The 227,135-nt window shown below is 72.9% G+C and carries 208 protein-coding genes, 4 tRNA genes, 2 pseudogenes and 1 riboswitch (2 of these 215 cut by a window edge); of the genes and pseudogenes, 108 read left to right on the top strand and 106 right to left on the bottom strand.

Annotation, left to right across the window (positions count from 1 at the left end; translation table 11 throughout):
- Positions 1-150, bottom strand: partial view of an MBL fold metallo-hydrolase gene (locus IE180_RS10900; RefSeq protein WP_190156614.1) — the 5' end (the start) only. The gene continues 579 nt to the left of window position 1, outside the view; the window shows 150 of its 729 coding nt (coding positions 1-150); it begins with the start codon at positions 148-150; its stop codon lies off the left edge, out of view.
- Positions 151-297: 147 nt separating this feature from the next.
- Between IE180_RS10900 and hrcA the strand changes: the two genes are divergently transcribed.
- From hrcA to IE180_RS10880, 4 genes are all read left to right on the top strand, one after another.
- Complete coding sequence (gene hrcA, locus IE180_RS10895; RefSeq protein ID WP_190156613.1) at positions 298-1,317, top strand: heat-inducible transcriptional repressor HrcA; 1,020 nt, start codon at positions 298-300, stop codon at positions 1,315-1,317.
- Positions 1,318-2,457: a molecular chaperone DnaJ gene (gene dnaJ / locus IE180_RS10890; RefSeq protein ID WP_093876158.1), complete on the top strand. Its 1,140-nt coding sequence runs from the start codon at positions 1,318-1,320 to the stop codon at positions 2,455-2,457. It begins immediately after the preceding gene.
- Between the two features lie 178 nt (positions 2,458-2,635).
- Positions 2,636-3,718 carry a nitronate monooxygenase gene (locus tag IE180_RS10885; RefSeq protein ID WP_190156612.1) on the top strand — a complete coding sequence of 361 codons (1,083 nt, stop codon included), beginning with the start codon at positions 2,636-2,638 and terminating at the stop codon, positions 3,716-3,718.
- Positions 3,715-4,458 carry a 16S rRNA (uracil(1498)-N(3))-methyltransferase gene (locus tag IE180_RS10880; RefSeq protein WP_190156611.1) on the top strand — a complete coding sequence of 248 codons (744 nt, stop codon included), beginning with the start codon at positions 3,715-3,717 and terminating at the stop codon, positions 4,456-4,458. The genes IE180_RS10885 and IE180_RS10880 overlap by 4 nt, the downstream gene beginning before the upstream one ends.
- Here the strand turns inward: IE180_RS10880 and IE180_RS10875 are convergent.
- Positions 4,455-4,829: a hypothetical protein gene (locus IE180_RS10875; RefSeq protein ID WP_229860428.1), complete on the bottom strand. Its 375-nt coding sequence runs from the start codon at positions 4,827-4,829 to the stop codon at positions 4,455-4,457. The genes IE180_RS10880 and IE180_RS10875 overlap by 4 nt on opposite strands.
- A gap of 65 nt (positions 4,830-4,894) precedes the next feature.
- On the opposite strand from IE180_RS10875, the gene IE180_RS10870 reads away from it, so the two are divergent.
- The 5 genes from IE180_RS10870 (at position 4,895) to IE180_RS10850 (ending at position 9,702) form a co-directional block, all read left to right on the top strand.
- On the top strand, positions 4,895-6,208 hold the full coding sequence (locus IE180_RS10870; protein ID WP_190156610.1) for an ATP-binding protein: 1,314 nt from the start codon (positions 4,895-4,897) through the stop codon (positions 6,206-6,208).
- Complete coding sequence (locus IE180_RS10865) at positions 6,205-7,299, top strand: tetratricopeptide repeat protein (RefSeq protein ID WP_190156609.1); 1,095 nt, start codon at positions 6,205-6,207, stop codon at positions 7,297-7,299. Before IE180_RS10870 ends, IE180_RS10865 begins: the two co-directional genes overlap by 4 nt.
- A gap of 124 nt (positions 7,300-7,423) precedes the next feature.
- Positions 7,424-7,783, top strand: coding sequence for a histidine triad nucleotide-binding protein (locus tag IE180_RS10860; protein WP_190156608.1), 360 nt, complete (start codon positions 7,424-7,426; stop codon positions 7,781-7,783).
- 3 nt (positions 7,784-7,786) lie between these two features.
- A complete protein-coding gene (locus tag IE180_RS10855) occupies positions 7,787-8,692 on the top strand; it encodes a ribonuclease Z (RefSeq protein WP_190156607.1) in 906 nt (301 codons plus the stop codon).
- 2 nt (positions 8,693-8,694) lie between these two features.
- Positions 8,695-9,702: an adenosine deaminase gene (locus IE180_RS10850; RefSeq protein WP_190156856.1), complete on the top strand. Its 1,008-nt coding sequence runs from the start codon at positions 8,695-8,697 to the stop codon at positions 9,700-9,702.
- 178 nt (positions 9,703-9,880) lie between these two features.
- Here the strand turns inward: IE180_RS10850 and IE180_RS10845 are convergent, their stop codons facing one another.
- Positions 9,881-10,135: a hypothetical protein gene (locus tag IE180_RS10845; protein ID WP_190156606.1), complete on the bottom strand. Its 255-nt coding sequence runs from the start codon at positions 10,133-10,135 to the stop codon at positions 9,881-9,883.
- Between the two features lie 79 nt (positions 10,136-10,214).
- Between IE180_RS10845 and IE180_RS10840 the strand changes: the two genes are divergently transcribed.
- Complete coding sequence (locus IE180_RS10840) at positions 10,215-10,679, top strand: RICIN domain-containing protein (RefSeq protein ID WP_190156605.1); 465 nt, start codon at positions 10,215-10,217, stop codon at positions 10,677-10,679.
- A gap of 4 nt (positions 10,680-10,683) precedes the next feature.
- Here IE180_RS10840 and IE180_RS10835 read toward each other — a convergent pair whose 3' ends face one another.
- On the bottom strand, positions 10,684-12,111 hold the full coding sequence (locus IE180_RS10835) for an MFS transporter (RefSeq protein ID WP_190156604.1): 1,428 nt from the start codon (positions 12,109-12,111) through the stop codon (positions 10,684-10,686).
- A gap of 256 nt (positions 12,112-12,367) precedes the next feature.
- Between IE180_RS10835 and IE180_RS10830 the strand changes: the two genes are divergently transcribed.
- The 5 genes from IE180_RS10830 (at position 12,368) to IE180_RS10810 (ending at position 16,791) form a co-directional block, all read left to right on the top strand.
- Complete coding sequence (locus tag IE180_RS10830) at positions 12,368-13,486, top strand: carbohydrate kinase family protein (RefSeq protein WP_190156603.1); 1,119 nt, start codon at positions 12,368-12,370, stop codon at positions 13,484-13,486.
- A gap of 106 nt (positions 13,487-13,592) precedes the next feature.
- A complete protein-coding gene (locus tag IE180_RS10825) occupies positions 13,593-14,630 on the top strand; it encodes a PhoH family protein (protein ID WP_190156602.1) in 1,038 nt (345 codons plus the stop codon).
- 12 nt (positions 14,631-14,642) lie between these two features.
- Positions 14,643-15,140 carry an rRNA maturation RNase YbeY gene (gene ybeY, locus IE180_RS10820; RefSeq protein ID WP_041129173.1) on the top strand — a complete coding sequence of 166 codons (498 nt, stop codon included), beginning with the start codon at positions 14,643-14,645 and terminating at the stop codon, positions 15,138-15,140.
- A 5-nt stretch (positions 15,141-15,145) separates the two neighbouring features.
- Positions 15,146-16,441, top strand: coding sequence for a hemolysin family protein (locus IE180_RS10815; protein ID WP_190156601.1), 1,296 nt, complete (start codon positions 15,146-15,148; stop codon positions 16,439-16,441).
- Positions 16,438-16,791 (top strand): MmcQ/YjbR family DNA-binding protein, encoded by a 354-nt coding sequence (locus IE180_RS10810; protein WP_190156600.1) that lies wholly within the window; start codon positions 16,438-16,440, stop codon positions 16,789-16,791. The genes IE180_RS10815 and IE180_RS10810 overlap by 4 nt, the downstream gene beginning before the upstream one ends.
- A gap of 154 nt (positions 16,792-16,945) precedes the next feature.
- On the opposite strand, the gene IE180_RS10805 is transcribed toward IE180_RS10810, so the two are convergent.
- Positions 16,946-18,367: an MFS transporter gene (locus tag IE180_RS10805; protein ID WP_190156599.1), complete on the bottom strand. Its 1,422-nt coding sequence runs from the start codon at positions 18,365-18,367 to the stop codon at positions 16,946-16,948.
- A 168-nt stretch (positions 18,368-18,535) separates the two neighbouring features.
- On the opposite strand from IE180_RS10805, the gene IE180_RS10800 reads away from it, so the two are divergent.
- The 7 genes from IE180_RS10800 to IE180_RS10770 all read left to right on the top strand — a co-directional run bounded on the left by IE180_RS10800 (position 18,536) and on the right by IE180_RS10770 (position 25,537).
- Positions 18,536-19,357, top strand: a complete 822-nt coding sequence (locus IE180_RS10800) for a helix-turn-helix transcriptional regulator (protein ID WP_373302739.1) — start codon at positions 18,536-18,538, stop codon at positions 19,355-19,357.
- Between the two features lie 109 nt (positions 19,358-19,466).
- Entirely contained in the window at positions 19,467-19,829 is a 363-nt protein-coding gene (locus IE180_RS10795; RefSeq protein ID WP_190156597.1) for a cytidine deaminase-like protein, read from the top strand.
- Positions 19,830-20,039: 210 nt separating this feature from the next.
- A complete protein-coding gene (locus IE180_RS10790; protein WP_190156596.1) occupies positions 20,040-20,519 on the top strand; it encodes a hypothetical protein in 480 nt (159 codons plus the stop codon).
- Positions 20,520-20,719: 200 nt separating this feature from the next.
- Positions 20,720-22,054 carry a beta-xylosidase gene (locus IE180_RS10785; protein WP_190156595.1) on the top strand — a complete coding sequence of 445 codons (1,335 nt, stop codon included), beginning with the start codon at positions 20,720-20,722 and terminating at the stop codon, positions 22,052-22,054.
- A 72-nt stretch (positions 22,055-22,126) separates the two neighbouring features.
- Positions 22,127-23,095 (top strand): WxL protein peptidoglycan domain-containing protein, encoded by a 969-nt coding sequence (locus IE180_RS10780; RefSeq protein ID WP_190156594.1) that lies wholly within the window; start codon positions 22,127-22,129, stop codon positions 23,093-23,095.
- A gap of 21 nt (positions 23,096-23,116) precedes the next feature.
- Positions 23,117-24,067: a GTPase Era gene (gene era / locus IE180_RS10775; protein ID WP_373302723.1), complete on the top strand. Its 951-nt coding sequence runs from the start codon at positions 23,117-23,119 to the stop codon at positions 24,065-24,067.
- A 33-nt stretch (positions 24,068-24,100) separates the two neighbouring features.
- Positions 24,101-25,537 (top strand): TerD family protein, encoded by a 1,437-nt coding sequence (locus IE180_RS10770; RefSeq protein WP_190156592.1) that lies wholly within the window; start codon positions 24,101-24,103, stop codon positions 25,535-25,537.
- On the opposite strand, the gene IE180_RS10765 is transcribed toward IE180_RS10770, so the two are convergent.
- Both IE180_RS10765 and IE180_RS10760 read right to left on the bottom strand, forming a co-directional pair.
- Entirely contained in the window at positions 25,534-25,788 is a 255-nt protein-coding gene (locus tag IE180_RS10765) for a protealysin inhibitor emfourin (RefSeq protein WP_190156591.1), read from the bottom strand. The genes IE180_RS10770 and IE180_RS10765 overlap by 4 nt on opposite strands.
- 20 nt (positions 25,789-25,808) lie before the next feature.
- Positions 25,809-26,855 (bottom strand): M4 family metallopeptidase, encoded by a 1,047-nt coding sequence (locus IE180_RS10760; protein ID WP_190156590.1) that lies wholly within the window; start codon positions 26,853-26,855, stop codon positions 25,809-25,811.
- Positions 26,856-27,148: 293 nt separating this feature from the next.
- On the opposite strand from IE180_RS10760, the gene leuA reads away from it, so the two are divergent.
- The 4 genes from leuA (at position 27,149) to IE180_RS10740 (ending at position 31,006) form a co-directional block, all read left to right on the top strand.
- Positions 27,149-28,912, top strand: a complete 1,764-nt coding sequence (gene leuA, locus IE180_RS10755; RefSeq protein WP_190156589.1) for a 2-isopropylmalate synthase — start codon at positions 27,149-27,151, stop codon at positions 28,910-28,912.
- 48 nt (positions 28,913-28,960) lie between these two features.
- Positions 28,961-29,215, top strand: coding sequence for a hypothetical protein (locus IE180_RS10750; RefSeq protein WP_229860427.1), 255 nt, complete (start codon positions 28,961-28,963; stop codon positions 29,213-29,215).
- A 114-nt stretch (positions 29,216-29,329) separates the two neighbouring features.
- Entirely contained in the window at positions 29,330-30,022 is a 693-nt protein-coding gene (locus IE180_RS10745) for a TerB family tellurite resistance protein (RefSeq protein ID WP_190156588.1), read from the top strand.
- A 132-nt stretch (positions 30,023-30,154) separates the two neighbouring features.
- Positions 30,155-31,006, top strand: coding sequence for an oxygen-binding di-iron domain-containing protein (locus IE180_RS10740; RefSeq protein ID WP_190156587.1), 852 nt, complete (start codon positions 30,155-30,157; stop codon positions 31,004-31,006).
- A 138-nt stretch (positions 31,007-31,144) separates the two neighbouring features.
- Here IE180_RS10740 and IE180_RS10735 read toward each other — a convergent pair whose 3' ends face one another.
- The 4 genes from IE180_RS10735 to IE180_RS10720 form a co-directional block, all read right to left on the bottom strand.
- On the bottom strand, positions 31,145-32,842 hold the full coding sequence (locus IE180_RS10735) for a LuxR family transcriptional regulator (protein WP_190156586.1): 1,698 nt from the start codon (positions 32,840-32,842) through the stop codon (positions 31,145-31,147).
- A gap of 218 nt (positions 32,843-33,060) precedes the next feature.
- Positions 33,061-34,434, bottom strand: a complete 1,374-nt coding sequence (locus IE180_RS10730; RefSeq protein WP_190156585.1) for an FAD-dependent oxidoreductase — start codon at positions 34,432-34,434, stop codon at positions 33,061-33,063.
- 138 nt (positions 34,435-34,572) lie between these two features.
- Positions 34,573-35,406, bottom strand: a complete 834-nt coding sequence (locus tag IE180_RS10725) for a hypothetical protein (protein ID WP_190156584.1) — start codon at positions 35,404-35,406, stop codon at positions 34,573-34,575.
- 94 nt (positions 35,407-35,500) lie between these two features.
- The gene (locus IE180_RS10720; protein ID WP_190156583.1) at positions 35,501-36,412 is read right to left on the bottom strand and encodes a nuclease; all 912 of its coding nucleotides are present in this window, start codon (positions 36,410-36,412) and stop codon (positions 35,501-35,503) included.
- Between the two features lie 57 nt (positions 36,413-36,469).
- Here IE180_RS10720 and IE180_RS10715 point away from each other — a divergent pair, with 57 nt between their 5' ends.
- Complete coding sequence (locus tag IE180_RS10715; protein WP_190156582.1) at positions 36,470-36,922, top strand: hypothetical protein; 453 nt, start codon at positions 36,470-36,472, stop codon at positions 36,920-36,922.
- A 25-nt stretch (positions 36,923-36,947) separates the two neighbouring features.
- Here the strand turns inward: IE180_RS10715 and IE180_RS10710 are convergent, their stop codons facing one another.
- Positions 36,948-37,142 (bottom strand): DUF397 domain-containing protein, encoded by a 195-nt coding sequence (locus IE180_RS10710; protein ID WP_190156581.1) that lies wholly within the window; start codon positions 37,140-37,142, stop codon positions 36,948-36,950.
- Positions 37,124-37,957, bottom strand: coding sequence for a helix-turn-helix domain-containing protein (locus IE180_RS10705; protein WP_190156580.1), 834 nt, complete (start codon positions 37,955-37,957; stop codon positions 37,124-37,126). Before IE180_RS10705 ends, IE180_RS10710 begins: the two co-directional genes overlap by 19 nt.
- Before the next feature lie 132 nt (positions 37,958-38,089).
- On the opposite strand from IE180_RS10705, the gene IE180_RS10700 reads away from it, so the two are divergent.
- From IE180_RS10700 to IE180_RS10675, 6 genes are all read left to right on the top strand, one after another.
- Complete coding sequence (locus tag IE180_RS10700; RefSeq protein ID WP_190156855.1) at positions 38,090-38,311, top strand: hypothetical protein; 222 nt, start codon at positions 38,090-38,092, stop codon at positions 38,309-38,311.
- The gene (locus IE180_RS10695) at positions 38,308-38,523 is read left to right on the top strand and encodes a hypothetical protein (RefSeq protein WP_093876188.1); all 216 of its coding nucleotides are present in this window, start codon (positions 38,308-38,310) and stop codon (positions 38,521-38,523) included. The genes IE180_RS10700 and IE180_RS10695 overlap by 4 nt, the downstream gene beginning before the upstream one ends.
- A gap of 132 nt (positions 38,524-38,655) precedes the next feature.
- Positions 38,656-39,957 carry a S8 family serine peptidase gene (locus IE180_RS10690; protein WP_190156579.1) on the top strand — a complete coding sequence of 434 codons (1,302 nt, stop codon included), beginning with the start codon at positions 38,656-38,658 and terminating at the stop codon, positions 39,955-39,957.
- A 72-nt stretch (positions 39,958-40,029) separates the two neighbouring features.
- On the top strand, positions 40,030-40,779 hold the full coding sequence (gene recO, locus IE180_RS10685; RefSeq protein ID WP_190156578.1) for a DNA repair protein RecO: 750 nt from the start codon (positions 40,030-40,032) through the stop codon (positions 40,777-40,779).
- 12 nt (positions 40,780-40,791) lie between these two features.
- Positions 40,792-41,616 carry an isoprenyl transferase gene (locus IE180_RS10680; RefSeq protein ID WP_190156577.1) on the top strand — a complete coding sequence of 275 codons (825 nt, stop codon included), beginning with the start codon at positions 40,792-40,794 and terminating at the stop codon, positions 41,614-41,616.
- Positions 41,617-41,623: 7 nt separating this feature from the next.
- On the top strand, positions 41,624-42,145 hold the full coding sequence (locus IE180_RS10675) for a YcxB family protein (RefSeq protein ID WP_190156576.1): 522 nt from the start codon (positions 41,624-41,626) through the stop codon (positions 42,143-42,145).
- A 57-nt stretch (positions 42,146-42,202) separates the two neighbouring features.
- On the opposite strand, the gene IE180_RS10670 is transcribed toward IE180_RS10675, so the two are convergent.
- From IE180_RS10670 to IE180_RS10655, 4 genes are all read right to left on the bottom strand, one after another.
- The gene (locus IE180_RS10670; RefSeq protein ID WP_190156575.1) at positions 42,203-42,613 is read right to left on the bottom strand and encodes a Fur family transcriptional regulator; all 411 of its coding nucleotides are present in this window, start codon (positions 42,611-42,613) and stop codon (positions 42,203-42,205) included.
- Positions 42,614-42,684: 71 nt separating this feature from the next.
- Positions 42,685-43,578, bottom strand: coding sequence for a metal ABC transporter permease (locus IE180_RS10665; protein WP_190156574.1), 894 nt, complete (start codon positions 43,576-43,578; stop codon positions 42,685-42,687).
- 2 nt (positions 43,579-43,580) lie between these two features.
- Positions 43,581-44,345, bottom strand: a complete 765-nt coding sequence (locus tag IE180_RS10660) for a metal ABC transporter ATP-binding protein (RefSeq protein WP_229860426.1) — start codon at positions 44,343-44,345, stop codon at positions 43,581-43,583.
- Positions 44,346-44,368: 23 nt separating this feature from the next.
- Entirely contained in the window at positions 44,369-45,325 is a 957-nt protein-coding gene (locus IE180_RS10655) for a metal ABC transporter substrate-binding protein (RefSeq protein WP_190156572.1), read from the bottom strand.
- Between the two features lie 154 nt (positions 45,326-45,479).
- On the opposite strand from IE180_RS10655, the gene IE180_RS10650 reads away from it, so the two are divergent.
- Positions 45,480-46,859, top strand: coding sequence for a glycine--tRNA ligase (locus tag IE180_RS10650; RefSeq protein ID WP_190156571.1), 1,380 nt, complete (start codon positions 45,480-45,482; stop codon positions 46,857-46,859).
- Positions 46,860-46,929: 70 nt separating this feature from the next.
- Here the strand turns inward: IE180_RS10650 and IE180_RS10645 are convergent, their stop codons facing one another.
- The 4 genes from IE180_RS10645 to IE180_RS10630 form a co-directional block, all read right to left on the bottom strand.
- Positions 46,930-47,625: a VC0807 family protein gene (locus IE180_RS10645; RefSeq protein ID WP_190156570.1), complete on the bottom strand. Its 696-nt coding sequence runs from the start codon at positions 47,623-47,625 to the stop codon at positions 46,930-46,932.
- A 115-nt stretch (positions 47,626-47,740) separates the two neighbouring features.
- Positions 47,741-48,331 carry a TetR/AcrR family transcriptional regulator gene (locus IE180_RS10640; RefSeq protein ID WP_190156569.1) on the bottom strand — a complete coding sequence of 197 codons (591 nt, stop codon included), beginning with the start codon at positions 48,329-48,331 and terminating at the stop codon, positions 47,741-47,743.
- A gap of 16 nt (positions 48,332-48,347) precedes the next feature.
- Positions 48,348-49,388, bottom strand: a complete 1,041-nt coding sequence (locus IE180_RS10635; protein WP_190156568.1) for an aldo/keto reductase — start codon at positions 49,386-49,388, stop codon at positions 48,348-48,350.
- 64 nt (positions 49,389-49,452) lie between these two features.
- Positions 49,453-50,892 (bottom strand): MFS transporter, encoded by a 1,440-nt coding sequence (locus IE180_RS10630; RefSeq protein ID WP_373302721.1) that lies wholly within the window; start codon positions 50,890-50,892, stop codon positions 49,453-49,455.
- A 101-nt stretch (positions 50,893-50,993) separates the two neighbouring features.
- Between IE180_RS10630 and IE180_RS10625 the strand changes: the two genes are divergently transcribed.
- Positions 50,994-51,902 carry an MmyB family transcriptional regulator gene (locus IE180_RS10625; protein WP_190156567.1) on the top strand — a complete coding sequence of 303 codons (909 nt, stop codon included), beginning with the start codon at positions 50,994-50,996 and terminating at the stop codon, positions 51,900-51,902.
- On the opposite strand, the gene IE180_RS10620 is transcribed toward IE180_RS10625, so the two are convergent.
- Positions 51,872-53,410, bottom strand: a complete 1,539-nt coding sequence (locus tag IE180_RS10620; protein WP_190156566.1) for an MFS transporter — start codon at positions 53,408-53,410, stop codon at positions 51,872-51,874. The genes IE180_RS10625 and IE180_RS10620 overlap by 31 nt on opposite strands.
- A gap of 52 nt (positions 53,411-53,462) precedes the next feature.
- Here IE180_RS10620 and dusB point away from each other — a divergent pair, with 52 nt between their 5' ends.
- The 3 genes from dusB (at position 53,463) to IE180_RS10605 (ending at position 59,191) form a co-directional block, all read left to right on the top strand.
- Positions 53,463-54,599, top strand: coding sequence for a tRNA dihydrouridine synthase DusB (gene dusB, locus IE180_RS10615; protein WP_190156565.1), 1,137 nt, complete (start codon positions 53,463-53,465; stop codon positions 54,597-54,599).
- A gap of 357 nt (positions 54,600-54,956) precedes the next feature.
- Positions 54,957-57,668 carry a pyruvate, phosphate dikinase gene (gene ppdK, locus IE180_RS10610; protein ID WP_190156564.1) on the top strand — a complete coding sequence of 904 codons (2,712 nt, stop codon included), beginning with the start codon at positions 54,957-54,959 and terminating at the stop codon, positions 57,666-57,668.
- Between the two features lie 488 nt (positions 57,669-58,156).
- Positions 58,157-59,191: an ArsR/SmtB family transcription factor gene (locus IE180_RS10605; protein WP_190156563.1), complete on the top strand. Its 1,035-nt coding sequence runs from the start codon at positions 58,157-58,159 to the stop codon at positions 59,189-59,191.
- A gap of 64 nt (positions 59,192-59,255) precedes the next feature.
- Here IE180_RS10605 and IE180_RS10600 read toward each other — a convergent pair whose 3' ends face one another.
- Entirely contained in the window at positions 59,256-60,413 is a 1,158-nt protein-coding gene (locus tag IE180_RS10600) for an alkaline phosphatase PhoX (RefSeq protein ID WP_190156562.1), read from the bottom strand.
- Between the two features lie 441 nt (positions 60,414-60,854).
- On the opposite strand from IE180_RS10600, the gene IE180_RS10595 reads away from it, so the two are divergent.
- Complete coding sequence (locus IE180_RS10595) at positions 60,855-61,298, top strand: group III truncated hemoglobin (RefSeq protein ID WP_190156561.1); 444 nt, start codon at positions 60,855-60,857, stop codon at positions 61,296-61,298.
- 122 nt (positions 61,299-61,420) lie between these two features.
- Positions 61,421-61,834, top strand: a complete 414-nt coding sequence (locus IE180_RS10590) for a VOC family protein (protein WP_190156560.1) — start codon at positions 61,421-61,423, stop codon at positions 61,832-61,834.
- A gap of 15 nt (positions 61,835-61,849) precedes the next feature.
- On the opposite strand, the gene IE180_RS10585 is transcribed toward IE180_RS10590, so the two are convergent.
- The 5 genes from IE180_RS10585 to IE180_RS10565 all read right to left on the bottom strand — a co-directional run bounded on the left by IE180_RS10585 (position 61,850) and on the right by IE180_RS10565 (position 67,800).
- A complete protein-coding gene (locus tag IE180_RS10585; RefSeq protein ID WP_190156559.1) occupies positions 61,850-62,614 on the bottom strand; it encodes an SDR family NAD(P)-dependent oxidoreductase in 765 nt (254 codons plus the stop codon).
- A 135-nt stretch (positions 62,615-62,749) separates the two neighbouring features.
- Positions 62,750-63,334, bottom strand: coding sequence for a TetR/AcrR family transcriptional regulator (locus IE180_RS10580; RefSeq protein ID WP_190156558.1), 585 nt, complete (start codon positions 63,332-63,334; stop codon positions 62,750-62,752).
- A 37-nt stretch (positions 63,335-63,371) separates the two neighbouring features.
- Positions 63,372-63,719, bottom strand: a complete 348-nt coding sequence (nirD, locus tag IE180_RS10575; RefSeq protein ID WP_190156557.1) for a nitrite reductase small subunit NirD — start codon at positions 63,717-63,719, stop codon at positions 63,372-63,374.
- Positions 63,716-66,235 (bottom strand): nitrite reductase large subunit NirB, encoded by a 2,520-nt coding sequence (gene nirB, locus IE180_RS10570; RefSeq protein WP_190156556.1) that lies wholly within the window; start codon positions 66,233-66,235, stop codon positions 63,716-63,718. Before nirB ends, nirD begins: the two co-directional genes overlap by 4 nt.
- Entirely contained in the window at positions 66,232-67,800 is a 1,569-nt protein-coding gene (locus tag IE180_RS10565; RefSeq protein ID WP_190156555.1) for an NAD(P)/FAD-dependent oxidoreductase, read from the bottom strand. The genes nirB and IE180_RS10565 overlap by 4 nt, the downstream gene beginning before the upstream one ends.
- Before the next feature lie 191 nt (positions 67,801-67,991).
- On the opposite strand from IE180_RS10565, the gene IE180_RS10560 reads away from it, so the two are divergent.
- Positions 67,992-68,777 carry a sulfite exporter TauE/SafE family protein gene (locus IE180_RS10560; protein ID WP_190156554.1) on the top strand — a complete coding sequence of 262 codons (786 nt, stop codon included), beginning with the start codon at positions 67,992-67,994 and terminating at the stop codon, positions 68,775-68,777.
- Positions 68,778-68,837: 60 nt separating this feature from the next.
- Here IE180_RS10560 and IE180_RS10555 read toward each other — a convergent pair whose 3' ends face one another.
- The 3 genes from IE180_RS10555 to IE180_RS10545 all read right to left on the bottom strand — a co-directional run bounded on the left by IE180_RS10555 (position 68,838) and on the right by IE180_RS10545 (position 71,131).
- Entirely contained in the window at positions 68,838-69,455 is a 618-nt protein-coding gene (locus IE180_RS10555; RefSeq protein WP_190156553.1) for a class F sortase, read from the bottom strand.
- A gap of 91 nt (positions 69,456-69,546) precedes the next feature.
- Positions 69,547-70,122, bottom strand: a complete 576-nt coding sequence (locus IE180_RS10550) for a GVDTG sorting domain-containing protein (protein WP_190156552.1) — start codon at positions 70,120-70,122, stop codon at positions 69,547-69,549.
- Positions 70,123-70,369: 247 nt separating this feature from the next.
- Positions 70,370-71,131, bottom strand: a complete 762-nt coding sequence (locus IE180_RS10545) for an aminotransferase class IV (RefSeq protein WP_190156551.1) — start codon at positions 71,129-71,131, stop codon at positions 70,370-70,372.
- A 266-nt stretch (positions 71,132-71,397) separates the two neighbouring features.
- On the opposite strand from IE180_RS10545, the gene IE180_RS10540 reads away from it, so the two are divergent.
- From IE180_RS10540 to cutA, 3 genes are read left to right on the top strand one after another with little or no spacing between them, the layout of a single operon-like run.
- Positions 71,398-73,131, top strand: coding sequence for an ABC transporter ATP-binding protein (locus IE180_RS10540; RefSeq protein ID WP_190156550.1), 1,734 nt, complete (start codon positions 71,398-71,400; stop codon positions 73,129-73,131).
- Positions 73,128-74,999 carry an ABC transporter ATP-binding protein gene (locus tag IE180_RS10535; RefSeq protein ID WP_190156549.1) on the top strand — a complete coding sequence of 624 codons (1,872 nt, stop codon included), beginning with the start codon at positions 73,128-73,130 and terminating at the stop codon, positions 74,997-74,999. Before IE180_RS10540 ends, IE180_RS10535 begins: the two co-directional genes overlap by 4 nt.
- Positions 74,996-75,712, top strand: a complete 717-nt coding sequence (gene cutA, locus IE180_RS10530; RefSeq protein WP_190156548.1) for a divalent cation tolerance protein CutA — start codon at positions 74,996-74,998, stop codon at positions 75,710-75,712. The genes IE180_RS10535 and cutA overlap by 4 nt, the downstream gene beginning before the upstream one ends.
- 29 nt (positions 75,713-75,741) lie before the next feature.
- Here cutA and IE180_RS10525 read toward each other — a convergent pair whose 3' ends face one another.
- The 4 genes from IE180_RS10525 to IE180_RS10510 form a co-directional block, all read right to left on the bottom strand.
- Positions 75,742-77,844, bottom strand: a complete 2,103-nt coding sequence (locus tag IE180_RS10525) for a molybdopterin oxidoreductase family protein (RefSeq protein WP_190156547.1) — start codon at positions 77,842-77,844, stop codon at positions 75,742-75,744.
- Between the two features lie 45 nt (positions 77,845-77,889).
- Positions 77,890-78,639: a SanA/YdcF family protein gene (locus IE180_RS10520; RefSeq protein WP_229860425.1), complete on the bottom strand. Its 750-nt coding sequence runs from the start codon at positions 78,637-78,639 to the stop codon at positions 77,890-77,892.
- Between the two features lie 38 nt (positions 78,640-78,677).
- Positions 78,678-79,400, bottom strand: coding sequence for an aquaporin (locus tag IE180_RS10515; protein ID WP_190156546.1), 723 nt, complete (start codon positions 79,398-79,400; stop codon positions 78,678-78,680).
- A 150-nt stretch (positions 79,401-79,550) separates the two neighbouring features.
- Entirely contained in the window at positions 79,551-80,384 is an 834-nt protein-coding gene (locus IE180_RS10510) for a class II glutamine amidotransferase (RefSeq protein ID WP_190156545.1), read from the bottom strand.
- A gap of 356 nt (positions 80,385-80,740) precedes the next feature.
- On the opposite strand from IE180_RS10510, the gene IE180_RS10505 reads away from it, so the two are divergent.
- The 5 genes from IE180_RS10505 (at position 80,741) to IE180_RS10485 (ending at position 87,511) form a co-directional block, all read left to right on the top strand.
- On the top strand, positions 80,741-81,670 hold the full coding sequence (locus IE180_RS10505) for a sirohydrochlorin chelatase (RefSeq protein WP_373302738.1): 930 nt from the start codon (positions 80,741-80,743) through the stop codon (positions 81,668-81,670).
- A gap of 35 nt (positions 81,671-81,705) precedes the next feature.
- Entirely contained in the window at positions 81,706-83,019 is a 1,314-nt protein-coding gene (locus IE180_RS10500; protein WP_190156544.1) for a deoxyguanosinetriphosphate triphosphohydrolase, read from the top strand.
- A 127-nt stretch (positions 83,020-83,146) separates the two neighbouring features.
- Positions 83,147-84,406 carry an NAD(P)/FAD-dependent oxidoreductase gene (locus tag IE180_RS10495; protein ID WP_190156543.1) on the top strand — a complete coding sequence of 420 codons (1,260 nt, stop codon included), beginning with the start codon at positions 83,147-83,149 and terminating at the stop codon, positions 84,404-84,406.
- Between the two features lie 66 nt (positions 84,407-84,472).
- The gene (gene dnaG, locus IE180_RS10490) at positions 84,473-86,362 is read left to right on the top strand and encodes a DNA primase (protein ID WP_190156542.1); all 1,890 of its coding nucleotides are present in this window, start codon (positions 84,473-84,475) and stop codon (positions 86,360-86,362) included.
- A 78-nt stretch (positions 86,363-86,440) separates the two neighbouring features.
- On the top strand, positions 86,441-87,511 hold the full coding sequence (locus IE180_RS10485) for an RNA polymerase sigma factor (protein WP_373302720.1): 1,071 nt from the start codon (positions 86,441-86,443) through the stop codon (positions 87,509-87,511).
- A gap of 52 nt (positions 87,512-87,563) precedes the next feature.
- Here the strand turns inward: IE180_RS10485 and IE180_RS10480 are convergent, their stop codons facing one another.
- From IE180_RS10480 to IE180_RS10465, 4 genes are all read right to left on the bottom strand, one after another.
- Positions 87,564-89,489 carry an ABC transporter ATP-binding protein gene (locus tag IE180_RS10480; protein WP_190156541.1) on the bottom strand — a complete coding sequence of 642 codons (1,926 nt, stop codon included), beginning with the start codon at positions 89,487-89,489 and terminating at the stop codon, positions 87,564-87,566.
- Complete coding sequence (locus tag IE180_RS10475) at positions 89,489-91,222, bottom strand: ABC transporter ATP-binding protein (protein ID WP_190156540.1); 1,734 nt, start codon at positions 91,220-91,222, stop codon at positions 89,489-89,491. The genes IE180_RS10480 and IE180_RS10475 overlap by 1 nt, the downstream gene beginning before the upstream one ends.
- A gap of 75 nt (positions 91,223-91,297) precedes the next feature.
- Entirely contained in the window at positions 91,298-92,737 is a 1,440-nt protein-coding gene (locus IE180_RS10470) for an FGGY family carbohydrate kinase (protein ID WP_190156539.1), read from the bottom strand.
- 57 nt (positions 92,738-92,794) lie between these two features.
- On the bottom strand, positions 92,795-93,106 hold the full coding sequence (locus IE180_RS10465; RefSeq protein ID WP_093876233.1) for a hypothetical protein: 312 nt from the start codon (positions 93,104-93,106) through the stop codon (positions 92,795-92,797).
- A gap of 136 nt (positions 93,107-93,242) precedes the next feature.
- Here IE180_RS10465 and IE180_RS10460 point away from each other — a divergent pair.
- The 5 genes from IE180_RS10460 to IE180_RS10440 all read left to right on the top strand — a co-directional run bounded on the left by IE180_RS10460 (position 93,243) and on the right by IE180_RS10440 (position 95,590).
- Positions 93,243-93,315 (top strand) — tRNA-Asn (locus IE180_RS10460).
- Between the two features lie 5 nt (positions 93,316-93,320).
- Positions 93,321-93,393, top strand: a tRNA-Asn gene (locus IE180_RS10455).
- A 166-nt stretch (positions 93,394-93,559) separates the two neighbouring features.
- Positions 93,560-93,633: transfer RNA gene (locus IE180_RS10450), tRNA-Ile, on the top strand.
- A gap of 516 nt (positions 93,634-94,149) precedes the next feature.
- Complete coding sequence (locus IE180_RS10445) at positions 94,150-94,731, top strand: hypothetical protein (RefSeq protein ID WP_190156538.1); 582 nt, start codon at positions 94,150-94,152, stop codon at positions 94,729-94,731.
- Between the two features lie 112 nt (positions 94,732-94,843).
- On the top strand, positions 94,844-95,590 hold the full coding sequence (locus IE180_RS10440) for a class F sortase (protein WP_229860423.1): 747 nt from the start codon (positions 94,844-94,846) through the stop codon (positions 95,588-95,590).
- 183 nt (positions 95,591-95,773) lie between these two features.
- Here IE180_RS10440 and IE180_RS10435 read toward each other — a convergent pair whose 3' ends face one another.
- A complete protein-coding gene (locus IE180_RS10435; RefSeq protein ID WP_229860422.1) occupies positions 95,774-96,256 on the bottom strand; it encodes a hypothetical protein in 483 nt (160 codons plus the stop codon).
- 585 nt (positions 96,257-96,841) lie between these two features.
- Here IE180_RS10435 and IE180_RS10430 point away from each other — a divergent pair.
- Positions 96,842-97,306, top strand: a complete 465-nt coding sequence (locus IE180_RS10430; protein WP_229860421.1) for a hypothetical protein — start codon at positions 96,842-96,844, stop codon at positions 97,304-97,306.
- Positions 97,307-97,462: 156 nt separating this feature from the next.
- Here IE180_RS10430 and IE180_RS10425 read toward each other — a convergent pair whose 3' ends face one another.
- Both IE180_RS10425 and IE180_RS10420 read right to left on the bottom strand, forming a co-directional pair.
- Positions 97,463-99,517: a phosphocholine-specific phospholipase C gene (locus tag IE180_RS10425; RefSeq protein WP_190156537.1), complete on the bottom strand. Its 2,055-nt coding sequence runs from the start codon at positions 99,515-99,517 to the stop codon at positions 97,463-97,465.
- A 233-nt stretch (positions 99,518-99,750) separates the two neighbouring features.
- A complete protein-coding gene (locus IE180_RS10420) occupies positions 99,751-100,167 on the bottom strand; it encodes an organic hydroperoxide resistance protein (protein ID WP_190156536.1) in 417 nt (138 codons plus the stop codon).
- A 115-nt stretch (positions 100,168-100,282) separates the two neighbouring features.
- Between IE180_RS10420 and IE180_RS10415 the strand changes: the two genes are divergently transcribed.
- Positions 100,283-100,747 (top strand): MarR family winged helix-turn-helix transcriptional regulator, encoded by a 465-nt coding sequence (locus tag IE180_RS10415; protein WP_373302718.1) that lies wholly within the window; start codon positions 100,283-100,285, stop codon positions 100,745-100,747.
- A 9-nt stretch (positions 100,748-100,756) separates the two neighbouring features.
- On the opposite strand, the gene IE180_RS10410 is transcribed toward IE180_RS10415, so the two are convergent.
- From IE180_RS10410 to IE180_RS10390, 5 genes are all read right to left on the bottom strand, one after another.
- Positions 100,757-101,989 (bottom strand): beta-ketoacyl-[acyl-carrier-protein] synthase family protein, encoded by a 1,233-nt coding sequence (locus IE180_RS10410; protein ID WP_190156534.1) that lies wholly within the window; start codon positions 101,987-101,989, stop codon positions 100,757-100,759.
- The gene (locus IE180_RS10405) at positions 101,989-102,219 is read right to left on the bottom strand and encodes an acyl carrier protein (RefSeq protein ID WP_190156533.1); all 231 of its coding nucleotides are present in this window, start codon (positions 102,217-102,219) and stop codon (positions 101,989-101,991) included. The genes IE180_RS10410 and IE180_RS10405 overlap by 1 nt, the downstream gene beginning before the upstream one ends.
- 54 nt (positions 102,220-102,273) lie before the next feature.
- The gene (locus IE180_RS10400) at positions 102,274-103,872 is read right to left on the bottom strand and encodes a drimenyl diphosphate synthase (protein ID WP_190156532.1); all 1,599 of its coding nucleotides are present in this window, start codon (positions 103,870-103,872) and stop codon (positions 102,274-102,276) included.
- 263 nt (positions 103,873-104,135) lie between these two features.
- A complete protein-coding gene (locus tag IE180_RS10395; protein ID WP_190156531.1) occupies positions 104,136-104,741 on the bottom strand; it encodes an NUDIX domain-containing protein in 606 nt (201 codons plus the stop codon).
- Entirely contained in the window at positions 104,738-106,051 is a 1,314-nt protein-coding gene (locus IE180_RS10390; RefSeq protein ID WP_229860420.1) for a cytochrome P450, read from the bottom strand. Before IE180_RS10390 ends, IE180_RS10395 begins: the two co-directional genes overlap by 4 nt.
- A gap of 57 nt (positions 106,052-106,108) precedes the next feature.
- Between IE180_RS10390 and IE180_RS10385 the strand changes: the two genes are divergently transcribed.
- The 3 genes from IE180_RS10385 to IE180_RS10375 all read left to right on the top strand — a co-directional run bounded on the left by IE180_RS10385 (position 106,109) and on the right by IE180_RS10375 (position 109,335).
- Entirely contained in the window at positions 106,109-107,425 is a 1,317-nt protein-coding gene (locus tag IE180_RS10385) for a wax ester/triacylglycerol synthase domain-containing protein (protein ID WP_190156530.1), read from the top strand.
- 195 nt (positions 107,426-107,620) lie between these two features.
- Positions 107,621-108,073, top strand: coding sequence for a GNAT family N-acetyltransferase (locus IE180_RS10380; RefSeq protein WP_190156529.1), 453 nt, complete (start codon positions 107,621-107,623; stop codon positions 108,071-108,073).
- On the top strand, positions 108,070-109,335 hold the full coding sequence (locus IE180_RS10375; RefSeq protein WP_190156528.1) for an MFS transporter: 1,266 nt from the start codon (positions 108,070-108,072) through the stop codon (positions 109,333-109,335). The genes IE180_RS10380 and IE180_RS10375 overlap by 4 nt, the downstream gene beginning before the upstream one ends.
- A 46-nt stretch (positions 109,336-109,381) precedes the next feature.
- Here IE180_RS10375 and IE180_RS10370 read toward each other — a convergent pair whose 3' ends face one another.
- From IE180_RS10370 to IE180_RS10355, 4 genes are all read right to left on the bottom strand, one after another.
- Positions 109,382-110,845 carry an acyl-CoA synthetase gene (locus IE180_RS10370; protein ID WP_190156527.1) on the bottom strand — a complete coding sequence of 488 codons (1,464 nt, stop codon included), beginning with the start codon at positions 110,843-110,845 and terminating at the stop codon, positions 109,382-109,384.
- A gap of 490 nt (positions 110,846-111,335) precedes the next feature.
- A complete protein-coding gene (locus IE180_RS10365; RefSeq protein WP_190156526.1) occupies positions 111,336-112,571 on the bottom strand; it encodes an MFS transporter in 1,236 nt (411 codons plus the stop codon).
- Positions 112,572-112,641: 70 nt separating this feature from the next.
- Positions 112,642-114,186: a GAF domain-containing sensor histidine kinase gene (locus IE180_RS10360; protein ID WP_190156525.1), complete on the bottom strand. Its 1,545-nt coding sequence runs from the start codon at positions 114,184-114,186 to the stop codon at positions 112,642-112,644.
- A 38-nt stretch (positions 114,187-114,224) separates the two neighbouring features.
- Complete coding sequence (locus IE180_RS10355; RefSeq protein WP_190156524.1) at positions 114,225-115,286, bottom strand: rod shape-determining protein; 1,062 nt, start codon at positions 115,284-115,286, stop codon at positions 114,225-114,227.
- 286 nt (positions 115,287-115,572) lie between these two features.
- On the opposite strand from IE180_RS10355, the gene IE180_RS10350 reads away from it, so the two are divergent.
- Positions 115,573-116,820 (top strand): SCO2400 family protein, encoded by a 1,248-nt coding sequence (locus tag IE180_RS10350; RefSeq protein ID WP_190156878.1) that lies wholly within the window; start codon positions 115,573-115,575, stop codon positions 116,818-116,820.
- 10 nt (positions 116,821-116,830) lie between these two features.
- On the opposite strand, the gene IE180_RS10345 is transcribed toward IE180_RS10350, so the two are convergent.
- Positions 116,831-117,265 carry a MarR family winged helix-turn-helix transcriptional regulator gene (locus IE180_RS10345; protein WP_190156523.1) on the bottom strand — a complete coding sequence of 145 codons (435 nt, stop codon included), beginning with the start codon at positions 117,263-117,265 and terminating at the stop codon, positions 116,831-116,833.
- A gap of 105 nt (positions 117,266-117,370) precedes the next feature.
- Here IE180_RS10345 and IE180_RS10340 point away from each other — a divergent pair, with 105 nt between their 5' ends.
- The 5 genes from IE180_RS10340 (at position 117,371) to IE180_RS10320 (ending at position 122,063) form a co-directional block, all read left to right on the top strand.
- A complete protein-coding gene (locus IE180_RS10340) occupies positions 117,371-118,390 on the top strand; it encodes an NADP-dependent oxidoreductase (RefSeq protein ID WP_190156522.1) in 1,020 nt (339 codons plus the stop codon).
- A 65-nt stretch (positions 118,391-118,455) separates the two neighbouring features.
- Positions 118,456-118,878: an organic hydroperoxide resistance protein gene (locus tag IE180_RS10335; protein WP_190156521.1), complete on the top strand. Its 423-nt coding sequence runs from the start codon at positions 118,456-118,458 to the stop codon at positions 118,876-118,878.
- Between the two features lie 117 nt (positions 118,879-118,995).
- Complete coding sequence (locus tag IE180_RS10330; RefSeq protein WP_268255446.1) at positions 118,996-120,630, top strand: serine/threonine-protein kinase; 1,635 nt, start codon at positions 118,996-118,998, stop codon at positions 120,628-120,630.
- A gap of 42 nt (positions 120,631-120,672) precedes the next feature.
- Positions 120,673-121,506: an EI24 domain-containing protein gene (locus IE180_RS10325; RefSeq protein WP_190156520.1), complete on the top strand. Its 834-nt coding sequence runs from the start codon at positions 120,673-120,675 to the stop codon at positions 121,504-121,506.
- A gap of 11 nt (positions 121,507-121,517) precedes the next feature.
- Positions 121,518-122,063 carry a pectate lyase gene (locus IE180_RS10320; RefSeq protein ID WP_229860419.1) on the top strand — a complete coding sequence of 182 codons (546 nt, stop codon included), beginning with the start codon at positions 121,518-121,520 and terminating at the stop codon, positions 122,061-122,063.
- Positions 122,064-122,084: 21 nt separating this feature from the next.
- On the opposite strand, the gene IE180_RS10315 is transcribed toward IE180_RS10320, so the two are convergent.
- The gene (locus IE180_RS10315) at positions 122,085-123,047 is read right to left on the bottom strand and encodes a LysR family transcriptional regulator (RefSeq protein WP_190156519.1); all 963 of its coding nucleotides are present in this window, start codon (positions 123,045-123,047) and stop codon (positions 122,085-122,087) included.
- A 76-nt stretch (positions 123,048-123,123) separates the two neighbouring features.
- Between IE180_RS10315 and IE180_RS10310 the strand changes: the two genes are divergently transcribed.
- Positions 123,124-125,382: a M4 family metallopeptidase gene (locus IE180_RS10310; protein ID WP_229860418.1), complete on the top strand. Its 2,259-nt coding sequence runs from the start codon at positions 123,124-123,126 to the stop codon at positions 125,380-125,382.
- Positions 125,383-125,485: 103 nt separating this feature from the next.
- Here IE180_RS10310 and IE180_RS10305 read toward each other — a convergent pair whose 3' ends face one another.
- Complete coding sequence (locus tag IE180_RS10305; protein WP_190156518.1) at positions 125,486-126,226, bottom strand: carbon-nitrogen hydrolase family protein; 741 nt, start codon at positions 126,224-126,226, stop codon at positions 125,486-125,488.
- 205 nt (positions 126,227-126,431) lie between these two features.
- Positions 126,432-127,007 carry a TetR/AcrR family transcriptional regulator gene (locus IE180_RS10300; protein ID WP_190156517.1) on the bottom strand — a complete coding sequence of 192 codons (576 nt, stop codon included), beginning with the start codon at positions 127,005-127,007 and terminating at the stop codon, positions 126,432-126,434.
- Positions 127,008-127,169: 162 nt separating this feature from the next.
- Between IE180_RS10300 and IE180_RS10295 the strand changes: the two genes are divergently transcribed.
- Positions 127,170-129,605 carry a glycoside hydrolase family 3 protein gene (locus IE180_RS10295; protein WP_190156516.1) on the top strand — a complete coding sequence of 812 codons (2,436 nt, stop codon included), beginning with the start codon at positions 127,170-127,172 and terminating at the stop codon, positions 129,603-129,605.
- A 146-nt stretch (positions 129,606-129,751) separates the two neighbouring features.
- Here IE180_RS10295 and IE180_RS10290 read toward each other — a convergent pair whose 3' ends face one another.
- On the bottom strand, positions 129,752-130,642 hold the full coding sequence (locus IE180_RS10290; RefSeq protein ID WP_190156515.1) for an SGNH/GDSL hydrolase family protein: 891 nt from the start codon (positions 130,640-130,642) through the stop codon (positions 129,752-129,754).
- Between the two features lie 258 nt (positions 130,643-130,900).
- Here IE180_RS10290 and IE180_RS10285 point away from each other — a divergent pair, with 258 nt between their 5' ends.
- Positions 130,901-131,395: a DUF3145 domain-containing protein gene (locus IE180_RS10285; protein ID WP_123451988.1), complete on the top strand. Its 495-nt coding sequence runs from the start codon at positions 130,901-130,903 to the stop codon at positions 131,393-131,395.
- Between the two features lie 206 nt (positions 131,396-131,601).
- Here IE180_RS10285 and fabF read toward each other — a convergent pair whose 3' ends face one another.
- The 5 genes from fabF to fasR all read right to left on the bottom strand — a co-directional run bounded on the left by fabF (position 131,602) and on the right by fasR (position 136,509).
- Positions 131,602-132,864, bottom strand: coding sequence for a beta-ketoacyl-ACP synthase II (gene fabF / locus IE180_RS10280; RefSeq protein WP_190156514.1), 1,263 nt, complete (start codon positions 132,862-132,864; stop codon positions 131,602-131,604).
- Between the two features lie 94 nt (positions 132,865-132,958).
- The gene (locus IE180_RS10275; protein WP_190156513.1) at positions 132,959-133,210 is read right to left on the bottom strand and encodes an acyl carrier protein; all 252 of its coding nucleotides are present in this window, start codon (positions 133,208-133,210) and stop codon (positions 132,959-132,961) included.
- A gap of 60 nt (positions 133,211-133,270) precedes the next feature.
- Entirely contained in the window at positions 133,271-134,302 is a 1,032-nt protein-coding gene (locus tag IE180_RS10270; RefSeq protein ID WP_190156512.1) for a ketoacyl-ACP synthase III, read from the bottom strand.
- Positions 134,303-134,320: 18 nt separating this feature from the next.
- Entirely contained in the window at positions 134,321-135,238 is a 918-nt protein-coding gene (locus IE180_RS10265; RefSeq protein WP_190156511.1) for an ACP S-malonyltransferase, read from the bottom strand.
- Positions 135,239-135,327: 89 nt separating this feature from the next.
- Positions 135,328-136,509, bottom strand: coding sequence for a fatty acid biosynthesis transcriptional regulator FasR (gene fasR, locus IE180_RS10260; RefSeq protein ID WP_190156510.1), 1,182 nt, complete (start codon positions 136,507-136,509; stop codon positions 135,328-135,330).
- Positions 136,510-136,580: 71 nt separating this feature from the next.
- On the opposite strand from fasR, the gene IE180_RS10255 reads away from it, so the two are divergent.
- Positions 136,581-137,249, top strand: a complete 669-nt coding sequence (locus tag IE180_RS10255) for a pirin family protein (protein WP_190156509.1) — start codon at positions 136,581-136,583, stop codon at positions 137,247-137,249.
- Between the two features lie 26 nt (positions 137,250-137,275).
- On the opposite strand, the gene IE180_RS10250 is transcribed toward IE180_RS10255, so the two are convergent.
- The gene (locus IE180_RS10250) at positions 137,276-138,268 is read right to left on the bottom strand and encodes an ArsR/SmtB family transcription factor (protein WP_229860443.1); all 993 of its coding nucleotides are present in this window, start codon (positions 138,266-138,268) and stop codon (positions 137,276-137,278) included.
- A gap of 70 nt (positions 138,269-138,338) precedes the next feature.
- On the opposite strand from IE180_RS10250, the gene IE180_RS10245 reads away from it, so the two are divergent.
- On the top strand, positions 138,339-139,262 hold the full coding sequence (locus IE180_RS10245) for an aldo/keto reductase (protein ID WP_190156508.1): 924 nt from the start codon (positions 138,339-138,341) through the stop codon (positions 139,260-139,262).
- Between the two features lie 433 nt (positions 139,263-139,695).
- Here the strand turns inward: IE180_RS10245 and IE180_RS10240 are convergent, their stop codons facing one another.
- Entirely contained in the window at positions 139,696-140,874 is a 1,179-nt protein-coding gene (locus IE180_RS10240) for a L,D-transpeptidase family protein (RefSeq protein ID WP_190156507.1), read from the bottom strand.
- Between the two features lie 209 nt (positions 140,875-141,083).
- Between IE180_RS10240 and IE180_RS10235 the strand changes: the two genes are divergently transcribed.
- From IE180_RS10235 to IE180_RS10215, 5 genes are all read left to right on the top strand, one after another.
- A complete protein-coding gene (locus IE180_RS10235; protein WP_190156506.1) occupies positions 141,084-142,271 on the top strand; it encodes a lipid II:glycine glycyltransferase FemX in 1,188 nt (395 codons plus the stop codon).
- Positions 142,268-143,881, top strand: a complete 1,614-nt coding sequence (gene murJ, locus IE180_RS10230; protein ID WP_190156505.1) for a murein biosynthesis integral membrane protein MurJ — start codon at positions 142,268-142,270, stop codon at positions 143,879-143,881. The genes IE180_RS10235 and murJ overlap by 4 nt, the downstream gene beginning before the upstream one ends.
- A gap of 85 nt (positions 143,882-143,966) precedes the next feature.
- The gene (locus IE180_RS10225; RefSeq protein WP_190156504.1) at positions 143,967-144,650 is read left to right on the top strand and encodes a response regulator; all 684 of its coding nucleotides are present in this window, start codon (positions 143,967-143,969) and stop codon (positions 144,648-144,650) included.
- A gap of 50 nt (positions 144,651-144,700) precedes the next feature.
- Positions 144,701-146,194 carry a sensor histidine kinase gene (locus tag IE180_RS10220; RefSeq protein ID WP_190156503.1) on the top strand — a complete coding sequence of 498 codons (1,494 nt, stop codon included), beginning with the start codon at positions 144,701-144,703 and terminating at the stop codon, positions 146,192-146,194.
- Positions 146,191-146,979, top strand: coding sequence for a hypothetical protein (locus IE180_RS10215; protein ID WP_229860417.1), 789 nt, complete (start codon positions 146,191-146,193; stop codon positions 146,977-146,979). The genes IE180_RS10220 and IE180_RS10215 overlap by 4 nt, the downstream gene beginning before the upstream one ends.
- Positions 146,980-147,011: 32 nt before the next feature.
- Here IE180_RS10215 and IE180_RS10210 read toward each other — a convergent pair whose 3' ends face one another.
- Positions 147,012-147,866: a serine hydrolase domain-containing protein gene (locus tag IE180_RS10210; RefSeq protein WP_190156502.1), complete on the bottom strand. Its 855-nt coding sequence runs from the start codon at positions 147,864-147,866 to the stop codon at positions 147,012-147,014.
- A gap of 52 nt (positions 147,867-147,918) precedes the next feature.
- Between IE180_RS10210 and IE180_RS10205 the strand changes: the two genes are divergently transcribed.
- Positions 147,919-148,338: a MerR family transcriptional regulator gene (locus IE180_RS10205; RefSeq protein WP_190156501.1), complete on the top strand. Its 420-nt coding sequence runs from the start codon at positions 147,919-147,921 to the stop codon at positions 148,336-148,338.
- Complete coding sequence (locus IE180_RS10200; protein WP_190156500.1) at positions 148,335-149,360, top strand: aldo/keto reductase; 1,026 nt, start codon at positions 148,335-148,337, stop codon at positions 149,358-149,360. Before IE180_RS10205 ends, IE180_RS10200 begins: the two co-directional genes overlap by 4 nt.
- Positions 149,361-149,374: 14 nt before the next feature.
- Here the strand turns inward: IE180_RS10200 and IE180_RS10195 are convergent, their stop codons facing one another.
- The 7 genes from IE180_RS10195 to IE180_RS10165 form a co-directional block, all read right to left on the bottom strand.
- Positions 149,375-150,631 (bottom strand): acyltransferase family protein, encoded by a 1,257-nt coding sequence (locus IE180_RS10195; RefSeq protein WP_229860416.1) that lies wholly within the window; start codon positions 150,629-150,631, stop codon positions 149,375-149,377.
- Positions 150,628-151,617 carry an alpha/beta hydrolase gene (locus IE180_RS10190; RefSeq protein WP_190156499.1) on the bottom strand — a complete coding sequence of 330 codons (990 nt, stop codon included), beginning with the start codon at positions 151,615-151,617 and terminating at the stop codon, positions 150,628-150,630. Before IE180_RS10190 ends, IE180_RS10195 begins: the two co-directional genes overlap by 4 nt.
- 316 nt (positions 151,618-151,933) lie before the next feature.
- A complete protein-coding gene (locus tag IE180_RS10185) occupies positions 151,934-152,614 on the bottom strand; it encodes a response regulator (protein WP_190156498.1) in 681 nt (226 codons plus the stop codon).
- Positions 152,611-153,954 carry a sensor histidine kinase gene (locus tag IE180_RS10180; protein WP_190156497.1) on the bottom strand — a complete coding sequence of 448 codons (1,344 nt, stop codon included), beginning with the start codon at positions 153,952-153,954 and terminating at the stop codon, positions 152,611-152,613. The genes IE180_RS10185 and IE180_RS10180 overlap by 4 nt, the downstream gene beginning before the upstream one ends.
- 587 nt (positions 153,955-154,541) lie before the next feature.
- Positions 154,542-155,474: a DUF4429 domain-containing protein gene (locus tag IE180_RS10175; protein ID WP_190156496.1), complete on the bottom strand. Its 933-nt coding sequence runs from the start codon at positions 155,472-155,474 to the stop codon at positions 154,542-154,544.
- Between the two features lie 74 nt (positions 155,475-155,548).
- On the bottom strand, positions 155,549-156,757 hold the full coding sequence (locus IE180_RS10170) for an alpha/beta hydrolase (RefSeq protein ID WP_190156495.1): 1,209 nt from the start codon (positions 156,755-156,757) through the stop codon (positions 155,549-155,551).
- 193 nt (positions 156,758-156,950) lie between these two features.
- Positions 156,951-157,610 carry a TetR family transcriptional regulator gene (locus tag IE180_RS10165; protein ID WP_190156494.1) on the bottom strand — a complete coding sequence of 220 codons (660 nt, stop codon included), beginning with the start codon at positions 157,608-157,610 and terminating at the stop codon, positions 156,951-156,953.
- A gap of 117 nt (positions 157,611-157,727) precedes the next feature.
- Here IE180_RS10165 and IE180_RS10160 point away from each other — a divergent pair, with 117 nt between their 5' ends.
- Together IE180_RS10160 and IE180_RS10155 are read left to right on the top strand one after the other, a co-directional pair.
- Entirely contained in the window at positions 157,728-159,350 is a 1,623-nt protein-coding gene (locus IE180_RS10160) for an MFS transporter (RefSeq protein ID WP_190156493.1), read from the top strand.
- Between the two features lie 131 nt (positions 159,351-159,481).
- Complete coding sequence (locus tag IE180_RS10155) at positions 159,482-159,895, top strand: peptidase inhibitor family I36 protein (RefSeq protein ID WP_190156492.1); 414 nt, start codon at positions 159,482-159,484, stop codon at positions 159,893-159,895.
- On the opposite strand, the gene IE180_RS10150 is transcribed toward IE180_RS10155, so the two are convergent.
- Together IE180_RS10150 and aceE are read right to left on the bottom strand one after the other, a co-directional pair.
- On the bottom strand, positions 159,876-160,709 hold the full coding sequence (locus IE180_RS10150) for a potassium channel family protein (RefSeq protein ID WP_190156491.1): 834 nt from the start codon (positions 160,707-160,709) through the stop codon (positions 159,876-159,878). The two genes, IE180_RS10155 and IE180_RS10150, sit on opposite strands and share 20 nt — an antisense overlap.
- 85 nt (positions 160,710-160,794) lie before the next feature.
- A complete protein-coding gene (gene aceE, locus IE180_RS10145) occupies positions 160,795-163,527 on the bottom strand; it encodes a pyruvate dehydrogenase (acetyl-transferring), homodimeric type (protein ID WP_190156490.1) in 2,733 nt (910 codons plus the stop codon).
- A 430-nt stretch (positions 163,528-163,957) separates the two neighbouring features.
- Between aceE and IE180_RS10140 the strand changes: the two genes are divergently transcribed.
- The 6 genes from IE180_RS10140 (at position 163,958) to IE180_RS10115 (ending at position 168,368) form a co-directional block, all read left to right on the top strand.
- A complete protein-coding gene (locus tag IE180_RS10140; protein WP_123451942.1) occupies positions 163,958-164,380 on the top strand; it encodes a DUF3052 domain-containing protein in 423 nt (140 codons plus the stop codon).
- Between the two features lie 129 nt (positions 164,381-164,509).
- Positions 164,510-164,968 (top strand): peroxiredoxin, encoded by a 459-nt coding sequence (locus tag IE180_RS10135; RefSeq protein WP_190156489.1) that lies wholly within the window; start codon positions 164,510-164,512, stop codon positions 164,966-164,968.
- A 139-nt stretch (positions 164,969-165,107) separates the two neighbouring features.
- Positions 165,108-165,683 carry a TerD family protein gene (locus IE180_RS10130; RefSeq protein ID WP_030495317.1) on the top strand — a complete coding sequence of 192 codons (576 nt, stop codon included), beginning with the start codon at positions 165,108-165,110 and terminating at the stop codon, positions 165,681-165,683.
- 82 nt (positions 165,684-165,765) lie between these two features.
- Positions 165,766-166,341: a TerD family protein gene (locus tag IE180_RS10125; protein ID WP_190156488.1), complete on the top strand. Its 576-nt coding sequence runs from the start codon at positions 165,766-165,768 to the stop codon at positions 166,339-166,341.
- 28 nt (positions 166,342-166,369) lie between these two features.
- Positions 166,370-167,512, top strand: coding sequence for a DUF475 domain-containing protein (locus tag IE180_RS10120; RefSeq protein WP_190156487.1), 1,143 nt, complete (start codon positions 166,370-166,372; stop codon positions 167,510-167,512).
- A gap of 118 nt (positions 167,513-167,630) precedes the next feature.
- The gene (locus IE180_RS10115) at positions 167,631-168,368 is read left to right on the top strand and encodes a TerD family protein (RefSeq protein ID WP_190156486.1); all 738 of its coding nucleotides are present in this window, start codon (positions 167,631-167,633) and stop codon (positions 168,366-168,368) included.
- A 52-nt stretch (positions 168,369-168,420) separates the two neighbouring features.
- Here the strand turns inward: IE180_RS10115 and IE180_RS10110 are convergent, their stop codons facing one another.
- Entirely contained in the window at positions 168,421-169,281 is an 861-nt protein-coding gene (locus IE180_RS10110) for a TerD family protein (RefSeq protein ID WP_190156843.1), read from the bottom strand.
- A gap of 175 nt (positions 169,282-169,456) precedes the next feature.
- Here IE180_RS10110 and IE180_RS10105 point away from each other — a divergent pair, with 175 nt between their 5' ends.
- From IE180_RS10105 to IE180_RS10095, 3 genes are read left to right on the top strand one after another with little or no spacing between them, the layout of a single operon-like run.
- A complete protein-coding gene (locus IE180_RS10105; protein WP_190156485.1) occupies positions 169,457-170,683 on the top strand; it encodes an HpcH/HpaI aldolase/citrate lyase family protein in 1,227 nt (408 codons plus the stop codon).
- Between the two features lie 18 nt (positions 170,684-170,701).
- Positions 170,702-173,182, top strand: coding sequence for a phosphoribosyltransferase (locus IE180_RS10100; protein ID WP_190156484.1), 2,481 nt, complete (start codon positions 170,702-170,704; stop codon positions 173,180-173,182).
- A gap of 26 nt (positions 173,183-173,208) precedes the next feature.
- Positions 173,209-174,042 (top strand): HAD family hydrolase, encoded by an 834-nt coding sequence (locus IE180_RS10095; RefSeq protein ID WP_190156483.1) that lies wholly within the window; start codon positions 173,209-173,211, stop codon positions 174,040-174,042.
- Positions 174,043-174,044: 2 nt separating this feature from the next.
- Here the strand turns inward: IE180_RS10095 and IE180_RS10090 are convergent, their stop codons facing one another.
- The 3 genes from IE180_RS10090 to IE180_RS10080 form a co-directional block, all read right to left on the bottom strand.
- Positions 174,045-174,260, bottom strand: coding sequence for an FmdB family zinc ribbon protein (locus tag IE180_RS10090; RefSeq protein ID WP_190156482.1), 216 nt, complete (start codon positions 174,258-174,260; stop codon positions 174,045-174,047).
- A gap of 32 nt (positions 174,261-174,292) precedes the next feature.
- Positions 174,293-175,591 carry a coiled-coil domain-containing protein gene (locus IE180_RS10085; RefSeq protein WP_190156842.1) on the bottom strand — a complete coding sequence of 433 codons (1,299 nt, stop codon included), beginning with the start codon at positions 175,589-175,591 and terminating at the stop codon, positions 174,293-174,295.
- A gap of 135 nt (positions 175,592-175,726) precedes the next feature.
- Positions 175,727-176,488, bottom strand: a complete 762-nt coding sequence (locus IE180_RS10080; protein ID WP_229860414.1) for a DUF4097 family beta strand repeat-containing protein — start codon at positions 176,486-176,488, stop codon at positions 175,727-175,729.
- A gap of 166 nt (positions 176,489-176,654) precedes the next feature.
- On the opposite strand from IE180_RS10080, the gene IE180_RS10075 reads away from it, so the two are divergent.
- A tRNA-Val gene (locus IE180_RS10075) sits at positions 176,655-176,729 on the top strand.
- Positions 176,730-178,202: 1,473 nt separating this feature from the next.
- Here IE180_RS10075 and IE180_RS10070 read toward each other — a convergent pair.
- Positions 178,203-178,727, bottom strand: coding sequence for a hypothetical protein (locus IE180_RS10070; RefSeq protein ID WP_190156480.1), 525 nt, complete (start codon positions 178,725-178,727; stop codon positions 178,203-178,205).
- 545 nt (positions 178,728-179,272) lie between these two features.
- On the opposite strand from IE180_RS10070, the gene IE180_RS10065 reads away from it, so the two are divergent.
- The gene (locus IE180_RS10065) at positions 179,273-179,494 is read left to right on the top strand and encodes a hypothetical protein (RefSeq protein WP_190156479.1); all 222 of its coding nucleotides are present in this window, start codon (positions 179,273-179,275) and stop codon (positions 179,492-179,494) included.
- Positions 179,495-180,041: 547 nt separating this feature from the next.
- Here the strand turns inward: IE180_RS10065 and IE180_RS10060 are convergent.
- Positions 180,042-180,852 (bottom strand): annotated as a pseudogene (locus IE180_RS10060) (IS5 family transposase).
- Between the two features lie 481 nt (positions 180,853-181,333).
- Between IE180_RS10060 and IE180_RS10055 the strand changes: the two are divergent.
- The 4 genes from IE180_RS10055 to IE180_RS10040 all read left to right on the top strand — a co-directional run bounded on the left by IE180_RS10055 (position 181,334) and on the right by IE180_RS10040 (position 184,514).
- Complete coding sequence (locus IE180_RS10055) at positions 181,334-181,867, top strand: hypothetical protein (RefSeq protein WP_190156477.1); 534 nt, start codon at positions 181,334-181,336, stop codon at positions 181,865-181,867.
- Between the two features lie 765 nt (positions 181,868-182,632).
- Positions 182,633-182,812 (top strand): hypothetical protein, encoded by a 180-nt coding sequence (locus tag IE180_RS10050; protein WP_190156476.1) that lies wholly within the window; start codon positions 182,633-182,635, stop codon positions 182,810-182,812.
- Between the two features lie 585 nt (positions 182,813-183,397).
- A complete protein-coding gene (locus tag IE180_RS10045) occupies positions 183,398-183,922 on the top strand; it encodes a flavoprotein (RefSeq protein WP_190156475.1) in 525 nt (174 codons plus the stop codon).
- A gap of 55 nt (positions 183,923-183,977) precedes the next feature.
- The gene (locus IE180_RS10040) at positions 183,978-184,514 is read left to right on the top strand and encodes a DUF4231 domain-containing protein (RefSeq protein ID WP_229860413.1); all 537 of its coding nucleotides are present in this window, start codon (positions 183,978-183,980) and stop codon (positions 184,512-184,514) included.
- 56 nt (positions 184,515-184,570) lie between these two features.
- On the opposite strand, the gene IE180_RS10035 is transcribed toward IE180_RS10040, so the two are convergent.
- On the bottom strand, positions 184,571-185,020 hold the full coding sequence (locus IE180_RS10035; protein WP_190156474.1) for a lamin tail domain-containing protein: 450 nt from the start codon (positions 185,018-185,020) through the stop codon (positions 184,571-184,573).
- Positions 185,021-185,382: 362 nt separating this feature from the next.
- Complete coding sequence (locus IE180_RS10030) at positions 185,383-186,141, bottom strand: GntR family transcriptional regulator (protein ID WP_190156473.1); 759 nt, start codon at positions 186,139-186,141, stop codon at positions 185,383-185,385.
- Positions 186,142-186,329: 188 nt separating this feature from the next.
- On the opposite strand from IE180_RS10030, the gene IE180_RS10025 reads away from it, so the two are divergent.
- Both IE180_RS10025 and IE180_RS10020 read left to right on the top strand, forming a co-directional pair.
- Positions 186,330-186,554: a hypothetical protein gene (locus IE180_RS10025; RefSeq protein ID WP_190156472.1), complete on the top strand. Its 225-nt coding sequence runs from the start codon at positions 186,330-186,332 to the stop codon at positions 186,552-186,554.
- Between the two features lie 75 nt (positions 186,555-186,629).
- Positions 186,630-186,866 carry a DUF2277 domain-containing protein gene (locus tag IE180_RS10020; RefSeq protein WP_190156471.1) on the top strand — a complete coding sequence of 79 codons (237 nt, stop codon included), beginning with the start codon at positions 186,630-186,632 and terminating at the stop codon, positions 186,864-186,866.
- Between the two features lie 45 nt (positions 186,867-186,911).
- On the opposite strand, the gene IE180_RS10015 is transcribed toward IE180_RS10020, so the two are convergent.
- The 5 genes from IE180_RS10015 to IE180_RS09995 all read right to left on the bottom strand — a co-directional run bounded on the left by IE180_RS10015 (position 186,912) and on the right by IE180_RS09995 (position 191,306).
- Positions 186,912-187,541: a DedA family protein gene (locus IE180_RS10015; protein ID WP_373302715.1), complete on the bottom strand. Its 630-nt coding sequence runs from the start codon at positions 187,539-187,541 to the stop codon at positions 186,912-186,914.
- Positions 187,542-187,801: 260 nt separating this feature from the next.
- Positions 187,802-188,332, bottom strand: coding sequence for a DoxX family protein (locus IE180_RS10010; protein WP_229860412.1), 531 nt, complete (start codon positions 188,330-188,332; stop codon positions 187,802-187,804).
- 189 nt (positions 188,333-188,521) lie between these two features.
- The gene (locus IE180_RS10005) at positions 188,522-189,172 is read right to left on the bottom strand and encodes an HNH endonuclease family protein (protein ID WP_190156470.1); all 651 of its coding nucleotides are present in this window, start codon (positions 189,170-189,172) and stop codon (positions 188,522-188,524) included.
- Between the two features lie 307 nt (positions 189,173-189,479).
- Complete coding sequence (locus tag IE180_RS10000) at positions 189,480-190,148, bottom strand: HAD-IA family hydrolase (RefSeq protein WP_190156469.1); 669 nt, start codon at positions 190,146-190,148, stop codon at positions 189,480-189,482.
- Between the two features lie 165 nt (positions 190,149-190,313).
- The gene (locus IE180_RS09995; RefSeq protein ID WP_229860411.1) at positions 190,314-191,306 is read right to left on the bottom strand and encodes a peptidoglycan-binding domain-containing protein; all 993 of its coding nucleotides are present in this window, start codon (positions 191,304-191,306) and stop codon (positions 190,314-190,316) included.
- A 342-nt stretch (positions 191,307-191,648) separates the two neighbouring features.
- On the opposite strand from IE180_RS09995, the gene IE180_RS09990 reads away from it, so the two are divergent.
- A complete protein-coding gene (locus tag IE180_RS09990) occupies positions 191,649-193,715 on the top strand; it encodes an MDR family MFS transporter (protein ID WP_190156467.1) in 2,067 nt (688 codons plus the stop codon).
- 91 nt (positions 193,716-193,806) lie between these two features.
- Here IE180_RS09990 and IE180_RS09985 read toward each other — a convergent pair whose 3' ends face one another.
- From IE180_RS09985 to IE180_RS09965, 5 genes are all read right to left on the bottom strand, one after another.
- Positions 193,807-194,292, bottom strand: a complete 486-nt coding sequence (locus IE180_RS09985) for a GNAT family N-acetyltransferase (RefSeq protein ID WP_373302714.1) — start codon at positions 194,290-194,292, stop codon at positions 193,807-193,809.
- A gap of 33 nt (positions 194,293-194,325) precedes the next feature.
- The gene (locus tag IE180_RS09980) at positions 194,326-194,649 is read right to left on the bottom strand and encodes an antibiotic biosynthesis monooxygenase family protein (RefSeq protein WP_190156465.1); all 324 of its coding nucleotides are present in this window, start codon (positions 194,647-194,649) and stop codon (positions 194,326-194,328) included.
- A gap of 86 nt (positions 194,650-194,735) precedes the next feature.
- Entirely contained in the window at positions 194,736-195,413 is a 678-nt protein-coding gene (locus IE180_RS09975; RefSeq protein ID WP_190156464.1) for an O-methyltransferase, read from the bottom strand.
- The gene (locus IE180_RS09970) at positions 195,410-196,504 is read right to left on the bottom strand and encodes a DUF2330 domain-containing protein (protein WP_190156463.1); all 1,095 of its coding nucleotides are present in this window, start codon (positions 196,502-196,504) and stop codon (positions 195,410-195,412) included. The genes IE180_RS09975 and IE180_RS09970 overlap by 4 nt, the downstream gene beginning before the upstream one ends.
- 130 nt (positions 196,505-196,634) lie before the next feature.
- Entirely contained in the window at positions 196,635-197,918 is a 1,284-nt protein-coding gene (locus IE180_RS09965; RefSeq protein ID WP_190156462.1) for a cytochrome P450, read from the bottom strand.
- Between the two features lie 228 nt (positions 197,919-198,146).
- Here IE180_RS09965 and IE180_RS09960 point away from each other — a divergent pair, with 228 nt between their 5' ends.
- Positions 198,147-199,316, top strand: coding sequence for a steroid 3-ketoacyl-CoA thiolase (locus IE180_RS09960; protein WP_190156461.1), 1,170 nt, complete (start codon positions 198,147-198,149; stop codon positions 199,314-199,316).
- A gap of 138 nt (positions 199,317-199,454) precedes the next feature.
- Here IE180_RS09960 and IE180_RS09955 read toward each other — a convergent pair whose 3' ends face one another.
- The 7 genes from IE180_RS09955 to IE180_RS09925 form a co-directional block, all read right to left on the bottom strand.
- Entirely contained in the window at positions 199,455-199,856 is a 402-nt protein-coding gene (locus tag IE180_RS09955) for an aggregation-promoting factor C-terminal-like domain-containing protein (protein ID WP_190156460.1), read from the bottom strand.
- 285 nt (positions 199,857-200,141) lie between these two features.
- Positions 200,142-201,026, bottom strand: coding sequence for an ECF transporter S component (locus IE180_RS09950; RefSeq protein ID WP_229860410.1), 885 nt, complete (start codon positions 201,024-201,026; stop codon positions 200,142-200,144).
- Positions 201,023-202,870: an ABC transporter ATP-binding protein gene (locus IE180_RS09945; RefSeq protein WP_190156458.1), complete on the bottom strand. Its 1,848-nt coding sequence runs from the start codon at positions 202,868-202,870 to the stop codon at positions 201,023-201,025. Before IE180_RS09945 ends, IE180_RS09950 begins: the two co-directional genes overlap by 4 nt.
- The gene (locus IE180_RS09940) at positions 202,867-204,033 is read right to left on the bottom strand and encodes an energy-coupling factor transporter transmembrane component T family protein (protein WP_229860409.1); all 1,167 of its coding nucleotides are present in this window, start codon (positions 204,031-204,033) and stop codon (positions 202,867-202,869) included. The genes IE180_RS09945 and IE180_RS09940 overlap by 4 nt, the downstream gene beginning before the upstream one ends.
- Entirely contained in the window at positions 204,030-204,686 is a 657-nt protein-coding gene (locus IE180_RS09935; protein WP_190156457.1) for an SCO2322 family protein, read from the bottom strand. The genes IE180_RS09940 and IE180_RS09935 overlap by 4 nt, the downstream gene beginning before the upstream one ends.
- Positions 204,683-205,930 carry an SCO2321 family membrane protein gene (locus IE180_RS09930; protein ID WP_190156456.1) on the bottom strand — a complete coding sequence of 416 codons (1,248 nt, stop codon included), beginning with the start codon at positions 205,928-205,930 and terminating at the stop codon, positions 204,683-204,685. The genes IE180_RS09935 and IE180_RS09930 overlap by 4 nt, the downstream gene beginning before the upstream one ends.
- Before the next feature lie 95 nt (positions 205,931-206,025).
- Positions 206,026-206,101, bottom strand: a riboswitch (cobalamin riboswitch).
- Positions 206,102-206,618: 517 nt separating this feature from the next.
- Entirely contained in the window at positions 206,619-207,677 is a 1,059-nt protein-coding gene (locus IE180_RS09925) for a Strvi_7410 family MBL fold metallo-hydrolase (protein ID WP_190156455.1), read from the bottom strand.
- A gap of 122 nt (positions 207,678-207,799) precedes the next feature.
- On the opposite strand from IE180_RS09925, the gene IE180_RS09920 reads away from it, so the two are divergent.
- The 3 genes from IE180_RS09920 to IE180_RS09910 all read left to right on the top strand — a co-directional run bounded on the left by IE180_RS09920 (position 207,800) and on the right by IE180_RS09910 (position 210,120).
- Entirely contained in the window at positions 207,800-209,260 is a 1,461-nt protein-coding gene (locus IE180_RS09920; protein WP_190156454.1) for an aldehyde dehydrogenase, read from the top strand.
- A complete protein-coding gene (locus tag IE180_RS09915; protein WP_190156453.1) occupies positions 209,260-209,493 on the top strand; it encodes a ferredoxin in 234 nt (77 codons plus the stop codon). Before IE180_RS09920 ends, IE180_RS09915 begins: the two co-directional genes overlap by 1 nt.
- A gap of 93 nt (positions 209,494-209,586) precedes the next feature.
- The gene (locus IE180_RS09910) at positions 209,587-210,120 is read left to right on the top strand and encodes a hypothetical protein (protein ID WP_190156452.1); all 534 of its coding nucleotides are present in this window, start codon (positions 209,587-209,589) and stop codon (positions 210,118-210,120) included.
- 47 nt (positions 210,121-210,167) lie between these two features.
- Here IE180_RS09910 and IE180_RS09905 read toward each other — a convergent pair whose 3' ends face one another.
- Positions 210,168-210,803, bottom strand: a complete 636-nt coding sequence (locus tag IE180_RS09905; RefSeq protein WP_190156451.1) for a TetR family transcriptional regulator — start codon at positions 210,801-210,803, stop codon at positions 210,168-210,170.
- Positions 210,804-211,041: 238 nt separating this feature from the next.
- Here IE180_RS09905 and IE180_RS09900 point away from each other — a divergent pair, with 238 nt between their 5' ends.
- The 4 genes from IE180_RS09900 (at position 211,042) to IE180_RS09885 (ending at position 215,398) form a co-directional block, all read left to right on the top strand.
- The gene (locus tag IE180_RS09900) at positions 211,042-212,361 is read left to right on the top strand and encodes a glycosyltransferase family 4 protein (protein ID WP_190156450.1); all 1,320 of its coding nucleotides are present in this window, start codon (positions 211,042-211,044) and stop codon (positions 212,359-212,361) included.
- Between the two features lie 196 nt (positions 212,362-212,557).
- Complete coding sequence (locus IE180_RS09895) at positions 212,558-213,325, top strand: class I SAM-dependent methyltransferase (RefSeq protein ID WP_229860408.1); 768 nt, start codon at positions 212,558-212,560, stop codon at positions 213,323-213,325.
- A complete protein-coding gene (locus tag IE180_RS09890) occupies positions 213,322-214,410 on the top strand; it encodes a prenyltransferase/squalene oxidase repeat-containing protein (RefSeq protein WP_190156449.1) in 1,089 nt (362 codons plus the stop codon). The genes IE180_RS09895 and IE180_RS09890 overlap by 4 nt, the downstream gene beginning before the upstream one ends.
- Positions 214,411-214,543: 133 nt before the next feature.
- The gene (locus tag IE180_RS09885) at positions 214,544-215,398 is read left to right on the top strand and encodes a helix-turn-helix domain-containing protein (protein ID WP_190156448.1); all 855 of its coding nucleotides are present in this window, start codon (positions 214,544-214,546) and stop codon (positions 215,396-215,398) included.
- Here IE180_RS09885 and IE180_RS09880 read toward each other — a convergent pair.
- The 3 genes from IE180_RS09880 to IE180_RS09870 form a co-directional block, all read right to left on the bottom strand.
- A complete protein-coding gene (locus IE180_RS09880) occupies positions 215,364-216,323 on the bottom strand; it encodes a hypothetical protein (RefSeq protein ID WP_190156447.1) in 960 nt (319 codons plus the stop codon). The two genes, IE180_RS09885 and IE180_RS09880, sit on opposite strands and share 35 nt — an antisense overlap.
- Before the next feature lie 110 nt (positions 216,324-216,433).
- Positions 216,434-216,883 carry a hypothetical protein gene (locus IE180_RS09875; RefSeq protein WP_190156446.1) on the bottom strand — a complete coding sequence of 150 codons (450 nt, stop codon included), beginning with the start codon at positions 216,881-216,883 and terminating at the stop codon, positions 216,434-216,436.
- 118 nt (positions 216,884-217,001) lie between these two features.
- On the bottom strand, positions 217,002-217,820 hold the full coding sequence (locus IE180_RS09870) for a helix-turn-helix domain-containing protein (RefSeq protein WP_190156445.1): 819 nt from the start codon (positions 217,818-217,820) through the stop codon (positions 217,002-217,004).
- A 263-nt stretch (positions 217,821-218,083) separates the two neighbouring features.
- Between IE180_RS09870 and IE180_RS09865 the strand changes: the two genes are divergently transcribed.
- Positions 218,084-218,629, top strand: a complete 546-nt coding sequence (locus IE180_RS09865) for a hypothetical protein (RefSeq protein WP_190156444.1) — start codon at positions 218,084-218,086, stop codon at positions 218,627-218,629.
- 197 nt (positions 218,630-218,826) lie between these two features.
- Here IE180_RS09865 and IE180_RS09860 read toward each other — a convergent pair.
- From IE180_RS09860 to IE180_RS09850, 3 genes and pseudogenes are all read right to left on the bottom strand, one after another.
- Positions 218,827-219,333, bottom strand: a pseudogene (locus IE180_RS09860) (transposase family protein); the annotation flags it as partial.
- A 226-nt stretch (positions 219,334-219,559) separates the two neighbouring features.
- Positions 219,560-219,955: a hypothetical protein gene (locus IE180_RS09855; protein WP_229860407.1), complete on the bottom strand. Its 396-nt coding sequence runs from the start codon at positions 219,953-219,955 to the stop codon at positions 219,560-219,562.
- Positions 219,955-223,512, bottom strand: coding sequence for an ALF repeat-containing protein (locus tag IE180_RS09850; protein WP_229860406.1), 3,558 nt, complete (start codon positions 223,510-223,512; stop codon positions 219,955-219,957). Before IE180_RS09850 ends, IE180_RS09855 begins: the two co-directional genes overlap by 1 nt.
- 722 nt (positions 223,513-224,234) lie before the next feature.
- Here IE180_RS09850 and IE180_RS09845 point away from each other — a divergent pair.
- Positions 224,235-224,732 carry a hypothetical protein gene (locus IE180_RS09845; protein ID WP_229860405.1) on the top strand — a complete coding sequence of 166 codons (498 nt, stop codon included), beginning with the start codon at positions 224,235-224,237 and terminating at the stop codon, positions 224,730-224,732.
- Between the two features lie 96 nt (positions 224,733-224,828).
- Entirely contained in the window at positions 224,829-226,358 is a 1,530-nt protein-coding gene (locus IE180_RS37145; RefSeq protein ID WP_190156442.1) for an FG-GAP-like repeat-containing protein, read from the top strand.
- Positions 226,359-226,501: 143 nt separating this feature from the next.
- Here the strand turns inward: IE180_RS37145 and IE180_RS09835 are convergent, their stop codons facing one another.
- A protein-coding gene (locus tag IE180_RS09835) for a transposase family protein (RefSeq protein ID WP_190156834.1) crosses the window boundary here: on the bottom strand, positions 226,502-227,135 show its 3' portion. It continues 281 nt past the right edge of the window; 634 of the gene's 915 nt are visible here — the last part of the coding sequence; its start codon lies beyond the right edge, outside the window; it ends in the stop codon at positions 226,502-226,504.

Here is a 227,135-nt window from a genome sequence, read left to right as displayed (position 1 = left end):
GCCCTCCGCGAGCGTGGACCCCGTGTCGTAGAGCAGAACCGCCCGTGTGCCCAGGACGAGCCCCACCGTGGCGTCCCAGCCGGGCAGCCGTCGCCGGCCCACCCCGTCCGCGAGCCGCTCCCATCCGTACGCTTCCCAATCCGTCTCCATGGAGCGACGCTAACCGGTGCGGGCGCCGCCTCCTTGCCAGGAGCGATGCCCGCCGCCGTACACTGGCCGGGGATCGCTGGCACTCGGACAGGGCGAGTGCCAAAAGCGGAGCAACCGGAACGACGACGCCAGCTGGAGGTGCGCACGATGCTCAGCGAACGCAGACTCGAGGTCCTGCGCGCCATCGTCCAGGACTACGTCGGGACGGAGGAGCCGGTCGGCTCCAAGGCGCTCACCGAGCGCCACAAGCTCGGCGTGTCGCCCGCCACCGTCCGCAACGACATGGCCGTGCTCGAGGAGGAGGGGTACATCGCCCAGCCCCACACGAGCGCCGGTCGCATTCCCACCGACAAGGGCTACCGCCTCTTCGTCGACCGGCTCGCCGGCGTCAAGCCGTTGTCGACGCCCGAGCGGCGGGCCATCCACAACTTCCTCGACGGAGCCGTCGACCTCGACGACGTCGTCGGGCGTACGGTACGGCTGCTGGCCCAGCTGACCCGCCAGGTCGCCGTCGTCCAGTACCCCTCGCTGACCCGCTCGACCGTCCGGCACGTGGAGCTGCTCTCGCTGGCCCCCGCCCGCCTGATGCTCGTCCTCATCACGGACACCGGCCGGGTCGAGCAGCGCGTCGTCGACTGTCCCGCGCCCTTCGGCGAGACCTCGCTCGCCGACCTGAGGGCCCGGCTCAACAGCCGGGTCGTCGGCCGCCGGTTCGCCGACGTGCCGCAGCTGGTGCAGGACCTCCCCGAGTCCTTCGAGGAGGCCGAGGACCGAGCCACGGTCACGACCGTGCTCGCGACCCTCCTCGAAACCCTCGTCGAGGAGCACGAGGAGCGGCTGATGATCGGCGGCACCGCCAATCTCGCCCGCTTCGGACACGACTTCCCCCTGATGATCAGGCCCGTCCTGGAGGCTCTGGAGGAGCAGGTCGTGCTCCTCAAGCTGCTCGGCGAGGCCAAGGAATCGGGCATGACCGTACGCATCGGGCACGAGAACGCCCACGAGGGGCTGAGCTCCACGTCCGTCGTCTCGGTCGGCTACGGTTCGGGCGGCGAGGCAGTCGCCAAACTCGGCGTGGTCGGACCGACCCGCATGGACTACCCCGGAACGATGGGAGCGGTACGCGCAGTGGCACGTTACGTCGGACAGATCCTGGCGGAGTCGTAAGTGGCCACGGACTACTACGCCGTACTCGGCGTGCGCCGCGACGCGTCCCAGGACGAGATCAAGAAGGCTTTCCGGAGGCTCGCGCGCGAGCTGCACCCGGACGTCAATCCCGATCCGAAGACGCAGGAGCGCTTCAAGGAGATCAACGCCGCCTACGAGGTCCTCTCGGACCCGCAGAAGAAGCAGGTCTACGACCTCGGCGGCGACCCGCTCTCGGCCTCCGGCGGCGGTGGCGCGGGCGGCGGCTTCGGAGCGGGCGGCTTCGGCAACTTCTCCGACATCATGGACGCCTTCTTCGGCACGGCCTCGCAGCGCGGCCCGCGCTCGCGCACCCGCCGCGGCCAGGACGCCATGATCCGCCTGGAGATCGACCTCAACGAGGCGGCCTTCGGCACCACCAAGGACATCCAGGTCGACACGGCCGTCGTCTGCACCACCTGTTCGGGCGAGGGCGCCGCGCCCGGCACCTCCGCGCAGACCTGTGACATGTGCCGCGGCCGCGGCGAGGTCTCCCAGGTCACCCGGTCCTTCCTCGGCCAGGTCATGACCTCCCGCCCCTGCCCGCAGTGCCAGGGCTTCGGCACGGTCGTCCCGACCCCGTGCCCCGAGTGCGCCGGCGACGGCCGCGTGCGGTCCCGCCGCACCCTCACGGTCAAGATCCCGGCCGGTGTCGACAACGGCACCCGCATCCAGCTCGCGGGCGAGGGCGAGGTCGGCCCCGGCGGCGGCCCCGCCGGCGACCTGTACGTCGAGATCCACGAGACCCCGCACGAGGTCTTCCAGCGGCGCGGCGACGACCTGCACTGCACGGTCACCATCCCGATGACGGCGGGCGCCCTCGGCACCAAGGTGCCGCTGCAGACCCTCGACGGCGTCGAGGAGATCGACATCCGCCCGGGCACGCAGTCCGGCCAGTCGATCCCGCTGCACGGGCGCGGCGTCACGCACCTGCGGGGCAACGGCCGGGGCGACCTGATCGTGCACGTCGAGGTGACGACCCCGAGCAAGCTCGACGCGGAGCAGGAGCGCCTCCTGCGCGAACTGGCCAAGCTGCGCGGCGAGGAACGGCCCACGGGGCAGTTCCAGCCCGGGCAGCAGGGGTTGTTCTCGCGGCTGAAGGACGCGTTCAACGGGCGGTAGGCGCCCGGCCGGGGGTCCGGGGGTCGCCCCCCGGGTCAGCCCGGGCAGCAGGGGTTGTTCTCGCGGCTGAAGGACGCGTTCAACGGGCGGTAGGCCGGTCTGTACGGAAAGGGGCGGTATCCATCCGTGGATACCGCCCCTTTCCGTACCCGTCCCGTCGGCATGACACGATGCCCATATGTCCACCACCGCACTGAACGATCTCTCTCGGTTTCCGATCGTGCAGGCCCCCATGGCGGGTGGCGCCTCCTGTCCCGAGCTCGTCGGAGCCGTCTGCGAGGCCGGGGCGCTCGGCTTCCTCGCCGCCGGGTACAAGACGGCCGGAGGCCTGTACCAGGAGATCAAGCGGGTGCGCGGGCTCACCGCGCGCCCCTTCGGGGTCAACCTCTTCATGCCGCAGGACGGGCGGCCCGCCGACCCCGCCGCCGTCGAGGTCTACCGCCACCAGCTCGCGGGCGAGGCCACCTGGTACGACACCCCGCTCGGTGAGACCGACGACTCCCGCGACGACGCCTACGACGCCAAGCTGGCCATCCTCCTGGAGGACCCGGTCCCCGTCGTCTCCTTCACCTTCGGCTGTCCCGCGAAGGAGACCTTCCACGCCTTCGACCGCGTCGGCACGTACACGATCGTCACCGTCACCTCCGCCGACGAGGCCCTCGCCGCACAGCGGGCCGGCGCCGACGCCGTCTGCGTCCAGGGCGTCGAGGCCGGCGGCCACCAGGGCACGTACCGCGACGACCCGGCCGACGAAGGCGCCCCCGGCACCGGTCTCCTCACCCTCGTCACCCAGGTCCGGGAGGCCGTCGCGCTGCCGATCGTCGCCGCCGGCGGCATCATGCGCGGCGCGCAGATCGCGGCCGTCCTCGCCGCCGGGGCCGACGCCGCCCAGCTCGGCACCGCCTTCCTCCCCTGCCCCGAGTCGGGCGCCCACCCGCTGCACAAGCAGGCCCTGACGGACCCGCTGTTCACCCGGACCGCCCTCACCCGGGCCTTCTCCGGGCGCCCGGCGCGCGGCCTCGTCAACCGCTTCATGCGCGAGCACGGGCCGTACGCCCCCGCCGCCTACCCCGAGATCCACCACCTCACCGCCCCGCTCCGCAAGGCCGCCGCCGCCGCCGGCGACGCCCAGGGCATGGCCCTGTGGGCCGGTCAGGGCCACCGCCTCGCCCGGGAGCTCCCCGCCGGGCAGCTGGTCGAGGTGCTGGCCGCCGAACTCGACACCGCCCTCTCCGCGCCGGCCCCCAGGAGCGCCTCATGACCGCACCCGTCTTCGTCGTCGACACCGTCCCCGGTGCCGGGAGTTTCCTCCTGGACGGGCCCGAGGGGCGGCACGCCGTCTCCGTGAAGCGGCTGCGCGCCGGGGAGGACCTGGTCCTCGCCGACGGGCGGGGCCGCTGGGCCGAGTGCGTGGTGGTCTCCGCCGAGGGCAGGGACGAACTCACGGTGCGGGTCGACGAGGTCCACGAGGACCCCGAGGAGGAGCCGCGCGTCACGGTCGTCCAGGCCCTCCCCAAGGGCGACCGGGGCGAACTCGCCGTCGAGACCATGACGGAGACCGGAGTGGACGCGATCGTGCCGTGGGCCGCCTCCCGCTGCATCACCCAGTGGAAGGGCGACCGGGGCCTCAAGGCGCTCGCCAAGTGGCGGTCCACCGCGCGCGAGGCCGGCAAGCAGTCGCGCCGGACCCGCTTCCCCGAGGTCGCCGACCTCATGACGACCAAGCAGGTCGCCGCCCTCCTCGCGGACGTCGACTTCGCGGCCGTCCTGCACGAGGACCGCGACCACCCCAGTGGGACGCTCGCCACCGCCGAGCTCCCGGCCAGGGGCTCGATCGTGCTGATCGTCGGTCCCGAGGGCGGGGTCTCCCCGGACGAGCTCGCCGCCTTCGAGGCCGCCGGGGCGAAGCCGTACCGCCTCGGCCGCAGCGTCCTGCGCACCTCCACGGCCGGCACGGCGGCGACGGCCCTGGTCCTGGGCCGGACGGGCCGCTGGAGCTAGTCCTCCGCGGGAGCCGTCGGGGTGGGAGCCGCCAGGGCGTCGTAGAGGGGCCAGGCGTCCTCCTCGCGGACGCCGTGGGCGGTGGGGAGGAGGCCCCGGGCCGCGGCCTCCTCCAGGAAGCGGCGTACGACACCGGGCTCGTTCAGGTTCAGGACGTCGCCTTCGGCCGAGGCCACGTCGCCCCGCCCGAAGGGGTAGCCCGCCACGATGCGGCCCGGACCGTCGCGGAAGACCAGCCGGAGCTGTGCGTGGCGGTGCTCCGCTCGGCGCAGCGAGAGCACGGTCCGGCAGTCGGGGTGCACGTGCCGGATCAGCCAGAGCCACACCGTGCCGTCCACCGTCAGCCTGCGCGGTGCGCGGTCCCGTCTCATGCGGCGCAGTGTACGGACGGAACCCGGTGGACGGCGGCCCCCCGGTGCTCCTTAGGCTGACCCGCATGGCCGACGAGTCCCCCCTCATCCGCAGTCTGCGCGCCGCCGTGGCCGCCGCCCCCGGTGACGTGCCCCTGCGCCTCCACTTCGCCGAGCTCCTCCTCGCGGAGGGGCGCCACGACGAGGCCGTCGCGGAGGCGGCCGTGGCGCTCCAGCACGCGCCGGGGGACGCCGACGCCCGCGCGCTGATGGTCCGGGCGATGGGGATGCCCCAGGCCGTCGCGCCGGCCTCCGAGAAGCCCGCCCCGGTCCCCGGGAAGCCCGTCGCGCCCGCCCCGGCTCCGGAAGAGCCCGCCCCGGTCACCGCGGAGCCCGCCGCCCCCTCCTTCGACTGGGACGCCGCCGAGCAGCAGGTCCAGGACCTCGTCGGGCCCCGGTTCCTGGACGCCCCGCAGGCCGACGGCGGCGACGGGACCGCCGGGGACGCCGCCGCCTGGGACGTCGACGCCCCCGGGGCCGTGCGCCTCGCCGACGTCGGCGGCATGGACGAGGTCAAGGAGCGCCTGGAGGCCGCCTTCCTCGCGCCCATGCGCAACCCCGAACTGCGCAGGCTGTACGGCAAGTCGCTGCGCGGCGGCCTCCTCCTCTACGGCCCGCCCGGCTGCGGCAAGACGTTCATCGCGCGGGCCGTCGCGGGCGAGCTCGGCGCGAACTTCCTCACCGTCTCGCTCTCCGACGTCCTCGACATGTGGATCGGGGCCTCCGAGAAGAACATCCACGACATCTTCGAGACCGCCCGCCGCCAGGCGCCCTGCGTCGTCTTCCTCGACGAGCTGGACGCCCTCGGCGCCAAGCGCTCGCGCACCCACCACAGCGGCCTGCGCAACGTCGTCAACCAGCTCCTCACCGAGCTCGACGGCATCGCGAGCGGCGCCGGCAACGAGGGCGTCTTCGTCCTCGCCGCCACCAACGTGCCCTGGGACGTGGACATCGCGCTGCGCCGCCCGGGCCGCCTCGACCGCACGCTGCTCGTGCTGCCGCCGGACGCCGCCGCCCGGGAGTCGATCCTCCGCTACCACCTGCGGGAGCGCCCCATCGAGGCCGTCGACCTCGGCAAGCTCGTCAGGGCCACCGAGGACTTCTCCGGCGCGGACCTCGCACACGTCTGCGAGACGGCCGCCGAGGCCGCGCTCCTCGACTCCGCCCGCACCGGCTCCGTACGCCTGATCACCACCAAGGACCTGCTCGGCGCGGCCAAGCAGATCAAGCCGTCCACGGAGCCGTGGTTCGCCGCCGCCCGGAACGTCGCCATGTTCGCCAACGAGGGCGGCCTCTACGACGACCTCCTCGCCCACCTCAAGCGGAAGCGCAAGCTGTGACCGCCTCCACCGCGCTCGCCCGCGCCGAGGCGCTCTACGAGACCGGACGGTACGCACAGGCCGGCGAACTCGTCGCCCGGCACCTCGCGAGCGAACCGGAGGATGCCGAGGCGCTCGTCCTGCTCGCCCGCTGCCACCACCGGGCCGGTGACCGGGCCGCCGCCCTCACCGCCGTCGACCAGGCGCTGCGGGCCGAACCGGAGCTGCTCGGGGGCTGGCTGATGCGGGTTCACGTCCTGCTCGCCGACCGGCGGTTCCAGGAGGCCGAGGCCACCGCCCGGCACGCCGTCGCACTCGCCCCGAACCACTGGGGCACCCACTACGCGCTCGGCACCGCCCTCGCCGAGCACGCCGAACACGCGCGCACGCCCGCGCGCACCGTCGAGGCGTACGAGGCGGCGCGGACCGCCGTCGGCCTCGCCCCCGAGGAGGACGCGGCCCACTTCCTGGTCGGCCTCACCGCCCAGCGGCGCGGCGACCACGCCACCGCGCAGCGGGCGTACGAGACGACCCTGCGGCTCAACCCGCAGAGCAGCGAGGCCCACAACAACCTCTCGCTGCTGCGGCTGCGCCGCCGCTGGTTCCGGCGCGGGGCCTGGACGCAGGCCGCCGAGGGCTTCGTCGCCTCCGCCGCGCTCGACCTCCAGGACCGCAAGGCCCGCTACAACCTGGAGGCGATGGCCTGGAACACCGCCGCCGGGGCCCGTTGGGTCGCCCTCGTCGGCTTCCTGGCCTCCGCCGTCGCCCACGCCGCGGTCCCCGAGGGCGCGGCCCTGGCGGACGCGGCCGTCCCGCTCCTGGTCGGCGGGGCCGTGGTCCTCGGCGCCTGGGCTGGGTGGGGGGTGTGGATGGCCCGCCGGGTGCCGCCCCGGCTGCGCCGGCCCCTGCTCCTCGTGGCCCGCGGCTGCCGGCCCGTGCTGTTCATGGCGGGGGCGGTCGGGCTCCTCGGCCTCTACTCGCTCCTCTCGCTCGCCCTCTGGTCCTTCGACCCGGGCGTGGTGGGCGGATTCGGCACGCCCCTGTTCTGGGGCGTGGTCGTCACGTACTGGGTGAGCCGCTCGGCGCTCAACCGCCGCGCGCCGAAGGACTGAGGCCTCCGGCCGGGGCTTTTCCGGCGGCTGTCGGAGGCGGCGGATAGCATGACCGGACAGTTGATCGTCACGGCACGGCCAGCACATGGTCAGTGGTCGGCATCAGACCGAGGAGGTCCGGGACATGGCCGGAGAGCCGCAGAGCGACTGCCTGTTCTGCAAGATCGTGGCAAAGGAGGTGCCGGCGACGATCGTGCGCGAGACGGAGACCACCGTCGCGTTCCGCGACATCAACCCGCAGGCGCCCACGCACGTCCTCGTGATCCCGCGCCTGCACCACCCCGACGCCGCGTCGCTGGCCGCCGCCGCGCCGACCGTCGCCGCCGACGTCCTGCGCGAGGCCGGTGAGGTCGCCGCGCAGGAGAAGATCGACGACAGCGGCTACCGGATCGTCCTCAACACCGGTGCCGGCGCCGGCCAGACCGTCTTCCACGCCCACGCGCACGTCCTCGGCGGCCGCGGCCTCAACTGGCCCCCCGGATAAGCCGTGTCCGTACGTGAACTGGTCGTCCTCGGGACCGCGAGCCAGGTCCCGACCCGGCACCGCAACCACAACGGCTACGTGCTGCGCTGGGACGGGAAGGGCATCCTCTTCGACCCGGGCGAGGGCACCCAGCGCCAGATGCTGCGGGCCGGGGTCGCCGCGCACGACCTCGACCGGATCTGCGTCACGCACTTCCACGGCGACCACTCGCTCGGCCTGGCCGGGGTGATCCAGCGGATCAACCTCGACCAGGTCCCGCACCCGGTCACCGCCCACTACCCGGCGAGCGGGCAGCACTTCTTCGAGCGACTGCGGTACGCCACGGCCTACCGCGAGACCGTGAAGCTCATCGAGTCGCCCGTCGCCGCCGACGGGCCGCTCGCCGTCACCGGGTCCTTCACCCTGGACGCCCGCCGGCTCTCCCACCCCGTCGAGTCCTACGGCTACCGGATCACCGAGCCCGACGGGCGCCGCCTGCTGCCCGAGAAGCTCGCCGCGCATGGCATCAAGGGCCCCGACGTCGGCCGGATCCAGCGCGAGGGCGGCCTGAACGGCGTCTCCCTCGACGAGGTCAGCGAGGTCCGGCGGGGGCAGCGCTTCGCCTTCGTCATGGACACCCGGCTCTGCGACGGGGTGCACGCCCTCGCCGACGGTGCCGACATGCTCGTCATCGAGTCGACCTTCCTCGACGAGGACGTCCGGCTCGCCACCGACCACGGCCACCTGACGGCCGGGCAGGCCGCCGCCGTCGCGCGCGACGCGGGCGTCCGGCACCTCGTCCTGACCCACTTCTCGCAGCGCTACTCCGACCCCGCCGCCTTCGAACGGCAGGCGCGGGCGGCCGGGTTCGACGGCGAGCTGAGCATTGCCCAGGACCTCATGAGGGTCCCCGTACCGAAACGAACGTGAACATGCCCCTCCCCTCCGGTCTCCCCAAGGCCGAACTGCACCTCCACATCGAGGGCACCCTCGAACCCGAACTCGCCTTCGCGCTCGCGGCCCGCAACGGCGTCGCCCTGCCGTACGCGGACACCGAGGCCCTCCGCGAGGCGTACAGCTTCAGCGACCTCCAGTCCTTCCTGGACCTCTACTACGGCCTGATGGCGGTCCTGCGCACCGCCGAGGACTTCACCGACCTCGCCGACGCCTATCTGGAGCGGGCCGCGGCCCAGGGCGTCCGGCACGCCGAGATCTTCTTCGACCCGCAGGCGCACACCGCCCGCGGCGTGCCGATCGGCACCGTGATCGAGGGCCTCGGCGCCTCCCTCGACCGCGCCGAGGAGCGGTACGGGATCTCCACCCGGCTCATCCTGTGCTTCCTGCGCGACGAGTCGGCCGAGTCGGCGCTCGCGACCCTGGACGCCGCGAAGCCGTACCTGCACCGGATCACCGGGGTCGGGCTGGACTCGGCGGAGGTCGGCCACCCGCCGGCCAAGTTCCGCGAGGTGTACGAGGAGGCCGCGAGGCTCGGCCTGCGCCGCGTCGCCCACGCGGGCGAGGAGGGCCCGGCGGCCTACGTCCGCGAGGCGCTCGACGTGCTCGGCGTGGAGCGGATCGACCACGGGCTGCGCTGCATGGAGGACCCGGAGCTCGTCGACCGGCTGGCCCGCGAGCGGATCCCGCTGACGGTGTGCCCCTTCTCGAACGTCCGGCTCCGCGTCGTCGACACCCTCGCCGACCATCCGCTCCCCGCCATGATGGCGGCGGGGCTGCTCGTCACCGTCAACTCCGACGACCCCGCGTACTTCGGGGGATACGCGGGCGACAACTTCGACGGGGTGCGCGACGCCCTGGGCCTGGCACCGGAGCAGCTCCGCGAGCTGGCGCGGAACTCCTTCCGGGCGTCGTTCCTGGAGGACGACGAGGCGCGGCGGGCGCGGTACCTCGCCGAGGTGGAAGCGTACGAGTTCGGCGCGTAGCGGCGGTTTTCCGCCGCATCCGTGCCGCGGGTTCCGCCGTACCGGCCCCGCGGGCTCCCCGCGCGGCGATACTGGCCGCCGACGGTCGTCGCGGGGGGAGCAGCAGGGTGTCGGACGCGTCCGGTCCCACGGGGGACTCCACGGGCGGGGAACCGGGTGCGGCCGCCGGCCGGCCCTCCTACCAGCCGCCTCGATGGGCCTGGTGGATGGTCGGGATCGTGGTGCCGCTGACCGGTGTTCTCGCGACGGTCCTGGCCCAGACGCAGCGCGCGGGCAGCGGGAGCGCGCCACCCGTCCAGGGTGCGCCTCCCGCGGCCCCGTCCACCACGACCGCCGCCCCGGCCGCCCCGTCGGCCTCCGTGACGTCCCCGGCCCCGGCGCCACCGAGCTCCTCGCCGCCGGCCTCCGTGCCGTCGCCGACCCGGGCCCCCACCGGGGCTCCGGAGACGGCCCCGCCCGCCCGGCGGTCCGATGCGCCCGCGCCGCCCGCCCGGCAGGACGCCGGCGGCACCGTGGCGCCTCCCGTGGGCTCGCTCGTGCGGATCGTGAACGGCAACAGCGGCCTGTGCCTCGCGGTGCCCGGTGCGTCGACCGACGTCGTCGACCTGAACCAGTTCGGCTGCGGCCCGTACCCCGACCACTTCTGGCGCCTGAGGGCCGCGGGCACGGACGGCGCGGGCCGGACCCGCTACCGGATCGTGAACGGCAACAGCGGCTACTGCGCGGCCGTGCCGGCCGCGAGCGAGGACGCGGGGATGCGCGTCAACCAGTTCCCCTGCGGCGACCATCCCGACCACTTCTGGCGGGTCGAGTACCAGAAGAGGGACGGCGGCGGACGCCCGCTTTACCGGATCGTGAACGCCCACAGCGGGCTCTGCCTCGCCGTCCCCGGCGCGGCCGCCCACGAGACCGCACCCGTCGCCCAGGACCCCTGCGGCCCGTACGCCGACCGCCTCTGGCGGTTCGGCCAGGAGTGAGGCCTCAGCCCCGGTCCGACGGGCGGGCCAGGCGGAACGCCGACTTCGCCATGCGGCGGCGTCCCGCCGGGACCGCGACCGGGGCGACCTCCTGCTCCGGCGCCCCCACCTGGGGGACCAGGGTCGCCGTCCCCGGGCCCCGTCCCGCGAGCACCGCCGCGGGCGCCCCGCCGCGCCGGCGGATCGAGCCCGGGACCAGGGGGCGGCCGGAGGCGTGCCGGGCGACCGCCGTCATGGGGGCGGCGACCAGCAGGAGCAGGGCGCAGAGGACCAGGCCCATGCCCGGGTAGCCCGCGCGGTCGGAGAGCAGGGAGCCGGTCACCGGGCCGCAGGCCACGCCGAGGGAGGAGGCCGAGCCGACCATGACGGCCCAGCGTCCGCGCGGGTCGAGGGAGGCGGCCAGGCCCAGGAGGTAGGACAGGACGACCGGGTAGACGGTGTTCCACAGGATCTCGCCGGTCGCGAAGCCGACGAGGTCCCCGGCGGACGAGCTCAGCCACACGCAGCCCGCGATGAGCACCGTGCCCGCGCCGATCGGGACCGCCCGGCCCAGGCGCGAGCCGAGCGCGCCCGCCGCCGTGACGCCGACGAGACCCGCGCCGAGCGCCGCCGCGAAGACCGCGCCGACGGTGACCTCGGAGAGGCCGGCCTGGGTGAGTCCGATGCGGCCGCTCACGCCCCACAGGGCGTTCTGCGCGAGGGACCAGCACAGGACGCCTGCGGCGAGCACGGCACCGGCGCGCCGGTGCGGCAGCGGCCCCGGGGCCGCCGTGTCCCCGGGCTCCCTGCCGGAGGCCGTGGCGGCAGCCGTGACTTCCCGTGCCGCGCGCGTGGCCGCGGCGGCTCCTCGTACCGCGCGCGTGGCCGTCGCGTCCTCCCGTGCCGCACGCCCGGCGTCCGGCAGCCGTCCCGTGGCCGGCCACACCAGGGCCGCCGCGCAGGCGATCGCGAGGAGCGGGGCGGCGTGGCCGCCGCCGAGGTGCGGAAGGGTCAGGTAGAGGGCGCCCGCCGCCGCGGAGACGGAGAGCAGGCCGAGGGTCGAGGCGCGGTGCGGGTCGCGCTGCCCGGCGATCCCCGCCACGGCCACCGCCGTCGCCGTGCCCGAGCCGAGGCCGCCGAGGACCGCGCCCGCGACCACCAGCGGCACGAGGCCGGTCGCGGCGGCGGAACCGTATCCCACGGCCATCGCGAGCAGGCCGGCGCGGGCGGCGCGGCGCGGTCCGGTCCGCTCTCCGCGCGCGGCGAGGGTGAAGCCGGCGGTCGAGGAGCCGAGGAGGAGGACGGAGCCGACCAGGCCCGCCTGGGCGGGCGTGAGGCCGAGTCCGGCGGAGAGGCGGCCGACGACGGTCGGCAGCAGGTACGGGGCGAGGTAGCCGGCGGTGAAGAGGGCGACGAGGGCGACGAGGGCCCCGTCGCGGGTCCGCGAGGACATGGGCGTTCCCAGGAACGGAAGGGGAGGGGTGGAGCGCCCGGGGCGTGCGCGGGGCACGGGGGTCGCGGCACCATGTGTATCAAGCGGGCGGGCGCCCGGAGAAGGTGGTTTCCGCCGGTTCGGCGTGTGATCCGGGTCACCAAGGGTTTGACGAGCGGGTGCGGGGGTAAGAGGGCGTACTTCTGTGCGTCCCGCCCGTCCCCCCACCCCCATCAGGCACACTGATCTGGTCCGCACCGCGACCGGGGAGTCTGCCGTGACCACAGCAAGGGGAGAGCAGCCGCAACACGACGCAGGGGTCGACCCGTTGGTGTGCCTGCGCGAGCCCACCGACCCGGCCTGCGACGTCTTCCTGACCGGCACCGTCTTCCTGGACATCATCTTCACCGGCCTGGACAGCGCGCCCGTCCGCGGCACCGAGTCCTGGGCCCGGGGGATGGGATCGAGCCCGGGCGGCGTCGCCAACATGGCCACCGCGCTCGCCCGGCTCGGGCTCCGCACCTCGCTCGCCGCCGCCTTCGGCGACGACCACTACGGCGAGTACTGCTGGGACGCCCTGGAGCAGGGCGAGGGGATCGACCTGTCGCTCTCCCGGACCGTGCCCGGCTGGCACTCGCCCGTCACCGTGTCCATGGCCTACGAGGGCGAGCGCACGATGGTCTCCCACGGCCACGAGGCCCCGCCGCTCGACGGCGCCCTGCCCGCCTACCCGCCGCACGCGCGCGCCGCCGTCGCCTCCCTCGTGCCCGGCCGCTCCGAGGAGTGGGTCGCCCAGGCCGCCCGCGGCGGCGCCAAGGTCTTCGCCGACGTCGGCTGGGACGACACCGGCCGCTGGGACCTGGCCGGCCTCACCGACCTCCAGCACTGCGAGGCCTTCCTGCCCAACGCCGCCGAGGCGATGCGCTACACCCGCACCGACTGCCCCCGGGCCGCCGCCCGCGCCCTCGCCGACAAGGTCCGCTACGCCGTCGTCACCCTCGGCGCCGAGGGCGCCTACGCCGTCGACGGCGCCACCGGCGAGACCGCCGAGGTCCCCGCCATCCAGGTCTCCGCCCTCGACCCGACCGGCGCGGGGGACGTCTTCGTCGCCGGCTTCGTCACCGGTACCCTCGCCGACTGGCCGCTCGCCGACCGGCTCGCCTTCGCCGGCCTGACCGCGGCGCTGTCGGTGCAGGAGTTCGGCGGCTCGCTGTCCGCCCCGACCTGGGACGAGATCGCCGCCTGGTGGCAGCACGTCCAGGGCCACGCCCGGCAGGACCCCGAGGCACTGCGCAGCCGCTACGCCTTCCTGGAGCGGCTCCTGCCCGCCCCGGCCCGCGCCTGGCCGCTGCGCAGGGCCGTGCCGACGATCGGGTTCAGGACGGCGCAGTCGTAAACCGCTACGGCCTTGTCGGCGCCTGGTCGTAGGCTTGGTAGCCGAGAGGTCGTCGAGCGGCGAGGACCCCGCAACGGGAGGTATGCGCAGGCCACAGTGCCGGCCCATGACTCACACACCCACAGCCCACGACGGAGCGCCCCGCGAGGAGGCGCCCGGACAGGCCCGCGCCCACTTCACCGTCCCCGCGAAGCACCCCATGGTGACCCTGCTCGGCTCGGGCGACGCCCTGCTCCGCGTGATCGAGCGGTCGTTCCCGGAGACCGACATCCACGTGCGGGGCAACCAGGTCAGCGCGGTCGGAGACGCGACGGAAGTCGCCCTGATCCAACGCCTGTTCGACGAGATGATGCTGGTGCTCCGCACCGGTCAGCCGATGACGGAGGACGCAGTGGAACGCTCGATCGCCATGCTCAGGGCGAGCGAGAACGGATCGGCGGAGGCCGGCGAGGAGACCCCCGCCGAGGTGCTCACGCAGAACATCCTCTCCAGCCGGGGCCGCACGATCCGCCCCAAGACGCTCAACCAGAAGCGGTACGTCGACGCGATCGACAAGCACACGATCGTCTTCGGCATCGGTCCCGCCGGCACCGGCAAGACCTACCTCGCCATGGCGAAGGCGGTCCAGGCCCTGCAGTCCAAGCAGGTCACCCGGATCATCCTGACCCGCCCCGCCGTCGAGGCGGGCGAGCGCCTCGGCTTCCTGCCCGGCACGCTCTACGAGAAGATCGACCCGTACCTGCGGCCGCTCTACGACGCCCTGCACGACATGCTCGACCCCGACTCGATCCCCAAGCTCATGGCGAGCGGGACGATCGAGGTCGCGCCGCTCGCGTACATGCGCGGACGGACGCTGAACGACGCGTTCATCATCCTCGACGAGGCGCAGAACACGAACCCCGAGCAGATGAAGATGTTCCTCACCCGCCTCGGCTTCGACTCGAAGATCGTCATCACCGGTGACGTGACCCAGGTCGACCTGCCGAACGGGACGAAGAGCGGCCTGCGGCAGGTCCGGGACATCCTCGAGGGGGTCCAGGACGTGCACTTCTCGACGCTCACGTCGCAGGATGTCGTCCGGCACAAGCTCGTCGGCCGTATCGTCGACGCGTACGAGCAGTACGACAGCCGCAACGGGAAGTAGCAGAAACAGCACATGTCGATCGACGTCAACAACGAGTCCGGCACCGAGGTCGACGAGCAGGCGATCCTCGACATCGCCCGCTACGCGCTCGCGCGCATGCGCATCCACCCCCTCTCCGAGCTCTCGGTGATCGTCGTGGACGCGGAGGCGATGGAGCAGCTCCACATCCAGTGGATGGACCTGCCCGGACCGACGGACGTCATGTCCTTCCCGATGGACGAGCTGCGCCCGCCGTCGAAGGACGACGAGGAGCCCCCGCAGGGCCTCCTCGGCGACATCGTGCTCTGCCCCGAGGTCGCCACCCAGCAGGGCAAGGACGCGCCGACGCAGCACTCCATGGACGAGGAGCTCCAGCTCCTCACCGTCCACGGCGTGCTGCACCTGCTCGGGTACGACCACGAGGAGCCGGACGAGAAGGCCGAGATGTTCGGCCTCCAGGCGGCGATCGTCGACGGCTGGCGCGCGGAGAAGGGGCTCACCGGCCCGTCCCCGGCGCCGACCGTCTCCTGACCCCGATGGACGCTTCGCTGATCTTCGGCGCGGTCGCGCTGGTCGTCGTCGCCTGGCTCGCCGCCTGCGCCGAGGCCGGTCTCGCCCGCGTCTCCAGCTTCCGCGCCGCCGAGGCCGTCCGCTCCGGGCGGCGCGGCTCGGAGAAGCTCGCCCAGGTCGCCGCCGACCCGACCCGCTACCTCAACGTGGCGCTGCTCGTCCGCGTCGCCTGCGAGATGGCGGCCGGCGTCCTCGTCACGTACGCCTGCCTGGAGGCCTTCCCGGAGACCTGGGAGGCCCTCCTCGTCGCCATCGTGGTGATGGTCCTCGTCTCGTACGTGGCCGTCGGCGTGTCGCCGCGCACCATCGGCCGCCAGCACCCGCTGAACACGGCGACCGCCGCCGCGTACGTGCTGCTGCCGCTGGCCCGGATCATGGGCCCGATCCCGCAGCTGCTCATCCTCATCGGCAACGCGCTGACCCCCGGCAAGGGCTTCCGCAAGGGCCCCTTCGCCTCCGAGGCCGAGCTGCGGGCCATGGTCGACCTCGCCGAGCAGGAGTCGCTGATCGAGGACGAGGAGCGCCGGATGGTGCACTCGGTCTTCGAGCTGGGCGACACCCTCGTCCGCGAGGTGATGGTGCCCCGGACCGACCTCATCTGCATCGAGCGGTACAAGACGATCCGTCAGGCACTCACCCTCGCGCTGCGCTCCGGCTTCTCCCGGATACCGGTCACCGGCGAGAACGAGGACGACATCGTCGGCATCGTCTACCTGAAGGACCTGGTCCGCCGGACCCACATCAACCGGGACTCCGAGGCCGACCTGGTGTCCACCGCGATGCGGCCCGCCGCCTTCGTGCCCGACACCAAGAACGCCGGCGACCTGCTGCGCGAGATGCAGCAGGAGCGCAACCACGTCGCCGTCGTCATCGACGAGTACGGCGGCACGGCGGGCATCGTCACCATCGAGGACATCCTCGAGGAGATCGTCGGCGAGATCACCGACGAGTACGACCGGGAGCTGCCGCCCGTCGAGGACCTCGGCGAGGACCGCTACCGGGTCACCGCCCGCCTCGACGTCGGCGACCTCGGCGAGCTGTACGGCTTCGGCCCCGACGAGTACGACGACGAGGACGTGGAGACCGTCGGCGGTCTGCTCGCCAAGGCCCTCGGCCGGGTCCCGATCTCGGGCGCCAGGGCGGTCGTGGAGCTGCCGGACGGACGCTCGCTGCGGCTGACGGCCGAGGCCTCCGCCGGCCGGCGGAACAAGATCGTCACCGTGCTCGTGGAACCGCTGGAGCCGGAGGAGGAGCCGGAATGACCCCCGACGAGCTGCGGACCCTCTGCCTGGACTTCAACGACGCGTCCGAGGAGTTCCCGTTCGGTCCCGACACCTCCGTCTTCAAGGTCGCCGGGAAGATGTTCGCGCTCTCGTGGCTCGACGCCGAGCCGCTGCGGGTCAACCTCAAGTGCGATCCGGACGAGGCGGTACGGCTCCGCGAGGAGCACCCGGCGATCGCTCCCGGGTACCACATGAACAAGCGGCACTGGAACACCGTGACCGTCGGAGAGCTCCCGGACCGGATGGTCCGGGAGCTCGTCGAGGACTCGTACGACCTGGTGGTCGCGGGTCTGCCGAAGGCCGTACGGCTCCGCCTCGACAGGCCGTAGCCGGGGCCGTACGGACACGGCTCCGGCGGGCCGTGGCCGAGGCCGTACGGGCCGGGTCCCGACGGGCCGGGTCCCGACGGGCCGGGTCCCGACGGGCCGGGTCCCGACGGGCCGGGGCCGTACGGGTCCGGCCCCGGCAGGCCGTGCCCCGGTTTCAGGACCGGCGCCGCAGGCCGAGGGCGACCACGGCCGCCGCGCCCAGCACGATCGCCGCGTCCAGGGCGATCACCGTGCGGACACCGGCGAAGAGGTCCGGGCCGGTGGTGGCGAGCACCCCGAGCAGCGGGATGCCGACCGTGAGACCGACCTGCTGGGTGGTGGTGACCAGACCGGTCGCCAGCCCCTGCTCCTCGTCGCGGACGCCGGAGGTGACGGTCACGCCGTACGAGATGATCGCGCCGAGGTGCAGCATCGACGCCAGGGAGACGGCCACGGTCGCCAGGACCGCGCCGGACTCCCGGCCGACGCCGAGGATCGCGGCGGTGAGCAGGCCCTGCCCGACGAGCGAGACCACCAGCGTGCGGTGGGCGCCGAAGCGGCCGATCACCTTCGGGGTGATCATGCCGGCGAGGATCGAGAAGGCGCCCTGGACGCCGAAGACGATGCCGGAGGCGAAGGCCGAGAGGCCGAGGGTCTCCTGCAGGTACAGGGTCAGGACGAAGACGATCGTCGACATCATCGAGAAGGTGACCAGACCGCCCAGGTTGCCGAAGGCGACGGTACGGCGGCGCAGCACCGGCAGCGAGACCAGCGGGGCCGGGTGCCGGGACTCGATCACGCCGAAGGCCACGAGCAGCAGCACGCCCAGGGCGAGGGCGACCGGGACGTCCACGCCGCCGAAGCCGCGCTCGGCCGCCGTCGTCAGGGCGTAGATCAGGGAGAGCAGACCGCCGGTGACGGTCATCGCGCCGGGCACGTCGAGGCGGGGCCGCTCGGGGGTGCGGGACTCGGGCAGCAGGCCCGGGGCGAGCGGCAGCACGACCAGCGTGAAGACGGCGAGCAGGGCCATCGTGGAGCGCCAGCCGAGGGTGTCGGTCATGACCCCGCCGAGCACCATGCCGATGGTGAACCCCAGGGACATCAGGGTGCCGGAGATGCCGAGCGCCCTGGCCCGCAGCGGGCCCTCGGGGAAGACGGTGGTGAGCAGCGCCATGCCGGTCGGCACGATCGCCGCCGCGCCCAGGCCCTGGAGGGCCCGGCCGGCGAGGAAGGCGCCGGGGCTCCAGGCGAGGGTGGCGAGCAGGGAGGCCGCGCCGAAGAGCACGAGGCCGGAGAGGAAGAGCCTCTTGCGGCCGAAGAGGTCGCCGATCCGGCCGAACAGGAGCAGGAAGCCGCCGGAGGGGAGGGCGAAGGCGGTGACTGCCCACTGGAGGGCGGACGGGTCGAAGCGCAGGTCGGCGCCGAGGACGGGCAGCGCGACGTTCAGGACGGAGAAGTCGAGGGCCACCATGAACTGGGCGGCGCACAGGACGAAGAGGACGAGCCGGTCGCGGCCGGTGAGGGCCGGGGGAGCGGCCGGGGCGGCGGCGGGGGAGACGGAGGCGGGGGACTCGGGCGGGGTGGTCGTCGTTGCCATGCCCCCACCTTCGGCGGACGGGAACAACGCCGGGGAGCGGGTACTTATCCTGTTGGTCGCACCACCAGGCATCCACCATGCGTCCAGGGGGAGGAAGCACACGTGGCCACCGCTCTCGAGAGTGCCGGCGCGAAGCGGCACCGACTCGGCGAACTGCGCGAGTTCCTGATGAGCCGTCGGGCCCGGATCAGCCCTGCCGAGGCGGGACTTCCGGACGGCGGTGCGCGCCGTCGCACGCCGGGCCTGCGCCGCGAGGAGGTCGCGGTCCTCGCGGGCGTCGGGGTCTCCTGGTACCAGTGGCTGGAGCAGGGCCGGGACATCACGGTCTCCCCGCAGGTCCTCGACTCGGTGGCGCGGGTGCTGCGGCTGAGCCCGGCCGAGCGGCGCCATCTGTACGTCCTGGCGGCGCTGAACCCGCCGCCGCTGGAGGCGGCCCCGGAGGACCTGGACATGTGCCACGGCCTGCGGCGGCTCATCGACGCGTGGATGCCGTTCCCGGCGCACATCATGGACCAGTACTGGAACACCGTGATGTGGAACGACGCGGCGGCGATCGTGCTCGGCATGCGCAAGGAGATCGTGCAGAACTGCCTGACCGCGTTCTTCACGGACCCGCTGTACCGCTCGCGGTCCAAGCGCTGGGAGGAGCTGGCGCCGAAGGTCGTCGCGCAGTTCCGTTCGGCGTGCTCCGAGTGCCCGGACGACGAGGGCTTCCGGGCGGTGGTCGAGGAGGCCAAGGAGCTCAGCCCGGAGTTCGCGGAGCTGTGGGAGCGGCGGGACGTCCTGCCGGGCGGCCAGAACCGCAAGGAGATGGAGCACCCGCTGGTCGGGACGCTGGTCGTGGAGGCCACCCAGCTCAGGGTCCCGGCCCGCCCGGACCTGGTCATCGTGATGCACACCCCCCTCCCCGAGGCGGACACGGCCGAGAAGCTGGAGTGGCTGGTGTCGCCGGAGGGTCGCCGCGGGGCGATGTACCCGGTCGCGGGCTGATCCCGGGCGGTCGGCGGTGGCCCCCCGGCCGGTCGCGGGCTGAGACCGCGGGCGATCACGGGCTGAGACCGGACCGGGCACGGCCCGGGCCGCGACCTATGCTCGCTCCATGACACTCAGCAGCGAGCACGGCGACCTCGGCGCCGAGGACCTCAAGATCATCACCCTTGCGCGGAGCGCCCGCGCCCGCAACGGCGTGCCCGAGGGCGCGGCCGTGCGCGACGAGACGGGCCGCACCTATGTGGCCGGCACCGTGGAGCTGGAGTCGCTCAAGCTGAGCGCCCTGCGGACCGCGGTCGCGATGGCCGTGGCCAGCGGTGCCGAGTCCCTGGAGGCGGCGGCCGTGGTGTCGAGCGCCGAGGCCGCCTCGGAGGAGGACCGCGCGGCCGTACGGGACCTGGGCGGCCCGGAGACCCCGGTGCTGCTCGCGGGTCCCGACGGCAAGCTGCGCGCGGCGGTCACGGCGGGCTGAGCCGGGCGGCGGGAACAGGACGGTGGAGCCCGGCGGCATGCCGGGCTCCACCGTCCTTCTGCGTTCGTGAAGGATCACCGCACCTTCTCTTGCCTTCCCCGGCGGTCTGCGCGTCAATGACAGCGGTTCGTCCGACGGACCGTCAGATCTCCATCGTCCACGCAGTGTCCGCACCCCTGCGTTCGGTATCGGAAGGGGTTCGAACCCGCCATGAGAAGCAGAAGCACCTTAGGGACCGTCGCGGTACTCACCGGGGCGCTCGCCGCCGCCGGACTCGCCTTCGCCCCGACGGCCGGCGCCGTCGCGCCGGGCTCGGCCACGGCGACGTACGACTGCGGCAGCTGGGGCGGTGGCGCCGCCACCCTCACGGCCACGCAGAGCGGCACCGCCGCGACCATCACCGTCAGCTCCTCCGTCACCACGCCGATCGCGGTCGGCACCGACACCATCAGCTCGACCCTGACGCTGGCCAGGGCCGGCGGCGGCACCCGGGTCTTCACCGGGAAGAAGAACCCGGCGCGCGCCGCCGGACAGTCCGTCGTCATGGGCCCGCTGAGCGGGACCGTGGCCTCGGGCGACAGCCTCAACTCGTACTTCGCGGGGGTCGCCCTCAAGATGGTGATCTTCGGGGTCACGGTGAACTGTGACGCGGTGACCTCGCAGTCGCCGGGCCCGTTCGTCTTCGGCTGAGCCCCGTTCCCACCCGGACCGGTGTCGCCCAGGGCGGCACCGGTCTCTGTCGTGATCTGTCGTGACCTGCGGAAACGACGGAAACGCGCCGATCTTGCCAGTATCTGATGGGTCATCAGTCGATGTGTTTCGACGCCATTGACTTCTCTCCGCACGCAGCCGTCAATGGCGCCCACTCATCCCTCAGGAGGGGGCACACCATGGCACTCACCCGATCCCGGGCGGCGGCCCGAAGACGGCGCTGGACCGCCGTCCTCGGCGTCACCGCCCTCGCGCTCGCCGGCACGGGCGCGCTCGCCGCCCCGGCCGGCGCGACGGCCACCTCGCAGTCGGTGGACTTCCGGACCCGCTGCGTCCCGCCGCCGATCGCCGGCATCCCGCCCATCGAGGGCACCACCACCGCCCGGATCACGGTCGACAAGGCCAGCCCCGAGGTCGGCGAGACCGTGACCGTGACCTACACCGTCACCAAGCCCGCCGCGTCCAACCCCGTCGACCTCGCGCTCCCGGCCGACATCATGACGCCCAGCGGCAAGGTGGTCCTCGGTGGCGCCCAGACCGGCACGGTCACCGTCACCGGCCCCAAGAAGAACCCGCCGGTCCCCGGCAAGGGCTCCTTCCCGGCCTTCTCCATGACGGGCACCTTCACCGCCACCGAGGCGGGATCGATCACCCTCTCGCCCGGCGACTACAACATCCACACCAGCTACCTCATGGAGCTGGACACCCCCTGTACGGTGCCCGACCCGCCCGCCCCGGTCTCCGAGACGGTCGTCGCGAGCCCCGCGGCCCATCCCAACACCCGCGCGCTCCAGCTCGACGGCGCCTCCGGGGACCCCGGCGTCCGGGTCACCGTCACCGGCTCGAAGTTCACCCCGCTCACCGAGGTCACCGTCGCCGGCCGCGCCGGAGCGGCGGAGACCGCCGACCGGATGACCGTCACGACCGACAGCGAGGGCGGTTTCGCCGCGCGCCTGAAGGTCAACGACCCGGCGACCACCGGGATCGTGGCGTACGAGGGCGCGGCCTGGGACTCCGAGAAGGGCGCGGGCCCCGTCGCGTACAAGGTGGTCGTCCCGGCCCCGCCGAACAGCCAGACGATCACGGCGGCCGTCACGCCCGGCGAACTGTCCATGACGCAGGCCGGGGACGCCGTCCAGCTGTCCTCCGTCGACTTCGGCGCGGGCGGCGCGGCCACCGGCGCCCTGCAGACGGTGACCGTCAAGGACTTCCGCGGCGGCCCCGCCGGCTGGTCCCTGACGGGCAAGGTCACCGACTTCACCGGACCCGGCGGCGCCATCGGCGGCGACAGGCTCAGCTGGACCCCCGCCTGCACCGCCAGGGCCGGCAGCCCCAGCGCCTGCGCGGCCGGCTCGGCGGGGCCGGTCGGCAGCGGCGGCGCGACCCTCGCCTCCACCCCGAACGGCGCCCTCACGGGCGGCGAGTTCACCGTCGACGCCCAGCTCTCCCTCGACGTCCCGGCGTTCACCGCGCCCGGCTCGTACGCGGGCGTGCTCACGCTGACCCTGTCCTGACCGTCCCGCGGGCCGGCGCGCACCCGGCCGGCCCGCTCCCCGCTCCGATCCGCACCCCCGGGGGGCCGCACCGTGCGTCGCAAGCTGTACGTACTCCTCCTGAGCGTCCTGAGCGTCCTCGGTGGCGCCGCCCTCGTGATCCTCGGCCCGCTCCCGCGGGCGACGGCCGCCGAGAACGGCGAGTGGGCCGTCTACCCGGCCGCCTCCCGGCTCGGCGGCCGCCCGTACTTCTACCTCTCCGCCGATCCCGGCACCACGCTCACCGACCGCGTCACCGTGGCCAACAAGACGTCCGCCCCGCTCACCTTCCGGCTGTACGGCGCCGACGCCCACAACACCGACCGGGACGGCGGCTTCGCCGTCCGCACCCGGCAGGAGAAGCAGACCGGCGCCGGAGCCTGGATCAAGCCCGAGCGGACCCGGATCACCGTCCCGGCCCGCTCCGCCGTCACCGTCCCCTACACCCTGACCGTCCCCGCCGACGCCGACCCCGGCGACCACCCCGGCGCCCTCGTCGCCCTCGACGAGCGGATCGCCCGGGGCGGGAAGGGCTCCGTCGCCGTCGGCGTCCAGCGCGCGGTCGGCGCCCGCGTCTACCTCCGGGTCAACGGGCCGACCGTCCCCGCCCTCGCCGTCGAGGACGTCACCCTCGACCAGGACCGGCCGCTGGTCCCCGGCACGCGCGCGAGCAGCGCCCTCGTCTCGTACACCCTGCACAACCGGGGCAACGTCACCCTCGACCCCAAGGTCGTCCTGAAGGCCCGGGGCCTCTTCGGCCGCACCCTCCTCGACCGCGAGCCGGCCGGAGTGCCGGCCGAGCTGCTGCCCCACCAGAAGATCCGGCTCACCGAGCGCTGGACCGGCTCCCCGCAGCTCGACCGGGGCGACGTGACCCTCACCGTCACCGCGAAGGACGTGGAGGAGACCGCCACCGTGTCCTTCCTGGCGCTGCCCTGGTTCGCCGCCGCGGTCCTCGTCGTGGGCGGCGCGGCCGGGTTCTGCGGCCTGCGGATACGGCGCCGCCGGGCACTGGGTGCGTGACGGGCGCGCTCATCGGGGACAATGGCCCCCATGAGCGCTCGCAACCAAGAAACCGAAGCCGTCCACCGGGCCGGCTTCGCCTGCTTCGTCGGCCGCCCCAACGCGGGCAAGTCCACCCTCACGAACGCTCTGGTCGGCCAGAAGGTGGCCATCACCTCGAACCGGCCGCAGACCACCCGGCACACCGTCCGCGGCATCGTGCACCGCCCGGACGCGCAGCTGATCCTGGTCGACACCCCCGGCCTCCACAAGCCGCGCACCCTCCTCGGCGAGCGGCTCAACGACGTCGTGCGCACCACCTGGGCCGAGGTCGACGTCATCGGCTTCTGCCTGCCCGCCGACCAGAAGCTCGGCCCCGGCGACCGCTTCATCGCCAAGGAACTCGCCGGGATCAAGAAGACCCCGAAGGTCGCGATCATCACCAAGACCGACCTGGTCGACTCCAAGACGCTCGCCGAGCAGCTCATCGCGATCGACCAGCTCGGCAAGGAGCTCGGCTTCGAATGGCAGGAGATCGTCCCGGTCTCGGCCGTCGGCGACAAGCAGGTCCAGCTCGTCGCCGACCTGCTCGTCCCGCTCCTGCCGGAGTCCCCGCCGCTCTACCCGGAGGGCGACCTCACGGACGAGCCGGAGCAGGTCATGGTCGCGGAACTGATCCGCGAGGCAGCGCTCGAAGGCGTACGGGACGAGCTGCCGCACTCGATCGCGGTGGTCGTCGAGGAGATGATCCCGCGCGAGAACCGCCCGGCCGACCGGCCGCTCCTCGACATCCACGCGAACGTGTACATCGAGCGCCCCAGCCAGAAGGGCATCATCATCGGCCCCAAGGGCAGCCGCCTCAAGGAGGTCGGCATGAAGTCCCGCAAGCACATCGAGGCGCTCCTCGGCACCCCGGTCTTCCTCGACCTGCACGTGAAGGTCGCGAAGGACTGGCAGCGGGATCCGAAGCAGCTGCGGAAGCTGGGCTTCTAGGCAGGCCCCCCGGCGGCGTGCCAGCATGGCGCCGTGACAGAGATCGTCAAGGGGGGAAACCTGCCTGTCCCCGGGCAGGCGTGGCGGATCGCGGTCGTCCGGCGGGCCGCCGGCGAGGGGGTGCCGGAGGTGGAGGCCTCCGCACTGCTCCTGGACGCCTCCGGCCGGGTCAGGGGCGACGGCGACCTGGTCTTCTACAACCAGCTCACGCACGCGTCCGGCGCGGTGCGCCTGACCGGGCGGGTGCGGGACGAGGACCAGCGGGTCGCCGACTGGCTGGAGATCGACACCGAGCGCGTCGAGCCCGCCGTCCAGCGCATCGTGATCACCGCCTCCGTCGACGGGGGGACGTTCGGCCGGGTGCCCGGCCTGCACATCCGGACGATCAGCGCGACCACGGGCGAGCAGCTGGCGCTGTACGAGGTCGACGACGCGAGCACCGAGACGGCGTTCGTCCTCGGCGAGTTCTACCGGCGCGACGGCGGGTGGAAGTTCCGTGCCGTGGGCCAGGGCTACGACTCCGGTCTCGTCGGCCTCGCCGAGGACTACGGCGTCGTGGGCGGGGACCCGGAGCCCGCCCCGGACGACGAGCCCGCCTCCGACGACGAGCCCGCCCCGGACGACGAGTCCGCCGTCGGCGCACTGCCGGAGGCCATCCCCGAGGAGCTCCTGGCCAAGGTCCGGGAGGCCGAGGCCGCCTCCGACGACGAGCCCGCCCCGGACGACGAGTCCGCCGTCGGCGCACTGCCGGAGGCCATCCCCGAGGAGCTCCTGGCCAAGGTCCGGGAGGCCGAGGCCGCCCCCGCACGGATCCCGGCACAGGTCCCCGTGCGGCGCCCCGCGCGGGTCGGCCCGCAGTCGGACGTCGATCTGTTCGGCGAGGACTTCCCGGAGTTCGTCCGCAGCGGCAGGGGCGCCGGGACCCTCACCGTCGACGTGCCGATCCCGGCCGGCTACGTCCTGGTCGACTCCGCCCGGAAGGGCGACGGCTACTTCGGAGTGGACAGCCTCGACGAGCACGGCAAGGCCGACGTCCTGCTCGCGAACACGACCCTGGAGGACCACGAGGGCCGTGGGCTGCTGCGGCACGACGGCCGGAACCCGCTGCGCCTGCGCGTGAACGCCCACGGCAGCGAGTGGACGATCGCCGTCCGTCCGGTGAGCACCGTGGAGGAGCTCGGCCGCGACGCCCGGGGGAGGGGCGCCGACGTGCTGCTGCACACCGGCCCCGCCGGTCTGCTCTCCTCCCGGCTCCACACGAAGTTCGGCCACGCGTACTTCCATGTGCAGGGCCATGAGCCGGGCGGCCGCGACCACCTGCTCGCCAACGTGGCGAGCAGGCTCCCCAGGGACGCGCGGCCGCTGCCCGAGGGGCCCCTGCTCGTGCAGGTCCGCAGTGCCGAGGGCGACTGGTCCCTGAAGGTCAGGCCGCCGAAGGAGAACAGGTTCTGGCGCCGCGCCGCCCGTTAGGCCCCCTCCTTGAGGACCCTCGTGACGAGAGTCCTCTGGGCGTCCGTGAGGTGCGGGTCGCGGCAGTGGGCCGTGCGGCCGTCGACGGTGATCTCGTACGAGAAGCCGTCCGGCACGCCCCGGCCGCCGCCGTCGTCGCCGTCCGCGAGGGCGGCGGCGGTGAGGGACTCCCACTCGGGTCCCGAGGCCTCCACCTCCGCCGACCGCTCGATGCCCGCGAAACCGCCCGTGCGTCGCACTCGAATCCGCATGGGCCCTGTCTACCAGCCGGTCACTCGGCGGGCACCCCCACCGCGGTCCAGGCCTTCAGGACGGCCTGCATCTCCTCCCCGTCGCCGTACCGCGCCTTCGCCGCCGCCACGGTGGCCCGCGCGAACTCCGAGAAGCGGGCCTCCCCGGTCAGCGTGCCGCCGGTCATCACGTCGTACCAGATCTGTCCGGCCCGCTCCCAGGCGTTCCCGCCGAGTTCGACGGCCAGCAGGTAGAAGGCGTGGTTGGGAATGCCGGAGTTGATGTGCACGCCGCCGTTGTCGGAGCTGGTGCGCACGTAGTCGGCCATGGTGGCCGGCTGCGGGTCCTTGCCGAGGACGTCGTCGTCGTAGGCCGTGCCGGGCTCCTTCATGGAGCGCAGCGCGACGCCGTTGTCGACGGCGGGGCCGAGGAGCCCGGCGCCGATCAGCCAGTCGGCCTGGGCGGCGGTCTGGCCCAGCGCGTACTGCTTCACGAGGGAGCCGAAGACGTCGGAGACCGACTCGTTGAGCGCCCCGGACTGGCCGTAGTAGGCGAGGTCGGCGGTGTGCTGGGTGAAGCCGTGCGCCAGCTCGTGGCCGATGACGTCGACGGGGAGCGTGAAGTCGAGGAACAGCTCGCCGTCACCGTCGCCGAACACCATCTGCTCGCCGTTCCAGAAGGCGTTGTCGTACTTCTCGTCGAAGTGGACGCTCGCGAGGAGCGGCATGCCCGCGCCGTCGATCGAGTGGTGGCCGTAGACCTTCGCGAAGAGGTCGAAGGTGGCGCCGAGGCCGGCGTAGGCGCGGTTCACGGTGGCGTCCCGCACCGCGGCGTCCCCCTCGCCGCGCACCCGGTCGCCGGGCAGCTCCGTGCGGTTCCCCGCGTCGTGGACGGTGCGCCTCGGCCTGTCGGAGGGCCCGGCGTCCGCGGGGGCGGCCGGACCCTGTGCGCGCGCCGTGCGCTGCGTCGCGTCCACCAGGAGCGTGCGCCGGGCGGCCTCGGAGATCGCCGGGTCGTCGGATTCGGCGAGCCGCTCCAGGACGTGCGGCGGGACGATCGTGCAGAAGGCGGGCGAGTGCTGGTTCATTCCTCGAATGTGGCACTGTGTGATGTCGCTGTCACGGGGTGAGACGAGGATTGGCGAAATGGAGTGATGAGTCACCTTTCGCCCTTGACGTGGCGGCCGTCCCGCATACTGAAACAGGACGTCCGCCTTCCACGGACCTGGGCTATGGTGACGCACATCATGCGTTTCGGGCTGCTTCTCCTTAGCTGCCGCGGCGAGGGCCTGTAGTCGTAGGCCGACCCCCTCCCCGCGGGTTTCGGTGTTGCGTTCGACAGTCGGCCGTCTCTCCCGCAGGACCCGAGGAGCCCTACGCAATGTCCCAGTCGCCTTTCGTCAGCCGCCCCACGCCGATCACCAACGCGACCCACACGCAGCAGCCGTCCGGGATGCCGATCCACAAGTACGGCCAGTACGAGGCCGTCGTCATCCCCGACCGGACCTGGCCCGAGAAGCGCATCACCAAGGCGCCCCGCTGGCTGTCCACCGATCTGCGCGACGGCAACCAGGCCCTGATCGACCCGATGTCCCCGGCCCGCAAGCGCGAGATGTTCGACCTGCTCGTACGCATGGGCTACAAGGAGATCGAGGTCGGCTTCCCGTCCTCCGGCGAGACCGACTTCGCGTTCGTGCGCTCCATCATCGAAGAGGGCGCGATCCCGGACGACGTCACCATCTCCGTCCTGACCCAGGCCCGCGAGGACCTGATCGAGCGGACCGTGGAGTCCCTGAAGGGCGCCAGGCGCGCCACCGTCCACCTGTACAACGCGACCGCGCCCACCTTCCGCCGGGTCGTCTTCCGCGGCTCGAAGGAGCAGATCAAGCAGATCGCCGTGGACGGCACGCGACTGGTGATGGAGTACGCGGAGAAGCTGCTGGGCCCGGAGACGACCTTCGGCTACCAGTACAGCCCCGAGATCTTCACCGACACCGAGCTGGACTTCGCCCTGGAGGTCTGCGAGGCGGTCTGTGACGTCTGGCAGCCCGGCCCGGGCCGCGAGATCATCCTCAACCTGCCCGCCACCGTGGAGCGTTCGACGCCGTCCACGCACGCGGACCGGTTCGAGTGGATGGCCCGGAACCTGACCCGCCGCGAGCACATCTGCATCTCCGTCCACCCGCACAACGACCGCGGCACCGCCGTGGCGGCGGCCGAGCTGGCGGTCATGGCGGGCGCGGACCGCGTCGAGGGCTGCCTGTTCGGCCAGGGCGAGCGGACCGGCAACGTCGACCTGGTGACGCTGGGCATGAACCTGTTCTCGCAGGGCGTCGACCCGCAGATCGACTTCTCCCAGATCGACGAGATCCGCCGCACCTCCGAGTACTGCAACCAGATGGAGGTCCACCCGCGCCACCCCTACGCGGGCGACCTGGTCTACACCGCCTTCTCCGGCTCCCACCAGGACGCCATCAAGAAGGGCTTCGACGCCATGGAGGCCGACGCGGCCGCCCAGGGCAAGACCGTCGACGAGATCGAGTGGGCCGTGCCGTACCTGCCGATCGACCCGAAGGACGTCGGCCGCTCCTACGAGGCCGTGATCCGCGTCAACTCGCAGTCCGGCAAGGGCGGCATCGCGTACGTCCTGAAGAACGACCACAAGCTGGACCTGCCCCGCCGGATGCAGATCGAGTTCTCGAAGATCATCCAGCAGAAGACCGACAGCGAGGGCGGCGAGGTCACGCCGGCCGCGATCTGGGCCGTCTTCCAGGACGAGTACCTGCCCAACCCGGACAACGCCTGGGGCCGCATCCAGCTGCGCTCCGGCCAGACCACCTCCGACACCGACGGCACGGACACCCTGACCGTCGAGGCGGTCGTCGACGGCGTCGACACCGTCCTGACGGGCTCCGGCAACGGTCCGATCTCCGCGTTCTTCTCCGCACTGCAGTCCATCGGCGTCGACGCCCGCCTGCTGGACTACCAGGAGCACACGATGAGCGAGGGCGCCTCCGCGCAGGCCGCCTCGTACATCGAGTGCGCCATCGACGGCAAGGTCCTGTGGGGCATCGGCATCGACGCCAACACCACCCGCGCCTCCCTGAAGGCGGTCATCTCGGCGGTCAACCGCTCCGCCCGCTGACCCCGGCGTCCACTGCCCCGCACCCTTCCTCCCGGAGGGTGCGGGGCAGTGGCACGCGTGGGCCGCGTCGCGGTCGCCGGCCCGCCTGGGGCCCCGCCCTCCACCTGGACCCCCGCCGCCTCCACCACCGCGCCGGCCCCGGCCCCGTCCGCCACCCCGGAGGGTGATCTCGCCACGACCGGTTCGGCCGTCGGACCCGGGAGGATCGCCGCCGCCGTGGCCCCCGCCGACGCCGTCGGCGGGGGCTTCCTGGCCTCTGCGAAGCGCCGCCGCCCCGCCTCCGGAGGCCTCCCGGACCGGTGACGTGTCTCGGCCATCTCCACGGCGAAGTCCTGACGGGGTGCTGACGCCACATCAAGGATGTGGCTAACATCACGCCAACGCCGGCAGTGCAGCCGGGCCGTTGAGGAGGTGCGTGTGCGGTCTGCCCGGAATTCACGTGGTGGGAAGGTGACCGTCTGCGGGATCCGCACCTCATGGAACACCGTCGGAGACGGCGAGTTCTTCTGCGAGGAGTGCGGGGGCGACCGCAACTACCGGCGGCGCACCGGCCGCCGCAGGTTCGCCGTCCTGGGCGTCCCCGTCCTGCCCCGCGGCTGTACCGGCCCCGTCGTCGAGTGCGCGGCCTGCCACACGCGCTTCGGTACGGAGGTGCTCGACCACCCCACGACGAGCCGTTTCTCCGCGATGCTGCGCGACGCCGTGCACACCGTCGCCCTCGCCGTCCTCGCGGCCGGCGGCACCGAATCCCGCGAGGTCCTGGACCGGGCCGTCACCGCCGTCCGGTCCGCGGGCTTCGCCGAGTGCACGGCCGTCCAGCTCGTCGACCTCGTCGAGGCGCTGGAGGCCGACACCGGACGTTTCATGCCCGAGGTGAACCCCGAGGGGACGCTCCTGTCGATCGAGCTCCACGAGGCGCTGGAGCCGCTCACCCCGCACCTGGCACCCGCCGGGCGCGAGTCGATCCTGCTCCAGGCCGCCCGGATCGCCCTCGCGGACGGGCCCTACGCCCCCGCGGAGACGGAGGTCCTCGGAACCGTCGGCAACGCCCTCGCGCTCGCCCCCGAGGACACCGTCCGCCTGCTGGCCTCGGCCCGCACCGTCCCCTAGACCCCGGGGGCCGCCGCCCTCCGCCCGCCCCGTACGGGCCTCCGCCGCGCGTCCTGCGTTTGACGACGCTCCGGCACGGGACTGCACTGGATACATGAGCGCCGCGGCGACTCCGCCCCAGGGAGAGCAGCGATGACAACCACGGAGAGCTTCACTCTTCTGCAGCCGTACGAGATCGCGGAGGAGACGTTCGTCATCCCGTGGGCGCTGGAGGCCCCACCGGTCGGCCACTTCCCGATGAACTCGATGGTGATCCGGGGGACCGAACCGGTCCTCGTGGACACCGGGGCGCCCGCGGTGCGCTCCCAGTGGCTGGAGGCGGTCCGGTCCGTCGTGGATCCCCTGGACGTGCGGTGGATCTTCCTCACCCACGACGACCGCGACCACGCCGGCAACCTCCTGGCGGCCCTCGCGGAATGCCCGAACGCGACCCTGCTGACGACGTGGTTCTCCGTCGGCCGCATGGCCGAGGAGTGGGAGACCCCCATCAACCGGTGCCGCTTCATGACCGACGGCGACACGATCGACGCGGGCGACCGCACCCTGGTCGCCAAGCGGCCGCCCCTGTACGACAACCCCACGACCCGCGCCCTCTTCGACTCGAAGACCAGCGTCCTGTGGTCCGTGGACACCTTCGCCACGAACGTGCCGACCCCCCTGCCCGAGACGGCGGCGCTGTCGCCGGACGAGTTCCGCGACGGCCAGTTCTTCGGCGGGAGGCTGGTCTCCCCCTGGGCCGCCCTGGTGGACGACCAGAAGTTCGGGACGGTCGTCACCGACTTCCAGCGCCTGGACGCCGAGGTCATCGCCGGCTGCCACTGCCCGGTCCTCCGAGGGGCCCGGATCCCCGAGGCCTACGACCTCCTCCGCCGGCTCCCCGGGATCCCCCCGTGGACGGAGTTCACCCAGGCCGACCTGGACCAGTGGATGGCGGCCGCCGAGAGCTCGGTCCCGCCGGAGCAGCCGCGGCCCTCGGGGACGTGAGCGGCGCCGGCGCGCGGCGTCGGCAGGTCCTGCGGGGACCGGGCCGCGAAGTCCGGTGGAGGCCGAGCACGAAGTCCCGCGGGGACCGGGCCACGAAGGGCGGCCCGTCTCGGCGGGACCGCCGCCCCGGCGGGCGCCTCAGGTCAGGTCGTGGGCGTACGCGTAGGCCGTGGCCGCCGCGCGGGAGCCGACGCCCAGCTTCGCGAAGACGTTGTTCAGGTACCGGGCCACCGTGTGCTCGCTGATCACCAGCGCCCGCGCGATCTCCTCGTTCGTCCCGCCCGAGGCGACCAGCCGCAGCACCTCCGCCTCCCGGGCCGTCAGCCCGCCCGGCAGCCGGCGTCGCGTCAGCAGGGCGCCCGCCCGCCGGGCGTCCGGCCCGGCGCCGAGCCGCTCGAAGACCGCCCGCGCCGCGCCCAGCTCCAGACGGGACCCCTCCTCGTCGCCCACCGTCCGGTCGGCCGCCGCGAGCAGCATCCGTACCCGCGCCGCCTCGTACGGCACGCGCAGCTCCAGCCAGCCGGCGAGCGCCCGGCGCAGCAGGCGCAGCGCGGGCTCCGGCCGGCCCTCCGCCAGGGCCACCGCGCCCCGCGCGGTGTCGGCCATCGCCCGGAGCAGCGGTGCGTCCCCGGCCAGCCCCTCCAGTTCCGCCGCCGCGCCCGCCGCGCCGGGGACGTCGCGGACGGCGAGGGCGACCTCGGCGCGGGCGGCGAGCAGTCGGGCCCGGCCGAGGAGGTCGTGGCGGGGGCCGCTCCGGCAGACGAGCGCCAGGTCGACGCCGGCCACGGCGGCCTCGGGCCGGCCCTGGGCGAGGCGCAGCAGCGCGAGGCCCGGCTGCGGGATCCGGCCCAGCTCGTGGGCGTGGGCGTACGAGGCGGCCGCCTCCTCCATGCGGCCCTGGCGCCGCTGGACGTCCCCGGCGGCATAGTACGAGGCGGCCGCCGACTCCAGGCGGTCCACCGGCACCTCCCGGCACGCCTGCCGGGCCTCCGCCTCGGCGAGGGCCCACGCCCCGAGGAGGTCGAGCACCTCGACCCGGTGCGCCCGGCACACGCCCCGGAAGGGGTTCTCGCCGGAGGGCGTGACGCCGAGCGGCGGCGTCCCCCCGTGGGGGCGGCCCGTCCACGGCGGGACGCACCACTCCATCGCCGCGTTCGTCCACCGCACGGCGCGCGCGAAGTCCGCGGCCTCCATGCACCGGCTGATGGCCAGGCAGTACAGGAGGCCCGTGAACATGCCGCTCAGTCCTCCCGCCGTCACCGCGCGCATCGCCTCGTCGAGGTGGGCCAGGGCCTCGGCGCGGCGGCCCTGGGCGAGGAGGACCGCGGCGGTGGCGTGGTGGGCGAGGGCCGGCAGGTCGGGACTCCCGGCCCGGGGGGCGAGGCGGGTCATGCGGCCGGTCGCCGCGAGGGCCGCCGCGTGGTCGCCGCGCGCGGTGGCCTCCTCGGCGTCCGTCCAGGCGAGGAAGCAGTGTCCGGGGCAGGGCGGCAGGTCCTCCAGGTGGTGTCGGGCGCGGTGCAGCCAGCCGGCCGCGGCGGCGGGCCGCCCGAGGCCGGCGTACTCGTGGTGGAGCCACCAGGCGGCGAGGCCGGCGCCCCGGTGGTCGTGGGCCGCGACGCACGCGGCGTGCGTCCGCAGCCGGGCGGCGACGGACTCGTCGACGTGCCCGGTCCACCAGGCCGCGTCGGAGAGGACGCCGAGGTCCTCGGCGGTCAGGGCGCGCGTGGGGTGCAGGTCGGCCTCGTGCAGCAGCACGTACGCCTCGGCCCAGGACTCCCGGACCGCCGCGGACCGCGCCCGTTCGACGGTGGGGACCTGCTCGACGGGGACGGCCATCGCCGCTCACTTCCCTTCGGGTCCTTCCAGGGTAGGAGCGGGTACGGCCCCGGGCTCGTCGGCCGGGGGCTCGGGACGGGGAACGGCCGGGACCCGCCGGGAACGGGCCGGGCCCGCCCGAAACGGCCGGTCACCCCGGAAACGGTCGGCCCCCGGAAACGGGCCGGGCCCCCACCGGTACGTGACCGGTGGGGGCCCGGAAGGCCGGGGCGCTTCCGTCAGCCGAGCTCGACGCCGGACGCGCGGAGCATGTCCTCGCGCTCGACGATCTTCACGCGCTCACGGCCCTGCGCCTCGCCGAGGGCCTTCTCGGCGGCGTCCAGGGCGTACCAGCCCTCCCAGGTGGTGTACGTGACGCCCTTGCCCTCCAGGAAGGACACGACCGCGTCCTCCTCCGGGGTCTCCGGGGTGAGCAGGCGTCCGTTCGCGAAGTCGTCCAGGAGGTTCGCGACGGTCTCGTTGGCGTCGCCCTTGGTGTGGCCGATGAGGCCGACGGGGCCGCGCCGGATCCAGCCGGTGCAGTAGGTGGAGGCCATGTGCGCGCCGGTCTCCTCGACGACGCGGCCGCCCTCGTCCGGGATGGTGCCGGAGACGGCGTCCCAGGGGAGCTTGGGCAGCTCGTCGGAGAGGTAGCCGACGGCGCGGTACACGGCCTGGACGTCCCAGTCCGTGGTCCGGCCGGTGCCCTTGACGTTGCCGGTGCCGTCGAGCTCGGTGCGCTCGGTGCGCAGGCCGACGACCCGGCCGTCCTCGCCGAGGATCTCGACGGGGGACTCGAAGAAGTGCAGGAAGAGCTTGTGCGGACGGTCGCCGACGTCGCGGATCGCCCAGTTCTCCAGGGTCTTGGCGACCATGTCGGTCTGCTTGTTCTTGCGGCGCTCGGCGATCGAGCCCTCGTCGTAGTCGATGTCCTCGGGGTTGACGATGACCTCGATGTTCGGCGAGTGGTCGAGCTCGCGCAGCTCCATGGGGCTGAACTTCGCCTGCGCCGGGCCGCGGCGGCCGAAGACGTGGATCTCGACGGCCTTGTTGGCCTTGAGGCCGTCGTAGACGTTGGCCGGGATCTCGGTCGGCAGGAGCTCGTCGGCCGTCTTGGCGAGGATGCGGGCGATGTCGAGGGCCACGTTGCCGACGCCGAGGACGGCGACCTTCTCGGCCTCCAGGGGCCAGGTGCGCGGCACGTCCGGGTGGCCGTCGTACCAGGAGGCGAAGTCGGCGGCGCCGTACGAGCCGTCCAGCTCGACGCCCGGGACGCTGAGCTCGCGGTCGAACATGGCGCCGGTGGAGAAGACCACCGCGTCGTAGAAGGAGCGCAGGTCGTCGAGGTGGACGTCGGTGCCGTAGTTCACGTTGCCGAAGAGGCGGACCTGCGGCTTGTCGAGGACCTGGTGGAGGGCGGTGATGATGCCCTTGATGCGGGGGTGGTCGGGGGCGACGCCGTAGCGGATCAGGCCGAAGGGGGCGGGCATCCGCTCGAAGAGGTCGATCGACACGCCCGGCTCGGCGGCGGCCTCGGACTTCAGCAGCGCATCGGCGGCGTAGATTCCGGCGGGGCCGGCGCCGACGATCGCGACCCGGAGGGGGCGGGGCATGACGGGGTTTCCCTTCGCAAGCGACGTGGCGGCGAGACCGCCGACACTTAGGCCACCCTAAATACCCCTCGGCGGGGCGGGGTACCCGCCCCCGGCCTATGGCCTCATAAGGTGAACTTATGACTTCCATAAGTCGAACTAGAAGGCGCCGGCGATCGACTCGGGGTCGAGGAACACGACGACCGCCCATGCGACCGTGCCGACCAGACCGGCGAGCGCGAGGACGGTGAAGAACAGGCCGAGCGCGAGCTCACCGCGCCGGAACAGGGCGGCCCTCGGGAGGACGACGTCCGCCGGATCGGCGGGATCGTAGCTGATCTTGACGGCGATGCCGCCCGCCCAGGTGAACACGTGACGGATCCGACCCGCGGGGTCCGTGTAGAGGTACGTCCCCGGCCTCTCCGCGACCTCGGCGGCGAAGGTCGTGACGCCGTGCCGGATCAGGCGCCACTCGCGGTACCAGTTGGCCAGCGCGTTCGCCCCGACGGCGAGGGCCCCGATCAGGACGAGACCTCCGGGCACGAGGGCGATCATGGCGGCCGGAACCCCGGCGGCGGCGACGAGCACGCACGAGAGGACGAGCAGGCCGAAGGCGCCGGCCGACAGCCACATGACGCGGCGCAGCTTCCTCGTCCGTCGGCCCAGGGAGAGCGCGCGCGTCTCGACGAGCCTGGTCCCGTCGGCCGCGGTGTCCCGGCCCGCCGCCCCGGGCAGGGCGGCGTTCACGGTGTCCGCGAACAGGGCGCCCGCCGCCTCGCTCGCCCCGGCCACCCGGTGCGCGTACCGGGTCTCTCCCGCCGGGGCCGTCAGTTCGACCGTGACCGACCGCCCCTCGGCCCGTATCCGCTCGATCGCCGCCAACGGGATGCGGGCCTCCTCGTGCGGGGTGCTCAGGAGCACCGCGTCGCCGTCGAGCCGGAGGGAGGTCTTCCTGGAGCCCTGGACGACGGGCGCGGAGGGGGTGATCGACATGGACGGGATGGTACGGGCGGGGCCCAATTCACGGGAGGGGCCCGGTTCACGGGCGGCCCGTCCGTCGTCCTCGGCCGACGGCCCGTGCGACGGCTCACTTCGGCTCGAAGAGGATCTTCTCCGGAGGGAGCGTCATCCTCACGGTGTCGGTGTCGGTGATCTCGACGATCCGCTGCAGCCCGATCTGCTCCTCCGGCTCGGCCCGCGTCAGGTCGAGGAACTTGTCCGCGGCTCCCGCCAGGTAGGCGGGGAAGGCGTCGAGCGTGGTGTCGCCGAGCGAGAAGTACTCCTTCAGACGGCGGAAGAGCTTCGGGAGGATCACCACGTCGTCGGTGATCGACCGCATCCCGGTGATCTTGGCCCCGGTGAGGGTCACGTCGCCGAACGCGTCGGCCGTGGTGTTCCAGATGCCCGTGCCGACCCCCGCCTGCGCCTCCGCCTTCCCTTCGGCCAGCGCGTCGCGCAGGACGGGGAGCAGCCCCTCGTAGAACGTCGGATACGCCAGGCCCAGGCGGAGCAGGTGGTAGTTGGCCGTCCTCTCCTTCAGGAACTTCACCGACACGTCCAGCTCGTAGCCGCTGGCCCCCGGCGGGTCCCCCGCGCAGGCGAACGCCACGCAGCGGCCGAAGACGTCGGCGCCGTTGGTGAGGATGAAGCCCGGGACCGATTCCGGGGTCGCCGAGATCATGTCGTGCGGGTGGTGGGGGTCGGGGGTGCGCCGGATGTCACGGAAGCCGAGAAAAGTCAGCAGCGCGTTCGTGGCCTCGTCGCCGAACGTGGCCGGCTGGCGCTTCTCGTCCCCGTAGTTCCCCGTGTAGTGGGTCTCCAGCGCGTCGATGCCTTCGAGCCGGATGTCGACGTGACCGTCGCGCTCCGGCCGCGGCTTCTCGCAGCCCCGGACGAGCTTCCACTCGCCCACGTAGTCCGGGACGAAGGGGACGGTGTCCCCGTCGGGGGCCGTACGGCCCGAGAGATGGAAGGATCCCTTGATCAGCAGCATGGGCATGGTGACTCCCACGGCGATGCGCGTGCGGCATGGGAGGGAACCGGTTCTCCTCCTTCCATGCTGCGACCGCGCACGGCGGAGCGCCATCGGGGAGGGATCATGGGCAGGGGCCGCAGCGGCAGCAGAGGGACGCCGGACGACGAGAACCACGGCCGGTTGTGGTGGACACCGCTGGTCGTCGTGGTGCTGGGCGCCGCGACCTGGGGCCTGCTCGGGCTCGTCGAGGGCGGCTGCGAGGCCGGCCCACGGGGCGGATGCGTCGCCGCCGACGGCTACGAGGCCAACGGCTGGGTGCTCTTCCTCGCCGCGATGCCGACGCTCTTCGTCGTGGGCACCGGGCTCACTTCGGAGCGCCGGCCACCGGCCGTCGGCGTCGCCGCCGGGGGCGCGGGGTGCGCGGCGTACGTGCTGGCGCAGGGGCGCACGCCGGCGCACCTGATCATCGCGGGCGTGCTGCTCGTCCTTGCGGTGCTCGCGCCGGTGTCGGTATGGCGCCGCAGACGCCGGTGAGCGTCGGACGCGACAGAGGGGCCGTTCAGCCCTTCACGTCGGCGACGAACGCGGCCCACGCTGTCGTCGGCACGACCAGGACGGGCCCGTCGGCGGCCTTGCTGTCGCGGACGGGCACGATCTCGGGGAGGTCGTATGAGACCTCGACGCAGTCGCCGCCCGACGCGTTGCTGTAGGAACTCTTGAACCACTGGGCGTTGGTCAAGTCGTACTGGCGCATCGTCTGTAGTCCTCCGCCGCCGACTCGATCAGGGACAGGGACGCCTCCGGCGACAAGGTGGCGACCCTGAGCAGATCGTAGGTGCGCTGAGCCTGCTTCACCACAGCCGGATCGTCGAGGAGGGTTCCCGAAAACTCCGTCTCTGTATAGGCCGTTGGCGGCTGGTCCTCGAACTCCATGAGCTTGAGCGTTCCGGCCATGTGGGCGTGAGCGCCGACGGATCGAGGCAGGACGGTGACCAATACCCACCGCTGTCGCATCAGCGCCGCGATGCGATCCAGCGTCATCGCCATCACCGCAGGCCCACCCACGGGGGTCAGCAGCACGTTCTCATGCAGGACGGCCCAATACTCAGGTCTTGTGGCGTCCGCGAGGATCCTTGCCCGGTCGAGCCGCGCGGTGAGCTTCTCCTCGATGTACTCCTCCGTGGCGAACGGGTACATCGCCAACGTCTGGGCCCGCATGTACTCCGCCGTCTGCAGCAACCCCGGCACCACCGTCGGCGCGAACTCACAGATCCTCGTCGCCACCCCCTCCAGCTCCGCCACCGCGCTGAAATAAGACGCGTACGGCGACTTGTTGATGAGCTTGCGCCACGTGCGTTCGAAAATACCGCCGGTTTGTAGGACTTCGTCGATTCGCCGCGCCACATCCAGCTGCGGCTTTCGAATTCCCTGCTCGAACAGGCCGATGTACGCCCCGGATACGAACACCCGTCTGCCCAGTTCGCCCTGTGAGAGCCCCGCCGCCTCCCGGCGCTCCTTCAGCAACTCGCCGAAGAACTCCCACGCGTCCTGCTGCTTGCTTCTGGCCATGGATTAACTCCCCAACCCTACGCCGCAGTTGTACGGCCCGCGCGTCTGCCGATTCTACGGATCTGCCCTCACCCTGGAGAGGCGAAGCGGGAAATGGATTCAGAAAGGCATACGTTGGTGAAGGAAGACATCATGAAGGCGACCACGGGGGCAGTCGGAACCGCACAAGAGGCAGTGGCGGAATTGCGCGAGGCCCTCGCGAGGGCGGGAATCACGCTCCCCTCGCTCGGGCTCGACGTCGTCACGCTCGCCGCGGAGCCCCCGCGGCCGCTCGTGGAATTGGGATGCTGCACGGTGGAAACGGCCCGGCTCCTCGCCGCCGCCGTACTGCCGAGGGAGGAGGGTCGCTCATGACGCTGCCCATCGGGTCGTACGTCGTCGAGATCCGCACCGGACGGGTCGGGAGGCTCATGGGGCGCGAGGGCCCTTACGTCCAGATCCGCCCGCTGGGCGGCGGGCGGGAGTGGGACGTGGAGCCGGAGGGGGTGCGGGAGGCCACCTCGGCGGAGCGGCTGAGCGCGGCCACGGCGCACGTCAACGCCCGGAGCCGGGGCGAGGTGCCGTGAGCCCTTCCGGGTGAACGCGGCCCGTTGGTCCATCCGCCGCGCCCGCGCTGCGCGCGCCTCGCCGCCCCGGTTACGTGGTCGCCACGAACCGGTTCCGGTTCGTCGACCACGAAAGGAGACGGGGTGTTCGGCATGGTGGGACGAGGCCGGGTCGCGAGACCGGCCTACCGGCTGGCGGCGGTGTCCGCGGCGGCAGGAGCGTTGTTGGCGGGGGGCCTCACGGGAGCGAAGGCCGCCGAGCCGGAGGGGCGGTACATCGTCGTCCTCGACGACTCGGCGCGCGGCCGGGCCGACTCGGTCGAGCAGGGGCACGGCCGGGACCACGGCGTGCGGGTGGGCTTCCGGTACCGGCACGCGCTGGTCGGGTACTCGGCGGTCGTGCCGGAGTCCCAGGTGGCCGCGCTCCGGGCGGACCCGAACGTGAAGGCGGTGGCGCCCGACCGGCCCGTGCACGCCACCCAGCAGGTGTTGCCGGCCGGGGTGGACCGGATCCAGAGCGACGCGAGCAGCGCGCTCTCCGGGAACGGGACGGGGGCCGTCGACACGGCGGTGGCGATCATCGACACCGGGATCGACACCGGGCACCGCGATCTCGACGTGGCCGGCGGGATCAACTGCATGAGTCCCACGCGGCCGGGCGACTACCAGGACGACAACGGCCACGGCACCCACGTGGCCGGCACCGTCGCCGCCCGGGACAACGGCGACGACGTCGTCGGGGTGGTGCCCGGCGCCCGGCTGTACGCGGTGAAGGTGCTCGGTGCCGACGGCAGCGGGTCCACCTCCAACATCGTCTGCGGGCTCGACTGGCTGGCGCAGAACGCCGCCCCGCTCGGCATCAAGGCCGCGAACATGAGCCTCGGCGGCGACGGCGCCGACGACGGCAACTGCGGGCTCACCGACAACGACCCCGAGCACCAGGCGATCTGCCGCGTGGTGAACGACGCGGGCGTCACGCTGGTCGTCGCGGCCGGCAACAGCACCGACGACCTGGCGCGCCACACCCCCGCGGCCTTCGACGAGGTCCTCACGGTGACCGCCGCGGCCGACTTCGACGGGCGGCCCGGCGGCGGCGCCGCCGCGACCTGCCAAACGGGCAACCAGGACGACACCGCGGCGGACTTCTCCAGCTTCGCCGTCAGCGCCGCGGACGCCGCCCACACCATCGCCGGTCCGGGGGTGTGCGTCAGGTCCACCCGCAACCACGGCACCACGGTCGTCTTCTCCGGCACCTCCATGGCCTCCCCGCACGTGGCCGGCACGGCCGCGCTCTGTCTCACCGGGCCCTGCGCGGGCATGACCCCCGCCCAGGTGATCGGCAAGCTCCGCGCCGACGCCGCGGCCCAGTCCGCCTCGTACGGCTTCGCGGGCGACCCGAACGCTCCCGTCACCGGCCGCTACTACGGACACCTCGTCCACGTCGGCGGCTACTGAGCCGCACCCCCGCCCACGACGGAGCCCCGGGTGCCGGCCCGGGGCTCCGTCGGCGTGCGCGAGAATGGGGGCATGAGTCTGTTCCGCGACGACGGCATCGTGCTGCGCACCCAGAAGCTGGGTGAAGCGGACCGCATCATCACGATCCTCACGCGCGGTCACGGCCGCGTACGCGCCGTCGCGCGCGGCGTGCGCCGGACGAAGTCGAAGTTCGGGGCGCGCCTCGAACCCTTCTCGCACGTGGACGTGCAGTTCTTCGCCCGGGGGAGTGAGCTGGTCGGACGCGGCCTGCCGCTGTGCACGCAGAGCGAGACCATCGCCGCGTACGGCGGCGGGATCGTCACCGACTACGCCCGGTACACGGCGGGCACGGCCATGCTGGAGACGGCGGAACGGTTCACCGACCACGAGGGCGAGCCCGCCGTGCAGCAGTACCTGCTGCTCGTGGGCGGTCTGCGGACGCTCGCCCGGGGCGAGCACGCGCCCCACCTCATCCTGGACGCCTTCCTGCTCCGTTCCCTCGCCGTGAACGGCTACGCGCCCAGCTTCGAGAACTGCGCCAAATGCGGACTCCCCGGGCCCAACCGGTTCTTTTCGGTCGCGGCGGGCGGGGTCATATGCGGCGACTGCCGGGTGCCCGGAAGCGTCGTACCCTCTGCGGAGGCCATCGGCCTGCTCGGCGCGCTGCTCACCGGCGACTGGGCGACGGCGGACGCGTGCGAGCCGCGTCACGTCAGGGAGGGCAGCGGGCTCGTGTCCGCCTATCTGCACTGGCACCTGGAGCGCGGCCTGCGCTCCCTGCGGTACGTAGAGAAAAGCTAGGAGAGACCACTCATGGCCATCGCACGACTCCTCGGGCGCCAGCGCAGGGAGTACAGGACCCCCGAGCCGCACCCGTCCGGTGCACGCCCGCCGAAGCTCCAGACCGAGCTGGTCCCGGAGCACGTCGCGATCGTCATGGACGGCAACGGCCGCTGGGCCAAGGAGCGCGGCCTACCACGCACCGAGGGGCACAAGGTCGGCGCCGAGCAGGTCCTCGACGTGCTCCAGGGCGCGATCGAGATGGGCGTGGGGGCGATCTCGCTGTACGCCTTCTCCACCGAGAACTGGAAGCGCTCGCCCGAGGAGGTGCGCTTCCTGATGAACTTCAACCGCGACTTCATCCGCAAGACGCGCGACCAGCTCGACGAGCTCGGCATCCGCGTGCGCTGGGTGGGCCGGATGCCCAAGCTGTGGAAGTCGGTCGCCAAGGAGCTCCAGGTCGCCCAGGAGCAGACCAAGGACAACACGAAGCTGACGCTGTACTTCTGCATGAACTACGGCGGGCGCGCGGAGCTCACGGACGCGGCGCAGGCGATGGCCGAGGACGTGAAGGCGGGCCGGCTCGACCCGGCGAAGATCTCCGAGAAGACCATCCAGAAGTACCTGTACTACCCGGACATGCCGGACGTGGACCTGTTCCTGCGGCCCAGCGGCGAGCAGCGCACCTCCAACTACCTGATCTGGCAGAGCGCGTACGCCGAGATGGTCTTCCAGGACGTGCTGTGGCCCGACTTCGACCGCCGCGACCTGTGGCGGGCCTGCGTCGAGTACGCCCAGCGCGACCGCCGCTTCGGGGGCGTCGACCCGGCCGACCTCGCCGTCCTCGACAAGGCCTGAGCCGGCCGTGGGGGAGGGGGTGGAGCTCGTCTACTCGGCCGAGTTCGCCGAGGTGAAAGAGGCGGTACGGGTGCGGCTGCGGGCCACGGTCTGGTGGCGGCTGCTGCGCTGGGCGGCCTGGGCGGCCGGAGCGCTGGCCTTCGCGGCGGCGGGGCTCGTGCTGTTCCTGCCGGGTGACCCGGAACCGGCGGTCGCCGCCAAGACGATCGTCCTCGCCCTGGTGGCCGTGGGGTGCGCGGAGTCGCTGCCCTGGGCGACGGCCTACAGCCTCTTCCGGCTGATCGGCTCCCAGGGCGAGACCCGGGCCGTCGTGGACGAGGAGGGGGGCCGCTGGACCACCCGGGACACCGACACGGTGATCCGGTGGGCGATGCTGCCCCGGTACGTGGAGACGTCCCGGATGTTCGTGCTCCTCACGGCCAGGCAGTCGGGCACGGGCTTCGCCTACCTGCCCAAGCGCGGCCTCGCCGATCCCGCCGACGCCGACCGGCTCCGGGCGCTCCTGGACCGGAGCGCCGTCCGGGTCTGAGCCCATGGGAAGGGGCCCGCACCGAATCGCTTCGGTGCGGGCCCCTCGTATGTCAGGTCACTTCTCCGCGCACTCCGCGCACGTGCCGAAGATCTCGACCGTGTGCGCCACGTTCACGAAGCCGTGCTCCGACGCGATCGTCTCGGCCCACTGCTCCACCATCGGGCCCTCCACCTCCACGGCCTTGCCGCAGACGCGGCAGACCAGGTGGTGGTGGTGGTCGCCGGTCGAGCAGCGGCGGTAGACCGTCTCGCCGTCGCTGGTGCGCAGCGCGTCCACCTCGCCCGCGTCCGCGAGGGACTGGAGCGTGCGGTAGACGGTGGTGAGGCCGACGGAGTCGCCGCGGTGCTTGAGCATGTCGTGCAGCTCCTGGGCGCTGCGGAACTCGTCCACCTCGTTCAGTGCTGCCGACACGGCGGCCCGCTGCCTGGTCGAGCGGCCGCGTACGGGGGGTCCTGCCGTCGCCACGGGGGCCTCCTTGGATGCTTGTCTGCCCCGCCATTCTGCCAGTCCCCCGTGCCCCCGGGATCAGTCGAGGATCAGACCTTCACATCGTCCGTGGGCCGGCGGGTGGCCGGAACCTTCGCGTCGCAGGCCCTCGTGGCCGCTTCCGCCGCCCGGGCCCGCCGCTTGGCGAGCGGGGTGGCGAGCAGGGTCAGGACGACGAAGATCCCGATGGCGTACAGGACGATCGTCGCGCCGGGCGGCGCCTCCACGTAGTACGTGGTGACCGTGCCGGACAGGGCCACGACGACGCCGATGACGACCGCGCCCACGAAGGTCGCGCGGAAGGACTTCGACAGCTGCTGGGCCGCCGCGACCGGGACCACCATCAGCGCGCTGACCAGGAGCAGGCCGACGACCCGCATGGCGACCGTGACGGTCACGGCGGCGGTGACGGCGATCAGCAGGTTCAGGGCGCGCACCGGCAGGCCGGTGACGCGGGCGAACTCCTCGTCCTGGCTGACGGCGAAGAGCTGCCGGCGCAGGCCGATCGTGACGAGGACCACGAAGGCCGCCAGGATCGAGATCGCGGTGACGTCCTCGGGCGAGACCGTGGAGAGCGAACCGAAGAGGTACGAGGTGAGGTTGGCGTTGGAGCCGGTCGGCGAGAGGTTGATCAGCAGCACGCCGCCCGCCATGCCGCCGTAGAAGAGCAGGGCGAGCGTGAGGTCGCCGCGGGTCTTGCCGTACGCCCGGATCAGCTCCATCGCGACGGAGCCGGCGACGGCGACGAGGGTCGCCATCCAGACCGGGCTGGAGTTCAGCAGGAAGCCGAGGCCGACGCCGGTCATGGCGACGTGTCCGATGCCGTCGCCCATCAGCGCCTGGCGGCGCTGGACGAGGTAGACGCCGACGGCGGGCGCGGTGATGCCGACGAGGAGGGCGGCGAGGAGCGCCCGCTGCATGAAGGCCGGTTCGAGGAATTCCATGATCAGGTCAGCAGTCCCGTACGGAGCGGCTCGTCGGCCGCGTGCGGATGAACGTGGTCGTGGCCGGGCAGGGCGTGCTGGCCGAGGGCCTCGGGCGGCGGGCCGTCGTGGACGACGCAGCCGTCGCGCAGGACGACCGCGCGGTCGATGAGGGGCTCCAGGGGGCCCAGTTCGTGCAGGACGAGGAGGACCGAGGTGCCGCCGGCGACCTGCTCGCGCAGGGTCGCGGCGAGGATCTCCTGGCTCGCGAGGTCCACGCCGGCCATCGGCTCGTCCATGATCAGGAGTTCGGGCTCGGAGGCCAGCGCGCGGGCGATCAGCACCCGCTGGTGCTGGCCGCCGGAGAGCGCGGAGACGGAGTCGGCGGCGCGGTCGGCGAGGCCGACGAGGTCGATGGCCCGCTCCACGGCGGCCCGGTCGGCCTTCGTCAGCCAGCCGAACTTCCGGCGGGAGAGCCGGCCGGAGGAGACGACCTCGCGGATGGTGGCGGGGACCCCGCCGGCGGCGGTGGTGCGCTGCGGCACGTAGCCGACGCGGGCCCAGTCGCGGAACCGCTTCCGGTCGGTGCCGAACAGCTCGATCGTGCCGCCGGTCAGCGGGACCTGGCCGATGATCGAGCGGACGGCGGTGGACTTGCCGGAACCGTTGGCGCCGAGCAGGGCGACGACCTCGCCGGGACGGACGGTGAGGTCGACGCCCCGCAGGACGGGGCGGGCACCGAGGGCCGCCGTGGCTCCGCGGACGGAGATGACGGGCTTGTCGCTCACGACTGCCTCCTGCTGTGCTGTGCTCACCTGGCGCCGAGGGCCTTCTTCAGCGCGGCGAGGTTGGACTGCATGACCTCGATGTAGTCATCGCCCCTGGACTGCCCGGTGATTCCCTCGAGCGGGTCGAGCACGTCGGTCCCGAGGCCGGCGTCGCCGGCGAGGGTCTTGGCGGTCTTGTCGCTCGCGAGGGTCTCGAAGAAGACGGTGGAGACCTTGTCCTTCGCCGCGATGTCCTGGAGTTCCTTGATCCGGGCGGGGCTCGGCTCGGACTCGGGGTCCATGCCGGAGATGCCCTCCTGGTCCAGGCCGTACCGCTCGGCGAGGTAGCCGAAGGCGGAGTGGGTGGTGATGAAGGTCTTCGTGGCGGTGTTCTTCAGACCCGTCTCGAAGGCGGTGTCCAGGTCGCCGAGCTTCTTCACCAGGGCTTCGGTGTTCTTCCGGTAGTCGGCGGCGTGGCCCGGGTCCGCCTTCTCCAGGGCGCTGCCGACGCCCCGGGCGACCTCGGCGTACTTGACGGGGTCGAGCCAGACGTGCGGGTCGGCGCCGGCCTCGCCCTCGTGGGCCTCTTCGCCCCCGTGGTCGTGGCCGACCCCGGTGCCGTGCTCCTCGAGCTCGGTGAGGGTGGCGGCGTCGACGGTGTGCTTCACGCCGGCCTGGGCGATGGCGTCGTCGACGGCGGGCTGGATGCCCTTGAGGTAGAGGACGACGTCGGCCTCGCCCAGCTCGCCGATCTGCTTCGGCTTGAGCTCCAGGTCGTGGGGTTCGACGCCGGGCCTGGTGAGCGTGTTCACGGCGACGTGGCCGCCGCCTATCTGCTCGGCCAGGTACTGCATGGGGTAGAACGACGCCACCACGTCCAGCTTGCCGTCGTTCCCCTTGTCCGCGGCGTCGGAGGTCGCGGAGCAGGCGGAGAGGGAGACGACGCCGAGCGCGACGGCTCCGGCGAGGGCGGTGGTGGGTATCAGGCGGCGTACGTTCATGACAGTCATTTTCAACAAAACTGGAAACGGTTGTCAATTGCCTTGGATGTGCTCCCGGCCACCGGGGCCCGGGGCGGAACCGATTTGATTCAGGGGCCGCGGGCGCCGGTAACCTGTGGCATTCGCACTTCGTCGTCGTAATGAAGAGAGCACCGTGGCCGCCGACAAGATCGACACCATCGTCAGCCTGAGCAAGCGCCGTGGCTTCGTCTACCCGTGCAGCGAGATCTACGGCGGCCAGCGCGCCGCCTGGGACTACGGGCCGCTGGGTGTCGAGCTGAAGGAGAACCTGAAGCGCCAGTGGTGGCGTTACATGGTCACCGCGCGCGAGGACGTCGTCGGCATCGACTCCTCCGTCATCCTGGCCACCGAGGTCTGGGAGGCGTCCGGTCACGTCGCCACCTTCACCGACCCGCTGACCGAGTGCACCTCCTGCCACAAGCGCTTCCGCGCCGACCACCTGGAGGAGGCGTACGAGGAGAAGCACGGCCGCCTCCCCGAGAGCCTCACCGAGCTCAACTGCCCCAACTGCGGCAACAAGGGCACCTTCACCGAGCCCAAGCAGTTCTCCGGCCTGCTCTCCACGCACCTCGGCCCGACCCAGGACACCGGCTCCGTCGCGTACCTGCGCCCCGAGACCGCCCAGGGCATCTTCACCAACTTCGCCCAGGTGCAGACCACTTCGCGCAAGAAGCCCCCGTTCGGCATCGCGCAGATGGGCAAGTCCTTCCGGAACGAGATCACTCCGGGCAACTTCATCTTCCGCACGCGCGAGTTCGAGCAGATGGAGATGGAGTTCTTCGTCAAGCCGGGCGAGGACGAGCAGTGGCAGGAGTACTGGATGGAGCAGCGCTGGAACTGGTACACCGGCCTGGGTCTCCGTGAGGAGAACATGCGCTGGTACGAGCACCCGAAGGAGAAGCTCTCCCACTACTCGAAGCGCACCGCCGACATCGAGTACCGGTTCTCCTTCGGCGGCAGCGAGTGGGGCGAGCTGGAGGGCGTCGCCAACCGCACCGACTACGACCTGAGCGCCCACTCCAAGGCCTCCGGCGCCAACCTGTCGTTCCTGGAGCAGGAGACCGGCGAGCGCTACACGCCGTACGTCATCGAGCCCGCCGCCGGTGTCGGCCGCGCCATGCTGGCCTTCCTGCTCGACGCGTACATCGAGGACGAGGCCCCGAACGCCAAGGGCGTCATGGAAAAGCGCACCGTGCTGCGCCTCGACCACCGCCTGGCCCCGGTCAAGGTCGCGGTCCTCCCGCTCTCCCGCAACGCGCAGCTCTCCCCGAAGGCCAAGGGCCTCGCGGCGGACCTGCGCCAGAACTGGAACATCGAGTTCGACGACGCCGGCGCCATCGGCCGCCGCTACCGCCGTCAGGACGAGATCGGCACCCCGTTCTGCGTCACCGTCGACTTCGACACCCTCGAGGACAACGCGGTGACCGTGCGCGAGCGCGACACCATGAAGCAGGAGCGCGTCTCCCTCGACCAGATCCAGGGCTACCTGGGCAGCCGCCTGCTGGGCTGCTGAATCCGGCCGCGTGCAGGAGGAAGGCCCCCGGTTCCGACCCGGAACCGGGGGCCTTCCCGCGTCTCGTGCGTCAGGCGGTCGCGGCGCCGGCGGCCGCCTCGGCCTCGGCCCGGCGCCGGGCCCCCTCCGCCGCGCGGCGCTTCCCGAACCAGGCCGTCCAGACGCCGAGGGCGCCGAGGACTCCGTAGATCATGACCGGGCTGAGCGTGACCATGGTCTTCGTGGGCAGCGCGTACGCGAGGGCGACGCGGACCAGTGCCTCCGTCACGTACGCCACGCCCCACACCAGCGTCATCGTGCGCATGGTGGAGCGGAAGCCCTCGAACTGCCACATGCCGTTCCACCAGGCCGTGCTCGTCGGCGTCCCGTCGGTCGCGAACTTGCGGCCGAAGTAGAACATCAGCGGGCGCGGGGCGAACAGCGTCCCCAGGCAGAGCAGGCCGAACAGGCCCGTGACCGACGAGTCCTTGACCAGGAGCGCGCGGGCGGTGTGGGCGCCGACCAGCGAGACCACGGCCGTGATCACCAGGAAGACCAGGGTGACCACGGCGAACTCGTCGATCTTGCGGCGCCAGGCGGCCATGACCGCGGTGTCGAGGACCGGCCACGCGCTGCTGAGGAGCAGGGCGGAGAACTCGGACCAGCCGTGGTCCTCCGTCAGCGTGTTGTACGTGACGATCGGCGCGACGACGTTGAGGCCGATGGTGAGCACCCACCCGATCGCGGAGGCGCCGCCTGATCGTGCCGGCCTGGCGGGTGTGGACATGGTTCCCCCTGGGTGCTTTTCACGGTCTCGCGGTCGCGGTGCGGGAGAACGCTAGTCATGTACCGGACAGGGAAGGGGAAATTCCACGCCAAATGATCTTCAAAGCGGGACGTTCTCAGGCCCGCAGTGCCCGCTGGACCAGGGAGACGACCGCCGTGAAGGCCTCCTCGACGCCCGGGGCCGACCAGTCGGCCGCGTGCGCCGGGTTGTGGAAGCGGTCCGTGGCGTGGAAGACCGCGCGCGCCGTGGTCGTGAAGTCCCGCTCCGGGGCCGCGAACAGGCCCTCGCGGTGGCCGTCCTCCACGATGTGCGCGATCTGCTCGACGAGGTGCTCCTCGTGCCGGTCGACCACCGCGCTGTTCTCGCCGATCAGCACCTGGAAGGTGGCCATCAGCTCCGGATCGCCGCCCGCCTTCTTGCGCTTCAGGGCGAACAGGGCCGTGAGCCACTCGGTCAGCCGCTCGTCCGCCGGGCCCCCCGCCCCGACGTACGGCCGGAGCGCGACGATCGTCCGCTCCAGCCAACGCTCCGTGACCGCCTCGCGCAGCGCCGCCTTCGTACGGAAGTGGCGGTAGACGCTGCCGTGGCTGACGCCGAGGACCCGGGCCACGTCGACGACGGTCGCCTTCGCGGGGCCGTAGCGTCGCAGCACCTCCTCGGTGGCTTCGAGGATGCGCTCTGCGGTCAGGGTCTCGGTGGCGGCCATGGAACGACAGTACCCGTCAGCGCTCGCTGTCCAGATGGGCCATCTGCGCCTCCGGGTAGCGGGCGCCGGCCGCGGCGCCCGCCGGGACGGCCTCCTCGATCGCGGCCAGGTCGTCGGCGCCGAGCGTGACGTCCAGGGCGCCGAGCGCCTCCGCGAGCCGGTCGCGGCGACGGGCGCCGACCAGCGGGACGACGTCGACGCCGTGACGGGGTCCCTGGGCCAGCACCCAGGCGATCGCGGTCTGCGCGACCGTGACGCCCTTGGCCTCGGCGACCGTGCGCAGCCGGTCCACCAGGTCCAGGTTCCGGTCGAGGTTCTCGCCCTGGAAGCGCGGGGACATCCCGCGGAAGTCGCCGGGGGCGAGTTCCCGGTCCCGGGTGAAGTGGCCGCTGATCAGGCCCCGTGAGAGCACTCCGTACGCGGTGACGCCGATGCCCAGTTCTCGGGCGGTGGGGAGGATCTTCTCCTCGACCGACCGGGAGACGAGGCTGTACTCGATCTGGAGGTCCGCGATCGGGGCGACGGCCGCCGCCCGGCGCAGGGTGTCCGCGCCGACCTCGGAGAGGCCGATGTGGCGGACGTGCCCCGCCTCGACCAGCTCGGCGATGGCGCCGACGGTCTCCTCGATCGGGACGTCCGGGTCGACGCGGGCGATCCGGTAGATGTCGATGTGGCCGGTGCCGAGGCGCTGGAGCGAGTACGCCGCGAAGTTCTTCACGGCGGCCGGGCGGCCGTCGTAGCCGGTGAAGCCGCCCTCGACCGTGCGGAGGGCGCCGAACTTCACGCTGGTCAGCGCCTGTTCGCGGGCGCCGGCGGGTGCGGTCCGCAGCGCCTCCTCGATCAGCAGTTCGTTGTGGCCCATCCCGTAGAAGTCGCCGGTGTCGAGCAGGGTGACGCCGGCGTCCAGGGCCGCGTGGATCGTCGCGATCGACTCCGCGCGGTCGCTCTCGCCGTACAGCGCGGACATGCCCATGCAGCCGAGGCCGAGCGCGGAGACGACGGGGCCGGTGGCGCCGAGCGGGCGGGTGGGGACGGAGGTCTTCGGTGTCGTGGTCATGGAACAACCATGGCATGACCGATGACAGATTTCAATATCTGTCACTCCATCCCGAGGTCGTCCCTCACCTCACCGCGCGGGGGAGACGCAGGCTCAGCAGCAGCGTCAGCGCCACCACGCCCAACTGGACCAGGAGCGTCGTCCTCAGCGCCGTCCCCATCTCCGCCGGCGAGGAGGCCAGCGACAGGAAGAGCGAACCCAGCGTCGCCACCCCCAGCGTCAGCGCCGCCTGCTGCGTGGTCACCATGACCCCGCTGCCCACGCCCGCCCGCTCCGACGGGACCTCCGACAGCACCACCCGGAACAGCACCGGCAGCTGGAGCCCCTGACCGAGACCCGCCACCGCCATGCCCGGCACCAGGTCCCCGACCGACAGCCCCTGCCAGTCGTGCCCCACCGACCAGGCGATGGCGGCGATGCCGAGGCCCTGGAGCACGGCCCCCACCGGCACGATCCGGGTGCCCCAGCGCCGTACGAGCCGGGGCCCCGCGAGCGAGGCGCCGAAGAAGGCGAGCGCCATCGGCACGAGCGCCAGGCCCGAGGCCACCGCACCCGTCTCCAGGCCCTGCTGGAGCGCCACCGCGATCACGAACATGAAGCCGCTGAAGCCCAGCGAGAGCGGCAGCACCACCATCAGCCCGCGCCGCAGCGGGACCAGGGCGAGCAGGCTCGGCGGGACCAGCGGAACGGCGCCCCGGCGGTCCGCCCGCCGCTCCACCCACCAGAAGGCCCCCGCCACGAACGGGAACAGCGCGAGCGACACCCAGGTCCACAGCGGCCAGCCCGCCGCCCGGCCCTCCGTCAGCGGCGCGAGCAGGGCCAGCAGCGCGAGCGCCAGCAGCAGCGTCCCCGGCACGTCCACCGGCGCCGGACGGTCCAAGCGGGTCTCCGGCACGGTGCGCAGGGCGAGGACCAGGCCCGCCACCGCCACCGGCACGTTCACCAGGAACACCGAGCGCCAGCCGGAACCCGCGATGTCGGCGGTCACCAGCACCCCGCCCAGGATCTGGCCGCCCGCCATCGCGAGACCGGCCGTCGCCCCGTACAGGCTCAGCGCCCGCGCCCGGCGCGGCCCCTCCGTCGAGGAGTGGATGGTCGCGAGCACCTGCGGCAGCATCAGCGCCGCCGCCGCGCCCTGCGCCACCCGCGCCGCGACCAGGCTCCAGGCGTCCGGGGCGAGCCCGCAGGCGAGCGAGGTCAGGCCGAAGGCGGCCATGCCGGCGAGGAAGAGGCGCCGGCGGCCGAAGAGGTCACCGAGCCGCCCGCCGAGGACGAGCAGCACCGAGTACGCCAGGCCGTACCCGGCGACGACCAGCTCCAGGAGCGCCGGTCCCGCGGCCAGGTCGTGGTCGATGGACGGCAGGGCGACGTTGACGATGAAGAAGTCGATGAGGGGGAGCGCGGCACCGAGGAGGACGGTGAACAGGCCGGGGGCGCCGAGCGCCGCGGGCGGCGCCTGGCGGCCGGCCGGGGCCGCGGTACGGACGGAAGCGGTGGTAGTCACGGGACCGAGCCTCCGCCTCCGCTCAGCCTGGTACCAGAGTGTCTTTATCCTGGTACAAGCAGTACCTGGAAACCGGCTGACCACCCCGGCACCCTGGAGGCATGACCGTCATGGCGATGAGCGGAACCGAGGCACCGAGCGAGACCGAGGTGCGGCGGCACGAACTGGCGGCCTTCCTGCGCAGCCGGCGCGAGCGCATCACCCCCGAGCAGGTCGGCCTGCCCCGGGGCAGGCGCCGCCGCACCCCCGGACTGCGCCGCGAGGAGGTCGCGCACCTCTCCGCCGTCGGCGTCACCTGGTACACCTGGCTCGAACAGGCCCGCGACATCCAGGTCTCCCCGCAGGTCCTGGACGCCCTCGCCGGGGCCCTGCTGCTCGACCCGACCGAGCGCAGCCACCTCTTCGCCCTGGCCGGACACGCCGACCCGCACCCGGAGGCGGCCTGCCCGGTCGTCACGCCCACCCTGCGGCGCCTGCTCGACCAGCTGGAGCCCGTGCCCGCCGCCGTCCAGAACAGCCGCTACGACTTCCTCGCCCACAACCGCACCTTCGGACAGCTCTTCTGCGACCTGGACTCGCTGCCCCGCGAGGACCGCAACTCCCTCTGGCTGGCCTTCACGAACGAGGACTTCCGGGCCTCCGTCACCGACCTCCCCGAGGTCATGCGCGCGCTCGCCGGGAAGCTCCGCGCCGCCATGGCCGAGCACCTGGCCGAGCCCGCCTGGAAGGAGCTCGTACGCCGCCTCGAAGAGGCCTCGCCCGAGTTCCGGGAGCTCTGGGCCCGGCACGAGGTGGTCGCCCCCGGCGGCCGCGTGAAGGTCATCCGCAACGCCCGGGTGGGACTCCTCAGCTTCGAGCACACCAACCTCTGGCTCGGTCCGAACGCCGGGACCCACCTCGTCACGTACGTCCCGGTGGACGACGCCACCCACGCCGGCGTCGCCCGCCTCCTCGACCTGGTGGTCCGGGAGCGGGAGGCTCAGGCCGAGGGGGCCTTGGCCGTGGCCTGAGCGCCGCCCTCCCGGTCCTCCTCCCCGCCGCCCTCCCGGCCGTCCTCCGCGTCGTCCTTCCGGGCGCCCTCCCGGCCGTTCTCCGCGTCGTCCTTCCGGGCGTCCTCCCGGCCGTCCTCGGACGCCAGGCACCGCGCCGTCCGCTCCGCCGTGCGCCGGGCCCACGGTCCGCTGGTCAGGGCGCCGACCGCCAGGACGGCGAGCCCGCAGCCCGTGATGATCCAGTAGCCGGGGCGGGCCGCCGCCACGAACGCGTCCGCGTGCGGCAGGGCGCCGGCCCCCGCCGCCAGGACCGTGCCGATCACCGCGACCCCCAGCGTCTGCCCGACCTGGCGGCTCGTGGAGGCCACCGCCGCCGCCACCCCGGCCTGCGCGCGGGGCATCCCGGAGACGGCGGTGTTCGTGATCGGGGCGTTCACCAGGCCGAAGCCGATGCCGAAGACCACGTACCCGGTGAGGAGCAGCGCGTCGCTCGTCTCGGCCGCGAAGGCCGCGAAGAGCAGCGGCCCGGCCGCCATCGCCGTCCCCGCGAGCAGCAGCGAGGGGCGCGGCCCGCGCGCCGCCGTGAGCCGCCCCGACAGCGGGGCGAAGACGAGGGTCATGCCGGCCATCGGCAGCATCCAGAGCCCGGCGGACAGCGGGGAGAGGCCGCGCACGTCCTGGAGGTACAGCGTGTTCAGGAAGAGGAAGCCGCCGAGAGAGGCGAAGGCGCAGACCGCGATGACGGTGGCCCCGCTGAACGGCGCGCTGCGGAAGAACCGCAGGTCGATCAGGGGCTCGCGGCGCCGGGGCTCGTAGAACAGGAGACCGGCGAGCGCGACGGCCGCGATCCCGGCGAAGAGCGGGTCGGTCTCGATGATCGCGTACGTGAGCGAGCCGAGGAGCGCCGTCACCAGGACCTGTCCGACGGGGTCGGGGCGCCGGGGCCGGGGCGCGCGGGACTCGGGGACGTACCGCAGGGTGAGGAGCAGGGCGGCGAGGGCGACCGGCAGGTTCACCCAGAAGATCGCCCGCCAGCCGACCGACTGGACGAGCACCCCGCCCACCAGCGGCCCGGCGGCCATGGAGACGCCGACGACCCCGCCCCAGATCCCGATGGCACGCGCGCGTGCCGCCGGGTCCGTGAAGGTGTTGGTGATGATCGACATGGCGACCGGGTTCAGCATCGAGCCGCCCACGGCCTGCACCATCCGGAAGACGACCAGGGCCTCCAGGTTCGGCGCGAGGGAGCAGAGCAGCGAGCCGAGCGCGAACACCACCAGACCGGTGGCGAAGACCTTGCGGCGGCCGATCCGGTCGGCGGTGGAGCCGGCGAGCATCAGCAGGGAGGCGAGGACCAGGGTGTAGGCGTCGATCGTCCACTGCATGCCGGCGACGGTGGCGCCGAGGTCGCGCCGCATGGCGGGCAGGGCGACGTTGAGGGCGGTGTTGTCCAGGCTGACGATCAGCAGGCTCATGCAGCAGATCGCGAGGACGACGAGGCGGCGACCGCGTGTGAGCTCGGGCATGTGCGGATCGTACGGCTGTCTAAGAAACTCCGCAGTGCGGGACAATGGCCGAATGACCGCGTTCACTCCTCTCGCCATCGGGCCGCACATCGTGCAGCCCCCGGTGGTCCTCGCCCCCATGGCCGGCATCACCAACGCCCCCTTCCGTACCCTCTGCCGCGAGTTCAGCGGCGGCAAGGGGCTGTTCGTGAGCGAGATGATCACGACGCGCGCCCTGGTCGAGCGCAACGAGAAGACGATGCAGCTCATCCGCTTCGACGAGACGGAGAAGCCGCGCTCGATCCAGCTGTACGGAGTCGACCCGGTGACGGTCGGCAAGGCGGTGCGGATGATCGTCGACGAGGACCTGGCCGACCACATCGACCTGAACTTCGGCTGTCCGGTCCCCAAGGTGACGCGGAAGGGCGGCGGCTCGGCCCTGCCCTACAAGCGGCCGCTGCTGCGGGCGATCCTGAACGAGGCCGTGAGCAACGCGGGCGCCCTGCCGGTGACGATGAAGATGCGCAAGGGCATCGACGACGACCACATCACCTACCTCGACGCGGGCCGGATCGCGGTCGAGGAGGGCGTCACGGCGATCGCCCTGCACGGGCGGACGGCGGCGCAGCACTACGGCGGCACGGCCGACTGGGACGCGATCGCGCGGCTCAAGGAACACGTGCCGGAGATCCCGGTGCTCGGCAACGGCGACATCTGGTCGGCCGACGACGCCCTGCGGATGATGCGCGAGACGGGCTGCGACGGCGTCGTCGTGGGCCGCGGCTGTCTGGGCCGCCCCTGGCTCTTCGGGGACCTGGTGGCGGGCTTCGAGGGCACCGGGGCCTACGCGCAGCCGGGCCTGCGGGAGGTCGCGGACGCGATGGTGCGGCACGCGCGGCTGCTCGGCGAGTGGCTGGGCGACGAGGCACGCGGTGTCATCGACTTCCGCAAGCACGTGGCCTGGTACCTGAAGGGCTTCGCGGTCGGCTCCGAGATGCGCAAGAAGCTCGCGATCACCTCTTCCCTGGACGAGCTGCGCGCTCAGTTGAGCGAGCTGGACCTGGACCAGCCCTGGCCGGCGGGTGCGGACGGCCCTCGGGGCCGTACGTCCGGAAACAACCGGGTTGTCCTGCCGGACGGGTGGTTGAAGGACCCGTACGACTGCGCCGGGGTGAGCGAGGACGCCGAGCTGGACACGTCCGGAGGCTGAGATTCAGCCCCTCTCGAGGGAGTGATCCTCGCCACCCTTGAGGGGGGTTGCGCTCAGATGAGCGCATCCGGGTCAGTTGTACAGCCTGAAGGGGTGGCACTCGGTGCCACCCCTTTTGTGTTCAAGAGTTGAACGCAAATGCTCGATCGGGTGCTCAGAAGAGCGACTCTTTCCTGATTTGGGTCAACTGGCCTTCGGGCCGTGAAAACGAATACTTCGCATCGGTAACTTTCGAAGTGCTGGCGGATGGGTGGTTAAGACCGTGTGACCGGCAGGCGTACCTCCCTAGAAGCCTTCGATCTGGGTATGTTCCTCGCCGTCAGGGCAGCCAACCGAGTCGTCGAGGAGTCGAGACCCGTGTCGGGAAACATTGATCAGAAGTTCGTGTACGACTTCACCGAGGGCAACAGGGACCTGAAGGACCTGCTCGGTGGCAAGGGCGCCAACCTCGCCGAGATGACCAATCTCGGCCTGCCGGTGCCCCCGGGCTTCACGATCACCACCGAGGCGTGCAAGGTCTACCTCGAGAGCGGCTCCGAGCCCGTCGAACTCCGCGACGAGGTGACCGCCCACCTCGACGCCCTCGAGCGGAAGATGGGCAAGAAGCTCGGCCAGGCCGACGACCCGCTCCTCGTCTCCGTCCGCTCGGGCGCGAAGTTCTCCATGCCGGGCATGATGGACACCGTCCTCAACATCGGCCTCTCCGACGAGTCCGTGACCGGCCTCGCCCGCCAGGCCGACAACGACCGCTTCGCGTGGGACTCGTACCGCCGCCTGATCCAGATGTTCGGCAAGACCGTCCTCGGCGTCGACGGCGAACTCTTCGAGGAGGCCCTCGACGAGGCCAAGGCCGCGAAGAAGGTCGCCAGCGACACCGACCTCGACGCCGCCGACCTCAAGAAGGTCGTCAAGCACTTCAAGAAGATCGTGAAGGCCCAGACCGGCCGCGACTTCCCGCAGGACCCGCGCGAGCAGATGGACCTCGCCATCGAGGCCGTCTTCAACTCCTGGAACACGGACCGCGCCAAGCTGTACCGCCGCCAGGAGCGCATCCCGGGCGACCTCGGCACCGCCGTCAACGTCTGCTCGATGGTCTTCGGCAACCTCGGCCCGGACTCCGGCACCGGCGTCGCCTTCACCCGCGACCCCGCCTCCGGCCACCAGGGCGTCTACGGCGACTACCTGCAGAACGCGCAGGGCGAGGACGTCGTCGCCGGCATCCGCAACACCGTGCCGCTGGCCGACCTCGAGTCGATCGACAAGAAGTCGTACGACCAGCTCATGCAGATCATGGAGACCCTGGAGACCCACTACAAGGATCTCTGCGACATCGAGTTCACCATCGAGCGCGGCCAGCTCTGGATGCTCCAGACCCGCGTCGGCAAGCGCACCGCCGGTGCCGCCTTCCGCATCGCCACGCAGCTCGTGGACCAGGGCCTGATCGACGAGGCCGAGGCGCTCCAGCGCGTCACCGGCGCCCAGCTCGCCCAGCTGATGTTCCCCAAGTTCGACGAGAACGCCAAGGTCGAGCAGATCGGGCGCGGCATCGCCGCCTCCCCGGGCGCCGCCGTCGGCAAGGCCGTCTTCGACTCGTACACGGCCGTCAAGTGGTCCCGCTCCGGCGAGAAGGTCATCCTGATCCGCCGCGAGACCAATCCGGACGACCTGGACGGCATGATCGCCGCCGAGGGCATCCTCACCTCCCGCGGCGGCAAGACCTCCCACGCCGCCGTCGTCGCCCGCGGCATGGGCAAGACCTGCGTCTGCGGCGCCGAGGAGCTCGAGGTCGACACCAAGCGCCGCCGGATGACCACGGCCGACGGCCAGGTCGTCGAGGAGGGCGACGTCGTCTCCATCGACGGCTCCACCGGCAAGGTCTACCTCGGCGAGGTGCCCGTCGTGCCCTCCCCGGTCGTCGAGTACTTCGAGGGCCGCATGCACGCCGGCGCCGACGACGCCGACGAGCTCGTCGCCGCCGTCCACCGGATCATGGCCTACGCCGACCGCGTCCGCCGCCTCCGCGTCCGCGCCAACGCCGACAACGCCGAGGACGCCTCGCGCGCCCGCCGCTTCGGGGCCCAGGGCATCGGCCTGTGCCGCACCGAGCACATGTTCCTCGGCGAGCGCCGCCAGTACGTCGAGCGGCTCATCCTCGCCGACACGGACGCCGAGCGCGACGACTCGCTGAAGGCGCTGCTCCCGCTGCAGAAGCAGGACTTCATCGAGCTCTTCGAGGCCATGGACGGGCTGCCCGTCACGGTCCGCCTGCTCGACCCGCCGCTGCACGAGTTCCTGCCCGACATCACCGAGCTGTCGGTGCGCGTCGCCCTCGCCGAGTCCCGCAAGGAGCCGCACGAGAACGACCTGCGCCTGCTCCAGGCCGTGCACCGGCTGCACGAGCAGAACCCGATGCTGGGTCTGCGCGGCGTCCGCCTCGGCCTGGTCATCCCCGGCCTGTTCACCATGCAGGTCCGGGCGATCGCGGAGGCCGCGGCCCACCGCATCGAGGCCAAGGGCGACCCGCGCGCCGAGATCATGATCCCGCTCGTCGGCACCGTCCAGGAGCTGGAGATCGTCCGCGAGGAGGCCGAGCAGGTCATCGCCGAGGTCCAGGCGCAGACCGGCGTCGAACTGAAGCTCGCGCTCGGCACCATGATCGAGCTGCCGCGCGCCGCCGTGACCGCCGGTCAGATCGCCGAGGCCGCCGAGTTCTTCTCCTTCGGCACGAACGACCTGACGCAGACGGTCTGGGGCTTCTCCCGCGACGACGTGGAGGCCTCGTTCTTCACCGCGTACCTGGAGAAGGGCATCTTCGGCGTCAGCCCCTTCGAGACCATCGACAAGGACGGTGTCGGCGCGCTCGTGCGCAGCGCCGTCCAGGCCGGCCGGGCCACCCGCCCCGACATCAAGCTCGGCGTCTGCGGCGAGCACGGCGGTGACCCGGAGTCGGTGCACTTCTTCCACGAGGTCGGCCTCGACTACGTCTCCTGCTCGCCCTTCCGGATCCCGGTGGCGCGCCTGGAGGCCGGCCGCGCCGCGGCCGAGGCGAAGGGCAGCGACAGCCGCTGAGTCCACCGGGGCCGCCGTCGGTCTCGCTCGACCCTCACCGACGGGCGGCGGCTCCGGATTCAGAAAAAGACGGGACGGACACCTTTTGTGCGGAGGTGTCCGTCCCGTTGTTCGTTTGTCCGTCGAGCTGATGTGAGCCAATGTTCAATTGCGACCGTTTGAATTATTGGCTATTGAACTTCTGGATTTCCGGCTCAAAGAACGGGGCGGCGCGACCCCCGGATCCCCACCCGGAGGCCGCGCCCTTTACCGATGCCGGGCAGGTGAGCCACAACCTCGCCGACCGCCGCCGGACGGGCAAAGCCCCCCACGGTCTTCACCACGTCACCTCGGTCCTGAAGGTTTCCTGCCCGACCCGTACAGCTTTTCGGTTCCCCCCTGATCGCCGCGATGCCTTTCAACTGTGGCTGAAACACCCTGGTAACGTGCAGTGATGCTGTGCATACTCGTCGTCGGGGGTGGTTGCGAGTGCACAGGTGGGGACGTTCATGCTGCGGATTCATTTCACCGGAGAAGACTTGGCGGGGGTGCGGACGGCCGCCCGGCCGGACGTTCTGTGGGAAACGATTCTGAGCTTTCACCGTTTAAGAGACCGACGCGGCTCCGTCGTCTACGGAGAATGGCGCTCCGACGCCCGGACGCGGCTCGGCGGTGAGACCCGGCTTCTCGCCGCGCTCGTTCCCAGCCGCGGCTATTTCCCCGACTTCCTGACGCCCGCCGAAGGCGTCCACGGCCTCGACGAGGGCCTCCAGGCGATCCGCGCCACCGAGCCCGGCCGGCTGCGCGGCGAACTCTCGCTGCTCGCCGCCGACCGCTCCGGCGCCCGGACCGTGCCCCACTCGCTGCGCGCCCTCGCCGACGGCGGCACGGAGCCCTTCGACCGGCTCGTGGGGGCCCTGCGCGGCTACCACCGGGCCGCGATCGAACCGTACTGGCCGCACATCCGGGCCCGCGTCGAGGCCGACCGGGCCCGCCGCGGCCGGGCCCTCCTGGACGGCGGCGCCGAGGAACTGCTCGCCTCGCTGCCGCCGATGCTGCGCTGGCGCGCGCCCGTCCTGGAGGCGGACTACCCCGTCGACCGGGACGTCCACCTCGACGGGCGCGGGCTGCTGCTCCAGCCCTCGTTCTTCTGCCGGGGGACCCCGGTGGTGCTGCGCGACCCCGCGCTGCCGCCGGTCCTCGTCTACCCCGTCACGCACGGCGAGGCGCCGACCGTCCGCGCGCCGGGCGGCTCCTCGCTGGCCAAGCTGGTCGGCCAGACCCGCTCGGCCGTCCTGCACGCCATCGGGGACGGCGGGACGACCAGCGAGCTGGCCCGCAGGGCCGGGGTGTCGCTGGCCTCGGCCAGCCAGCACGCGGGCGTGCTGCGCGAGGCCGGGCTCATCGCGACCCTCCGCCACGGCAACGCCGTCCTGCACACGCTGACGCCGCTGGGCGCCGCCCTGCTCGGCGGCGCCCGGCGGCCGGTGGACCTGCGCTGCCACCCGGGCGGCCACACGAAGAACGGGCAGGTCGCACCGTAGCTACGCGCGGAGAGTGCCCGCCGCCCCGCGACCGCGCGCGGGGCCGGGTCCCCCCACCTCCCGGCTACGCGCGGAACGGGCCCTTCACCTCGTAGGTGATGCCGCCCGAGGAACTGCCGGTCGTGCCGCGCTGGCTGGAGAAGTACAGGCGCGTGCCGTCGGGGGAGAAGGCCGGTCCGGTGATCTCTGAGCCGGACTGGCCGTTGATCCGCAGGAACGGCGTCACGACGTCGTCCGGCGTGATCAGGCAGATCTCCATGTTGCCGCCGTCCTCGGCGACGTACAGGTCGCCGGAGGCGGAGCCGGTGATGTTGTCGACGCCCGTCAGCGGGGCGCCGCCGCCGACGACCAGCGAGTCGTCGTAGGCCAGCTCGTACGTGCCGGCGGCGAGGTTCACCTGCCAGACCCGGTTGTCGCCCTTGGTGGTGAACCAGACGGTGTCGTTCGCGTAGTGGCATCCCTCGCCGCCGTTGAAGTGCTTGGCGCCGGAGACCTGGGTGCGGGTGGTGGCCGGGGAGCCGTCCGGGTCCGGCACGTTCTGCCAGGCGAAGGTGCCGGAGGTGGCGGTGCCGGCCGTGAGCACCTGGAGGGTGCCGGAGGAGAGGTCGCCCCAGGTGGTGGGAAGGAAGCGGTAGAAGCAGCCGTCCGTCTCGTCCTCGGTCAGGTAGATCGCCCGGCGCACCGGGTCGGCGGCCGCCGCCTCGTGCTTGAACCGGCCCATCGCGTCCCGGCGGGTGGCGGTGCCGCCCCACGGGTTCGTCTCGTAGACGTAGCCGAGGGACACCTCCTCGCAGGACAGCCAGGTGTTCCAGGGGGTCTTGCCGCCGGCGCAGTTCTGGCGGGTGCCGGAGAGGACGCGGTACGCGCCGGTGACCGTGCCCGCCGAGTCGAAGCGCACCGCGCTCGCGCCGCCGCCCGGATTGACCTCCGAGTTCGACACGTAGATCCAGCCGGTGCCGTCGGCGAAGCAGGCACCCCCGTCGGGGGCGTTGTGCCAGGCGTACGAGGTGCCGGTCACGGTCTGGCCGGACCGGGCGATCACCCGGCTGCTGAACCCGGCCGGCAGCTGGATGCCGTTCGCGTCGGCCGCGCCGAGAGCCCCGTACGGGCCGGCGCCGGGCTGCGCGGGGGCGGCGACGGCCGCGCTCTGCCACAGGCTGCCGCCGAAGGCGGCGGCCGAGGTGCCGATGACCGCTCCGCGCAGGAAGGTGCGTCGCTCCACGTCTCACTCCTGAGAAGGGTGGTGCCCCGCCGCACCGGTCGGCGACGGGGTCGCGCGCTTCCGGAACCTAGGAGTACGGAATTGACCGGGCGTCAACGAACGGTGACGGGAAGGCGGCGGGGACGAGGCGGGAACGGCGGTGTCGGCGCGGGAACGGCGGTGTCGGTGCGGGGCGTCGGGTTCGCGTCCTGTCGATCCACGCGCACCCGAGCGGTTCCGCACGGCCGCCCGGAGGCCGCGCCCCGCTCCACGGCGCCCGCCCCCGGAGGGTGCGCGGATCCGTCACGTACCCCGCGCCCCCGTCGACGGCCTGGTCCGCCCCCTCGGCGGCGGCCGGCTCGCGCACGACGAGAGGACCGAGACCCCGAACCGCTGGACGGTCCGCTGACGGAAGGACCTCCGGCACTGGGCCCCCGCCCGGCGCCGGGGCACACTGGGGGCATGCGTGAGACCCCCGACATCGGCGACCGCCACGACCTCGACGTGCTGCTGCGGCGCTTCTACGCCGCCGCCTTCGCCGATCCGCTGATCGGGCCCTTCTTCACCGAGGTCGCCGGGACCGACCTGGAGCTCCACCTGCCGCGCATCGCCGACTTCTGGGAGCGCGCCCTCTTCCGCACCGCCGACTACGACCGCGACGCCTTCGCCCCGCACGCCGCCCTGCACGCCTCCCGGCCGCTCACCGCCGCCCACTTCGGCCGCTGGGTGCAGCTCTGGCGCGCGAGCGTCGACGGACTCCACGACGGGCCCCGGGCCGAGCGGGCCAAGGCGCAGGGGGAGCGGATCGCCCTGGCCATGCTGAGGCGGCTGGGCGACGGGTCGACGGAGGGCACGGGCGGCGGGTTCGTCCCGCTGGCGGCCCTCGCCCTGCGCTCCGTGGCCTGAGCGGGCTCCGCGGCCCGAGCGAGTTCCGCGGCCCGGGCAGAAGACTCCCCGGGAGCGATGAGTTCCGAGGAGCGGAGCCGTCTCACCTCTCGACAGCGCCGAACGAGAGAGAAGAGAGGGACATGACCCCGCAGATGATCTTCGTGAACCTGCCCGTCAAGGACGTCGACGCGAGCAAGGCCTTCTTCGAGAAGCTCGGCTACGCCTCGAACCCGCAGTTCAGCGACGAGACCAGTGCCTGTGTGGTCATCAGCGACACGATCTTCGTGATGCTCCTCGAAGAGCCCAGGTTCACGTCGTTCATGGCCCCCGGCAAGGAGGTCTCCGACGCGACGAAGTCCACGGAGGTCCTGGTCACGCTGAGCGCCGAGAGCCGCGAGGCGTGCGACCGGCTCGCCGACGCCGCCCTCGCCGCCGGCGGCACCCCGGCGAAGGAACCGCTGGAGGCGGGCTTCATGTACGGCCGCTCCTTCGCCGACCTGGACGGCCACCACTGGGAGGTCTTCTGGATGGACCCGGCGGCCGTCCAGGGCTGAACCCCCGCGCCCCGGTCAGGCCGCGACGCCGCCGTCGATCACCAGGTCCGTGCCGACGGCGGAGCCCGCGTCGTCCGACGCGAGGTACAGCACCGCCGCCGCCACCTCGGCCGCCGACGAGATGCGGCCCAGCGGCGACTGCTCCTTCATCCGGACCTCCCGCTCGGCCTCCGTCTCGCCGGGCCGCAGCGACATGGTGGACTCGGCGGCGCCGGGGCTGACGGCGTTGATCCGGATCCCGTCGCCGATGTGGTCCAGGGCCGCGGCCCGGGTGATCGCCGAGACCGCCGCCTTGGAGACCTGGTAGCCGAAGAGGCCGGGGACCCGGACGTGCGGGCCCAGGTTGGACGCGATGTTCACGATGGCCCCGCCGCCGTTCGCCCGCATGTGGCCGACCTCGGCCTGGAGGGCGTGCAGCACGCCCGTGACGTTGGTGTCGAGCAGCGTCCGCCAGTCCTCCAGGGGGAGGTCGGCGGCGCTGTGGCCGCCGCCACGGAAGACCCCCGCGTTGTTCACGGCCACGTCCAGGCCGCCGAACAGCTCGACCGCGCGCCGGACCAGCTCCCGGGTGGACCCGGCGCTCGACACGTCGGCGGTGACCGCCGCGGCGGTGCCCCCGGCGGCCTCGATCAGGGCGACCGTCGCGTCGAGGGACTCCGCCGTGCGGCCGGCGGTGACGACCTTCGCGCCCTCGGCGGCGAACGCGAGCGCGATGGCCCGGCCGAGACCGGAACCGGCGCCGGTGACGAGGACGGTGCGGTCGGTGAAGCGTGCGGACATGGGGGCTCCTTGTCGGGCGGTGAACTCGGGCAGGCGGTGAACTCGGGCAGGCAGTGAACTTGACCAGCCATTGAACTTGACCGTACATTCCATAATGAGGGCCGAAGAACGGGCGCCCCCGGGGGCGCCCGTTCCTCAATCGAGCAGGGCCAGTGCCTGCTCCGCCGCGTCCGTGACCCGGCCCGGCTCGCCCGACACCTTGCCGACCACCCGGATCCCCTGCAGCAGCACGAGCAGCATCCGGGCGAGGGCCCGCGGGTCCCGGCCGGCCGGGAGCTCGCCCCCGGCCCGGGCCCGGACGAGCGCCCCGTGCAGGAGCGTCTCGATCTGCTCCCAGCTCAGCTCCACCCGCCGGGCGACCACCGCGTCGTGCGGCCCCAGCTCCGCCGCCGAGTTGGTGACGAAGCAGCCGTTCAGCCGTTCCCCGTCCGTCGCCGCCTCGGCGGCGAAGCGGCGGACGAGGGCCCGCACGGCCGGCAGGGCCGGGCCCGGCGCGGACAGCTCCTCGACGATCCGCGGATCGCGGGTCTCCAGGTAGCGGTCCATCGCCTTCAGGTACAGCTCGTGCTTGTTGCCGAAGGTCGCGTAGATGCTGGCGCGGCCGATGCCGAGGCGCTCCACGAGGTCCGACATCGTCGTCGCCTCGTAGCCGCGCGCCCAGAACAGTTCGAGCGCCGCCTGGAGCGCGGCCTCGGGATCGAATTCCTTGGTCCTGGCCACGGAAGGACCGTACGGCTATCTGGAACGATCGGTCAAGTCAGATGGAGCGCACCGGATACACCGCCACCGCGACCTCGTCGTCGTCCAGGCACCGGCCCGTCTCCAGGTCGAAGCGCTGCTTCAGGAGCGGCGAGGCCACGAACGCCCGCCCGCCCGCCGAACCGACCAGGCCCCGGGACAGCACCTGCGCCCCCGTGAACGGATCGCGGTTGTCGATCGCGTACGTCCGGCCCGACCGGTCCCGGAAGACCGCGGCCTGCCTGCCGTCCGGCAGCAGCGCCGCCACGCCCCGGCCCGGGATCAGCCGGGCCTCCTCGCAGACCGCCACCCAGGAGCCGGGGGACGGGGAGAGTTCCAGGGTCGTCGTGGTCGTCATCGTCGTCATCGGGAGGTGGCCCCTTCCAGCGTTCCGATCGTGAGAATCGTGAGGTCCGGCTTGATCTGGTCCCGCTCCGGCACGAACCGGACCGACGGGTCCGGCGCCCCGGGCGCGTTCACGAAGGAGACGAAGCGCCGCAGCCGCTCCGGGTCGTCCAGCGTCTCGGCCCACTCGTCCCGGTAGCCGGCGACGTGCGCGGCCATCAGCGCCTCCAGCTCGTCGCAGAGCCCCAGCGAGTCGTGCACCACCACGTCCCTGAGGTGGTCGAGCCCGCCCTCCAGGCGCTCCAGCCAGGTCGACGTCCGCTCCAGGCGGTCCGCCGTCCGGATGTAGAACATCAGGAACCGGTCGATGAGACGGACCAGTTCGGCGTCCGAGAGGTCCTGCGCGAGCAGGTCCGCGTGACGCGGGGTCGCGCCGCCGTTCCCGCCGACGTAGAGGTTCCAGCCGTTGGCCGTCGCGATGATCCCGAAGTCCTTCGACTGCGCCTCCGCGCACTCGCGGGCGCAGCCCGAGACCGCCGACTTCAGCTTGTGCGGGGCGCGCAGCCCCCGGTAGCGCAGCTCCAGCCGGATCGCCATCCGCACCGAGTCCTGGACGCCGTAGCGGCACCAGGTCTGCCCGACGCAGGACTTCACCGTGCGCAGGGCCTTGCCGTACGCGTGCCCCGACTCGAAGCCCGCGTCGACGAGCCGGGTCCAGATCGAGGGCAGCTGGTCCACCCGCGCGCCGAAGAGGTCGATCCGCTGACCGCCGGTGATCTTCGTGTAGAGCCCGAAGTCCCGGGCCACCTCGCCGATCACGATCAGCTTGTCCGGCGTGATCTCGCCGCCGGGGATGCGCGGCACCACCGAATAGGAGCCGTTGCGCTGCATGTTGGCGAGGAAGTGGTCGTTGGTGTCCTGGAGGGAGGCCTGCTCGCCGTCGAGGATGTACCCGTTGTTGAGGGAGGCCAGGATGGAGCCGACGGTCGGCTTGCAGACCTCGCACCCCTCCCCGCCCCGAGCCTCCTCGCGCCCGTGCGAGTCCAGCAGCGCGGCGAAGGAGGTCAGCCGCAGGGTGCGGGCGATCTCGTACAGCTCGCTCCGGGTGTACGAGAAGCAGCCGCAGAGCCCCTCGTCCGTCGGAGCCGGCAGCAGCTTCTCGATCACCTTCACGCAACTGCCGCAACCCGTACCGGCCTTGGTGCACTTCTTCACCTCGGCCAGCGACTCGCACTGGCCGATCGCGTGCTTCGTGACGTTGTGGCAGGAGCAGATCACCGCGTCGTCCGGCAGCGCCGAGGGGCCGAGCGCCACCGGTGCGCCCGCGCCCGCCGGGAGCACCAGCTGCTCGGGCGAGACCGGCGGCACGGTGCCGGTCAGCGGGCGCAGCAGGCCGTACTGCTCGGCGTCGCCGACCAGGACGCCGCCGAGCAGCACCCCGTCGGCGGAGACCACCAGCTTCTTGTAGACGCCCGAGCGGGAGTCGGAGTACACGACGTCGAGGCAGTCCCCGGCGGTCCCGTGCGCGTCGCCGAACGAGGCCACGTCCACGCCGAGCAGCTTCAGCTTCGTCGACATGTCGGCGCCCGTGAAGCCGTCCCCCGCCCCCTCCCCGGCGATCGCCGCCGCCGCCGTCTGCGCCATCTCGTAGCCCGGCGCCACCAGGCCGTACACCCGGCCGTCCGAGGCCAGCGCGCACTCGCCGATCGCGAAGACCGCCGGGTCGGAGGTCCGGCAGAGCTCGTCCACGGCGATGCCGCCGCGCTCGCCCACGTCCAGGCCGCAGTCGCGGGCCAGCTGGTCCCGGGGCCGTACGCCCGCCGAGAAGACCACCATGTCCGTGGCCAGTTCGGAGCCGTCCGACAGCTTCATGCCCGACACGGCGCCGTCCGCCGTCACGACCTCCTGCGTGCCCGTCCCCGTGTGCACGGTCAGGCCCATCTTCTCGATCGTGCGGAGCAGGGCCGCGCCGCCGCCCTCGTCGACCTGCACCGGCATCAGCCGCGGCGCGAACTCCACGACGTGCGTGTCGAGCCCGAGGCCCTTCAGCGCACCCGCCGCCTCCAGACCGAGCAGGCCGCCGCCGACGACCGCGCCGGTCGTCGCCGTCCTCGCGTACTCCTCGATCGCGAGCAGGTCCTCGATCGTGCGGTAGACGAAGCAGCCCCGGGCGTCCTTGCCGGGGACGGGAGGCACGAAGGGGTACGAGCCGGTGGCGAGGACCAGGGTGTCGTACGCGAGGACCCGCCCCGAACGGGCGGTGACCGTCCGGGCCTCCCGGTCGATCGTCTCGGCCGGGTCGCCGACGTACAGCTCGATGCCGTGCTTCTCCATGAAGCCGGCCTCGACCATCGACAGGTCGTCCGGGGTCCTGCCGGAGAAGTACGAGGTCAGCTGGACGCGGTCGTAGGCGGGACGCGGCTCCTCGCAGAGGACCACGATCCTGGCCCGCCCGGTGACGCCACGGTCGGCGAGCGCCTCCAGGAACCGCTGGCCGACCATTCCGTGGCCGACCAGGACGATGGTGGGAGTGGTCATGAGGAGCCTCCGTCGTGGGTGAGCAGGTGGAGCAGGGGGGCCTCGTCGGGCAGGGCTTCGTCGCCCTCCCAGGCCCTTGCGAGCGCGCCGACCGCGGCCAGGTCGCCGAGGAGGACGCCCCCGACGAGCCGGTCCCCGCGGACGACGACCTTCCGGTACGCGCTGCGCGTGGCGTCGGTGAGCTGGACGACGTCGTCACCGGGGCGGGCGGTGACCTCGCCGAAGGCGGCGAGGTCGAAGGGCTTCGGGCCGCCGAGGGTGAGACGGGTGAGGGCGCGGGTGCCGGTGTAGGGAGCGGGGGCCGTGCGGGCCGCGTCCGCCGTCGCGGGCCCGCCTGCCGCCCCGGCGGGTGCGCCCACCCCCGTGGTGGGCGCACCCGCCGGGGCGGTGCCCGCCCGTGCCCCCGTCGTGGACGGCCGTTCCGCCGGGGCGAGGGGGGTCCCCCCCGCGCCGGCGGAGCCGAGGGCCCGGGGGAGGGCGGGCGCAGCGGAACGGCGCCCCTTGCCGGGTCCGGACTCCCGCGCCTGGACGCCCGGCCCGACGGCGCCGTCCTCGTGGTGCGGGTCGGCACCGGGGCCGGAGGCGCCGGCGGGGGCGCCGTCCCGTGTGCCCGTCCGTCCCGCCCCGCGGGACGACTGCCCGCACGGCGGGTGGGCGGGGGCGCCGGCGGCGGTCGTCTCCGCCAGCAGCAGTTCCGTCAGCGCGTCCGCCTGGTCCAGGGCCGGGCCCGCCAGGCCGTACACGCGTCCCGCGTGCTCCGCGCAGTCCCCGATCGCGTGGATGTACGGGTCCGAGGTGCGGAGGGCGTCGTCGACGACGATGCCCGTCGCGACCTCCAGGCCCGCCTCCCGGGCGAGGGCCACCCGGGGCCGCACCCCGCACGCCAGGACCACGACCTGCGCGTCGAGGACGAAGCCGTCGGCGAGTTCGACCGCCGTGACCGCTCCGTCCCGCTGCCGCAGGCCGCTGACCCGGCACTCGGTGTGGACCTCGACGCCGAGGGCCTCGACGTGCTCCCGGAGCAGCGCCGAGGCCTGCTCGTCGAGCTGCCGCTCCATGAGGCGCTCGCCCTGCTGCGTGAGGACCACGTCGGCCCCCAGCGAGGCGAGGGCCCGCGCGGCGGAGACCCCGAGGAGTCCGCCGCCGATGACCACGGCCCGCACTCCGGGCCGTACCAGGGCGCGCAGCTCCAGGCAGTCGTCGAGGGTGCGGAAGGGGTGGACCCCGGAAGGGAGCGCCGCCCCGCGCAGCCCGCGCAGCGGCGGAAGCACCGGGTTGGAGCCGGTGGCCAGGACCAGCCGGTCGTACGCGACGAGCGAGCCGTCCGCGCAGGCGACGGTCCGCGCGGCCCGGTCGATCCGCACCGCCCGCACCCCGAGCCGTACCGGCTCGCGGGTCCCGGGCAGGGCGATCACCTCGGGGGCGTACCGTCCGGCGAGGACGTCGGCGAGCAGCACCCTGTTGTAGGGGGCGTGCGGCTCTTCGCCGAGGAGGGTGACGGGCAGGCGCTGGGCGAGCCGGGCGCCCGCCGTCCCGCCCCCGACCACCACGATCCGTGTACTCATGACGAAAGGGTGCGGGGCCGGTGTTACCCGTCGGGATCCCGACTGTTTCCCGTACGGAACGCTGATCTCCGTCCGGGGCGGGGCCCGCTGTGAGGCCCGGCCGGGCGGCGCGGGCACCGCAAGCTCTGAACCAGCTCAACGATCAGGCGATCGATGGACGGGGCAACGACCGCCTCCCTAGGCTCACGTCCATGCCCGACATCTCGCTCACCACCCTTGTCCTGCTCTGTCTCGCCGCGCTCGTGGCGGGCTGGATCGACGCCGTGGTGGGCGGTGGCGGACTGCTCCAGCTGCCCGCCCTGCTGCTCGGCCTTCCGCACGTTCCCGCCGCGCACGTCCTCGGCACCAACAAGGCCGTCTCGATCGTGGGCACCACGGGGGCCGCCGTCACCTATCTCCGCAAGGCGCCCGTGCAGGTGTGGACGGCGGTGCGGATCGGGCTCGCGGCCCTCGCGGGCTCCATGGCCGGCGCCTTCTTCGCGGCCGGGATCAGCAGCGAGGTCCTGCGCCCCGTGATCATGGTGGTGCTGCTCGGCGTCGCGGCCTTCGTGATGCTGCGGCCCTCCTTCGGCGCGAAGGCCGAGGAGGGGGAGCGGGCGCCGCTGACCCGGGCGCGGATCGTGACCGCGATCGTGGTCGTCGGCGGCGGGATCGGGTTCTACGACGGCCTGTTCGGGCCGGGCACCGGCACCTTCCTGGTCCTCGCGCTGACCGCCGTGCTCCACCTGGACCTGGTGACCGCCTCCGCCACCGCGAAGATCGTCAACGTCTGCACCAACGCGGGCGCGCTCGCCATGTTCGCCCACCAGGGCACCGTGTACTGGCGGCTCGCGGCCGTCATGGCCGTCTTCAACCTCGTCGGCGGGATGCTCGGCGCCCGGATGGCGCTGAGCAAGGGCGCCGAGTTCGTCCGCGGGGTGCTGCTCGTCGTGGTGCTCTCGCTGGTCGCGAAGCTGGCCTTCGACCAGTGGAGCTGACCGGGGCCGGGGCCGGGGGCGGGGGCGAAGCCGGAGCCCGTGCCGGGGCCGGGCGCGGGGTCACTTCACCCCGATGAGGTGGCCGAAGGCGACCACGTTCCCCTGGTAACCGCTCTTCTTCGAGAAGCCGCCGCCGCAGGTGATCACCCGGATCTCGGCCCGGTCGGCCTCGTCGTACACCTTGCGGTCCGGGAAGTGCTTGTTGGCGTACACCTCGATCGCGTCGACCGTGAAGACGGCGGTCCGCCCGTCCTGCCGGACCACCTCGATCCGGTGGCCCTTCTTGAGCGCGCCCAGGGTGTAGAAGACGGCGGGCCCGTCGGCGTTGTCGACGTGGCCCGCGATGATCGCGGTGCCCTTGGCGCCGGGCGTGGTGCCGTCCTCGTACCAGCCGGCCAGGTTCCGGTCCGCGGCCGGCGGCACGTCGAGCGCGCCGTCCGCCGTGAGGCCGAGCCGCGTCACCGGGGCGTCCACGTCGGTCTCGGGGATCCGGAGCCGGACCGGCACCGAGGGCGGCAGCGGGTCGGCGGCGGCGTCGGTGTGCACGCTCGGCCCGGCGGCGAAGGCCTGCGCGGCCGACGGCACGGGCGGGGTGACGTTCTCCGAGCCGTTGTGGACGAGCCAGATCCCGACGCAGGCGGCCGCGGCTATGCCCCAGCCCTTGCTCCTGTTGCTCACCTGGGTTTCCTCGATCGCGCTTCGTGGGGTGTGGCCCTGCCCCCGCCGGGCCTTGCGCGGGCGCGCGGCGGGGGCAGGACAGGCGGTGGTCTCAGTGGCCCTGCGCGCCGCTCGCCCGGCGCCGCAGGAGCCAGACACCGCCGACGGCAGCCGCGGCCAGCACCGCCGCGCCCGCCGTGACCTGGGCGGTGTCGGGGCCGACGCTGCCCCCGACACCGGTCTGGACGTGGCCGCTCGGACCCCGGTGCTTGACCCACAGGTCGCCCTTGGCGGTCTTGCCGTTGTCGCAGGCCACGCTGATCCCGTAGGAGCCGGCCTTGACGTGCTCCGGCACCGTGAACTGTCCGACCACGACCTCCTTGTGCGTGCTCGGCTTCAGCTGGAACTCGCCCGCGCCGAGCGAGTTCGCGTCGCCCACGCCGTGCCCGTGCTTGCCGCAGGCGAGGGTGTTCACGGTGACGGTCTCGCCCGGGGAGGCGGACGACGGGGAGAGCTCCAGCGACTCGTGGCCGCCGCCGCCCGAGTTCCAGTTCTCGTCGCCGGAGCTCCAGCTCTCGCCGTTCGAGCTCCAGCTGTCGTCGTTCGCGTACGCGGCGGGGGCGGCGAACGCCCCGATCGCGGCGACCGCCAGCGCGGTACCGGTGAGCAGGCGGGCAGTGGTGCGCATGGGGATCCTCCGGGGCGCGCGAGCGGTCATGCCGGCTGGTCCTGCCGGGAGGGACGTCCCGGAGCCGGACCTTCTGAGACCGAGATAAGAGGCATGTCGCGCACCCTGCCTCCTGATGAGGCATCAGGATTGCTCCGTCCGATGCGGCGTGTCGCCTGGATTCCGGACGTTTCCGCAGGTCAGAACGGTTTGCGAGCCGTCGGCCGGCGGTCCGCGCCGAACGGGTGAGCGCCCCCGGCGCCGTTCGTCACAGCCCGTCCCCCTCCACGGAGCCGTACGCCGCGAACACCCGCCCCATCAGCTCCTCGTCCACCGCGAACGCCAGCCCGTCGATCGCCGTCACGGGCGCGATCGTCCGGGAGTTGGTCACGAACGCGGCCCGGTAGTCCGGGAGGTCGGCCAGGGTGACCGGTCGCCGGACCGACTCCAGGCGCCGCTCCAGGAGGGTCATGGTGATGCCGGTGAGGCAGGGCGCGGACGGCCAGACCACCGAAGTGCCGTCCCAGAACGCGATGTTGGTGACGGCGCCCTCGGCGATCTCGCCGTGCGGAGAGGTCAGCAGGGCCTCGTCGTAGCCGGCCCGGCGGGCCGCGTCGCCGTGGAAGCGCTGGCCGAAGCCGCCCAGGTGCTTGATGTGCGGAGCGGGCCGCCAGTAGTCGACGGCGGTCAGGCGCTGCGGGGCGCCGGGGCCGTCCGGGGCGGGGTCGGCGACGGTCACGACGGTGCGGACGCCGGGGTACACGTACACCCGGGCCGAGGCGTCCCGCCGTCCGGCGTTCACGAGGGCCCCGGCGACGAGCTCCCGCACCCGCCCGCCCTCCAGGCCCCGGCCGAAGAGCTCGCGTGTCGAGCGGTCGAGGCGGTCGAGGTGCAGGTCGAGGCCCTTCACGCGTCCGTCCCGCACCTGCATCGCCGTGAAGTGGCCGTAACCGCCCATGAGGGCGGCGAGGAGCCGCGGATCGGCCGCCGGGGCTCCGTCGACCTCGATGTGCGCGGGAGGAGTGGTCATGCCCCCACCGTACGGCGGAGGGGTGGTGCCGGGTCCCGGCCGGCTCGACGGGGGCGGTACTCGGCGGGCCGGGACGCGCGGACCCGGTGGGGCGGGGCGCACGGCGTCCGGCGCGCGTGGGACGCACGGCGTCCGGCGGGGCGGGACGTACGGCACCCGTCCACGCGCGGGCCCACGGCACCCGGCCGCGCGGGCCCACGGCACCCGGCGGTCCGGCGCCCACGGCGCTTGACCTCAATCAAACTTGAGGTAACACGATCCTCGGCATGCTGTTCCGACTGCTCGCCCCCCGCCTCCGGCCGTACGGCCCCCTCCTCGTCCTCCTCGTCGTCCTCCAGCTCGCCCAGACCCTCGCCTCCCTCGCCCTGCCCACCCTCAACGCCGGCGTCATCGACCACGGCGTCCTGCGCGGCGACACCGACCGCGTCCTCCGCGGCGGCGCCGCCATGATCGCCGTCACCCTCCTCCAGGCCGCCGCGGCCGCCGCCGCCACCTGCACCGGCGCCAGGATCGGCATGGGCGTCGCCCGCGACCTGCGCTCCGAGGTCTTCCGCCGCGTCCAGGACTTCTCCGCCCGGGAGCGCGGCCGCTTCGGCGCCGCCTCCCTCATCACCCGGACCACCAACGACGTCCAGCAGATCCAGACGTTCACCGTCCTCGTCCTCACCATGCTGGTCGCCGCCCCGCTCCTCTGCGCCGGCGGACTCGTCATGGCCCTGCGCCAGGACGTGCCGCTCGCGCTCGTCCTGCTCCTCTTCGTGCCCGTGATGACCGGCGCCGTCGGCACCGTCGTCCTGCGCATGCGGCCCCTCTTCCGCGGCATGCAGGAGCGCGTCGACCGGGCCAACCGCGTCCTGCGCGAGCAGATCACCGGCGTCCGGGTCGTCCGCGCCTTCGTCCGGGACCGGCACGAGCGGGAGCGCTTCGCCGCCGCCAACGACGGACTCCTCACCGTCGGCCTGCGGGCCGGCCGGCTCCAGGCCCTCATGTTCCCCACGGTCCTGATCGTCTGGCAGCTGACGACCGTCGCCCTGGTGTACGTCGGTGCCCACCGCATCGAGGCCGGCGCCCTCCAGCCGGGCGGCCTCGTCGCCTTCCTCGGCTACCTCCTCCAGACCTCGATGTCCGTGATGACGGTCCTCTTCCTCCTCATGCACATGCCCCGCGCCGAAGCCGGGGCCGAGCGCGTCCGAGAGGTCCTCGACACCCGCCCCTCCGTCATCCCGCCCGTCCACCCCGTCCGGACCCCGACCGGCCCCGGCCGCCTCGACCTCGACGGCGTCGGCTTCCGCTATCCGGGTGCGCAGGAGTCGGTCCTGAAGGACGTGGCGCTGGTGGCGCGGCCCGGTGAGACGACCGCGATCATCGGTTCGACGGGCAGCGGCAAGTCGACGCTGCTCGGCCTGGTGCCCCGGCTCTTCGACGCCACCGGCGGCGAGGTGCTCGTCGACGGCGTCGACGTGCGGAAGTTCGACTCCGCCCTGATGGCGAGGACCGTGGGGCTCGTCCCGCAGAAGCCGTACCTGTTCTCCGGCACGGTGGCCACCAACCTGCGGTACGGCAAGCCCGACGCCACCGACGAGGAGCTCTGGCACGCCCTGGAGGTCGCCCAGGCCGCCGACTTCGTCAGACGGCTCGACGACGGCCTCGACGCCCCCGTCTCCCAGGGCGGCGCCAACCTCTCCGGCGGCCAGCGCCAGCGCCTCGCCATCGCCCGCGTGCTCGTCGCCCGCCCCCGCCTCTACCTCTTCGACGACTCCTTCTCCGCCCTCGACCCCCGCACCGACGCCCGGCTCCGCACCGCCCTGCGCGAGGAGACCGCCGACGCGACCGTCGTCATCGTCGCCCAGCGCGTCTCCACCATCCGGCACGCCGACCGGATCGTCGTCCTCGACCGGGGCCGGACCGTCGGCACCGGCACCCACGCGTCCCTCATGCGGGACAACCCCACCTACCGGGAGATCGTCCTCTCCCAGCTCACCGAGGAGGAAGCCGCATGAGCACGGCGACCGCGACCCGCGCCCCGAGCCCCGCGAAGGCCCCCGCCCGCACCGGCCCCCCGCCCCAGCGCGGCCCCGGCCTCGCCGCCCCCTCCCTCGAACGCTCCCTCTCCTTCCGGTCCTCCGGCCTCCGCCTGCTGCGCACCCTCGCCCCCGACCGGGCCCGGCTGCTCGCCGTCCTCGCCGCCGGTGCCGCCGCCGTCTCCCTCTCCGTCCTCGGTCCCCTCCTCCTCGGCCGCGCCACCGACCTCGTGATCACGGGAGCCACGGGAGCCGGCGTCGACTTCGCGGCCGTCGGCCGGATCCTCGCCCTCTCCGTCGCCGTCGTCGCCGGCTCGTCCGCCCTCACCTGGCTCCAGCTGCGGATCGCCACCACCGTCGTCCAGCGGGCCGGGCACCGGCTCCGCGAACGGGCCCAGCACAAACTGGCCAGGCTGCCCCTCGCCCACCTCGACGGACAGCCCCGCGGCGAGGTCCTCTCCCGCACCACGAACGACATCGACAACATCACCCAGACCCTCCAGCAGGCCTTCAGCCAGATGACGCGCGCCCTGCTCACCCTGGCCGGCGTCCTCGTGATGATGTTCTGGATCTCCCCGGTGCTCGCCCTCGTCGCCCTCGCCACCGTGCCCGTCTCGGTCGCCGTCGCCGCCTTCGTCGGCAAGCGGGCCCAGCCCCAGTTCGTGAAGCAGTGGGCCGTCACCGGCAGGCTCGGCAGCCACGTCGAGGAGATGGTCACCGGCCACACCGAGGTCGTCGCCTTCGGCCGCCGCGCCGAGGCCGTCCGCCGCTTCGACGAGCTCGGCGAGGAGCTCTACCGGGCGAGCTTCCGCGCCCAGTTCGTCTCCGGCTTCATCCAGCCCGCCCTGACCCTCGTCGGCAACCTCAACTACGTCGCCATCGCCGTCGTCGGCGGGCTGCGGGTGGCGAGCGGGACCCTCTCCGTCGGCGACGTGCAGGCCTTCGTCCAGTACTCGTACGACTTCAACGGCCCCGTCAACCAGGTCGCCGCCATGGCCAACCTCCTCCAGTCCGGCGTGGCCTCCGCCGAGCGGGTCTTCGAGTTCCTCGACGCCGAGGAGGAGTCGCCGGATCCCACCACGCCCCGCAGGCCCGCCGAACTCCGCGGCCGGGTCTCCTTCGAGAAGGTCTCCTTCCGCTACGAGGACGGCAAGCCGCTCATCGAGGACCTGTCGCTCTCGGTGGATCCGGGGCAGACGGTCGCGATCGTCGGCCCGACCGGCGCCGGCAAGACGACCCTGGTCAACCTGCTCATGCGCTTCCACGAGGTGACGGCCGGCCGGATCACCCTCGACGGCGTCGACACCGCCGCCATGACCCGGGAGGAGCTGCGCTCCGCCACCGGCATGGTCCTCCAGGACACCTGGCTCTTCGGCGGCACCATCGCCGACAACATCGCCTACGGAGCACCCGGAGAGGTCTCCCGCGAGCGGATCGTCGCCGCCGCGGAGGCCGCCCGTGCCGACCGCTTCGTCCGCACCCTGCCCGCCGGGTACGACACCGTCCTCGACGAGGACGGCGGCGGCCTCAGCGCCGGCGAGAAGCAGTTGATCACCCTCGCCCGCGCCTTCCTCGCCGATCCGGTGGTCCTCGTCCTCGACGAGGCCACCAGCTCCGTCGACACCCGCACCGAGCTCCTCGTCCAGCAGGCCATGACCTCCCTGCGCGCGGGCCGCACCAGCTTCGTCGTCGCCCACCGGCTCTCCACGATCCGGGACGCCGACACCATCCTGGTGATGGAGGGCGGCTCGATCGCCGAGCAGGGCACCCACGAGGAACTCCTCGCCGCCGGAGGGGCCTACGCCCGGCTGCACGCCGCCCAGTTCGCCCGTACGGTGGAGACGTGATCGTCACCGTCCGCACCACCACCGACGCGCGCGCCAAGGCCGACGCCCTGGCGCGCGGCGCCGTCGAGGCCCGGCTCGCCGCCTGCGCGCAGATCTCGGGGCCCGTCACCTCCGTCTACCACTGGCGGGGCGCGATCGAGACCTCCGAGGAGTGGGAGGTGGTGTTCAAGACCACCGAGGCCCGCTACCAGGCCCTGGAGGCGCACCTCCTCGCCGCCCACGACTACGAGACCCCCGAGATCCTCGCCACCCGGGCGCTCCGGGCCGGCGAGGGCTACGCCCACTGGGTCGAGCGGGAGACCCGGGCGGCCGAGGCGATCGAGGCCCCGGCGCCCGAGGAGCGGCCGTTCTTCGTGTACGGGACGCTGCGCCCGGGCGCGTACAACCACGACCGCTTCCTCGCCGGCCGCATCGGTTCCGAGGCGGACGCCGTGCTGCACGGGGCGGTCCTGTACGACGGGCCCGGCTATCCGTACGTCGTCCCGGCGGAGAAGGGCCAGGTGGTCGGCACGCTCCTCACGCCCGCGCCCGGCGCGTACGGCGAACTGTTCGGCCTGCTCGACCGCCTGGAGCTGCCCGTCGGGTACGAGCGGGCGGCGAGGGACGTCGTACGGGTGCGGGACGGAGCGCGGGTGTCCGCCTGGGTGTTCCTGGCGGCCCCGGACGCGCCCCTCGGCCCGGTCATCGAGAGCGGCGACTGGTTCGACCGGTAGCCCCCGCGTTCAGGCGGTGGCCCCCGCGTTCAGGCGGTGGCCCCCGCGGCGGCGACCCGCTCCAGGCGCACCGCGCACACCTTGAACTCGGGCATCCGCGAGACCGGGTCGAGCGCCGGGTTCACCAGCGTGTTGGCCCGCCCCTCCCCGTACCAGTGGAACGGCATGAAGACGGTGTCCGGCCGGATCGCCGTCGTGATCCGCGCCGGGGCGACGGCCCGCCCGCGCCGCGAGACCACCGCCAGCGCCTCGCCCTCGGCGACCCCGAGCCGCTCGGCGAGCCGGGGGTGGAGCTCCACGAAGGGGCCGGGCGCCGCCGCGTTCAGCTCCTCGACCCGCCGGGTCTGCGCCCCCGACTGGTACTGGGACACGACCCGGCCGGTGGTCAGCACGACCGGGTAGTCGGCGTCCGTCTCCTCGGCCGCCGCCCGGTGCACCACCGGCACGAACCGGGCCCGCCCGTCCGCCGTCGCGAACCGCTCCAGGAAGAGGCGCGGGGTGCCCGCGTGCTCCTCGTCCGGACAGGGCCAGAACACGCCCTGCTCCTCCTCGATCCGCCGGTAGCTGATGCCCGCGTAGTCGGCGGGCCCGCCGGCCGAGGCCCGGCGCAGCTCCTCGAAGACCTCCTCCGGGTCGGTCGGGAAGCCCTCCTCCCGGCCGAGCAGCCCGGCGAGCCCGTGCAGCACCTCCAGGTCGCTGCGGACGCCCGGGGGCGGGGTGAGGGCGCGGCGGCGCAGCAGCACCCGGCCCTCCAGACTGGTCATCGTCCCCGTCTCCTCCGCCCACTGGGTCACGGGCAGGACGACGTCGGCGAGTTCGGCGGTCTCGGAGAGCACCACGTCCGCGACGGCGAGGAAGTCGAGGGACCGCAGCCGCTCCTCGACGTGCGCGGCGCGCGGCGCGGACACCACCGGGTTGGAGCCCATGAGGAGCAGGGCCCTGACGTCCCGGCCGAGGGCGTCGAGCAGTTCGTACGCGCTCCGCCCGGGCCCCGGCAGCGACTCCGGCGCGACGCCCCACACCCCGGCGACGTGCGCGCGGGCGGCCGGGTCGTCGAGCTTGCGGTAGCCGGGCAGCTGGTCGGCCTTCTGGCCGTGCTCGCGGCCGCCCTGGCCGTTGCCCTGGCCGGTGAGGCAGCCGTAGCCGTTCAGCGGCCGGCCGGCCCGGCCGGTGGCGAGGCAGAGGTTGATCCAGGCGCCGACGGTGTCGGTGCCCTTGGACTGCTGCTCGGGACCGCGCGCGGTCAGCACCATGGCGTTCTCGGCGTCGCAGAACATCGCGACGGCCTCCCGCAGTTGCGGCACGGACACGCCGGTGATCCGCTCGACCTGCTCGGGCCAGTGGGACATGGCCCCGGCGCGGGCGCCCTCCCAGCCGCCGGTGCGGGTGGCGACGAACTCCTCGTCCACCCGCCCCTCGGCCACCACCAGGTGCAGCATGCCGAGGGCGAGCGCCAGGTCGGTGCCGGGGCGCGGCGCGAGGTGCAGGTCGGCCTGCTCGGCGGTGCGGGTGCGGCGCGGGTCGACGACGATCAGCTTCCCGCCGTTCTCCTTCAGCTCGGTGAGGTAGCGCAGGGCGGGCGGCATGGTCTCGGCGAGGTTGGAGCCGACGAGGATCACACAGCCCGTCCTGGGGACGTCCTCCAGGGGGAAGGGGAGCCCCCGGTCGAGGCCGAAGGCCCGCTGGTGCGCGGCGGCGGCCGAGGACATGCAGAAGCGGCCGTTGTAGTCGATCTGCGAGGTGGCGAGGACGGTCCGGGCGAACTTGCCCAGCGCGTACGCCTTCTCGTTGGTGAGGCCGCCGCCGCCGAAGACCCCCACGGCATCGGGACCGTGGTCGGCACGGGTCCGGCGAAGACCGTCGGCGACGACGGAGAGGGCCTCCTCCCAGGACGCGGGCTCCAGGGCCCCCGTGTCAGGGCGCCGGACCAGGGGCTCGGTGAGCCGGACCCGGGAGGAGAGCACGGAGGGGGCGGTGCGGCCCTTGCCGCACAGCGCGCCCCGGTTGACGGGGAAGTCGGTCCGCTCGACCACCTCGGCGGGCAGCTCCGGCGCGCCGGTGGGGCGCAGCGACATGCCGCACTGCAGGGCGCAGTAGGGGCAGTGGGTGGGGACGGCGGCGGCGTCGGACATGCGGCCAGCATGCGTCCGGCGTGTTACGCGGGGTGGCGCGGCGTATTACGGGCGCGGTGCTCTCCGCTCCGTTCGGCGCTCGCCGGTCGGTGAGGCCGTCCCGGTTCGGCGTTCGCCGGCCGGTGGGGCCAGCGCCTCCGTGACGCCCTTCTCCCGCGGGCCGAGGAAGCGCGGGTCGGGGCGCAGTCCGGCGTCGAGGGCGGCCTTGCCCGCCGCGAAGACCTCGCGGGTGGTGCCGTAGTACCAGGTGCGGTCGTGGGGTTCGGCGACCCCGACCCCGTACACGTCGAGGCCCGCCCGGCCGCACAGGGCGACGGCCCGCTTGATGTGGAAGTCCTGGGTCACGAGGACGGCCCGGTCGACGCCGAAGACCTTCCGGGCGCGGACGCAGGAGTCCCAGGTGTCGAAGCCCGCGTAGTCGCTGACGACCTGCTTGTCCGGCACTCCGCGCGCGATGAGGTAGGCGCGCATGGCGCTCGGCTCGTCGTACGCGGTCCGGCTGTTGTCGCCGGTGACGAGGAGGACCCTGACCTTGCCCGCGCGGTACAGCTCGGCGGCGGTGTCGAGGCGGTGCGCGAGGTACGGGGTCGGACGTCCCTTCCACAGGCCGGCGCCGAAGACGACGGCGACGTCCCGGGCGGGCACGTCGGCGACGGTACGGAGCCGGGGCGCGGCGACCGTCTGCATCCAGGTGGCGGGGGCGAGCGCGAGGACGGCGCCCAGCATCACGGCCTGGACGGTGCGGCGGCGGGCCCGGGTGGTGCGGGGGATCAACCGGGTGAGCCGTGCCGGCATGCGGAAACCTCCGTGGGGCGGGGAGCGGTGTCGTTCTGTCACCCCGTCCGACGCGCGTCGGACGGATTCGGTTCGCCGGACGCCCGGTCTGTTCCGTACAGCACACCGGCGAGGACCATCCCGAGGAGCATGCCGAGCAGCTGCGCGGCGGCGAAGGCGGGCACGGAGGCGGGGGCGATGCCGGTGAAGGAGTCGGAGAACGCGCGGCCCAGGGTGGCCGCCGGGTTGGCGAAGGAGCCGGAGGAGGTGAACCAGATCGCCGCGGCGATGTAGCCGGCGACCGCGACGGGCGCGAGGGCGGGGCGGCCGATGTGGCGCAGGCCCTGGACGACGAGGACGAGCCCGGCGGTGGCGACGGCCTCGCCGAGGAGGAGGTGGAGGGAGGAACGCGCCTCGGTGGCCCAGGCGCCGGGCGCCCGTCCGAACATCGCCTCGGCGAGCAGGGCGCCGGTGACGGCTCCGGCGAGCTGGGCGGCGATGTAGGCGAGGACCTCGCGGCCCTTGCTCTCGCGGCGCCGGGACCACCACTCGGAGAGGGTCACGACGGGGTTGAAGTGGGCGCCGGAGAGCGGGCCGATGAGGGCGATCAGCAGGCCGAGGCCGAGGGCGGACGCGGCGGCGTTGGCGAGCAGCCGGACGCCGATGTCCTGGCTCAGGGAGTCGGCGCGGATGCCGGAGCCGACGACGACGGCGACGAGGGCGGCGGTGCCGATGAACTCGGCTGCGGCGCGCCGGGGGAGCGCGGGCGGGGACATTCTCATAACGGAAAAGATATTCCGTGATTCGGAAGGAAAAAAGGGGGCAGGGAAGGGGCGGGGCCCCGTGCGGTCCGAGCCGTGAAGACCGACGGTCCCGTCCTCCGCCACGCGGTCGACCCCGACACCCCCCCCGTGAGCGCCCGCGCCCCTCCGTCACGCCGCCACGGGGGCGAACCGGTGCATTTCGTCGGCTCCGGGCTGGACGACGCCGTAGCTGCTCTCCGGCACCTCGTTCCAGGCGCCGGGCAGGTCGCCGAGGGGCTCGGAGACGACGAGGCGGGTCTCGTCGGAGATGTCCTGCAGGAAGGCGACGTCGGGGTGCAGCCTGCGCAGGGCCTCCACCCGGCTGCTGTAGAACAGCGAGCGGGAGGCGTGCGCGCTGGAGTAGCGGAAGGCCCAGAGGCGCTCGCCGTCGGTGAGGGCGAGGGTCATCTGGAGGGGGAACTCCACCCCGTGCTCGCGGCCGACCCGCTCCACGACGCCCGCCATGCGCGCCACGGCGCCGGGCGGGTCCTGGTCCAGGCCGTAGGTCAGGGCCAGGTAGAACATCACCTCGGAGTCCGTGGTGCCCCCGATGTCGGCGTAGAGCTCGGGATCGACGAGCATGGTGAGGTCACGGCGCATGAGGTGGAACCCGGCGATGGCGCCGTTGTGCATGAACATCCAGCGTCCGTGCCGGAACGGGTGGCAGTTCGACTGCTGCACGGCCGTCCCGGTCGACGCCCGGATGTGGGCGAAGAACAGCGGGGAGCGGACGTGGTCCGCCAGCTCCCGCAGGTTCCGGTTGTTCCACGCGGGGCCCACGTCCCTCAGCAGCGCCGGGGTCTCGTCGTGCTCCGTGTACCAGCCGACGCCGAACCCGTCGCCGTTGGTGGTCTCCACGCCGAGCTTGGAGTGCAGGCTCTGGTCGATCAGGGAGTGGGCCGGTCTGTACAGGAGGGTGTCGAGCAGCACCGGTGTCCCCCGGTACGCGAGCCATCGGCACATGTGTGATCACCTGGGTCCCTGCCGGATCTGCGGTGGCCTCGCGCACGCCGTCCGGCCCTCCCATTCTCGGCGCCCTCCCCGCGGGGCGCACATCGGCGCCGGCGGGACGCCCGGGCCGGACGAACGGGCCGGCGGGGCCGGGCGCACGTGAGGAGGGCGGCTCGGGCACGTCACGCACCGGAAACGGCGAGGCAACGCACCCCCGCCAGGATCGGCGCATGACGGAGCCGGACAGCGCGTTCGCCACCCCCGCCGGGCTGCTCGTGAGGATCGTCGGACAGCTCGGGGCCCAACTGGCCCAGGTGCGTCCGTACGACCGCCGGCAGCGGAAGCACGACGAGGAGGTATGCCCACCGATGAACGCACCCGCCCCCGCCGAAGAGAGCCGCACCGTGCTCACCACCCCCACCCCGGCCGCCTCTGGCCCGGCCGCTTCCGCCCCGGCCGCCCCCGCCCCGACCGTGCCCCCGTCCGCCTCGGCCGCTCCCACCCCGGCCGCTCCCACCCCGGCCGCGCTCACTTCGCCCGCGCCCGCCCCGCCCGTCCCCGCGCCCGCCCCCGTCCTCGTCGCCGTGGGACACGGCAGCCGTGACCCCCGGGCCCGGGCCGCCCTGGCCCGGCTCCTCGACCGGGTGCGCGAGCTGCGCCCGGGCCTCGACGTCCGCCTCGCCCACATCGAGCTGAACGCCCCGCTGCTCGACGACGCCCTCGCCGGACTCGCCGCCGCCGGCGGCCGGGACGCCGTCCTCGTCCCCCTCCTCCTCGCCCCCGGCCACCACGTCACCCACGACCTGCCCGCCGCCCTGGCCGCCACCCCCGCCCTCCGCGCCCGCGTGGCCGACCCCCTCGGCGCCCACCCCCTCCTCGTCGAGGCCCTCGCCGACCGCCTCGCCGAGGCCGGCTGGACGCCCGGCGACCCGGGCGCCACCGGCGTCGTCCTCGCCTCCGCCGGCTCCCGCGACCCCCGGTCCGGCGCCGTGACCCGCCGGATCGCCGCCCTCCTCGGCGAGCGCCTCGGCGGCGTCCCCGTCCTCCCCGCGTACGCCTCCGCCGCCGCGCCCACCGTCCCCGACGCCGTCCGCGCGCTCACCGCCCGGGGCCGGCACCGGGTCGCCGTCGCCTCCTGCTTCACCGCCCCCGGCCTCTTCGCGACCCGCGCCGCCGCCGACGCCCCCTGGATCGCGTCGGACCCGCTGGGCCCCCACCCGGCCCTCGCCCGGCTGGTCCTGCACCGCTACGACCACGCCCGCACCACCCTCCCCGTACGGGAACTCGCCGCCGTCTGAGCTCTTCTGTCGGCCCCTCCGGTTACCTTCGACGCATGGCAGGCATCGAGGACACCAAGGACAGCGCAGACATCACCGACACCCCCGGATACGACGAGACCGCGACCGCACGCTGGGCCGCGGAGCCCGACAAGCGCCCCGGGCGCACCGCCTTCCAGCGCGACCGCGCCCGCGTGCTGCACTCCGCCGCGCTCCGCAGGCTCGCCGGAAAGACGCAGGTCGTCACCCCCGGCACCCGGAGCCACGCCTGGGACGCCAGCCCCCGCACCCGGCTCACGCACTCCCTGGAGTGCGCCCAGGTCGGCCGGGAGCTGGGCGCGGCCCTCGGCTGCGATCCCGATCTCGTCGAGGCCGCCTGCCTCTCCCACGACATGGGCCACCCGCCCTTCGGGCACAACGGCGAGCAGGCGCTCAACGACGTCGCCAAGGACTGCGGCGGCTTCGAGGGGAACGCCCAGTCGCTCCGGCTCCTCACCCGCATCGAGCCGAAGCGCTTCGTGAAGGACGCCGACGGGGAGCTCGTCAGCGTCGGGCTGAACCTCACCCGCGCCGCCCTCGACGCCGCCACCAAGTACCCGTGGGCGCGCGGCGGCCACCCCGAGGACCCCGGCTCGCCGAAGTTCGGCGTGTACGAGGACGACCTGCCCGTCTTCGAGTGGGTCCGGCGGGGCGCCCCCGCCCACCGCAAGTGCTTCGAGGCCCAGGTCATGGACTGGTCCGACGACGTGGCCTACTCGGTCCACGACTTCGAGGACGGCCTGCACGCCGGGCACATCGACCCGAACATGCTCCTCGCCGAGCCCGAGCGCGCCGACATCTGGGCGGTCGCCGTCGGCCGCTACGTACCCGGGGACACCGACCCGCAGGAGCTCGCCGAGGCCCTCGACCGGCTGGTCGACCAGGAGTGGTGGCCGCACGGCTACGACGGCTCGGCCGTCGCCCAGGCACGGCTCAAGGACGCCACCAGCCAGCTCATCGGCCGCTTCTGCCTGGCCGCCGAGGGCGCCACCCGCCAGGCCCACGGCTCCGGCCGCCTCACCCGGTACGGAGCCGAGCTCGTCGTCCCGCGCGAGACCCGCAACGAGTGCGCGGTCCTCAAGGCCGTCGCCGACCGGTACGTGATGCAGCGCCCCCAGCAGGAGGCGCTCCGCGCCGACCAGCGCGTCGTCGTCGCCGAGCTCGCCGAGGCCCTCGCCGCCCGCGCCCCCGACGGCCTCGAACCGCAGTTCCGGGCCGCGTTCGACGCGGCCCGCGACGACCGGGCCCGCAAGCGCGTCCTCGTCGACCAGATCGCCAACCTCACCGACGCCTCCGCCCGAGCCCTCCACGCCCGCCTCCGCAGGCGCTAGCCGCGGTACGGCCCTCTTCCGTCGCCCCCCTCCGTACGGGACCCTCGCAGGCACGGCCCGGGGAGGTACGACGGGACGAACGCCCGGGGGCGTAGGTTGGAACCGGTCGCAACGAGGAGGAAACGACGTGGTCGACGCAGATCAGACCTTTGTCATCGTCGGCGGGGGCCTGGCAGGGGCCAGAGCGGCGGAGACCCTGCGCGCCGAGGGGTTCAACGGCAGGGTGATCCTCATCGGCGACGAACGCGACCACCCCTACGAGCGCCCACCGCTCTCCAAGGGCTACCTCACCGGCGCCAAGGAGCGCGACAGCGTCTTCGTCCACGAGCCCGCCTGGTACGCGGCGAACGACGTCGAGCTCCACCTCGGCCAGTCCGTCACCGCCGTCGACCGCGAGGCCCGCACCGTCCGCCTCGGCGACGGCACCGTCATCCGCTACGACAAGCTGCTCCTCGCCACCGGCGCCGAGCCGCGCCGCCTCGACGTCCCCGGCACCGAACTCGCCGGCGTCCACCACCTGCGCCGGCTCGCCCACGCCGACCGGCTCCGCCAGGTCCTCGCCGGCCTCGGCCGGGACAACGGCCACCTGGTGATCGCCGGCGGCGGCTGGATCGGCCTGGAGGTCGCCGCCGCCGCCCGCGGCTACGGCGCCGAGGTCACCGTCGTCGAGGCCGACCCCACCCCGCTGCACCGGGTCCTCGGCCCCGAGCTCGGCCAGCTCTTCGCCGACCTGCACACCGACCACGGCGTCCGCTTCCACTTCGGCGCCCGGCTCACCGAGATCACCGGCCAGGACGGCATGGTCCTCGCCGTCCGCACCGACGACGGCGAGGAGCACCCGGCGCACGCCGTCCTCGCCGCGATCGGCGCCGCGCCCCGCACCGCCCTCGCCGAGAACGCGGGGCTCGCCCTCGTCGACCGGGCCGACGGCGGCGGCATCGCCGTCGACGAGTCCCTGCGCACCTCCGACCCCGACATCTACGCCGCCGGCGACGTGGCCGCCGCCCACCACCCGCTCCTGCACGCCCGGCTCCGCGTCGAGCACTGGGCCAACGCCCTCAACGGCGGCCCGGCCGCCGCCCGCGCCATGCTCGGACAGCACGTCTCGTACGACCGGGTGCCCTACTTCTTCTCCGACCAGTACGACCTGGGCATGGAGTACTCGGGCTGGGCGCCGCCCGGCACGTACGACCAGGTCGTGGTCCGCGGCGACACCGGCAAGCGCGAGTTCATCGCCTTCTGGCTCAAGGAGGGCCGGGTCCTCGCCGGGATGAACGTGAACGTGTGGGACGTCACGGGCCCCGTCCAGGACCTCGTCCGCGCCCGTACGGCCGTGGACCCGGACGCCCTCGCCGACGCCTCCGTGCCCCTGGAGAGCCTGGTCTGATCGGCTCCGCGCCCCCGTCCCCCCGTCCTCCGGGGGGCGGCCCCCGGACCCCCGTACACTTCATGCGTGGCAGGCAGGATCAACGATGACGACGTGAAGGCGGTACGGGACGCGGTCCCGATCGACGCCGTCGTGTCCGAGTACCTCCAGCTGCGCAACGCGGGCGGCGGCAACCTCAAGGGCCTCTGCCCCTTCCACGACGAGAAGTCGCCCTCCTTCCAGGTCAGCCCCAGCAAGGGACTCTTCCACTGCTTCGGCTGCCAGGAAGGCGGCGACACCATCGCCTTCGTGATGAAGATCGACCACCTCTCCTTCTCGGAGACGGTCGAGCGCCTCGCCGCGAAGGCGGGCATCACCCTGCGGTACGAGGAAGGCGGCTACAACCCCGGCCACCAGCGCGGCGAGCGCATCCGCCTGATCGAGGCCCACAAGGCCGCCGCCGAGTACTACGCCGGCCAACTCGGCTCGCCCGAGGCCGAGATCGGCCGGAAGTTCCTCGCCGAGCGCGGCTTCGACCAGGCCGCCGCCGAGCACTTCGGCGTCGGTTACTCCCCGGCCGGCTGGGACCACCTCACCCGCTTCCTGCGCGGCAAGGGCTTCTCCGACAAGGAACTGATCCTCTCCGGCCTCTCCCAGGACGGCCGCCGCGGCCCCATCGACCGCTTCCGCGGCCGCCTCATGTGGCCGATCAAGGACGTCGGCGGCGAGATCGTCGGCTTCGGCGCCCGCAAGCTCCGCGACGACGACAACGGGCCCAAGTACCTGAACACGCCCGAGACGCCGATCTACAAGAAGTCCCAGGTGCTCTACGGCATCGACCTGGCCAAGAAGGACATCGCCAAGATCAGCCGGGCCGTCGTCGTCGAGGGCTACACCGACGTCATGGCCTGCCACCTCGCCGGCGTCACCACCGCCATCGCCACCTGTGGCACCGCCTTCGGCGGCGACCACATCAAGATCCTCCGCCGGCTCCTCATGGACAACGGCTCGGCCCGCGTCATCTTCACCTTCGACGGCGACGCCGCCGGCCAGAAGGCCGCCCTGCGCGCCTTCGAGGACGACCAGAAGTTCGCCGCCGAGACGTACATCGCCATCGCCCCCGACGGCATGGACCCCTGCGACCTCCGCCTCGCCAAGGGCGACGAGGCCGTCGTCGACCTCGTCCGGCCCCGCACCCCGCTCTTCGAGTTCGCCCTCCGCCAGATCGTGAGGCGGTACGACCTGGAGACCCCGGCGGGACGCGCCGCCGCCCTCGACGAGGCCGCGCCCATCGTCGCGAAGATCAAGAACATCGCCTCCCAGCACGAGGTCGCCGTCCAGCTCGCCGGCATGCTCGGCATCCTCGACACCCAGTTCGTGGTCCGGCGGGTCGCCCAGATCGCCCGCTGGCAGCGGCAGGGCGGCGAGCGCGGCCCCGGCCGGCAGCAGCCCCAGCGGACGTACGACACCCCCGCCCCGGCCGCCGCCCCCCCGGGCCCCGCGCTCAATCTGCGCAGCCCCGCCCACCGCACCGAGCGGGAGCTCCTCAAGCTCGCCCTCCAGCGGCCCGAACTGGTCTCCCCGGCCTTCGACGCGTACGGGGCCGACGAGTTCACCGCCCCGCCCTACGCGGCCGTCCGGCAGTGCATCCAGGACGCGGGCGGCGCCACCGGCGCCCCCTCCGACTACCTCGACGCCGTCCGCGAGGCCGCCCCCAACGACTCGGTCCGCGCCCTCGTCACCGAACTCGCCGTCGAGACGATCTTCGCCAAGACCGTCGACGAGGCCTACGCCGGCGACCAGCTCGTCACCGTCCGCCTCCGCGCCGTCGACCGCCGCATCCGCGACGTCCAGGGCACCCTGGCCCGGCTCGGCCCGAACGGGGACCCCGAGCGGACCGCCGCCGTGCAGAACGAGCTGTGGGTCCTCACCCAGTACGGGCAGTCCCTCCGGAACAACGGCGCCGCGGCCCTCTGACGCACGTTCGGTCACGACCCGGTCTCAAAAAGTCACCGCACGCCCCTCGTGGCGGCGATGTGTCGTACCCCACACTGGATGACGGTGCCGTTCCGCCCCTCCTGGAGGTCGCCCGCCGTGCAGACCGAGATCCGGACCGTGTCGCAGGAGCCGTCCCCCGAGGAGCCGTCCCCCGAGGGGCCGGACGAGCCGCCGGAGATCCCCGTCCAGCGCAGCCGCGCCGGCGACCCCGGCGGCAACGGCCCCTCCTCCGACCTCTTCCGCCAGTACCTGCGCGAGATCGGCCGCATCCCGCTGCTCAGCGCCGAGGAGGAGGTCGAACTCGCCCGCCGCGTCGAGGCCGGACTCTTCGCCGAGGAGAAACTCGCCGGCACCCCCGACCTGGACACCCGGTTGGCGATCGACCTGGACCGGCTCGTCGTCCTCGGCCGGATCGCCAAGCGCAAGCTCATCGAGGCCAACCTCCGCCTCGTCGTCTCCGTCGCCAAACGGTACGTGGGCCGCGGCCTCACCATGCTCGACCTCGTCCAGGAGGGAAACCTCGGCCTCATCAGGGCCGTCGAGAAGTTCGACTACGCGCGGGGCTACAAGTTCTCCACGTACGCCACCTGGTGGATCCGCCAGGCCATGTCCCGGGCCCTCGCCGACCAGGCCCGGACCATCCGCGTCCCCGTGCACGTCGTCGAACTCATCAACCGCGTCATCCGCGTCCAGCGCCGCATGCTCCAGGAGCGGGGCTACGAACCCACCGCCGAGGAGGTCGCCGCCCAGCTGGACCTGGCCCCCGAACGGGTCGGCGAGGTCCTCCGCCTCGCCCAGGAACCCGTCTCCCTGCACGCCCCCGTCGGCGAGGAGGACGTCGCCCTCGGCGACCTCATCGAGGACGGCGACGCCGCCTCGCCCGTCGAGTCCGCCGCCTTCCTGCTGCTCCGCCGCCACCTGGAGGACGTCCTCTCCACCCTCGGCGAACGCGAACGCAAGGTCGTCCAGCTCCGCTACGGCCTCGACGACGGCAGGCCCCGCACCCTGGAGGAGATAGGCCGCATCTTCGGCGTGACGCGCGAACGCATCCGCCAGATCGAGTCCAAGACCCTCAGCAAACTGCGGGACCACGCCTACGCGGACCAGCTCAGGGGCTACCTGGACTGACGAGGGGGTGCCCCGCCGGTCACGGCAGGACACCCCCGGGGCCGGGCCGCCGTCAGTCGACCTCGGCGACCGCCTGCGCGAACTGTGCCGCGTACAGCCGGGCGTAGGCCCCGCCGGACGACAACAGCTCCTCGTGCGTGCCCTGCTCGACGATCGAGCCGTTCTCCATCACCAGGATCACGTCCGCGTCCCGGATCGTGGAGAGCCGGTGCGCGATCACGAACGAGGTCCGCCCGGCCGCGAGCCGGGCCATCGCCTTCTGGATGAGGACCTCGGTGCGGGTGTCGACCGAGCTGGTCGCCTCGTCCAGGACGAGGATCACCGGGTCGGACAGGAACGCCCGCGCGATGGTGATCAGCTGCTTCTCGCCCGCGCTGACTCCCGCCCCGTCGTCCTCGATCACCGTGTCGTACCCGTCGGGCAGGGTCCGGATGAACCGGTCGGCGTGCGCGGCGCGCGCCGCCTCCTCGACCTCGGCCCGGGTCACCGGGCGCGTGGCGCCGTACGCGATGTTGTCCGCGATGGTGCCGCCGAAGAGCCAGGTGTCCTGGAGGACCATGCCGATGCCCTTGCGCAGCTCCTCGCGGGACATCTGCGCCACGTCCACCCCGTCCAGGGTGATCCGGCCGCCCGTCACCTCGTAGAACCGCATCAGCAGGTTCACCAGGGTCGTCTTGCCGGCGCCGGTCGGGCCGACGATCGCGACCGTCTGCCCCGGATCCACCGAGAGCGACAGGTCCTCGATGAGCGGCTTGTCCTCCTCGTAGCGGAAGGAGACGCCCTCCAGGGCCACCTTGCCCTTGAGGCCGAGCGGCTTCTCGCTCGTCGGACCGTCCGGCTCCTGCTCCTCCGCGTCGAGCAGCTCGAAGATCCGCTCCGCCGAGGCGACACCGGACTGCACCAGGTTCGCCATCGACGCGACCTGCGTCAGCGGCATCGAGAACTGGCGCGAGTACTGGATGAAGGCCTGCACGTCGCCGATGGACAGGCTGCCGGTGGCCACCCGCAGACCGCCGACCACGGCCACGAGCACGTAGTTGATGTTCGAGACGAAGAACATCACCGGCTGCATCACGCCGCTGTTGAACTGCGCCTTGAACCCGGCCTCGTACAGCGCCTCGTTCTGCTCGCGGAAGCCCTTCGCGGACTCCTCCTGCCGGCCGAAGACCTTCACCAGGGCGTGCCCGGTGTACATCTCCTCCACGTGCGCGTTGAGCGCGCCCGTCGACTTCCACTGCTGCACGAAGTGCGGCTGGGAACGCTTGCCGATCCTCGCCGCGACGAACACCGAGACCGGCACCGTCACCAGCGCCACCAGCGCGAGCAGCGGCGAGATCCAGAACATCATCCCGAGCACGCCGACGATCGTGAGCAGCGAGTTGACCAGCTGGCCCATCGACTGCTGGAGCGTCTGCGAGATGTTGTCGATGTCGTTGGTCGCCCGGGACAGCACCTCGCCGCGCTTCGCCTTGTCGAAGTACGAGAGGGGGAGCCGCGCCAGCTTCGTCTGGACGTCCTCCCGCATCCGGTAGACCGTCCGGTTGATCACCTTGATCGACATGCGGGTGGAGACCAGCATCAGCAGGCCCGCCGCCACGTAGATCGCGAGGACCCACAGCAGGACCCCGCCGACCGCGCCGAAGTCGATCCCCTTGCCGGGGGTGAAGTCGACCCCGGACAGCATGTCGGCCATGCCGCCGTCGCCGTCCGCGCGGAGCTTGTCCAGGGCCTGCGCCTTCGTGACGCCCTCGGGAATGTTCCGCCCGACGACGCCCGCGAAGATCAGGTCCGTCGCCCTGCCGAGGATCTTCGGCCCGACCACGGAGGCCGCCACCGAGAGCACGCCGGCGATCAGCATCAGCCAGAGCGTGCCGCGCTCGGGCGCCAGCTGCTTCAGCAGCCGCTTGCCCGAGCCCTTGAAGTCCATGGACCGCTCACCGGACTGGCCCATCATCATGCGTCCGCCAGGACCGGCCATCAGGCTGCCTCCGCCTCGGTCAGCTGGGAGAGCACGATCTCCCGGTACGTCTCGTTCTCCGCCATCAGCTCCCGGTGCCGTCCGGTGCCCACGACCCGGCCCTCGTCGAGGACGACGATCCGGTCGGCGTCCCGGATGGTGGAGACGCGCTGGGCGACGATCACCACGGTCGAGTCCGCCGTCTCCCGGGCCAGCGCGGCCCGCAGCAGGGCGTCCGTCTCGTAGTCGAGCGCGGAGAAGGAGTCGTCGAAGAGGTAGATCTCCGGCCGCTGCACGAGCGTCCGCGCGATGGCGAGGCGCTGGCGCTGGCCGCCGGAGACGTTGGTGCCGCCCTGCGCGATCGGGGCGTTCAGGCCGTGCTCCAGTTTCCGTACGAAGTCGGCGGCCTGGGCGACCTCCAGGGCGTGCCAGAGCTCCTCGTCGGTGGCGTCGGGCTTGCCGTACCGCAGGTTGGTGGCCACCGTGCCGGAGAACAGGTACGGCTTCTGCGGGACGAGCCCCACGGTCCTGGCCATCAGGGCGGAGTCGAACTTCCGCACGTCGACGCCGTCGACGAGGACCTCGCCGCCGGTGGCGTCGAAGAGCCGGGGCACGAGCCCGAGCAGCGTCGACTTGCCGCTGCCCGTCGAACCGATGATCGCGGTCGTCTCACCGGGCCGCGCCACCAGCGCCACGTCCTTCAGGACCGACTCCTCCGCACCCGGATAGCGGAAGTCCGCACTCCGGACCTCCAGGTGCCCGCGCCGGTCGAGCGTCTTCACCGGCTCGGCCGGCGGCACGACGCTCGTCTCCGTGCCGAGGACCTCCTCGATGCGCTCCGCGCACACCTCGGCGCGCGGCACCATCATGAACATGAAGGTGGCCATCATCACGGCCATCACGATCTGCATCAGATAGGCGAGGAAGGCGGTCAGCGCGCCGATCTCCATCCCGCCGCTGTCGATGCGGTGCGCGCCGAACCAGACCACGGCCACGCTGGACACGTTCACGACGGTCATCACCGTCGGGAACATCAGCGCCATCAGCCGCCCCGTCGCCATCGACACGGCGGTCAGCTCGCCGTTGGACCCGCGGAAGCGCTCCTCCTCGTACGCGTCCTTCACGAAGGCGCGGATGACCCGGTTGCCGGTGATCTGCTCGCGCAGCACCCGGTTCACCGTGTCGAGCCGCTCCTGCATGGTCCGGAAGAGCGGCCGCATCTTCCGCACGATCAGCGAGACGGCGACGCCGAGGACCGGCACCACCGCGAGCAGCACGCCCGACAGGGGGACGTCCTGGCCCAGCGCCATCACGATGCCGCCGACGCACATGATGGGCGCGGACACCATCAGGGTGAACCCCATCAGGACCAGCATCTGGACCTGCTGGACGTCGTTGGTCGTGCGGGTGATCAGCGACGGGGCGCCGAAGTGGCCGAGCTCCCGGGCGGAGAAGGACTGGACCCGGTCGAAGACCGCGCCGCGCACGTCGCGGCCGAGCGCCGAGGCGGTCCGCGCGCCGTAGTACACGGCCCCGATGTTGCAGAGGACCTGGACGACGGAGACGCCGACCATCAGGGCGCCGAAGCGCAGGATGTAGCCGGTGTCCCCGTTGACGACACCGTGGTCGATGATGTCGGCGTTCAGGGTCGGCAGGTAGAGGCTCGCGCAGGTCTGCAGGAACTGCAGCAGGACGAGCAGCGCGATGGGTTTTCGATAGGGCCGCAGATGGGTTCGGAGAAGTCTTATGAGCACGGCTCCTACTATCGCCCGCACCCCGGAAGCGTTACGACTCGGTTTCGGGGCACGGGCGGAGCCCGGGGCAAGACTTTACGAACCGAACGCGCCCGGGTGGATCTGCTCCCGCGTCGCCCCGTACTGCTGCCGCACCGCCTGCCCCGCCGACAGGTCGTCGCCCGGCTCCAGGATCTGCGCGACCGCCCCCTGCCACGGCGGGGGAGCGGACGGGGACAGCGTGCCCCGCGCGACCCCGAGCGCCCAGGCGGCCTGCCGGGCCGCGCCGAGCGCCGCGTAGTCGGCCGGCTGGGGGACGACGACCTGCGCGCCGAAGAGCGCCGGCGCCAGGGCCTGCACCGCCGGCAGCGCGGCCGCCGCGCCGAGCAGGAAGACCCGCCGCACCTCGACGCCCCGCCCGCGCAGCACGTCCATGGCGTCGGTGAGCGCGCAGAGCATCCCCTCGAACGCCGCCCGCGCCAGGTGCTCGGGCTTCATCGACTCGCGCCGCAGCCCGCTGAGCGTGCCCGCCGTGTGCGGCAGGTTCGGGGTCCGCTCGCCCTCCAGATAGGGCAGCAGGACGAGCCCCGAGGCACCCGGCGTCGACTTCAGGGCCAGCGCCGACAGCTCGTCGAGCGACTCCAGGCCCAGCATCTCGGCGGTCCCGCGCAGCGCCCGTACGGCGTTGGAGGTGGAGACGACGGGCAGGTGCATGCCGGTGGCGTCGGCGAAGGAGGTGATCATGCCGCTCGGGTCGGCGAGGGCCTCGTGGTGCACGGCCATCACGGAGCCGGAGGCGCCGAGCGAGACCACCGCGTCGCCGGGGCCGAGACCGAGGCCGAGCGCGGCGGCCATCGTCTCGCCGGTGCCGGCGGAGACGAGGAGGCCCTCGGGGGTGATCCCGGCGGCCTCGGAGGGCCCCAGGACCTCGGGCAGCACCGCCTGGTGGCCGAGCGCCAGTTCGACGAGGTCGGGCCGGTACGCGCCGGTGCGCGCGGACCAGTAGCCGGTGCCGGAGGCGGCGCCCCGGTCGGTGGTGCGGCGGACGGGACGGCCGAGGAGCTGCCAGACGAGCCAGTCGTGGGGCTGGAGGACCAGGGCGACCCGCTGGGCGTTCTCGGGCTCCGTACGGGCCAGCCAGCGCAGCTTGGCCACCGGCTGCCCGGCGCCGGGCACGCTGCCGACGGCCTCGGTCCAGGCCTGCCGGCCGCCCAGCGACTCCACGAGGTCGGCGGCGGCGACCTGCGCCCGCTTGTCGTTGCGGACCAGCGCGGGCCGCACCAGGCCGCCCTGCGCGTCGAGCGGCACGAGCCCGTGCTGCTGCGCGGAGACGCCGATGGCCTCCACGCCCTCCAGGAGGCCGCCGGCGGCGGCCTCCCCGAGCGAGAGCAGCCAGGTCTGCGGATCGACGTCGACGGCCTTGGGTTCCCCGGGATGCGCGGCGTACCCCTGCCGCAGTACGGCACCCGTGTCCGTGTCACAGACGACGATGCGTGTGAACTCCGCAGAGCTGTCCAGTCCGGCGACTATCCCCATGACACATGATTCTGCCGCACGCGCGGCCCCGGGGCCGCCGTTGTGACGCGCGCGGGCTCAGGTGTTGCTGGTGCCCCAGTCCTCCTCGTCGACCTTGCCGTTGCCCATGCCGCGCCCGCGCAGGGCGTGGACCCGGTCGGTCACGGAGGACGGCAGCCGGTCGCCGACCTTGTCGCCCACCAGGTGCACCGCCTTGCCCGCGGCCTGGCGGCCGGTCTGGGCGGCGGTCTCGGCGGCGTTCCGCACGGCCGGGTTCTCGGCGAACTCCTTCGCGGATTTCTTCATCTGCTCGTAGCGTTCGCGTCCGGCCCGCGTGCCGATCACGTAACCGAGGGCGAGTCCCACGACGAACGTCAGCTTGTACCGCACGGCTGCGATCCTTCCCTGGAGGCCCTGGGGATACCGATTGGCGGAGCACCCCCCTGCTTGCGCTAATGTATGTCTCGCAGCGAGCGAGCGCCGCCCGGCAAGGTCCGGGGCGGAGCCGATCGGTGCAACGCAGCAATCCCCTGTAGCTCAATTGGCAGAGCAGCCGGCTGTTAACCGGCAGGTTACTGGTTCGAGTCCAGTCGGGGGAGCGCGATCCCCTGTAGCTCAATTGGCAGAGCATTCGGCTGTTAACCGGAGGGTTGCTGGTTCGAGTCCAGCCGGGGGAGCAAGACGGAAGAGGACCCTTCGGGGTCCTTTTTCGCGTCTCCGGGAACCATCCGGAGCCCGGTGGGGTCTTCATGGGCGAGCGGAGCCGATCATCCGGAGCAGGAGATCGTATGAGCGGCTATGCTGCGGCAGACGGCGCGCACACATGTACGCGCCTCACCGTTCGGGGCGGTAGCTCAGCCGGTTAGAGCAGCGGACTCATAATCCGTCGGCCGTGGGTTCGAGTCCCACCCGCCCCACCGAAGAAAAACGTTCTGATCTGCGGAAACGCCCCTGGAGGGGTCTTTTCGCATGTGCCGGGCCCGGTCTTCTCGACCCCGGCCTCCGAGGGAACGCGAGTGTGACGCCACGGCGATGGTCCCACGGGGACCCCGCGGCCCCCGCGTGTGACACGCCGCACACCGCGTCCAATTTCCGAGCGCTTCCCCGACGGTCCGGCAGCCCGGAGCCGCGGAGCCGGTCACTCCCGAGAGTGACGGAGGGCGACCGGGGCGACGGCGGGCCGTCACCCGGTCCGGGCCGCGGGCCGGGTCGTCCCTGTGCGGCCGGGACGGTGCCGTGACCGCCGGGAGCGGCCCTCGTCCCTGACGCCCCGTGAGGTGCGGTGCGCGACGCCCCCGTCCGTGTGCCCTTGGGTCCGTATGCACCATCCCGAGTGGCAGGCGGCCCGGCGGCGGCTGACGGTGAGCCGTGTCGCCGCGTGTGGAGAGCCGACACTGGGTCAGCTGACGCGGCGTACGGAAGGAAGTTCAGCGATGCGCTCTGCCCGCATTCTCTTCGCCGCGGCCGCCACCGCCGGCACCCTGGCGCTCGCCGCACCCGGCGCCTACGCGATCACCGCAGGTGACTGGGACGGCTCCTCCCACAACCAGGAGAGCGACCACGGCAAGCCCAGGGGCGGCATGCACACCGGCTCCGGCGCCCTGTCGCTCGTCAGCGGAGACGAGTGGTCCAAGGAGCACGACAAGGGCGACGGGTCCGAGAAGGAGCACGCCAAGGGCGACAAGTCCGAGAAGGAGCACGGCAAGGGCGACGGGTACGAGAAGGAGCACGAGAAGCCCAGGGGCGGCATGCACACCGGCTCCGGCGCCCTGTCGCTCGTCAACGACGACGACTGGACCAAGGACACGGAGAAGGACAAGCAGAAGGACTGGAGCAAGGACACGGAGAAGGGCGAGGACGGCTACAAGCCGGAGAAGCCGAAGGGCGGCATGCACACGGGCGGAGGCGGCCTCGCGAGCGGCACCACGAACGTGACCGGCGCGGCCCTGGTCGTGGGCGGACTCGCCGCCTTCGTTCTGCACCGCCGCAGGAAGGCCGCCGGCGCGGCCGCGTGAGGAAGACCGGACGCGGGGGCCGTCGCCCGGACGGCGGCCCCCGCGTCCGGGCGACGGCCCCGTCCCGTACCCCCGATCCCGGATCTTCCGCCCGAGTCCGAAGGAGCCCCTGGTGACGACCCGACCGGATCCCGCTGACGCGGGAGCACCCCGGCGTATCCCGCGGCGGGTGGTCCCCGCCGTGTTCTGGACGCTGGTCCTCGCTGCGCTACTGCTCGTCTTCCGCCCGTGGGCGTCCGGCCAGGACACGGAAGCACCGGCCCGGCCCGCGGCGGCGGCCGGTGGTGCCACGGCCCCCGCCCCGTCGTCCCTCCCCGGATCCTCGCGCGGTGCGTCGCCGAGTGCCGGCCCGGCGGCCGGCCCGTCGATGCCGAGGTCGGCCCCCACCCGGCTGAGGATCCCCAAGATCGGAGTGGACGCGCCGTTCACCGGTCTGAAGATCGGCCCCTCCGGTGCGCTCGACCCGCCCCCGGCCGACGACACGAACCTGGTGGGCTGGCAGGAGTCCGGCACCTCCCCGGGCGAACGGGGGACCGCGATCGTCGCGGGCCATCTGGACACGGCCACCGCCCCCGCCGTCTTCGCCCGGCTCGGCGAGCTCAAGGCCGGAGACACCTTCGAGGTGAGCCGCGCCGACGGCACCACCGCCGTCTTCCTCGTCGACTCCGTGGAGGAGTTCAGCAAGGACGACTTCCCGGACCAGCGCGTCTACGAGGACACTCCCGACGCGCTCGTCCGGCTCATCACGTGCGCGGGCCCCTACGACCGCAAGGCCAGGGACTACACCGAGAACCTGGTCGTCTTCGCCCACCTGGAGGAGTCCGGCGAGCGGACGGCTCCTGCCGCGGGAGGCCGTTGAGGTTCTGCGCGTCCTCGGGCGGCGTGGTACCGAAGCCGGGGAACGGGCGTCGGCCGGGACGGACCCGAGGACGCGCAGAGCCTCAACGGCGAAATCGGTGCCGTCAGGCGGCGATGTGGCCCCGGAGCGCGACCGCCCCGAGATCCCGGGCGAATCGCCGGTGCGGAATCCGGCCGGAGAGAATCATTCCTGCCGGGCCCGGACCCCTCCCGTGCACGTGGCGCGTCCGAATGCGCCCGCGGCGGTGGCGCGCTGGACGTGCTTGTCGCGTATCGCGAGCGTGCAGGACGCCTGTCCGCCCTTCTCGTCCAGGACGATGGCGACGGCCGGCGCTTTGCCGACAGGTACCTGAACCGACTTGGTCCAGGGCAGCGTGACGCCTTTTTCGACCCTCGCCGTACCGGTCCCGCCTCGGGTGAGATACGAGATCTCGACGGTCCCCGTCCCCGTGACCTCGTACGTCACCTCGTTCGTCACCTCGGCCGTCGACGCGGTGCGCGGCTTCGGCTGCCCGTCGGTGCCGAGGAATCCGTAGCCGGCGAGTCCGATGCAGCCGAGCAGGGCGATGCCGGCGATCAGCGGCGTCCGCCGGTTCGGGGAGTCCCCCGCACTCTCGCGTTCGCTCTCCTCCGGCGCTGCGTTTCCAGCGAGTTCATGGGACGGCATGAGAGTCCGGCTTTCGGTCGGCTGGCGGATGAACCGGGTGGTTATACCTCACGCCGACGGACGGGTGCGAGCGAGCGGAAGAACCGGACGAACCGCACCCCCTCCGGTCGCTCGTCCGTCCTTCGTTCCGCCTCTGCCCGTGTCGGCGCCGTCGGGACCGCCTTCGTCTCGCGCCCCGGTCCCGGGCCTGACGCGAAGGTGACACGCCGTTCGGCCGACGGGAAACGGCACGCGGTCGATGACGCCCCTGGCCTGCCGCCCTGTCCGACCCTTCGCCTCGGGAACCGGAAGGACACGAGTTCCTGCCCTTCGCCCCGGAGCGGGGAAGGCCGCGGATGAACGGGGGTGCCGTGGCGGACGGGGGTGATCCCCGCGCGTGCCCGTGCCCCCGGGCGCACTTCCGCCGGCCCCGACCCCGGCCGGTGGCGGGCCCCTCCGAAGGTGTGACGCTGATCACGGCGCGGACCCGTGATGATCCGGTGCCCGGTTCCGCTGGCTTGTCGGGAGGACGTGGAAGGCCTGTGGTCCTCCCGAGGAACCAGGGGACCGGGAACCGCACCGGTTCACACACGAGGGGTGGGACCGATGGACCGAGCCAGCCGCACGCTGCGGGCCGCCGACATGAGCGGCCGCGCCTCCGCGTTCGCCACCCGCACGACCGCGAGGACGCGCCTCCCCCTCGACTTCTCCGCGGCCAGTCTGCGCATCGTCGACCGCGTGGTGGACGGACTGCGGCGGGGGGCCGGGGACCCGGCCGGCGCCGCACCGGTCCTCCAGGAGCTCGGTGCGTACGTCGGCGAGGTGCTCGTCCGGCGGGCGCGAGCCCGCTGGGTCGACTTCGACGACACGGCGACCGAACTGTTCGGGCAGCCGGTCGGCGTCCGGACGCCCGACGGACGGGGGTGGAACCCGCTCGGCAAGGTGGTCAACCGCTTCGAGCTGGGCCCCGGCGAATCCGTTCACGAGTTCTTCCTGCTGGTCCCGCGCCTCCCGAAGGGCCTGCCGCTGTCCCGGGGGACGGCCGGCGGCCTGCGACTTCCCGCCGCGTAGGGTGATGCGCCGGGCGGCGCGACGCGGGTGGACCGGGGGAAGACTCCTCGGCACGGTGACGGGAAACCCGCGGCGCCGCCGGGCGGATGGGCCGTCGCACCCATCCGCCCGGCGTCACGTGTCCGGTACGTCCACGTGGTCGGTGCGTCGACCCGTCTAGTAGGTCAGGATGCCCGGGTCCGTCGTGCCCGCCGCACCCGTCTCCACGTGGCCCGCCAGGCGGCGGAGGTAGTCCGTGGAGGCCGAGGACGTGACGGTGACGTCGTACCAGCGGGCGGAGGCGGAGAGCGGGACGGTGTGGGTGACCGTGGCGCCCTTCGCCACGGAGAGGGTCGTCGGGGTGCCGCCGTACGCGTTGGTGACGGTCACGGTGGCCGACGCGCCGGCGTTGGTGAAGGTCAGCGCGAGGTCGCCGGTCGTGCCGTCGTGGCGGGCCACGACCTCCGGGACCGCCGTCCTGCCGGGGGAGCGGAAGCGGCGGAGGAAGCCGTTCGGGCCGTGGACCGTGAGGTCGGTGACGCCCTTGGAGTACTTGGTGTTCCAGGTGTCCGCGATCGACTTGTCCGCCTCCGCCGTGTACGTCCACGGGGCGTCCGTGCGGTTCGCCGACGTCACGTAGAACTGGGCCCCCGCCTGCGGGCCGCCGCTGAAGGCGAGGCGGTAGGTGCCGGCCGTCACGTCCGCCGTGCCGTCCACGTACGGGGCGTACTTGAGCGGGCGGGTGGGCTTGGCGCCCGGTTCCTGGCGGGGCATCGAGCCGACGGCCGGGGCGGTGGCCAGGAAGTCGGGGTGGCGGTTCTTGTCCGGCGGGTAGTAGCCGTCGGTCGGGGGCAGCGCGGCCGGCTGGGTCTGCGTCCGCGTGAAGTCGAACGCCGAGGTCAGGTCGCCGCAGATGGCCCGGCGCCAGGGCGAGATGTTGGGCTCGCGCACCCCGAAGCGGCTCTCCATGAAGCGGATGACCGAGGTGTGGTCGAAGGTCTCGGAGCAGGTGTAGCCGCCGGTGGACCAGGGGGAGACGACGATCATCGGGACGCGGGGGCCGAGGCCGTAGGGGCCGGCCACGTAACCCGTCTTGCCGCCGAAGTAGTCGAGGGCGGTCGGGGCCGTCGACAGGCCCTGCGAGGCCGAGCCCGGGGCGTACGGCGGGACGACGTGGTCGAAGAAGCCGTCGTTCTCGTCGTACGTGATGAAGAGGGCCGTCTTCGCCCACACGTCCGGGTTCGACGTCAGTGCGTCCAGGACCTGCGCGATGTACCAGGCGCCGTAGTTGGCGGGCCAGTTGGCGTGCTCCGAGAAGGCCTCCGGGGCCGCGATCCAGGAGACCTGCGGCAGTCGGCCGGCCTGCACGTCGGCGCGCAGGACGTCGAAGTAGCCCTCGCCCGCCTTGGCGTTCGTGCCCGTGCGGGCCTTGTCGTACAGCGGGTTGCCGGGCTGGGCGTTCCGGTAGTTGTTGAAGTACAGGAGGGAGTTGTCGCCGTAGTTGCCGCGGAAGGCGTCGTTGATCCAGCCCCAGGAGCCGGCCGCGTTCAGGCCGTCGCCGATGTCCTGGTAGATCTTCCAGGAGACCCCGGCCGCCTCCAGGCGCTCGGGGTAGGTCGTCCAGCCGTAGCCCGCCTCGGCGTTGTTCAGGACGGGGCCGCCGCCCGTGCCGTCGTTGCCGACGTAGCCGGTCCACATGTAGTAGCGGTTCGGGTCGGTGGCGCCGATGAACGAGCAGTGGTACGCGTCGCAGATGGTGAACGCGTCGGCGAGGGCGTAGTGGAACGGGATGTCCTCGCGGGTGAGGTGCGCCATCGTGGCCTTGGTCTTGGCCGGTATCCAGTTGTCGTACCGGCCCTTGTTGAAGGCGCTCTGGCCGCCCGCCCAGTCGTGGTTGAGGCCCTGGAGGTACTCCATGCCCAGCTTGTCGCTGGTGGGGCGGAAGGGGAGCGTGACCTTGCTGCCGTCCGACTGGTTCCAGACCGACTTTCCGCTGGGCAGCGTCACCGGGCGCGGGTCGCCGAAGCCCCGCACGCCCTTCATCGCCCCGAAATAGTGGTCGAAGGAACGGTTCTCCTGCATCAGGACCACGATGTGCTCGATGTCCTGGATCGTGCCGGTGGCACCCTGCGCCGGGATCGAGGCGGCGCGGGCGATGCTCTCCGAGAGCAGTGTGAACGCGGCGGCGCCGCCGGTCAGCTGCAGGAACCGGCGGCGATTGAGGTCGGCCATGGGGGAGTTGCCCTCCGGGTGTGAGTGCGGCGGTGGGGGTGCGGGTGCGGCCGGCCGGGCGGGCCGGCCGACGGGCGCCCCAAGGAGAGCGCCCGTGGGCCACCGCCAGGAGGCCGTCCCATGACTGCCCGCCGTACGGCGGGCGAACCCCCCGTGCCCGAACGTGAAAACTCACAACCGAACGCCCCCGGTGGGTCGATGACCCCCGGGGGCGGGCAGGAAGCAACAGAAAACTACTCGACGACGAGCTCGACCTCGATGTTTCCGCGGGTGGCCTTCGAGTAGGGGCAGAAGGCGTGCGTCTTCTTCAGCAGGGCGAGGCCCGCCTCGCCCTGGAGGTGCTCGGGGAACTCGGCGCGCATCACGACCGCGAGGCCGAAGCCGCCGTCCGCCGGGTCCTTGCCGATGGAGACCTCGGCGGTGACGGAGGCCTCGGAGACGTCGATCCGTTCCTGGCGGGCGACCACGCCCATGGCGCTGGCGAAGCAGGCCGCGTATCCGGCGGCGAAGAGCTGCTCCGGGTTGGTGCCCTGACCGTTGCCGCCGAGGGCCTCCGGGTGGGCGAGGGGGAGGTCGAGGCGGCCGTCGGAGCTGACGGCGCGGCCCTCGCGGCCGTTGGCGGTGGCGACGGCGGTGTAGATCGCGTCCATGGGTTCTTCCGTTCCTCGGAGGGGTCGTGCCGGGCTGCCCTCATATTGTTAGGGCACGATTAAGTTGTGCACAACTTAATCGTGTGTGATGCGCGTCTCCCGTATCCTGGGCTCCATGGACGAGGACTTCCTCCGGCTCGACAACCAGATCTGCTTCTCCCTGCACGCCGCCACCCGCGCCTTCAACGGCGTCTACCGGGGCGCGCTCAAGGAGCTGGGCCTGACCTACCCCCAGTACCTCGTCATGCTCGTGCTCTGGGAGCACGGCGAGCTGCCCGTGAAGGGGATCGGCGAGCGGCTGCGGCTCGACTCCGGGACCCTGTCCCCGCTGCTCAAGCGGCTGGAGGCGGCCGGATACGTCGAACGCCGCCGCAGCCCCGAGGACGAGCGGTCCGTCACCGTCCGCCTCACCGGCGACGGGACCGCCCTGCGCGAGAAGGCCCTCGGCGTGCCGCGGCGGATCGCCGCCGCCACCGGACTCGACCTGGCGGAACTCGGAGAGCTGCGGGAGCGCCTCCACGCCCTGGCCGCCCGGCTCGACGGGGTCGACCCGGACGACGTGACCGCCGCCTGCGGCTGACCCCGGCCCCTACGGAGCGGCGATCACCAGCGCCGCGTTGTGCCCGCCGAAGCCCACCGACGTGGAGACCGCGAGCCGGAGCCGGGCCCCCCGGGCCGTCGTCGGGACGTCCAGGTCGACGCCCTCGCCCGGCTCCGCGAAGTTCGCGGTCGGCGGCACGACCCCCTCCGCCAGCGACAGCACCGTGAGCGCCGCCTCCACCGCCCCCGCCGCGCCCAGCAGGTGCCCGGTCACCCCCTTCGTCGACGTCACCGGAGGCCGGTGCGGAAGGAGCGCCGCCAGCACCGCCGCCTCCACGGCGTCCCCGCGCGGCGTACCCGTCCCGTGCGCGTTGACCAGGTCGACGTCGCCCGGCGCCGCGCCCGCCTCCGCGAGCGCGCCCCGGACGGCCGCCGTCAGACCGGAGCCGTCCGGCCGAGGCGCCACCACGTGGTGCGCGTCCGACGTCGCCCCGTAGCCCGTGATCAGCGCCCGGGGCCGGACCCCGCGCGCGGCGGCGTCCGCCGGGCGCTCCAGCACCAGGAACCCCGCGCCCTCCGCCATCACGAAGCCGTCCCGGTCCCTGTCGAACGGCCGCAGCCCGCCCGCCGGGTCGTGGAACCGGCGGGACAACGCGCCGAGCCGGTCGAAACCCGCCACGTAGAACGGGCTCAGCGACGCCTCGGCTCCGCCCGCCAGGACGACGTCGCAGCGGCCCAGGGCCAGCAGGTCGAGCGCGACGCCGAGCGCCGTGGCACCCGCCGCGCACGCCGTGGTCACCGCCGTCGACGGGCCCCGGATCCCGAACTCGACGGCCAGCTGCCCCGCGACGGAGTTCGGCAGCGCGCCCGGCACCGCGAACGGGGACATGTCCCCGGGACCGTCCGCCCGCAGCACCTCGCGCTGCGCCTCGAACGTGAGGACGCCGCCCGCCCCGATCCCGGCGACCACGCCGACCCGAGCCCCGTCCCAGCCGGCCGGGTCCAGTCCGGCGTCGGCGAGCGCCTCCCGCGCGGCGACCAGCGCGAGCAGCGCGCTCCGGTCGGGCCGCCGCGCCGTCACCCCCCTGCCGAGGTCCCCGGGGAGGCCGGGCGCCCGGCAGGCGAGGTACCGCAGGCCGTCCCGCTCTTCGAGGACGGCGGTGGCCTTCCCGGCGCGGACGGTCTCCCAGGTCGTCGCGGCGTCCGCCCCGGCCGGGGTGAAGAGGCCGACTCCGGTGACGGCGGCCCCGGGGCCGCGGGCCCTGCCTCCCGCCCCCGGCATCAGGCCACCCCCGCGTGCCGGCGGACGAGGCCCTCGATCGCCGCGACCGTGGGTGCCGCGTACAGCTCCTCCTCCGGGACCGGGACGCCCCGTTCCCTGCGGAGCACGAGGGCGAGTTCGGTGAGGAGGAGCGAGTCGAGCCCGGCCTCCTCGCGGGTGGACTCCGGGGTGATGTCGGCCGGGTCGAGGCCGAGCGAGACGAGCAGGGTCTTCAGTTCGTCGAAGGTCATGGCGTTCGTTCCTTGTGGGCAGGGACGTGGGCGGAGGCGTGGGCGGGGGCGGGTTCAGCGCGCGGCGCACGCGCGCGCGTGGTTCAGGCCGAGCAGCACGCACACGTCCGTCAGGAGCGGCACGTGGTACGCGAGCGGCCGGGGTCCCGCCTGGTCGGGACGGGAGACGAAGCCGCCGTCCGGCCGCTGCCGCTCCAGGAGGTGGCGTACCGCCCGCCCGGTCGCACCCCGGGCGGACGGCACGGTCGGTGTCCGGGCCACCGCGATCAGCGCGTACGCCGTGCTGATCGGGTCGCTCGGATCGGACGGCACGTGCCCCCAGCCGCCGTCCGCGTTCTGGGTGTCGAGCAACCGGGACACGGCCCGCTCCCGGGCCCGCGCCACCTCCGACCGGGCGGGATGCCCGGGCTCCACGGCCAGGAAGGAGTCGTGGGCGAGGACGGTGCGGAACAGGGCGTTGCTCTCGTTCAGGCTCCAGCTGCGCTCGAAGGAGCCCGCCGCCTCCTGCCGGGCCGCGACGAACCGGACGGCGGCCTCCACCGCCGACCGGTGCGCGGGCTCGGGGGCCAGCGCGTTCACGGCCGCCGCCGTTATCGCCACCTCGGAGGCGGTGCCGCGCTCGAAGGTGGGGAAGCCGCCGTCCGCGCCCTGCCGGGCCAGCAGGTACCGCTCGCCGGCCGCCACCTCCGCGCCGAACCGCACCGCGGCCGTCGCCCGCAGGAACTCCACGCAGTACGAGGTGTCGTCCACGTCGCTCTGCCCGACGCCCCGGTCGAACCCCCAGCCGCCGTCGGCGTTCCGGTGCTCCACCAGGGCCGTCGCGAGGGCCCGCAGGGTGTGCGCGGGGGCTCCCGCCCCGGCCAGCGCGAGCCCGCCGGTCGCCGTCGCGAACACGTCCATCCCCGTGATGAACGGCAGCCCGCCGTCCTCGCGGAGCCAGCCGCGCAGCTCCCGCGCCCGCGCCCGCACGGCCTCCGCGTACCGGGGCCGCAGCCGCAGCGCGAGCAGCGCGACGATCCGGGCGAGATGGTTGCCGTACGGGGGCGGACCGGGCAGCGCACAGGGTTCGAGCGCCCGCCAGTCCTCCTCCGTGACGAGCCGTGGCGTACCCGTCCCGAAGGCGTACAGGACCTTGAGCGCGGCCATCTCCGTGACCAGCCAGCGCTGTTGGCCGCGTGCAGCGAAGAGGGAATCGGGGGAGGGGAGTTCGGGGAAGGAGTGGGCGCCCAGCTCGGCCAGGAGCGTCTGGAACATCAGCCGCTTGCGCCCGGCCGTGAAGTGGTCGAATCCGCCGAGCAGCCGGGCGAGCGCCCCCCGCCCGTCCACGTACTCGCCGAGGGCCGCGCGGGCGGCGGCCTCCTGCACGGGGTCGGGGGCGCCCCCGTCCACGGCCGTCTTCAGGCGGCGCGTCAGCCGCTCCTGGGCGTCCGGGTCCACGCCCGTCACCGTGAGCAGCCGCAGGGCCAGGGCGGATTCCAGGAGCCGGCTGTCGCACGGCGCCCGGAGCAGTCCCCCCGGCCCGGCGGCCGCCACCAGACGGGTCGCGAGCCGCGCCCGGGCACGGTCGAGCGGCCCGGCCCCCGGGAGGGGCTCCGGCCGGGGGCCGGGGACGGCGAGGGAGGCGCCGGGTAAGGGCAGCGCGCAGTACGTCATGGGGAGGTGTCCTTCGGTGCTGTCGTACGAGGGGTGGGGGCCGACCGGGGGAGGGGCGGCGGGGCCGGCCGGGTGGCCGGCGGGACCGGGCGGCGAGTGGCCAGGAGGTCGCGGGCGGGGGGAAGGCGCTCGCGTGCTCTCCGTGCCGCCCGGCCGTCGCACCGCGCGGCGTCCGCGCCGTGCGGGCTCCGTGCCGCACGCGCCCCGCGCTCGCGGTGGCCGGCGGGCCGGGAGGCGCCGTGCGGTCCGCGCGCGCCGGGCGGTCAGCCGGGGAAGAGGCGACGTACCGCCTCCGCGCCGGCCGGCACCAGCGGGGTGTAGCCGCCGGTCAGGACCGCGAGCGGGGCGACGAAACCGCACCAGGCGATCTCGCTCGGATCCGGTCGGGGCGCGCGGTCCGCCACCCAGCGGTGGACCGTCAGGAAGCAGGTGCCGTGCGGATCGTCGACGCGGATCCGGTACGCCTCCGTCAGGCCGGGCGCCTGCTCGCAGCCCAGCTCCTCCCGGAGCTCCCGGAGCGCGGCCGCCCGGTACTCCTCGCCGCTGCGGACCGCCCCGCCGATCAGGACGTCGTAGTGGTCCGGGTAGGCCGGTGCCGAGGCGGTCCGCCGGTAGAGGAGGACCCGGCCGGCGTGGTCGGTGCAGACGGTCGCCGCGTACCGGCGGAACAGTCCGGCCGGCGGCCCGGCGGCCCGTCCGCCCTGGGCGATCACCCGGTCCCGGGGATCGACGTAGTCGACGCGCTCGGAGACGTACCCCGCGGAGCCGTGCCTGTCGGCGGCGTGCCTCCCGGCGGCGCGCGTCCCGGAGCCGCGCCCGTCGGGCGGGAACGCGCCGGGCGGACGCCGGTCCGGTGCGGGCGCGTTCACGTCCGCTCGCGGACGCGCGCGTGCAGCGGACCGGCCGGACGCAGGTTGATGCCGAACACGGGTTCGCCCACCGGCCCGGTCGTCTCGACCGTGAACCGGGCGAGGAGCGCGCCGAGCAGCACCTCCATCTCCCGCATCGCGAACCGCGTCCCGAGACAGGCCCGCGGGCCGATGCCGAAGGGGAGGTACGCGCCGGGCGGCAGCGGCGACCGGGCCGGGAAGCGGCCGGGGTCGAAGGTCTCGGGATCCGGCCAGACCTCCGGGTCGCGGTGGGTCAGGTAGGGGCAGACGAGGAGGTCCGTACCGGCCGGGATCGCCCAGCCGTCCAGCGTCTCGTCCGCCGGGCTGTGCCGGGGCAGCAGCCAGCCCGTCGGGTAGAGCCGCAGCGTCTCGGAGAGCACCGCCTCGACGGCCGAGGCGTCCCCCGCCGCCCGCTCCATGACCGCCGGGTGCGCGGCGAGCAGGACGAACGCCCAGGTCAGGGTGCGGGCACTGCTCTCGTACCCGGCGACGAGCAGGGTGACGAGCTCGTCCCGGACCAGCCGGTCCGTGTACGCCGGATCCGTCTCGGCCGCGTCGAGCAGCCGGTCCAGGACGCTGGAGCCCGCCGCGCGGACCGCCCCCGGCTCGCGGGACCCGGACCCGGCATCGTCCCTCCGGCGGCGGACGCGGGCGTCGGCGAGCGCCCGGAGGACCCGCTCGTCGAGCGCGGCGATCGCCGACCCGACCTCCGGCGGCAGCGCGCTCGCGCCGCCCACGTCGGCGGGGAGCGCGGCGACGATGTCCTGCACGGCCGCCAGGTCGACGTACGTCTCCCGGTCCAGGGGCCGGTCCGTGAGCGCGCGCCAGATCGTGTCGACCGTGAAGAACTGCACGTCCTCGGCGACGTCGGTCGGCGCGCCCCGGCGCGCCCGCTCCGCCCAGCGGTCGACGACGCACGCGGCCGCCCCCGCGATGTGGTGCTCCCAGTGCTGGATGCCCCGGCCCGTGAACATCGCCTGGAGCAGCTTCCGTTGGGACCGCCAGGCCTCGCCCGTGGCGGTGATCACGCCGTCCCCGAGGAGGGGTCTCGCCCGGTGCGACCGCTTCACGTACCGGTCGCCGCCGACGCCGAGCACCTGGTGCACGTGCCGGGGTTCCGTGACCAGGACCGCCGCCCGGCCGCCCCGGCGGAACCCGGTCAGCCGACCCGGCGCGTGCGCCTGGCGGAGGAGGTCGACGAGGGGCGCTCCGGAGGCGGTCCAGGCGGCCACGGCGTCGTCGTCGAGGAAGTCGGGGGGCATGCCATCCGTCACGCATTGCGATTGCATGATGACGTATCGTAGCGGCCCGTGCGATCTTCAGATCCAGTTCGGTCTTCCGCGGCGGTGCCGCTCGGGGTGCTCGACCGGCTCTCCCTCGACGTGGCGGCACTGCACGCGACGGACTCCGCCCTGCATCTCGGCGGCTTGATCGTCTTCGAGGGGGAACCTCCTTCCCGCGCAAGGGTGTTGGACCATCTGGCACCTCGCGTCGGTCTCGTCCCCGAGCTCGCCCACCGGCTCGTGGACGACGCGGGGCGCCCCCGCTGGGAACCCGACCCCGGCTTCGATCCCGATCGTCACCTGTACGAGCTACCCGGAGGTGCCGACCCGTTGACGGTCGTCGCCGAGCTGCTGCGGCAACCCCTGCCGCGCGACCGGCCGTTGTGGGGGATCTGGCTCGTCCGCCGGGCCGGCGGCGGGCGGTGGGGGCTCTGCTACCGGGCCCACCACGCCTTCCAGGACGGTGCCGCCGCCGTCGCCACCCTGGAGCGGCTCCTCGGCCCCGAGGGGGCGCCGCGCCCCAGGGCCCTCGCCTTCCGGCCGCCCCGGCCCGTGCGCTGGGCCGCCGTCCTCCCCGAGTTCCGGCCGCCGCGCCGCGTCACCTGGTGGCCGGCCCTCGACATCCCGCCCGCCCGGTCCTACGCCGCCGCGTTCGCCGACGTCGACACCGCCCGGCTGCACGGCCTCGGCCGCCTGACCGGGGCCACCGTCCCGCAGCTCTGCCTGGCCCTGACCGCCGCGACGCTGCGCGCCTGGCACCCCGACGACTGGGGGCCGGGCGGCCCCGGCCACGGCCGGGGGCTGCGCGCCAACCTCGGGATCGGAGTCCGGGACCCCGACGACCCCCGCCCCCTGCTCGGCAACCGGGTCGCCGTCGCCGGGGTCGACCTCCCCTGCGGCGAACCCGACCCGGCCCGGCGGCTCGCCCGCATCGGACGCGCCCTCGACCACACCCGGCTCGCCCGGCTCGCCGACGCCCACCGGGTCGTCCTGCGCGGACTCCCTTACCGGATCGGCCGCCTGGCGCTCGCCCGCAGCGTCGACGCCCGCCACACCCCGCTCAGCGTCGCCGACCTCAGGATCCGGCAGCCGCTCGGCTTCGCCGGAACCCCCGCCACCGGGGTGTACGCCCTGCCGGTGATGGTGCCGGGCCAGCCGCTCTTCGTCGCCTGGGTCACGCACCGCCGCCGCCTCCACGTCACCTTCCTCGCCGACCGTGCCCTCGCCGGCGCCGAACGGCTGCCCGAGGCGTGGGAGTCCGCCCTCGTCGAGCACGAACGGCTGGCCGCGGAAGGCGCGTTCGCGGAGGCGTGCGGGTCGTCCGCGCGGACGGGCGGGGGTCCGACCGCGCGGACCGGGGACGGGGCGGGGGCGTCGTGAGCGGCACGGAAGCGGTGCCCCCGCGGGCGCCCGGCCCCGGCCCCGGCCCCGCCGCGTCCGCCCCGCCCGGTCCCGCGCGTCGTCCCCCCGGGCCGCGGTCGGTGCGGCTCGCCGAGCGGGGGGGAGAAGCGGGTTCCGGTCTTCGTTCACCGAATTGTAAGGAGCATCCACCGTGATCGCCCCTATACTCGCCGCATGTCCGACATCACCATCCGGCGCGCCACCGCCGACGACTCCAAACGGCTCACCCGGCTCGTCCGGACCTCAGGGGCCTACCGGGGCGACTACGCCGCCATGGTCGAGGGGTACCAGGTCGGCGGCCCGTACATCGAGCACCACCCCGTCTTCGCCGCCGTCGACGACGCCGACGGCGGCCGGGTGCTCGGGTTCTACGCCCTCCTCGTCGACGAGGCCGAACTCGACCTCGCGTTCGTCGCCGACGCGGCCCAGGGACTCGGCATAGGCCGGCTCCTCATGGAGCACATGACCGAACAGGCCAGGGCCGCCGGCCTCGGCTCCGTGCGGGTCGTCGCGCATCCGCCGGCCGAGGAGTTCTACCTGCGGACCGGCGCCGTCCGCACCGGCACCGTGCCGCCCACCGGCCGCATCCACTGGGAGCGCCCCGAGCTGCGGTACGACGTCGCGTGACCGCCGCCCAGGACACCCGGGAGCGGGAGCGGGACCGCCGCAAGGTCTTCGCCGACCTCACCCCGCTGCGCGCCTCCGCGCACTACCGCCGCCTCTGGTTCGGGAGCACCGTCTCCTGGGTCGGACAGGGCATGACGGCCCTCGCCGTCTCCCTCCAGGTCTACGACATCACCCGCTCGCCCTTCTCCGTCGGGCTCGTCGGCCTCTTCGCCCTCGTCCCGCTGACCGTCTTCGGCCTGTACGGCGGCGCCATCGCCGACACCGTCGACCGGCGCAAGCTCGGCCTCGCCAGCGCGAGCGGTTCCGCCGCGCTCTCCGTCGCCCTCGCGGGCGCCGCGTTCGCCGGCTTCCACCACGTCTGGTTCCTGTACGGGATCGTCGCCCTCCAGGCCGTGTGCAACGCGCTCAACGCACCCGCCCGCTCCTCGATGATCCCCCGGCTCCTGCCGCCCGAGCAGCTGCGCGCCGCCAACGCGCTCAACTCGATGGTCATGACCTTCGGCACGCTCGTCGGACCCAGCCTCGGCGGCCTCATCGTCGGATTCGCCGGCTACCAGACGGCGTACCTCGTGGACGCCGTCGCCTTCACCGCGAGCCTGTACGCCATGTGGCGGCTGCCGTCCATGCTCCCCGAACGCACCGGGAGCAAGAGGGCCTCGGTCCTCGACGGGCTCCGCTTCCTCGCCACCCGCCCCAACCTGCGCATGACGTTCTTCTCGGACTTCTGCGCGATGATCCTCGCCCACCCCCGCGCCCTGTTCCCGGCCGTCGCCGTCCTCTGGTACGGCGGCGACGCCAGGACCACCGGACTCCTCGTGGCCGCACCCGCCTTCGGGGCGCTCCTCGGCGGGGTGCTGTCCGGCTGGCAGGGCCGGATCCGCCACCACGGGCAGGCGATCCTGCTCGCCGTCGCCTCCTGGGGCACGGCCGTCGCCGTCTTCGGGCTGACCCGGAACCTCTGGCTCGGGCTCCTCCTGCTCGCCCTCGCCGGCTACTCCGACACCGTCTCGATGATCTTCCGGAACACGATGATGCAGGTCGCCGCTCCGGACGAGATGCGCGGACGGCTCCAGGGCGTCTTCATCGTGGTCGTCGCGGGCGGGCCCCGCCTCGGCGACTTCCTCGCGGGCGCCGTCGCGGACCTCACCTCGCCGGCGGTCGCCATCACCGGCGGCGGAATCGCCTGCGTCGTCGCGATCGGACTCCTCGCCCTGTACGGGCGCGGTTTCCGCCGCTACGACGCCCACGATCCGACTCCCTGACACCCGGGCCGGGCCCCTCCGGGGAGGGGCCCGGCCTCACGTCCGCTCACCCGGACGCCGACAGCTCCTTCTTCAGCACCTTCCCCATGTCGTTGCGGGGCAGCGCGTCGAGGTAGCGCACCGTCCGGGGACGCTTGTGCGGCGCCAGCAGACCCGCCACGTGCTCGGCGAGCTCCTCGTCGCTCGGCGGCCTCTCCCGGTCCTGCGGCACCACCCAGGCCACGATCCGCTCGCCCAGATCGGGATCCGGCTCACCCGTGACGGCCGCCTCCCGGACGCCGGGATGGTCGAGGAGCGCGTTCTCGATCTCACCCGCCCCGATCTTGTAGCCGCCGCTCTTGATCAGGTCCGTCGCCTTCCGGCCCACCAGACGCACCCCGCCGTCCGCCTCGCGGACCGCCATGTCACCGGTGCGGAACCAGTCGCCGTCGAAGGCCGCCGCCGTCGCGTCCGGCCGGTTCAGATAACCGGAGAAGAGGTTCGGGCCGCGCACCTGCACCTCGCCGACCGTCTCCCCGTCGAACTCCCCGAGCTCGGATCCGTCCTCGTCCACGAGCCGCAGGTCCACCCCCGCGAGCGGCGTCCCCACCGTCCCCGGCCGGGGCCCGCCGCCCGGGCGCACGCTGGTGTTCATGAGCGTCTCGCTCATCCCGTACCGCTCCACGACCGTCCGGCCCGTCGCCGCCGCGATCCGCTCGTGGTCGTGCACCGGCAGCGCCGCCGAACCGGAGACGAGGAGCCGGGCGCCCGCCAGCGCCTTCGTGAGGCGGTCGTCCCCGTCCAGCGCGTCCGCGATCCGGTGGTACATCGTCGGCACGCCGAAGAGCATGGTCCCGCCGTCGCCCAGCTCCCGCCCGACGCCCTCCACCGAGAAGGCCCCCAGGTGCCGGACCTCGCCGCCGCGCCGCAACGGACCCAGGATCCCGAGGACCAGGCCGTGCACGTGGAACAGCGGCAGCGCGTGCACCAGGACGTCGTCCGCCGTCCACGACCAGGCCTCGGCCAGCGCGTCCAGAGAGGCGGCGACCGCGCGGTGCGAGAGGAGGACGCCCTTCGGGGGGCCGGTCGTGCCGGAGGTGTAGACGACGAGCGCGGTCGTCTCGGGATCGACGGGCGCGGCCCCGGGCGGAGCCTCCGGCCCGGTCAGCTCCACGTCGATCCGGGGAAGCGCCGCGAGCCCCGCCGGCAGCTCGTCCCCCGGGCCCGCCAGCACGAGGTCGGGCGCGCTGTCGCCGAGGATGTGCGCCAACTCGCGCTCGCCGGTCCGCGGATTGAGCGGTACGGCCGGCACGCCGGCGAGCAGGGCGGCGACCACGGCGACGGCCGTGCGGGCGGTGGGCGTCGCCCACACGGCGACCCGGCCCGCGCCGCCGACCCGCCCCACCCGGTCGGCCAGGGCGCCGGCGGCGCGGGCCAGCTCGGCGTACGTCAGGGCGTCGGGGCCGACGCGCAGGGCGGGGCGGTCGTCGGACGGGACCGCCCGTTCGAGCTCGGGGAAGAGCGCACTCACCGGTCGTACTCCTCGGGTCGTCGAGGGCGAGGGGTTACGCGACGCATTCTGCCGCGCGACACCCCTGCCCAGGACCAGCCCCGGCGCCGCCCCGCCGTTGCGGGCGCACCCACCGGGGCGGCGCCCGCCGTTGTGGGCAGTCGTTCCGCTGGGGCGGAACGGGTGGGCACAACGGAACGGCGCCCCTTGCCGGCGCCCGAGGCTGCTGTGCCTGGACCCGCACCGGAACGTGCGCCGCACGCGTGGTGCGGGTCGGGGCCCGGAACGCGGAGGCGCCGCTGATGGGCGCCGTCCCGTGTGCCCACCCGTCCCGCCCTGCGGGACGATTGCCCACACGGGAGGGTGCGGGAGGGGCACCGCCCCGCAGGGCGCGGGCCCCACAGGGGCGGGGGTGCTGCCCCTGTGGGTGATGGCCCACACGGGCGGGGCGCCGTCCGGTAGGCGTGCGGTCGTGTGGGGCGAGAGCCCCGGTGGGTGTGTCGTGCGGGGCTCAAGGGCTGGTGGTGGTGAGCTTCGTCGGGCGGGGGCTCGGCGTCCCGTCGTCCGGTTCGATCCCCCGCATCCGGCCGTACGCGTACACGCACCCCGCCAGCGCCAGGTCCGACAGGAGCATGAAGCCGATGGAGTACGAGCCCTTCGCGCTGTAGATCGCGCCCATCACCAGCGGCGGCAGGAACCCGCCGAGTCCGCCCGTCGCGCCGACGATGCCGGTCACGCTGCCGACCTCGGCCTGCGGGGTGACCTGGGAGACCAGGGCGAAGACGGAGCCGCTCGCCGTGCCGAGCCCGGCGGCCATGACGAGGAGGGCCGTCGTGCCCCCCGGGTTCAGGGGCGGGTCGAAGGCCTGGACGATCGCGAGGAGGGCGACGGCCCCGAGGGCGGCGGCCGTGACGAGCGCCGGGTGGACGCGGTCCGAGAGCCAGCCGCCGACCGGGCGGAACACCACCGTCACCAGCGCGAAGCCCGCCGCCTTGGTGCCCGCGTCCGTCGGGTCGAGTTCGTACCAGGTCTTCAGGTACGTCGGCAGGTAGACGCCGAACGCGACGATGCCGCCGAACCCGATCGCGTACAGCGCCGACAGCTCCCACGTCACCCGCAGCCGTGCCGCCGAGCCCAGGCGGGCGGCCAGGGAGGCGGTGGGGACGGGACGGCCGGGGCGGTCCGTGATGAGGAACGCCGCGAGCACCGCGTACACGGCCAGCGCGATCGCGACCACGAGGAACGGCAGGTTCTCGCCGTGCTCGGCGATCCGGGGCGTGAAGTAGCCGGAGAGCGCGACTCCGCCCATGCCCATGCCGAACACCCCGAGCGCGAGCCCGCGCTTGGCGGGCGGGAACCAGGAGTTGACGAGCGGGATGCCGATGGCGAACGTCGTGCCGCCGAGGCCGAGGAGGAAGCCGCCGACCAGCAGCAGGCCGTAACTGTCCTTGACGACGATCAGGAGCAGCACGGGAACGATCGTCAGCGCCGAGACCAGCGGGAACATCAGCTTCGCCCCGTACTTGTCGGTCAGCGCCCCGGCCGGGATGCGGCCGACCGAGCCGACCAGGACGGGCACCGCGACGAGCAGGGACTGCTGGAAGGAGCTGAGGTCGAGCCGGTCGCCGTACCAGCTCGCGATCGGTGCGATCAGGTCCCACGCCCAGAAGGTGAGCGTGAAGCCGATGGTGGCCGTCACCAGGTTGCGGTAGGCCGCCGCTGTGGGGGACTCGGTCTCGGTGGTCACGCCTCCAGTCAAGGTCCGGGGGAGGGGCCCGGCGCGCCCGGCTGCGCCGTACGGGGGATGCCGTACGGCCCTACGGCCAGGTCACCGTGGTCGGCGGCGTGCCGTCGTCCTCGACGCGCAGTCGGGCGCCGTCGTTCCCGACCGACACCTCGACCGTGATCGCGCCGACGTCCGGCCGCCGGTGTGCCGCGGCGAGCGCCCCGCGCAGCACGGCGAGGAGCCTGTCGGCCGTCTCCTCGTCGACGAGCGTGTCGACGGCGCCGGAGAAGTGCACGGACGGCTGGAAGCCGAGCGGGACCGCCGCCCCGCCGGTCTCGCGCAGCACCCGCCCCCGGAAGGAGGCCGGTGCGTCCGCCGGCGGCTGCTGGAGGGCGAAGATGGTCGTCCGGACCTCCTGGATCGTCGAGTCCAGCTCGTCCACGGCCCGGCCGAGCAGTTCGTCCTCGTCGGAGGAGCCGGCCGCCCGCCGCCGCGTGGACTCCAGCATCATCTCCGTGGCGAACAGCCGCTGCACCACCAGGTCGTGCAGGTCACGGGCGATCCGGTCGCGGTCCTCGAAGACGGCGAGCCGCTCCCGGTCGTGCCGCGCGTCCGCGAGGACCAGCGCGAGCGCCGCCTGCGAGGCGAACTGCGAGGCGAGCAGCCGTTCGACCGCCGAGTACGGCCGGCCGCCCCGCCGCCGGGGCAGGGCGAGGGTGCCGATGAGCTTCCCCCCGCTCTGCAGCGGCAGCATCATCGACGGGCCGAAACGGGACCGCACGTGCGTGGTCATCCGCGGATCGGTCGCCGAGTCCTCGACGAAGACGGGCTCTCCGCCGAGGAGCTGGACCAGGACGGGGGAGCCGGGCGCGATCGTCGTGCCGACCAGGTCGCCCGGGTCGTCGTGGGTGGAGGCGGCGACGATCTCCATCCCGCCCTCCTCGGTGGGCTGGAGGACCACGCCGGCCGAGGCGTCGGCGAGGACGCGGGCCCGCTCGGCGACGGTCGTCAGGGCGTTCTCGGCGGTGGCGCCGGTGAGCAGGGCCGTGGTCACCGCGGCCGCGCCCTCGATCCAGCGCTCCCGCTGCCGGGCCGTCTCGTACAGCCGGGCGTTGCCGATGGCGATCCCCGCCTGGGAGGCGAGGATCCGGAGGAGGGCGAGGTCCTCCTCGCCGAAGGGGCCCCCGCGCTTGCCGGTGAGGTACAGGTTGCCGAAGACCTCGGTGTGGACCCGGATCGGGACGCCGAGGAAGCCGTGCGTCTCCGGGTGCCCCTCGGGGACGCCGGAGGAGCGCGGGTCGGCCGTCAGGTCGTCGAGCCGCAGCGGCCGCGGGTCCCGGACGAGGGCGCCGAGCAGCCCGGTGCGGCCGTCGGGAAGGCGGCCGACCCGCCGCCGCTCCTCCTCGGTCATGCCGGAGGTGAAGAGTTCGGTGAGGCGGTGGCGCTCGGGGTCGACGACCCCGAGCGCCCCGTAGCGGGCTCCGGTCAGCTCGGTCGCGGAGTCCACGATGTGCTGGAGGGTGGTGCGGAGTTCGAGTTCCGTGCCGACGCCGAGGACCGCTTCGAGCAGCATGGGCAGGCGGGAGGAGCCCTCGTCCGTGTCCGCGGCCCCGGCGCCTTCCTCCATGAGCGTCATGGTCTCATTGTCGTACGAATCGCCCGGTTCCTGGTGATTCATTCCTCGTCGGCGAGCGGGTCCCGCTCCGCCAGCGGGTCCAGGACCATCGGCTGGACCTTGCCCTCCAGCATCGCGCCCAGCCCCAGGACCGCGCACACGTCCGGCCGTTCGGCGATGTGCACCGGCATCCCGGTCGCCTCCCGCAGCATCTGGTCGAGGCCCGGCAGCAGGGCGCTGCCGCCCACCATCATGATCCCGCGGTCCGCGAGGTCGGCCACCAGGTCCGGCGGGCAGTCCCGCAGCACCTTCCCGATGCCGTCGAGGACCGCCGTCAGCGGGGTGTGGATCGCGTCCCGCACGGCGGCGGTGTCGACGGTCACCGAACGCGCCAGGCCCGTGGCGACGTCCCGGCCGTGGATCTCCGTCCAGGCGGGCCCCTGTGCCGTCAGGCCGTTGCCGCTGAGGGCCAGTTGCAGCGGGCGCACCGACTGGCTCGGCAGCATCAGCTCGTGGTGGTGGCGCAGGTGCTGGATGACCGCGTGGTCGATGGCGTCGCCGCCGACGGGCATCCGCTCCGCCGTGACGATCGCGCCGAGCGAGAGCACCGCGACCTGGGTGGTCGCCGCCCCGCACACCAGGATCATGGTCGCGGTCGGCTGCTCCACGGGGAGCCCGCAGCCCACGGCCGCCGCGATCAGGGTGTCGACCAGCTCGACCCGGCGCGCCCCGAGGCCGACGAGGGTCTCCACGGCGGCGCGCTGCGCGAGCGGATCGCTGTCGTGCGGGGTGCAGGCGGCCGCGCGCAGCCGGGGCTTGCGGCGCAGCTGCCGGCGCAGCTTCTCGCCGAGGAGGTGACGGAGCATCCGCTGCGCCATCTCGATGTCGACGACCGTGCCGCCCGAGACCGGGCGCACGACCCGGATGTAGTCGGGGGTGCGGCCGGTCATCTTCTCGGCGAGCGCGCCGACGGCGATCAGCGCTCCGGTACGGGTGTTGACGGCGGCGACGCTGGGCTCGTCGACGACGAGCCCGACGCCCTTGACGAAGACCCGGGTGCGGGCGGCACCCAGGTCGACGGCGACATGGCAACGACGCAGCTGATCAAGGCTGACGGTCACGGCGGATCCTCCGGAGTGCGGTGCTGGCACGGGCGAGGGGGTCGCGATTCGCGGTCCTGTTCGCATCGTCCGGCCCTCCGGGGCGCGGCGCGCGCTGGGCTGCGCCGCCCGGGGCCCCGCGTGCGGGCCGTACCTGAGTCCCCACGCGCGGTGAGGAGGCTTCGGAGGCGATCCTTCCCGAAGCGGGAGAATCGCGGCGCACCGCCGTCGACCTGCGGTTTCCACACAGGATCCTCACGTCCGCGCCTACCTGGCACCGCACCGGGCCGCATAGCCTGCGGGCCCCATGGACTACTGCCACGCGTGCCGGCGGCATCTCAACGGGGCCCTCGCCTGTGCCGGGTGCGGGACTCCCGTCGAGGAACTGCGGTACGAGACCCCCCGCATGCAGGACCCCACCCCGGCCCACGCCCCGGCCCCCACCCCGGTCCACACCCCGGACCACGGGTACGGCGCCCCGACCCGGCCCGCGATCCACAGCGGTCCGGACGGGTCCCCGACCCATGGCGGCCCCGGCGCCTACGGAACCTATGGCGCTCCCGGCGCCCACGGAGCCCCCGGCGCCTACGGAGCCTACGGAGCCCCCGGAACCCACGGTGCTCCCGGCGCCCACGGTGCGAGCGCGAGCGGCCGGACCGCGCCCTACGGCATCCCGGGGCAGGCCGCGGCCCACGGCGCCCCCGGCGGATCCACCGGCCGCGGCGCCCCCGGCAGCCCCGCCGCCCACGGCGACCCGAGCCCGCCCGCCCCCGCCGGACCGTCCCCGGCCGGCGGTGCCGCCACCGACGACGATCCGGACCGGCCCGCCGCCGAGCACGTCTACGAGCTGGACGTCCTCGAACCTCCGCGCCCGGCCCCCCGCGGGCGCCGCGCCGCCGAGCGGGGCCGTTCCGCCGCGCGGCGGGGCAGGAGGCCGGGCCCGCGCCGGGGCCGTACGGTCCTGGTGGGAACGGTGGGCCTGGTCCTCGCGGCCGGGACGCTGACCCTGGCGAAGCTCGCCCTGGAGGAGCCGCCGCAGGACGGCGCCGCCACCGCCGTGGAGGAGCTGGAGGTCACCGAGACCCCGCTCTCGCCGGAACCCGTCGGGACCACCGAGCCGCCGGAGGGGACGAGCCCGGCCCCCGGGACGGACGCGCCGGGCTCCGTCCCGACGCGCCCCCACCGGGTCGGCACGGGCTCGGGGCCGGGATCCGGTTCCGGCAGGGGTACGGACACGGGCTCGGGGCCCGGTACGAGTACGGGTACGGGGGCGGGCACGGGCTCGCGCCCCGGCACGGGCGCGGGGACCGGGCCCGGTACCGGTACCGGCCAGGGAGGCGGCGGGGTCCCGGACCCGGCCCCGACGGCCACCGGCCCGGTCTCCCCGTCCGCCCCGCCCGCCGCGACCTCGTCCGCGACGGCGAGCGGCCCGACGCCGACCGGCTCGGGGACGCCCGGTAGCCCCGCGCCGACGACCACCGGCCCCGCGCCGGGCCGGACGCCGACGCCGGACCCCACGCCGACGTGCACCCGCTTCCTCTGGTGGTGCGTCTGAGGTTCCGGCCCTACGCCACGTCCGCGCCCAGCATCCGCCTCAACAGGTCCCGGAGCAGGGTCCGTTCGCCCTCGGTCAGTTCGCCGAGGGGTTCGCGGGCGAAGTCGAGGGAGTCGCGCAGCCGGCGGGCGGTGTCCAGGCCCTCGTCCGTGGGGACGGCCAGTTTGACCCGCCGGTCGTCCGGGTCGGGCCGGCGCTCGACCAGCCCGCGGGCCTCCAGGCGGTCGACGATCCCGGTGATGTTGGAGGGCTCGCACTTGAGCTTCTGGGCGATGCGGCGCATCGGCAGCGGGTCGAGCGAGAGCAGGCCGAGGACGCGGGCCTGGGCGCCGGTCAGGGCGTGCTGCGCGGCCGCCTGCTCGTACTCCTCGTAGTAGCGCGCCACGACCGTGCCGATCAGCTCGACGACTTCGAGGGTCAGGGGGTCCGTGCGTGAGGTGGCCATGGGAGCGAGTCTACCCAGATGCTTGACAACGTGAAATATCTAGGCGCATGGTTGTTTGAGGTAGTGAACCATTTGTGATCTCAACCTTTCCTGGAGGCCGTGCTCATGTCCGTTCTTCCCGCGTCCAGCCGTGAGTGGCACCTCGTCGCCCGTCCGCACGGCTGGCCCGTGCCGGCGGACTTCGCCCTGCGCGAGACCCCGGTCACCGAGCCCGCCGAGGGCCGCATCCTCGTGCGCAACCTGCACTTCTCCGTCGACCCGTACATGCGCGGCCGGATGAACGACGTGAAGTCGTACATCCCGCCGTTCAAGCTCGACCACCCGATGGACGGCGGCGCGGTCGGCGAGGTCGTGGCGTCCGACGCCGAGGGCTTCGCCGTCGGCGACCACGTCCTGCACGGCCTCGGCTGGCGCGAGTACGCCGACGTCCCGGCCCAGCACGCCACCAAGGTCGACCCGGAGCTCGCCCCCCTCTCCGCCTACCTCGGCGTGCTCGGCATGACCGGCCTCACGGCCTACGCCGGCCTCTTCGAGGTCGCCTCCTTCAAGGAGGGCGACGCCGTCTTCGTCTCCGGCGCGGCCGGCGCCGTCGGCAGCCAGGTCGGCCAGATGGCCAGGCTCAGGGGCGCCTCCCGGGTCATCGGCTCCGCCGGATCCGACGAGAAGGTCAAGTTCCTCGTCGAGGAGCTCGGCTTCGACGCGGCCTTCAACTACAAGAACGGCCCGGTCAAGGACCAGCTCCGCGAGGCCGCCCCGGACGGCATCGACGTCTACTTCGACAACGTCGGCGGGGACCACCTCGAAGCCGCGATCTCCTCGCTCAACGTGCACGGCCGCGCCACCATCTGCGGCATGATCGCCCAGTACAACGACACCGAGCCGGTCCCCGGCCCGCGCAACATGGCGATGATCATCGGCAAGCGGCTGCGGCTCCAGGGCGTCCTCGTCGGCGACCACTACGGCCTGCAGGACCGGTTCGTCCGGGAGGTCGGCGGCTGGCTCGCCTCGGGCGAGCTGAAGCACCGCGAGACCTTCGTCGAGGGCATCGAGAACGGCGTGGACGCCTTCCTCGGCCTGCTCCGCGGCGACAACACCGGAAAGATGATCGTCTCGGCGACCCGCTAGTCTTCCCTCAGCCGTCGCGATCGTGGGCGCGAGTCGTCGGCGGAACGAACAAGGAAGACACCAGCATGTCCATCCAGCAGTCGGACGTCCTCTACACCGCCGTCGCCACCGCCGAGAACGGCCGTGACGGCCGCGTCGCCACCGACGACGGTCAGCTCGACGTCGTCGTGAACCCGCCCAAGGCCATGGGCGGCTCCGGCGCGGGCACCAACCCCGAGCAGCTCTTCGCGGCCGGCTACAGCGCCTGCTTCCAGGGCGCGCTCGGCGTCGTCGCCCGCAACGAGAACGCCGACGTCTCCGGCTCGACGGTCACCGCCGAGGTCGGCATCGGCAAGAACGACGAGGGCTTCGGCATCATCGTCAAGATCTCGGCGACCATCCCCAACGTGGACGCCGAGACCGCCAAGAGCCTGATCGAGAAGGCCCACCAGGTCTGCCCGTACTCCAAGGCGACCCGCGGCAACATCACGGTCGAGCTCGCCGTCTGAACCACGGACGCGCACACCGCGCGAGGACCGCACCCCGACCGACCGGGGTGCGGTCCTCGCCGCGTACGGGGGGCTGCGGCATCATGTCCGTGTCCTGCGGACGGGGGGAGCCGAGTGGTGTCGAACAACGGGTCGGAGCAGGCCGGTCACGAGCTGATCGGCGGGCGCTACCGCCTGGGCGAGCGGCTCGGCCAGGGCGGCATGGGCGTGGTCCGGCGGGCCACCGACGAGCTGCTCGGCCGCCCGGTCGCCGTCAAGACCCTCGCGCTCGACTCCGGCGCCGATCCGGCGGGCGCCCTGCGGGAGGCCCGGGTCGTCGCCCAGATCCGCCACCCCCATGTGATCGTCGTCCACGACGTCGTCGAGCACGACGGCCTGCCCGCCCTGGTGATGGAGCTGGTCGACGGCGGCTCGCTCGCCGACCGGCTGGCGGCGGGCGAGGTGCTGAGCCCGCGGGAGGCCGCCCGGCTCGGGCTCGACCTGCTCGACGCGCTGTCCGCCGCGCACGCCCGTGACGTGCTGCACCGGGACGTGAAGCCCGCCAACGTCCTCCTGGAGAAGGACACCGGCAGGGCGGTCCTGACCGACTTCGGCATCGCCAGCCTCCCCGGGGCGACGACCCTCAGCCGGACGGGGGTCTTCATCGGCACCCCGGAGTACACGGCGCCGGAGCGGATGCGGGGCGGCGACGCCGGACCCGCATCCGACCTGTGGTCGCTCGGCGCGCTGCTGTGCGCGGCGGCCACGGGCACCTCGCCGTTCCGCCGGGACTCGATCGGCGCCGTCCTGCACGCGATCGTGTACGAGGAGATCCGGCCGTCCGAGCGGATGGGACCGCTCGTCCCCGTCGTCCGGGGCCTCCTCGAACGCGACCCGGCCCGGCGCCTGGGTGCCGCCGAGGCCCGCCGGATGCTGGCCGCGTGCGCGGCGGGGGAGGAGCCGCGGCCCGTCGCGCACGCCCCCACCGCACGCGAGACCGACCCGCCCGCCCCGGGCCGCTCCACCCGCGCCTCCGACACGGCCACCGCCGGGGACCCGGGGGCCGGACGCCGGGGCGGCAAGGCCGTACCGGTCGTGGCCGCCGTCGTCGCGGTCTGCGTCGCGGCGGCGACCGTGGCGGTGCTGCGCGCGGTCCAGGGCGACCCCGCGACGGGGGCCCCGCCGGCCGGCCGGGGGAGCGCCTCGGCCACGTCGGCGCCCGGGCAGAACGCCCCGGCCACGTCGGCGCCGGGGCAGAACGCCCCGGCGGCGACGGCGCCCGCCACCGCGTCCGGGCCCACGCCCACCTCGGCCCCGTCCGGGCCCGGCGGTCACCTGTCCCGAGAGGTCACCGACGAGCGCGGCTTCAGCGTGGTCGTCCCCTACGGGGCGCGCCGCACCACCGACGGCGACCGGGTGTTCTACACCTCGGAGGACGGGGCCGTCCGGGTCGGGATCAGGATCCGGCCGATCCCGTCCGGCGGGGCGATCGGCGTGATGCGCTCCTCCGACGCGAGCGGGCCGACGGACTATCCGGGGTACCGCGACGCCAGGGTCGAGGAGACGACGCACCGGGGACTGCCCGCCGCCCGCTGGGAGTTCACCTGGAACGGATTCACGAGCGCCGAGGGGCCCCGGCACACCGAGGACATCTGCTGGGAGCGGGACGGGACCCTGTACGACCTGTGGGTGTCCGCCCCGGTGGACCGCCCCGAAGAGGCCCGCATCCGCTTCGGGGAAGCCCTCGACTCCTTCCGTACGACCGGCGGCTGACCTGCCCCGGTGGCTTCCGGAGGCACCGATAGGGTGGCCCCCATGCGTGATTTCGGGGCGGGTTTCAAGTACTTGGTGCGGGGCCAGAAGTGGGTCGGCGGGCACGGGCGCTGGCTCGGCTTCGGGCTGCTGCCCGGGCTCGTGACGCTCGTCCTCTACGCCGGCGCGCTCGTCGGCCTCGGCTACGGCGCCGACGACCTGACCGCGTGGGCGACGCCGTTCGCCGACGACTGGTCCTCGCCCTGGCAGGGGATCTTCCGCGGCGCCCTGACGGCGCTCGTCTTCGCCTTCGGGTTCTTCCTCGCGGTGATCACCTTCACCGCCGTCACCCTCCTCGTCGGCCAGCCCTTCTACGAGTCGCTCTCCGAGGAGGTCGACCGCAGCGAGGGCGGCGGGGTCCCCGAGTCGGGCCTGCCGCTCTGGCGCGAGCTGTGGATCTCGGCCCGGGACAGCCTGCGGATCCTGGTGCGGGTCGCGTTCTACGGCCTCCTCCTCTTCGCCTGCGGCTTCATCCCCGTGGTCGGCCAGACCGTCGTCCCCGTCATCGGCTTCTGCGTGTCCGGCTTCTTCCTCGCCGAGGAGCTGACGGCCGTCGCGCTCCAGCGCCGGGGCGTCGAGCTGAAGGAGCGGCTGCGGCTGCTCCGCGGGCGCCGGATGGCCGCCCTGGGCTTCGGCGTCCCGCTGACGCTCGCCTTCCTCGTGCCGTTCGTCGCCGTCCTCCTCATGCCGGGAGCGGTCGCCGGAGCCACCCTGATGGCCCGCGACCTGCGCGGCGAGAACGGCGACGGGGACGAGGACCCCGAAGAGAACGATCGGGCACGCGGCAACCTTCCTTCCCCCGGTGGCGACCAGGAGGTGCACCACTTCCCCCACTGAAGAAGGAACACATGACGTCACACAGGCGGAGGACGGCCGCGCCGGCGCGCGGTCGTCGGCGGCCTCGGCACCCTCGCCGTCACCGGCGCGGCCGTCGCCGCCGGCGGCCTGCTCGCCCGGCGGGCGCGGCGGGAGCCGTCGCGGCCCGGCCGGAGGCGAAGGGCGACAGACCGGTCGCCACGACCATCGGGGTCTCCGGCACCTACGACGGCAAGCTCAAGCGCTTCCACGACACCGGTGAACTCGGCTCGGACGGCCAGGACGAGAGCCGGAAACCCGGCTTCGTGCTCAAGGACGGCGCCGTCCTCAAGAACGTGATCCTCGGGACGCCGGCCGCCGACGGCGTCCACCGTCTCGGCGGCCGCACCCTTCGGAACGTCTGGTGGGAGAACGTCGGCGAGGACGCCGCCACCTCCAAGGGCACCTCCGCCGCGTCGGTGTACGCGGTGCACGGCGGCGGCGCGAGGAGCGCCTCCGGCAAGGAGCCCGAGGAGACCGGCACCGGCCCGGACGGCACCACCTGCCGCCACGCGGCCGGGTACCTCTCGTACGACTGATCCCGCGCGAGCGCCCGGTCCTCAGCCCCCGAGGACCGGGTGCAGCTCCGGACGCGCGTCCCACCAGGCCCGGTGGAAGGCGTTGCGGTCGACGTCCGCCAGGTACGCGCGGGCCGCCGCCCGGTACAGCAGCTCCGCCTGCGGGGTGGGGACCGCCGCCCGGTTCCAGGCGAGCCGGATCCGCCCCGTCACCGGGTCGCCCTTCAGGGGGCGCAGCACCGTGCCTTCCGCCGCCGGGGCCGTCGGTTGGCTCATCGAGATCACCCGGCCCTCCGCGATGAGGTCGTAGTGCATCTTGCGGTCGGCGACCCGGTGCCGCAGCGAGGGGGTGAAGCCGGCCTTCTCACAGGCCGCGACCAGCGCTTCCGGACCGCCGTCGTCATCCTCCGCCGGTGTCATCCAGGACTCGCCCGCGAGCTCGGCGAGCGCGATGCGCTCCCGGCCCGCCAGGGGGTGCGACGCCGAAAGCCGCACGCAGAACGGCTCCTTGGGGACGAGGGTGCGGGCCGTCGTCCCCTCGGGCAGCGGCACCTCGTGGTCGTTGACCTCGCCGTACAGGACGGCGTCGTACCGCCCCGCGCCGAGCTGCCGGGTCAGCGCCGTCACCGAGTGCTCGACGGTGACGGCGACCTCCCGTCCCGTCACGACCCGGTCCAGCTCCCCGAGCAGCCGGTCGACGAGGACGAGCATGATGCAGCCGAGCCGCAGCGGGGCGTGCGGGGCGGCCGCCCGGGCCCCGGCGACCAGCGCGTCCATCTCGCCGAGCACGAGCCGTGCCTTGGCGAGGACGAACTCGCCCAGCGGGGTGGGCTCCACACCGTGCCGGCCGCGCAGGAACAGCTCCCCGCCGGCGACCCGCTCGATCCGCCGCAGCTGCGCCGAGAGGGCCGGCTGCGAGACGCCGAGCCGCCCGGCGGCCCGCCCCAGACTGCCCGCTTCCGCTATCCGGCAGACGGCTTCGAGATGTCTCAACTCCAGCTGCATTTCAGCAGCGTACGCAGCGGTGCGCGGCCGCACCATAACCCGCGTCTTATGCCGGATGAGATGTCCCGAACTGGCCATGTCCACGCCCATACTCGGCGCGACGCTCAGTCTCCCCCACCACGATCCCCACCCCGATCGGAGCAAGACGTTGCACCCCACCAGACTCACGGCGACCGTGGCCGCCCTGGCGCTCTCGGCGAGCCTCGCGACCGCCCTCGCCGGCCCCGCCGCCGCGGCCCCGCAGGCGCAGCCCGTACCGCCCGGGCACGGGAAGTCCCTCGCGCTCGCCGCCGCGGACGAGGCCGCGGCGAGCGGCCTCGACGAGCTGCGGCACGGCGCCGACGAGGACCTCGTCCGGACGTCCGTCACCCCCTGGGCGAACGGCCTGTACTACGCCTCGTACGAGCGCACCTACCGCGGCCTGCCGGTCGTCGGCGGCGACGCGGTCGTCGTCTCCGACAGCTCCGGCAAGGTCCGCGAGGTCACCGGCGCCCCGGCGCCCGCCATCAAGCTCTCCACGAAGGCGAAGGTGACGGCCGAGGCGGCCCTCGCCACCGCCCGGAAGCAGCTGGCCTCGGTCGAGAGCGCGAGCGCCCCGGAGCTGACCGTGCTCCTCAAGGGCGGCAAGGCCGTCCTCACCTGGCACACCCTGGTCATCGGCCGGACCGCCGAGGACGCCCCGAGCTCCCTCGACACCTTCGTCGACGCGCGCACCGGCTCCGTCGCCCGCGCCACCGACAAGATCCTGCACGCCGACGGCCGCGGCTACCACAACGGCAACGTCACCATCGACACCGCCGCGACCTCCATGACCGACACCACCCGCGGCGGCTTCAAGTGCGGCGGGCAGAACGGCAGCGCCTACACCGGCACCCCGCCGTGGGGCAACGGCACCGCCAACGACCTGGTGACCGCCTGCGTCGACATCATGTACGCGGCGCAGAAGGAACACTCCATGCTCAAGGAGTGGTTCGGCTACAACGGCCAGAACGGCCAGGGCGGCATGGTCCCGGCCCGCGCCGGACTCGCCGAGGTCAACGCGTACTACGACGGCACGAAGACGACCTACGGGCGGTCCCAGACCGGTGCCAACCAGCTCACCGGCATCGACGTCGTGGCGCACGAGTACGGCCACGAGATCTTCGACCGGACGCCGGGCAGCTCGGGCTCGTCCAACGAGAACGGCGGCATGAACGAGTCGACGGGCGACATCTTCGGCGCGCTCACCGAGCACTACGCCAACAACCCGAACGACACCCCGGACTACACGGTCGGCGAGAAGGTCAACTTCTTCGGCGACGGCAAGCCGATCCGCTACATGTACAACCCCTCGCTCGCCGACAACGCCCCCAACTGCTACCCGCAGCTGACGTCCAACACCGAGGTGCACGCGGCGGCCGGCCCGCAGAACCACTGGTTCTACCTGCTCGCCGAGGGCTCCAACCCGGGCGGCGGCAAGCCCAGCAGCCCGATATGCTCCGGCGGGCCCTCCTCCGTGACCGGCATCGGCATCCAGAAGGCCGGCAAGATCTTCATGGGCGCCCTGCTCATGAAGACCTCCTCCTGGAACCACCCCGCCGCCCGCAAGGCGACCCTGACCAGCGCCAAGAACACCTACGGCAGCGCCGAGTGCAACGCCGTGAAGGCGGCCTGGAACGCGGTCGGCGTGCCGGCCCAGTCCGGCGAGACCGACTGCGGCGGCACCACCGCCCCGGACTTCACGCTCGCCCTGAACCCGTCCTCGGGCTCGGTCCAGCCGGGCGCCTCCGTCACCTCCACGGTGAACACCTCCACCACCGGCGGCAGCGCGCAGACCGTGCAGCTCTCCGCGAGCGGCGCCCCGAGCGGGGTCACCGTCTCCTTCAGCCCCTCCTCGGTGACCTCCGGCTCCTCGTCCACGATGACCGTGCAGGTCGCGGCGGGCACGGCCAACGGGACGTACCCGATCACCGTCACCGGTACGGGCTCCGCCACGCACACGGTCACCTACCAGCTGTCGGTCGGCACCACGACCCCGCCCACCGGCTGCGACAGCACCGAGTACACCTACCAGGGCACCCTGGCCTCCGGTCAGGCCCAGGTCCAGCCGGACGGCTCGTACTACTACTCCGCGACCTCCGGCACCCACGTGGGCTGCCTGCGCGGCCCGGCCGGCGCCGACTTCGACCTGTACCTGCAGAAGTGGAACGGGTCGACGTGGGCGGACGTGGCCGTCGGCGGCACGGCGACCGCCGACGAGGACACCAGCTACTACGGCACCGCGGGCTACTACCGGTACGTGGTCCACGCGTACAGCGGCTCCGGCGCGTACACGCTGGGCCTGAGCGCCCCGTAAGGGGATGAGCGGGGGCGCCGTCGCGGACCGGGGGTTCCGTGACGGCCGCCCCGGAGGGCCGGACGGTCGTATGTCCCACGACCGTCCGGCCCTTCCCCCGTGCTCAGCCCACCTCGGCGAGCACGAACCCCGGTTCCCCGGACCCCGCGTCCGCGATCCGCTCGCCGTCCGGGCCCCAGGCGCCCGCCCCGCCCACGCCGGTCCCGTCCTCGTTGGGCCCGAGCACGTTGCCGAGCACCACGTGCAGGCCGAAGTCCCTGGCCCGTACCGGATACACCTCCTCGAAGGAGTCGTTGTCGGCGCCGAGCACCGAACTCGCCAGGTACGCCGCGCAGCCGTCGGCGGCCGCCCGCTCGGCCAGTTCCGGGAAGCGGTTGTCGTAGCAGGTGGCCAGGGCGAACCGGACACCGTCGAGCGTGAACCGCCCGTCGGCACCGCCCGGTTCGAAGACCTCCGCCTCGACCCCGTACAGGTGCTGCTTGTCGTAGCGGGCGAGGAGCGAGCCGTCCGGGCCGATCACCAGCGTGGTGATCCCCGCGCCGGAACCGCCCGCGCCGTCCTCCCCGCGCGGACCGGCCGTCCGCACCGGCCCGTTGACCACGGCCGCCGCGCCGACGGCCCGGCACGCCTCCCGCACGGGCGCGAGGCGGGGGTCGTCCTCGGTCAGGACCAGGGCGGGGGAGTCCCGGATCAGGGAGGGCTCGTACCCGGTCAGGCAGAGCTCGGCGAAGACGACCACGCGGGCCCCCTCCGCCCCGGCCGCCCGGACCAGACCGGCGATCGTGCGGACGTTGGCGTCGACGTCCCCGGCGACGGGGGCGAACTGGGTGGCTGCGAGGATCATGGCGGCCATCATCCCGCGCCCGACGGTAAGGATCAAGATCGGTCAGAGGGTATTAGCCGGTCCGCCGTCTCGCGGAGCAGGCCCAGGAACGCGGACGCCGCGACCGCCGGGGTCGCGGGCGCCGCCGCGCGGATCCGGCGGTGCGGGACGTCCTCCCCGCCCGGGGGCCGGCCCTGCTCGGCGAGGACCCGGCGGCGCCCACCCGCTAACCGCGGCCCCCGGAGCCGTGCAGCAGTCGCAGGAAGTCCCGGAAGGCGCCCGGCATGTCGACCGCCGCCGGGTCCAGGAGCCACTGGTACTGGAGGCCGTCCATCACCGCCGTGAGCAGGGGCGCGGCCCGCTCCGGGGTGAGGCCGCCGGGCAGCCGCTCGCCGAACTCCAGGCGCAGGACGTCCGCCATGTTGGCCCGCACCTGCGCGTACCGCTCGGTGAAGAACTCCCGCGCCGGGTGCCCGTCCGTGACGCTCTCGCCGAGCAGCGCGGAGAAGGTCTGCACGATCCCGGCCCGCATCGCGTTGTACTCGACGAGCGACTCCAGGAGGTCCAGCCGCCAGCCCTCCCGGTCCCGGCCCCCGCTCGTGTCCCAGCGGTCCCGCTCCTCCAGGACCGCGACGAGCAGCGCCTCCTTCGTCGGGTAGTAGTGCAGCAGTCCCTGCTGGGTCAGCCCGACGCGCTCGGCGACGGAGCCGAGGGTGGCGCCCCGGTAGCCGCGCTCGGCGATCACCTCGAGGGCGGCGCGCAGGATGTCCGCGCGCCGCTCCTCGCTCCTGGCCCGCACCATCGCCGTGGCCCCCTTCCGCAGGTTCGTCCGTCCGACAGGACCGTACCCGCTCTCCCCGCCCCATGAGTAACGAAAGAATAACGTCACCTACCGATCTACAGGTAGGTGAGGGCACGATGGGCGGCATCGGGGTCATCGGCACGTCAACGAGGAGGTACGGCCATGGCGGAGAACACCGCGGAGACCGTGAGGAACGCGGTCGTCGAGGCGGCGCTCGGCAAGCTCGACCTGGACGCCAAGACCCGGCTGCTCGCCGGCCAGGACATGTGGTCCCTGCCCGCCCTGCCGGAGATCGGCCTGGAGTCCCTGGTCATGTCCGACGGCCCCATCGGCGTCCGCGGCGTCCGCTGGACCGCCGACGACCCGTCCGTCGCGCTCCCGTCCCCGACCGCGCTCGCCGCCGCCTGGGACCCCGCCCTCGCCCGCCGGGCCGGCCGGCTCCTCGCCCAGGAGGCCCGCCGCAAGGGCGTCCACGTCCTCCTCGCCCCCACGGTCAACCTGCACCGCACCCCGCTCGGCGGCCGCCACTTCGAGGCCTACAGCGAGGACCCGTACCTCACCGGAGTCATCGGCACCGGCTACGTCCAGGGCGTCCAGGACGGCGGCGTCGGCACCACCGTCAAGCACTTCGTCGCCAACGACGCCGAGACCGACCGCTTCACCGTCGACAACAGGATCGCCCCGCGTCCCCTCCGCGAGCTCTACCTCGCCCCCTTCGAGGCCATCGTCGAGAACGCCCGCCCCTGGGGCGTCATGACCGCCTACAACCAGGTCAACGGCGTCACGATGACCGAGCACCACCAGCTCGTGAACGAGGTCCTGCGCGGCGAGTGGGGCTTCGACGGCTTCAACGTCTCCGACTGGATGGCCGCCCGCTCCACCACCGCCGACATCACGGGCGGCCTCGACGTCGCCATGCCCGGCCCCCGGACCGTCTACGGCCCGGCCCTCGCCGCCGCCGTCCGCGCCGGCGAGGTTGAGGAGTCCGCCGTCGACACCGCCGTGCGCAACGTCCTGAGGCTCGCCGCCCGCGTCGGCGCCCTCGAAGGCGCCCCGCCGGTCGTCACCGACCACCCCGCAGCCCTCGACGGCGACGCCCTCGCCCGCGAGATCGCCCGCCGCGGCTTCGTCCTCGTACGGAACGAGAACGGCGCCCTGCCCCTGAAGAACGGCACCGTCGCCCTCTCCGGCGCCGCCGCCCGCGACGCCCGGGTCCTCGGCGGCGGCTCCGCCCAGGTCTTCCCCGACCACGTCGTCTCCCCGCTCGACGGCCTCGCCGCCGCCCTCCCCGAAGGCGCCCTGACCTTCACGGTCGGCGCCGACCCCAGCGAGGAACTCGCCCCCGCCGATCAGGGCTTCACCCTCCGCGCCCGCTGCCGCGACGCCGCCGGGAACGTCATCGGCGAGGGCTCCCTGCCCAACGGCCAGGTCCAGTGGATCGGCGACGACCTCCCCGAGGGCGTCACCCACGAGGCCCTCGCCTCCATCGAGGTCATCGGCACCTTCACCCCGCGCGAGTCCGGCGAGCACGCCTTCGGCACCCGCGGCCTCGGCGCCTTCACCCTCACCGTCGCCGGGGAGACCGTCTTCGACGGCACCCAGGTCATGGGCCCCGAGACCGACCCCTTCGAGGCCTTCTTCGGCTCCCCGGTCGAGCGCGGCAAGGTCGCGCTCACCGCCGGCGAGACCGTCGGGGTCTCCCTGCTGCACACCCTCGACGAGGAGTTCGCGGCCCCGCTCCCGGCCGTCATGTTCTCCTTCGTCCACCTCGGCCCCCGCCGTGACCCCGACGAACTGATCGCCGAGGCCGTCGAGGCCGCCCGCGCCGCCGACACCGCCGTCGTGGTCGTCGCCACCACCGAGCGCGTCGAGTCCGAGGGCTTCGACCGCAAGGACCTCGCCCTCCCCGGCCGCCAGGACGACCTCGTCCGGGCCGTGGCCGCCGCCAACCCGAACACCGTCGTCGTCGTCAACGCCGGCTCCCCGGTCGAGCTGCCCTGGCGCGAGGACGTGGCCGCGATCCTGCTCGGCTGGTTCCCCGGCCAGGAGGGCGGCGCCGCCCTCGCCGACGTCCTCACCGGCGCCGAGGAGCCCGGCGGCCGCCTCCCCACCACCTGGCCCGTCGCCCTCGCCGACGCCCCCGTCACCGAGGTCGCCCCGACGGACGGCGAACTGCACTACACCGAGGGCGTCTTCATCGGATACCGCGCCTGGGACAAGGCCGGCGCCGTCCCCGCGTACCCCTTCGGCCACGGCCTCGGCTACACCAGCTGGTCGTACGACTCCCTGGTCACGGCCCCCGGCACGGCCACCGTCCGGATCACCAACACCGGCGGCCGGCCGGGCCGCGAGACCGTCCAGATCTACCTGGCGCCCGTGAACGACGGCGTGGAACGCCCCGCCCGCTGGCTCGCCGGCTTCGCGAGCGTCGAGGCCGCGCCCGGCGAGAGCGTCGAGACCACGATCGCGCTGCCCCGCCGCGCCTTCGAGATCTGGGACGAGGACGAGCACGACTGGACCCTCGTCACCGGGACGTACGAGGTCGTCGCGGCCCACTCCCTCACGGACGCCCGCCTGACCGCCACTCTGGAGATCTGACCGCCGAAGCCCCGGCGAAGCCCCGCCGAAGCCCCGGCGAAGCCCCGCCGAAGCCCCGGCGAGGACCCGCCGAAGCCCGCCGAAGACCCGGCGGGCACCCCCGAGACCGGCCCCGGGGCGGAACCTGACAACCGCCCCGGGGCCCCTCACTCCTTCGTGATCCGCCGGTACGCCAGATCCGCGAGCCGCGCCTGCCCGTCCCTGCTCGGATGGAACCAGTCCCAGGGGCTCAACTGCCCGCCGTCGAAGCGGAACCCGAAGACCGCCCCGCCGTCGTACCGGCAGCGCGCGTCCTTCGCGCAGACCTCCTCCAGGACCCCGTTGTACGCCACCACCCGGTCCCGCACCGCCGACCGCCGCCGCTCCGCCGCCGGACCCAGGTCCTCCGCGTCCGCCAGCATCGCGCCGCAGATCCCCAGCTTCCACACCTCAAGCCCCGTCGGGCTCACCCGCCCCGTCGACCACAGGCGCTTCAGGTCCGGCACGCTCGCCACGTACACCTGCGCCTTCGGCGCGCCCGCCCGCAGCCGGGCGAGGGCCGTCTCGAAGGAGGCACGGAAATCGGCGACCGGGGTCATGAGGTCCGGGGTGGCCCGGCAGGCGTCGTTCGCCCCCATCATCACCGTCACCAGCTCGGGCTTCTCGGCGGCCGCCCCCGCCATCTGCGCGGGGAGGTCCGCCATCCGCGCACCCGTCCTGGCCAGGTTCCAGCTGCGGGTGGCCACCTTCCCGGGGCCGAGCAGCCGCAGCGCCAGGCTGTTGACGGCGGTGTCCGTCCCGGTCGCCCAGGACGCCTCGGGACAGTCCGAGAGGAGGGAACACGCGTCGAAGGCGCGGGTCATGGAGTCGCCGACGGCGGCGACGGAGGCGGGGGAGACGTCCCAGGAGGGTGCCGGTCTCGGTTTCGGCCCGGGAGCGGACGCCTCGACCGGGGCCTTCTCCGGCTCCCCGGCGGTGCAGCCGGAGAGCGCCCCGCCGCACAGCAGCGCGGCCGTCGCGGCGGCGACAGCGGTACGGAATCGGCGTCGGCCGCGCATCTCCGGCCCCTCCTTCGGCGTCCTGGCGGGTGAAAGCTTCGTGTTCACCCGCCCCCGGACCGACCGTACGTCACACCGATGACGGCGCGGCACGGTAGCTTTTCCCCCGTCGAACCAGAGGCGCCTTTGCCGACCGGCTCCGGTAAATTACATCACGTCACATGCTGTCCCTTTTCTGATGGTTTGCGATGTCCTGCTCCTGATGCTGTTTACTGAGGCCGCTGGGAAGGCGAACCTCGTCCCACACTGGAGGTCCCGGTGACGACACGTGGAGTCCTGTACGTTCACTCCGCACCGCGCGCGATGTGTCCGCACGTCGAATGGGCGGTCGCGGGTGTCCTCGGCGCGAGGGTCCAGCTCGACTGGATCCGCCAGCCGGCGTCCCCCGGCACCTGGAGAGCCGAGTTCTCCTGGCAGGGCCAGACCGGCACCGCCTCCAAGCTCGCCTCCGCGCTCCGCGGCTGGCAGATGCTCCGCTTCGAGGTCACCGCGGAACCCTGCCCCACCGCCGAGGGCGAGCGCTACAGCGCCACCCCCGACCTGGGCATCTTCCACGCCGTCACCGGCATGCACGGCGACATCCTCGTCCCCGAGGACCGGCTGCGGGCCGCCCTCGCACGCTCCGCGCAGGGCGAGACCCAACTGGAGACGGAGATCGCCAAGCTGCTCGGAAAGCCCTGGGACGACGAGCTGGAACCCTTCCGGTACGCGGGCGAGGGCGCCCCCGTCCGCTGGCTGCACCAGGTCGTCTGACACGGGCGGATCCCGCCCGGGCGCGCAGGCGGCGCGCCGGCGGGACAGAAGCGACGCGTGACGCTGTGCCGGGCCCGCGTTCGGCGCGGCGGCGGCCCTCCCGGGAGCGGGGGGCCGCGGGCGCGCACGGCCGACGGGCCGCGCGGCGCCGAGCACACGAAGGGGCCCACCCCCGGCGGGGTGGGCCCCTTCGTGTCGAGCGTGGATCAGACCGTGCGGAACGCCAGCACCACGTTGTGGCCGCCGAAGCCGAACGAGTTGTTGATCGCGGCGATCGTGCCCTGCGGGAGCTCGCGCGGCTCGCCGCGGACGATGTCGGCCTCGACCTCCGGGTCCAGGTCGTCGACGTTGATCGTCGGCGGGGCCACGCGGTGGTGGAGCGCCAGGACCGTCGCGACGGTCTCGATGCCGCCCGCGCCGCCGAGGAGGTGACCGGTCATCGACTTCGTCGCGGAGATCGCGACGTGGTCCAGGTCGTCGCCCAGGACCTTCCGCAGCGCCTTGATCTCGGCGACGTCGCCCTGCGGCGTCGACGTGGCGTGCGCGTTGAGGTGGACGACCTCGGACGGCTTGAGGTCCGTGGAGTCCAGCAGGTTCTGCATCGCGGCGGCGATGCCCCGGCCGGTCGGCTCGGGCTGCGCGATGTGGTGGCTGTCGGCCGACAGGCCCTGGCCGAGCACCTCGCAGTAGACGCGGGCGCCGCGGGCCTTCGCGTGCTCCTCGGACTCCAAGATCACGACACCGGCGCCCTCGCCGAGCACGAAGCCGTCGCGGCCGGTGTCGTAGGGGCGCGAGGCCTTCGTCGGCTCGTCGTTGTTCTTGGACATCGCCATCATGTTGGCGAAGGCGGCGATCGGCAGCGGGTGGATCGCGGCCTCGGTGCCGCCGGCGACGACCACGTCGGCACGGCCGGTACGGATCATCTCGACGGCGTAGCCGATCGCCTCGGCACCCGACGCGCACGCGGAGACGGGGGTGTGGACGCCCGCCCGGGCGTTCACCTCCAGACCCACGTTCGCGGAGGGGCTGTTGGGCATGAGCATGGGCACGGTGTGCGGGGAGACGCGGCGGACGCCCTTCTCCTTCAGCACGTCGTACTGGTCGAGCAGCGTGGTGACACCGCCGATGCCGGAGGCGATGACGGAGCCGAGCCGCTCGGGGGCGACGGACGAGTCCTCGCCCGCCGGAGCGGTGTAACCCGCGTCGGCCCAGGCCTCACGGGCCGCGATCAGCGCGAACTGCGCCGAGCGGTCCAGCTTGCGGGCCAGCGGGCGGGGCAGCACGTCGCCGGGATCCACCGCGGCGAGCGCCGCGATCTGGACGGGCAGTTCGGCGAACCGCTCCCCCTCCAGGGGCCTGACGCCGGAGCGCCCCGCGAGAAGACCTTCCCAGGTCGACGCGGAGTCGCCACCCAGCGGTGTGGTTGCGCCGATACCGGTGACGACCACGGTGCGATTGGTCGAGCTCACAGGAATTCGTTCTCCATGTGTGTGATGGTCGGAATACGGCGCCACCGCCGGGTGGCGGACCGAGTCAGCGTGGACCGAGTCGGCAGGGGCCGAATCAGGCCTGGTGCTTCAGGATGTAGTCGGCGGCGTCGCCGACCGTCTTGAGGTTCTTGACGTCCTCGTCCGGGATCTTCACGTCGAAGCGCTCTTCGGCGGCGACGACGACCTCGACCATGGACAGCGAGTCGACGTCCAGGTCGTCGGTGAAGGACTTGTCCAGCTGGACGTCCTCGGTCGGGATGCCGGCGATCTCGTTGACGATCTCGGCGAGACCCTCGACGATCTGCTCCTGGGTGTGATGAGCCATAGTGGCGCTCCTTCTTGCGGTTACTTCGGTAAAAGGGGGCTTCCGGAGGATCCGGTGTGCCTAGGGGAGGGTAACGACCGTCGCGGCGTAGACGAGACCCGCCCCGAAGCCGATGACGAGCGCGGTGTCGCCGCTCTTCGCCTTCCCGGTCGCCAGGAGCCGCTCCATCGCGAGCGGAATCGAGGCGGCCGAGGTGTTGCCGGTGGTCTCCACGTCACGGGCGACCGTGACGTGCTCCGGCAGCTTCAGAGTCTTCACCATCGAGTCGATGATCCGCATGTTCGCCTGGTGCGGGATGAAGACGTCCAGGTCGTCCGCCGTGATGCCGGCGGCGTCCAGGGCCTGCTGGGCGACCTTGGCCATCTCGAAGACGGCCCAGCGGAAGACCGCCTGGCCCTCCTGCGTGATGGCGGGGAACTTGATCTCTCCGGCCGAGTTCAGCGGCAGGTTCGAGACGTCGCCGCCGTGGAACTCGTTCCACGGCACGGTCTGCTTGATCGTCTCGGACTTGTCGCCCTCGGAACCCCAGACCGTGGGGCCGATGTGCGGCTCGTCCGAGGGGCCGACGACCACGGCGCCGGCGCCGTCGCCGAACAGGAAGGCCGTCGCGCGGTCCTCCAGATCCGTCAGGTCGCTGAGCCGCTCGACACCGATGACCAGGACGTACTCCGCCGAACCCTCGACGATCATGCCCTTGGCGAGGGTCAGGCCGTAGCCGAAGCCCGCGCAGCCGGCGGAGATGTCGAACGCGGCCGGCTTCCCGGCGCCGATCCTGTCGGCGATCTCGGTGGCGACGGCCGGGGTCTGCTTGAAGTGCGAGACCGTGGAGACGATCACGGCGCCGATCTGCTCGGGGGCGATCCCGGCGTCGGCGATGGCCTTGCCCGAGGCCTCCACCGACATGGCGGCGACCGTCTCCTCCGGAGAGGCCCAGTGGCGGGTGGAGATGCCGGAACGCGAGCGGATCCACTCGTCGGACGAGTCGATCTTCTCGAGGATCACCTCGTTCGGCACGACCCGGGTGGGGCGGTAACCGCCGACACCGAGGATCCGTGCGTACGGGGCGCCCTTGCTGGGCTTGATCTTCGACATGTTTCTCGACACTCCTTGTCAGACGGCCGCGTGCTCGGCGATGAGCGTACGGGCCGCGTCGAGGTCGTCGGGAGTCTTGAGGGCGACCGTGGCCACCCCCGGCAGGGCGCGCTTGGCGATTCCGGTCAGGGTGCCGCCGGGGCACACCTCGATCAGCGCGGTCGCGCCGAGTTCCTGGAAGGTCTCCATGCACAGGTCCCAGCGGACCGGGTTCGCGACCTGGCCGACCAGACGGGCCACGACCTCGGCGCCGTCGGTGACGACCTGCCCGTCCTTGTTGGAGACGTAGCGGGTGACCGGAGCGGCCGGCGACAGCTCCTTCGCCGCCTCCTCCAGCGTCGCCACGGCCGGGGCCATGTGGTGCGTGTGGAAGGCGCCCGCGACCTTGAGCGCGACGACCCGGCGGACGCCCTCGGGCTTGTCCGCCTCCAGGGCGGCCAGCTGCTCCAGGGTGCCGGCGGCCACGATCTGGCCGGCGCCGTTCACGTTGGCGGCGGTCAGGCCGAGCTTCTGCAGGTGCGGAACGGTCACTTCGGGATCGCCGCCGAGCAGCGCCGACATGCCCGTCGCGGTGATCGCGGCGGCCTCGGCCATCGCACGACCACGGGCACGGACGAGACGGAGCGCGGCGACGTCGTCGAGGACGCCCGCGAACGCGGCGGCCGTGAACTCGCCGACGCTGTGACCGGCGACGACGCCGGGGGTCACCTCTCCGAGAGCGGCCGCGGACAGCAGGCCGGCGGCGACGAGGAGGGGCTGTGCCACGGCGGTGTCACGGATCTCGTCCGCGTCCGCCTTCGTGCCGTAGCGGACGAGGTCGAGCTCGATCGCGTCCGACCAGGCCGCGATGCGGTCGGCGGCGCCGGGGAGTTCGAGCCAGGGGGTCAGGAAGCCGGGCGTCTGGGCGCCTTGGCCGGGAGCGACGAGTACGAGCACCCTCACACTCTCTCTTGGGGACGGCTCCGAGCGCCCGTGAGGACAAGGACGAAGAACCGTCGGGGGAATTGTTGGTGTTCGACAAAAGTCTAGGACTGCGGATCTCCGTCGGCCAAGCGTCCCAGGATCAGGGCGATCCGCAGCGTGAACGCGGAACGAACATCGGAGGGTGACCAACCGGTGACGTCGGTCACACGTCGAAGCCGGTAGCGCACGGTGTTCGGGTGGACGAAGAGCATCCGGGCCGCGCCTTCCAGGCTGCTCGCCTGTTCCAGATAGACACTGAGAGTTTCGAGCAGCGCCGATCCCGCTTCCTCCAGCGGTCTGTAGATCTCCTCCACCAGCTGCTCGCGCGCCGAAGGGTCGGAGGCGATGGCGCGCTCCGGAAGGAGATCGTCCGCCAGGACCGGCCGGGGCGCGTCCTGCCACGCCGAACAGGCCTTGAGACCGGCCGCCGCCGCCTGCGCGGAGCGGGTCGCGGCGAGCAGGTCGGGAACGATGGGACCGGCGACCACCGGCCCCGCCGCGTACGGCCCGATCAGGGCCTTGGCGACGGCCAGGGGGTTGTCGTTGCCGCCCGCGATGACGACGAGCCGGTTGCCGAGGACGCCGGTGAGGACCTGGAGCTTGGCGTGCCGGGCGGCCCGGCGGATCGCCTCGACGGTCAGCTCGCTGTCCCCGTCGGGCGCGGTGCCGAGGACCACGCACACGTGATCCGGGGAGTTCCAGCCGAGGGCGGCGGCCCGGGACACGGCCCCCTCGTCCGCCTCGCCGGACAGCACCGCGTTGACGACGAGCGATTCGAGCCGCGCGTCCCAGGCGCCCCGGGCCTCGGCGGCCTGCGCGTACACCTGGGCGGTCGCGAACGCGATCTCGCGCGCGTAGACGAGCAGCGCCTCCCGGAGGATGCTCTCGTCCCCGGGGGCGGCGACCTCCTCGATCGCCGATTCCATGACCTCGATCGTGGTGCGGACCATCTCCACGGTCTGCCGCAGGGTGATCGCGCGGGTCAGTTCCCGGGGCGCCGTGCCGAAGACGTCGGTGGAGATGGCCTGCGGGGTCTCCGGGTGCCGGAACCACTCGGTGAACGCGGCGATGCCGGCCTGGGCGACCAGCCCGATCCACGACCGGTTCTCGGGCGGCATCGCGCGGTACCACGGCAGCGTCTCGTCCATGCGGGCGATGGCGCCGGCGGCGAGCCGCCCGGACGACTGCTCGAGGCGCTTCAGGGTCGCGGCGTGCGGATGGGAGGCGTTCACGGGTTCAGGCACGGGGACAAGACTGCCTTATCGGGACGCCGGCATGCGGGGTCGGGGCCGCTTCGCCGGGCTACGGTACGTCCGTGATACGCATCCAGCGCGCGGCCGAGCGGTACCCCGGGGGCGACCCGGCGGCCGGGATCGAGACCCGGCACGCCCTCTCCTTCGGACCGCACTACGACCCCGACAACCTCCGCTTCGGCGCGCTCCTCGCCGTCAACGAGGAGCGGCTGGCCCCCGGCGCCGGCTTCGACGAGCACCCCCACTCCCGCACCGAGATCGTGACGTGGGTGGTGGAGGGCGAACTCACCCACCACGACTCGGCCGGCCACACGACGGTCGTCCGCCCCGGCGACCTCCAGCACCTCAGCGCGGCGTCCGGCGTCCGCCATGTCGAGCGCAACGACGGCCCCGCCCCCCTGACCTTCGTCCAGATGTGGCTCGCCCCGCTGGATCCGGCCGGCCCGCCCTCGTACGAGGTGGTCCGAGGCCTCTCCGACGCGTACGCCCTCCCGGCGGCGGGCGCGGTCCTGCGGGTGGAACGCCTGCGCGCGGACGCGCGCCTCGACCTTCCGCCCGCCGACTTCACGTACGTGCACGTGGTGCGGGGCGAGGTGTCGCTGGGCGCCGAGCCCCTGGGCCCGGGCGACGCGGCCCGTCTGACGGCGCAGGAGGGCTCGACGCTGCTGGCCACGACGGAGGCGGAGCTCCTGGTGTGGGAGATGCGCGCGGCCCGGTGGCCGGCTCCGTAGGTCCTTCGGGGGTGACGGCCGGGCATTCAGACGGAGGCGGCTTCGAGGAGGGCTTCGGCGGCAGCGGTGCGGGCGTAGAGGACGGAACGGCCGGTGCGGTGGGCGCTGACCAGTCCCGCGTTGCGCAGCGCGGTGAGGTATTGGGACACCCCGGCCGGGGAGAGTCCGGTGCGGTGGGCGAGTTCGGTGGTGGAGGCCGGGGTCGCCAGTTCGGTCAGCAGCAGGGTTCGTGAGCGGCCGAGGACGGGGGCGAGGGCGCAGGTCCCCGTGGCGGACCGTGATTCCCACAGCATGCCGACGCCACGTGCTGGATAGGCGAGTTGCGGCGGGTCCGGCGGTCGCACCCGGGTGCGCAGGCCGGGGCCGGTGAACGCGGACGGGATCAGCAGCAGTCCTGCGCCCGCGGAGTGGCGGGGCATGGTGTGTTTCCGGCGGACCAGTGTGAGCGTGTTGTCGTCCCAGCTCACCGAAGTGTGCAGGTCGTTGAAGAGGTGGCCCGCGCCGTGCTCGGCGACGGCGCGGGCCCGGTGGAAGATGTCGGCGTTCAGTACGGCCCTGATCCGTGCCCAGTAAGGGGCGAGCGCCAACTCCCAGTACCTTTCGATCTCTTGCGTGAGCCTGGCCAGCCGGGAGGACGGGTCGGCACGAAGGCTCGATAGCCGCGGGCCGAGATGCCCCTGATGGCGGGCGAGATGGTCGAGGTCCTGGCGTACCCGGTCGGCAGGCGAGGCCAAGATCGCATCCCACTCTGCCGCCGGTGCGGGGGCCGGCTGGCCGGGGGCCGGGTTGAGGAAGTCGGGCACGTAACCGGAGGACCCGATCAGCTCGGCGAGCCAGCCCCGGTCCAGGCCGGCAGCGACCATGCGCGGCCGCACCTGCTCGACCCAGGGCCGGTGGACCGGGTGCACGCTGGTCGATGTCAGCAGCCGGAAGCTGGGGGCGACCTCCCACATCGGCGAGACGGCGAACCGCACTTGAGCGAGATCGTTCGCTGAGAACGCCAGTTCTGCCACGACAATCGCCCCTCGACGGATTCAGGCATGCCTTAAACAATGGCCCGCCAGGGTACCGTGCGCCGATCATCCCGCCATGACCTCACAGACCATCACCGCAGCGGCATCGGGCACCTGGAAGCTCGGGGACCGCACGGTCAACCGGATCGGCTTCGGCACGATGCGCCTTCCCCAGCACGGCGAGGCGTTCGCCCCCGACGCCCTCCCGCGCGACCGCGACCAGGCGATCAAGGTGCTGCACCGGGCCGTCGAACTCGGCGTGAACCACATCGACACCGCCGCGTTCTACTTCTCATCGCTGCGCAGTGCCAACGAACTGATCAACCACGCCCTGGCGCCCTACCCCGACGACCTCGTCATCGCCACCAAGGTCGGACCCGGCCGCGACCCCTCCGGCGCCTGGCTGCCCCACGCCACCCCCGAGCAGCTGCGCGGCCAGGTCGAGGAGAACCTGCGCCAGCTCGGCCGCGACCACCTCGACGTGGTCAACCTGCGGATCGTCGGCACCGATTCCCTCACCGACCGCTTCGGCGCGCTCGCCGAACTGCGCGACGCCGGACTCATCCGCCACCTGGGCCTGTCCAACATCCATTCCCACCACCTCGCCGAGGCTCAGGCCATCGCACCAGTGGTCTGCGTCCAGAACATGTACGGCATCGGCGCCTCACCCGAGCAGGAGGAGCTCCTGCGCCTGTGCGGGGAACAACGCATCGCGTTCGTGCCGTTCTACTCGATCGCCGGCACCGGACGCACCGCCGGCGCGCCCGCCGACGACAGCACTACGGTGCAGGCCCTCGCCCGCGCCCGCGGAGCGAGCACCGCCCAGGTCCGGCTGGCATGGACGCTGCACCGCGGCCCGCACGTCCTGGCCATCCCCGGCACCGGCGACCTCACCCACCTCACCCAGAACGTGGCGGCCGGCTCTTTGCGCCTGTCCCAGGACGAACTGGCCGTTCTGGACTGTGTCCCTCCCGAGGACGGCGGAGTCCATTTCTCCTGACCCCGACGGCCTGCCGTGCCCGCCGCCTGCCCGATATCGCTGACCTCCTCTCAGAGGCGCCGACCGAAGAAGGCGGCCTCCGGCCACAAGACCGAGCACCGGCCGCGGGTGCGTGCGCAGGTGGTGCTGCATGCGGCGCGCGGCCGCTCGAATGCGCGGATCGCCGCAGGGACGGGGCTGCACCTGGACACCGTGCGCCGCCGGCTGACCCGGGACGCGCTCAAGTCCTGGCAGCACCGCTCCTGGATCTTCATCACCGACCCTGACTTCCGCCCCAAGACCGAACGCGTGCTGGACCTGTACGCCCGCATCTTCGACGGCGAACCACCGGGCACGGACGAGTACGCCACCAGCGCCGACGAGAAGACCCCTGTCCAGGCCCGCTGCCGCTGCCACCCCACTCTCGCCCCCGGACAAGCCCGGGCGAGGCGCGTCAGCGCAGCGCGCTCTTCGCCTTCCACTGGTCCCAGGACAGGTTCCACGCCCCGTAGCCGTTGCCCTCCGCCACCGTCCCCTTCGTCTCGCGCCCCTTGATCTCGAAGGGGTCGCCCACGTTCACCGACGTGTAGAAGGAGGACGCGTCGGCGTCGCTCATCCCGATGCACCCCGAACTGCGGTTCGCGCGCCCGAAGTACGCCGCGTTCCACGGCGCCGCGTGCGCGTACATGCCCGACCACGTCAGCCGCATCGAGTAGTCGACGTCCTTGTCGTAGGCGTCGCCGAGGCCCACCGTCTCGGAGTTCATGTTGATGGTGCCCTCCTTGGCCATGAGGACGGCCGTGCCCCGCCAGGACCGCTTGTCGCCGCCGGGGGTGCCGCCGGAGACGGGGACGGTGCGGACCGTCCGCCCGTCCCGCTCCAGGGTCAGCCGATGGGCGTCGAGGTCGACCTTGACGACCTGCGCCGCGCCGACCGTGAAGCCCGTGCGGTAGTCCCGTACGAACCACCCGCCGCCCGAGTCCGTGCCGTCCAGGTCCGCTTCGAGGGTGACCCTGGTGCCGGGCTTCCAGTACTCCCGGGGGCGCCAGTCGGCCCGGTCCCGGCCCGAGTGGTCCTTGATCCAGCCCCAGGAGCCCTCGGTGCCGTTGGAGGTGGTCACCTTCAGCTGCCGTTCCACGTCGGCCTTCCGCGTCACCGGCAGGTCGAAGACGATGGAGAGCGGGTGCCCGATGCCGACCGTGGTGTTCTTGCCGGGGGCCAGGGTCACCTTGTTGACCTTCTCGGGCCGCGGGGTGGTGAAGGACGTCCGGCTGGTCGACTCCTTGCCGTCGGCCGCACGGGAGGTCACCTCGACCGTGTACGAGGTGCCGGGCGCCGCCTTGCGGTCCGACACCCAGCGCGTACCGCCCGCGTCCGTACGCCCCTTGAGGCCACCGCCCTCCGCGTCCACGACCCGCACCGCCGTGAGCGTCCCGCCGGTCGCGGTCACGTCCACCGGGCTGCCGGCCTCCTTCTTCACGACCGTCACCTTCACCGGCGGTGCCTGCGAGGCCCCTGACCCGGCCCCCGTTCCCGACGGGCCCCCGTCCGCCGCCTGGGCCGTGCAGGCGGTGAGGGAGACGACGAGCGCGACGGCCGCGAGGGCGGGACGGGGTGTGCGTATCGGCAGCACGGAAGACCTCCGCGTGTGAGGAAGGAAGGGTGGGATGTCCTGGACTGTAGGCCGCTCCCGCACCCCTCGGGGGCCCGCGGGCCTCTGTGACCGGGGCTGCGGCGGAACGGTCACCGTCCGGTCACATTCGCCGCGCGCACCCGTCGAATTCGGCTGTGAGCCTGCTGTGCGCCCCGACCACCGAGGGGCGGAACAAGGAGGCTCCCGTTGTGTCAGCGCTGCTCGTGACGGCCGCACCCACCGACCGCCGCGCCCCCGCAGGACCGGTCAGGCTGGGGCCCGTGACCCCCGAGGCGTACCGCGCCTTCCTCGGCTCCCGCTCCGGTGCGGACGGGCCCAGTTTCCTCCAACTCCCCTCCTGGGCGCAGGTGAAGGAGGGCTGGAGCCATCAGCTCGTCGGATGGGGGCGGGAGGGCGCGGAGCTCTCCGGCGTCGCGCTCGTCCTCCTCCGGCCCTTCCCCGGCACCCGGAAGTACTTCGCCTACCTGCCCGAAGGGCCCGTCGCCGACTGGGCCGACCCCGACCTGGACGGCTGGCTCTCCCCGCTCCTCGGCCATCTGCGCTCCCTGGGAGCCTTCGCCGTCCGCATGGGGCCGGCGCCCGCCTACCGCCGTTGGAACGCGGCCACCGTCAAGGCCGCCGGCGGGCCCGGCCGCCGGCTCTCCGACGTCCTCGCCGACGAGGTCGACCCGCTGGGCACCGCCGTCGTCGAGCGGCTGCGCGCCCGCGGCTGGCGCAAGTGCGGCGGCGACTCCGAGGACGGCGCCGACGCCCAGCCCCGGCACGTCTTCCAGGTCCCGCTCGCCGGCCGCTCCACCGACGACCTGTGGACCGGCCTCAACCAGGAGTGGCGGCGCAACGTCCGCAGGGCGCGCAAGTCCGGGGTCGAGGTCGTCGTCGGTTCCGCCGCCGACCTGCCCGAGTTCTACCGGCTGCTGCGCGTCACGGAGGAGCGCGACGGATTCCGGCTCGGCCGCTCCCTCGCGTACTACGAGCGCCAGTACGCCGTCCTCAACGCCGAACAGCCCGGCCGCATGAAGCTCTACCTCGCCCGCCACGAGGGCGAGGTCCTCGCCGCGCACACCATGCTCGCGGTCGGCGGCCGGGTCTGGTACCAGACCGGCGCCTCCGCCGACCACCGCCGCGAGGTCCGCCCCTCCAACGCCCTCCAGTGGCGCATGCTGCTCGACGCCCACGCCCTCGGCGCCGCCGTCTACGACCTCCGCGGGGTACCCTCCACCCTCGATCCGGACGACCGCGCCCACGGCCTCCTCCGCTGGAAGCTCGGCACGGGCGGACAGGTCGTCGAAACGCTGGGGGAGTGGGAGATTCCGATGCAGGGCACGACCAACGGGGCGCTGTACCGCGCCTTCCAGGCCTATCTGGCCCGCCGATGACGGCGACGATCGCCGCCGCCCCGCCGGAGCGGAAGGCCTCCGCCGCCCGCAGCGGCGCCCTCATGGCCGCCGGGTCGCTCGTCTCCCGCGCCACCGGCTTCGTGCGGGCCTCCGTCGTCGCGGCGGCGCTCGGCGCGGGCTACGTCGCCGACGGATACGCCGTCGGCAACTCCGTCCCCACCATCGTCTACATGCTGCTCCTCGGCGGAGCGCTCAACGCCGTCTTCGTCCCCGAACTGGTCAAGGCCGCCAAGGAACACGAGGACGGCGGCGTCGCCTACACCGACCGCCTCCTCACCCTCTGCGCCCTCGCCCTGGCGGTCCTCACGGTGACCGCCGTGCTCGCCGCGCCGCTCGTCGTCGACGCCTACACCGACTACGCGGGCGCGCAGCGCGAGATGACCCTCACCTTCGCGCGCACCTGCCTGCCGCAGATCTTCTTCCTCGGACTCTTCACCCTGCTCGGACAGGTCCTCAACGCCCGGGGCCGGTTCGGCGCGATGATGTGGACCCCCGTCCTCAACAACGTCGTCGCCGTCACCGTCTTCGGCCTCTTCCTGGCCGTCAGCGACGGCGGGGAGCTCACCGCCGGGGAGACCGCCCTCCTCGGCTGGGGCACCACCGCCGGCATCGCCGTCCAGGCCCTCGCCCTGCTGCCCTCGCTGCGCGCCGCCGGCTTCCGCTGGCGGCCCCGCTTCGACTGGCGCGGCAGCGGTCTCGCCGCCCCGCTCCGCTCGGCGGGCTGGCTCGTCCTGCTCGTCCTCACCAACCAGGGCGCGTACTGGGTGACCACCTGGCTCGCCACCTCCGCGGGCACGGATCCGGCGGTCAGCGGCGGAGGCATCGCCGCGTACAACAACGCCTACCTCCTGTGGACCGTCCCGCACGGCATCATCACGGTCTCCCTCGTCACCGCGCTGGTGCCCCGGATGAGCGGGGCGGCGGCGGACGGCGACACGGCGGGGGTCCGGCGGGACGTCTCGTACGCCCTGCGGACCAGCGCGGCGGCCGTGGTCCCCGCCGCCTGCGCGCTCCTCGCGCTCGCCGTCCCGCTGATGACGGTCGTCTTCCGGTACGGGGCGACCACCGGCGACGACGTGCGCGCCATGGCCTGGACGCTGATGGCCTTCGCGCCCGGCCTGGTCGCCCTCTCCGGCCAGTACGTGTGCACCCGCGCCTTCTACGCCCTGCGCGACACCCGCACCCCGTTCCTGCTGAACCTCGTCATCGCCGGCCTGAACGCGGGGCTCTCGCTCGCCGCGTACGCGTACCTCCCCGTCCGCTGGGCGGTCACCGGCATGGCGGCGGCGTACTCGCTGGCGCTCTGGGCGGGCTGGGCGGTGACGGCGTACGCGCTGCGCCGCCGGCTGGGGAAGGGCGGCACGGGCGACGCGGTCTCCGCGCTGGCGCGCCTCCTCGTGGCCGCGGTGCCGGCGGCGGGGTACGGGCTGTTCGTCGCGGACGCGGTGGAGGCGGCGGGGGCGGTGGTGGCGGGGGCGGCGGGAGCGGTGACGATCCTGACGGTCTTCGCCCTCCTCGCCCGCCCCCTCCGCCTCACGGAACTCCAGGCCCTCCTCCGCACGACAACCGCCCGCCTCCGCCGCACCTGACGCCCCACGCCCCGGCGTGGCGGCGCCCACGACGGGGGCGGGACCGCCCCCACCAGAGCGCCCCCGACCTTGGGATACTCCACACATGCCCCGCGTGCTCCTCATAGAAGACGACCCCTCCGTCCGCGAAGGCGTCGAACTCGGCCTCCGTCGCCGCGGGCACGAGGTCCGTGCCGCCCCCACCGGCGAGGCGGGTCTCGCCGCGCTCGGCGAGTTCCGGCCGGACCTGCTGCTCCTGGACCTGATGCTGCCCGGCATGAACGGCGTCCAGGTCTGCCGCCGGGTCCGCGAGAGCAGCCAGCTGCCGATCATCATGCTCACCGCCCGCGGGGACGACTTCGACGTGGTCGTGGGCCTGGAGGCCGGCGCCGACGACTACATCGTCAAGCCCGCCCGTACGGAGGTCATCGAGGCCCGGATACGGGCCGTGCTGCGGCGCATCGAGGAGCCCGGCGCCGGCCGGCCCGCCGTCGAGTTCCACGGGGAGCTCGCGATCGACCGCGCGGGTCTGACCGTCGCCAAGGCGGGCGAGCGCGTCGCCCTCGCCCCTTCCGAGCTGAAGCTGCTGCTGCACCTCACGGCCGCCCCCGAGCAGGTCTTCAGCCGGCAGCAGCTCCTGGAGCACGTCTGGGAGCACAGCTACCACGGGGACGCCCGGCTGGTGGACGCCTGTGTCCGCCGCCTGCGGAACAAGATCGAGGACACGCCGGGCGAGCCCCGGTACATCCAGACCCTGCGGGGCTTCGGCTACCGCTTCGGCCCGCTGTGAGGGCCTGCGTGAGCCCGGACCGGGACACGGTCCGGGACACGGATCAGGACGTGGCTCCGGGCGCGGAGCCGACGCCGGACGCCCGACGGGCCCGTCGCAGGGCCCGCGGCCCCCGCCTCCGTCCCTTCGGCCTCCGCACCCGGCTCGTCCTCGCCTTCCTCCTCGTCGCGGCCGTCGGCTGCGGCACCACCGCCGCGCTCACCTACCGCGCCGCCCGCAACGCCATCCTGGAGCAGACCCAGGACACCGCCGTCTCCGCCTTCCGCGACCAGATCGACCCGCTCGTCATCAGCCTGCCCGTCAACCCCGCCTCCCTGCGGGAGACGGTCCTCGCCATCGCCCGCCAGGGCAAACCCCGTCCCTGGCGGGTCTACGCCGAGTACGGCACGGTCCGCGTCTCCTCCACCGACCGCCCGACCTCCTCCGTCATCACGCCCGCGCTGCGGGCCCGCGCCCAGGCCCGGCCGGCCACCCCGCACGGCAGCTTCCAGCGGGTCGTGAAGAGCGGCACGCCGTACCTGACGATGGCCGTGCCCGCCGTGTTCCGGACGCACGCGAGCCAGGGGACGGCCCAGCCGACCGGCCTCGTCTTCTACGCGGTCATGGAGCTCGACGAGGAGGAGGCGAACATCGAGGCCATGGTGACCGCGGCCCGTGACGGCGCCCTCCCGGCGCTGGCCGTGGCGCTGATCCCCGCGCTCATCGCCTCGCGCGGCGTGCTCCGCCCCGTACGGGAGCTGCGGCACGCGGCCCACAGCATGGGCCGGGGCCGGCTCGACACCCGCATCCACGCGAAGGGAAGCGACGAACTCGCCGATCTGGCCCGTACGTTCAACGAGTCCGCCGCCGAGCTGGAACGTTCCGTCGCGGAACTCCGCAACGCCGAGGCCCGTGCCCGCCGCTTCGCCTCCGACGTCTCGCACGAACTGCGCACCCCGCTCGCCGGCATGCTCGCGGTCACCGAGGTCCTCGACGAGGACGCCGGCGGCCTCGACAGCGACACCGCCCGCGCCGTCCGGCTGATCAGCGCCGAGACCGGGAAGCTCGCCGTGCTCGTCGAGGACCTGATGGAGATCTCCCGCTTCGACGCGCGGGCGGCCGAGCTCCACACCGACGAGGTCGACGCCGCCGACTGCGTCCGCAAGACCCTCCAGCACCGGCACTGGACCGATCCGGAGCAGGTCGTCCCGTACCTTGGGGAGGGGATCAGGGCGCGGCTCGACCCGCGCCGTTTCGACGTCGTCGTCGCCAACCTCGTCGGCAACGCGCTGCGGCACGGGGCCGCGCCGGTGACGGTCAGGCTGTACGCGGAGGGGGGCGAGCTGGTGACGGAGGTCGCCGACCGGGGGCCGGGCATCCACCCGGACGTCCTGCCGCACGTCTTCGACCGCTTCTACAAGGCGGACCAGGCCAGGACCCGCTCGGCGGGCAGCGGCCTCGGCCTCGCGATCACCCTGGAGAACGTCCGGCTGCACGGCGGCACCGTCCGCGCCGCCAACCACCCGGCGGGCGGGGCGGTCTTCACCGTACGGATGCCGCTGTGAGCCGCCGGACCGACCTGAGCCGCCGGACCGACCTGAGCCGCCAGGTGGCCGTGAGGCTCCGGGCGGCCGCAGCCGCCCGGACGGCTGCCGACGGTCGGACGGCCGCCGATGGTCGGACGGCCGCGGCCGGTCGGACCGCCGCGACCGGTCGGACCGCCGCACCCCGCCGGGCGGCGGCCGCGCGCCGCCGGTCCGTCGCCGCGGTCCTGCTCGGCACGCTCGTGCTCGCCGCCTGCGGCATCCAGGAGAGCGACGTCGTCGAGGCGGGCGCCGCCGCCACCGTCGCCGTCGCTCCGGCGCCCGAGTTCCGGATGGTGCTCTACTTCCTCACGCCGGACGGCCGGCCGGTCCCGGTGGTCCGTGACCTCGGGTCGCCGATCCCCGAGACGACGTTCTCCTCGGGCGGCTCCGAGTCGACCGAGGACCGGAAGGCCCGGGGACCGGGCTCCGGGTGGGCACAGGACACGGGCGGCGTCCGGGCCGCCACCGACAAGGCGCTCGCCGCGCTCCTCGCCGGCCCGGCCGGTGCCGACACCGCCGCCGGCCTGACCACGGACCTCCCGACGTCGGAGCGATCGCCGCACGCCGAGGGGACCGGGACCCTGACCCCTGAGGGCCGCCGGGTCGTCCGGCTCCGGTCGCCGTTCCCCGTCAGGGGCCTGACGGGGACGGCCGTCCAGCAGCTGGTGTGCACGGTCGCGTACGCCGAGGACGGCGGGGGCAGGGTCGACGTGAGCCTGGTGGGCGTCGACGGCACGCTGCCGACGACCCGCTGCGAGGCGTAGGACCTGCCTTCCGGACCGGGCCCCGGGAGGCCTCAGCGTCCGCGCAGGTCCGCGAGCACCGCGTCCGTGAACGGCGGCCACGCCTCGACCGCCCACGGCCCGAAGGGCCGGTCGGTGAGGGCCACACAGGCGGCACCCGTGCTGTTCCCGCCCGCCCGCCCGGCGTCCGGGTCGATCCACAGGAAGGTGCCGGCCTGGCCGAAGTGCCCGAAGGTGCGCGGCGAGGAGTTCGCGCCCGTCCAGTGCGGGGACTTGCCGTCGCGGATCTCGAAGCCGAGCCCCCAGTCGTTCGGCCGCTGGTGCCCGTAGCCGGGCAGGATGCCGGTCAGACCGGGGTACGCGACGGTCATCGCGTCCAGGACGGTCCGGGCGTCGAGCAGCCGCGGCGCCTGCACCTCGGCGGCGAACCGCACCAGGTCGTCCACGGTGGACACGCCGTCCTTCGCGGGCGAGCCCTCCAGGGTCGTCGAGGTCATGCCGAGGGGCTCCAGGACCGCCTGGTGCAGATACTCGGAGAAGGGGATGTCGGTGGCCTTGGCGACGTGGTCGCCGAGCGCCTCGAAGCCGGTGTTGGAGTAGATCCGGCGGGTGCCCGGCGCGGCCGTCACCCGGTTCTCGTCGAAGGCGAGTCCCGAGGTGTGGGCGAGGAGGTGGCGGACGGTCGAGCCCTCGGGCCCGGCCGGCTCGTCGAGGTCGATCGCCCCCTCCTCGTACGCGACGAGGACGGCGTACGCCGCCAGCGGCTTGGTGACGGAGGCGAGCGGGAAGCGCTGCCCGGTGGGGCCGTGGGACCCGGCCAGGGTGCCGTCCGCGAGGACGACGGCGGCGGCCGCGGTGGGGACGGGCCAGTTCTCGATCGACGCCAGGCTCGGCAAGCTGCTGTGCATGGGGCCGAGCCTACTTGCTTCGAGTGCACTCAAACGTTTTAGCGTGGGTCCCATGAGCGTGACCGAGAGCATCGCGAGCACGACCGGGCTTACGGGGAAGGACCGTTACACCATCAGCGAGGTGGCCGCCCTGACCGGGCTCACCGCGCACACCCTGCGCTGGTACGAGCGGATCGGACTGCTGCCGCAGGTCGACCGTTCGCACACGGGCCAGCGCCGCTTCACGGAGCAGGACCTCGGCTGGCTGACCTTCGTCGGCAAGCTGCGGCTGACCGGGATGCCGGTCGCCGACATGGTCAGGTACGCCGAGCTGGTGCGCCAGGGGGACCACACCAGGGACGACCGGCGGGAGCTCCTGGAGGCCACCCGGCGCGACGTCCTCACCCGGATCACCGAACTCCAGGACACGCTCGCCGTGCTCGACATCAAGATCAGCCATTACGGGACCGCATGCGGAGGAACACCTTCATGACCAGCGTGACCAAGATCGACACCGTACGTCTCGGCGGTCAGGACGGCCCGGAGATCGGAGTCCAGGGCTTCGGGGCCATGGGCATCAGCGAGTTCTACGGCGACACCGACGAGGCCGCCGCCCGCGACACCCTCGACGCGGCCCTGGAAGCCGGCGTCACCCTGATCGACACCGCCGACATCTACGGCAGCGGCGCCAACGAAAAGTTCCTCGCCCCCTTCCTCGCCGCCCACCGCGACGAGGTCACCCTCGCCACCAAGTTCGCCATAGAGCGCCGCGCCGACGACCCGTCCTACCGGGCCGTCCGCAACGACCCCGCCTACATCAAGAAGGCCGCCGAGGACAGCCTGCGCCGCCTCGGCATCGAGACCATCGACCTCTACTACATGCACCGCCGCGACCCGGAGATCCCCTTCGCCGAGTCCGTCGGCGCCATGGCCGAGCTCGTCCAGGAGGGCAAGGTCCGCTTCCTGGGGCTGAGCGAGGTCACCGGTCCCGAGCTGCGCGAGGCCCACGCGGTGCACCCGATCAGCGCCCTCCAGTCGGAGTGGTCGCTCTTCTCCCGGGACGTGGAGCGCAGCGCCGTCGGCGCCGCCGCCGAACTCGGTGTCACCCTCGTGCCGTACTCGCCGCTCGGCCGCGGCTTCCTGACCGGTGCGTTCGCGGACGCCTCCAAGGAGCTGTCGGGCGACGACTTCCGCCGGCACCAGCCCCGGTTCTCCGGCGAGAACGCCGAGCGGAACGCGGCCCTCCTCGACCCGGTCCGGAAGATCGCCGCCGCCCACGGCGCGACGCCGGCCCAGATCGCCCTCGCCTGGGTCCAGCAGCGCGCGGCCGTGCACGGCCTCACCGTCGTCCCCATCCCCGGCACCCGCAAGCGCTCCCGCCTCCTGGAGAACGCGGCCGCCACCCGCATCGTCCTCACCGACGCCGAACTCGCCGAACTGGAGCCGATCGCCGGCCTGGTGGCGGGCGACCGCTACCCGGACATGAGCCACACGGCGGCCAGCCGGGAGGCCTGAGGCTCCCCGCGCCCTCACGCGAGCCCCAGGGCGAAGACCGCGAAGCCCGCCGCGAGCAGCCCCGCCAGGGTGCGGCGTGCCGGACCGGTCTTCGCCCACGGCGCCTCGAAGACGCGCGCGTACCGGCCGATCAGAAGCAGCAGACCGGCGAAGACCGGCATCCAGGCCAGCCGGGCGAGGATCCAGCCCACCGAGTCCGGCGCGCCCACCAGGCCCGCGACCCCACCGGCGTACGAGGCGGGGATCGCGGCGGTGAGCATCGCCGTCTGGTGCCAGCACAGGATCGTCATCGCGGACAGGTTGACCACGACGACCGGCGCCCACAGCGCGGGCCGCCCCAGGAGCGCGCCGATCCGCTCCCGGAGCAGGATCGCCGCACCGCTCTGCGCGGCGGCGAGGGCGAGGACGAGCAGCGACGGCGGGTGCGAGTTGGTGCGGGCCTCGCCGGGGACGCCGACCATCGACGCCGGGTAGCCGAAGACGAGCAGCAGGGCGGCGAAGAGCGCGGCGCCGCCGAGCAGCAGCCCCCACGCGTGGCGCCGGGTGACCCGGCCCTCGCCCCAGGAGGCACCGAGCTGGTACGCGAACATCCAGCCCGGCAGGACGTTCAGCAGGCTCAGCCAGGACGGCACGGCGTCGGCGTACGGCCCGTACCGCAGGAAGTCGACGACGGCGACCGAGCCGAGCAGCGGCGCCGCGGCCCACGCTCCGAGTCGGCGGGCCGCCCGCACGCACAGCGGGGTCAGCGCCGTGACCACCGTGTACACCCCGACGAACCACAGCGGCTGGATCACCAGCGTGGACGCCGTCCGCAGCGTGTCCACGGGCACCCCGAGACCGAAGTGCAGGACCGGCAGCAGCGCCGCCCACACGGCGGTGACCCCGAGCACCGGTCGCCCGAGCCGGGCGAGCCGACCACCGAGCCACGCGCGCGTGGAGCCCTTCCGCCGCCGGTACGACAGCACCGACGCGTAACCGCCGACGAGGAAGAAGATCCCCAGCATCTGCAGGACCCAGCTGACGGGCGCCAGACCGGAGAAGGTGCCCAGCGGGCTCGCGTTGTGGATCGCGCCGTCGTCGGAGAGCGTGAAACCGCCGAGCAGCCAGTGCCCGGTCGGCACGGCGAGCAGCGCGAGGGCGCGCAGTCCGTCGACCGCCCGGTCGCGGTGGGCGGGCGTGGACGACTCGATCTTCCGGACGAGGGCCTTCACGGCCGGGGTCTTCGTCGCCGGGGCCTTCAGGGCCGGGTTCTTCGTCGCCGGGGCCCTCATCGGACGTCCCCCTCGGCGATCGCGGCGAACGCACGGAGGGAGGCGGTGCCGGGCGCGAAGTAGCCGCCGTGCCCGGCGGCGTCCCCGGCCGGGATCGGACGCGCCCCGAAGGACGGGTCGGTGGGGTCGGCGCCGTGCCCGAGGCCCGCGAACTCGACGTTCGGGACCCGGTCGATCCAGTCGGTGGGATCCTTCGCCGCCCAGACGCGGGCGGAGGTGCCGAGCCCGGAGACGTTCTCGGCGCGCATCCCGGGCGAGCCGAAGACCACCAGGTCCTTGGCCTTCAGCTCGTGCGCGGCGAGCCCGCAGACCACGGAGCCGTAGCTGTGGCAGAACACGGACGGCTCGGCCGCGCCGACGGGCCGCACGGCGGCGAGCCCGTCCGTGAACCGGGCCAGCCGCCCGGCCCCGGCCTCCGCGAGCCGGCCGGTGGCCGCGTCCAGGCCGACCCCGACGGGCGTCGTGTACCCGGCCCAGGCGACGACCGCCGTACGGCCCCCGGTCGCCCGGCGCAGGGACGCCGCCATGTCCGCGAGCGGCCGCACGTGGCCGGCGTCGACGTCGGAGCCGGGCACGATCACGGCCACGTGCTCGGCCCGTGCCGGATCCCCGTAGACCAGGACCACCTGCCCCCGGCCGCGCGGATCGTGGGCCAGGACCCGCGCCCCGCCGAACTCCCCGCGCGTGGAGAGGGCGTTGGCCTCGTACCGCAGCTCCAGGGGCGCCCCGTCGAGGTTCCCGACGACCGTCGGGTGCGTCCGGGCCAGCTCCCTCCGCCGTACGGGACCCAGCCCGGCGAAGAACCGCGCGACCTCGGCCGGGCCCATCCGCTCCGGGTCCGGCAGCCCCGCGGCCCGCCAGGCCCCGGTCCCGGCCGGGGCCCCGGTCACGGCCTCCTGGCTGTTCCCGGACGCCCAGCCGGCCGTCCCGGCGATCACGCCGGTCACCACCGCGGCGGTGATCAGGGTCCTCGTGAAGCGGCGCATCGGCCCGCCCTCCCTCGTTCTCGTCGTTGGCGAGAGGAAGGTAGGAAGACGGAGGGTGGCGACACGTCACACCGGGGAGCCAACTCCCTTCTGCCACCCGGGTAGGGGGTGGAGGAGCGGCCGACACCAGTCGGGGGGTGGGGATTTCCCCCGGGGGCCGGCGGTACTCCCGGGGTCGACGGGGCTCCTCCGGGGGCGGTGGGATCCCCGGGGTCGACAGGACTCCCGGAGGCCGACGGGACTCCCGGAGGCCGCCGGGGCTCCCGGAGGCCCACGGGATCCCGGTGCCGGCGGGGCTCCCCCCGGGGGCTCGGCGTCAGCTCGCGCCGGGGGTCACCAGGCCCGACTCGTACGCGAAGACCACCGCCTGCGCCCGGTCGCGCAGGTCCAGCTTGGCGAGGACCCGGCCGATGTGGGTCTTCACCGTCTGCTCGGCGAGGACCAGGCTGTCCGCGATCTCCTGGTTGGACAGGCCCCGGGCGATCAGTTCCAGGACCTCCGTCTCGCGCGGCGTGAGCCCGTTCAGGCGCAGCGCCGTGGCGTCCCGGCGGGGAGCGGGGCGCGAGGCCGCGAAGTCGGCGATGAGGCGCCGGGTCACGGACGGGGCGAGCAGCGCCTCGCCCGCCGCCACCACCCGTACCGCCGCGATGAGGTCCGCCGGCGGCGCGTCCTTGAGGAGGAAGCCGGACGCCCCCGCGCGCAGCGCCTCGTACACGTAGTCGTCGACGTCGAAGGTGGTCAGCATCAGCACCTTCGGCCGGTGCGTGACCCCGGCCGGCGGGTGCAGGATCTCCCGGGCCGCCGCGAGCCCGTCCAGCTCCGGCATCCGGACGTCCATGAGGACGACGTCCGGGTGCGTCGAGCGCGCCACCTCCACGCCCTGCCGCCCGTCCGGCGCCTCGCCGACCACGTCGATGTCGGGCTGCGCGGCGAGCAGCGCGGCGAAACCGGCCCGCACCATGGCCTGGTCGTCGACGATGATCACGCGGATGGTCACTCGGTGTCCTTCGTACGCAGGGGAAGCCTGGCCGCGACGCGGAAGCCGCCGTCCGGCAGCGGCCCGGTGTCCAGCGAGCCGCCGGTCAACCGTACGCGTTCCCGCATGCCGACGAGCCCGTGCCCGGTGCCGGGGGCGCCCCGCTCGACGGAGGAACCCTCCTCCAGGGAGGGCCCGTTGACGACGAGAACGGTCAGCCATCCGTCCTCGGCCCGGACCGAGACGCGGGTCGGGGCCCCGGGGGCGTGCCGCACGACATTCGCGAGGGCCTCCTGCACGATCCGGTACGCGGACAGGTCCACCGCCTGCGGCACCTCCCCGAGGTCGGCGGCGAGGCGCAGCTCGGCCGGGACCCCCGCCCGTACGGTCGCCTCGACGAGCTGCTGGACCCGGTCGAGGCCCGGCTGCGGCGCCCGCTCGCCCTCGCCGCCGTCACTGCGCAGGACGGAGAGCAGCCGGCGCATCTCGGCCAGCGACTCGCGCGCGCTCGCCGCGATCGACGTGAACTCCTCGCGGGCCGCGTCAGGGAGTCCGGAGATGCGGTACGGGGCCGAGTCCGCCTGCACGGTGATCACGGACATGTGGTGGGCGACGACGTCGTGCAGCTCGCGCGCGATCCTGGCCCGCTCCTCCAGGAGCGTGCGGCGGGCCCGCTCGGCCTCGTTGATGGTCTCCTGCTCGGCGAGCCGCCGCTGGGCCTCGCCGCGGGCGCGGACGGCCGAGGCGAGGAGCAGCAGCACCCCGCTCAGGACGAGCAGCAGGGTGTGGACGCTGGTGTACCCGGCGGGCCGGAAGGCCTCCAGGACGTAACCCGCCACGCCGGTCGCGAGCCACACCCCGAACAGCGCCCGGCGGGACTCGCGGAGCCCGAGCGCGAGCATCAGGGCGCAGTAGCCGACGACCAGCGGCGGGGGCCACGGCCAGTACTCCGCGCGCGTGCCGTCCGCACCGAGCAGCACGAGCGCGCCGAGCACGTCGGCGGCGAAGACGATCCACCAGGCCTCCAGGGGCCGGGCGACGGCGAGCAGCAGCGGCAGCGTCTGGGCGGTGCCGACGGCCCCGGCGAGGGCGCCGTTGACGCCGTAGTCGTTGATGAGGAGCACGACGGTGGAGGGGAGGAGCGCGGCGACGAACGAGAAGGCGACGACGTACGGCAGCAGCCGCACCCAGCGACCGGGCGCACCCGCGAGGAGCGGGGCACCCGGTGTGGTGGGGGTGGTGAGCGCGGCCCCGAGCCCCTGGAACACCTCCCGCGTCCGGGCGACCGCCCACCGCCCACCGGGGCGACGGGCGACGGGCGGGGGAGCGGTGGGCGGCCGGTGGCGCGATTCGATGTCCATGACGGGCCCAGCGTAGGCAGCGCCCCCGCCGCGGGGCGTCATACCGAGGACTGGGACGAACCTGCTACCGGGGTACGACACGGCCCACGGACGTGACGCCCACCCCCGCGCTGCCGCGGCCCCCGCCGGCCGGCGCCCGCCCCCGCGCCCCCGTTGCGGCCTGCGCTTGCCGGTGCGGTGCCCGCCGTTGTGGGCAGTCGTTCCGCTGGGGCGGAACGGGTGGGCACAACGGACGGCGCCCTTGCCGGCGCCCGAGGCTGCCGCGCCCGGACCCGCACCGGCAGGTACGGCGCACACGGGGTGCGGGTTCAGGCCCGGAACGCGGAGGCGCCACTGAGGGCGCCGTCCCGTGTGCCCACCCTCCCCCAAGCTCTCGGCTTCGCTCGAGCAGGGGGGACCCCCCTCGCCCAGCGGGACGATTGCCCACACGGGCGGGTGGCGGAAGGGGCGCCGCCCCGGCGGGCGCGGGCCCCGCGGGGGGGGCAAGGGAGCCGCCCAGCAGGGCGCGGGGCCCCACCGGCGAGGAGCGCGGCCGCCCAACAGGGCGGGCCCCGCGCGGCGGGGGCGGGACGACCGGCCCCGCCCCGTCACAGCTCCGCCAGGAGCTCCGCCTTCTTCGCCGAGAACTCCGCATCCGTGACCAGCCCCGCCCGATGCAGCTCCCCCAAGTGGCGAATCCTTTCAGCCACCGCCCCGGGATCCCGGGGCCCCGCTCCCCGCCCCCCGGCGGGGACCGCGACGGGCACGGGGGCGCGGTCCTTGTCCCGGATCGCGGCGAGGACCGCCGCGGCGAAGATGAGGGACTCGTACACCGGTCCGTAGCGGCCGAAGACGACGCACGCCGGGTCCTGGTCGGGCTGGACGGGGACGGTCCGGGGCCCGCCGTCCCGGGGGACGAGCCGCAGGTACCCGTCGACGCCGTCCGGCGAGCGCCATTCGACCCCGCAGAGGTCCCGTACCGAGAAGACCTGGTCGCCGGCCTTCCACTTCTCCGAGGAGGCTCCCGTCCAGGACCAGCGGAAGGCGACCTCCGAGGTCCCGTCGAAGCCGGCCTTCCCGTCGTACCCCTTGAAGGACTGCGGCCCCGACGGCGGCGCCACCAGGAACCGGTCGGCGGGCGCGACGCCGTCGACGGACCCGTCCTGCAGCGCGTCGTACCCGGCGGCCCCCGCGGCCCCCGGGTGCGACGCGAGGAGCGCCCGCAGTTCGTCCCGGTAGTGCTCGGCGAGCGTCTCGCGTTCCGCCGGGAGCACCAGGCGGTACGGATCGCTGCCCTCCTTGAGCTGCCCCGCGGCCACCTCCATCAGCGGATCGGCGCCCGGCCTCGGCACGGCGTGCAGCACGAGGGTGCCCCGCTTGCCGGGCGTGAGCGTCACCGACGCCAGCGCCTCGTGCGGTACGCGTCTCTCGCGCAGCGCCCCGAAGAGCTTCGGCGTACGGATCCCCCGGTCGAAGCGGATGACGAGGGCGTCGCTCTCGAGCTCCCAGGCGGCATGAATTCCGGCCAGCACATCACCCATGCGCCTCATCGTAAGCGGCGTGTGCCCTTGCGTCGCCCCTGTGAAAGGTCCTGAAATTGCGTGATCTACGCGCGTCAGAGCCCTTCCGTGCCGGATATTCCGTCGTGGCAAGCGCTGTCGGCGGGTGCGCAGACCAGATTCGGGTACGCCCCGACGCCTATGGCGGCGAAGTTGCCGAGGCTCTGTGTCCCCGGCTCGAAATAGCCGCTGTGGCCGAGGGCGCCGTGCGCGGAGAGCAGCCTCGCGCCGAACTCCGGCGCGACCGGGTCGGCGCCGTGTCCGAGCCCGCCCACCTCCAGGTGCGGCACGTCCGCTATCCAGTCGTCGGCGTCCCGCATGGCCCACACGCGCGCGTGGCTGTCGAGGTCGGCGGCCCGCCCGACCCGCATCCCGGGGCTTCCGGCCACGGCCAGGTCGGTCACCCGGGCGGGCAGCCGGGGTGCGGCGGCCCCGCAGAGCACGGAGCCGTAGCTGTGGCAGAAGAGCGCCACGCGCGCGTCCGGGGGCAGGGACTCGGTGAGGCCCACCAGTCGTACGGCTCCCTCTTCGGCCAGCCGGCCGGTCACCGCGTCGACGCCTATCCCGACGGGTGCGGTGTAGTCGGCCCAGGCGATGACCGCCACGCGTGCGCGTGGCGAGGTCCGCCGCTCGGCCGCGTAGAGGGCTTCGGCCATGCCGGCGGGGGCGCCGTACCGGCCGTGGGTCTTCTGGAAGGTGAGCAGGTTGGTGTCGACGCCGGGCACGATCACCGAGACGCGCCGGGCCCGCTCCAGGTCCCCGAGGACCTCGGCCGCCCGCCCCGTGCCGGTCGGGTCGAAGGCGAGGACCTGGCGGCCGGGGCGCATCAGGGAGGCGAAGCGGTCTATGCGGCGCCGGGCCTCGTGCCGGCCCTCGGGGGAGAGCCTGGGGTCGTCGACCCTGTTCCGCTCGGCGGCGTACGCGCGCGCGAGGGTGATCCGGTTGGCGCGGTAGCGCAGGGCGACCGGGACGCCGTTGAGGTTGCCGACGACGAGCGGGTGCCGGGCGGCGAGCCGGGCGCCGCGCGCCGGGCCGAGTCCGGCGAAGAACGCGGCGACGGTACGGGCCGGGGCGGCCGGGTCGGGCAGCGGCCGGTGGTCGATCCGGTCCCGCGCCCAGGCGGCGAGCGCGGCCTCGCGGGACGGCCACGGCACGGGCTGGTGCCGGATCGTGGTCCACCCGGTGGTCGCGAGGAGCACGAACACGACGGTGAGTGCGAGGAGTGCGCGCGTGGCGACGAGGGCGGGCGGGGCATCGGAGGTCACGGGCCGCCACCCTACGGGGCGCGGCGCACGCCTCTTCACGCGGCGGCCTTCGTGCGGGAACCCGGCGGCCCGCGCGGCGACTCGCGTCGGGGGAGGCCGGAAGCCCGCGGGACCGCCCTCGTACGGGAAGCCCGACAGCCTGCGGGGCCTCCCGTACCGGAGGGCGACGGCCTCCGCGGCCGCCGGCGACGGCCTACGCGGCCGCCCCCGGACCCTCCCCGGGCCGGTCCCGCCAGTGGGGGACGAGCGCCGGGCCGAGGTGGTCGAGGTACTCCTCGGTGAGCGCGCGGATGGCCTCCAGGCTCCCGTCCGTGCCCCGGCCCCACATCTGCCCGGTCACCCGCATCACCCCGCTGAACGCCGCCACCGCGATCCGGGGGCGCGGGTCCTCGTCGACGTCGAGGCCCTCGCGCGCGGCGATGATCCGGGAGATGGTCTCCTCCATCTCGGTGGAGCGGCGCAGATGGACGGCGAGCAGCGCGGGCGTCGACTCGATCATGCGGTACGCGCGCAGGTGCAGCTCGACGGGGACGACCTCCGCGATCGCCTCGCCGATGGTGTCCCAGGCGGACAGGACGGCGTTGCGCATCGCGTCGAGGGGGGCCTCGTCCGGGGGCCGCTGTCCGAGGGCGTGCACGAAACGCTCTTCCACCATGTGCTGGACGGCGAAGGCGACCTCCTCCTTGGAGGAGAAGTACCGGAAGAAGGTGCGCTGGGAGACGTCCACGGCGTCGGCGATCTCGTCGACGGTGGTCCGCTCGTACCCCTGGTCGGTGAAGAGCTCCAGGGCGACCCGGATCAGCGCGTCGCGCGTGCGCTGCTTCTTCCGCTCGCGCAGTCCGGGAACGGTCACGGCGTGGTCCTCTTTTTCGGCATTTCTTCCTGCTCAGCGTACCTGTGAGCTACGTGACAGTTACCGACGCGTGAATCGCTTTGTCAATTGTCAGTGACTGTCACTAGCCTCGTTCGCATGACTAGTCAGACCACCGTGGAAAAGGCCCCGCAGGGTCAGGGGGACGCCCGGGAACCCGTACCGGTCCCGGCGAAGGGACTGCGCGGCCACCCGTGGTTGACGCTCTTCGGCGTTGCCGTCGGCGTGATGATGGTCGCGCTCGACGGCACGATCGTCGCCATCGCCAACCCGGCCATCAAGGAGGACCTCGGCGCCACCCTCGCCCAGGTCCAGTGGATCACCAACGGATACCTGCTCGCGCTCGCCGTCGCCCTGATCACCGCCGGCAAGCTCGGTGACCGCTTCGGTCACCGCCAGACCTTCCTCATCGGCATCGCCGGCTTCGCCGCCGCCTCCGGCGCGATCGGCCTGTCGCACTCCATCGCGGCCGTGATCGCCTTCCGCGTCCTGCAGGGACTCTTCGGCGCCCTGCTGATGCCGGCCGCGCTGGGCCTGCTGCGCGCCACCTTCCCCGCCGAGAAGCTGAACATGGCGATCGGCATCTGGGGCATGGTCATCGGCGCCTCCACGGCGGGCGGCCCGATCCTCGGCGGCTTCCTGGTGGAGCACGTCAGCTGGCAGTCCGTCTTCTTCATCAACGTGCCGGTCGGCGTGGTCGCCCTCGTGCTCGGCCTGGTCATCCTCAAGGACCACCGCGCCGAGAACGCGCCGCGCTCCTTCGACCTCCTGGGCATCCTGCTGCTCTCCGGCGCCATGGCCGCCCTCATCTGGGGCATCATCAAGGCCGGTGAGTCCTGGGGCTGGGCGAGCGGCAACACCTGGGGCTGCCTGCTCGGCGCGGTGGTCCTGTTCGCGGTCTTCGCCTTCTGGGAGACGAAGGTCAGGGAGCCGCTCGTCCCGCTGGGCATGTTCCGCTCCGTGCCGCTCTCGGCCGGTGCGGTGCTGATGGTCCTGATGGCCTTCGCCTTCATGGGCGGCCTCTTCTTCGTGACCTTCTACCTCCAGGGCGTGAAGGGGCTCGGCCCGGTCGACGCCGGTCTGCACCTGCTGCCGCTGACCGCGATGATGATCGTCTCCTCGCCGCTGGCCGGCGCGCTGATCACCAAGTTCGGGCCGCGCGTGCCGCTCGTCGGCGGCATGGTCTGCACGGCCGTCGCGATGTTCGGCATGATCACGCTCACCGCCGGCACCGGCACCCTCGCCATGTCCCTCTGGTTCGCCCTGCTCGGCCTGGGCCTCGCCCCGGTCATGGTCGGCGCGACCGAGGTCATCGTGGGCAACGCGCCGCTGGAGCTCTCCGGCGTGGCCGGCGGTCTGCAGCAGGCCGCCATGCAGGTCGGCGGCGCGCTCGGCACGGCGGTGCTCGGCGCCGTCATGTCCTCGAAGGTCTCCGGCTCCTTCGCGGGGAACTGGAAGGAGGCCGGCATCCCGGTCCCGGCCGACCCGCGCCTCGAGCAGGCCGCCGAGTTCGGCATGACCCCGCCGGAGCTGGCCCAGGCGCCGGGGATGACTCCCGGCCTCCTCCAGCAGATCACCGGGGTCATCCACGAGACCTTCCTGGACGGCATGGGGCTGGCCTTCACCGTCGCCGGTGGCGTCGCCGTCGTCGCGGCCCTCGTCGCCACGCTCACCAAGCGCGGCGAGAACGCGGAGGCGGGCGGCATGGGCGGTCACATCTGACGCTCGCCCGTCAGGGTTCCCGTAGGGGGCCGTCACCCGTTCGCGTGAACGGGGGCGGCCCTTCTTCCGTCGTCGGAGGACCTCCGCCATCCTCGTGATCACAGAGAGTGACGAATCGGGGGTTCATCAGCATGTATACGAAGACCGTCCTCACCGGCGCGGCCGTCACGGCCCTCCTCCTGACCGCCCTCATGGCGGCCCCGGCGGCGCCCGTGACCCCGGTGGCCCCGGCGGCGCCGTCAGTCGCCCCGGCCGGGACCGCGCTCGGGGCCTGCGGGCCCGGTCGGCTCTGTCTCTGGCCGAAGCCCGGCTTCAGGGGCAGGCCGTGGACGCACGAGCTGGCCACGACCGACATCGACAGCTGCGTCGCCCTGCCGCCGGGCACCTCGGCCCAGTCCCTCGCGAACCGCACGGGCCGACCGGTCACCACGTACCAGTCGGCGGAGTGCGGGGAGACGGGGGAGTTCGAGACGTACCCGGGGAGGGGGACCTGGGTGCCGCAGACGGCCTACGAGGTCAGAGCGTTCAAGCTCTGGGAGCGGTAGGCGAGGGGACATCGCACGGCTCGTCCGCTCCCGGCGCTCCCGGCCCTCCCGGCGCTCCCGGAGCCCCCGGCACTTCGGGCGCTTCCTGCCGGGCCGGCCGCGCCGAGAGCCGGGCCACCTCGGCGCGGAGCTCCCGGACCTCCAGGGTGAGCGCCTCCAGGAGCTCCGTCTGCCGGCGCTCCACCGCGTCGTCCCGGTCGAAGCGGGAGATGAACCAGGCGGCGATGTTGGCCGTGACGACACCGAGCAGGGCGATGCCCGAGAGCATCAGGCCCACCGCGAGGACCCGGCCGAGACCCGTGGTCGGGGCGTGGTCGCCGTAGCCGACCGTCGTCATCGTGGTGAACGACCACCACACCGCGTCCCCGAGCGTCTTGATGTTGCCGTGCGGGGCGTCCCGCTCCACGTGCAGCACGGCCAGCGAGCCGAACATCATCAGCCCGACCACCGCGCCCGCCACATACGTGGTGAGCGTTATCTGCGGGGCCATCCGGGCCCGCCGACCCACGAGGAGGAGCGTGGAGACGACCCGCAGCAGCCGCAGCGGCTGCACCATCGGCAGTATCACCGCCAGCAGGTCCAGCGGATGGCCGCGCACGAAGCGCCAGCGGTCCGGGGCGAGCCCGAGACGGACGAGATAGTCGAGCGCGAAGGCACCCCAGACGGTCCACTCGGCGTGGGTGCACAGCCGGTGCACCCACGGCTCGGCGCCGGGGGCCACGATCGGCACCGCGTAGGCGAGGCCGAACACGACCGCGAGCACCAGGAGCGGCGTCTGGGTGCGCTCTTCCCAGCGCAGCTTCTTGACGGGCATGTCCGGCATCGTAAGGAATGACGAAGGGCGGCGGGACCGCGTCCCACCGCCCTCACCAGCCGAAACGAGCGGCCGACGGCGTCCGTCAGGCGTCGCCGCCCGCGGCGCCGGGATCGGCCGCCGTGACGTCGAGCAACTGGTAGCGGTCCACGGCCTGCTTCAGGGCCGAGCGCTCGACCTTGCCCTCGCGGGCGAGTTCGGTCAGCACGGCGAGCACGATCGACTGCGCGTCGATGTGGAAGTAGCGGCGGGCCGCACCGCGCGTGTCCGCGAAGCCGAAGCCGTCCGCGCCCAGCGAGGTGTACGGGCCGGGCACCCAGCGGGAGATCTGGTCCGGCACCGACCGCATCCAGTCCGAGACCGCGACGAACGGGCCCTCGGCGCCCTGGAGCTTGCGCGTCACGTACGGGACGCGCTGCTCCTCGTCCGGGTGGAGCAGGTTGTGCTCCTCGACGGCCACGGCCTCGCGGCGCAGCTCGGTCCAGGAGGTCGCGGACCAGACGTCGGCCTTGACGTTCCACTCCTCGGCGAGGATCCGCTGCGCCTCGATCGCCCACGGCACGGCGACGCCCGAGGCCATGATCTGAGCCGGGATGGTGCCCGCCTCGGCGGCCCTGAAGCGGTGGATGCCCTGGAGGATGCCCTCCACGTCCACGTTCTCGGGCTCGGCCGGGTGCTGGATCGGCTCGTTGTAGACGGTCAGGTAGTAGAAGACGTCCTCGGCCTCGGGGCCGTACATCCGTCGCAGGCCGTCCTTGACGATGTGCGCGATCTCGAAGCCGAACGCCGGGTCGTAGGCGATGCAGGCCGGGTTGGTCGAGGCGAGGAGGTGCGAGTGGCCGTCCGCGTGCTGGAGTCCCTCGCCGGTCAGCGTGGTCCGGCCGGCGGTGGCGCCGAGCACGAAGCCGCGCGCCAGCTGGTCGGCCATCTGCCAGAACTGGTCGCCGGTCCGCTGGAAGCCGAACATCGAGTAGAAGACGTACACCGGGATCAGCGGCTCGCCGTGCGTGGCGTACGCCGAGCCGGCGGCGATCAGCGAGGCCGTGCAGCCGGCCTCGGAGATGCCGTCGTGCAGCATCTGGCCGGTCGGCGACTCCTTGTAGGCGAGGAGGAGTTCGCGGTCCACCGCCTCGTACTGCTGGCCCAGCGGGTTGTAGATCTTGGCGCTCGGGAAGAAGGCGTCCATGCCGAAGGTGCGGTACTCGTCGGGGGCGATCAGCACGAAGCGCTTGCCGATCTCCTTGTCCCGCATGAGGTCCTTCAGGATGCGGACGAAGGCCATCGTGGTGGCGATCGACTGCTGCCCGGAGCCCTTCTTGGCCGCCGCGTAGACCTTGTCGTCGGGGAGGGCCAGGGGCTTCGCCCGCACGACCCGGGTCGGGACGTACCCGCCCAGCGCCTCGCGGCGGTCGTGCATGTACTGGATCTCCTCGGAGTCCCGGCCCGGGTGGTAGTAGGGCGGCAGGCCCTCCTCCAACTGCCGGTCCGTCACCGGGATGTGCAGCCGGTCGCGGAAGCGCTTGAGGTCGTCGACCGTCAGCTTCTTCATCTGGTGGGTCGCGTTGCGGCCCTCGAAGTTCGGGCCCAGCGTCCAGCCCTTGACGGTCTGCGCCAGGATCACGGTCGGCTGGCCCGCGTGGGCCTTCGCCGCCGCGTAGGCCGCGTAGATCTTCTTGTGGTCGTGGCCGCCGCGGCCCAGGTGCAGGACCTGCTGGTCCGACATGCCCTCGACCATGGCCCGCAGCCGGTGGTCGCCGCCGAAGAAGTGATCCCGGATGTAGCCGCCGGTCTCCGTGGCGTACGTCTGGAACTGGCCGTCGGGGGTGGTGTTCAGCTTGTTGACCAGGATGCCGTCGCGGTCCTGCGCGAGCAGCGGGTCCCAGGAGCGGTCCCAGATCAGCTTGATGACGTTCCAGCCGTTGCCCCGGAAGATCGACTCCAGCTCCTGGATGATCTTGCCGTTGCCGCGGACCGGGCCGTCGAGCCGCTGGAGGTTGCAGTTGACGACGAAGGTGAGGTTGTCCAGGCCCTCGCGGGCGGCGATGGACAGCTGGCCGAGCGACTCGACCTCGTCCATCTCGCCGTCGCCGAGGAACGCCCAGACGTGCGACCTGGAGGTGTCGGCGATGCCGCGCGCCTCCATGTACCGGTTCATCCGCGCCTGGTAGATCGCGCCGAGCGGGCCGAGGCCCATCGACACCGTCGGGAACTCCCAGAAGTCCGGCATCAGCCGCGGGTGCGGGTACGAGGGGAGGCCGTCGGGGAACTTCGACTTCTCCTGGCGGAAGCCGTCGAGCTGGGCCTCGTTCAGCCGGTCCAGGAGGTACGCGCGGGCGTAGATGCCGGGGGAGGCGTGCCCCTGGAAGAAGATCTGGTCGCCGCCGTCGCCCTCGTCCTTGCCGCGGAAGAAGTGGTTGAAGCCCACGTCGTACAGGGAGGCCGAGGAGGCGAAGGTGGCGATGTGACCGCCGACGCCGATGCCCGGGCGCTGGGCGCGCGAGACCATCACGGCCGCGTTCCACCGGGTGGCGTTGAGGACCTTGCGCTCGATCTCCTCGTTGCCGGGGAAGAACGGCTCGTCCTTGGTGGCGATGGTGTTGACGTAGTCCGTGCTGCGCATCTCGGGCACGGCCACGCGCTTCTCGCGGGCCCGCTCGATCAGGCGGAGCATGAGGTAGCGGGCCCGCTCACGGCCCCGCTCGTCGACGGCCGCGTCGAGGGAGTCGAGCCATTCCTGGGTCTCTTCCGGGTCGAAATCCGGGACCTGGCTGGGAAGGCCGCCAATGATGATCGGGGTGCGATCGGATCCGGGAGCCACGCTCTTCCTTCGCTGTTCGGTGGTGCCCACGGGGCCACGGGCTGGTCAGGAGATGTCCATCGTGTACCCCACCGGCGTCGGACGTCACATTTACCGGGGGGTAACCCCCGGGGGGTGCCTCGCCTGCCTTCCGGAAGTCCGGGTGCGCTCAAATCGCAACCTTACGCCCAACCCGCGCATGCGTTTCGTCCGGGCGTTCGGCAGACTGAAAACTCAGAAGTCAGCAAACCGGGACGAACCATGTGCACCTGATCACGGAGGAGGGATCGGCGGTGCCGGAAGTTGCGGCGAGACGGCCCCAAACGTCACCGTTTCGGCGGTCTCGGCGGCCGGGTACTTGCGCGATCCGCCCCGGCACGTGTGGACTACGGCCAGCGCCACGCGCATACGCGTGGCCCACAGCATTTACCGAATGAGCAGGAGGCAAGCCGTGAGCGCGACCGCGGACCACGCGGAGGAGCGGACCAACCCGGCAGCGAGGCTGGGGTTCGAGCCCGGACAGGTGGTCCAGGAGATCGGCTACGACGAAGACGTCGACCAGGATCTCCGTGAAGGCATCGAGTCCGTCATCGGACAGGATCTCGTGGACGAGGACTACGACGACGTCGCCGACGTCGTCGTGCTGTGGTTCCGCGACGAGGACGGCGATCTCACCGACGCACTGGTGGACGCCATCGGTCTTCTGGAGGACGGCGGCAACATCTGGCTGCTGACCCCGAAGACCGGCCGCGACGGCTACATCGAGCCGTCCGACATCCAGGATGCCGCGCAGACAGCGGGTCTCTCCCAGACCAAGAGCATCAGCGTCGCCAAGGACTGGACGGGCACCCGCCTGGCTGCCCCCAAGCGCTGATCACCACGCTGCGAGAAGCCCCCGCCGGCCTGCCGGCGGGGGCTTTCGTGCGCAGGCCGTAGGCTGGGGCCCACCCGGGTTCACCGGAACGGCCCAAGGCCCGGGCCCGTCGAAAGGGACGCGTACGCGATGGCGATCGAGGTCGGCACCAAGGCCCCGGAGTTCGAGCTCAAGGACAACCACGGCCGGACCGTGCGGCTCTCCGACTTCCGCGGCGAGAAGAACGTGGTGCTGCTCTTCTACCCCTTCGCCTTCACCGGCGTCTGCACCGGTGAACTGCGCGAGCTCCGCGACGACCTCCGGACGTTCGTCAACGACGACACCGCGCTCCTCGCCGTCTCCAACGACTCCATCCACACCCTCCGCGTCTTCGGGGACCAGGAGGGGCTGGAGTTCCCGCTGCTCTCCGACTTCTGGCCGCACGGCGCGGCCTCCCGGGCCTACGGCGTCTTCGACGAGGAGAAGGGCTGCGCGGTCCGCGGCACCTTCGTCATCGACAAGGAGGGCGTCGTCCGCTGGACCGTCGTGAACGCCCTGTCGGACGCCCGCGACCCGCGCGACTACGTCCAGGCCCTGGAAGCGCTCTGAGCGTCGCCGGGGCCGACACCCTCGGATTCACCGGGCGAATCGACTGTTTCGACCGGGAACCCGTCACTAGGATCCAGACGTTGATCCGATGCCAACGCACGACTGGGGGCGCTGCCCCTGGAAACCTATGGAGGGACTCGTGGGAGTCAGCCTCAGCAAGGGCGGCAACGTCTCGCTGACCAAGGAGGCCCCTGGCCTCACCGCCGTGACCGTCGGTCTGGGCTGGGACGTCCGCACCACCACCGGTACGGACTTCGACCTCGACGCCAGCGCCATCCTGGTGAGTGAGGCGGGCAAGGTCCGCAACGACCAGGACTTCGTCTTCTTCAACAACCTGAAGAGCGCCGACGGCTCGGTCGAGCACACCGGCGACAACCTCACCGGCGAGGGAGAGGGCGACGACGAGCAGGTCAAGGTCAACCTGGCCGGCGTGCCGGCCGACGTGGCCAAGATCGTCTTCCCGGTCTCGATCTACGACGCGGAGAACCGCCAGCAGTCCTTCGGCCAGGTGCGCAACGCGTTCATCCGCGTCGTGAACCAGGCCGGCGGCGCCGAGATCGCCCGGTACGACCTCTCCGAGGACGCCTCGACCGAGACCGCCATGGTCTTCGGCGAGCTCTACCGCCACGGCGCGGAGTGGAAGTTCCGCGCCGTCGGCCAGGGGTACGCCTCGGGCCTGCGCGGCATCGCGCAGGACTTCGGCGTCAACGTCTGAGCCGAACCGTTCGAACCGTCCGGCGCCGCACCTCCCGTGCGGCGCCGGACGTGCCTCATCACCACCGGGGAGGAACCGAATCATGGGCGTCACGCTCGCCAAGGGAGGCAACGTCTCCCTCTCCAAGGCCGCACCCAACCTGACCCAGGTCCTCGTCGGACTCGGCTGGGACGCGCGCTCCACCACCGGAGCCCCTTTCGACCTCGACGCCAGCGCCCTGCTGTGCCAGGCGGGCCGGGTGCTCGGGGACGAGTACTTCGTCTTCTACAACCAGCTCCGCAGCCCCGAGGGGTCCGTCGAACACACCGGCGACAACCTCACCGGCGAGGGTGACGGGGACGACGAGTCCCTCATCGTGGACCTCACCAAGGTGCCGGCCCACTGCGACAAGATCGTCTTCCCGGTGTCGATCCACGACGCCGACAGCCGCGGCCAGAGCTTCGGCCAGGTGAGCAACGCGTTCATCCGCGTGGTGAACCAGCTGGACGGCCAGGAGCTCGCCCGGTACGACCTCTCGGAGGACGCCTCCACGGAGACCGCGATGATCTTCGGCGAGCTCTACCGCTACAACGGCGAATGGAAGTTCCGGGCGGTGGGCCAGGGGTACGCGTCCGGGCTTCGGGGCATCGCTCTAGACTTCGGGGTCAACGTTTCGTAAAGCCTGTAATTTCACGATGGGGTAGACAGTGATTCTGAAAACCTTCGGCTGGTCGTTCGCGATCACTGTGCTCGGCCTGGCCGTGGCGGTGGCCTACGGGGGGTGGGAAGCGTTCGGGATCGTCGCGATCCTCTGCGTCCTCGAGATCTCCCTGTCGTTCGACAACGCGGTGGTCAACGCCGGAATCCTGCAGAAGATGAATGCCTTCTGGCAGAAGATCTTCCTCACGGTCGGCGTGCTCATCGCCGTCTTCGGCATGCGCCTCGTCTTCCCCGTCGTGATCGTCGCCATCAGCGCGAAGATCGGCCCCGTCGAGGCCGTCGACCTCGCGCTGAACGACGCCGACAGGTACCAGGAGCTGGTGACCGACGCGCACCCGTCGATCGCCGCCTTCGGTGGCATGTTCCTGCTGATGATCTTCCTCGACTTCATCTTCGAGGACCGTGACATCCAGTGGCTGCGCTGGATCGAGCGCCCGCTCGCCAAGCTCGGCAAGGTCGACATGCTGTCGGTCTGCATCGCGCTGGTCGTCCTGCTCATCACCTCCATGACCTTCGCGACCCACGCCCACCAGCACGGCGGCGCGCACGTCGACAAGGCGCAGACGGTCCTGATCTCCGGCATCGCCGGCCTCATCACGTACCTCGTCGTCGGCGGTCTCTCCGGCTACTTCGAGAACAAGCTGGAGGAGGAAGAGGAGCGCGAGCACGAGGCCGAGGAAGAGGCCGAGCGCAGCGGCAAGAAGGTCCCCGCGGTCCAGCTCGCCGGCAAGGCCGCCTTCTTCATGTTCCTCTACCTGGAGGTCCTCGACGCCTCCTTCTCCTTCGACGGCGTCATCGGCGCCTTCGCCGTCACCAACGACATCGTGCTGATGGCGCTCGGCCTGGGCGTCGGCGCCATGTACGTCCGTTCGCTGACGGTCTACCTGGTCCGCCAGGGCACCCTCGACGACTACGTCTACCTGGAGCACGGCGCCCACTACGCGATCGGTGCCCTGGCCGTGGTCCTCATGATCACCATCCAGTACGAGATCCCCGAGATCGTCACCGGCTCCATCGGCGTCCTCCTCATCGCCTGGTCCTTCTGGTCCTCCGTCCGCCGCAACAAGCGGCTCGCGGCGGCCGAGGGCGGTTCCTCGGAGGACAAGACCGAGGTGCCGTCCGGGGTGTGACGCCCCCGCCGATGAGGAATGCTTCACTGCGGGGCGGCCGGTGGATCCGGCCGCCCCGCAGGCATGTGCGCGGTACGGACGGCCGTGACGGTGACGACCAGTGGGGGGTGAAGGCGACATGGCCTTCTGGGACAACCTGTTTCCGACGAGGACGGCGCAGTTCGACTCGGGCAGCGCCGCGTCGAACGCGATCGACCTGACGAAACGACGCCCGACCGTCTCGCTCACCAAACAGGGCGCCGCCACCGGCAACCTCCGGGTCAACCTCTCCTGGCGGATGCGCACCTCCGACATCGAGGGCCGCTCCCGGCAGAGCGGACGGCTGCTGCGGAACCCCGCCCAGCTCTTCAAGCCCGAGGTCGTCCAGGCCCACACCCAGGGCATGGTCAACGTCGACCTCGACCTCGGCTGCCTCTACGAGCTCACCGACGGCAGCAAGGGGGTCGTGCAGCCGCTCGGCGGCTTCTTCGGCGACCTCAACACGGCCCCGTACGTGAAGCTCAGCGGCGACGACCGCTTCGGCGGCTCCTCGGGCGAGACGGTCTTCGTCAACCTGGACCACCGGGACGAGATCAAGCGCCTGCTGTTCTTCGTGTACATCTACGACCAGACGCCGGCCTTCGACCGCACGCACGCCAAGGTGACGCTCTACCCGAGCAACGGCCCCCGGATCGAGATCGAGCTCGACGAGCGCGCCCCGCAGGCCCGCTCCTGCGCCGTCTTCTCCATGGAGAACGTCAAGGGCGAGCTGACCGTCCGCCGCGAGGTCCGGTTCGTGTACGGCTTCCAGGCCGAACTGGACCGGCTGTACGGCTGGGGCCTCCAGTGGGGGCGCGGCTACAAGACCAAGGCGTAGGGCCCGACCGTCGGCCCCGTCGGCCCCGTCGGCCCCGTCGCCCCCGTCGACCTCACGACCGGACGAACTGGGGGCCCATCGGAGGCATGCGGAACTCCGGGGCAGGGTTCTGCTCGGGGGCGGTCACCGGCTGCGGGTAGCCGTACGCGGGGGCCGGGGCGCCCACCGGCTGCTGCGGCGGGTAGCCGTAGGCGGGCGCGCGGTCCGGCATGGGCGGCACCCGGTCCGGCAGGGGCGGTACGGCCGGCTGCGGAGGCAGAGGGGTGTGGACCACGGTCAGGTCGGAGTCGGAGGAGTCCCCGGACGCCCCCGGCACCCCGCCCCGGGGGGCCTGGTCGTCCTCCCGGCCCTCCGCCGCGTCCTCGTCGACCGAGATGCCGAAGTCCGTGGCGAGCCCGACGAGCCCCGTCGGATAGCCCTGCCCCACCGCGCGGAACTTCCAGCCGTCCCCGCGCCGGTACAGCTCGCCGCAGATGACCGCCGTCTCCTCGCCGGTCTCCGCCATCACCTCGAACAGCGCCAGCGGCTCGTGCTCCGCCCCGGCCACCGCGTCGTACAGCAGGATCCGCAGGTCGGAGACGGAGCGGAAGGTGCCGCCGTCGGAGGAGGCCGCGATCACCACCCGGTCGACCGAGACGTCGAGCGAGGCCAGATCGGCCTCCACGGTGTCCGTCAGGCCCTCGGAGACCCGCTTCTTCGGCAGCCGCCGCACCAGCCCCGAGGGATGGCGCGGCTGGTTGTAGAAGACGAAGTCCTCGTCGGACCGCACGCGGCCGGAGGGCCCGAGGAGCAGGGCCGAGGCGTCCACGTCGGGGACCCCGGGGCCCGGGGTCCAGCGGAGCACGGCCCGTACGGCCGCGGTGTCGAGAGGGACGTTGGAGCCCTTCTGCATCGCGTGCGTCATGACCGCAATCCTGCCCTCCCGCCCGGCCCGCGGACAACGCGGGGGCACCCCCGACACCGGACGGGGCGACGGATGCCGGTGGGTTACCTGAATTTCACGCGCCCGGGGAACTAAGGACACCCGTACCTACGTACTATTACCGGCCACGTGTCATCAGGGCCGGAGAGGCAGACGGGGGACTCACATGCGTCATTTCGGGCACATCCCGTCCGCGGTACGGACCGGGCTGTTCCACCAGGAGCCGGCCGACTTCACGGCCGACTCGCCCGCCCGCACGCTCGCCGTGGCCCTGGGCGCCACGCTCTACAGCCCGGCCACCCGCCCCCGGCTCGCCGACGCCGTGCGCAAACAGGCCGGACGCGGAGTGGTCTCCATGGTGCTCTGCCTGGAGGACTCCATCAGCGACGCCGACGTCGAGGCGGGCGAGGACAACCTCGTCCGGCACTTCGCCGACCTCGCCGCCGGGACCGGGACGGACACCGCCACCGGGACCGGGACGGACACCGCCACCGGGGCGGACGCCGACACCGCCCCGGACCTGCCCCTGCTCTTCATCCGGGTCCGCGAACCGCACCAGATCACCGACCTCGTCGACCGCCTCGGCGCCTCCGTCCGCCTGCTGTCCGGATTCGTGCTGCCCAAGTTCACCGAGGCCCGCGGCCACGCCTTCCTCGAAGCGCTCACCGAGGCCGAGCGGACGACCGGCCGGCGCCTCTTCGCCATGCCCGTCCTGGAGTCCCCCGAGCTCCTCCACCTGGAGACCCGGGCCGAGACCCTCGCCGGGATCGCCTCCATCACCGGCAAGTACCGCGACCGCGTCCTCGCCCTCCGCCTCGGCGTCACCGACTTCTGCTCCGCCTACGGGCTGCGCCGCTCGCCCGACATGACCGCCTACGACATCAAGATCGTCGCGAGCGTCATCGCCGACGTCGTCAACGTCCTCGGCCGCTCCGACGGGACCGGCTTCACCGTCACCGGACCCGTCTGGGAGTACTTCCGTCCCGGCGAGCGCATGTTCAAGCCCCAGCTGCGCCGCAGCCCCTTCCTGGAGGGCCGCGCCGAGGACCTGCGCACCGCCCTCATCGAGCACGACCTCGACGGCCTGCTGCGCGAGATCGAACTCGACCGGGCCAACGGCCTCCTCGGCAAGACCTGCATCCACCCCACCCACGTGGTGCCGGTGCACGCCCTCTCCGTCGTCAGCCACGAGGAGTGGAGCGACGCCCAGGACATCCTGCGGACCGAGCGGGACGGCGGCGGCGTGCTCCGCTCCGCCTACACGAACAAGATGAACGAGGCGAAGCCGCATCGCGCGTGGGCCGAGCGCACCCTCCTGCGCGCCGAGGTCTTCGGCGTCGCCAAGGAGGACGTCGGCTTCGTGGATCTGCTCACCGCCGGCCTGGCCGGCTGACGAAGGGACGTCGACGACGTGGTGTGGACCGGAACGTGGGTCGCGGAGCGACTGGGCGTCGAACTGATCGGCGGCGAGGAGCTACCGGCCCTGTTGGGCCTCGCACTGCGTCGCAACCCCAAGCGCGCGCACCTGCTGGTCTCCCACGTGCTCGGCAAGCACGTGCCGCAGCGCCCCTCCGTCGTGTACGGCTCCGGCCTCGACCTCGGCCGGAGCGTCCGCGAGCTCCTCGGCGACGAGGAGGCCGCCCGGTCCGTCGTCCTCGGCTACGCGGAGACCGCCACCGCCCTCGGGCACGCCGTCGCCGACGGCCTCGGCACCGCCCCGTACCTCCACTCCACCCGCCGCCCGGTGGCCGGCGTCGCCCGCGCGGGCGGCTTCGAGGAGTCCCACTCCCACGCCACCTCGCACCTCCTGCTGCCCGAGGACCCCGAGCTCCTCGCGGGCGACGGCCCCCTCGTCCTCGTCGACGACGAGTTCTCCACCGGCAACACCGTCCTCAACACCATCCGCGCCCTGCACGAGCGCTACCCGCGCGAGCGGTACGTCGTCGTGGCCCTCGTCGACATGCGCTCCGACGCCGACGCCGGCCGCCTGGACGCCTTCGCCACCGAGATCGGCGCCCGCGTCGACCTGGTCGCCGGCGCCACCGGCACGGTCCGCCTCCCGGACGGGGTCCTGGAGAAGGGCCAGGCGCTGGTGGCGGAACACGAGAAGGCCCACGGGACGGAGGCCGGCCCCGTACGCCGCGCGCCGCGGGAGGCACCCGTACGGGTGGAACTCGGCTGGCCCGAGGGGCTCCCCGACGGCGGCCGGCACGGCTTCACGACCGAGCACCGGGAACGCCTGGAGAAGGCGCTGCCGGCGATGGCGGACAGACTCGCGGAGGCGCTCCGCACCCCGGCGGGGACAGCGGCCCGGGAAGCCCGCGCCGCTCCCCCCGCGGGACCCCGCGTGCTCGTCCTCGGCTTCGAGGAGCTGATGTACGCGCCGCTGCGCCTCGCCACCGCCCTGGAGGACGCCGGCCACGACGTCCGCTACTCCACCACCACCCGCTCGCCCGTCCTCGCCGTCGACGACCCCGGCTACGCGATCCGCACCCGGCTCGTCTTCCCCGCCCACGACGACCCCGCCGACGGACCCGGCGAGCGCTACGCCTACAACGTCGCAGGCGCCGGCTTCGACGCCGTCGTCCTCGTCGTCGACTCCGCCGCCGACACCCCGGCCCTGCACGCTCCCGACGGCCTGCTCGCCCAGCTCGCCGCGCACATCCCGCGCGTCGTGCTCGCGGTCGTCCCGTCCCACGCCCCCACGGTCTCCGTCACCGGAGCTCCCGAAGCTCCCGAAAGGAGCTCCATGCTGCCCGAGCCCCTCCGCGGCCCCGCCTTCTCCTCGTACGCGCCCGAAGAGGTCGGCTGGCTGCTCCAGGACCTCTCGGACGTCGAACTCGAGGCACCCACCGAGGAGCGGGAGGAGGCCATCCAGAGCGGCGGCGCCCACTACGCCGAGTCGCTCCCCGTCGAGTACCAGCCCAGCGAGCGCTACCAGGAGCTCTTCCACGCCGCCCTGGAGAGCTCCGCCGCCCGGATGGCCCGCGCCGTCGGCACGGTCACCGAGACCGTCCTCGCCGAGCGGTCCGCCCGCCCGGTCCTGGTCTCCCTCGCCCGGGCGGGCACCCCCGTCGGCGTCCTCATGCGCCGCTGGGCGCAGGCCCGCCACGGCCTCGACCTCCCGCACTACGCCGTCTCCATCGTCCGCGGCCGCGGCATCGACGCCAACGCGCTGCGCTGGCTCGCCGCCCACCACGACCCGGCCGACGTCGTGTTCGTCGACGGCTGGACCGGCAAGGGCGCCATCACCCGCGAACTCGCCGAGGCGCTACAGGAGTTCGAGGGCTTCGACCCGGAGATCGCGGTCCTCGCCGACCCCGGCTCCTGCGTCCGCACCTACGGCACCCGCGAGGACTTCCTCATCCCCTCCGCGTGCCTCAACTCCACGGTCTCCGGCCTGATATCGCGTACGGTCCTCCGCTCCGACCTCGTCGGGCCGAACGACTTCCACGGCGCCAAGTTCTACCGCGAGCTGGCCGGGTCCGACGTCTCCGGGTCCTTCCTCGACGCCGTCGCCGCCCGCTTCGACGAGGTCGCCGCGACCGTCGACACGGACGTCAAGGAGCTCCTGGCCGCCGACCGCACCCCCACCTGGGAGGGCTGGGCGGCCGTCGAGCGGATCAGCGAGGAGTACGGCATCCACGACGTCAACCTGGTCAAGCCGGGCGTCGGCGAGACCACCCGCGTCCTGCTCCGCCGCGTCCCCTGGAAGATCCTCGCCAAGCGGGGCGCCGACGCCGAACTCGCGCACGTCCGGCTGCTCGCCGAGCAGCGCGGCGTACCGGTCGAGGTGGTCGACGAACTCCCGTACAGCTGCGTGGGCCTGATCCACCCCCAGTACACGAGGGGCGCGACAGGCGCCGACGGCAAGGCGGTGGCGTCCCAGTGAGCACGGACACGAACACAGACAGGGACATGGGCGCGCGCACGGGCCCTGCCCCGGCCACGACCCTGGTCGCCAGCGACCTCGACCGCACCCTCATCTACTCGACCGCGGCCCTCGCCCTCGGCATGCCCGACGCCCAGGCGCCCCGGCTGCTCTGCGTCGAGGTCCACGAGTCCAAGCCGCTCTCCTACATGACGGAGGACGCGGCCGACCTCCTCGCGCGCCTGACCGCCGAAACGGTCTTCGTGCCGACGACGACGCGGACGCGCAAGCAGTACCAGCGCATCCAACTCCCGGGCACCGCACCGGCGTACGCGATCTGCGCCAACGGCGGGCACATCCTCGTCGACGGCGTCTCCGACCGCGACTGGCACGAGTCCGTCCTGCGCAGGCTCGACGACGAATGCGCCCCGCTCTCCGAGATCCGCGCCTACCTCACCGCCACCACGGACCTGTCCTGGGTGCGCAAGCACCGGGTGGCCGAGGACCTCTTCGCCTACCTCGTCGTCGAGCGGGAGCGGCTCCCCGAGGACTGGCTCGGCCGCTTCGGCGGCTGGGCGGGCGACCGCGGCTGGACCGTCTCGCTCCAGGGCCGCAAGGTCTACGCCGTGCCGAAGCCGCTCACCAAGAGCGCGGCCGTCCGCGAGGTCGCCCGCCGCACCGGCGCCACGCTCACCCTGGCCGCCGGGGACTCCCTCCTCGACGCCGACCTGCTGCTCGCCGCCGACCGGGCCTGGCGCCCGGGCCACGGCGAACTCGCCGACAGCGACTGGACGGCACCCCACCTCGACGTCCTCGCGGAGCGCGGAGTGGCGGCGGGGGAGGAGATCCTCCGCCGCTTCCGGGCGGCGGCAGCGGCTTAGGCTCAGCCGCAGCAGCCCCCACCGCAGCAACCGCCACCGCCGCCCCCGCCCTGCGCGGGGGCGGCGGTGGCGCTTCCGCCGACGGCCACGGCCGACAGCAGCTTCACGGTGTCGTCGTGCCCGGCGGGGCAGGCGGCGGGAGCGGAGGACTCGGCCATGGGACGGCTGAGCTCGAAGGTGTCGTCGCAGGTGCGGCAGCGGTATTCGTAACGAGGCATGGCACCAGGCTAACGGCGGGAGGCACGCCCCATCAGTGCCCGGAGCCCCGCTCCTCCCGGATCTGTCCGACGACCCGCGCGGCGGTCGCGCGGACGGCCTCCAGCTCGGTCAGGAAGTGCCAGTAATCCGGATGGCGCCCCTCCAGCCCCTCCACGGCCCGGTCGAGCCGGGCGACGGCGTCGTCGAGGGGCCGGGCGTGGCGGGGATCGGGCGTGTTCCGCCCGGCCATCGCCAGCCGCTGGGCGTCCCGTACCGCGAACCGCGCCCGGTCGGTCTCCGCCTTCGGGTCCTTCGCGACGGCGTCCAGACGGCGCAGCCGGTCACCGGCGGCCGAGACGGCCTCGTCGGTCGAGTCGAGCAGCGCGCGGGCCGTGGAGAGCAGCGAGGTCGCGTCGGGCCAGCGCTGCTCGGCCCGCGCCCGTCCGGCCTCGACGAGCCGCTCCCCGGCCTGCCGGAGGGTCGCGACGGCCTGCTCCGGCACGTGCTGGAGGTCCTGCCAGCAGGCGGCCGAGTACCGCCGGCGCAGCTCGGAGAGGACGGGCTCCACGCCCCCCGCGCGGGTGGTGAGCGCCTCGGTGCGGGTACGCAGCGACACCAGGCGCCTGTCGATCTCGGCGGCCCGCTCGGGCAGCCGCCCGGCCTCGGCCCGTACGGCCTCGGCGTCCCGCAGCACCCGGTCGGCGCGCTGGAGCGTCTCGGCGACACCGTGCCGCCCGGCGCCCTCGTTGAGGCGGGTCAGCTCGGGCCCGAGCTGAGCGAGCCGCAGGGCGAGGTCGTCGGCACGCAGCCCACCCTCCCGTACGGCGTCCAGGGCGCCGCTCGCACCGCGCAGCGCCTGCCGGGCCCGCTCGACGGCGGGAGCGAGGCGGGCGAGCTGGGTCTCGGCACGCCCGAGGAGCGGGGCGAGCCCCTCCTCGAACCGGTCCAACTCGCCCTTGACGCGGTCGAGCTCCTCCTTGGCCCGGCTCAGCTCGGCACGGGCGCGCGAGGCGGTGGCGGCATCCAGTTCGTCCCGATCGAGATCGTGCGCGTCCACAGCACCGATGTAGCCCTGACTGACCTCGTCGATCCGCCGCCCGAGCGCCTCGAACCCCTCGACGGCGCGGAGCGCCTCCGGGGAGCCGTCCACGGCGGTGATCGTCTCGATGGAGATGCGCAGCCCGCGCTGGGCGGTGTCGAGCTCGTAGAAGGCGGCCGCGGCGGCGTCCTTGGCGGCCTGCGCCTCGGCCCGCTGCCCCTCCCCGCGCCCACCGAACCAGCGGCGCGTCCCGCCCCCGGCGAACGCCTGCGGCAACAACGCCCCCACCAGCAGGGGCAACGCGACCGCCAGCCGGAACGCGGAGGAACCCCTGGGCGCCGATGTGCCCCTAGCGTCGCTCGCCGCCACGTACTACTCCCCGTGCTGTGTCCGCCGTGCCCGGTCCGGTTCATTCTCCCACCCGGTAAGGACGAACACACGGCCCGGTCAGTTCACCGTACGAACGGTGACGTCCCCGTTGTCGCTGCGCAGCCTCACGACGTGCCCACTGCCGTCACGACGGGGCACGTCGATCCGGACGTCCCCGTTGTCACTGGCACCGGAGGCGGCGTACTCGGCCTCGGGCACCGTCACGGTCACGTCCCCGTTGTCGGTGACGACGTCGACCTTGCGGGGAACGGCCCCGAGGGCGATCCGCACGTCCCCGTTGCCGGACCGCACGGAGACCTCGGCCGAGGTGACGGACCCCTCGACGTCCAGATCACCGTTCCCCCCACCGAGATCGAGCGCCCCGCCGGCCTTCCGCACCCGCACGTCCCCGTTGTCGGACCGCACCTTCAGGGGCGTGGCGAACCCCTCGGCGGTCACGCCCCCGTTGTCGTCCTCGACGCTGACGGCCACACCCCGGGGCACCTGGATCCGGTGCACGGACGAACAGGAGGCGGCGACCGCGTCGCACTCCACCCGCAGGGTGAGCCGCCCGTCCACCAGCTTCCAGCTCGCCTCGGGCCCGGTCCCCAGGAACACCCACCCGTCGACCTGCCGCTCCACCCGCACGCCGTCGACGTCGGCGGCCGTGATCACCAGCTCGGAGTCGTCCGAATCGACGGTGAGCGCGTCCCCGTCGAACGCGAACGTCTTCCGCTCCACCGGCGCCCCCTCGACATCGGCACCGCTCCCGCACCCCGCGAGCAGGAGCACGGCGACACAGGAAGCGAGCAGCACACGGAACGGGCGACCTACGGCCATGACGATCATTCCCCCAGAAGCGACCCCGACGATCCCCCGACCGTAGAACCCCACCACCCCCCGTCACGATCCGGCGACCCACCGTCCAGGGGGTGGGGCTACCCCCCCCGCCCCCATCCGTTTGCGACACCCACCCACCGGCCATGTAGGCTGTTGCCTCTTCCACGGGTGCGTAGCTCAGGGGTAGAGCGCTGCTCTTACAAAGCAGATGTCGGCGGTTCGAAACCGTCCGCGCCCACCAGCACGAAGGCCCCGACCGATCACGGTCGGGGCCTTCTGCGTGCCACCGGAATGCCACATGACATCCAGATCTGACCTCAAGGGCGGCGAGCAGATACGGGCGGGATCCCCGGACGGCCGATCTGCGTGGCTCTCGCCCCTCCTACCGCCGTGTTCCGGCCCACATGGGGCCAGACGCCCGTAGCCACCTCGTCTGACTGCGTCCGAGGGTCTTGACCATGACACGACACGGCGCGGGGGAAACAGCGGTAGCAAGCCAGTGATTTGGACTTCACGGCGACGAAGGCCGCCCACGGGGCACGCCTCACAAGCGAACGACCTCCTGAGGGCTCGGTGCGGTAAGAGTTTCTCTACTTCATCAAGGCACCCGCCGCGCACGGCGCGGCGCGCGCGGCCCGTCGCCCGGGCCTGCGCTCCTGTCTGCGTCCCGCTCCAGCCCGGCCGCCGACCCGCGCCTGACGGCTCGGGTTGATGGGTGACGAACCCACGACGTGGCCAAGGCGGTACGCAAGTGCGGCTCAAGACGATGCCTCCGGCGGGGGCGCTCAGGCTCCGGGATGGCGGGGGCTCCGTGGGCGGGTGCCGGCCGGTGGGGTGTGGCGGTGGGGACTCCCATCCCGTCTGCCGTCGACCCAGGCAGAGCCGAGCAGACACGGCACCGGGCGTCCAGGTCGTTCGTACAGTGGCGCGCTCCACCTGGACGCCCGGCACCGCGCCTGCTCCACGGTGTGTGGGTCGGCGGCAGACGGGATGGGAGTCGGGAGCGAGCTGATCGGGCGGATGCTCTCCATAGGCATCGCCCCGGATATGCGGTAGCCACCTGACAGCTGGTTTTGTAACTTGCCCCCATGACCGACAACCGAAGGGGCAATGCCGCGTAGGCGCCCCTCAGCCCTCCGGGGCGAGCTCCCTATCCGCCTCCTGCGGCAGCGACGGTACCCGCTCATAGATCGCCTTTCGGGGTGTTGCATAGCCGACCTGCGCCGCTTGGAGCGGACCCGCTTCTGGCCCGAGGCCACAGAGGAAGCGTTCTGGCACTGGCATGCCTACGCCCATGGACCCGTCAGGCAACTTGTAGATCCACTCTTGGGTCCTGGTTGCGGCATTCCTGAGTGTGAGTGCTACGGCGCCGGCTTCCGTGAGCACCTCGAAGCCGTGCTTCACGCGCTGCCCAGGAAGAGCGCACGTGAGTTGCGCGCCCTTGTGCGGGCCCTCGATGAGAAGATTCTGGCAAGGGTCAAGGTCATCCCGGCTGACAGCCTGGACGCGCTCTGGTGGCGAGGCCAGCTCTAGGATCAAGGGCGCCGTCTCGGTTTCCGTCTCATTCAGCCCCGTTCAGGGCCGTTCAGACGGGACGTGCAGCGCTCCCAACACCGGTGACCAGCCGCCCATGAACGCAGGTGAACGGCCCTGTGCGCAGCCCACCACCCCACCACCACAGTTGGAAAGAGTGCTGTTCGCGGGCCAGACGTGGCTACAAGTGGCGGGCGTCCGGGCTGAGGACGGCTGGATCTTCCGATCGCAGCCGGAACTTTGCATGGACGCCGAGGCTGTTGCGTGCGGCGATGTAGAACTCATCACGCTTCTCCTGAAACTCCCGGAACGCCCTCATCCAGTCGTCTGACGTGCCTGGGCGCATGTCTCGAACGAACTGTTCCAGTACCCAGGCGTGCCGCTGTAGCGATCTGGCTGCCGAGATGGATTCCGCGTCTCCCATAAGGAGCACGGCTTCGAACGCGTAGCCTCGCTCAAGCTCAGCTTCGGCCAGCAGCTCCAGGCCGGCCTCCCCGGCGAGTGGCAGAGGCAGGTCGAAGAGTCCCTTGCCTGCAGCCAGACGACCTGCCAGCGAGGTGAACCTCTTGACCGCGTCGGCAAACCGGAGATAGCACTCCAGGCGACGTTCGTCCCACCGTGTGGAAAGTTGGCGCCGCCACCGAGATCTCTCCATCAGGGCTCCACCGACGTACGACGCAACCGCGCCGACGAGCACACCGATCAAGGTGAACAATTGTCCTGACATGCCCCCGCCTATCATGTATCTGTCAGGAGGGAACATACGGGCCGGAGGCTCTGACGCGTAAGGGCCTCAGGCTGGTATGAGCGATGAACGGCCTCTCGGCGGAGCCGGGATCAACGGCCGGATGCCCCTACATCTCCGGAACCCTCGGGCAGTTGCTGTACCGCAGCGAAGTACGGCAACCCCAGCAACCGGCAGCGCCCAGTACAGGCCCTCAGGGACTTCCGGGCGGCCTGTATGACCTCAAGTGACCGATCTTGCTAGAGCTACGGATCAGAAGGTCTCTGACATCCACGGCTGACATCAACGACGCCGGATGGGGGCGCACGCGAGCGTCCGTGTCCGGCAGTCGTGCCGGCGAGCGAGACGCTGCCGTCGTCTCCCGGGCGAGCTTGCAGATCGGGTGTCGACGGTTTGGATCCTCTCCGGCCCTTCCCCGTCGCCCATCCGGAAGGCGCGGGGATCGGGACCGAACGGTGATGCGCACGGCGGTCCTGTCGGACCCCGGCGGGCGCATAATGGGCGCAATGACAAAGCCAGCCGCGCCGAAGCGTCATCTGCCGAGCAGCCCCTTCAAAGCCCCGACCGCGCCGCCCCCGAAGCGCTTCGCGGTGGGTGACCAGGTCACGCACGACGTGTACGGACTCGGCCGAGTGATCGGCGTCGAGGACGGAACCGCGACGCTCGTCGATTTCGGCTCGGCGCGAGAGCGGATCTTGAGCCCGTACGCCAAGATGATCAAGCTGTAGGGCCGTTGTCCCAGACCGCGCGGCGACAGCGCCCCGATTCGGGCCTACGAAGCAGCTGTCGCTGACCGTGCGGCACAGGTTCGTTGCTCGCGGCTTATTCGTGGCCTGGCAAAGCGGGTAGCAACACACCCATCCCCTTGCCCAGCTAAGAGGCCCTAACGCAATGAGGTGTTGTCACCAGCAGGTGACGCACTGGGTGAGATCTTCCGATAGGAAGAGGGTGAAGCGTCTCCGTGTTCCGGTGACGGTCGCCATGTAGACCCGAGCGGTTCCTGCGGCTTGGAGTCCGGCGACGGCTTCGGCCAGTCCGGGCCGAGGTGTGACGCCCGTGTCGAGCATGACTTCGTGCCGCCACGACCAGATGTCCCAGAGCTGTCGCGCAGAGGCCGTTTGGTTCAGGAAGACCTCGAAGTCCGCGCCTGCCTTCAGCTCGGCCAGGGTTGCGCGGGCAGAGGCACTGTCGTCCTGGGACAGTGCGGATTACAGGGCGTCTCGGTCCATGCGACCAGTTTGCCGGGTCGGTCTGTCGAGGTGGGGCGAGTGCCGGTCAGGTCAAGGACAGTACCTGGCGGTGGGTGATCAGGCAGCAGGCGAGCTTGAGGAAGGCTTCGTGGATGTCGGCCGTCGTTCCCAGCGGGCGCGGAGCCGTTTGAAGCCGTGGAGCCAGGCGAAGGTGCGCTCGACCACCCACCGGTAAACGCCCAGGCCGCTGCCGTGGGGTGTGCCGCGTCGGGCGATGACGGGCAGGATCCGGCGGGCCCGGACCTGGTCGCGGTAGACGTCGTGGTCGTAGCCGCGGTCGGCGAAGACCGACTGGGGCTTTCGGCGGGGCCGTCCCGGCCGGCCGCGGACAGGTGGGACGGCGTCGAGCAGGGGCAGGAGCTGGGTGACGCCGTTGCGGTTGCCGCCGGTGAGGATGACCGCGAGCGGGGTGCCGTGGCCGTCGGTGATCAGGTGGTGCTTGGAGCCGGCCCGTCCCCGATCGACTGGTGACGGGCCTGTCTGGAGCCCCCTTTTAGCGCTCTGACGTGGCTGGAGTCGACGACCGCTCTCGGCCAGTCGAGGCGGGCGGCGGCGTTCAGCTCGGCCAATGGCACCTCGTGTAGCCGTTGCCAGACGCCGGCCTTGTTCCAGTCCCGCAGCCGTCGCCAGCACGTCATACCGGACCCGAAGCCGAGCTCCTGAGGCAGGTGTTCCCGCTGAATGCCGGTGTGCAGTACGAACAGGATCCCGCACAGCGCCTGTCGGTCCGGGACCGGCTTGCGGCCCGGGTACCTGCACCGTCTCTCCCGCTTCGGCAGGGGCGGCTCGATCCGCTCCCACAGATCACCCGGCACGATCCACGGCGAAGCCCCCATGGCACGGACGACGCCGAAACCGCTGGCCGGACACGGCCACCAGGACCGATCCACCTCATTGTGTTAGGCGCTCTAAGCGACGGTTAGATCGGTCAGGGCATGCTGGGCGGCCGAGTACCGCTCTCGATACTCGGCATCATCGATATGAGCCTTCTTCTCTTTATGGATCAAGTCAGTGCTTCGGATCGCGGCAGCCGTGAACTGCATATAGGCATTCCATCTGACCGCACGGGCTTCGGTCTCCCGGCGGTCCGTGCGGCCACCTCGTGTTGAGTCACGGTCTGTTGGCGCACGCCCCTCAACGCGAGCCAGGAAGCTGGCCCGGAGGCGGCGAGGGCGGCCGCGGGTAACGGGGAATGTCGTCCCATCCGAGGAAAGGCCGGGTATGTCTGTCAAGAGTGGGTAAGTCGATTCACTCGATCCAAGCTTTGACTGGCGAACAGCGTGATTTGGATCAAGGTGGCCACTATGGTCGGGTGTCATGGATGCGGGGATAGCTGCCATAGGTGGCGCTCTGGTTGTGGCGGTAGCAACCCTCGGGACTGCGACCCTTGCGACGTGGGCCCAGCGCGCAAACGCGCAGGCGACGGTGAGGTCTGAGCATCAGAAAGAACTTCGGCAACCTAGGCGTGAAGCGTATGGCAAGTTGATTCCTGCTGGAATGCGATTGGCGGAATGCGCGGCAGGGGACTTGATCTGGGTTGAAGATAGGGCCCGCTCTCAAGCTCTGGAGCTTAAAGGGCCAATTGAGGAAAGCTGGCTTGACATCAGCTTGCTTGGCCCTCCCCATGCGGCCTCCAGTGCCATTGACGTTCATCGTTATGCGCACGTCGTGTTCGACCATCTTTGGCAGTTGGAATCTTATGTGCGATCCACTGGGAGGGACGATGAGGATCTCGTAGATCGCCTGGCAGCCGACTTGGATGAATCATCCCAAAAACTGAGGGATGCGGTGTTGGCGTTCTCGCGCGCCGCACAGATCGCACTGGAAGCGACCGGTCTCGAGCAGCGTTGACCTTGGTGCCCTTCAACTGCGGTCAGCTCTTCAGCCGTGAGCCCTTCAGCCATGTACATCGACTCCTGGGCTCGGCGGGTGCTGGGGGGAGGGCGGGTGAACTTGCAGGGGCAGACGACGGCGCCGGGGCCCGTGCCAGATCGGGCAGTCAGTCACGGTCAATTGAGGTCCGGGGCGGTGCAGGCAAGCGTGGGGCGCGCAGGGTCGCCGTAGGCTCGTTGACCAGCCAAGACCGCTGGGTGATCGGCGCCAGGCTTGCGAAGCAGATGTCGGTGGCTCGGAATCCTCCGCGTCCACCAGTTCGATCTCGCTGTAGGTCGGTGAAGGCTCGGGGCGGAGCCCTGCTAGGTCTGGGTCTTCGGTCTTTGGCTCCGTTTTGGCTGTGTCTTCGCCACGTTTCTGAGCGCTCTCCTCGTCGAGGTGCGTCCCCTGGAGATTTCCTTCGGGGGCAGAGGGAGCCGGAGTGGCGGCTCCCTTCAGGCATTGACAGGGGGTCGCCCTGTGTGCCGGGAGCGTGACTCGGGGGCGCCCGCTTCGTGTCGCTCGCGTGTTCGATGTCGCCGCGTGAGGCCTTCTCTCTGATCGCGGCCTCAGCCATCAGGCGCAGCGCCCCTTACGGCAGAGCGCGCCGAATGTTTCCGGACAGCAATAGTGGCGTACGGCATCTATTCGGCCATGTGCTGCTCGCGGGGCCTCGTCGGCGACGTGGCGGACCCCACGTTGCGGAGACGGGGTTCTGTCAGATCCTGGCCTTAGCCTGGACTCATGCCCGATTCGCACAGAGAGACCCCCAGTCCCGAAGCCCTGAACGACGCCATCCGCACCCTGTGGGCCCGCGCCGGCGAAGAGCGCCGCTCGTTGACGGCTGACGAGCAGCGGATCTATCAGGTCCTCGTGGCCGCGTGGGCCGAGGCGACGGGTGCCGAGCAGGAGCTCGCTGCCTGAGGCCTGTCGCCCGCCGTGATGGAGGGGTGCCCCGCCCGTCGGTCGCCGTCCCCGTCCGTGGGGTGACGGGCGGCACTCTTCCCTGGAGCGCGACCCGGCCCCGCAGTGTGCCGGGCCACGCGGTGGTGGGAGCGGTCGAGGGCGCACGGCGAGGCCGGGCGTCCGGAGAAGTGGGTGCGGTCCCCGTTCCCGGTCGCCGTTCTGCGGGACCTGCGGCGGTTGCGCCGGCGAGGTGACGGCTGTCGGCGCGCGCAGTGCCGGAAGAGGTCCGAGTACGGGCACCGGTCGATGACGCCGAGCGGCTGTCGGGTGAGGTGCTGGGGTCGTTCGTTCGGTATCCGCAGCGGTTCGCGGGCCATGGCGTGGACGTCTTCCTGGGGTGGGGAGGCGGGCGTCCCGAGCGCCTCCTCCCTGTGGCGTTCGGCACGGTCCGTCCCTGGTCGGGGGCGTCTCGGGCCGGGTGTGAACGTGCACGGTGGGGACCTCGGCGGTTCGGAGCCGTCCGCGCCCGCCGGGGGAAAGGTCCCAGCCATGATCGGCCGGGGGCCTTCGGTGCGGTGGGTGCGGGTGTGGTCGGATGAGGGGATGAGCACCTTGTACTTGTTTGCCGGCGCCGCCGAGCCCGTTTTCGACATCGCCCGCGTCATCGAGGACGCGCAGGCCGACGGCTGGGACGTCTGCCTCGGGCTCACCCCCACGGCGGCTCGCTGGCTCGCCGGGTCGCTCGACGGGCTCGCCGTGCTCACCGGGCATCCCGTGCGGTGGGACTACGGGCTTCCCGGCGAGCCGGACGTGTGGCCGGAGGCCTCGGCGGTCCTCGTCGCGCCCGCCACCTTCAACAGCCTGAACCAGTGGGCCCTGGGGATCGTGGACAAGTTCGTCGTCGGTGTGGCCGCGGAGGGGATCGGCAAGGGGGTTCCGATGGTGACCGTGCCGTGTGTGAGTGGGGCCCACGCCGGGCATCCGCAGTTCGAGCGGTCCGTGGAGACCCTGCGGGGTGCCGGGGTCTCGGTGCTGTACGGGGAGGACGGGTCCCTGCCGGATCCGTCGGCGGGCTTCCCGTGGCGCCTCGCCCTCGATGCCGTCCGCGGGCGGGTGGCCGTCGGCTGAGGGGGAGGTCGGCTCGAAGTTGACGTAGACGAGCCCCGGCCGGTGTACTCCGGGCATGTCTGACGTGGGGGACGCGCCCGAACCGGGGGCGCAGGGCGGCGAGATGACGCCGCAGCGGTACATCGAGACCAGGATCGCGCAGTACCAGGAGTGGTACGACGCCAAGGCGACCCGGATGAAGACGATGCACCTGCGGATGCGGACCGTGTCCGTCGTCGGCGGTGCCCTGGTGCCGGTCTTCGTCAATCTCGACCTGGGGTTCGCGCGGGCCACCGCCACGGTGCTGAGCGTGGTCGTCGTCGCCGCCATCTCGCTGGAGAGCGTGTACCGGTATCGGGAGCAGTGGAAGAACTACCGGTCCACCGAGCAGTTGCTCGGGCACGAACGCGTCTTCTTCGAGACCAGGGTCGGGCCGTACCGCGAGCTGGGCCGGCGCGAGGCGTTCTCCGTCCTCGTCGCCCGCGTCGAGAAGGCCATCGCCAACGAGAACTCCGCCACCCTGAACGTCATGACCCTCGGCGGGCAGGTCGACCCCGATGTGCGGCAGCAGGGGGTTCCGGCCGCCCGGCAGGAGGTGGTGGAGGCCGCGTAGCCGCCCCCGTGGGCCCCGGCGCCCGGGGCCCACGGGGTGTCAGCCGATCCGCGCGGTCAGCACCACTTGTAGTCGACCCGCGTCGAGTTGTACGAGCACGTGTCGACCGTCGTGCCGTTCGACCTGCGCAGCTTCGCCGTGTCCCGGTCGTTGTTCCAGACGTACGCGCCACGGTTCTGGTACACGTTCGCCGAGGTGTTCGTGCCGCGGCCCGTGCGGACCGTCACGATCTTGCCCTTGCCGAGCGTGTAGGTGCCGAACGTGTACTTGTGGTTGGCCGCGTCCGTCAGCGTCCAGCCCCGCAGGTTGACCGCCGCGCCGGTCGTGTTGCGTATCTGGACGTACTCGGCGTTGAGGCTGCTGTTGGAGCGGTTGTCCGTGCCCGGGCTGTCGTAGTAGATCTTGTACAGGTGGACCGAGCCGGCGGCCTGGGCCTGCGAAGGCAGGAGGAGGATGCCGGAGGCGGCGGCCGCGGTCACGGCCGCGAGCGTGCGTACACGAAGCATGAATGTCCCTCGGTTCTCTGCCGGACGCCCGACGGTGGGGCCCGGCGAGCACACAGGATATGCATGATCTTCACTTCTTCCGCACGACTTCCGGTCGGTCTCGGCCATTCGTCCTGGACCCGTCGTACGGGCGGCGGACCGCTGCGGATCACCGCCCTCGGGACCGCCGCCCCCGCCCCCCCGGCCGGGCAGCGCCCGCTCCGGCCACCCCGTCGAGGGCGGCGGTGTCCGTCCCGGCCGGACGCCGGGACCGGCACCCTCGCCGAGCCCCGGCGGCACGTGCCGTTCGGCGAGGTCGACGCCGTGCGGATCTCCCGTCCGCACGCCGACCGCGGCGCCGGTCTGCGGGTCCGGCGCCGGTTCTACGCGTCGAAGTCGTACTCCAGGACGTACGACGACGAGTCCAGCGTCATCTCGTTGAGCTCCACCGCCATCCCGGGCCCCGTGAAGGCCGTGCGGCCGATGAGCACCACCGGCGTCCCGAACTCCAGGGAGAGCCGGTCCGACTCGTCCGCCGTCGGCATCCGGCAGCGGATCTCCTCCCGGAACCGCACCGGCCGGTGCCCCAGCTCCGTCAGTCGCGCGTAGGTGCCGCCGGGTCCGGTGTCCGGCTCGGTGATCGGCGTACCGCGGACGAGCTCGGCGGAGAGGTACGAGACGGAGAGCAGCACCGGTTTCGCGTCGAGGACGAAACGGCGGCTCCGGACGCAGACCGGCGCCCCCGGCGCCAGGTTCAGTGCCCCCGCGACCCGCTCGCCGGCCTCCGTCTCGCCCACCTCGATCTGGTCGACGACCAGCTCCCGGTCCTCGACGTCCGCCGACCAGACCGAGTGCCCGTTGCCCCACCGGTCGCCGGCGAGGCGCGGGATGCCCCGGCGGCGCAGCGGACGGAAGGCCCGGACGAAGACCCCGGCGCCCTTGCGCGCCTCGGCGAGCCCTTCCGCGCGCAGCACGGACAGGGCCTGGCGAGCGGTCATGCGGGCCACGTCGTAGGTCGTCATGAGGTCGTTCTCGCCGGGCAGCCGATCGCCCGGCGCGAAGGCGCCCGACTGGATCGCGGTTCTCAACTCGTCTGCGATCCGCTGGTACTTGGGCCGACGAGCGCTGTCCTGGTCGGTCACGGGTGGACCACTCCCTTCGTCTGCGGGACACCCTACGGCGCGCTCCTCGGCCCCGGTCCACGCCTGTGCGTCGTCCCGTCCGGCCGATCCATCCATCGGGGGACATCTCTAGAGATACGTTGACAGGGCCCGGTCGCCGCGCTTCCCTGAGTGTCCCCGAGCTTCAGGAACCGGGACGGAGGGGATGCGTGCAGCCACTGCCCGAGGTCGGTGACCTCGTCCGCGACACCGCCACGGGGCGGGTCGGTTTCTACGTGGAGAGCGTCTCCGGACGCTTTCTGATCCGCGCCGTCCGCGGCGGCGTCGAGTGGGAGGCCGAGCCCGTCGACGTCCAGCTCGCCACGCCCCTCCACGAACTGCGTGCCCGCACCGCCGAGATCAACGCACGGAGCAGACGCGGTCTGGGCGGGTGAGGGGGGGAGGGGCGGTCGTCGCCGGGGCTGTGGCGTGCTCGGGTGGTTGTCGGTGGGGCGCGTCACACTGGAGACATGTGCCGCAGCATCAAGACGCTCCGCCCGCCCGTCCTGCCCGAGGAGGCGACCGAGGACGATGTCCGCGCCGCCGCCCTGCAGTACGTCCGCAAGGTCTCCGGCTTCCGCGCCCCCGCCGCCCACAACCGCGAGGTCTTCGAGCGCGCCGTGGACGAGATCGCCGAGGCGACCGCGAGACTCCTCGACGGCCTGGAGGTGCGCGGCGCGCATCCCGCCGCCGTCAGGACGCGGTAGCCCCGGCCGTACGGCGCCGGGGGGCGGAACCCCGGCCCGTCGCCGTCAGGACGCGGGCGCGGGAGTGGCGGCCGGGCGCCGTATGAGGTACGCGGCGAGGCCGCCCGCCAGGAAGAGCGCGAGGGTCGACACCCCGGCGCTGAACCAGGTCGCGCCCAGCCACTGACCGCCCAGCCAGCCGAGCCCCACGCTGTACGAGGCCCAGGTCAGGCCCGCCAGCGCCGACCACGGCAGGAACTCCTCGATCCGCCGCTTCGCCGCGCCCGCCCCCAGCGAGACCACGGAGCGGCCGGCCGGGGCGAAGCGCGCGAGCACCACGAGCAGTCCGCCGCCCCGCGCGAGTGCGGTGCCGAGACGTTCCTGCGCCAGTGAGAGGCGGCGCGAGCGTCCGATCGCCCGGTCCAGCCGGGCCCCGCCGCTCAGCGCCAGCCGGTACGCGAGGAAGTCGCCGAGCACCGAGGCGCCGGCGGCGCAGAGGAGCAGGGGGAGGAGCGACGGCACGCCGGTGGAGGCCCCGGTGGCCGTCGCCGCCGCCGTGGCGGCGGTGATCACGAGGAAACCGCTCGGCAGCACGGGCAGGAAGACGTCGAGCAGGATCGACGTCGCCACGACCGGGTAGATCCATGGGCCGGCGGTGAGCGACCGCAGTGAGCCCAGGCTGTCGAGCAGATTCACAAGCCCAGAGCCTACGCGGGGGCGGGCGTCCGGCCGCCGGTGGGTGCGGGGCCGACACCGGCGGCACCCCGCGGGTGAGGTTCCCGTGGGGAGCTGTGGGTGCGGGTGGGCGTCGAGGGGGAAAGGGGCCGGAAACCGTGCTGCGGTTTCCGGCCCCTCCCGGTAGGCGTTCCCGGCGGGCGTGCTCGTGCGTCGGGCCGTGAGGCGGATGGGCTCCGGTGCTGCGTCGGGCCGTGAGGCGGGTGGGCCCCGGTATTGCGTCAGGCCGTGACCGGCGTGCCCCGGTCCTCCCGTGCCTTCACGGTCGTCGCCTCCCCGGAGCCGAAGAGCCGGTCCAGGGCCAGCGCGCCCGGGCCCGTGAACACGAGCAGGGCGAAGGCCCAGCAGAACATGGCCGCGCTCTCGCCGCCGTTCTGGATGGGGAGGAGCGACTCGGGCTGGTGGACCTCGAAGTACGCGTACGCCATCGAGCCCGAGGCCAGGAAGGCGGCGCTCCGGGTGCCGAGGCCGGCCAGGACCAGGACGCCTGCGCCGAGCTGGATGGCGGCCGCGTACCAGCCCGGCCAGGTGCCGGCCGGTACCGCGCTGCCGCCGAGGACGCCGAAGAGCGAAGAGGCGCCGTGGCAGGCGAAGAGCAGGCCGACGACGATGCGGAAGAGGCCGAGGGCGTAGGGCTGGGCCTGGTTCAGGCGGGCGGTGAGGCCCGCGGAGGTGTCAGGGGCACCGGGGGCGCCGGGGGCGCCGGGCGTCGGGTCCGCCTCGGTGGTGCTCGGGGCGTTCGGGTCGGTCATGGGGATGGGACTCCTTCGGCCTGGCCCCGTCCGTGGGGGGACGGGGCGCGGGGGGACGTAAACCGATGAGGCCGTAAGGTTAGGCACCCCTCACTAGTACTTGCAAGTTCAACATTCAGCCACCGGGGGGCGTGCGGCGGGGCCCGCTCCCCGGTGGCCGTCGCTGACGCGGGCTCGGCGGGAGGGCGGTCAGCAGCCGTTGAGGACGGACTGGAGGGCGCTCTTCTCGGCGGAGTCGACGCTGAGCTTCCAGTAGTACTTCACCTGCACCCACGCCCGGACGTACGTGCAGCGGTAGGCCGTCCGCGGAGGCAGCCACGTCGCCGGGTCCTGGTCGCTCTTGGCCTGGTTGACGTTGTCGGTGACGGCTATGAGCTGCGGCCGCGTGAGGTCGTTCGCGAAGGCCTGGCGCTGGGCCGTGGTCCAGGAGTTCGCGCCCGAGCGCCAGGCCTCGGCGAGCGGGACCATGTGGTCGATGTCCAGGTCGGAGGCGGCGGTCCAGGTGGCGCCGTCGTACTCCGAGTACCAGCTGCCGCTGATCGCGGCGCAGTTGGAGTCGGTCACGACGTTCACGCCGTCGCGCTTGAGGACGGTCTCGCGCGTGTTGCAGGTGCCGGACTGGGTGATCCAGTGCGGGAAGAGGTCGCGGCTGTATCCCGTGGTGGAACCCGCCGCCTTGACCGTGAGGGCGGCCAGGTAGGTGCGGGCGGTCGCGGCGCTGACCGGGGTCGGCATGGCGGCCTGCGCCGTCGGCGCGGTGGCGAGGAGGCCGGTGACGGTGAGGGCGGCGGAGGTGGCGAGAACGGCGAGTCGACGCGCGTAGATCATGCCGACGGGCATGTGAACTCCCTTGATGTGGGGGGACTTCGGCTGTCAGCCGTCCCCGCGGGGTGCCGGGCGGTCGGGCCCGGTCATCGTGGCGGCGCCAGGTTTCCGTGAGGGGTGCGCCAGGTAACAGGGTGGCGACATGGACACGTCACATCAAGGGGTGTGCGGCTCCTGATGGAGCGCCAGATTCCGCCCGCGTCCGGGAGTTCGGGGGAGCGAGGGGCGGGGCGCGGGCGCGTGGGGCCGTGGTCCGCCCCGGAAACGCCTCGCGCGCGGCCGGAGGATCCGGCCGCGCGCGAGGGGAGGGGGAGTGCCGCGCCTACGGCAGCGCGGTCAGCGTGATCGAGCCGTCCTCCGCGTGCTCCACCCGCAGCCGGGTGAGGTCGGCGACGTGCGCGTCCGGCGCGAAGGCCGCCGCGCGCGGGCCCACGCCCACGACCCGCATGCCGGCCGCGCGGCCCGCCCGGATGCCCGCCTCGGAGTCCTCGAGGACCACGCAGTCCGCCGGGGCGAAACCCAGCGCCGCCGCGCCCTTGAGGAAGCCCTCGGGGTCCGGCTTGCTGGCGCCGACGCTCTCGGCGGTGACCCGGACCTCCGGTACGGGGAGCGCCGCCGCGCCCATCCGGGCCCGGGCGAGGGCCTCGTCCGCCGAGGTCACCAGGGCGTGCGGGAGGTCCGCGATCGCGGCCAGGAAGGCGGGGGCGCCGGAGACGGGCACGACCCCGTCGAGGTCGGCGGTCTCCTCGGCCAGCATCACCCGGTTGTCGGCGTGGTTCTCCGCCATCGGGCGGTCCGGGAGGAGGACGGCCATCGTCGCGTACCCCTGGCGGCCGTGCACCACCTTGAGCACCTCGTCCGGGTCGAGCCCGTGCCGGTCCGCCCAGCGGCGCCAGCAGCGTTCGACGACGGCGTCCGAATCGACGAGGGTGCCGTCCATGTCGAGGAGGAGGGCGCGGGCGGTGAGCGTTGCCGGGGTGCTGGCAGGCATCGGGTCTCCAGAGGGGGTGGCGCGGAGAACGAAGCGGTTCCGCCCACCGGTCAGGGAGTGCGGGCGGAACCACTTTGTTCTTTCACGATACAAAACCGGGAGCCGTCTGGCCAACCGGTCCACGTGCTGGGATCCCGCGGACCGCCGTGCCCGCCCCACCCGCTCCTAGAGCCAGGTGCTCCGCTCCAGAGCCTCGCGGGTGTGGGGGCCGTACACGCCCTTCGGGTCGCCCTGGATGTACATCCAGGACTGGTAGTTCTTCACCGCGCGCCAGACCTCCTGGTCGTACTCCCCGTCCACCTCCCCGTGGTACGCCCCCGCCAGGGTCAGCCGGGCCTGGAGTTCGACCACTTCCTCGCCCGTCGAGCCGAGGCTCAGCGTGACCGCCGCCTCCTCGGTCGGCCGCGCGGACGGCGTGGCCGTCGTCGGTGCCGCGGTCGTCGTCGGTGCCGCGGAGGGGACGGCGGCCGGAGGGGCCGCCGGGCTCGTCGACGCCTTCGGGCTCGCGGTGGTGCGGCTCGGGGAGGGGGTGGAGGACGGGGGCGCGGACGTCCGCTCCGGGGTCGGGGAGGACGTGGTCGGCTCGGGGGTCTCCGGGGAAGGGGACGGCGCTTCCGACACGGCGACGTTCAGGGACGCGCTCGTGGTGACCTCCGGGACGGCCGCCCGGTCGTCGGTCTCGTCCGCGCCGCCGAGGACGGCCGCCGCCAGGGCCGCGGTGCCCGCCACGGCGGCGGCGGCCACCGCCGCGACCACCATGCCGCGCCTGCGGCCACGGCCCCGCGCCCGCTCCCGGTCGTGCGCGGGCGGCACGTCGCCGATGCCGCGCAGCAGCAGCGGCATCGTCTCGGAGGGGTCGCTCGTGGCGCCGGGACGGCCGCTCCCGGGGTGCGCCCCCGGGCGGGCGGGGCGCACCGCCGGCATCGGTGCCGTGAGGTCGCTCCCGGGCTGGATCGCCGTCAGTCGGGTGGTCGGCGGGTCCTCCGTCGAGTACGCCGGTTCCGTGGAGTGCGGCGGTTCCGTGGAGTACGCCGGTTCCGCCGGGTGTGCCGGTTCCCCCGGGTGCGCCGGTTCCGTCGGGTGGACCGGTCCCGCCGAATACGCCGGCAGGTGTGCGGTCGGCTGCCCGTCCGGCCCCTCGGGCGCGTCCAGGGTCACGTACGGCCTGATCCGGAGCGGATCGAAGTCCTCGGCCGCCGCCCTTTCCGCAGCCGTTCCCGCCGCCCGGGCGCAGGCGCAGCCAGATCTGTGTACACCGCATTCAGGACAGACGTGTCCGGTCATGATGGGTCCCCTCCCCGATACAACTGCGAGCGATTATGCAGCCCGTCCCCGTATGTCGGGCGAACGGCTGTGCCCCTCCGCAGGCCATAACGGGACATTCGGACCAGGATGGAGGAGCCGCCCGGGCGACGGAGACGGCGACGGAGACGGAGAGGGAGCCGGAGCCGGACACGGGTCCGGCCCGGCTCCGGACACGGACACGGAGACGGAGGCCCCATGGCCCAGGACACAAGCCCGGCCCAGCTCGGCGACGCCCCCGTGCCCGGGGAGGGGCAGAGCCGCCGCACCGTCCTCGTCGCGATCGGCGCGCTGCTGCTCGGGATGCTGCTCGCCGCCCTCGACCAGACCATCGTCTCCACCGCCCTGCCGACCATCGTCAGCGAGCTCGGCGGCATGGAGCACCTCTCCTGGGTGGTCACCGCCTACATGCTGGCGTCCACGGCGGGGACACCCCTCTGGGGCAAGCTCGGCGACCAGTACGGCCGCAAGAAGCTCTTCCAGGGCGCCATCGTCGTCTTCCTCGTCGGCTCCGCCCTCTGCGGCATCGCCCAGAACATGCCGCAGCTCATCGGCTTCCGCGCGCTCCAGGGCCTCGGCGGCGGCGGCCTCATGGTCCTGTCGATGGCGATCGTCGGCGACCTCGTCCCGCCCCGGGAGCGCGGCAGGTACCAGGGCCTCTTCGGCGCGGTCTTCGGCGCCACCAGCGTCCTCGGCCCGCTGCTCGGCGGGCTCTTCACCGAGCACCTCTCCTGGCGCTGGGTGTTCTACGTCAACCTGCCCATCGGCGTCGTCGCGCTCTTCGTGATCGCCGCCGTGCTGCACATCCCGGTGCGCTCCACCCCGCACACCATCGACTACCTCGGCACCTTCCTCATCGCCTCGGTCGCCACCTGCCTGGTCCTGGTGGCCTCCCTCGGCGGCACCACCTGGGCGTGGGGATCGGCGCAGATCATCGGCCTCGCCGTCCTCGGAGCCGTACTCCTCGTCTGGTTCCTGCACGTCGAGCGGCGGGCGGCCGAACCCGTGCTGCCGCTCAAGCTGTTCCGGATCCGGACCTTCAGCCTCGTCTCGGTCATCAGCTTCGTCGTCGGCTTCGCCATGTTCGGAGCGATGACCTATCTGCCGACCTTCCTCCAGGTGGTTCAGGGCGTCACCCCGACCATGTCCGGCGTCCACATGCTGCCCATGGTCCTCGGCATGCTGATCACCTCGACCGCCTCCGGGCAGATCGTCTCGCGCACCGGCCGCTGGAAGGTCTTCCCCCTCACCGGCACCGCCCTCACCTGCATCGGCCTGCTCCTCCTCCACCGGCTCACGGAGACCAGTTCGACCTGGTCGATGAGCGTCTGCTTCTTCGTCTTCGGTGCCGGACTCGGCCTCGTCATGCAGGTCCTCGTCCTGGTCGTGCAGAACGCCGTCTCGTACGAGGACCTCGGCGTCGCCACCTCCGGAGCCACCTTCTTCCGCTCCATCGGCGCCTCGTTCGGCGTCGCCGTCTTCGGCACGATCTTCACCAACCGGCTCACCGGCAAACTCGCCGACGTGTTCGCGAGCGTCCCCGCCCGGGACCTCCCGCCCGGCACCGGCCCCGGCCGGCTCGCCGCCGACCCGCGCGCCGTCGACCAGCTCCCGCCCGGGCTGCGGCCGGCCGTCCTGCACGCGTACGCCACCTCCATCACGGACGTCTTCCTGTACGCGGCGCCCGTCGTCCTCGTCGCCTTCGTCGTCGCCTGGTTCCTGAAGGAGGACAAGCTGCGCGCCTCCGTCACCGCGCCCGACACCAGCCAGACCCTGGCCTCCAATCCGGTCGAGCGGTCCTCGTACGAGGAGTGCGCCCGCGCCCTGTCCGTCCTCGGCTCCCGGGAGGGCCGCAGGGCGATCTACGTGAAGATCACCGAACGCGCCGGGCTCGACCTGCTGCCCGCCGCCAGCTGGCTGCTGCTGCGCGTCCGCCGCCACGGGACCGTCGAGCCCGCCCGGCTCGCCGAGGTCACCCCCGTGCCGCTGCGGGTGGTCACGGAGGCCTCCCGGCAGGTGGAGGAGCGGCGGCTCGTGGCCCGGGAGGGCGTCCAGCTGGTCCTCACCGAGGACGGCGTACGGGCGGCGACGGTACTGGCCAAGGCCCGGGAGGACTCGCTCGCCGAACTCCTCGGCGACTGGTGGGGGCCCGACCGGCCGACCGACCTCGTGCAGCTGGTGGAGGAGCTGACGGCCGAGCTGTGCGGCTCGGACGGGGAGCGGCCCCGCAGGCCCGGGCCGCCGTCCGGCGACCACCGGCCCTGAACCCCCGGAGCCCGGGGCGGCGTCGGCCCCCGGGCACGGGCAGGGCGGTCCCCGTGCGGATGCGGGCGGCCCCGAGCCCGGAGCGCGGGGCTCAGAGCTCCTTGCCGTACCAGATGTCCATGTACGGCCCGGTGCAGTACGCGGGGATCTCCGCGTAGCCGTGCCGCGTGTAGAGGGCCCGCGCCTCGACCAGGTCGAAGCGCGTGTTGAGGACCATCCGGCGCGCGCCGAGGCCGCGCGCCTCCTCCTCCAGCCTCCGCAGCAGGGCACCCGCGCCGCCCGTGCCGCGGAAGGCGTGCCGCAGGAAGACCCGGGTCAGCTCGGCGCGTGCGCCGTCCAGCATCAGGACCCCGCCGCAGCCGGCCGGCTTCCCCCCGTACCGCGCGACCAGGAACCGCCCGGTCGGCGGGGCGAGCAGCTCGACCCCGTCGTTCGTCAGGCCCTCGTCCACCTCGGCCTCGGTCGCGGGCCGCTTCCAGTAACGGCCGGCCACGTCGGCGTAGTAGTCGCGCCGGAGGGCGGTCGCGTCCGGGGTGTCGACGCGCTCGGGGGAGAAGGTCCAGGTCATGCGGGTCATTGTGCGACCCGCACGACCGGCCTCGCCGCCGAATTACTTCGGCGACGCCTGCTGGACGACCTCGAAGGACCACAGGGTCGATCCGGAGGCGGCGGGCTTCGGCCGCTCGCCGCCCTCGCCGCCGCCCTGGTGGGCGGCCTTCATGGGGCCGTTCATCCAGTTCTGGAAGTCCTCCTCGCTGCGCCAGCGGGTGTACACCAGGTACTGGTCGGTGCCCTCCACCGGGCGCAGCAGCTCGAACCACTCGAACCCGTCGGACCCCTCCACGGACCCGGCCCGGGAGGCGAAACGCCGCTCCAGCACCTCGCGCTGCTCGGCCGGCACGGTCAGGACGTTGATCTTCACCACGCTGGGCATACGACCCTCTCAGTACGTACGGGCCCGGCGCCGCGCCGGGCCCTGAGGGGACGCTATCCCAGGTGCGGAACCGGAAGGAGCCGGGCCTATCCGACCACGCGGGCCAGGAGCAGGCCGTCGTAGCCCTTCGTGCCGACCGTCTGGAGGGCCGTCGCGTCGAGGCGGGGTTCGCCGGCGATCAGGTCGAACATCTCGCGCGTGCCCGTGATGGCGGGGTCGTCCGGGTCCGGGGTGGCGACCTTGCCGTTCCGCACCACGTTGTCGACGATGATCACCGTGCCGGGGCGCGAGAGCTTCAGGGCCCAGGCCACGTAGTGCGGGTTGTTGGCCTTGTCGGCGTCGATGAAGACGAGGTCGAAGGGGCCCGCCCCCTCCTCCTCCAGCTGCGGCAGGGTGTCCAGGGCCGCGCCCGTGCGGACCTCGACGATCTCGTCGAGGCCGGCGCGGGCGATGTTGGCGCGGGCGACGTCCGCGTGGGCCGGGTCGTACTCCAGGGTGATCAGCCTGCCGTCGGCGGGCAGCGCGCGGGCCAGCCAGATCGTGCTGTAGCCGCCGAGGGTGCCGATCTCCAGGACGTTCCGCGCGCCCTGCATCGCGGCGAGCAGGTGGAGCAGCTTGCCCTGGTTGGGGGCGACGGCGATCTCCGGGAGGCCCGCCGCCGTGGAGTCGGCGAGGGCGGCCGTGAGCGCCTCGTCGGCGGGGGCGATCGTCCCGGTGATGTACCGGTCGACCGCGGTCCACCGGTTTTCCTGAGGGTTCGTCATGCGGGCGAACGTACACCTGCGGCCCCGCGGGAGCGGCGCCCCGCCACCCGTACGGCGAACAGCACCGCGAGCACCAGGCCGCCGCCGACCGTCAGGAGCCAGACGGGGATGCCGCCGCCGACGGTCAGCAGCCGGTCGGTGTACTCGACTTCGCGGTACGGCGTGTCGGCGACGGCCCGCAGGTGGTGGTCGTCGTCGATCCGCTCGGGGCGGGGGAAGCGCTGTTCCAGGACCGTCAGACGGACGGGCGCGTCGCCCGCGAGGTCCGCCACCGCTCCCTCCGGGTGCTCGATCCGGCCGGCGAAGGTGACCTCGGGGCGGTCGCCGCCGATGGGGGAGCGGGGCTCCGTCCGGTGGTCGGCGAGGACGTACAGGCCGAGGGTCTGGGGAGTGCGGGCGAGGCGGGAGAGTCGCATGGGGTAGACGGGTTCGGGGGAGGCGAAGGCGATCCGCAGCGGGGTCAGTTCGCCGTGGAGGGTCGCGCCCTCCTCCTGCGGGGCCAGGCGGACGGCGACGTACTCCCACTTCCGCTCGACGTACGGCCGGAGGGTGCCGGTGAGCCGCTCGGGCAGCTCGAAGCCGTTGGCGCGCAGCCAGTCGCCGAGGGCCTCGGGGTCGGTGGCGGTGAGCCGGGCCACGTCGAAGGGGCCGAGGCGTTCGCGTCCGACGACACCGACGCCGGAGCCCGCGCCGGGCGGGGCGGCGGCGGCTCCGTCGCCGGAGCCGCCGTCGAAGGGCCAGTCGCCCTCGCGCGGCCAGAAGTAGGGGCGGTCGCGCCGCTCGGGCTCGGCGAGCCGGTCGAGCTCGTCGAAGAGCGCCGGGTCGCCGAGACGGACGTCGGCGCGGCCCGGCACCGGCATGATCCAGGCCGCCCGCCGGGCGTTCCCGTGGACGGCGAAGCGCATGACGACGGTCTCGGTGCGCCCGTCCCAGCGGACGGCCGACTCCTCCCGGTCGACGCCGATGCGCTCGGCCTTGTCCGGGATCATGGCGCCGCAGCCGCAGGCGTACGCCGGTGCGACGAGCGAGCCGAGCTGGAGCGCGAGCAGCGCGGCGATGGTGGTCAGGATTCTGCTGTGTGTCCCCCGCATGGGAGGTCAGACGAGGCCGGTGGGATTCCGGTTCCGTGCGGAGGCGTCACGCCGAGGGGGGGAGGCGTCGCCCCGAGGGGTGAAGGCGTTGCCCCGAGGGATGGATGCGTCACGCCGAGGGGTGGATGCGTCACGCCGAGGCCCGGACGCGGAGTTCCTTCACGCCGTTCAGCCAGGCGGCCCGCAGCCGGCGCGGTTCGCCGGCGAGGGTGAGGTCGGGCAGGGCGTCGGCGACCGCGTGGAAGATCAGCTCGATCTCCTTGATCGCGAGGGACTTGCCGAGGCAGAAGTGGGGTCCGCCGCCGCCGAAGCCGAGGTGGGGGTTGGGGTCGCGGGTGATGTCGAAGCGTTCGGGGTCGGTGAAGACCTCGGGGTCGTTGTTGGCGGAGGAGTAGAAGAGGCCGACCCGGTCGCCCTCGCGGATCTTCTGGCCGCCGAGTTCGGTGTCCTGGGTCGCGGTCCGCTGGAAGGAGACGACGGGGGTCGCCCAGCGGACGATCTCCTCGGCGGCGGTCGCGGGCCGCTCGCGCTTGAAGAGCTCCCACTGGTCGGGATGGGTGAGGAAGGCGTGCATGCCGTGGCTGATGGCGTTGCGGGTGGTCTCGTTCCCGGCGACGGCGAGCAGCAGCACGAAGAAGCCGAACTCGTCGGAGGAGAGGTTGCCCTGGCCCTCGGCCGCGACGAGCTGCGACACGATGTCCTGGGCGGGGCACTCCTTGCGGGCGGCGGCCATGTTCATCGAGTAGCCGATGAGTTCCATGGCGGCCTCGGCGCCGATCTCCTCGGTGATGGCGTACTCGGGGTCGTCGTACGCGACCATCTTGTTCGACCAGTCGAAGATCCGGGAGCGGTCCTCCTGGGGGACGCCGATGAGTTCGGCGATGGCCTGGAGGGGGAGTTCGACGGCGACCCGGGTGACGAAGTCGAAGGTGCCGTCGGCGTCCGTGCCGCGCTTGGCCCCGTCGACGATGGCGTGCGCGCGCTCGCGCAGGGCGGTCTCCAGGCTCCGGATCGCGCGGGGGGTGAAGCCGCGCTGGACGATCTGGCGGACCCGGGTGTGCTCGGGCGGGTCCATGTTGAGCATGATCAGCTTCTGGACCTCGATCTGGTCCCGGGTGATGTGCTCGTTGAAGCGGATGACGGCGGTGTTCTCGTTCGAGGAGAACAACTCGGGGTGGGTGGAGACGTACTTGACGTCCGCGTGGCGCGTGACCGCCCAGTACCCGCCGTCCGCGAAGCCGGTGACGCCGGCCGGCTGGGGGCACCACCACACGGGCGCGGTCCGCCGCAGCCGGGCGAACTCCGGGAAGGGGACGCGGTCGCGGAGCAGATCGGGGTCGGTGGCGTCGAACCCGTCGGGGATCCCTTCGGGGGGCCCCTGGGGGATCCCCTCGGGGAGGTGGGGGCAGGGCATCGGCAACACTCTCCAGATCTGATGGGTCGTCAGGAGTTGCCGGGAAAGCTAGTAACGAGTTCTACAAGTGGCAAGGGGCGGGGCGGGAACTGTTGCCTCCCGGACCCTTGCGTACCGGCGGTAGTAGTCATAAGACTGCAGTCAGAACTAGAACGCGTACTAGTTCCCCGTGACGCCGACCGGCCGGGGTGCCGGGACACCCCGGCCGGTCGAGGAGAGGACGAGCCCATGGCCGCGGAACCCGTCGTCGTCGAAGCCGTACGCACCCCCATCGGCAAGCGCGGAGGCGCGCTCGCCAACCTCCACCCCGCCTACCTCCTGGGCGAGACCTACCGCGAGCTCCTCGGCCGCACCGGCATCCCCGCCGACTGCGTCGAACAGATCGTCGGCGGTGCGGTCACCCACGCCGGCGAGCAGTCCATGAACCCGGCCCGCACCGCCTGGCTCACCATGGGCCTGCCCTACGAGACGGCCGCCACCACCGTCGACTGCCAGTGCGGCTCCTCGCAGCAGGCCGGTCACATGGTCGCCAACATGGTCGCGGCCGGCGTCATCGACATCGGGATCTCCTGCGGCGTCGAGGCGATGTCCCGCGTCCCCCTCGGCTCCGGTTCCAAGCACGGCCCGGGGAAGCCGTTCCCCGACGAGTGGAACGTCGACCTGCCCAACCAGTTCGAGGCCGCCGAGCGCATCGCCCGCCGCCGCGGACTCACCCGCGAGCACGTCGACTCCCTCGGCCTGCTCTCCCAGGAACGGGCCGCGACCGCCTGGGCCGAGGAGCGCTTCAAGCGCGAGACCTTCGCCGTCCAGGTCCCCACCACGGAGGCCGAACAGGCCGCCGGACAGGGCATGTGGCGGCTCGTCGACCGCGACGAGGGCCTGCGCGACACCACCATGGAGGGCCTGGCCCGGCTCAAGCCCGTCATGCCCACCGCCCTCCACACCGCCGGGAACTCCTCCCAGATCTCCGACGGCGCCTCCGCCGTCATGTGGGCCTCCAAGCGCATGGCCCGAGCCCTCAAGCTCCGCCCGCGCGCCCGGATCGTCGCCCAGGCCCTCGTCGGCGCCGACCCGCACTACCACCTCGACGGACCCGTCGACGCGACCCGGGCCGTCCTCGGCAAGGCCGGGATGAGCCTGAAGGACATCGACCTCGTCGAGATCAACGAGGCCTTCGCCTCGGTCGTGCTGAGCTGGGCGCAGGTCTTCGACCAGGACCTGGAGAAGGTCAACGTCAACGGCGGTGCCATCGCCCTCGGCCACCCCGTCGGCGCCACCGGCGCCCGGCTCGTCGCCACCGCCCTGCACGAGCTGGAACGCGCCGACAAGGAGTTCGCGCTCATCACCATGTGCGCGGGCGGGGCGCTCGCGACCGGGACGATCATCCAGCGGCTCTGACGGGAGGGCCCCGCCGGGACCGGGCGGCGCGGCGCCCGGTCCCGGCCGCCCCGGGGCCTGCGCGCGGAAACGCCGCAGGCCCCGCCCCTCCGTGAGGAGGGCGGGGCCTTGCGGGTGCGCGGTGCGGCAGGGTGCTTCTCAGTACCAGCCGTTGGCCTGCCAGAACGCCCAGGCGGCGTTCGGGGAGCCGTAGCGCTCGTTCATGTAGTTCAGGCCCCACTTGATCTGGGTGGCCGGGTTCGTCTTCCAGTCGGAACCGGCCGAGGCCATCTTCGAGGCCGGCAGGGCCTGGACCAGGCCGTAGGCGCCGCTGGACGAGTTGGTCGCGGTGTGGTTCCAGTGCGACTCGTGCTCGACGATCTTGCTGAACGAGGAGTACTGCGAGGCGGGGACGATCTGACGAGCGAGCTCCTGCGGGCTGGCGGCCGAAGCCGAGCCCGTCGTGCCCAGCACCGCACCCGACGCACCCAGCAGCACGGCTGCGGAGACGGCGATCTTCTTGTTGCGGGCAGAGACACGAGTGGTGAGCGAGCGGATCAAGGTATCGACCTAACGTCGGGAACAAGGGGCGTGCCGGGCGTTTTCGGCAAGCCGGAACCAGGGCCCGGGAACCCGGGAACTGGGGGGAACCGGCCGGCCGAGGCGCTGCGACGAGCACCGGCTGCCTGGCGACGTCCACCAGAGAAGCAGGGCCGGAACGCCCGGGCAAGGACCCCCTGTACGAGGAAGGTTCGGACCCGGGGGACCTCCGGGGTCACGCGGGTGTGGGCTGTTTCCGCAGGTCATGGCCGGATGTGGGGCGGTTCGGCCCGGTCCGTCGGCCTACTATTCCGGCTCGTACGTGACGTAGGTCCTGTGGGGCGCCTCACCCGGGGAGGGCCCTTCCGGGGCCCCGAATGTGACCTGGGCCTCGAAGTTCGCCCGCCGCGTGGCCCGCCGCAGCGCCCTCAGGAGCGTGCCGCCGACCGCGAGGGTCAGCACGACGGTGAGAACGGCCCGGCCGAGGTCCCAGCCGAGGGAGGTGGCGAGGACGTAGGCGAGGAAACGGACCAGGTTCTCGTGGGCCGGAGCGCCGGGGGAGAAGAAGACGCCGCCGCCGTCCCCCGCCCGGCCCTCGCCGCCGCCGACGGTCACCCAGCCGTAGAGGTTGGTCACCGTCCCGTACGCGAACGCCGCCAGGAAGCCGTACGCCGACAGCATCAGCAGCTCGGCCCGCCCCCGCAGCCGGTCCGGGCCCGGGAGCAGCCCCGCACCCATCGTGAACCAGCCCATCGCGAGCATCTGCGTCGGCATCCAGGGCCCCACGCCGCCCGTGAGCAGAGCGGAGGCGAACATCGTCACCGCGCCCAGGACGAAGCCGAACCCCGGCCCGAGGACCCGGCCGCTCAGCACCATCAGGAAGAACATCGGCTCCAGACCGCCCGTCCCCGCGCCCAGCGGGCGGAGCGCCGCGCCCACCGCGGCGAGCACGCCCAGCATCGCCACCGCCTTCGCGTCCATCCCGCAGTCGGAGATCGTCGCGACCACGACCGCGATCAGGAGGGGCAGCAGCGCGGCGAAGAGCCAGGGGGCGTCGGCCGCGTGCGTGGTCACGGCCGAGTCCGCGTCCGCGAAGAGCGGCCAGCAGACGGCGACGAGCCCGATCACGGAGACCAGGACCAGCGCCGCGACCGAGCGGGGCCCGAGGCGTACGGGACGGGTCGACCTCACAGCGCCGCCTCCACCTGCTCCACCGTGAGCCACGGCCGCGGGGCGAGGACCTTCGCCACCTGCGGCGAGAACGCGGGCGAGGACACGACGACCTCGGCCGTCGGGCCGTCCGCGACGACCTCGCCGTCCGCGACGATCACGACCCGGTGCGCCAGCTCGGCCGCCAGCTCCACGTCGTGCGTGGCCAGCACGATCGCGTGCCCGTCCGCCGCGAGGCCCCGCAGACGGGCGACCAGGCGGGCCTTCGCCGCGTAGTCCAGGCCGCGGGTCGGCTCGTCCAGCAGGAGCAGCGGGGGGCGGCCGGTCAGGACGACGGCCAGCGCGAGCGCGAGCCGCTGGCCCTCGGACAGGTCACGGGGGTGCGTGTCGTCCGCCACCCCCGGCAGCAGCTCCTCCACCAGCGCACGGCAGGTGCCGGGCGTCGCGCCCGCGTCCGCGTCGGCCGCCGCGCACTCGGCGGCGACGGTGTCCGCGTACAGCAGGTCCCGCGGCTCCTGCGGCACCAGGCCGACCTGGCGGATCAGCTCGCGGGGGTCGGTGGCGTGCGGGGCGAGGCCGGCGACCCGGACGGTGCCGCTCGTCGGCTCGATCATGCCCACGAGCGTGGAGAGCAGGGTGGACTTGCCCGCCCCGTTCCGGCCCATGAGCGCGAGGGTCTCCCCGGGGGAGACCCGGAGGTCGACGCGGCGGAGGGCCTCGACGCGGCCGCGGCGGACGGCGAGGCGTTCGATGAGGACCAGGGGGGCGGCGGGGGCGGGCGCGGGGCGGGTGCGGCGCCGTCGGAACAGGGAGAGGCCCCCACCCCTCCCCTCACGGCCGGCGGCGTGGGGGGACCCCGCCTCCCCGTGGCCGGGGGATCCGCCCCCGGACCCCCGCGCCTCGGACGCCGACGGGGCCGGAGGACCGGTCCCGTCGGCGTCCGAGGACACGGCCGAAGCCCGTACGGCGTCCGGGACGGGGCCCCGGTCACGGGAAGCGGGGCCTTCCTCACGACCGGCGGCGTGGGCGGAGGGGCGGGGGACGAGCCCCGCGGGGTCCCGGCCCTCCAGCCTCGCCTTCAACGGCGCGGCCCTCCGCCGCGCGTCCCGCACCGTCAGCGGCAGCGGCTCCCAGCCCGCCAGGCGGCCCAGGGCCACCACCGGCGGGTGCACCGGGGAGACGGACATGATGTCGGCCGGGGGGCCCATCACCGCGTCCGGCAGCAGCAGCACCTGGTCCGCGTACTGCACCACCCGCTCCAGGCGGTGCTCGGCGAGGAGGACCGTCGTGCCCAGGTCGTGCACCAGGCGCTGGAGCACCGCGAGGACGTCCTCCGCCGCCGACGGGTCCAGCGCGGACGTCGGTTCGTCGAGGACGAGGACCTTGGGGTGCGGGGTCAGGACGGAACCGATCGCCACCCGCTGGCGCTGCCCGCCGGAGAGCGTCGCGATCGGGCGGTCGCGGAGTTCCGCCAGGCCCAGCAGGTCCAGGGTCTCCTCGACGCGGCGGCGCATCACGCCGGGCGCGAGCCCCAGGGACTCCATGCCGTACGCGAGCTCGTCCTCGACCGTGTCGGTGACGAAGTGCGCCGAAGGGTCCTGCCCCACCGTGCCCACCAGGTCCGCGAGCTCGCGCGGCGGATGCGTGCGGGTGTCGCGGCCGTCGACCGTGACCCGGCCGGTCAGGGTGCCGCCCGTGAAGTGGGGGACGAGGCCGGAGACCGTTCCCAGGAGCGTCGACTTGCCCACGCCCGACGGGCCCACCAGGAGGACCAGCTCGCCCTCGGGCACCGTGAGGTCCACGTTCCGCAGGGTCGGCTCGGCGTCCTCCTCGTATCGCACCGAGACGTTCTCGAAGCGGATCACGCGTTGTTCTCCTTCACCGAGGGGACCGGCGCCACGAACGCCGGGACCAGACCCACCAGGACCGACGCCGCGGGCCACAGCGGCAGCTCCGGCGCCTCCAGGGGGACGACCCCGGGGTGCAGCGCCTCCGGGGCGTAGGCGTTCGCCCAGATCATCAGGGCCGCGACCGCCGCCCCGGATCCGGCGACCAGCCACGCCCGCACGCCCCAGAGGTCGGGCCGGTAGCGCGTACGGACGGTCCGGCGCCCGCCGAGCCGGAGCCCGGCCACGGCGGCGAGCAGCCCGGCGCCGAGCAGCGGAAGCCCGTACGCCGCGCCCTCCGCCGCCAGCAGCCCGTACGAGCCGGCGCACACGCCGAGGAGCCCGCCCAGGGTCAGGACGTTGGTGGTGCGCCGCACCGCCGCCGGGACCCGCGCCGTCCGCCCGTACCCGCGCGCGTCCATCGACGCGGCGACCGCGACCGACCGTTCCAGCGCCCCCTCCAGGACCGGCAGGCCGATCTGGAGCACCGCCCGCACCCCGCCCGTGGGCCGCCCGCGCAGCCGGCGGGCGGTCCGCAGCCGGGTCACGTCGGCGACCATGTTCGGCGCGAAGGTCATCGCCACGACGACGGCGACCCCCGCCTCGTACAGCGCCCCCGGCAGCGACTTCAGCAGCCGCGCCGGGTTGGCCAGCGCGTTCGCGGCGCCCACGCAGATCAGCAGGGTCGCCAGCTTGGCGCCGTCGTACAGCGCGAAGACCAGCTGCTCGGCCGTCACCCGGCCCCCGATCCGTACCCCCTGCACCCAGTCCGGCAGCGGCACCTCGGGCAGCGTGAACAGCACGTGCTCACCGGGGATCGGGGAGCCCAGGAGAAGGGAGAAGACGACCCGCAGGCCGACCACGAACAGGCCCAGCTTCACGAACGCGCCGTACGAGCGGGACCAGGGCGCGTCCGTGCGCCGGGCCGCCACCACGTAACCGGCGACTCCGACGAGCAGCCCGAGCAGCAGCGGATCGGTCGTCCGGGAGGCGGCGACGGCCAGGCCGAGCGCCCACAGCCACCACGCGCCCGCGTGCAGGGCGTTGGCCCGGCTCGCCTCGGGGGCCGTGAACACGTTGCGGGCGGACGCCGCCGACGCGCCACGGTCCGACGCCGCCGACACACCACGGGCCGTACTCATCCGCGTCGGCGGGCCTTCCAGATCGCCGCCCCGCCGAGCGCCAGGACCGCCGCCCCGCCGGCGAGCACGCCGAACGACGGGCCGCCGCCGTGGGACTCCGGCGCGGCCGTCCGCGCCGGGGCCTTCGTCCCGGCCCCCTCGACCTGCTCGCCGCAACCCCGCTTCGGGTAGCCCGCGATGCCGCACAGCATGGCCGCGCCGTCGTACCGCAGCGGCTTCGCCACCCGGGCCAGCGCCTCCGCGCCCGTCGCGTCCTCGCGGACCTCCGCGCAGCCGGTCTCGACCGGCTTCTCCGGCGGGGCCTCCCCGGGCGGCGCGTCCGCCGGGCGGCCGAAGTCGACGACGACCGCGATCCGCTTGGTGCCGTCCTTCTTCTCCACGCCCTCGCAGATCCCGGCGAAGTCGGGGGCGACGGAGGGCCGGGAGGCGTCGTCGGTGCCGCTGCTGACCGCGAAGCGGAAGCCGAGGGCGTCGCCGTCGGCGGGCCGGGCGGTCGCCGGGCCCTGCGTGGCGTACGCCCAGGGCTTCCCGCCGTCGCTCTCCCAGAACGACCAGTAGCGGTAACCGGCCGCCTGCGCGGGAGCCGCGGCCACCGCCGTCAGGGCGAGCAGCGCGCCGGCCGCCGCGCCCGCGAGTCTCGTCCCCGCGCTCACTTCTTGCGGCCGCTCACGAGGAAGCCGACGCCGACGCCGACGAGCGTGCCGATGCCGATGACCCACCAGATGTCGAAACCGGACTCGTCGTCGCTGGTGGAGACGGCGGAGGTGTCCGGCGTCTTGGGCGCCGGGCCGGTGGCGTTGAGCTGCTCGACCAGGTCCGCCGTGCCGAACTCGCGCGGGTCGGTGTCCGTCGCGCGGGCCGCCAGGATCAGCTGCGCGTAGGCGGCCGGGCCGCCCTCCTTCGCCCAGGCGGCGGAGTTCTTCTCCAGCCACGCCAGGGCCGGCCCGGCCTCCTTCACGGCGCCGGACGCGGCGAGCGCGACGACGGCGTCGGCGGTGTTGCCGATGTCGGGCTGTTCGGTGGTGTCGGTGGCGCCCGGCATCGGCGGCAGGGTGAGGTGGCCGGTCTTCGCGAGTGCCTTCGCCAGGTAGGAGGCGCCGTTCAGCGCGGCCCGCTCGACGGTCGGCTTCGGCAGGTCGGCGCAGGTCGGCGACTGCTCGGGGGAGGCCTTGGTGGCGACGACGCTCTTGCCGAGCCCGGCGAGGGTGGCCGCCGCGGTGGCGTCGGCGTTGGCGAGCAGCTTGCCGGTCTTGTCCGGCTGGTACGCGAACGCCCCGGCGCCGCCCCCGTCCGAGCAGGGCAGCGCGAAGGCGAGGAGCGCGTCGTACGGGGTGCGGCCCTCGACGGAGGTGAACGAGACGGGCCGCACGCCGATCGCGGCGAGCGCGCCGACGACGACCGAGGTGGAGTTGGCGTCGCTCGCGCCGCCGACGCCGTAGCCCCAGCCGCCGTCCTTGTTCTGCACGCTCCGCAGCCAGTCGGAGCCCGCCTTGACGGCCTTGTCGATCGCCTCCGGGGCGGCGGCCTGGCGGCGCACGGCGTGGAGCGCCTGGACGGCGACGGCGGTGGCGTTGGTGTCCCGCATCGTCTTCGCGTCGCAGGGCTTCGATGCGTCCGCGCGGTACGAGGCGAACGAGCCGTCGGCGCACTGCTGGCCCAGGAGCCACTCCACGGCCCGGTCGGCGGGCTGGTAGCCGGTGCCGCGCTGGGCGAGGAAGGCGAGCGACTGACGCCAGACACCGTCGTACGTCGGGTCCTTCGTGCCGTACAGGCCGGACGGGAGGGTGCCCGTGGACGGCGACGGCGAGGGCGCGGCGGAGGCCGCCCCGGCTGCTCCGGTGCCGAGCACGACTGCGGCGGCGGCGAGCGCGGCGGCGCCGCGGCGGACGGTGTTCATGGGGCCCTCTCCTGCGGCCGGGCACCGGCACGCCTCGGGGGCACCAGGCTCCGGCTCCGTGTTCCTCGACGGTGCCGGCGGTCACGTCCCGGGCGGGGCATTCCGGCTTCGCCGCGTCGGTGGGGGCGGCTCACGGTTGCGGGTCAGCGCCGGATTTCCACCGGCTTCCCCCCGCACGGGCATGATGACGACGGGGCCACTCTACCGACCCGTAGGAACGCCTCCCCGGGCGGGAGGCGCCTCACGGACCGGCGTGCGGGAGGACCCTCCGGACGGGCTCCGGACGGGCTCCGGGCGGGCTCCGCGGGCACGCTGCCGAGGGCCCGGTCGCCGTGCCGTGCCGACGCCGCCGGCCACGCGCGCGTGGCCCGCGCGGGCAGGACGACGGCGTCTTCACGGGGGTGCGGAATGCGGGCGTCGACCGAGGGCGACCCGCGGAGGGCCGGTTCGTACCGGGTCCTCCACCGGTTGGGCGAGGGCGGCACGGGCCGCGTCTCCCTGGGCCGCTCGCGGGGCGGCCGGACGGTCGCGCCCAAGGTGGTGCACGGCGCCCTCGCCGGAGACTCGGGCTTCCGGACGCGCTTCGCCCGCGAGGCGCGGGCCGCCCGGTCGTTACGCGGAGCCGGCACGGTGCCCTTCGGCGGCGGCATCTCCCCGCCGGTCCCGGTCATGTCCCTCGTCCGCCTGTTCAAGGCCTGGGGCCGGGGTCCCGGGCCGCGACGTACGCGACGGGGTCCGTGCCCGCCACCGGCTCCGCGCGTCCGAGCTTCACCAGGCGGCGGACGTGGGCCTCGGCCTCGCTGACGGCGATGGTGCGGGAGCCGTGGGGGATCCGCGCCCAGGGGCGGTTCCACTCCATGCGCTCGGCGAGCTGCCAGGGCGTGAGCGGGGTCGCGAGGAGGGCGAGGAGACCGGCGAGGCGTTCCTCGTGGTGGTCGAGGAGTTCACGGACCCGGCCGGCGGCGTCGGCGAAGGCGTGCTGGTGGGCGGGGAGGACCTCGGCGACGCCGAGCCGGCCGATCCGTTCGAGGGAGTCGAGGTAGTCGCCGAGGGGATCGGTCTCGGTGAGGTCGTCGGGGTCCTCGTACAGGCCGATGTGCGGGGAGATCCCGGGCAGCAGGTGGTCGCCGGAGAAGAGCCGGCCGTGGCCGGGCAGCCGGGAGGGGTGCTCCTCCTCCAGGTGCAGACAGACGTGCCCGGGCGTGTGGCCGGGCGTCCAGATCGCGCGCAGCCGCCGTCCGGCCAGGTCGAGGAGTTCGCCGGGGACGATCTCGCGGTCGGGGAGGGCCGAGCGGAGGCCGGGCAGGGTCCGCGTCCGGCCGGAGGCGCGGGCGGCCCGCAGCGGGGCGATGTGCTCCTCGGGGGCGCCGGCACCGGCGAGTTTGCGGACGAGGTAGTCGAGCCAGGTGCCGGGTTCGGACTCGCGGGTGCGGCGGACGACGGCCGTGTCGGCGGCGTGCATGGCGATCCAGGCCCCGGACTCCTCGCGGACCCGGCCGGAGAGTCCGTGGTGGTCGGGGTGGTGGTGGGTGACGACGACCCCGTGGACCTCCCGCACGGACAGCCCCAGGGCGGTGAGCCCGTCGGTGAGTTCGGTCCAGGAGGCCGGGTCGTCCCAGCCCGTGTCGACGAGGACCGGGCCGCGGTCGGTGTCGAGGACGTGGACCAGGGTGTGGCCCAGCGGATTGTCCGGGATGGGCACCCGCAGGGACCAGACGCCTCCGCCGTGCTCGGTCACCTGGGTCATGAGCGTCCTCGTCTCTGCGGTACCGGTACGACCATTGCCCACCATAACTAGAACTGGTATCAGTTCTGAAGCATCGTCAGGAAAGCCAGCGGGCAATTCCATCCCCTCGGGAGGCAGCGGTCATGACCGAGCTTGTGGAGCACGGAAGGCTGTTCATCGGCGGGGAGTTGGCCGAGCCCCTCGGCGCCGGGACGATCGAGGTGATCTCCCCGCACACCGAGCAGGTCATCGGCCGGGTCCCGCACGCCTCCGAGGCCGACGTCGACCGGGCCGTCGCCGCCGCCCGCCGGGCCTTCGACGAAGGGCCCTGGCCCCGGGCGACGGTCGAGGAGCGGATCGCCGTCGTCACCCGCGTCAAGGACGCGATCGCCGCGCGGTACGAGGAGATCGGCCGCTCCATCAGCGCGCAGAACGGCTCCCCGTACTCCTGGTCCGTCCTCGCCCAGGCGCTCGGCGCGATGATGGTCTGGGACGCGGCGATCACCGTCGCCCGTGACTTCCCGTACGAGGAGCGGCGCGCCGGCGCCCTCGGGCCGCTGCTCGTGCGGCGCGAGCCGGTCGGCGTCGTCGCGGCCGTCGTCCCGTGGAACGTGCCGCAGTTCACCGCCGCCGCCAAGCTGGGCCCCGCGCTGCTCGCCGGCTGCACGGCGGTCCTCAAGCCCTCGCCGGAGTCGCCCCTCGACTCGTACATCCTCGGCGAGATCGCGGCCGAGGCGGGACTCCCGGAGGGGGTCCTGTCGATCCTGCCCGCCGACCGCGAGGTGAGCGAGTACCTCGTCGGCCACCCCGGCGTCGACAAGGTCTCCTTCACCGGCTCGGTCGCCGCCGGCAAGCGGGTCATGGAGGTCGCCTCCCGCAACCTCACCCGCGTCACCCTCGAACTGGGCGGCAAGTCGGCCGCCGTGATCCTGCCGGACGCCGACCTGGAGGCCGCCGTCGCCGGGATCGTCCCGGCCGCCTGGATGAACAACGGGCAGGCGTGCGTGGCCCAGACCCGCATCCTCGCCCCCCGCTCGCGGTACGAGGAGATCGCCGAGGCCTTCGCGGCGGCGGCCGGCGCGCTCGTCGTCGGCGACCCGCTCGACCCGGCCACCCAGGTCGGCCCGCTGGTCGCCCGGCGCCAGCAGCAGCGCTCCCTCGACTACATCGGGATCGGCCAGGCGGAGGGCGCGAAGCTGCTCACCGGCGGCGGTCGCCCGGACGGCCTCGAACGGGGCTGGTACGTCGAGCCGACCCTCTTCGGCGACGTCGACAACTCCATGCGGATCGCCCGCGAGGAGATCTTCGGCCCGGTCGTCTGCCTCCTGCCGTACGGGGACGAGGCCGAGGCCCTGCGGATCGCGAACGACTCCGACTTCGGGCTGTCCGGCAGCGTCTGGACCGGGGACGTGGAGCACGGCGTCGACTTCGCCCGGGCCGTGCGCACCGGCACCTTCAACGTCAACACCTTCAGCCTCGACATGCTCGGCCCCTTCGGCGGCTACAAGAACTCCGGCCTGGGGCGGGAGTTCGGCCCCGAGGGATTCGGGGAGTACCTGGAGCACAAGATGATCCACCTGCCGGCCGGGTACGGGGACGCGTGATGGGCGACCGCTGGCACGTCGAGGTCGACCGGAGCGTCTGCATCGGCTCCGGCATGTGCGTCAACCACGCCCCGGCCGGCTTCCGGCTCGACACGGCCCGTCAGTCCCACCCGGTGGAGGCGGAGACGGACGCGGGCGAACGGCTCCTGGCGGCGGCGGAGGGCTGCCCGGTGGAGGCGATCCTGATCACCCTGGCGGACGGGGGGGAGCCGGTGTTCCCGCCGGAGGAGTGAGTCGGATCGACGGCGCCGTCGTTCCCGCGTGCAAAACTGTGCCCCGTGAAAACGGGGGCAAGAGGCCTTCGTGCGTGCGGAATCGGGAGTGTTGTGCGCAAGGCGATGTGGGTGGCCGCGGCCGCCGGAGTGGCGCTGCTCGTCGCGGGCTGTGGCAGCGAGGGCGGTACGGACAAGGGCGGTTCGTCCTCGGCCGGTTCGGCCGCGACGGGCGGCTCCGGCGCGGGCGGTTCGAGCGAGCAGAAGCTGGACGCGGCCGCGGTCACCAAGGAGTTGACGGACGCGGCGACGGGAGCCGGCTTCACGCAGGACTCCTCGGGCGAGGCGGTGCCGCCGGCGCTGAAGGACTGCATGGTCTCCTGGACGGCCGACGCCGAGAAGGCCGCCGACCCGAAGAAGTCCTACGCGGACACGGTCTCGACCCTGACCGGCGGCGGCTGGACGGTGGGCAAGTCGCTCGAGCAGATGGGCTCGCAGGTCAAGTCCCTGACGAAGAGCACCTGGCGGCTCCAGGCCAGCAACCACTCGCAGGGACCGCTGAAGATCGTGATGTTCGTCGCCACCGACGCCGGTCCGGAGTGCGAGGCGGTCATGGAGGCCGAGAACGCCAAGCACAAGAAGCCCTGAGGCACCGGTGCCGCCCGTGCCCCGCGCCGGGGCGCCGGCGGCACCGCTCAGACCGTCGGCTCCGGCGTCCGCGCCGGTGCCGTCAGGTCGATCAGCCGGCAGACCGTCTCGATGTCGATCTTCACCTGTGCGATCGAGGCGCGTCCGGACAGCCAGGTGATCAGCGCCGAGTGCCAGGTGTGCTCGATCACCCGGACCGCCGACAGCTGGCCCGGGGTCGGGTGTTCCGTCCCCATGGCGTCCAGGATGATCGCGGTCGTCAGCCGGGAGACCGTGTCGACCTCGGGGCTCACGCTGCGGTCCGCGAAGGTCAGTGCCCGCACCATGGCGTCGGCCAGCTGAGGTTCCCGCTGGAGCGCCCGGAAGGCGCGCATCAGGGTCTCGGCGACCCGTTCCGCCGGGTCCGCGCCGGCGGGCGGCCGCTTCCGCAGCGTGGTGTGCATGTGCTGGAGCTGGTCCTGCATGGTCGCCACGAGCAGGTGGATCTTGGAGGGGAAGTAGCGGTAGAGCGTGCCGAGGGCGACCCCGGCCGCCTCGGCGACCTCCCGCATCTGCACGGCGTCGAAGCCGCCCCTGGCGGCGAGCTGGGCGCTGGCGTTCAGGATGCGGCGGCGGCGCGCCTCCTGGCGCTCCGTGAGGGGCGGCGACGCGGGTCTGTGGTCCGCTCTGTTGTCTGCGGTCATGAGGTCCCGTTCCGTGCGGTGGGGAGCGACAGTATGGCGGTGCGGCCGCCGTGGCGCGAATCACCTGTTCCGGCTCTCACCACGGAGCTACCTGCCGGTAGATTCTGTCCTCCTTGAAGGATCAAGCAGGTGGCGGGAAGCCGGCCGAGAAGATCCAGAGCGATCAAGTCTGTAACTTGTTCTAGATTAGCGCGAGCGGTTACGCTCCGGCGAAACGCACGCTCGAAGGGGGTCGCGCATGACCGCTGAGGCCATAGAGGCAAGCCCCCGGCAGGGCGTCACCGCGGCCGGTGACGGTCCGTTGCGGATCGCTCTCCTCACGTACAAGGGCAACCCGTTCTGCGGGGGCCAGGGCGTCTACGTCCGGCACCTCTCCCGCGAGCTCGCCCGCCTCGGACACACCGTCGAGGTCATCGGCTCCCAGCCGTACCCGACGCTCGACGAGGGCGTGCCGCTCACCGAGATCCCCAGCCTCGACCTGTACCGCTCGCCGGACCCCTTCCGGACCCCGAAGCGCGAGGAGTACCGGGACTGGATCGACGCCCTGGAAGTCGCCACCATGTGGACCGGCGGCTTCCCCGAGCCGCTCACCTTCTCCCTGCGGGCCCGGCGCCTGCTCGCCGCCCGCCGCGGCGACTTCGACGTCGTCCACGACAACCAGACCCTCGGGTACGGGCTCCTCGGCGGCCCGCGCGCCCTCGGCGCGCCGCTCGTCACCACGATCCACCACCCGATCACCGTCGACCGGCAGCTCGAACTCGACGCCGCCGCCGACTGGAAGCGCCGCGCCTCCGTCCGCCGCTGGTACGCCTTCACCCGCATGCAGAAGAAGGTGGCCCGCCGGCTGCCGTCCGTCCTCACCGTCTCCGGCACCTCCCGCCAGGAGATCGTCGAGCACCTCGGCGTCCGCGAGGACCGCATCGAGGTCGTCCACATCGGCGCCGACACCGACCTCTGGTCCCCGGACCCGTCCGTCGCCGAGATCCCCGGCCGGATCGTCACCACCTCCAGCGCCGACGTCCCCCTCAAGGGCCTCGTCTTCCTGATCGAGGCGCTCGCCAAGCTCCGCACCGAGAACCCCGACGCGCACCTCGTCGTGGTCGGCAAGCGCGCCGAGGACGGCCCGGTCGCGCAGGCCATCGAGCGGTACGGGCTGGACGGCGCCGTCGAGTTCGTCAAGGGCATCAGCGACGCCGAGCTCGTCGACCTCTACCGGTCCGCGCAGGTCGCCTGCGTGCCCTCGCTGTACGAGGGGTTCTCGCTGCCGGCCGCGGAGGGCATGGCGACGGGGACCCCGCTGGTCGCCACGACGGGCGGCGCCATCCCTGAGGTCGCCGGGCCCGACGGCGAGACCTGCCTGGCGGTGCCGCCGGGGGACGCGGGGGCGCTGGCCGCGGCGCTGGGGCGGGTGCTGGGCGATCTCGATCTGCGGACCCGGCTCGGTGCCGCCGGTCGTGCACGGGTCCTGGCCAACTTCACCTGGGCCCGTGCGGCGCAGGGCACGGCTGAGCTGTACCGGGAGGCCGTGGCCCGGCAGGGTGCCGGAGTCCGCCGGTGACACGCCGCCGTCGCTGCCGGGTGCGGCCCGGCGGTGGGGTCGTGCCCACCCTCCCCCGAGCCCTCGGCCCCGTTCGAGCAGGGGGTGCCCCCCGCGCCCTGCGGAACGCCCGCCCACGACCCGGCGGCGGCGCACGCCCACGACCCGGCGACGGCGTCTGCCCGCAACCCTCCGTCAACCCCGAAAGGCAGACCTCGTGCTGACCGTCGACTTCACCCGCTTCCCGCTCGCCGCCGGCGACCGCGTGCTCGATCTGGGCTGCGGTGCGGGCCGGCACGCCTTCGAGTGCTACCGGCGCGGCGCCCAGGTCGTGGCCCTCGACCAGAACGGCGAGGAGATCCGCGAGGTCGCCAAGTGGTTCGCCGCCATGAAGGAGGCCGGTGAGGCCCCGGCCGGCGCGACCGCGACCGCGATGGAGGGCGACGCCCTCAACCTGCCGTTCCCCGACGAGTCCTTCGACGTCGTCATCATCTCCGAGGTCATGGAGCACATCCCCGACGACAAGGGCGTGCTCGCCGAGATGGTCCGCGTGCTCAAGCCGGGCGGCCGGATCGCGATCACCGTGCCCCGGTACGGGCCCGAGAAGGTCTGCTGGGCGCTCTCCGACGCGTACCACGAGGTCGAGGGCGGCCACATCCGCATCTACAGGGCCGACGAGCTCCTCGGCAAGATCCGGCAGGCCGGCCTCAGGCCGTACGGCACCCACCACGCGCACGCGCTGCACTCGCCGTACTGGTGGCTGAAGTGCGCCTTCGGCGTCGACAACGACAAGGCGCTGCCGGTCCGCGCGTACCACAAGCTCCTGGTCTGGGACATCATGAAGAAGCCCGCCCTGACCCGGGTCGCCGAGCAGCTGCTCAACCCGGTCGTCGGCAAGAGCTTCGTGGCGTACGCGACCAAGCCCCACCTCCCGAAGGCCGACGCCGCCGCGGTCTCCGCCGACACCGCGGACGCGGCCAAGTGACGTCTCCCGAGCGCATCGCGGAGCACCTCGTCCTGCCCGGGGTGCTCACCGCCGAGCAGGCCGCCGAGACCGTGGCGGGGATACTCGCCGTGCAGCGCGAGGACGGCGCCATCCCCTGGTTCCGCGGCCACCACCTGGACCCGTGGGACCACACCGAGGCCGCCATGGCCCTGGACGCGGCCGGCGAGCACGCCGCCGCGACCCGCGCCTACGAGTGGCTCGCCCGTCACCAGAACGCCGACGGCTCCTGGTACGCGGCCTACCACGACGGCGACCCGGACCAGGTCACCGACCGGAGCCTGGAGTCCAACTTCGTCGCGTACGTCGCGGTCGGCGTCTGGCACCACTACCTCTCCACCGGCGACGACGCCTTCCTCGACCGGATGTGGCCCGTCGTCTACGCGGCCGTCGAGTTCGTCCTCGGGCTCCAGCGGCCCGGCGGCCAGATCGGCTGGAAGCGCGAGCCCGACGGCACGCCGGTGCACGACGCGCTGCTCACCGGCAGCTCCTCCATCCACCAGGCGCTGCGCTGCGCCCTCGCCATCGCCGAGTTCCGCGAGGAGCCGCAGCCCGACTGGGAGCTGGCCGCCGGGGCCCTCGGCCACGCGATCCGCCGGCACCCCGAGCGCTTCCTCGACAAGTCCCGCTATTCGATGGACTGGTACTACCCGGTCCTCGGCGGCGCGGTCACCGGGGCCGACGCGCAGGCCCGTATCGAGGCCGGCTGGGACCGGTTCGTCGTCCCCGGCCTCGGCGTGCGCTGCGTGGTCCCCAACCCGTGGGTCACGGGTGGCGAGAGCTGTGAACTCGCCCTCACCCTCTGGGCGATGGGGGAGTCCGACCGGGCCCTCGCGATCCTCCAGGACATCCACCACCTGCGCGCCGGGAACGGCATGTACTGGACGGGGTACGTCTTCGAGGGCGCCACGGAGGGCGACAAGGCCGTGTGGCCCGAGGAGCAGACCGCCTGGACGGCGGGCTCCCTCCTCCTGGCGGTCGCGGCCCTCGGCGGCGAGGAGGCGACCGTCGCCGTCTTCGGCGGCGAGCGGCTGCCGAGCGGTCTGGAGCCCGACTGCTGCGCCTGACCCCCGCGGATCCTGGCCTGATATGTGCTTGACGCACGCAATTTCCGGTGCGCGGGGCACCCTCGTGCAGCGCTCTAGGATGTGCACGTCCATGGCTGGCATGGGCATGCACATCAGGGAGAATCGGTCACAGATGGACCGTGCGGGGTCGGTCAAGGACCTGGCGGGCGAGCTGCTCGCGCTGAAGAAGGCATCGGGGTCCAGTTTCGTCCAGCTCAGTGAGAAGACGCACTACGCCAAGTCGTCGTGGGAACGCTGGGTCAACGGCAAGCAGTTCCCGCCGCGCGACGCCGTGGAGCGTCTCGCCCGGCTCTGCGGGACCGACCCGGCCCCGCTGCTCGCGCTCTGGGCCGAGGAGGACGCGCGACGCGCGGCACCGGAGCCCGTGACCGGGGCGGAGCCGGTGGCCGGGACGGAGCCCGGGGAGGGGGCGGGGAGCGGGGCCGGAGCGGAGGCCGAGGCCGGGCCGTCGTCGGCCCGGCGCCGTCGCACCCTGTGGGCCTCGCTCGCGCTCGCCGTCCTCCTCGTGGCGGGCGCGGCCTCCTACGCCGCCCTGGCCGGCTCCGGCGAACCGCCGGCTCCCCCTCGCCCGAAGCCCGTCGTGAAGGTCGCGGGACCGGCCACCGGCTGCACCCTCACGGGCTGCGAGGGACGCGACCCGAAGAAGATGAACTGCGGCGCCGACGCCGTCACCGTGCGCACCGGCTCCATCCCCAAGGACCTCGTCATCGAGCTCCGTTACAGCCGGGCCTGCCAGGCCGCCTGGGGCCGGATCTCCTTCGCCCAGGTCGGCGCCACCGTCGTGGTCAACAACTCCGACGGCGCCGCCCAGGCCGACGTCGTGCACTTCGACCGGGACGTCTACACGCCGCTGATCGCGGCGCCCGACGACGGTTCGGTCTGGGTCTGCGCCGCCCTCCCGAAGAACGGCCCGCGCAGCTGCACCGGCCGCTTCATCCCGAGTGAGGAGAAGGCGCAGCAGCCGTAGCGGCGAGCACCTCGCGCGCGGCCCTGTCCTGGCGGGCGAGGAGGGCCGTCCAGTCCTTGGAGACGGCCGGGTGCCGGTCCAGCCAGGCCTGCTGGACGGCGGCGAGCCGGGTGTACGCGAGGGTCAGGTAGCCGGTCGTGCTCTTGCAGTTCAGGTCCGCGCGCAGGACGTCACGGCCGCCGAGGCGGGCCCGCTGGCTGGGCAGGGACTTCAGCAGCGCCTGCGGGTCGTTCTGCCCCGGGAAGCCCGCCCGGTCCATGCACTGCCGCCAGCGGCCGGTCGCGTCCCGGAACCTCGGGTCCTTCTCCAGGGCCGCGCGGGCCTGTTCCTGCCCCTCGAAGAGCAGGATCCGCGTGCGGAGCCAGCGCACACGGCCGTCGCCGAGCAGGCGCGTCTCGGCCTCGGCGAGACAGCCGTCGCCCGGCCGGGACACGCTCATGCCGAGCTCGCCCCTGACCGTCACCCGCTTGCCCTCGTCGCCGAAGAGGGCCTTCGCGTACGCGGGGGAGGCCTCGGGACTACCGGGCTTCGGGGGCGTCTCGCCGGGCTCGGCCGGGGTGGTCGAGGCCGAGGAGGGGGGCGTCTCCAGGCCGAAGGGACGCGGTCGTTCGTCCCCGCCGGAGCCCACCGGGGGCGTGGCCTTCGGGGTGTAGCGGAAGCCCTTCCGCGCCATGCAGTCGACGGCGTGGCGGCGTTCGGCCTCGGCGCTGCGGGCCTGGACGCCGGTCCAGGAGAAGAGGCGGTCGGTGACGGGCGGCATGCGGTGCAGCCGCTCCAGGGCGGCCGTCGACACGAGGGCCTCGTCGGAGACCGGGGGCGCGCCCTGGGCGGAGGCGAGCAGCGTGCCGCCGACGGCGGCGGCACCGCCCGCCAGGACGGCGGTGAGCGTGAGCAGGACACGGCGGGGACGGCGGGTCCCGGTCATGGTGCGGATGCCTTTCGTCGGCGGGAGGGCGGGCGAGGCCCGGTGCACCCCTGTAGCACCGGCCCCCGTTCACGCGTGGTGTGCGAGATCCGCTCGGAGGCGGGCCTCGCTCAGAAGCAGTGGATGGTCGTCGACGGGCGCAGCAGGAGGGAGCTGGCCTGGTTCTCCTGCCAGCTCGCGAGGCTGCCGTAGAAGACCTGGCTGCCCGGGTTCACGCAGAACAGCAGGCCGCCGCCGTAGTTGATGTCGCGGTAGTAGTGGCTCTCGTAGCCGCCCGTGCTGGAGTTGCTGGCGGCACTGACGTTGTCGTTCACGACCGTGCCTGAGCCGGGCGTGCCGGGGTTGTCGTTGAAGTAGTCGTCGGTGAAGTTGGCGTCGCTGTTGTAGTAGTCGTGCGAACCGCTGTCGCCCAGCTGCGCCCAGTACGCGCAGTGGTATCCGGCGCCGCACATGTAGCCCGCGGAGGCCGAGGTGGCGGCGACGACACCGCCGCCGACGAGCAGCGCGGTGGTGGCGGCGACGACCGCCGCCTTCTTGCGGAGCCCCGTGACCATGCTCATGTTTCGTTCCTTCTGATGTCGGCGATGCGTGCGCGACCGCACGCGTGCGTAAGACTTCCGTCCGGCGCCCGGTCCCGTATTGGAGAAAACCGACGGATCCGTCTCCGGCCGCGGAGGCTCAGCCGGCGATCCAGGAGCTCGACGTCCCCCGGTCCGCCAGGAAACGGCCCGGAGGCATCCCGGTCATCGCCTTGAACTCGGTGCTGAGGTGGGCCTGGTCGTAGTAGCCGCACCGGGCGGCCGTGTCGGCGGGCCTGCCGCCCGCCGTCAGCAGCCGGATCGCGCGGTTCAGCCGCAGGATCCGGGCGAGCCGCTTCGGGCCGAGGCCGATCTGTTCCTGGAAGAGGCGCTCCAGGTGCCGCGGGCTGAAGCCCGTGGCCGCCGCGACCTCGTGGATCTGCAGGGTTCCGGCCGACCGCTCCAGGAGCCGCCAGGCCTCCAGGACGGCCGGCGCGGGCCCGTCGGTTCCGTCCGCCTCCGCCGCCCACCGCAGCAGCGTCTCGTCGAGCAGCGCGAAGCGCTCGGCCCAGCCCGGGGCGTCCGCCAGGGCCTCGCCCAGGCGGCGGGCGCGGTCGCCCAGCACGTCGACCGGATCGGCGAGGACGTCGGCGAGCTCCGCCAGCGGGATGCCGCCGAAGAACCGGTGCGCCGCCCAGGGGGCGAGGGCGAGCTCCACGCCGTGGACGTCGCCGCCGTGCCCGAGGACCCGCGCCCGGTTGTGCAGCCCCGACACCAGCGAGGTGTGCCCGCCGTCCCCGCGCACCCGCAGCTCGCCCCCGAAACCGATGAGCAGCGACACCCGCCCGCTCGGCACCACGAGCCGCTCCTGCGGCACGCCCGCCGTCGAGCGGAACCCCCGGTACGTGCCGATGCCCGGCCCCAGCCGGACGTCCGGCCTCCCGTAGTACCACCGGCACCTGCCGCCCCCCGCACACACGCGGCGCCTCACCATCGACTCCTCGAACCTCCCGTGCCCGGAGCCGTCCCCGGGCCGGAGATCCACTGTCGGGAGGGCCGGGAGACGGTGCCAGGGGTGACGCCGTCCCAGGGACGTGGAGGGATGTCCCTCGGCCCTGGCCTGCGGAGATGCCGAGAAGTGGGGACGGCGGAACCCCTGCGGAACCCGTACGGAGCCGCACCGGTGGCGGGCGTTCCGGGCCCGGGCGAGGCTGGCGGCACAGTCCCCAGGGAGGTCCCGTCGTGCCCAGAAGTGTTTCGCGCGGAGTCGTGGCGCTGCTGCTGTCCTGTGCCCTGCTCCTGACCACCGCCGCCTGCGGCAGCAACGACACGCAGAGCGCGAACGCCGCCTCCGCCCCCTCGGCCTCCGCGAGCTTCGAGAAGCAGAAGCTGGCGAAGACGCGGTTCGTGGCCAACGCCGGTCTGGCCGCGGGCGCCACGTACCAGTGGATCGTGAAGCCTTACCGCGCGGGGAAGTTCAAGAAGGGCGCGGACGGCCGGACCTTCGCCCTGGTGAAGGCGGGCCTCGCGGGCGCTTTCACGTACAACCGGCTCAAGGCGGCGCTGAACAACGCCGAGGGCGACCCGCTGCTCTCGAAGGCGGTCGCGCCGCTCTCCGCCGGGATCGACTCGCTCAAGGACCTGGGGACGAAACTGCGCAAGGGCGAGGCGGGCGACGCGGACGTCGGCGCCTTCGAGAACGTCATCAACAGCGTGAAGGACGCGGGCAGGAGCGCCGGAGCCGAGGTCGAGGACAAGGTCCCCAGCACCTCGCAGCTGGGCGGCTGAGACCGCGAGCCGACGCCATGAGCCGGCGCCATGAGCCGACGCTGTGAGTTGAGCTCCGCCAGCAGGCGGAGCGTGGCGGGGTCCGGTGAGGTGACCAGCAGGTCCGTCACCGGACCCCGCCGCCATTCCTCCAGGCGCCCGGCGATCCGCCTCCGGGGGCCGACGAGCGAGATCTCGTCCGCGAAGGCGTCCGGTACGGCGAGCACGGGGATGCCCTGGCGTTCGCAGATCCGGATGATGCGGTGGGTGCGGGCGGCGGTCAGGCCGTGCATGCGGCCGGGCAGGGCGGGGGAGATCCACAACAGGTCGCCCGCGGGATCGGCCACGACCTGCACGTTCACTCCGTGACGGCGGTGTTTTGGGAGAAGTCGGTCCGGCTGTCGCCGACCCGGTCGCACTCGGTGAGCGTTCCGTCGAGCAGGACGTAGTCCGGGTCGGTCTCGCGCAGGACCCGCAGGAGGTCCGGCGCCCGGCCGGACAGGTGCTGGACGACGGCCTTGGCGTACACATGGGCGGTACCGACGCCGAAGCCGGCGGCGATCTGCGCGAGCGTGTCGTGCCGGCGAAGGTGGACCAGGCCGACGAGGGCACGCTGGTGGGACGGCAGGTTGCAGCGGCGGTCACCCTCTCGGGTGACGATGAGGCATGGATGCCCACTCGACCAGAGCATGAGGCAGGTCGAGTGCGGCAGGGCGGGGAAACAGCAGGGCCCCTCGGTCGCCGGTGTGATGAGTGAGATCACCACGCCGACGACCAGGGGCCCTGCTCTGTCACGCCCTCGCCCACCGGGCCCATCACCCTCCCGGCACAGGCTGAAAAGGCCTGCTGAGCTACCGGGAGGTCCTGCCTTCATGCGCGGACCACCGGAAGATCACCCGGCCAGGATCCCTCCTCGGCCCACACGTTCCCTGACCGGTTGAGACACGGCTTCTACTTCTCCGCGCTCTTGGTGAGCACCAGGGACCACGACCCGTTCGGAGTGCTGAACGCTATCTTCCCTCCGCCGCGCGCGTAGAGGTGGACACCGGAGACCTCACCGATGCCACGCCCGTCGATGTCCAGGTAGACGAAGTCGTAGGAGAGGGTGCCGTTGTCGACGAAGTCCCATTTGCCGTGGAAATCGGCGGGGTCGGTGTGCTCGCCCGTCGACAGATCGGTGGCCGTGAATGTGCCGTCCGAATCAAGACGGATCTCGCCGCCGGTCTGCTCGTTGCGGTACAGGCCGGGCAGGTCTTCGGCGTCGACCTGAGCCGTGCAGCCTGCGGTGAGTACCGCAGAAGCGGCCAAGGCAGCTGCGAACCAACGGCCACTCGTCAGCTTGCCCACTACGGCCCCAGCGTCACGTTGAACTCGACAACCACGGTCATGGTCGACCCTGGCCCTGAGTCGCCGCTGACCCAGTCGATCAAACCGTTGATGGCCTTGCCGGCGGTCTCCTTGTACCAGTCTTGGTACCCGATGACAGGCGGGCGGGTTGCGGACTCCGCGCTCTGCTCGCTGTACGCCGTGTACCGCCACACCACGCTGCCGTCCGCGTTCTTCCGGATGGGGGTCATCCGGATCTGCTGTGAGCCCATGAACGCGTACGCGGAGTTTCCGGTGTACCCGGTCAGGAATCCGTCTGCTGGTTGCGTGGCCCCGGCGTCTCTGAGCCACTTCAGGCCCTGGACGCCGTCGAGACTGTAGTCGTACATGTACGTGTGGCCCAGCTCGTAGTTCCCGGACCGCACCCGATCAGCGAAGTAGTTGAGGGTCTTGTCGGTCCAGGGATGCTCGCGGTAGATGCTGGTGAACTTGTCGTTCGGGCCGAAACACTGGGACCGATCGCCGCCCCCCGTGAGCCAGCTCCACCCCAGCTCGAACGGTGTAGCGCCGTTTCCGGACGGGATGGGATTGCCGAACGGCGTCAGACAGCTCTCGGCTCCGGGCGGAAGTTCGCCGTCGTCGTCGCCGACGGGAACGCTCGCATTGTCGATGGCGTTCTGGATCGCCTGGCGCACCGCGGCCTCGATAGCAAGTTGGTAGGCCTGGGTTGCGGACTGCGCGGCGGCGACGGCGTCCTTGCCGGCTTCGAGTGCCTGCTTGCGGGCTATCGTTGCCGCGACCGCGGCGTCCGTGGAGTATCGCGCGGCGGTCTCGGCGGACCGCACGGCTCGCGTCGCGGCCTGGCGTGCCACGCGGCTCGACCTGACTGCCGCGGCGGCCGCGTTGCTCGCGGTGAGGGCGGACTTCGCCGCTTCGGCCGCGGACCTCTCGGCGGCCTCGGCGTTGTCACGTGCTTCTTGTGCAGACTTCGCCGCATCCTCGGCGTAACCCTTGGCGAGGTTGGCCCACTCGGTCGCCTTGTCAGCGGCCTGGCGTGCGATGGCGGCAGCCTCGGAGGCGCGGGCCGCGTCCTCCTGCGCGTTCGCCGCGATCTTGGCCGCGCGTGCGATCGACGCACGGACCGCGCTGATGTGCGTGGCGCGATCGTGGTCGATCCGCGCGAAGTCGTACTGAGTGGTCGCGATGAACTGGCGGAGCATGAAGGTGTCGCCCTCGAGCGCGATCTGCGCCGCCGCCTTGGTGTAAGGGCCTCCGCTGGCGAGGAGCGTGGACGCGGCCACCTGGTCGTCCTCGCGTACGGCCGCCTCGCGGCCGACCCACAGGAAGGTGTGCACGGCCTCGGCGGTCCCCGCGTCCAGTGCGGCCGCTGCCTCGCTTCGCACCCTCTTGCCGCTGCTGGGGTCGGCCAGGATCCTGGCCACCTCGACCCGGTTGTCATCAGCGGCCGCCTCGACCGCTCCGGTCTCCAGGAACGCCTTGATCTTGGCGGGGTCTTCGGTCTTCAGAGCCGCCACGGCCGCCGTGGCCACGGCCTTCGTCGACATCGCGGCGAGCGCCGCGACGTTCTCGACGTTGTCCTGCTGCAGCGCGAGGACGCGGTCGGTCTCGATCCAGTTGACGACGTCCTGGTCCGAACCGGCCAGCGCGTATTCTGCTGCCTGACGGGTCCAGGTCCCAGGGCCGTCCAAGAGGCGGACCGCCGCCTTGCGTCCGGCCTCCGCGGCCTGCTCGATGGTTCCGTTCCGGAGTGTTGATTCCGCAGAGCTGATGAGTGCCCGGAGCTCTTCGGAGAGGCGTGCCTCCTGGGTCCGCTCCCGGTTGAACCGTTCGAGCTCGTTCGACTCCGCTTGCGCCGCGAGCCGTGCCTGCTCGATCCCCTCGCTGGTCTCCTCGGCCAGACTCTCGGCCTCGGCCTGGCGAGCCGCCTGTTCGACATCCCGCGCCTTGACGACCGCGGCGGCGGCGGCATTCGCCGCCGCGACAGCGGCGTTGGCAGCCAGCGTGGACCGGTTGGCGTAGTCGACCGCCTCACCGGCGTGGGCGGCCGCTTCCTTGGCCGCGGCCGCGGCCTTCTCGGCGTGATCGGCGGCGCTGTTGGCCGCGTCACGTGCCGCGCGGGCAGCGGCGGCCGACTGAGCGGCCAGGTTCCGCGCCCTGCCCGCCGCCTGGGTCGCCCTGGCCGCGGCGGTGTCCGCCTCGGCGGCGGCCCGCTTCGCGGCAGCGGCCTCGGACTGGGCTGCTCCGGAGGCCACGGCCGCATCGGCCGCCGCGCCGGCGGCGGCGGCCGCGTTCACCGCCGAGCTGCGGGCGGCGTCGCCCGCCCGCACCGCCGCGTCGGAAGCCAAGGCCGCCATGTCTGCCTTGGCGGCCACCGTGCGCACGAAGCCCACCAGCTTCAGCGCGACGTCCGCCGCCGCGGTGGCCGCGCCCGCCATCGCCCTGTCCTTGGAAGCGGCGATCGCCGCACGATACGCATTCGCCGCGGCGCGTCCCGCCGATGCCGCAGCCGCGGCTGCCGCGTTGGCGGCAGCCACCGAACGCTGTGCGGCGGCCTGTGCCGTCCGTGAGGCCGACACCGCGGTCGACGCGGCCGCGGCCGCGCCCATGGCGGCCTGCGCCGCCTTCCCCGCCGCCTTGGCCGAGCGTGTGACGTCCTGCTCGGCAGCCAGGGCCTCGGCCTTGGCCTCCAACGCGGAGGCCTTCGCCTTCTCGGAAGCACTGACCGCCTGGTTGGACAGTTCGACGGCCTCGTCGGTCTTCAGACCGGCGCGGCGTCCTTCCTTCTCCACGATGTCGACCAACTGCTGGATCGTGGCCGATTCCTCGTCGCGTGCCCGGGCGATGTACTGGCCCGTCTCCAGGAACCACCGGATGGCCCTGGCCGACCCGTCGTTCATGGCCCGATTCGCGTACTCGGACACCTGCGGTGACGCTGAGGCGAGGATGGTCATCACCTGCACACGATCGTCCTCCTCCTGCGCGGTGAACCGCCCGTCACTGAGGAAGGCGCGCAATGCGAAGGGGGAATCGGCCGCCAGCGCGGCGGACGCAGCACGCTTCACAGCCTTGGAACCGCGGGCCTGGACCGTACTCACGGCCACCCTGAGATCCTCGTCCACGGCAGTCTGGAAACCGCCCTGGAGGACGGCCTCGACCGCTGCGTCCCCGCTGGACAACGCCGTACCGATGACGTTGCGCGTCGCCAGGCCCGCTGTGGCCAGGGACTCCGCGAGCGCGAACCTGTTGTCCTCGGCCCAGGCCACAGGCGCCTTCTGACTGAGGAAATCCGTTATGGCCGCGTTGGAGCCCACCAGCGCCGCGGCCGCCGCGGTGCGGACGGCCCGGCGGCCCGATCGGTATGCCCAGACCACCTTGCCGCGATCGGTATCCGGAAGCCCGGATCCCTCGGGCACCGCCGGCGTGCCACCCGAACCGCCCGCCGCGTACGCCGGGCGCGTCCCGAACATACCGCTGGACAGCACGCTGCCGGCCGCCACCCCGGTGAAAATGGCCAGCGCCTGACGCCTACTCAACCCCCGCCGTGATTGCTGTGACATCACGACTCCTTTCCACTCTCACTGTGTCTGTCCGACCCGTACTCGCCCCGATGGCGCGGCACGGTGCCGCCCGTCCCCCACATCGCCCAGACAGATGCACGAATGGCGCGCAGGTGCCGCCCGGGCGTCGAGACGACATGATCCCAACATTCATTCAGTTAAACGTCAATTCACTAGCAATGCGGTGCGCAACTCTACGGATTAATCTGTGGCAATTGTTCCGTTTTCCAGGGGAATCGACTCCGGCGTTCACGGTGGATCGCAAAGCGCACCCCGTCCAGCAAATTGGAAATTTCGACCCCAAACATCTCTCGATGGAATTTCCATTCACGCGTCAAAGCCCACACATTCGTGTAGATCGCACCTCGTGATCTTCACGAATCCTTCACGATCATCCCTACAACCTTCGTAATCCTGGCTGTTTCGGCAGGTGAATTCGCCGAATCTGTATGGCAACTTCCGATTTATCCAGTTGGACATGTGGAGGGATCGAGTTCTTGAATGAGGCGCCGCGGAAAGCCGTTTCAGCTCGCCTGGATAAATTTGCGCACCTCGCCAGGTGGCCTGAAGTGACCTGCGCGAAAATATCGGCAGCCGTCGTACCGGCTGCATCCACGACTTGCTCGCATTTCCCTGAAACGGCGTATAGGCACCCGGCCGGGACGCGTCGCTATGCACGGCAAAAGGGGATGAGACGCCTGATCTGCAAGAGGGAGCTGCATATGAAACTCGCCACTCGCATCATTGCGACGACATGCGCCGCCGGCTTGGCGGCCGTGCTGTGGACGACTTCGTCGGCGGGCCGACCGGCGGGGAACGCCGAATCCGTGGCCGATGAGGCACCCGGTTATGCCGTGGAGAATTACGACTACCCGAACGCGGACAAGATCCTCGCCGAGAAGAACATCGTCCTGAAGCGGGGCGACGGGCACATCATGCTGGCCGACTGCGCCGGCGAGACCGGACTGCTCGAGGTCTGGGCCCGCAGCAGGGACAAGATCTGCTTCAAGGTCACCGGGAACAGCGGCTGGCTGACGCTTGAGATCCCCTCCGTGTACGCCGTCAAGGGCAGCGTCGACCAGAACGCCCAGGTCGACATGACGGTCGGCACTGAGGAGAAGTCCTTCGACGTCGCCAAGAACGTCTGGACCGCGGTCGGCGAGAGTGCCGACCCTGAGGGCCGCGACCACATGCTCGTCGAGATCCGCACCTCCAAGTAGGTAGGCCAGAAAGCCTGTTCACCTCTTGGGCCCCGCAGCAAGGAGACAACTCATGCAGCAGCCCAAGCTCTCCTCCTTCATCATCAAGGAACACTCATGACAGCAAAGCGTTCGCGCTTCGTGTGGGCTGCCGGCGCCGCCACCGTGCTCGCCACCGCCGCCACCGTCCTCCCCGCCGCCGCCCTTGACGGTGGCGACGCCCCAGCGCAGCTGAACTTCACCGCAAAGATCGCTATCGGGGAGAAAACGGCCTGCACCGGCACGCTCGTCGACCCGCAGTGGGTTCTCACCGCGAAGAGCTGCTTCACCACCGCCGGCATCTCCGACACCGGCAGGCCCGCGGTCGCCACCACCGTCACCGTCGGCCGCACCGACCTGACGCAGACCGGAGGCAGCGTCCAGCAGGCCCTCGCCCTCGTACCCCACGCCGACCGTGATCTGGTTCTGGTCAGACTCAGCACCAGGGTTCCCGGATCCGTCGCCGTCCCGGTCCGGGTCGCCACCACCGCCGCCACCGCCGGGGAGCAGCTGACGAAGGCCGGATTCGGCCGGACGAAGACCGAGTGGGTGCCCAACAAGCTCCACAGCGGCACCTTCACCGTCGCTTCCACCACCGGCACGGACGTGAACCTTGACGGTTCCGACACCGCGACCGTCTGCCAGGGGGACGCCGGCGGCCCGGCCCTGCGCACGGTCAACGGAACCCCCGAACTCGTCGCTGTGGGCTCCCGGTCGTGGCAGGGCGGCTGTCTGGGCATCGACCCGGCCGAGACCCGTACCAACGCCGTCGACACCCGTGTCGACGGGCTGGCCGGCTGGGTGAAGGAAATCGTCAGCCGTGAGAAGGTCACGCCCGCCGACATCGACGGCGACGGCAAGGACGACCTCGTGCTGCAGCGCATCGACGGTGCGGTGGTCGTCCACCGCAACCTCGGCAGCAGCTTCGGTGCGGGCACCGTCATGTCGAACGGCTGGGGGCGCTTCCTCACCGGCGACGACATGGGACGGCTCTACTTCGCCGACATCACCGGCGACGGCAAGGACGACCTGATCGTCCACGGCACCGACGGCAACATCAGTGTCCGCAAGAACATGGGCACCTACTTCGACGGCGGCACCCACTGGTCCACCGGCTGGGGACGCTTCGTCAACGGCACCGACCTCGGACGGCTCTACTTCGCCGACATCACCGGCGACGGCAAGGACGACCTGATCGTCCACGGCACCGACGGCAACATCGCCGTCCGCAAGAACATGGGCACCTACTTCGACGGCGGCACCCACTGGTCCACCGGCTGGGGACGCTTCGTCACCGGCACCGACCTGGGTCGCCTGTACTTCGCCGACATCACCGGCGACGGCAAGGCCGACCTGATCGTCCACGGCACCGACGGCAACATCGCCGTCCGCAAGAACATGGGCACCTACTTCGACGGCGGCACCCACTGGTCCACCGGCTGGGGACGCTTCGTCACCGGCAGCGACATGGGGCGACTCCGCTTCGGTGACACCACCGGCGACGGCAAGGCCGACATGTACGTTCACGTGATCGGCAACGGCGAGGTCTCGGTGCGCAAGAACATGGGCACCTACTTCGACGGCGGCACGCTGATGGTCACCCTCTGACCCATGCCTCCTCGCCCCCCTGGCCCAACTGACGCAGCTGCCGTCAAGGGGGCGAGGACTCCCCCGGCCGAACACGCCAGCCCTCGCATGACGAGCTGGTGTGTGGTCGGGGTGGAGGCGTGAGTGCCTGATCGGGGTCGTGGTCAGGCGTTGACGGTGCGGTCGGAGACGAGGCCGGCGGTGGCCCGGTAGGTGGCGGGCAGAGTCTCGCGACGGTGGGTCCAGCGGGTCAGCTGCTTCCAGCGTTTGTGGTCGGCGAGCGCGTGTTCGACGGTGATCCGCTTCGATGAGTGGCGGTGCCGGGCCTCTTCTCCGGCTGCGTGGACCTGCGGCAAAGCGATCTTGTTCGGTTTTCCGGGCGGCGTGACCGTCTGGCCGGGATGGCCGCGCCGGAGCCCGGTGCAGCCGTCGTCCAGAAGCACTTCCACGTCCGGGAAGTGCTGGAAACAGATCCCGATGCCTTCGTTGCGGGCAGCGGTCGCATCGTGCATCCGCCCTGGTCGCAGGGCATCGGTCCAGAGCGTGCGGCCCTGAGAGTCGGCGATGACGGTGACCTTCATGGTGTTCTGCTTCTTCTTGCCCGAGGCGAACGCCCGGCGTCCGCCGCGGCCGGCCACGGGCCGGCGGACCTGGACCTCGGTGGCGTCCAGACGCAGCTCGACGCCTTCGGCCCGGGCGTAGGCGAACACATCCGCCAGGGTCCGCAGCCGCAGGCCCGGACGGTCGGGGACCGCGCATCCGCGTTCGGCCCCAAGCCCGCGTACCTCTCCGATCACA

The sequence above is a fragment of the Streptomyces litmocidini genome (assembly GCF_014649755.1).
GTDB classification, from domain to species: domain Bacteria; phylum Actinomycetota; class Actinomycetes; order Streptomycetales; family Streptomycetaceae; genus Streptomyces; species Streptomyces litmocidini.
The sequence above is the reverse complement of the archived record's forward strand: the minus strand, read 5'-3'. Positions and strand labels throughout refer to the sequence as shown.

Bases quoted from the DNA above. Each gene is read 5' to 3' on its own strand.
- hrcA (WP_190156613.1), top strand. From the start codon at position 298: ATGCTCAGCGAACGCAGACTCGAGGTCCTGCGCGCCATCGTCCAGGAC.
- IE180_RS10885 (WP_190156612.1), top strand. From the start codon at position 2,636: ATGTCCACCACCGCACTGAACGATCTCTCTCGGTTTCCGATCGTGCAG.
- IE180_RS10880 (WP_190156611.1), top strand. From the start codon at position 3,715: ATGACCGCACCCGTCTTCGTCGTCGACACCGTCCCCGGTGCCGGGAGT.
- IE180_RS10875 (WP_229860428.1), bottom strand. From the start codon at position 4,829: ATGAGACGGGACCGCGCACCGCGCAGGCTGACGGTGGACGGCACGGTG.
- IE180_RS10870 (WP_190156610.1), top strand. From the start codon at position 4,895: ATGGCCGACGAGTCCCCCCTCATCCGCAGTCTGCGCGCCGCCGTGGCC.
- IE180_RS10860 (WP_190156608.1), top strand. From the start codon at position 7,424: ATGGCCGGAGAGCCGCAGAGCGACTGCCTGTTCTGCAAGATCGTGGCA.
- IE180_RS10850 (WP_190156856.1), top strand. From the start codon at position 8,695: ATGCCCCTCCCCTCCGGTCTCCCCAAGGCCGAACTGCACCTCCACATC.
- IE180_RS10835 (WP_190156604.1), bottom strand. From the start codon at position 12,111: ATGTCCTCGCGGACCCGCGACGGGGCCCTCGTCGCCCTCGTCGCCCTC.
- IE180_RS10825 (WP_190156602.1), top strand. From the start codon at position 13,593: ATGACTCACACACCCACAGCCCACGACGGAGCGCCCCGCGAGGAGGCG.
- ybeY (WP_041129173.1), top strand. From the start codon at position 14,643: ATGTCGATCGACGTCAACAACGAGTCCGGCACCGAGGTCGACGAGCAG.
- IE180_RS10815 (WP_190156601.1), top strand. From the start codon at position 15,146: ATGGACGCTTCGCTGATCTTCGGCGCGGTCGCGCTGGTCGTCGTCGCC.
- IE180_RS10810 (WP_190156600.1), top strand. From the start codon at position 16,438: ATGACCCCCGACGAGCTGCGGACCCTCTGCCTGGACTTCAACGACGCG.
- IE180_RS10805 (WP_190156599.1), bottom strand. From the start codon at position 18,367: ATGGCAACGACGACCACCCCGCCCGAGTCCCCCGCCTCCGTCTCCCCC.
- IE180_RS10800 (WP_373302739.1), top strand. From the start codon at position 18,536: ATGAGCCGTCGGGCCCGGATCAGCCCTGCCGAGGCGGGACTTCCGGAC.
- IE180_RS10795 (WP_190156597.1), top strand. From the start codon at position 19,467: ATGACACTCAGCAGCGAGCACGGCGACCTCGGCGCCGAGGACCTCAAG.
- IE180_RS10790 (WP_190156596.1), top strand. From the start codon at position 20,040: ATGAGAAGCAGAAGCACCTTAGGGACCGTCGCGGTACTCACCGGGGCG.
- IE180_RS10785 (WP_190156595.1), top strand. From the start codon at position 20,720: ATGGCACTCACCCGATCCCGGGCGGCGGCCCGAAGACGGCGCTGGACC.
- era (WP_373302723.1), top strand. From the start codon at position 23,117: ATGGCCCCCATGAGCGCTCGCAACCAAGAAACCGAAGCCGTCCACCGG.
- IE180_RS10765 (WP_190156591.1), bottom strand. From the start codon at position 25,788: ATGCGGATTCGAGTGCGACGCACGGGCGGTTTCGCGGGCATCGAGCGG.
- IE180_RS10760 (WP_190156590.1), bottom strand. From the start codon at position 26,855: ATGAACCAGCACTCGCCCGCCTTCTGCACGATCGTCCCGCCGCACGTC.
- leuA (WP_190156589.1), top strand. From the start codon at position 27,149: ATGTCCCAGTCGCCTTTCGTCAGCCGCCCCACGCCGATCACCAACGCG.
- IE180_RS10740 (WP_190156587.1), top strand. From the start codon at position 30,155: ATGACAACCACGGAGAGCTTCACTCTTCTGCAGCCGTACGAGATCGCG.
- IE180_RS10735 (WP_190156586.1), bottom strand. From the start codon at position 32,842: ATGGCCGTCCCCGTCGAGCAGGTCCCCACCGTCGAACGGGCGCGGTCC.
- IE180_RS10730 (WP_190156585.1), bottom strand. From the start codon at position 34,434: ATGCCCCGCCCCCTCCGGGTCGCGATCGTCGGCGCCGGCCCCGCCGGA.
- IE180_RS10725 (WP_190156584.1), bottom strand. From the start codon at position 35,406: ATGTCGATCACCCCCTCCGCGCCCGTCGTCCAGGGCTCCAGGAAGACC.
- IE180_RS10720 (WP_190156583.1), bottom strand. From the start codon at position 36,412: ATGCCCATGCTGCTGATCAAGGGATCCTTCCATCTCTCGGGCCGTACG.
- IE180_RS10715 (WP_190156582.1), top strand. From the start codon at position 36,470: ATGCTGCGACCGCGCACGGCGGAGCGCCATCGGGGAGGGATCATGGGC.
- IE180_RS10710 (WP_190156581.1), bottom strand. From the start codon at position 37,142: ATGCGCCAGTACGACTTGACCAACGCCCAGTGGTTCAAGAGTTCCTAC.
- IE180_RS10705 (WP_190156580.1), bottom strand. From the start codon at position 37,957: ATGGCCAGAAGCAAGCAGCAGGACGCGTGGGAGTTCTTCGGCGAGTTG.
- IE180_RS10700 (WP_190156855.1), top strand. From the start codon at position 38,090: ATGAAGGCGACCACGGGGGCAGTCGGAACCGCACAAGAGGCAGTGGCG.
- IE180_RS10695 (WP_093876188.1), top strand. From the start codon at position 38,308: ATGACGCTGCCCATCGGGTCGTACGTCGTCGAGATCCGCACCGGACGG.
- IE180_RS10690 (WP_190156579.1), top strand. From the start codon at position 38,656: ATGGTGGGACGAGGCCGGGTCGCGAGACCGGCCTACCGGCTGGCGGCG.
- recO (WP_190156578.1), top strand. From the start codon at position 40,030: ATGAGTCTGTTCCGCGACGACGGCATCGTGCTGCGCACCCAGAAGCTG.
- IE180_RS10680 (WP_190156577.1), top strand. From the start codon at position 40,792: ATGGCCATCGCACGACTCCTCGGGCGCCAGCGCAGGGAGTACAGGACC.
- IE180_RS10665 (WP_190156574.1), bottom strand. From the start codon at position 43,578: ATGGAATTCCTCGAACCGGCCTTCATGCAGCGGGCGCTCCTCGCCGCC.
- IE180_RS10655 (WP_190156572.1), bottom strand. From the start codon at position 45,325: ATGAACGTACGCCGCCTGATACCCACCACCGCCCTCGCCGGAGCCGTC.
- IE180_RS10645 (WP_190156570.1), bottom strand. From the start codon at position 47,625: ATGTCCACACCCGCCAGGCCGGCACGATCAGGCGGCGCCTCCGCGATC.
- IE180_RS10640 (WP_190156569.1), bottom strand. From the start codon at position 48,331: ATGGCCGCCACCGAGACCCTGACCGCAGAGCGCATCCTCGAAGCCACC.
- IE180_RS10635 (WP_190156568.1), bottom strand. From the start codon at position 49,388: ATGACCACGACACCGAAGACCTCCGTCCCCACCCGCCCGCTCGGCGCC.
- IE180_RS10625 (WP_190156567.1), top strand. From the start codon at position 50,994: ATGACCGTCATGGCGATGAGCGGAACCGAGGCACCGAGCGAGACCGAG.
- IE180_RS10620 (WP_190156566.1), bottom strand. From the start codon at position 53,410: ATGCCCGAGCTCACACGCGGTCGCCGCCTCGTCGTCCTCGCGATCTGC.
- dusB (WP_190156565.1), top strand. From the start codon at position 53,463: ATGACCGCGTTCACTCCTCTCGCCATCGGGCCGCACATCGTGCAGCCC.
- IE180_RS10605 (WP_190156563.1), top strand. From the start codon at position 58,157: ATGCTGCGGATTCATTTCACCGGAGAAGACTTGGCGGGGGTGCGGACG.
- IE180_RS10595 (WP_190156561.1), top strand. From the start codon at position 60,855: ATGCGTGAGACCCCCGACATCGGCGACCGCCACGACCTCGACGTGCTG.
- IE180_RS10590 (WP_190156560.1), top strand. From the start codon at position 61,421: ATGACCCCGCAGATGATCTTCGTGAACCTGCCCGTCAAGGACGTCGAC.
- IE180_RS10585 (WP_190156559.1), bottom strand. From the start codon at position 62,614: ATGTCCGCACGCTTCACCGACCGCACCGTCCTCGTCACCGGCGCCGGT.
- nirD (WP_190156557.1), bottom strand. From the start codon at position 63,719: ATGACGACGATGACGACCACGACGACCCTGGAACTCTCCCCGTCCCCC.
- nirB (WP_190156556.1), bottom strand. From the start codon at position 66,235: ATGACCACTCCCACCATCGTCCTGGTCGGCCACGGAATGGTCGGCCAG.
- IE180_RS10565 (WP_190156555.1), bottom strand. From the start codon at position 67,800: ATGAGTACACGGATCGTGGTGGTCGGGGGCGGGACGGCGGGCGCCCGG.
- IE180_RS10560 (WP_190156554.1), top strand. From the start codon at position 67,992: ATGCCCGACATCTCGCTCACCACCCTTGTCCTGCTCTGTCTCGCCGCG.
- IE180_RS10550 (WP_190156552.1), bottom strand. From the start codon at position 70,122: ATGCGCACCACTGCCCGCCTGCTCACCGGTACCGCGCTGGCGGTCGCC.
- IE180_RS10545 (WP_190156551.1), bottom strand. From the start codon at position 71,131: ATGACCACTCCTCCCGCGCACATCGAGGTCGACGGAGCCCCGGCGGCC.
- IE180_RS10540 (WP_190156550.1), top strand. From the start codon at position 71,398: ATGCTGTTCCGACTGCTCGCCCCCCGCCTCCGGCCGTACGGCCCCCTC.
- IE180_RS10535 (WP_190156549.1), top strand. From the start codon at position 73,128: ATGAGCACGGCGACCGCGACCCGCGCCCCGAGCCCCGCGAAGGCCCCC.
- IE180_RS10525 (WP_190156547.1), bottom strand. From the start codon at position 77,844: ATGTCCGACGCCGCCGCCGTCCCCACCCACTGCCCCTACTGCGCCCTG.
- IE180_RS10520 (WP_229860425.1), bottom strand. From the start codon at position 78,639: ATGCCGGCACGGCTCACCCGGTTGATCCCCCGCACCACCCGGGCCCGC.
- IE180_RS10515 (WP_190156546.1), bottom strand. From the start codon at position 79,400: ATGAGAATGTCCCCGCCCGCGCTCCCCCGGCGCGCCGCAGCCGAGTTC.
- IE180_RS10510 (WP_190156545.1), bottom strand. From the start codon at position 80,384: ATGTGCCGATGGCTCGCGTACCGGGGGACACCGGTGCTGCTCGACACC.
- IE180_RS10505 (WP_373302738.1), top strand. From the start codon at position 80,741: ATGAACGCACCCGCCCCCGCCGAAGAGAGCCGCACCGTGCTCACCACC.
- IE180_RS10500 (WP_190156544.1), top strand. From the start codon at position 81,706: ATGGCAGGCATCGAGGACACCAAGGACAGCGCAGACATCACCGACACC.
- IE180_RS10485 (WP_373302720.1), top strand. From the start codon at position 86,441: ATGACGGTGCCGTTCCGCCCCTCCTGGAGGTCGCCCGCCGTGCAGACC.
- IE180_RS10480 (WP_190156541.1), bottom strand. From the start codon at position 89,489: ATGGCCGGTCCTGGCGGACGCATGATGATGGGCCAGTCCGGTGAGCGG.
- IE180_RS10470 (WP_190156539.1), bottom strand. From the start codon at position 92,737: ATGGGGATAGTCGCCGGACTGGACAGCTCTGCGGAGTTCACACGCATC.
- IE180_RS10445 (WP_190156538.1), top strand. From the start codon at position 94,150: ATGCGCTCTGCCCGCATTCTCTTCGCCGCGGCCGCCACCGCCGGCACC.
- IE180_RS10435 (WP_229860422.1), bottom strand. From the start codon at position 96,256: ATGCCGTCCCATGAACTCGCTGGAAACGCAGCGCCGGAGGAGAGCGAA.
- IE180_RS10430 (WP_229860421.1), top strand. From the start codon at position 96,842: ATGGACCGAGCCAGCCGCACGCTGCGGGCCGCCGACATGAGCGGCCGC.
- IE180_RS10425 (WP_190156537.1), bottom strand. From the start codon at position 99,517: ATGGCCGACCTCAATCGCCGCCGGTTCCTGCAGCTGACCGGCGGCGCC.
- IE180_RS10420 (WP_190156536.1), bottom strand. From the start codon at position 100,167: ATGGACGCGATCTACACCGCCGTCGCCACCGCCAACGGCCGCGAGGGC.
- IE180_RS10415 (WP_373302718.1), top strand. From the start codon at position 100,283: ATGGACGAGGACTTCCTCCGGCTCGACAACCAGATCTGCTTCTCCCTG.
- IE180_RS10410 (WP_190156534.1), bottom strand. From the start codon at position 101,989: ATGCCGGGGGCGGGAGGCAGGGCCCGCGGCCCCGGGGCCGCCGTCACC.
- IE180_RS10405 (WP_190156533.1), bottom strand. From the start codon at position 102,219: ATGACCTTCGACGAACTGAAGACCCTGCTCGTCTCGCTCGGCCTCGAC.
- IE180_RS10400 (WP_190156532.1), bottom strand. From the start codon at position 103,872: ATGACGTACTGCGCGCTGCCCTTACCCGGCGCCTCCCTCGCCGTCCCC.
- IE180_RS10390 (WP_229860420.1), bottom strand. From the start codon at position 106,051: ATGCAATCGCAATGCGTGACGGATGGCATGCCCCCCGACTTCCTCGAC.
- IE180_RS10380 (WP_190156529.1), top strand. From the start codon at position 107,621: ATGTCCGACATCACCATCCGGCGCGCCACCGCCGACGACTCCAAACGG.
- IE180_RS10360 (WP_190156525.1), bottom strand. From the start codon at position 114,186: ATGACGCTCATGGAGGAAGGCGCCGGGGCCGCGGACACGGACGAGGGC.
- IE180_RS10350 (WP_190156878.1), top strand. From the start codon at position 115,573: ATGGACTACTGCCACGCGTGCCGGCGGCATCTCAACGGGGCCCTCGCC.
- IE180_RS10345 (WP_190156523.1), bottom strand. From the start codon at position 117,265: ATGGCCACCTCACGCACGGACCCCCTGACCCTCGAAGTCGTCGAGCTG.
- IE180_RS10340 (WP_190156522.1), top strand. From the start codon at position 117,371: ATGTCCGTTCTTCCCGCGTCCAGCCGTGAGTGGCACCTCGTCGCCCGT.
- IE180_RS10335 (WP_190156521.1), top strand. From the start codon at position 118,456: ATGTCCATCCAGCAGTCGGACGTCCTCTACACCGCCGTCGCCACCGCC.
- IE180_RS10325 (WP_190156520.1), top strand. From the start codon at position 120,673: ATGCGTGATTTCGGGGCGGGTTTCAAGTACTTGGTGCGGGGCCAGAAG.
- IE180_RS10320 (WP_229860419.1), top strand. From the start codon at position 121,518: ATGACGTCACACAGGCGGAGGACGGCCGCGCCGGCGCGCGGTCGTCGG.
- IE180_RS10315 (WP_190156519.1), bottom strand. From the start codon at position 123,047: ATGCAGCTGGAGTTGAGACATCTCGAAGCCGTCTGCCGGATAGCGGAA.
- IE180_RS10310 (WP_229860418.1), top strand. From the start codon at position 123,124: ATGTCCACGCCCATACTCGGCGCGACGCTCAGTCTCCCCCACCACGAT.
- IE180_RS10305 (WP_190156518.1), bottom strand. From the start codon at position 126,226: ATGATCCTCGCAGCCACCCAGTTCGCCCCCGTCGCCGGGGACGTCGAC.
- IE180_RS10300 (WP_190156517.1), bottom strand. From the start codon at position 127,007: ATGGTGCGGGCCAGGAGCGAGGAGCGGCGCGCGGACATCCTGCGCGCC.
- IE180_RS10295 (WP_190156516.1), top strand. From the start codon at position 127,170: ATGGCGGAGAACACCGCGGAGACCGTGAGGAACGCGGTCGTCGAGGCG.
- IE180_RS10290 (WP_190156515.1), bottom strand. From the start codon at position 130,642: ATGCGCGGCCGACGCCGATTCCGTACCGCTGTCGCCGCCGCGACGGCC.
- IE180_RS10275 (WP_190156513.1), bottom strand. From the start codon at position 133,210: ATGGCTCATCACACCCAGGAGCAGATCGTCGAGGGTCTCGCCGAGATC.
- IE180_RS10270 (WP_190156512.1), bottom strand. From the start codon at position 134,302: ATGTCGAAGATCAAGCCCAGCAAGGGCGCCCCGTACGCACGGATCCTC.
- IE180_RS10245 (WP_190156508.1), top strand. From the start codon at position 138,339: ATGACCTCACAGACCATCACCGCAGCGGCATCGGGCACCTGGAAGCTC.
- murJ (WP_190156505.1), top strand. From the start codon at position 142,268: ATGACGGCGACGATCGCCGCCGCCCCGCCGGAGCGGAAGGCCTCCGCC.
- IE180_RS10225 (WP_190156504.1), top strand. From the start codon at position 143,967: ATGCCCCGCGTGCTCCTCATAGAAGACGACCCCTCCGTCCGCGAAGGC.
- IE180_RS10210 (WP_190156502.1), bottom strand. From the start codon at position 147,866: ATGCACAGCAGCTTGCCGAGCCTGGCGTCGATCGAGAACTGGCCCGTC.
- IE180_RS10205 (WP_190156501.1), top strand. From the start codon at position 147,919: ATGAGCGTGACCGAGAGCATCGCGAGCACGACCGGGCTTACGGGGAAG.
- IE180_RS10200 (WP_190156500.1), top strand. From the start codon at position 148,335: ATGACCAGCGTGACCAAGATCGACACCGTACGTCTCGGCGGTCAGGAC.
- IE180_RS10195 (WP_229860416.1), bottom strand. From the start codon at position 150,631: ATGAGGGCCCCGGCGACGAAGAACCCGGCCCTGAAGGCCCCGGCGACG.
- IE180_RS10190 (WP_190156499.1), bottom strand. From the start codon at position 151,617: ATGCGCCGCTTCACGAGGACCCTGATCACCGCCGCGGTGGTGACCGGC.
- IE180_RS10180 (WP_190156497.1), bottom strand. From the start codon at position 153,954: ATGGACATCGAATCGCGCCACCGGCCGCCCACCGCTCCCCCGCCCGTC.
- IE180_RS10175 (WP_190156496.1), bottom strand. From the start codon at position 155,474: ATGGGTGATGTGCTGGCCGGAATTCATGCCGCCTGGGAGCTCGAGAGC.
- IE180_RS10160 (WP_190156493.1), top strand. From the start codon at position 157,728: ATGACTAGTCAGACCACCGTGGAAAAGGCCCCGCAGGGTCAGGGGGAC.
- IE180_RS10155 (WP_190156492.1), top strand. From the start codon at position 159,482: ATGTATACGAAGACCGTCCTCACCGGCGCGGCCGTCACGGCCCTCCTC.
- IE180_RS10150 (WP_190156491.1), bottom strand. From the start codon at position 160,709: ATGCCCGTCAAGAAGCTGCGCTGGGAAGAGCGCACCCAGACGCCGCTC.
- IE180_RS10135 (WP_190156489.1), top strand. From the start codon at position 164,510: ATGGCGATCGAGGTCGGCACCAAGGCCCCGGAGTTCGAGCTCAAGGAC.
- IE180_RS10125 (WP_190156488.1), top strand. From the start codon at position 165,766: ATGGGCGTCACGCTCGCCAAGGGAGGCAACGTCTCCCTCTCCAAGGCC.
- IE180_RS10115 (WP_190156486.1), top strand. From the start codon at position 167,631: ATGGCCTTCTGGGACAACCTGTTTCCGACGAGGACGGCGCAGTTCGAC.
- IE180_RS10105 (WP_190156485.1), top strand. From the start codon at position 169,457: ATGCGTCATTTCGGGCACATCCCGTCCGCGGTACGGACCGGGCTGTTC.
- IE180_RS10095 (WP_190156483.1), top strand. From the start codon at position 173,209: ATGGGCGCGCGCACGGGCCCTGCCCCGGCCACGACCCTGGTCGCCAGC.
- IE180_RS10090 (WP_190156482.1), bottom strand. From the start codon at position 174,260: ATGCCTCGTTACGAATACCGCTGCCGCACCTGCGACGACACCTTCGAG.
- IE180_RS10080 (WP_229860414.1), bottom strand. From the start codon at position 176,488: ATGGCCGTAGGTCGCCCGTTCCGTGTGCTGCTCGCTTCCTGTGTCGCC.
- IE180_RS10065 (WP_190156479.1), top strand. From the start codon at position 179,273: ATGACAAAGCCAGCCGCGCCGAAGCGTCATCTGCCGAGCAGCCCCTTC.
- IE180_RS10055 (WP_190156477.1), top strand. From the start codon at position 181,334: ATGGATGCGGGGATAGCTGCCATAGGTGGCGCTCTGGTTGTGGCGGTA.
- IE180_RS10050 (WP_190156476.1), top strand. From the start codon at position 182,633: ATGCCCGATTCGCACAGAGAGACCCCCAGTCCCGAAGCCCTGAACGAC.
- IE180_RS10045 (WP_190156475.1), top strand. From the start codon at position 183,398: ATGAGCACCTTGTACTTGTTTGCCGGCGCCGCCGAGCCCGTTTTCGAC.
- IE180_RS10040 (WP_229860413.1), top strand. From the start codon at position 183,978: ATGTCTGACGTGGGGGACGCGCCCGAACCGGGGGCGCAGGGCGGCGAG.
- IE180_RS10035 (WP_190156474.1), bottom strand. From the start codon at position 185,020: ATGCTTCGTGTACGCACGCTCGCGGCCGTGACCGCGGCCGCCGCCTCC.
- IE180_RS10020 (WP_190156471.1), top strand. From the start codon at position 186,630: ATGTGCCGCAGCATCAAGACGCTCCGCCCGCCCGTCCTGCCCGAGGAG.
- IE180_RS10010 (WP_229860412.1), bottom strand. From the start codon at position 188,332: ATGACCGACCCGAACGCCCCGAGCACCACCGAGGCGGACCCGACGCCC.
- IE180_RS10005 (WP_190156470.1), bottom strand. From the start codon at position 189,172: ATGCCCGTCGGCATGATCTACGCGCGTCGACTCGCCGTTCTCGCCACC.
- IE180_RS10000 (WP_190156469.1), bottom strand. From the start codon at position 190,148: ATGCCTGCCAGCACCCCGGCAACGCTCACCGCCCGCGCCCTCCTCCTC.
- IE180_RS09990 (WP_190156467.1), top strand. From the start codon at position 191,649: ATGGCCCAGGACACAAGCCCGGCCCAGCTCGGCGACGCCCCCGTGCCC.
- IE180_RS09985 (WP_373302714.1), bottom strand. From the start codon at position 194,292: ATGACCCGCATGACCTGGACCTTCTCCCCCGAGCGCGTCGACACCCCG.
- IE180_RS09980 (WP_190156465.1), bottom strand. From the start codon at position 194,649: ATGCCCAGCGTGGTGAAGATCAACGTCCTGACCGTGCCGGCCGAGCAG.
- IE180_RS09975 (WP_190156464.1), bottom strand. From the start codon at position 195,413: ATGACGAACCCTCAGGAAAACCGGTGGACCGCGGTCGACCGGTACATC.
- IE180_RS09970 (WP_190156463.1), bottom strand. From the start codon at position 196,504: ATGCGGGGGACACACAGCAGAATCCTGACCACCATCGCCGCGCTGCTC.
- IE180_RS09965 (WP_190156462.1), bottom strand. From the start codon at position 197,918: ATGCCCTGCCCCCACCTCCCCGAGGGGATCCCCCAGGGGCCCCCCGAA.
- IE180_RS09960 (WP_190156461.1), top strand. From the start codon at position 198,147: ATGGCCGCGGAACCCGTCGTCGTCGAAGCCGTACGCACCCCCATCGGC.
- IE180_RS09940 (WP_229860409.1), bottom strand. From the start codon at position 204,033: ATGAGTACGGCCCGTGGTGTGTCGGCGGCGTCGGACCGTGGCGCGTCG.
- IE180_RS09930 (WP_190156456.1), bottom strand. From the start codon at position 205,930: ATGAACACCGTCCGCCGCGGCGCCGCCGCGCTCGCCGCCGCCGCAGTC.
- IE180_RS09925 (WP_190156455.1), bottom strand. From the start codon at position 207,677: ATGACCCAGGTGACCGAGCACGGCGGAGGCGTCTGGTCCCTGCGGGTG.
- IE180_RS09920 (WP_190156454.1), top strand. From the start codon at position 207,800: ATGACCGAGCTTGTGGAGCACGGAAGGCTGTTCATCGGCGGGGAGTTG.
- IE180_RS09915 (WP_190156453.1), top strand. From the start codon at position 209,260: ATGGGCGACCGCTGGCACGTCGAGGTCGACCGGAGCGTCTGCATCGGC.
- IE180_RS09905 (WP_190156451.1), bottom strand. From the start codon at position 210,803: ATGACCGCAGACAACAGAGCGGACCACAGACCCGCGTCGCCGCCCCTC.
- IE180_RS09900 (WP_190156450.1), top strand. From the start codon at position 211,042: ATGACCGCTGAGGCCATAGAGGCAAGCCCCCGGCAGGGCGTCACCGCG.
- IE180_RS09885 (WP_190156448.1), top strand. From the start codon at position 214,544: ATGGACCGTGCGGGGTCGGTCAAGGACCTGGCGGGCGAGCTGCTCGCG.
- IE180_RS09880 (WP_190156447.1), bottom strand. From the start codon at position 216,323: ATGACCGGGACCCGCCGTCCCCGCCGTGTCCTGCTCACGCTCACCGCC.
- IE180_RS09875 (WP_190156446.1), bottom strand. From the start codon at position 216,883: ATGAGCATGGTCACGGGGCTCCGCAAGAAGGCGGCGGTCGTCGCCGCC.
- IE180_RS09850 (WP_229860406.1), bottom strand. From the start codon at position 223,512: ATGTCACAGCAATCACGGCGGGGGTTGAGTAGGCGTCAGGCGCTGGCC.
- IE180_RS09845 (WP_229860405.1), top strand. From the start codon at position 224,235: ATGAAACTCGCCACTCGCATCATTGCGACGACATGCGCCGCCGGCTTG.
- IE180_RS37145 (WP_190156442.1), top strand. From the start codon at position 224,829: ATGACAGCAAAGCGTTCGCGCTTCGTGTGGGCTGCCGGCGCCGCCACC.